Source organism: Amycolatopsis sp. GA6-003 (genome assembly GCF_046267895.1).
Taxonomy (GTDB): domain Bacteria; phylum Actinomycetota; class Actinomycetes; order Mycobacteriales; family Pseudonocardiaceae; genus Amycolatopsis.
Genome location: NZ_CP176499.1, coordinates 4,833,470 through 5,059,871, shown reverse-complemented (window position 1 = coordinate 5,059,871; position 226,402 = coordinate 4,833,470). Strand labels below are relative to the sequence as shown.

212 protein-coding genes, 4 tRNA genes and 2 pseudogenes (2 of these 218 cut by a window edge) are annotated in these 226,402 nt (G+C 69.0%); 135 read left to right on the top strand and 83 right to left on the bottom strand.

Features of this window, described 5'->3' with window-relative positions; genetic code table 11:
• Nucleotides 1-70 carry the 5' portion of a DUF6541 family protein gene (locus F9C12_RS22685; RefSeq protein ID WP_409461776.1) on the bottom strand. Its footprint begins 1,943 nt before the window's first position, so the window shows 70 of its 2,013 coding nt (coding positions 1-70); its start codon is at nt 68-70; the stop codon falls past the left edge of the window.
• Between the two features lie 89 nt (nt 71-159).
• On the opposite strand from F9C12_RS22685, the gene glf reads away from it, so the two are divergent.
• The 4 genes from glf (at nt 160) to F9C12_RS22665 (ending at nt 3,641) form a co-directional block, all read left to right on the top strand.
• Nucleotides 160-1,383: a UDP-galactopyranose mutase gene (glf, locus tag F9C12_RS22680; RefSeq protein ID WP_409183865.1), complete on the top strand. Its 1,224-nt coding sequence runs from the start codon at nt 160-162 to the stop codon at nt 1,381-1,383.
• Nucleotides 1,376-1,894, top strand: a complete 519-nt coding sequence (locus tag F9C12_RS22675) for a phosphatase PAP2 family protein (RefSeq protein WP_409183864.1) — start codon at nt 1,376-1,378, stop codon at nt 1,892-1,894. The genes glf and F9C12_RS22675 overlap by 8 nt, the downstream gene beginning before the upstream one ends.
• Nucleotides 1,891-2,934, top strand: coding sequence for a decaprenyl-phosphate phosphoribosyltransferase (locus F9C12_RS22670; protein WP_409183863.1), 1,044 nt, complete (start codon nt 1,891-1,893; stop codon nt 2,932-2,934). The genes F9C12_RS22675 and F9C12_RS22670 overlap by 4 nt, the downstream gene beginning before the upstream one ends.
• Before the next feature lie 116 nt (nt 2,935-3,050).
• Complete coding sequence (locus tag F9C12_RS22665; RefSeq protein ID WP_409461775.1) at nt 3,051-3,641, top strand: hypothetical protein; 591 nt, start codon at nt 3,051-3,053, stop codon at nt 3,639-3,641.
• A gap of 63 nt (nt 3,642-3,704) precedes the next feature.
• On the opposite strand, the gene F9C12_RS22660 is transcribed toward F9C12_RS22665, so the two are convergent.
• Nucleotides 3,705-4,424, bottom strand: coding sequence for an ESX secretion-associated protein EspG (locus tag F9C12_RS22660; protein WP_409461774.1), 720 nt, complete (start codon nt 4,422-4,424; stop codon nt 3,705-3,707).
• Nucleotides 4,425-4,628: 204 nt separating this feature from the next.
• Here F9C12_RS22660 and F9C12_RS22655 point away from each other — a divergent pair, with 204 nt between their 5' ends.
• Nucleotides 4,629-4,874 carry a helix-turn-helix domain-containing protein gene (locus F9C12_RS22655; protein WP_409183860.1) on the top strand — a complete coding sequence of 82 codons (246 nt, stop codon included), beginning with the start codon at nt 4,629-4,631 and terminating at the stop codon, nt 4,872-4,874.
• Here the strand turns inward: F9C12_RS22655 and F9C12_RS22650 are convergent.
• The 3 genes from F9C12_RS22650 to F9C12_RS22640 all read right to left on the bottom strand — a co-directional run bounded on the left by F9C12_RS22650 (nt 4,871) and on the right by F9C12_RS22640 (nt 7,480).
• Nucleotides 4,871-5,203 carry a hypothetical protein gene (locus F9C12_RS22650; protein WP_409461773.1) on the bottom strand — a complete coding sequence of 111 codons (333 nt, stop codon included), beginning with the start codon at nt 5,201-5,203 and terminating at the stop codon, nt 4,871-4,873. The genes F9C12_RS22655 and F9C12_RS22650 overlap by 4 nt on opposite strands.
• A 151-nt stretch (nt 5,204-5,354) precedes the next feature.
• A complete protein-coding gene (locus F9C12_RS22645) occupies nt 5,355-6,110 on the bottom strand; it encodes a decaprenylphospho-beta-D-erythro-pentofuranosid-2-ulose 2-reductase (RefSeq protein ID WP_409461772.1) in 756 nt (251 codons plus the stop codon).
• Nucleotides 6,107-7,480: an FAD-binding protein gene (locus F9C12_RS22640; protein WP_409461771.1), complete on the bottom strand. Its 1,374-nt coding sequence runs from the start codon at nt 7,478-7,480 to the stop codon at nt 6,107-6,109. The genes F9C12_RS22645 and F9C12_RS22640 overlap by 4 nt, the downstream gene beginning before the upstream one ends.
• 144 nt (nt 7,481-7,624) lie before the next feature.
• On the opposite strand from F9C12_RS22640, the gene F9C12_RS22635 reads away from it, so the two are divergent.
• The 3 genes from F9C12_RS22635 to F9C12_RS22625 all read left to right on the top strand — a co-directional run bounded on the left by F9C12_RS22635 (nt 7,625) and on the right by F9C12_RS22625 (nt 11,082).
• Entirely contained in the window at nt 7,625-8,092 is a 468-nt protein-coding gene (locus tag F9C12_RS22635) for a GtrA family protein (protein WP_409183856.1), read from the top strand.
• A gap of 5 nt (nt 8,093-8,097) precedes the next feature.
• Nucleotides 8,098-10,005 (top strand): glycosyltransferase, encoded by a 1,908-nt coding sequence (locus F9C12_RS22630; protein ID WP_409183855.1) that lies wholly within the window; start codon nt 8,098-8,100, stop codon nt 10,003-10,005.
• Between the two features lie 78 nt (nt 10,006-10,083).
• Entirely contained in the window at nt 10,084-11,082 is a 999-nt protein-coding gene (locus tag F9C12_RS22625) for an acyl-CoA dehydrogenase family protein (RefSeq protein ID WP_409183854.1), read from the top strand.
• Here F9C12_RS22625 and F9C12_RS22620 read toward each other — a convergent pair.
• Nucleotides 11,079-11,321 carry a hypothetical protein gene (locus F9C12_RS22620; protein ID WP_409183853.1) on the bottom strand — a complete coding sequence of 81 codons (243 nt, stop codon included), beginning with the start codon at nt 11,319-11,321 and terminating at the stop codon, nt 11,079-11,081. The two genes, F9C12_RS22625 and F9C12_RS22620, sit on opposite strands and share 4 nt — an antisense overlap.
• A gap of 156 nt (nt 11,322-11,477) precedes the next feature.
• Here F9C12_RS22620 and F9C12_RS22615 point away from each other — a divergent pair, with 156 nt between their 5' ends.
• The 3 genes from F9C12_RS22615 to F9C12_RS22605 are packed head-to-tail and all read left to right on the top strand — an operon-like array spanning nt 11,478 to nt 13,875.
• Nucleotides 11,478-12,245 (top strand): ESX secretion-associated protein EspG, encoded by a 768-nt coding sequence (locus F9C12_RS22615; RefSeq protein ID WP_409461770.1) that lies wholly within the window; start codon nt 11,478-11,480, stop codon nt 12,243-12,245.
• Between the two features lie 32 nt (nt 12,246-12,277).
• The gene (locus F9C12_RS22610; RefSeq protein WP_409183851.1) at nt 12,278-12,697 is read left to right on the top strand and encodes a hypothetical protein; all 420 of its coding nucleotides are present in this window, start codon (nt 12,278-12,280) and stop codon (nt 12,695-12,697) included.
• On the top strand, nt 12,694-13,875 hold the full coding sequence (locus tag F9C12_RS22605; protein WP_409461769.1) for a hypothetical protein: 1,182 nt from the start codon (nt 12,694-12,696) through the stop codon (nt 13,873-13,875). The genes F9C12_RS22610 and F9C12_RS22605 overlap by 4 nt, the downstream gene beginning before the upstream one ends.
• Before the next feature lie 57 nt (nt 13,876-13,932).
• Here F9C12_RS22605 and F9C12_RS22600 read toward each other — a convergent pair whose 3' ends face one another.
• From F9C12_RS22600 to F9C12_RS22585, 4 genes are all read right to left on the bottom strand, one after another.
• Nucleotides 13,933-15,027, bottom strand: coding sequence for a toll/interleukin-1 receptor domain-containing protein (locus tag F9C12_RS22600; RefSeq protein ID WP_409461768.1), 1,095 nt, complete (start codon nt 15,025-15,027; stop codon nt 13,933-13,935).
• A gap of 83 nt (nt 15,028-15,110) precedes the next feature.
• Nucleotides 15,111-16,019: a glycosyltransferase gene (locus F9C12_RS22595; protein ID WP_409461767.1), complete on the bottom strand. Its 909-nt coding sequence runs from the start codon at nt 16,017-16,019 to the stop codon at nt 15,111-15,113.
• On the bottom strand, nt 16,019-16,834 hold the full coding sequence (locus tag F9C12_RS22590) for an ABC transporter ATP-binding protein (RefSeq protein WP_409183847.1): 816 nt from the start codon (nt 16,832-16,834) through the stop codon (nt 16,019-16,021). Before F9C12_RS22590 ends, F9C12_RS22595 begins: the two co-directional genes overlap by 1 nt.
• Nucleotides 16,835-16,837: 3 nt before the next feature.
• Nucleotides 16,838-17,791, bottom strand: a complete 954-nt coding sequence (locus tag F9C12_RS22585; RefSeq protein WP_409183846.1) for an ABC transporter permease — start codon at nt 17,789-17,791, stop codon at nt 16,838-16,840.
• A 114-nt stretch (nt 17,792-17,905) separates the two neighbouring features.
• On the opposite strand from F9C12_RS22585, the gene F9C12_RS22580 reads away from it, so the two are divergent.
• Together F9C12_RS22580 and F9C12_RS22575 are read left to right on the top strand one after the other, a co-directional pair.
• Nucleotides 17,906-19,165, top strand: a complete 1,260-nt coding sequence (locus F9C12_RS22580; RefSeq protein ID WP_409461766.1) for a polysaccharide pyruvyl transferase family protein — start codon at nt 17,906-17,908, stop codon at nt 19,163-19,165.
• A gap of 87 nt (nt 19,166-19,252) precedes the next feature.
• Nucleotides 19,253-20,410 carry an epoxide hydrolase family protein gene (locus F9C12_RS22575; protein ID WP_409461765.1) on the top strand — a complete coding sequence of 386 codons (1,158 nt, stop codon included), beginning with the start codon at nt 19,253-19,255 and terminating at the stop codon, nt 20,408-20,410.
• Here the strand turns inward: F9C12_RS22575 and F9C12_RS22570 are convergent, their stop codons facing one another.
• On the bottom strand, nt 20,411-20,989 hold the full coding sequence (locus tag F9C12_RS22570) for a bacterial proteasome activator family protein (protein ID WP_409183843.1): 579 nt from the start codon (nt 20,987-20,989) through the stop codon (nt 20,411-20,413).
• Nucleotides 20,990-21,080: 91 nt separating this feature from the next.
• On the opposite strand from F9C12_RS22570, the gene F9C12_RS22565 reads away from it, so the two are divergent.
• Nucleotides 21,081-22,280: a cysteine desulfurase-like protein gene (locus tag F9C12_RS22565; protein ID WP_409183842.1), complete on the top strand. Its 1,200-nt coding sequence runs from the start codon at nt 21,081-21,083 to the stop codon at nt 22,278-22,280.
• A 9-nt stretch (nt 22,281-22,289) separates the two neighbouring features.
• Here the strand turns inward: F9C12_RS22565 and F9C12_RS22560 are convergent, their stop codons facing one another.
• A complete protein-coding gene (locus tag F9C12_RS22560; RefSeq protein ID WP_409461764.1) occupies nt 22,290-23,267 on the bottom strand; it encodes an NAD(P)H-quinone oxidoreductase in 978 nt (325 codons plus the stop codon).
• A gap of 20 nt (nt 23,268-23,287) precedes the next feature.
• Complete coding sequence (locus F9C12_RS22555; RefSeq protein ID WP_409461763.1) at nt 23,288-24,220, bottom strand: neutral zinc metallopeptidase; 933 nt, start codon at nt 24,218-24,220, stop codon at nt 23,288-23,290.
• A 515-nt stretch (nt 24,221-24,735) separates the two neighbouring features.
• On the opposite strand from F9C12_RS22555, the gene F9C12_RS22550 reads away from it, so the two are divergent.
• The 3 genes from F9C12_RS22550 (at nt 24,736) to F9C12_RS22540 (ending at nt 25,705) form a co-directional block, all read left to right on the top strand.
• Entirely contained in the window at nt 24,736-25,227 is a 492-nt protein-coding gene (locus F9C12_RS22550) for a MarR family winged helix-turn-helix transcriptional regulator (RefSeq protein ID WP_409183839.1), read from the top strand.
• A gap of 2 nt (nt 25,228-25,229) precedes the next feature.
• Nucleotides 25,230-25,314, top strand: a tRNA-Ser gene (locus F9C12_RS22545).
• A 193-nt stretch (nt 25,315-25,507) separates the two neighbouring features.
• Entirely contained in the window at nt 25,508-25,705 is a 198-nt protein-coding gene (locus F9C12_RS22540; protein WP_409183838.1) for a KTSC domain-containing protein, read from the top strand.
• Nucleotides 25,706-25,713: 8 nt separating this feature from the next.
• Here the strand turns inward: F9C12_RS22540 and F9C12_RS22535 are convergent, their stop codons facing one another.
• Nucleotides 25,714-25,995, bottom strand: coding sequence for a DUF2277 domain-containing protein (locus tag F9C12_RS22535; protein WP_409183837.1), 282 nt, complete (start codon nt 25,993-25,995; stop codon nt 25,714-25,716).
• Nucleotides 25,996-26,087: 92 nt separating this feature from the next.
• On the opposite strand from F9C12_RS22535, the gene F9C12_RS22530 reads away from it, so the two are divergent.
• Nucleotides 26,088-27,029, top strand: coding sequence for an Ldh family oxidoreductase (locus tag F9C12_RS22530; RefSeq protein ID WP_409183836.1), 942 nt, complete (start codon nt 26,088-26,090; stop codon nt 27,027-27,029).
• Nucleotides 27,030-27,355: 326 nt separating this feature from the next.
• Here the strand turns inward: F9C12_RS22530 and F9C12_RS22525 are convergent, their stop codons facing one another.
• Both F9C12_RS22525 and F9C12_RS22520 read right to left on the bottom strand, forming a co-directional pair.
• A complete protein-coding gene (locus F9C12_RS22525; protein WP_409183835.1) occupies nt 27,356-27,577 on the bottom strand; it encodes an RNA-binding S4 domain-containing protein in 222 nt (73 codons plus the stop codon).
• Between the two features lie 12 nt (nt 27,578-27,589).
• Nucleotides 27,590-28,342, bottom strand: coding sequence for a trypsin-like peptidase domain-containing protein (locus F9C12_RS22520; RefSeq protein WP_409183834.1), 753 nt, complete (start codon nt 28,340-28,342; stop codon nt 27,590-27,592).
• Nucleotides 28,343-28,408: 66 nt separating this feature from the next.
• On the opposite strand from F9C12_RS22520, the gene F9C12_RS22515 reads away from it, so the two are divergent.
• Nucleotides 28,409-29,245 carry an SDR family NAD(P)-dependent oxidoreductase gene (locus F9C12_RS22515; protein WP_409183833.1) on the top strand — a complete coding sequence of 279 codons (837 nt, stop codon included), beginning with the start codon at nt 28,409-28,411 and terminating at the stop codon, nt 29,243-29,245.
• A gap of 121 nt (nt 29,246-29,366) precedes the next feature.
• A complete protein-coding gene (locus tag F9C12_RS22510) occupies nt 29,367-30,020 on the top strand; it encodes a hypothetical protein (RefSeq protein WP_409461762.1) in 654 nt (217 codons plus the stop codon).
• A 312-nt stretch (nt 30,021-30,332) separates the two neighbouring features.
• Here the strand turns inward: F9C12_RS22510 and F9C12_RS22505 are convergent, their stop codons facing one another.
• Together F9C12_RS22505 and F9C12_RS22500 are read right to left on the bottom strand one after the other, a co-directional pair.
• The gene (locus F9C12_RS22505; protein ID WP_409461761.1) at nt 30,333-30,989 is read right to left on the bottom strand and encodes a response regulator; all 657 of its coding nucleotides are present in this window, start codon (nt 30,987-30,989) and stop codon (nt 30,333-30,335) included.
• The gene (locus F9C12_RS22500; protein ID WP_409461760.1) at nt 30,986-32,602 is read right to left on the bottom strand and encodes an ATP-binding protein; all 1,617 of its coding nucleotides are present in this window, start codon (nt 32,600-32,602) and stop codon (nt 30,986-30,988) included. Before F9C12_RS22500 ends, F9C12_RS22505 begins: the two co-directional genes overlap by 4 nt.
• Nucleotides 32,603-32,759: 157 nt before the next feature.
• Between F9C12_RS22500 and F9C12_RS22495 the strand changes: the two genes are divergently transcribed.
• The 4 genes from F9C12_RS22495 (at nt 32,760) to F9C12_RS22480 (ending at nt 36,401) form a co-directional block, all read left to right on the top strand.
• Nucleotides 32,760-33,563 (top strand): ABC transporter ATP-binding protein, encoded by an 804-nt coding sequence (locus tag F9C12_RS22495; protein ID WP_409461759.1) that lies wholly within the window; start codon nt 32,760-32,762, stop codon nt 33,561-33,563.
• The gene (locus tag F9C12_RS22490; RefSeq protein ID WP_409183828.1) at nt 33,553-34,431 is read left to right on the top strand and encodes an ABC transporter permease; all 879 of its coding nucleotides are present in this window, start codon (nt 33,553-33,555) and stop codon (nt 34,429-34,431) included. Before F9C12_RS22495 ends, F9C12_RS22490 begins: the two co-directional genes overlap by 11 nt.
• 1 nt (nt 34,432) lies before the next feature.
• Nucleotides 34,433-35,488: an ABC transporter substrate-binding protein gene (locus F9C12_RS22485; RefSeq protein WP_409461758.1), complete on the top strand. Its 1,056-nt coding sequence runs from the start codon at nt 34,433-34,435 to the stop codon at nt 35,486-35,488.
• Nucleotides 35,489-35,687: 199 nt separating this feature from the next.
• Nucleotides 35,688-36,401, top strand: a complete 714-nt coding sequence (locus tag F9C12_RS22480) for a G1 family glutamic endopeptidase (RefSeq protein WP_409461757.1) — start codon at nt 35,688-35,690, stop codon at nt 36,399-36,401.
• Nucleotides 36,402-36,509: 108 nt separating this feature from the next.
• Here the strand turns inward: F9C12_RS22480 and F9C12_RS22475 are convergent, their stop codons facing one another.
• Complete coding sequence (locus tag F9C12_RS22475; RefSeq protein ID WP_409461756.1) at nt 36,510-37,184, bottom strand: hypothetical protein; 675 nt, start codon at nt 37,182-37,184, stop codon at nt 36,510-36,512.
• Nucleotides 37,185-37,210: 26 nt separating this feature from the next.
• On the bottom strand, nt 37,211-39,988 hold the full coding sequence (locus tag F9C12_RS22470; protein ID WP_409461755.1) for an ATP-binding protein: 2,778 nt from the start codon (nt 39,986-39,988) through the stop codon (nt 37,211-37,213).
• Nucleotides 39,989-40,376: 388 nt separating this feature from the next.
• Between F9C12_RS22470 and F9C12_RS22465 the strand changes: the two genes are divergently transcribed.
• On the top strand, nt 40,377-41,474 hold the full coding sequence (locus F9C12_RS22465) for a S1 family peptidase (RefSeq protein ID WP_409183822.1): 1,098 nt from the start codon (nt 40,377-40,379) through the stop codon (nt 41,472-41,474).
• A gap of 137 nt (nt 41,475-41,611) precedes the next feature.
• Here the strand turns inward: F9C12_RS22465 and F9C12_RS22460 are convergent, their stop codons facing one another.
• Nucleotides 41,612-42,019, bottom strand: a complete 408-nt coding sequence (locus F9C12_RS22460; protein WP_409183821.1) for an SsgA family sporulation/cell division regulator — start codon at nt 42,017-42,019, stop codon at nt 41,612-41,614.
• A gap of 165 nt (nt 42,020-42,184) precedes the next feature.
• A complete protein-coding gene (locus tag F9C12_RS22455) occupies nt 42,185-42,655 on the bottom strand; it encodes an Lrp/AsnC family transcriptional regulator (protein ID WP_409461754.1) in 471 nt (156 codons plus the stop codon).
• A gap of 203 nt (nt 42,656-42,858) precedes the next feature.
• Here F9C12_RS22455 and F9C12_RS22450 point away from each other — a divergent pair, with 203 nt between their 5' ends.
• Nucleotides 42,859-43,857, top strand: coding sequence for a beta-ketoacyl-ACP synthase III (locus F9C12_RS22450; RefSeq protein ID WP_409183819.1), 999 nt, complete (start codon nt 42,859-42,861; stop codon nt 43,855-43,857).
• Between the two features lie 13 nt (nt 43,858-43,870).
• Here the strand turns inward: F9C12_RS22450 and F9C12_RS22445 are convergent, their stop codons facing one another.
• Nucleotides 43,871-45,343, bottom strand: a complete 1,473-nt coding sequence (locus tag F9C12_RS22445) for an adenylate/guanylate cyclase domain-containing protein (RefSeq protein WP_409467054.1) — start codon at nt 45,341-45,343, stop codon at nt 43,871-43,873.
• Between the two features lie 89 nt (nt 45,344-45,432).
• Between F9C12_RS22445 and F9C12_RS22440 the strand changes: the two genes are divergently transcribed.
• Both F9C12_RS22440 and F9C12_RS22435 read left to right on the top strand, forming a co-directional pair.
• Entirely contained in the window at nt 45,433-45,921 is a 489-nt protein-coding gene (locus F9C12_RS22440; protein WP_409183818.1) for an FBP domain-containing protein, read from the top strand.
• 5 nt (nt 45,922-45,926) lie between these two features.
• A complete protein-coding gene (locus tag F9C12_RS22435; RefSeq protein ID WP_409461753.1) occupies nt 45,927-46,361 on the top strand; it encodes an AAA family ATPase in 435 nt (144 codons plus the stop codon).
• 4 nt (nt 46,362-46,365) lie between these two features.
• Here F9C12_RS22435 and F9C12_RS22430 read toward each other — a convergent pair whose 3' ends face one another.
• Complete coding sequence (locus tag F9C12_RS22430) at nt 46,366-47,178, bottom strand: class I SAM-dependent methyltransferase (protein WP_409461752.1); 813 nt, start codon at nt 47,176-47,178, stop codon at nt 46,366-46,368.
• Nucleotides 47,179-47,260: 82 nt separating this feature from the next.
• Nucleotides 47,261-47,959 carry a FadR/GntR family transcriptional regulator gene (locus F9C12_RS22425; RefSeq protein ID WP_409186821.1) on the bottom strand — a complete coding sequence of 233 codons (699 nt, stop codon included), beginning with the start codon at nt 47,957-47,959 and terminating at the stop codon, nt 47,261-47,263.
• A gap of 138 nt (nt 47,960-48,097) precedes the next feature.
• Between F9C12_RS22425 and F9C12_RS22420 the strand changes: the two genes are divergently transcribed.
• Both F9C12_RS22420 and F9C12_RS22415 read left to right on the top strand, forming a co-directional pair.
• The gene (locus tag F9C12_RS22420) at nt 48,098-48,442 is read left to right on the top strand and encodes a VOC family protein (protein WP_409461751.1); all 345 of its coding nucleotides are present in this window, start codon (nt 48,098-48,100) and stop codon (nt 48,440-48,442) included.
• Between the two features lie 383 nt (nt 48,443-48,825).
• Nucleotides 48,826-49,587 (top strand): sulfite exporter TauE/SafE family protein, encoded by a 762-nt coding sequence (locus F9C12_RS22415; RefSeq protein ID WP_409183814.1) that lies wholly within the window; start codon nt 48,826-48,828, stop codon nt 49,585-49,587.
• On the opposite strand, the gene hisC is transcribed toward F9C12_RS22415, so the two are convergent.
• The gene (gene hisC, locus F9C12_RS22410) at nt 49,580-50,638 is read right to left on the bottom strand and encodes a histidinol-phosphate transaminase (RefSeq protein WP_409461750.1); all 1,059 of its coding nucleotides are present in this window, start codon (nt 50,636-50,638) and stop codon (nt 49,580-49,582) included. The two genes, F9C12_RS22415 and hisC, sit on opposite strands and share 8 nt — an antisense overlap.
• A gap of 104 nt (nt 50,639-50,742) precedes the next feature.
• On the opposite strand from hisC, the gene F9C12_RS22405 reads away from it, so the two are divergent.
• The 5 genes from F9C12_RS22405 (at nt 50,743) to F9C12_RS22385 (ending at nt 55,486) form a co-directional block, all read left to right on the top strand.
• Nucleotides 50,743-51,375: a dienelactone hydrolase family protein gene (locus F9C12_RS22405; RefSeq protein WP_409183812.1), complete on the top strand. Its 633-nt coding sequence runs from the start codon at nt 50,743-50,745 to the stop codon at nt 51,373-51,375.
• Between the two features lie 103 nt (nt 51,376-51,478).
• Nucleotides 51,479-53,458: an acetoacetate--CoA ligase gene (locus F9C12_RS22400; protein WP_409461749.1), complete on the top strand. Its 1,980-nt coding sequence runs from the start codon at nt 51,479-51,481 to the stop codon at nt 53,456-53,458.
• A gap of 46 nt (nt 53,459-53,504) precedes the next feature.
• On the top strand, nt 53,505-55,214 hold the full coding sequence (locus tag F9C12_RS22395; RefSeq protein ID WP_409467053.1) for a phosphatidylglycerol lysyltransferase domain-containing protein: 1,710 nt from the start codon (nt 53,505-53,507) through the stop codon (nt 55,212-55,214).
• Between the two features lie 66 nt (nt 55,215-55,280).
• Nucleotides 55,281-55,370 (top strand) — tRNA-Ser (locus tag F9C12_RS22390).
• 42 nt (nt 55,371-55,412) lie between these two features.
• A tRNA-Arg gene (locus tag F9C12_RS22385) sits at nt 55,413-55,486 on the top strand.
• Here the strand turns inward: F9C12_RS22385 and F9C12_RS22380 are convergent.
• Both F9C12_RS22380 and F9C12_RS22375 read right to left on the bottom strand, forming a co-directional pair.
• The gene (locus F9C12_RS22380) at nt 55,452-55,688 is read right to left on the bottom strand and encodes a hypothetical protein (protein ID WP_409461748.1); all 237 of its coding nucleotides are present in this window, start codon (nt 55,686-55,688) and stop codon (nt 55,452-55,454) included. The genes F9C12_RS22385 and F9C12_RS22380 overlap by 35 nt on opposite strands.
• Nucleotides 55,689-55,897: 209 nt before the next feature.
• Nucleotides 55,898-56,590 carry a hypothetical protein gene (locus tag F9C12_RS22375; RefSeq protein ID WP_409461747.1) on the bottom strand — a complete coding sequence of 231 codons (693 nt, stop codon included), beginning with the start codon at nt 56,588-56,590 and terminating at the stop codon, nt 55,898-55,900.
• Nucleotides 56,591-56,773: 183 nt separating this feature from the next.
• Here F9C12_RS22375 and F9C12_RS22370 point away from each other — a divergent pair, with 183 nt between their 5' ends.
• The 5 genes from F9C12_RS22370 to ppk2 are packed head-to-tail and all read left to right on the top strand — an operon-like array spanning nt 56,774 to nt 61,217.
• Nucleotides 56,774-57,379, top strand: coding sequence for an RNA polymerase sigma factor (locus tag F9C12_RS22370; RefSeq protein WP_409461746.1), 606 nt, complete (start codon nt 56,774-56,776; stop codon nt 57,377-57,379).
• Complete coding sequence (locus tag F9C12_RS22365; protein ID WP_409461745.1) at nt 57,379-58,131, top strand: hypothetical protein; 753 nt, start codon at nt 57,379-57,381, stop codon at nt 58,129-58,131. Before F9C12_RS22370 ends, F9C12_RS22365 begins: the two co-directional genes overlap by 1 nt.
• 35 nt (nt 58,132-58,166) lie before the next feature.
• Nucleotides 58,167-59,678 (top strand): hypothetical protein, encoded by a 1,512-nt coding sequence (locus F9C12_RS22360; protein ID WP_409461744.1) that lies wholly within the window; start codon nt 58,167-58,169, stop codon nt 59,676-59,678.
• A gap of 9 nt (nt 59,679-59,687) precedes the next feature.
• Entirely contained in the window at nt 59,688-60,287 is a 600-nt protein-coding gene (locus tag F9C12_RS22355) for a hypothetical protein (RefSeq protein ID WP_409461743.1), read from the top strand.
• Nucleotides 60,288-60,326: 39 nt separating this feature from the next.
• Nucleotides 60,327-61,217, top strand: a complete 891-nt coding sequence (ppk2, locus tag F9C12_RS22350; protein ID WP_409461742.1) for a polyphosphate kinase 2 — start codon at nt 60,327-60,329, stop codon at nt 61,215-61,217.
• Nucleotides 61,218-61,234: 17 nt separating this feature from the next.
• On the opposite strand, the gene F9C12_RS22345 is transcribed toward ppk2, so the two are convergent.
• The 3 genes from F9C12_RS22345 to F9C12_RS22335 all read right to left on the bottom strand — a co-directional run bounded on the left by F9C12_RS22345 (nt 61,235) and on the right by F9C12_RS22335 (nt 63,620).
• Complete coding sequence (locus F9C12_RS22345) at nt 61,235-61,600, bottom strand: glyoxalase (protein WP_409461741.1); 366 nt, start codon at nt 61,598-61,600, stop codon at nt 61,235-61,237.
• A 10-nt stretch (nt 61,601-61,610) separates the two neighbouring features.
• The gene (locus F9C12_RS22340; RefSeq protein WP_409461740.1) at nt 61,611-62,501 is read right to left on the bottom strand and encodes a hypothetical protein; all 891 of its coding nucleotides are present in this window, start codon (nt 62,499-62,501) and stop codon (nt 61,611-61,613) included.
• A gap of 81 nt (nt 62,502-62,582) precedes the next feature.
• Nucleotides 62,583-63,620 (bottom strand): tetratricopeptide repeat protein, encoded by a 1,038-nt coding sequence (locus tag F9C12_RS22335; RefSeq protein WP_409461739.1) that lies wholly within the window; start codon nt 63,618-63,620, stop codon nt 62,583-62,585.
• Nucleotides 63,621-63,862: 242 nt separating this feature from the next.
• Here F9C12_RS22335 and F9C12_RS22330 point away from each other — a divergent pair, with 242 nt between their 5' ends.
• The 3 genes from F9C12_RS22330 to F9C12_RS22320 are packed head-to-tail and all read left to right on the top strand — an operon-like array spanning nt 63,863 to nt 66,633.
• Entirely contained in the window at nt 63,863-64,525 is a 663-nt protein-coding gene (locus F9C12_RS22330) for an HNH endonuclease family protein (protein WP_409183799.1), read from the top strand.
• A gap of 51 nt (nt 64,526-64,576) precedes the next feature.
• Nucleotides 64,577-65,671 carry a recombinase family protein gene (locus F9C12_RS22325; protein WP_409461738.1) on the top strand — a complete coding sequence of 365 codons (1,095 nt, stop codon included), beginning with the start codon at nt 64,577-64,579 and terminating at the stop codon, nt 65,669-65,671.
• Nucleotides 65,668-66,633 carry an ABC transporter C-terminal domain-containing protein gene (locus F9C12_RS22320; RefSeq protein WP_409461737.1) on the top strand — a complete coding sequence of 322 codons (966 nt, stop codon included), beginning with the start codon at nt 65,668-65,670 and terminating at the stop codon, nt 66,631-66,633. Before F9C12_RS22325 ends, F9C12_RS22320 begins: the two co-directional genes overlap by 4 nt.
• A gap of 410 nt (nt 66,634-67,043) precedes the next feature.
• On the opposite strand, the gene F9C12_RS22315 is transcribed toward F9C12_RS22320, so the two are convergent.
• From F9C12_RS22315 to F9C12_RS22300, 4 genes are all read right to left on the bottom strand, one after another.
• A complete protein-coding gene (locus F9C12_RS22315) occupies nt 67,044-73,184 on the bottom strand; it encodes an NACHT domain-containing protein (RefSeq protein ID WP_409461736.1) in 6,141 nt (2,046 codons plus the stop codon).
• A 406-nt stretch (nt 73,185-73,590) separates the two neighbouring features.
• Nucleotides 73,591-73,917 carry a hypothetical protein gene (locus F9C12_RS22310; protein WP_409461735.1) on the bottom strand — a complete coding sequence of 109 codons (327 nt, stop codon included), beginning with the start codon at nt 73,915-73,917 and terminating at the stop codon, nt 73,591-73,593.
• Nucleotides 73,914-74,192 (bottom strand): hypothetical protein, encoded by a 279-nt coding sequence (locus F9C12_RS22305; RefSeq protein WP_409461734.1) that lies wholly within the window; start codon nt 74,190-74,192, stop codon nt 73,914-73,916. The genes F9C12_RS22310 and F9C12_RS22305 overlap by 4 nt, the downstream gene beginning before the upstream one ends.
• Nucleotides 74,189-74,614 carry a hypothetical protein gene (locus F9C12_RS22300; RefSeq protein ID WP_409461733.1) on the bottom strand — a complete coding sequence of 142 codons (426 nt, stop codon included), beginning with the start codon at nt 74,612-74,614 and terminating at the stop codon, nt 74,189-74,191. Before F9C12_RS22300 ends, F9C12_RS22305 begins: the two co-directional genes overlap by 4 nt.
• Nucleotides 74,615-75,821: 1,207 nt before the next feature.
• Between F9C12_RS22300 and F9C12_RS22295 the strand changes: the two genes are divergently transcribed.
• The 9 genes from F9C12_RS22295 (at nt 75,822) to F9C12_RS22255 (ending at nt 86,863) form a co-directional block, all read left to right on the top strand.
• Nucleotides 75,822-76,652: a hypothetical protein gene (locus F9C12_RS22295; protein WP_409461732.1), complete on the top strand. Its 831-nt coding sequence runs from the start codon at nt 75,822-75,824 to the stop codon at nt 76,650-76,652.
• A 201-nt stretch (nt 76,653-76,853) separates the two neighbouring features.
• Nucleotides 76,854-77,192: a pilin gene (locus F9C12_RS22290; RefSeq protein WP_409461731.1), complete on the top strand. Its 339-nt coding sequence runs from the start codon at nt 76,854-76,856 to the stop codon at nt 77,190-77,192.
• Between the two features lie 47 nt (nt 77,193-77,239).
• Nucleotides 77,240-79,285 (top strand): hypothetical protein, encoded by a 2,046-nt coding sequence (locus F9C12_RS22285; protein ID WP_409461730.1) that lies wholly within the window; start codon nt 77,240-77,242, stop codon nt 79,283-79,285.
• Between the two features lie 23 nt (nt 79,286-79,308).
• On the top strand, nt 79,309-80,280 hold the full coding sequence (locus F9C12_RS22280) for a PrgI family protein (RefSeq protein ID WP_409461729.1): 972 nt from the start codon (nt 79,309-79,311) through the stop codon (nt 80,278-80,280).
• Nucleotides 80,281-80,283: 3 nt separating this feature from the next.
• Nucleotides 80,284-82,155 (top strand): VirB4 family type IV secretion system protein, encoded by a 1,872-nt coding sequence (locus F9C12_RS22275; protein WP_409461728.1) that lies wholly within the window; start codon nt 80,284-80,286, stop codon nt 82,153-82,155.
• Entirely contained in the window at nt 82,152-83,390 is a 1,239-nt protein-coding gene (locus F9C12_RS22270; protein ID WP_409461727.1) for a hypothetical protein, read from the top strand. The genes F9C12_RS22275 and F9C12_RS22270 overlap by 4 nt, the downstream gene beginning before the upstream one ends.
• 182 nt (nt 83,391-83,572) lie before the next feature.
• Nucleotides 83,573-84,835: a type IV secretory system conjugative DNA transfer family protein gene (locus F9C12_RS22265; RefSeq protein ID WP_409461726.1), complete on the top strand. Its 1,263-nt coding sequence runs from the start codon at nt 83,573-83,575 to the stop codon at nt 84,833-84,835.
• Between the two features lie 145 nt (nt 84,836-84,980).
• Nucleotides 84,981-85,847, top strand: coding sequence for a replication-relaxation family protein (locus F9C12_RS22260; protein ID WP_409461725.1), 867 nt, complete (start codon nt 84,981-84,983; stop codon nt 85,845-85,847).
• A 35-nt stretch (nt 85,848-85,882) separates the two neighbouring features.
• Nucleotides 85,883-86,863: a M23 family metallopeptidase gene (locus F9C12_RS22255; RefSeq protein WP_409461724.1), complete on the top strand. Its 981-nt coding sequence runs from the start codon at nt 85,883-85,885 to the stop codon at nt 86,861-86,863.
• Nucleotides 86,864-86,970: 107 nt separating this feature from the next.
• On the opposite strand, the gene F9C12_RS22250 is transcribed toward F9C12_RS22255, so the two are convergent.
• Nucleotides 86,971-87,168 (bottom strand): hypothetical protein, encoded by a 198-nt coding sequence (locus F9C12_RS22250; protein ID WP_409461723.1) that lies wholly within the window; start codon nt 87,166-87,168, stop codon nt 86,971-86,973.
• A gap of 98 nt (nt 87,169-87,266) precedes the next feature.
• Here F9C12_RS22250 and F9C12_RS22245 point away from each other — a divergent pair, with 98 nt between their 5' ends.
• A complete protein-coding gene (locus tag F9C12_RS22245) occupies nt 87,267-88,766 on the top strand; it encodes a hypothetical protein (protein ID WP_409461722.1) in 1,500 nt (499 codons plus the stop codon).
• A 1,020-nt stretch (nt 88,767-89,786) separates the two neighbouring features.
• On the opposite strand, the gene F9C12_RS22240 is transcribed toward F9C12_RS22245, so the two are convergent.
• Entirely contained in the window at nt 89,787-90,563 is a 777-nt protein-coding gene (locus tag F9C12_RS22240; RefSeq protein ID WP_409461721.1) for a Scr1 family TA system antitoxin-like transcriptional regulator, read from the bottom strand.
• A 500-nt stretch (nt 90,564-91,063) separates the two neighbouring features.
• Here F9C12_RS22240 and F9C12_RS22235 point away from each other — a divergent pair, with 500 nt between their 5' ends.
• Both F9C12_RS22235 and F9C12_RS22230 read left to right on the top strand, forming a co-directional pair.
• Complete coding sequence (locus F9C12_RS22235; RefSeq protein ID WP_409461720.1) at nt 91,064-91,867, top strand: NucA/NucB deoxyribonuclease domain-containing protein; 804 nt, start codon at nt 91,064-91,066, stop codon at nt 91,865-91,867.
• A 17-nt stretch (nt 91,868-91,884) separates the two neighbouring features.
• Complete coding sequence (locus F9C12_RS22230) at nt 91,885-92,403, top strand: hypothetical protein (RefSeq protein WP_409461719.1); 519 nt, start codon at nt 91,885-91,887, stop codon at nt 92,401-92,403.
• A 482-nt stretch (nt 92,404-92,885) separates the two neighbouring features.
• Here the strand turns inward: F9C12_RS22230 and F9C12_RS22225 are convergent, their stop codons facing one another.
• Genes F9C12_RS22225 through F9C12_RS22215 form a run of 3 tightly spaced genes read right to left on the bottom strand, consistent with a single transcriptional unit; the run spans nt 92,886 to nt 95,444 of the window.
• Nucleotides 92,886-94,043: a hypothetical protein gene (locus F9C12_RS22225; protein ID WP_409461718.1), complete on the bottom strand. Its 1,158-nt coding sequence runs from the start codon at nt 94,041-94,043 to the stop codon at nt 92,886-92,888.
• Nucleotides 94,044-94,054: 11 nt separating this feature from the next.
• Nucleotides 94,055-94,918: an SMODS domain-containing nucleotidyltransferase gene (locus F9C12_RS22220; protein ID WP_409461717.1), complete on the bottom strand. Its 864-nt coding sequence runs from the start codon at nt 94,916-94,918 to the stop codon at nt 94,055-94,057.
• Complete coding sequence (locus tag F9C12_RS22215) at nt 94,911-95,444, bottom strand: SLATT domain-containing protein (protein ID WP_409461716.1); 534 nt, start codon at nt 95,442-95,444, stop codon at nt 94,911-94,913. The genes F9C12_RS22220 and F9C12_RS22215 overlap by 8 nt, the downstream gene beginning before the upstream one ends.
• A gap of 881 nt (nt 95,445-96,325) precedes the next feature.
• On the opposite strand from F9C12_RS22215, the gene cas3 reads away from it, so the two are divergent.
• The 5 genes and pseudogenes from cas3 (at nt 96,326) to F9C12_RS22190 (ending at nt 104,140) form a co-directional block, all read left to right on the top strand.
• The gene (cas3, locus tag F9C12_RS22210) at nt 96,326-98,677 is read left to right on the top strand and encodes a CRISPR-associated helicase Cas3' (RefSeq protein WP_409461715.1); all 2,352 of its coding nucleotides are present in this window, start codon (nt 96,326-96,328) and stop codon (nt 98,675-98,677) included.
• Nucleotides 98,677-100,857: a type I-U CRISPR-associated protein Csx17 gene (csx17, locus tag F9C12_RS22205; protein ID WP_409461714.1), complete on the top strand. Its 2,181-nt coding sequence runs from the start codon at nt 98,677-98,679 to the stop codon at nt 100,855-100,857. The genes cas3 and csx17 overlap by 1 nt, the downstream gene beginning before the upstream one ends.
• Nucleotides 100,854-101,819 (top strand): type I-U CRISPR-associated RAMP protein Csb1/Cas7u, encoded by a 966-nt coding sequence (gene cas7u, locus F9C12_RS22200; protein ID WP_409461713.1) that lies wholly within the window; start codon nt 100,854-100,856, stop codon nt 101,817-101,819. The genes csx17 and cas7u overlap by 4 nt, the downstream gene beginning before the upstream one ends.
• On the top strand, nt 101,816-103,204 hold the full coding sequence (gene csb2 / locus F9C12_RS22195; RefSeq protein ID WP_409461712.1) for a type I-U CRISPR-associated protein Csb2: 1,389 nt from the start codon (nt 101,816-101,818) through the stop codon (nt 103,202-103,204). Before cas7u ends, csb2 begins: the two co-directional genes overlap by 4 nt.
• 552 nt (nt 103,205-103,756) lie before the next feature.
• Nucleotides 103,757-104,140: pseudogene (locus F9C12_RS22190) on the top strand (CRISPR-associated endonuclease Cas1).
• Between the two features lie 97 nt (nt 104,141-104,237).
• On the opposite strand, the gene F9C12_RS22185 reads toward F9C12_RS22190, so the two are convergent.
• Nucleotides 104,238-104,363 (bottom strand): hypothetical protein, encoded by a 126-nt coding sequence (locus tag F9C12_RS22185; protein ID WP_409461711.1) that lies wholly within the window; start codon nt 104,361-104,363, stop codon nt 104,238-104,240.
• 41 nt (nt 104,364-104,404) lie between these two features.
• Between F9C12_RS22185 and F9C12_RS22180 the strand changes: the two genes are divergently transcribed.
• The 6 genes and pseudogenes from F9C12_RS22180 to F9C12_RS22155 all read left to right on the top strand — a co-directional run bounded on the left by F9C12_RS22180 (nt 104,405) and on the right by F9C12_RS22155 (nt 111,602).
• Complete coding sequence (locus F9C12_RS22180; protein ID WP_409461710.1) at nt 104,405-104,641, top strand: hypothetical protein; 237 nt, start codon at nt 104,405-104,407, stop codon at nt 104,639-104,641.
• 684 nt (nt 104,642-105,325) lie between these two features.
• The gene (locus F9C12_RS22175) at nt 105,326-105,508 is read left to right on the top strand and encodes a hypothetical protein (protein WP_409461709.1); all 183 of its coding nucleotides are present in this window, start codon (nt 105,326-105,328) and stop codon (nt 105,506-105,508) included.
• A gap of 118 nt (nt 105,509-105,626) precedes the next feature.
• A pseudogene (locus tag F9C12_RS22170) lies at nt 105,627-105,978 on the top strand (CRISPR-associated endonuclease Cas1).
• A 6-nt stretch (nt 105,979-105,984) separates the two neighbouring features.
• Nucleotides 105,985-106,428 (top strand): CRISPR-associated endonuclease Cas2, encoded by a 444-nt coding sequence (cas2, locus tag F9C12_RS22165; protein WP_409461708.1) that lies wholly within the window; start codon nt 105,985-105,987, stop codon nt 106,426-106,428.
• Between the two features lie 720 nt (nt 106,429-107,148).
• The gene (locus tag F9C12_RS22160; RefSeq protein ID WP_409461707.1) at nt 107,149-107,802 is read left to right on the top strand and encodes an alpha/beta fold hydrolase; all 654 of its coding nucleotides are present in this window, start codon (nt 107,149-107,151) and stop codon (nt 107,800-107,802) included.
• Nucleotides 107,803-107,888: 86 nt separating this feature from the next.
• Complete coding sequence (locus tag F9C12_RS22155; protein WP_409461706.1) at nt 107,889-111,602, top strand: S8 family peptidase; 3,714 nt, start codon at nt 107,889-107,891, stop codon at nt 111,600-111,602.
• Nucleotides 111,603-111,631: 29 nt separating this feature from the next.
• Here F9C12_RS22155 and F9C12_RS22150 read toward each other — a convergent pair whose 3' ends face one another.
• The 4 genes from F9C12_RS22150 to F9C12_RS22135 form a co-directional block, all read right to left on the bottom strand.
• Nucleotides 111,632-112,633 (bottom strand): helix-turn-helix domain-containing protein, encoded by a 1,002-nt coding sequence (locus F9C12_RS22150; protein WP_409183796.1) that lies wholly within the window; start codon nt 112,631-112,633, stop codon nt 111,632-111,634.
• Nucleotides 112,634-112,979: 346 nt separating this feature from the next.
• Entirely contained in the window at nt 112,980-113,399 is a 420-nt protein-coding gene (locus F9C12_RS22145; protein WP_409183794.1) for an ATP-binding protein, read from the bottom strand.
• 64 nt (nt 113,400-113,463) lie between these two features.
• Nucleotides 113,464-114,240: a SigB/SigF/SigG family RNA polymerase sigma factor gene (locus tag F9C12_RS22140; RefSeq protein ID WP_409183793.1), complete on the bottom strand. Its 777-nt coding sequence runs from the start codon at nt 114,238-114,240 to the stop codon at nt 113,464-113,466.
• Nucleotides 114,237-114,653, bottom strand: coding sequence for an anti-sigma factor (locus tag F9C12_RS22135; RefSeq protein ID WP_409183792.1), 417 nt, complete (start codon nt 114,651-114,653; stop codon nt 114,237-114,239). Before F9C12_RS22135 ends, F9C12_RS22140 begins: the two co-directional genes overlap by 4 nt.
• A gap of 150 nt (nt 114,654-114,803) precedes the next feature.
• On the opposite strand from F9C12_RS22135, the gene F9C12_RS22130 reads away from it, so the two are divergent.
• The 3 genes from F9C12_RS22130 (at nt 114,804) to F9C12_RS22120 (ending at nt 116,527) form a co-directional block, all read left to right on the top strand.
• Complete coding sequence (locus F9C12_RS22130; RefSeq protein ID WP_409183791.1) at nt 114,804-115,109, top strand: WhiB family transcriptional regulator; 306 nt, start codon at nt 114,804-114,806, stop codon at nt 115,107-115,109.
• Nucleotides 115,110-115,328: 219 nt separating this feature from the next.
• Nucleotides 115,329-115,682 (top strand): STAS domain-containing protein, encoded by a 354-nt coding sequence (locus tag F9C12_RS22125; RefSeq protein ID WP_344287754.1) that lies wholly within the window; start codon nt 115,329-115,331, stop codon nt 115,680-115,682.
• A 59-nt stretch (nt 115,683-115,741) separates the two neighbouring features.
• Nucleotides 115,742-116,527 (top strand): metal-dependent hydrolase, encoded by a 786-nt coding sequence (locus F9C12_RS22120; RefSeq protein WP_409467052.1) that lies wholly within the window; start codon nt 115,742-115,744, stop codon nt 116,525-116,527.
• A gap of 7 nt (nt 116,528-116,534) precedes the next feature.
• Here F9C12_RS22120 and F9C12_RS22115 read toward each other — a convergent pair whose 3' ends face one another.
• The gene (locus F9C12_RS22115; protein WP_409461705.1) at nt 116,535-117,875 is read right to left on the bottom strand and encodes a flavin monoamine oxidase family protein; all 1,341 of its coding nucleotides are present in this window, start codon (nt 117,873-117,875) and stop codon (nt 116,535-116,537) included.
• Nucleotides 117,876-117,999: 124 nt separating this feature from the next.
• Between F9C12_RS22115 and F9C12_RS22110 the strand changes: the two genes are divergently transcribed.
• On the top strand, nt 118,000-118,632 hold the full coding sequence (locus F9C12_RS22110) for a TetR/AcrR family transcriptional regulator (RefSeq protein WP_409461704.1): 633 nt from the start codon (nt 118,000-118,002) through the stop codon (nt 118,630-118,632).
• On the opposite strand, the gene F9C12_RS22105 is transcribed toward F9C12_RS22110, so the two are convergent.
• Complete coding sequence (locus tag F9C12_RS22105; protein WP_409461703.1) at nt 118,596-119,360, bottom strand: nuclear transport factor 2 family protein; 765 nt, start codon at nt 119,358-119,360, stop codon at nt 118,596-118,598. The genes F9C12_RS22110 and F9C12_RS22105 overlap by 37 nt on opposite strands.
• Nucleotides 119,361-119,544: 184 nt before the next feature.
• Between F9C12_RS22105 and F9C12_RS22100 the strand changes: the two genes are divergently transcribed.
• Nucleotides 119,545-120,090, top strand: coding sequence for a TetR/AcrR family transcriptional regulator (locus tag F9C12_RS22100; RefSeq protein ID WP_037807285.1), 546 nt, complete (start codon nt 119,545-119,547; stop codon nt 120,088-120,090).
• Here F9C12_RS22100 and F9C12_RS22095 read toward each other — a convergent pair.
• Nucleotides 120,087-120,665: a helix-turn-helix domain-containing protein gene (locus F9C12_RS22095; RefSeq protein WP_409461702.1), complete on the bottom strand. Its 579-nt coding sequence runs from the start codon at nt 120,663-120,665 to the stop codon at nt 120,087-120,089. The two genes, F9C12_RS22100 and F9C12_RS22095, sit on opposite strands and share 4 nt — an antisense overlap.
• A gap of 140 nt (nt 120,666-120,805) precedes the next feature.
• Here F9C12_RS22095 and F9C12_RS22090 point away from each other — a divergent pair, with 140 nt between their 5' ends.
• A complete protein-coding gene (locus F9C12_RS22090) occupies nt 120,806-121,978 on the top strand; it encodes an MFS transporter (protein ID WP_409461701.1) in 1,173 nt (390 codons plus the stop codon).
• Here the strand turns inward: F9C12_RS22090 and F9C12_RS22085 are convergent.
• Nucleotides 121,949-123,190, bottom strand: coding sequence for an MFS transporter (locus tag F9C12_RS22085; protein ID WP_409461700.1), 1,242 nt, complete (start codon nt 123,188-123,190; stop codon nt 121,949-121,951). The genes F9C12_RS22090 and F9C12_RS22085 overlap by 30 nt on opposite strands.
• A 119-nt stretch (nt 123,191-123,309) precedes the next feature.
• Here F9C12_RS22085 and F9C12_RS22080 point away from each other — a divergent pair, with 119 nt between their 5' ends.
• Complete coding sequence (locus tag F9C12_RS22080) at nt 123,310-123,651, top strand: hypothetical protein (protein WP_409183785.1); 342 nt, start codon at nt 123,310-123,312, stop codon at nt 123,649-123,651.
• Nucleotides 123,652-123,653: 2 nt separating this feature from the next.
• On the opposite strand, the gene F9C12_RS22075 is transcribed toward F9C12_RS22080, so the two are convergent.
• Nucleotides 123,654-125,246, bottom strand: a complete 1,593-nt coding sequence (locus tag F9C12_RS22075) for an ABC transporter permease (protein ID WP_409461699.1) — start codon at nt 125,244-125,246, stop codon at nt 123,654-123,656.
• Nucleotides 125,243-126,142, bottom strand: a complete 900-nt coding sequence (locus tag F9C12_RS22070) for an ATP-binding cassette domain-containing protein (RefSeq protein WP_409183783.1) — start codon at nt 126,140-126,142, stop codon at nt 125,243-125,245. Before F9C12_RS22070 ends, F9C12_RS22075 begins: the two co-directional genes overlap by 4 nt.
• 94 nt (nt 126,143-126,236) lie before the next feature.
• Between F9C12_RS22070 and F9C12_RS22065 the strand changes: the two genes are divergently transcribed.
• Nucleotides 126,237-126,722 (top strand): GbsR/MarR family transcriptional regulator, encoded by a 486-nt coding sequence (locus tag F9C12_RS22065; RefSeq protein ID WP_409183782.1) that lies wholly within the window; start codon nt 126,237-126,239, stop codon nt 126,720-126,722.
• Here the strand turns inward: F9C12_RS22065 and F9C12_RS22060 are convergent.
• A complete protein-coding gene (locus tag F9C12_RS22060) occupies nt 126,719-127,282 on the bottom strand; it encodes a TetR/AcrR family transcriptional regulator (protein WP_409461698.1) in 564 nt (187 codons plus the stop codon). The two genes, F9C12_RS22065 and F9C12_RS22060, sit on opposite strands and share 4 nt — an antisense overlap.
• 88 nt (nt 127,283-127,370) lie before the next feature.
• Here F9C12_RS22060 and F9C12_RS22055 point away from each other — a divergent pair, with 88 nt between their 5' ends.
• From F9C12_RS22055 to F9C12_RS22030, 6 genes are all read left to right on the top strand, one after another.
• Nucleotides 127,371-128,003 carry an NAD(P)-dependent oxidoreductase gene (locus F9C12_RS22055; protein WP_409183780.1) on the top strand — a complete coding sequence of 211 codons (633 nt, stop codon included), beginning with the start codon at nt 127,371-127,373 and terminating at the stop codon, nt 128,001-128,003.
• A 190-nt stretch (nt 128,004-128,193) separates the two neighbouring features.
• Nucleotides 128,194-128,943, top strand: coding sequence for an SGNH/GDSL hydrolase family protein (locus tag F9C12_RS22050; RefSeq protein ID WP_409461697.1), 750 nt, complete (start codon nt 128,194-128,196; stop codon nt 128,941-128,943).
• Nucleotides 128,944-129,042: 99 nt separating this feature from the next.
• The gene (locus tag F9C12_RS22045) at nt 129,043-129,183 is read left to right on the top strand and encodes a hypothetical protein (protein WP_158242475.1); all 141 of its coding nucleotides are present in this window, start codon (nt 129,043-129,045) and stop codon (nt 129,181-129,183) included.
• A gap of 1,719 nt (nt 129,184-130,902) precedes the next feature.
• On the top strand, nt 130,903-131,508 hold the full coding sequence (locus F9C12_RS22040; RefSeq protein ID WP_409183778.1) for an RNA polymerase sigma factor: 606 nt from the start codon (nt 130,903-130,905) through the stop codon (nt 131,506-131,508).
• Entirely contained in the window at nt 131,505-131,990 is a 486-nt protein-coding gene (locus F9C12_RS22035) for a carboxypeptidase regulatory-like domain-containing protein (protein ID WP_409183777.1), read from the top strand. The genes F9C12_RS22040 and F9C12_RS22035 overlap by 4 nt, the downstream gene beginning before the upstream one ends.
• A 53-nt stretch (nt 131,991-132,043) precedes the next feature.
• Nucleotides 132,044-134,632, top strand: coding sequence for a CHAT domain-containing protein (locus F9C12_RS22030; RefSeq protein WP_409183776.1), 2,589 nt, complete (start codon nt 132,044-132,046; stop codon nt 134,630-134,632).
• A gap of 406 nt (nt 134,633-135,038) precedes the next feature.
• On the opposite strand, the gene F9C12_RS22025 is transcribed toward F9C12_RS22030, so the two are convergent.
• Together F9C12_RS22025 and F9C12_RS22020 are read right to left on the bottom strand one after the other, a co-directional pair.
• Nucleotides 135,039-135,797 carry a polysaccharide deacetylase family protein gene (locus tag F9C12_RS22025; RefSeq protein ID WP_409461696.1) on the bottom strand — a complete coding sequence of 253 codons (759 nt, stop codon included), beginning with the start codon at nt 135,795-135,797 and terminating at the stop codon, nt 135,039-135,041.
• An 85-nt stretch (nt 135,798-135,882) separates the two neighbouring features.
• Nucleotides 135,883-136,329 (bottom strand): SRPBCC family protein, encoded by a 447-nt coding sequence (locus F9C12_RS22020; RefSeq protein ID WP_409461695.1) that lies wholly within the window; start codon nt 136,327-136,329, stop codon nt 135,883-135,885.
• A gap of 74 nt (nt 136,330-136,403) precedes the next feature.
• Between F9C12_RS22020 and F9C12_RS22015 the strand changes: the two genes are divergently transcribed.
• The gene (locus tag F9C12_RS22015; RefSeq protein ID WP_409183773.1) at nt 136,404-138,362 is read left to right on the top strand and encodes an FUSC family protein; all 1,959 of its coding nucleotides are present in this window, start codon (nt 136,404-136,406) and stop codon (nt 138,360-138,362) included.
• Between the two features lie 153 nt (nt 138,363-138,515).
• Here F9C12_RS22015 and F9C12_RS22010 read toward each other — a convergent pair whose 3' ends face one another.
• From F9C12_RS22010 to F9C12_RS21995, 4 genes are all read right to left on the bottom strand, one after another.
• Nucleotides 138,516-138,755, bottom strand: coding sequence for an antitoxin (locus F9C12_RS22010; protein ID WP_409461694.1), 240 nt, complete (start codon nt 138,753-138,755; stop codon nt 138,516-138,518).
• Between the two features lie 65 nt (nt 138,756-138,820).
• Complete coding sequence (locus F9C12_RS22005) at nt 138,821-139,789, bottom strand: prephenate dehydrogenase (protein WP_409183771.1); 969 nt, start codon at nt 139,787-139,789, stop codon at nt 138,821-138,823.
• Nucleotides 139,790-139,818: 29 nt separating this feature from the next.
• Nucleotides 139,819-141,825, bottom strand: a complete 2,007-nt coding sequence (locus tag F9C12_RS22000; RefSeq protein WP_409461693.1) for an FAD-dependent oxidoreductase — start codon at nt 141,823-141,825, stop codon at nt 139,819-139,821.
• Nucleotide 141,826: 1 nt separating this feature from the next.
• The gene (locus tag F9C12_RS21995) at nt 141,827-142,378 is read right to left on the bottom strand and encodes a PadR family transcriptional regulator (protein ID WP_409461692.1); all 552 of its coding nucleotides are present in this window, start codon (nt 142,376-142,378) and stop codon (nt 141,827-141,829) included.
• A 112-nt stretch (nt 142,379-142,490) separates the two neighbouring features.
• Here F9C12_RS21995 and F9C12_RS21990 point away from each other — a divergent pair, with 112 nt between their 5' ends.
• Nucleotides 142,491-143,420, top strand: coding sequence for a patatin family protein (locus F9C12_RS21990; RefSeq protein WP_409461691.1), 930 nt, complete (start codon nt 142,491-142,493; stop codon nt 143,418-143,420).
• 102 nt (nt 143,421-143,522) lie between these two features.
• Here F9C12_RS21990 and F9C12_RS21985 read toward each other — a convergent pair whose 3' ends face one another.
• Both F9C12_RS21985 and F9C12_RS21980 read right to left on the bottom strand, forming a co-directional pair.
• The gene (locus F9C12_RS21985) at nt 143,523-144,371 is read right to left on the bottom strand and encodes an SAM-dependent methyltransferase (protein WP_409461690.1); all 849 of its coding nucleotides are present in this window, start codon (nt 144,369-144,371) and stop codon (nt 143,523-143,525) included.
• Between the two features lie 49 nt (nt 144,372-144,420).
• Complete coding sequence (locus F9C12_RS21980; RefSeq protein WP_409461689.1) at nt 144,421-144,894, bottom strand: MarR family winged helix-turn-helix transcriptional regulator; 474 nt, start codon at nt 144,892-144,894, stop codon at nt 144,421-144,423.
• 160 nt (nt 144,895-145,054) lie between these two features.
• Here F9C12_RS21980 and F9C12_RS21975 point away from each other — a divergent pair, with 160 nt between their 5' ends.
• Nucleotides 145,055-146,017 carry an alpha/beta hydrolase gene (locus F9C12_RS21975; RefSeq protein WP_409461688.1) on the top strand — a complete coding sequence of 321 codons (963 nt, stop codon included), beginning with the start codon at nt 145,055-145,057 and terminating at the stop codon, nt 146,015-146,017.
• A 155-nt stretch (nt 146,018-146,172) separates the two neighbouring features.
• Nucleotides 146,173-147,390 (top strand): alpha/beta hydrolase, encoded by a 1,218-nt coding sequence (locus F9C12_RS21970; protein WP_409183764.1) that lies wholly within the window; start codon nt 146,173-146,175, stop codon nt 147,388-147,390.
• Nucleotides 147,391-147,393: 3 nt separating this feature from the next.
• On the opposite strand, the gene F9C12_RS21965 is transcribed toward F9C12_RS21970, so the two are convergent.
• Nucleotides 147,394-148,260 (bottom strand): hypothetical protein, encoded by an 867-nt coding sequence (locus tag F9C12_RS21965; protein WP_409461687.1) that lies wholly within the window; start codon nt 148,258-148,260, stop codon nt 147,394-147,396.
• A 119-nt stretch (nt 148,261-148,379) separates the two neighbouring features.
• Complete coding sequence (locus F9C12_RS21960; RefSeq protein ID WP_409461686.1) at nt 148,380-148,958, bottom strand: TetR/AcrR family transcriptional regulator; 579 nt, start codon at nt 148,956-148,958, stop codon at nt 148,380-148,382.
• Between the two features lie 90 nt (nt 148,959-149,048).
• On the opposite strand from F9C12_RS21960, the gene F9C12_RS21955 reads away from it, so the two are divergent.
• Together F9C12_RS21955 and F9C12_RS21950 are read left to right on the top strand one after the other, a co-directional pair.
• Nucleotides 149,049-149,495 (top strand): anthrone oxygenase family protein, encoded by a 447-nt coding sequence (locus F9C12_RS21955; protein WP_409461685.1) that lies wholly within the window; start codon nt 149,049-149,051, stop codon nt 149,493-149,495.
• A gap of 218 nt (nt 149,496-149,713) precedes the next feature.
• A complete protein-coding gene (locus F9C12_RS21950; protein WP_409183760.1) occupies nt 149,714-150,190 on the top strand; it encodes a DUF4383 domain-containing protein in 477 nt (158 codons plus the stop codon).
• A 69-nt stretch (nt 150,191-150,259) separates the two neighbouring features.
• Here the strand turns inward: F9C12_RS21950 and pcaB are convergent, their stop codons facing one another.
• The gene (gene pcaB, locus F9C12_RS21945; RefSeq protein ID WP_409461684.1) at nt 150,260-151,609 is read right to left on the bottom strand and encodes a 3-carboxy-cis,cis-muconate cycloisomerase; all 1,350 of its coding nucleotides are present in this window, start codon (nt 151,607-151,609) and stop codon (nt 150,260-150,262) included.
• 1,002 nt (nt 151,610-152,611) lie between these two features.
• Complete coding sequence (locus F9C12_RS21940) at nt 152,612-153,151, bottom strand: DinB family protein (RefSeq protein ID WP_409461683.1); 540 nt, start codon at nt 153,149-153,151, stop codon at nt 152,612-152,614.
• A 330-nt stretch (nt 153,152-153,481) separates the two neighbouring features.
• Between F9C12_RS21940 and F9C12_RS21935 the strand changes: the two genes are divergently transcribed.
• On the top strand, nt 153,482-154,579 hold the full coding sequence (locus F9C12_RS21935) for a tryptophan dimethylallyltransferase family protein (protein WP_409461682.1): 1,098 nt from the start codon (nt 153,482-153,484) through the stop codon (nt 154,577-154,579).
• A gap of 45 nt (nt 154,580-154,624) precedes the next feature.
• Nucleotides 154,625-155,998 carry a tryptophanase gene (locus tag F9C12_RS21930; RefSeq protein ID WP_409183756.1) on the top strand — a complete coding sequence of 458 codons (1,374 nt, stop codon included), beginning with the start codon at nt 154,625-154,627 and terminating at the stop codon, nt 155,996-155,998.
• Between the two features lie 61 nt (nt 155,999-156,059).
• On the opposite strand, the gene F9C12_RS21925 is transcribed toward F9C12_RS21930, so the two are convergent.
• From F9C12_RS21925 to F9C12_RS21905, 5 genes are all read right to left on the bottom strand, one after another.
• Complete coding sequence (locus F9C12_RS21925) at nt 156,060-156,647, bottom strand: GTP-binding protein (RefSeq protein WP_101436420.1); 588 nt, start codon at nt 156,645-156,647, stop codon at nt 156,060-156,062.
• On the bottom strand, nt 156,628-156,993 hold the full coding sequence (locus tag F9C12_RS21920; protein ID WP_037807351.1) for a DUF742 domain-containing protein: 366 nt from the start codon (nt 156,991-156,993) through the stop codon (nt 156,628-156,630). The genes F9C12_RS21925 and F9C12_RS21920 overlap by 20 nt, the downstream gene beginning before the upstream one ends.
• Nucleotides 156,990-157,415, bottom strand: a complete 426-nt coding sequence (locus F9C12_RS21915) for a roadblock/LC7 domain-containing protein (protein WP_009071597.1) — start codon at nt 157,413-157,415, stop codon at nt 156,990-156,992. Before F9C12_RS21915 ends, F9C12_RS21920 begins: the two co-directional genes overlap by 4 nt.
• Before the next feature lie 42 nt (nt 157,416-157,457).
• Nucleotides 157,458-159,827 (bottom strand): nitrate- and nitrite sensing domain-containing protein, encoded by a 2,370-nt coding sequence (locus tag F9C12_RS21910; RefSeq protein WP_409461681.1) that lies wholly within the window; start codon nt 159,825-159,827, stop codon nt 157,458-157,460.
• Between the two features lie 388 nt (nt 159,828-160,215).
• Nucleotides 160,216-162,600, bottom strand: coding sequence for a serine/threonine protein kinase (locus F9C12_RS21905; RefSeq protein WP_409461680.1), 2,385 nt, complete (start codon nt 162,598-162,600; stop codon nt 160,216-160,218).
• A 318-nt stretch (nt 162,601-162,918) separates the two neighbouring features.
• Between F9C12_RS21905 and F9C12_RS21900 the strand changes: the two genes are divergently transcribed.
• From F9C12_RS21900 to F9C12_RS21885, 4 genes are all read left to right on the top strand, one after another.
• The gene (locus tag F9C12_RS21900) at nt 162,919-163,284 is read left to right on the top strand and encodes a hypothetical protein (protein WP_037368907.1); all 366 of its coding nucleotides are present in this window, start codon (nt 162,919-162,921) and stop codon (nt 163,282-163,284) included.
• Between the two features lie 22 nt (nt 163,285-163,306).
• Entirely contained in the window at nt 163,307-163,669 is a 363-nt protein-coding gene (locus F9C12_RS21895) for a hypothetical protein (protein ID WP_409186818.1), read from the top strand.
• A gap of 156 nt (nt 163,670-163,825) precedes the next feature.
• Nucleotides 163,826-164,539: a S1 family peptidase gene (locus F9C12_RS21890; RefSeq protein WP_409183753.1), complete on the top strand. Its 714-nt coding sequence runs from the start codon at nt 163,826-163,828 to the stop codon at nt 164,537-164,539.
• 82 nt (nt 164,540-164,621) lie between these two features.
• Nucleotides 164,622-164,987, top strand: coding sequence for a DUF427 domain-containing protein (locus F9C12_RS21885; RefSeq protein ID WP_409461679.1), 366 nt, complete (start codon nt 164,622-164,624; stop codon nt 164,985-164,987).
• Between the two features lie 900 nt (nt 164,988-165,887).
• Here the strand turns inward: F9C12_RS21885 and F9C12_RS21880 are convergent.
• Complete coding sequence (locus tag F9C12_RS21880; protein WP_409183751.1) at nt 165,888-166,934, bottom strand: LysR family transcriptional regulator; 1,047 nt, start codon at nt 166,932-166,934, stop codon at nt 165,888-165,890.
• A gap of 183 nt (nt 166,935-167,117) precedes the next feature.
• On the opposite strand from F9C12_RS21880, the gene F9C12_RS21875 reads away from it, so the two are divergent.
• Nucleotides 167,118-167,651, top strand: coding sequence for a hypothetical protein (locus tag F9C12_RS21875; protein ID WP_409461678.1), 534 nt, complete (start codon nt 167,118-167,120; stop codon nt 167,649-167,651).
• Nucleotides 167,652-168,869: 1,218 nt separating this feature from the next.
• Here F9C12_RS21875 and F9C12_RS21870 read toward each other — a convergent pair.
• The 4 genes from F9C12_RS21870 to F9C12_RS21855 form a co-directional block, all read right to left on the bottom strand.
• On the bottom strand, nt 168,870-170,165 hold the full coding sequence (locus F9C12_RS21870) for a WXG100 family type VII secretion target (RefSeq protein WP_409461677.1): 1,296 nt from the start codon (nt 170,163-170,165) through the stop codon (nt 168,870-168,872).
• Nucleotide 170,166: 1 nt separating this feature from the next.
• On the bottom strand, nt 170,167-170,775 hold the full coding sequence (locus F9C12_RS21865; RefSeq protein WP_409461676.1) for a DUF3558 domain-containing protein: 609 nt from the start codon (nt 170,773-170,775) through the stop codon (nt 170,167-170,169).
• The gene (locus F9C12_RS21860) at nt 170,772-171,182 is read right to left on the bottom strand and encodes a hypothetical protein (RefSeq protein WP_409461675.1); all 411 of its coding nucleotides are present in this window, start codon (nt 171,180-171,182) and stop codon (nt 170,772-170,774) included. Before F9C12_RS21860 ends, F9C12_RS21865 begins: the two co-directional genes overlap by 4 nt.
• Nucleotides 171,183-171,421: 239 nt before the next feature.
• Nucleotides 171,422-172,018: a TetR/AcrR family transcriptional regulator gene (locus tag F9C12_RS21855; protein WP_409461674.1), complete on the bottom strand. Its 597-nt coding sequence runs from the start codon at nt 172,016-172,018 to the stop codon at nt 171,422-171,424.
• An 80-nt stretch (nt 172,019-172,098) separates the two neighbouring features.
• On the opposite strand from F9C12_RS21855, the gene F9C12_RS21850 reads away from it, so the two are divergent.
• The 3 genes from F9C12_RS21850 (at nt 172,099) to F9C12_RS21840 (ending at nt 174,674) form a co-directional block, all read left to right on the top strand.
• On the top strand, nt 172,099-172,839 hold the full coding sequence (locus F9C12_RS21850; RefSeq protein WP_409461673.1) for an alpha/beta fold hydrolase: 741 nt from the start codon (nt 172,099-172,101) through the stop codon (nt 172,837-172,839).
• Nucleotides 172,840-173,100: 261 nt separating this feature from the next.
• Entirely contained in the window at nt 173,101-173,472 is a 372-nt protein-coding gene (locus F9C12_RS21845; protein WP_409461672.1) for a YciI family protein, read from the top strand.
• Nucleotides 173,469-174,674, top strand: coding sequence for an RNA polymerase sigma factor (locus F9C12_RS21840; protein ID WP_409461671.1), 1,206 nt, complete (start codon nt 173,469-173,471; stop codon nt 174,672-174,674). Before F9C12_RS21845 ends, F9C12_RS21840 begins: the two co-directional genes overlap by 4 nt.
• Nucleotides 174,675-174,700: 26 nt before the next feature.
• On the opposite strand, the gene F9C12_RS21835 is transcribed toward F9C12_RS21840, so the two are convergent.
• Complete coding sequence (locus tag F9C12_RS21835) at nt 174,701-175,144, bottom strand: MarR family winged helix-turn-helix transcriptional regulator (RefSeq protein ID WP_409461670.1); 444 nt, start codon at nt 175,142-175,144, stop codon at nt 174,701-174,703.
• Between the two features lie 75 nt (nt 175,145-175,219).
• Between F9C12_RS21835 and F9C12_RS21830 the strand changes: the two genes are divergently transcribed.
• The 7 genes from F9C12_RS21830 to F9C12_RS21800 are packed head-to-tail and all read left to right on the top strand — an operon-like array spanning nt 175,220 to nt 182,257.
• Complete coding sequence (locus F9C12_RS21830) at nt 175,220-175,678, top strand: SgcJ/EcaC family oxidoreductase (protein ID WP_409461669.1); 459 nt, start codon at nt 175,220-175,222, stop codon at nt 175,676-175,678.
• Nucleotides 175,679-175,691: 13 nt separating this feature from the next.
• Complete coding sequence (locus F9C12_RS21825; RefSeq protein ID WP_409461668.1) at nt 175,692-176,318, top strand: NAD(P)-dependent oxidoreductase; 627 nt, start codon at nt 175,692-175,694, stop codon at nt 176,316-176,318.
• Nucleotides 176,319-176,361: 43 nt separating this feature from the next.
• Nucleotides 176,362-177,969 carry a fatty acyl-AMP ligase gene (locus tag F9C12_RS21820; protein ID WP_409467051.1) on the top strand — a complete coding sequence of 536 codons (1,608 nt, stop codon included), beginning with the start codon at nt 176,362-176,364 and terminating at the stop codon, nt 177,967-177,969.
• On the top strand, nt 177,962-178,219 hold the full coding sequence (locus F9C12_RS21815; protein WP_344287866.1) for an acyl carrier protein: 258 nt from the start codon (nt 177,962-177,964) through the stop codon (nt 178,217-178,219). The genes F9C12_RS21820 and F9C12_RS21815 overlap by 8 nt, the downstream gene beginning before the upstream one ends.
• Before the next feature lies 1 nt (nt 178,220).
• Nucleotides 178,221-178,553, top strand: a complete 333-nt coding sequence (locus F9C12_RS21810; protein WP_409183738.1) for a hypothetical protein — start codon at nt 178,221-178,223, stop codon at nt 178,551-178,553.
• On the top strand, nt 178,553-181,843 hold the full coding sequence (locus F9C12_RS21805; protein ID WP_409461667.1) for a hypothetical protein: 3,291 nt from the start codon (nt 178,553-178,555) through the stop codon (nt 181,841-181,843). The genes F9C12_RS21810 and F9C12_RS21805 overlap by 1 nt, the downstream gene beginning before the upstream one ends.
• Before the next feature lie 9 nt (nt 181,844-181,852).
• Entirely contained in the window at nt 181,853-182,257 is a 405-nt protein-coding gene (locus F9C12_RS21800; RefSeq protein WP_409183736.1) for a hypothetical protein, read from the top strand.
• A 42-nt stretch (nt 182,258-182,299) separates the two neighbouring features.
• Here F9C12_RS21800 and F9C12_RS21795 read toward each other — a convergent pair whose 3' ends face one another.
• On the bottom strand, nt 182,300-183,289 hold the full coding sequence (locus tag F9C12_RS21795) for an NADP-dependent oxidoreductase (protein ID WP_409461666.1): 990 nt from the start codon (nt 183,287-183,289) through the stop codon (nt 182,300-182,302).
• A 127-nt stretch (nt 183,290-183,416) separates the two neighbouring features.
• Here F9C12_RS21795 and F9C12_RS21790 point away from each other — a divergent pair, with 127 nt between their 5' ends.
• The 19 genes from F9C12_RS21790 (at nt 183,417) to F9C12_RS21700 (ending at nt 204,879) form a co-directional block, all read left to right on the top strand.
• The gene (locus tag F9C12_RS21790) at nt 183,417-184,310 is read left to right on the top strand and encodes a LysR family transcriptional regulator (protein WP_409461665.1); all 894 of its coding nucleotides are present in this window, start codon (nt 183,417-183,419) and stop codon (nt 184,308-184,310) included.
• A 213-nt stretch (nt 184,311-184,523) separates the two neighbouring features.
• Nucleotides 184,524-186,128 carry a carboxylesterase/lipase family protein gene (locus tag F9C12_RS21785; RefSeq protein WP_409461664.1) on the top strand — a complete coding sequence of 535 codons (1,605 nt, stop codon included), beginning with the start codon at nt 184,524-184,526 and terminating at the stop codon, nt 186,126-186,128.
• 322 nt (nt 186,129-186,450) lie between these two features.
• Nucleotides 186,451-187,608: a GGDEF domain-containing protein gene (locus F9C12_RS21780; protein WP_409461663.1), complete on the top strand. Its 1,158-nt coding sequence runs from the start codon at nt 186,451-186,453 to the stop codon at nt 187,606-187,608.
• A gap of 70 nt (nt 187,609-187,678) precedes the next feature.
• Complete coding sequence (locus F9C12_RS21775; protein WP_409461662.1) at nt 187,679-188,611, top strand: patatin-like phospholipase family protein; 933 nt, start codon at nt 187,679-187,681, stop codon at nt 188,609-188,611.
• Nucleotides 188,608-189,447, top strand: coding sequence for an SDR family NAD(P)-dependent oxidoreductase (locus F9C12_RS21770; RefSeq protein ID WP_409461661.1), 840 nt, complete (start codon nt 188,608-188,610; stop codon nt 189,445-189,447). Before F9C12_RS21775 ends, F9C12_RS21770 begins: the two co-directional genes overlap by 4 nt.
• A 190-nt stretch (nt 189,448-189,637) precedes the next feature.
• Nucleotides 189,638-190,048 (top strand): STAS domain-containing protein, encoded by a 411-nt coding sequence (locus tag F9C12_RS21765; RefSeq protein WP_409461660.1) that lies wholly within the window; start codon nt 189,638-189,640, stop codon nt 190,046-190,048.
• Between the two features lie 62 nt (nt 190,049-190,110).
• Nucleotides 190,111-191,064 (top strand): helix-turn-helix transcriptional regulator, encoded by a 954-nt coding sequence (locus tag F9C12_RS21760; RefSeq protein WP_409461659.1) that lies wholly within the window; start codon nt 190,111-190,113, stop codon nt 191,062-191,064.
• A 776-nt stretch (nt 191,065-191,840) separates the two neighbouring features.
• A complete protein-coding gene (locus F9C12_RS21755) occupies nt 191,841-192,644 on the top strand; it encodes a hypothetical protein (protein WP_409461658.1) in 804 nt (267 codons plus the stop codon).
• Nucleotides 192,645-192,811: 167 nt separating this feature from the next.
• Nucleotides 192,812-193,762, top strand: coding sequence for a hypothetical protein (locus F9C12_RS21750; protein ID WP_409467169.1), 951 nt, complete (start codon nt 192,812-192,814; stop codon nt 193,760-193,762).
• A gap of 294 nt (nt 193,763-194,056) precedes the next feature.
• Complete coding sequence (locus tag F9C12_RS21745; RefSeq protein WP_409183726.1) at nt 194,057-194,407, top strand: hypothetical protein; 351 nt, start codon at nt 194,057-194,059, stop codon at nt 194,405-194,407.
• 542 nt (nt 194,408-194,949) lie between these two features.
• A complete protein-coding gene (locus tag F9C12_RS21740) occupies nt 194,950-195,789 on the top strand; it encodes a hypothetical protein (RefSeq protein WP_409183725.1) in 840 nt (279 codons plus the stop codon).
• Nucleotides 195,786-196,754: a polysaccharide deacetylase family protein gene (locus F9C12_RS21735; protein ID WP_409461657.1), complete on the top strand. Its 969-nt coding sequence runs from the start codon at nt 195,786-195,788 to the stop codon at nt 196,752-196,754. The genes F9C12_RS21740 and F9C12_RS21735 overlap by 4 nt, the downstream gene beginning before the upstream one ends.
• The gene (locus tag F9C12_RS21730) at nt 196,751-197,986 is read left to right on the top strand and encodes an O-antigen ligase family protein (protein WP_409461656.1); all 1,236 of its coding nucleotides are present in this window, start codon (nt 196,751-196,753) and stop codon (nt 197,984-197,986) included. Before F9C12_RS21735 ends, F9C12_RS21730 begins: the two co-directional genes overlap by 4 nt.
• Complete coding sequence (locus F9C12_RS21725; protein WP_409461655.1) at nt 197,961-199,028, top strand: glycosyltransferase; 1,068 nt, start codon at nt 197,961-197,963, stop codon at nt 199,026-199,028. Before F9C12_RS21730 ends, F9C12_RS21725 begins: the two co-directional genes overlap by 26 nt.
• A complete protein-coding gene (locus tag F9C12_RS21720; protein ID WP_409461654.1) occupies nt 199,025-199,900 on the top strand; it encodes a hypothetical protein in 876 nt (291 codons plus the stop codon). The genes F9C12_RS21725 and F9C12_RS21720 overlap by 4 nt, the downstream gene beginning before the upstream one ends.
• Entirely contained in the window at nt 199,891-201,222 is a 1,332-nt protein-coding gene (locus tag F9C12_RS21715; protein WP_409461653.1) for a glycosyltransferase 87 family protein, read from the top strand. Before F9C12_RS21720 ends, F9C12_RS21715 begins: the two co-directional genes overlap by 10 nt.
• Nucleotides 201,219-202,655, top strand: a complete 1,437-nt coding sequence (locus tag F9C12_RS21710; protein ID WP_409461652.1) for an oligosaccharide flippase family protein — start codon at nt 201,219-201,221, stop codon at nt 202,653-202,655. Before F9C12_RS21715 ends, F9C12_RS21710 begins: the two co-directional genes overlap by 4 nt.
• Complete coding sequence (locus F9C12_RS21705; protein ID WP_409461651.1) at nt 202,652-203,761, top strand: glycosyltransferase; 1,110 nt, start codon at nt 202,652-202,654, stop codon at nt 203,759-203,761. The genes F9C12_RS21710 and F9C12_RS21705 overlap by 4 nt, the downstream gene beginning before the upstream one ends.
• Nucleotides 203,758-204,879 carry a glycosyltransferase family 4 protein gene (locus F9C12_RS21700; protein ID WP_409461650.1) on the top strand — a complete coding sequence of 374 codons (1,122 nt, stop codon included), beginning with the start codon at nt 203,758-203,760 and terminating at the stop codon, nt 204,877-204,879. The genes F9C12_RS21705 and F9C12_RS21700 overlap by 4 nt, the downstream gene beginning before the upstream one ends.
• Here F9C12_RS21700 and F9C12_RS21695 read toward each other — a convergent pair.
• Nucleotides 204,866-206,149 (bottom strand): putative glycoside hydrolase family 15 protein, encoded by a 1,284-nt coding sequence (locus tag F9C12_RS21695; RefSeq protein WP_409461649.1) that lies wholly within the window; start codon nt 206,147-206,149, stop codon nt 204,866-204,868. The genes F9C12_RS21700 and F9C12_RS21695 overlap by 14 nt on opposite strands.
• Nucleotides 206,131-207,558, bottom strand: a complete 1,428-nt coding sequence (locus tag F9C12_RS21690; RefSeq protein WP_409461648.1) for an exopolysaccharide biosynthesis polyprenyl glycosylphosphotransferase — start codon at nt 207,556-207,558, stop codon at nt 206,131-206,133. Before F9C12_RS21690 ends, F9C12_RS21695 begins: the two co-directional genes overlap by 19 nt.
• Nucleotides 207,559-207,985: 427 nt before the next feature.
• On the opposite strand from F9C12_RS21690, the gene F9C12_RS21685 reads away from it, so the two are divergent.
• Together F9C12_RS21685 and F9C12_RS21680 are read left to right on the top strand one after the other, a co-directional pair.
• On the top strand, nt 207,986-208,690 hold the full coding sequence (locus F9C12_RS21685) for a glycosyltransferase (RefSeq protein ID WP_409461647.1): 705 nt from the start codon (nt 207,986-207,988) through the stop codon (nt 208,688-208,690).
• Between the two features lie 7 nt (nt 208,691-208,697).
• On the top strand, nt 208,698-210,014 hold the full coding sequence (locus F9C12_RS21680) for an NAD(P)/FAD-dependent oxidoreductase (protein ID WP_409461646.1): 1,317 nt from the start codon (nt 208,698-208,700) through the stop codon (nt 210,012-210,014).
• Nucleotides 210,015-210,026: 12 nt separating this feature from the next.
• On the opposite strand, the gene wecB is transcribed toward F9C12_RS21680, so the two are convergent.
• Nucleotides 210,027-211,097 carry a non-hydrolyzing UDP-N-acetylglucosamine 2-epimerase gene (gene wecB, locus F9C12_RS21675; RefSeq protein ID WP_409461645.1) on the bottom strand — a complete coding sequence of 357 codons (1,071 nt, stop codon included), beginning with the start codon at nt 211,095-211,097 and terminating at the stop codon, nt 210,027-210,029.
• Between the two features lie 261 nt (nt 211,098-211,358).
• Between wecB and F9C12_RS21670 the strand changes: the two genes are divergently transcribed.
• The 3 genes from F9C12_RS21670 (at nt 211,359) to F9C12_RS21660 (ending at nt 215,013) form a co-directional block, all read left to right on the top strand.
• The gene (locus F9C12_RS21670; protein ID WP_409461644.1) at nt 211,359-212,297 is read left to right on the top strand and encodes a lysyl oxidase family protein; all 939 of its coding nucleotides are present in this window, start codon (nt 211,359-211,361) and stop codon (nt 212,295-212,297) included.
• A 341-nt stretch (nt 212,298-212,638) separates the two neighbouring features.
• Nucleotides 212,639-214,666, top strand: coding sequence for an RHS repeat-associated core domain-containing protein (locus tag F9C12_RS21665; RefSeq protein WP_409461643.1), 2,028 nt, complete (start codon nt 212,639-212,641; stop codon nt 214,664-214,666).
• Nucleotides 214,663-215,013: a hypothetical protein gene (locus F9C12_RS21660; protein WP_409461642.1), complete on the top strand. Its 351-nt coding sequence runs from the start codon at nt 214,663-214,665 to the stop codon at nt 215,011-215,013. The genes F9C12_RS21665 and F9C12_RS21660 overlap by 4 nt, the downstream gene beginning before the upstream one ends.
• Before the next feature lie 881 nt (nt 215,014-215,894).
• On the opposite strand, the gene F9C12_RS21655 is transcribed toward F9C12_RS21660, so the two are convergent.
• Nucleotides 215,895-215,970: transfer RNA gene (locus F9C12_RS21655), tRNA-Lys, on the bottom strand.
• A gap of 59 nt (nt 215,971-216,029) precedes the next feature.
• A complete protein-coding gene (locus F9C12_RS21650) occupies nt 216,030-217,109 on the bottom strand; it encodes an epoxide hydrolase family protein (protein ID WP_409461641.1) in 1,080 nt (359 codons plus the stop codon).
• A gap of 45 nt (nt 217,110-217,154) precedes the next feature.
• Here F9C12_RS21650 and F9C12_RS21645 point away from each other — a divergent pair, with 45 nt between their 5' ends.
• Nucleotides 217,155-218,108: a helix-turn-helix transcriptional regulator gene (locus F9C12_RS21645; RefSeq protein WP_409461640.1), complete on the top strand. Its 954-nt coding sequence runs from the start codon at nt 217,155-217,157 to the stop codon at nt 218,106-218,108.
• On the opposite strand, the gene F9C12_RS21640 is transcribed toward F9C12_RS21645, so the two are convergent.
• The gene (locus F9C12_RS21640) at nt 218,109-218,516 is read right to left on the bottom strand and encodes an acyl-CoA thioesterase (protein WP_237597856.1); all 408 of its coding nucleotides are present in this window, start codon (nt 218,514-218,516) and stop codon (nt 218,109-218,111) included. It abuts the gene before it with no gap.
• Nucleotides 218,510-219,790 carry a hydroxyacid-oxoacid transhydrogenase gene (locus F9C12_RS21635; protein ID WP_409183703.1) on the bottom strand — a complete coding sequence of 427 codons (1,281 nt, stop codon included), beginning with the start codon at nt 219,788-219,790 and terminating at the stop codon, nt 218,510-218,512. The genes F9C12_RS21640 and F9C12_RS21635 overlap by 7 nt, the downstream gene beginning before the upstream one ends.
• 124 nt (nt 219,791-219,914) lie before the next feature.
• On the opposite strand from F9C12_RS21635, the gene F9C12_RS21630 reads away from it, so the two are divergent.
• The 7 genes from F9C12_RS21630 to F9C12_RS21600 all read left to right on the top strand — a co-directional run.
• Nucleotides 219,915-221,558 (top strand): thiamine pyrophosphate-binding protein, encoded by a 1,644-nt coding sequence (locus F9C12_RS21630; RefSeq protein WP_409183702.1) that lies wholly within the window; start codon nt 219,915-219,917, stop codon nt 221,556-221,558.
• A 295-nt stretch (nt 221,559-221,853) separates the two neighbouring features.
• Nucleotides 221,854-222,120 (top strand): hypothetical protein, encoded by a 267-nt coding sequence (locus tag F9C12_RS21625; protein ID WP_409461639.1) that lies wholly within the window; start codon nt 221,854-221,856, stop codon nt 222,118-222,120.
• Between the two features lie 211 nt (nt 222,121-222,331).
• The gene (locus tag F9C12_RS21620; RefSeq protein ID WP_009071749.1) at nt 222,332-222,535 is read left to right on the top strand and encodes a cold-shock protein; all 204 of its coding nucleotides are present in this window, start codon (nt 222,332-222,334) and stop codon (nt 222,533-222,535) included.
• 192 nt (nt 222,536-222,727) lie between these two features.
• Nucleotides 222,728-222,949, top strand: a complete 222-nt coding sequence (locus tag F9C12_RS21615) for a heavy-metal-associated domain-containing protein (RefSeq protein ID WP_409461638.1) — start codon at nt 222,728-222,730, stop codon at nt 222,947-222,949.
• Between the two features lie 144 nt (nt 222,950-223,093).
• Complete coding sequence (locus F9C12_RS21610) at nt 223,094-224,149, top strand: ATP-NAD kinase family protein (protein ID WP_409183699.1); 1,056 nt, start codon at nt 223,094-223,096, stop codon at nt 224,147-224,149.
• 91 nt (nt 224,150-224,240) lie between these two features.
• Nucleotides 224,241-225,629 (top strand): hypothetical protein, encoded by a 1,389-nt coding sequence (locus F9C12_RS21605; protein WP_409183698.1) that lies wholly within the window; start codon nt 224,241-224,243, stop codon nt 225,627-225,629.
• A 29-nt stretch (nt 225,630-225,658) separates the two neighbouring features.
• Nucleotides 225,659-226,402 carry the 5' portion of a glutamate ABC transporter substrate-binding protein gene (locus tag F9C12_RS21600; RefSeq protein ID WP_409186816.1) on the top strand. 189 nt of this gene lie beyond the right edge of the window, so only the first 744 of its 933 coding nucleotides appear in the window; its start codon is at nt 225,659-225,661; its stop codon lies off the right edge, out of view.

The window sequence follows — 226,402 nt, the reverse complement described above, 5'->3', positions numbered from 1 at the left end:
GGACCACCAGCACGGCCAGGTAAGTGGCGACCGCGCCGAAATAAGTCCAGAAGGTGTCTGGTGCAGGCATGCTTCTCACTTGTGTAGTGCGGGTAAAACCCGGCGGGATGCCGAGGTCGGTTCGGGAGGCGGTCGCGCGACTGCGTACCCTGAGCGCCCGTGAGCGAGCACACGAACTCCGCCAAGATTACTGAAGACGACTTTCGCGGTTACGACCTCGTCGTCGTCGGGTCCGGTTTCTTCGGCCTGACCATCGCCGAACGGGCCGCGGCCGAGCTGGGCAAGAAGGTCCTGGTCCTCGAGCGCCGCCACCACCTCGGGGGCAACGCCTACTCCGAGATCGAGCCCGAAACGGGCATCGAGGTGCACCGCTACGGCGCGCACCTGTTCCACACGTCCAACAAGCGGGTGTGGGACTACGTCAACCGCTTCACCGAGTTCACCGGCTACCAGCACCGGGTCTTCGCGCGGGTGAAGGACCAGGTCTACTCGTTCCCGATGAACCTCGGCCTGATCAACCAGTTCTTCGGCAAGTCGCACACGCCGGACGAGGCGCGCGAACTGATCGCGAAGCAGGCCGCGGAGTTCCGGACCGAGGACGCGCAGAACCTCGAGGAGAAGGCGATCTCGCTGATCGGCCGCCCCCTCTACGAGGCGTTCATCCGCGGGTACACCGCGAAGCAGTGGGAGAACGACCCCAAGAACCTCGGCACGAACATCATCAACCGGCTGCCGGTCCGCTACACCTTCGACAACCGGTACTTCAACGACACCTACGAGGGTCTGCCGGTCAACGGCTACACCGCGTGGCTCGAGAAGATGGCCGAGCACGAGAACATCGAGATCCGGCTGAACGTCGACTACTTCGACGTGCGCGAGCACATCCCGGCGGGCACCCCGACGGTCTACACCGGGCCGCTCGACCGCTACTTCGACTACTCGGCGGGCCGGTTCACCTGGCGCACCGTCGACTTCGAGTCCGAGGTCGCGCAGACCGGCGACTTCCAGGGCACCTCGGTCGTGAACTACAACGACGAAGAGGTCCCCTACACCCGGATCATCGAGTTCCGCCACTTCCACCCGGAGCGGGACTACCCGAAGGACAAGACGGTCATCTTCCGCGAGTACTCGCGCTTCGCGAAGGAAGACGACGAGCCGTACTACCCGATCAACACCGCCGAGAACCGCGAGAAGCTGGAAAGCTACCGCGAGCTGGCGAAGGCCGAGGCGCGCGAGAAGAACGTGCTGTTCGGCGGGCGGCTCGGCACGTACAAGTACCTCGACATGCACATGGCGATCGGGTCGGCGCTCTCGATGTTCGACAACAAGATCGCACCGCATTTCACCGACGGTGCGCCCCTCGACGGGACGATCGATGCTTGAGAAAGACACCCCGCGCGGTGAAGTGGCCGTGCTCTCCAGCACGCAGAAGGTGCTGAAGAAGCCCGGCACGGTGCGGATCGCGCGGGGAATGTCGCTGTTCGGGGAGCACAGCGCGGGATGGTTCGCGCTGGGCTTGCTCGGAGCGGCGGTGGACCGCGACCGGCGCAAGGACTGGCTGGTCGCGGCGGCCGGAGTGGTGGGCGCGCACGCCGCGTCGATCGCCGTGAAGCGCGTCGTGCGGCGGCGCCGTCCGGACCATCCCAGCGTGGAGGTTCTGGTCGGCACGCCGAGCAAGCTGAGCTTCCCGTCGTCGCACGCGACGTCGACGACAGCGGCGGCGGTGCTCTACTCCGGATTGACCGGGCGTAACCTGGTCCCCGCCCTGGTACCGCCGATGCTCGCCTCGAGGCTGCTGCTCGGCGTTCACTATCCGACAGACGTTCTGGCCGGAGCTGCCCTGGGAGGCGCAGTCGGCGGTCTGATCCGACGGAAGCTGACCAAGAAGCGATGAGCGAAACGACCGACGAGCGAACCGAAAACGCGTCCGGTACGGCCGAATCCGCGGAAGCGAAGGAATCGGCTGCCGAGAAGACCGAGGTCGCCGAGGAAACCGAAAAGGCCGGGAAGACCGAACCCTCGGCCTCGGCCCCGGCGGCGGCCGCCAGCCCGAGTCCGGTGAGGCTCGTGCTCGGGGTGGTCAAGACCGCGCGGCCGAAGCAGTGGGTGAAGAACGTCCTCGTCTTCGCGGCGCCGTTCTTCGCGTTCTCGAAGGCGACGAACCGGACCGAGCTGGTCATCGACGCGCTGATCGCGTTCGTGGCCTTCTCGCTCACCGCCTCGTCGGTCTACCTGATCAACGACGCCGTCGACGTCGAGGCCGACCGGGCCCACCCGACGAAGCGCAACCGCCCGATCGCGGCGGGCATCGTCCCGGTCCCGGTGGCCTACGCCTCGGCGGTGGTGTTCTTCCTGGCCGGGCTCGCCGTGTCGTTCGCGGCGGACTGGCGGCTGGCGATCGTGCTGGCGGTCTACGAGGCCGTACAGCTCGGCTACTGCTTCGGCCTGAAGCACCAGCCGGTGGTGGACCTGGCGATCGTCGGCTCGGGCTTCCTGATGCGCTCGGTGGCCGGCGGCGTCGCCGGCGGCATCGCGATGTCGCAGTGGTTCCTGCTGGTCACGGCGTTCGGCTCGCTGTTCATGGTGGCGGGCAAGCGGTACGCGGAGATCATGTTGTTCGAGCGCACCGGCGCGAAAATCCGGTCCTCGCTGAAGAAGTACTCGGCGAGCTACCTGCGCTTCGTGTGGGCGACGTCCGCGGCGATCCTGATCATGTCCTACTGCCTGTGGGCGTTCGAGATCCGCCAGGCCGAGCACAACTCGGTGTGGGCGGTCGTGTCGATGGTCCCGTTCGTGATCGCGGTGCTCCGCTACGCGGTCGACGTGGACGGCGGCAACGCCGGCGCGCCCGACGAGATCGCGCTGAAGGACCGCGTGCTGCAGGTGCTCGGCGCGACCTGGGTCGTGACCCTGTTCCTGTCGTTCTACCTGTGAACGGCACGCGGATTTAAACAGCTGGGATTCAGCTTCTCCACAGCATCGACGGTCACCCTCGGGGGTGGGAGCCGGGACACTCCGCCTCCCGCCCCGCTCAGCCCGGAGGACCGACGATGAACGACGACAAGAACCCCTCGCCTGGCGAGCCCGCCGGGCCGGAGCCCGCTGGGCAGTCCGGGGCCGCTTCCGGCGAGGGTGCGGCCGGCCCGCCGGGAGCCGAGGAGGCCACGCGGCCGAGCCAGCCGGTGCCGCCTGCCGAGCAGACCAGTCAGCTGGGCCAGTCCGCTTCGGCCGCGGAGCAGGCGGGTCAGTCCGCTTCGGCCGCGGAACAGGCGGGTCAGCCCACTCCGGCCGCGGAACAGGCGGGTCAGCCCACTCCGGCTGCGGAGCAGGCGGGTCAGCAGCCGACGGGCCACTACGCTCACCCCGGCCCGTGGGGCATGCCCCTGAAACCGAAGCAGAGCGGCTTCCGCCGATTCGTCGCCCACCGGGCAACCCAACTGGTCGCGGTGGGTGTCCTGGGCTTGGTCGTGGGCGGAGGCATCGTCGGCGGCGTCATGGCCGCGACGCACCACCCCGGACGCCCCGGGATGAGCCAGCACCACGGCGGCCACCGCTTCGACGACGGCGGCCCCGGCCCGCGCCACCGCGTCCCGGACGGCGGCAACGAGCACAACGGCCCCGGTTTCGGCAACGGCGGCTGAGCGAGAAGCACGTTCGCCGGTCTCGAGCGCGACACCCAATCCGCAGTCCCCGGTCGCGGGGGGCTAAAGAGCGGCGAACGTGTCGTTCAGGATCTTCACGATCGCGCGCGGGGTGCCGGAGATGAGTTCGGTTCGGCCCTCGGTCGTCTGGTAGGTGAGGATCCGGCCTGATTTCACGTCGGCGGCGAGGACGGGGCCGCCGGTGAGATGGCGGCCCTCGGTGCGGCGTGCGACGTACAGCTGGTGAGTGGCGTCGGCGGGCTGGTTCAGGGTCGCGGTGAGGTATTCGTGGCTGTTGGTCTCGTCGAACGGGTCTGGGGCCGCGTCGGACGCGGGCGTTACCGAGACTGAGCGCACGGGCGCGCCGGGGATTTGCGGGAGAGTATCGAAAAGCGTCGTGGCCAGGCGGGTCGGTGCGGCCGGCCGGATTTCGACCAGGCCGTCCTGTGCGGAGACCAGAATCGCGGTTTGTTCCCGCTGCGCGACGATAGCGGTTCGCTGGATTCCGCCGCGCAATGCGGACCAGGCGAAATACTCGCGTTCGGCAAAGGCGAGGACTTGCAGCGTGGCACGCAAATGTGCGGACGGAGCGGCGTTTTCGGCAAGCCCGAGCTGGGCGAGCAGATTAATGGTGGCGTCGTGGAGTTCGCGGTGTGCACCGGATTTGACCCAGACTCGGCGGGCGCGCAGCAGCGGATGCTGTTCACCGAGGTCAAGCATGTCCCAGACGGCCGAAAGCGCTTCGACGGGCAGGGTTACGGTCTGCTCGACGTCCTCTCGCACCTGCGCCCCCCTCGGCCCTGGCTTTCGGCTGCCGTGAGCACGGTATCCGATTGATCACTCGCGTGGGGTTGGTGTCTGCAATTGAGAACAGGTAGCAGTGAGGAGAAAAGCAGACTCCGATAAGACGTAAACGCTATAGGCATCAATGCTCTGATTATTCCTGCTCTGGCCTTGGCGGCGGTAGACGTGTGTGATTAACCGACGATGGCCAAGCCTCCGCTCTCCGCCGCGACTCGCACCATTGGCGAGCGCGTGCGCGCGTTTCGCAACGACGCGGGGCTGAGTCAGGAACAGCTGGCCGAACTGGCCGGGGTGCACTGGACGTTCGTGAGCCAGGTCGAACGCGGCCTGCGCAACATCAATCTGCACAATCTGCTCAAATTCGCCGACGGTCTCGGCGTGAACCCGGCCCGGCTGGTGGACGGGCTGCGGCCGCCGTCCGGCGACTAGTCCACTGTGGACGGACGAAGGACCTGGCGCAGCGTGCCTTCCCGCAGCAAGAGAATCTGCGTGAGCACCTGCAGTCCGACGAAGAACGCGATCGACAGCCCGGCGTCGGGCGCGGGAACGTCGTCGACCGGCAGCCGGTAGGCCATCCCGATGCTCAGTCCACTGTGGACCAGACTGCCAACGCCCCACGCCACGGTGAGCCTGCGCCACACCCGGCGGAACGACGGCCGCTCCTCCCACGCCGCGTCCAGCCGGTCGTCGCCGGTCATCAGCGTGGTGGCCAAACCGACGGTCAGGAACATCAGGACGAGCAAGCCGATCCCGTCCACGCGACGCCGTGTGATGAGCGGGTACAGCACGCGCAGCGCGGGCGGCAGTCCGCTCAGCAACAGCGCGGCGGGCGGCTCAGGGCGACATCCACTGAACGGTGGAGTCGTGAGTGTTTATGCCGGTTGTAACCGGCATAAACACTCACGAGGATCAGACCGGCAGCTTGCGGAAGATCGGCCGCGGCACGTGCCGCAGGATCGACATCACCAGCCGGAACTCCGACGGCGACCACACGAGGTCCTTGCCCTTGCGCGCGGCCTCGACCGCGACGTCGGCGACCTGCTCGGCCGTCCGGGTCAGCGGGGCGTCCTTCATCCCGGCGGTCATCTTGGTCTTGACCTGGCCGGACCGGACGACGGTCACCTGCACGCCGTGCGGCGCGAGGGCCTCGCCGAGACCGAGGTAGAAGCCGTCGAAACCGGCCTTGCTCGACCCGTACACGAAGTTCGACCGGCGGACCCGCTCGCCCGCGACCGACGACAGCGCGATGACCTTGCCGTGGCCCTGCGTCTTGAGCTTCTCCGACAGCGCCACGCCGGCCGACACCGCGGCGGTGTAGTTGACCGTCGCCAGCTCGACCGCCTTGCCGTGGTTCTGCCACAGCTCCTCGGCCTCGCCGAGCAGGCCGAACGCGACCACCGTGACGTCGATGTCGCCACCGGCGAACGCCTCGTCCAGCACCTTCGGGTGGGACGCGAGGTCGTTGGCGTCGAAGGCCACAGTGGACACTTCGGCGCCGCGATCCTTCAGGCGCTGCGCGGCTTCCTCCAGCCGCGGCGAAGGACGAGCGGCCAGCACGACCCGCAGCGGCTTCTCCGCGAGGTACTTCTCCGCGATCGCCAGCGCGATGTCGGACGTGCCGCCGAGCAGCAGCAGGGACTGGGGGTTACCGACCGCGTCGATCACAGTGCGAGCCTCCGGCTCATGTCAGAGGCGAAAACGCCTTCGGGGTCAACGGAAGCGCGCACCTTGCGCCACTCCTCCAGCCGCGGGTACATCTTCGCGAACGTCTCGGGCGAGGTGCGCGAGTCCTTCGCGGTGTAGAGGCGGCCGTTCGCGTCCAGGACCATCTCGTCCATTTCCTCGCAGAACCGGCTGAGCCCGTTCTTGATCGGGAAATCGACGCTCAGCATCCAGCCCGGCGTCGGCCAGGACATCGGAGCCGGGTTCGAGTCGCCCATCCGCTTGAACACGTTCAGGAACGAGTAGTGCCCGGACCGCGAGATGGCCCGGCAGATGCCCTTGAGCTGGTCTTCCGCGCCGAACGGCACGGAGAACTGGTACTGCAGGAAACCCTTGCTGCCGTACGCGCGGTTCCACTCGCTCAGCATGTCGAGGGGGTGGTAGAACTGCGTCAGGTTCTGGATCTTGCCGCGCGCGCCCTTCTTGGGCACCGTCTTCTGCCACAGCTCGTTGATCAAGCCGAAGGTGAGCTTGTTGCCGAGCCCGTTGGGGAACACGTCCGGCAGCGTCAGCAGCTGCGGTGCGTCGAACTTCAATGGGTTGCTGCGCAGCTTCGGCGGCAGCTGGTCGAGCTTCGCGAGCGAACCGCGCGAGAACGTGGCGCGGCCGAGGCGGCTGTCGGACGAGATCAGGTCCGGCACCGACATCGAGTAGTCGTAGTTGAGGTCTGAACCATCGGTGAAGAGCCCGAGGGTCTCGTCGAGGTTCGAGGTGCGGTCGGCGTCCACGTAGAAGTACGCCGTTTCCGTTTTCTTCATCCGGATCGTCGCGCGGAGGATGATCCCGGTGAGCCCGATCCCGGCCACGGTCGCCCAGAACAGCTCCGAATCCGGGCCCTCCGGGGTGAGCGTGCGCACGTTCCCGTCGGCGGTGAGCAGGTCCATCGACACCACGTGGTTGCCGAAGCTGCCCGCCGAGTGGTGGTTCTTGCCGTGGATGTCGTTGGCGATCGCGCCGCCGATGGTCACCTGGCGGGTGCCCGGCAGGACCGGGACCCACAGGCCGTACGGCAGCGCCTCGCGCATCAGCTTGTCGAGGCTGACGCCCGCGTCGAGGTCGACGAGGCCGGAGTCCGGGTCGATCGAGTGGATGCGATCGAGCACGGTCATGTCGACGACCAGGCCGCCCGCGTTCTGCGCCGGGTCGCCGTAGGACCGGCCGAGCCCTCGGGCGATGACCCCGCGCGGGCCCGCGGAGGCGACGGCTCGGGCGATCGTGTCGACGTCGCGCGTGCTCAGCACGTCGGCGACGGTCCCGGCGGTGCGGCCCCAGCCGGTGAGCGTGCGGCGCTGTGTCTCGGGTGCTTGGGTCACACGACCAGGGTAGCCACGCCGAACACCGCCCGGAACGTGACCCTGAAGTGCTCGCTTCTACACTTTGCGCATCAAGGCACAAGCGTCCGAGCGTCGAAGTGGGTAATACGGACACTGACGCAATAGGCCGAGAAGGTAATCCAAGTGGTGGCTACAGAACCGCAGAGTGACCAAGCGCAGCCGGCTCCCGCGGGCCCCGGTCTGCTGGGCCAGCTGATCCGGTTCGGCGTGATCGGCGGCTTCTGCGCCCTGCTCGACCTGGGCACGTACTCGCTGCTGCGCGCGATCGGGATGGACGCCACCCCCTGGGTGGACCTCGCGCGCGCGATCAGTTTCATCGTGGGCACGACCACGGCGTTCTTCCTGAACCGGCGCTTCACGTTCGCCGACGGGCGGCGCGACGGGAACGCCCAGGTCGGCAGCTTCGTTCTGCTGTATGCCGTCACCTTCTTCGTCGCCGTCGGCGTGAACCAGCTCATGCTGCACGTGCTGCCGGAGTCGGGGTGGAAGGCCACGCTGGCCTGGGTGGTGTCCCAGGCAACGGCGACTGTGATCAATTTCGTGATGCTCAAGTGGGTCGTGTTCCGTGTACGGCCGGTAAAGGAGAACTGAGTTCGATGCCCGGTAAAGCAGCCCCGGTCGCGGAGGCGGCCCCCGCAGGCCAGACGCGGTTCGCCGAACACGCCCCCGAAGGCAGGCTCACGGCCCAGCGCGGGCTGTACGCCGGGCCGGCTCCGATCGTCAGCAAGGACATGTACGCCGAGGTCGAGCAGGGCAACGCCCAGCGCGAGCGCGGCAGCGTCACGCTCGAGCCGTCCGCGAAGGTCACCGGCAACACCTACTTCGGCCGCTTCCCGGCGAGTTACTGGCAGCGCTGGACCACCGCGACCGAGGTGAAGCTGGAAGCCGTCGTCACCGGCGACGGGCTGCTGTCGCTCGGCGCGTCCGACATGCTCGGCGACCCGCGCGTGGTCGACGCCCAGCAGGTGTCCGGCGCGAAGGGAGCCAAGGTCGAGCTGACCGGCAAGCTGGACAAGTTCCACGACGGCGGCGCGCTGTGGCTCGACCTCGAGACCGAGGGCGGCCAGACGCTGCGGGTCGAGCAGGTCCGCTGGACCGTCGACGCGCCGGAGTCGATCCGCCCGACCGCGGTCACCATCTGCACGATGAACCGCGCCGACGACTGCCTGAAGAACCTCCAGGCGCTCGCCGCGGACGTGTCCTCGCTCGACACGCTCGACGCCATCTACGTCGCCGACCAGGGCACCGACCTGGTCGAATCGCGCGAGGGCTTCGAGCAGGTCGCGAAGGACCTCGGCGAGAAGCTGCACTACATCAAGCAGCCGAACCTCGGCGGGGCGGGCGGCTTCACCCGCGGCCTGTACGAGGTCGCCGGGCACACCGAGACCGAGCACGCGAACGTGCTGTTCATGGACGACGACGTGCTGCTCGAGCCGGACCTCGTCGTGCGCATGACGGCGTTCTCCAACCGCGCGGCCAACCCGATCATCGTCGGCGGCCAGATGCTCAACCTGCTGCACCCGAACCAGCTGCACGTCGGAGCCGAGTACGCCCGGCTGAACACGCTGGAGCCGGGGCAGCCGGTGCAGCACTCGCTGTCGACGGCCGACCTGCTCGGCGTCGACGAGGACGGCAACCCGAACCGCCAGGAACGCCGCCTCGACGCCGGGTACAACGGCTGGTGGTCGTGCCTGATCCCGTACGAGGTCGTCAAGGCCATCGGCTACCCGCTGCCGTTCTTCTTCCAGTGGGACGACGCGGAGTACTCCTACCGGGCCCGCGAATACGGCTTCCCCACGGTGACCCTGCCGGGCGCGGGCGTGTGGCACGCGGACTTCCACTGGAAGGACTGGGACGAGTGGCACCGGTACTTCAACCTGCGCAACTCGATCATCACCGCCGCGCTGCACTCGCCGTTCAACCTGAACCTGCTCTCCCGCGTGCTGATGGCACAGCTGGTGCGTTACCTGCTCGGCATGCAGTACGGCCTGTCCGCGACGCTGATCAAGGCGGTCGAGGACTTCCTGGAGGGCCCGGAGATCCTGCGCGACGGCGGCGTCGAGGCGATGAAGGAGATCCGCCGGATCCGCGACGCATACCCGGAGACCAAGCGGCACAAGGCCACTGACGTGCCGGGCATCGCGTCCAACGACATCGGCATCATCAACAGCGCGCCGCGGCCGAGCATGCAGCGGCTCGTGCTGATCAAGCGGATCCTGGACAAGGTGCTCGGCCGCAGCCGGTTCGGGCTGGGCGCGGTGCCGGTCGACGAGGCGCACTGGTGGCACATCGCGCTGTTCGACACCGCCGTGGTCACCGACGCGTCGCAGGAAGGCGTGCGCGTCCGCAGCTACGACAAGGTCAAGATGTTCGACCTGGCCAAGCGCGGCGCGAAGGTGATCAACCGGCTGCGCAAGGAAGGCGCGAGCGTGCAGGAGCAGTACAAGCGCGCGATGCCGGAACTCACCTCGCGGGAGAACTGGAAGCGGCTGTACGAGCTGTGATTGCCTGAGCTGTCCGGGAAGGGCGTCTCGCGTTTCGGCGCGGGCGCCCTTTCTGTCTTTTTCGGTAGCTTTGAATTCATGGCCGACCTGGTTTCCCGCGCGCGTGCTCTTGCCGACGACCTGCTGTTTCCCGCGGCGGCCGAGGTGGACCGGCTGGGCGTGGTGCCGCGCTCGCATTTCGACGCGCTCGCCGAGGAGGGGTTCTACGGTCTCGCCGCACCGGATTCCGGGGTCGAACTGCCGCAGCTGGTCGGCGTGCTCGAAGCGCTGGCCGGCGGGTGCCTGAGCACCGCGTTCACCTGGCTGCAGCACCACGGGCTCGTCGCCGGGCTGGCCGCGACGGACCGGGAAGACCTGCGCGAGCGGTATCTGGCGGACCTGATCAGCGGACGGCTGCGCGCGGGCGTCGCGTACGCGGGCGTGATCCCGACCCCGCCGCGGGTGCGGGTCCAGCGGGTGGACGGCGGTTACCGGTTCGACGGGGAAGCGCCGTTCGTGAGCGGCTGGGACGCGATCGACCTGCTCCAGCTGTCCGGGCGCGACGGCGACACGGTGGTCAACGCCCTGGTCTCGCCGATCGTCGGGCACAGCCTGGTCGCCGAGCCGTTGACGCTCATGGCCGCGCAGGGCACCGCGACCGTGCGGCTGAAGCTCGACAACCACTTCATTCCCGACGAATCGGTTTTCGCCAAGGTCAGCCACGACAAATTCGTGGCGGGCAATACGTTCGCGGCGCGGCTCAACGGATGCGCGCCGCTCGGTCTCGCCGAGCGCTGCGCTCGCTTGATCGAGGCGGCCGGCGAAGCGGAAACGGCAGCGGCGTTGCGGTCCGAACAGGACGAAATCCGCCGTCGCCTCGACGCTGGACTCGCTGATCCGGCGACGCTTCCGGCTGCCCGCGCCGCGGGTGCCGACCTGGCGTACCGGTCGGCGGGCGCGCTCGTCGCGGCGACGGGCAGCCGCGCGGTGCTGGCCGGGGCGCACGCTGGTCGGCTGGTGCGCGAGGCGACGTTCCTGTTGGTCGCCGCGAGCAGACCGGAGATCCGCGCCGGACTGCTGGCACTCGCCCGTCGTTAAACGGACAGGCCGAATTTGCCCTTTCGACTCAGATCGTCCACATAAGCGGCGGCCACGTGGACGAAATTCACCGAAACAGTGTTGCCGTCCCGGGTTTCCAGCGAGTGGACGCCGCCGTGTTTCAGAAGGTCCGGAAGCTTCTCCTCGACGGCTTCGGAACTGTCGGCGGTGAGCGGGAAGATCAGCGGTTCGCCGCCGGTAGCGAGGTGCAGGACGAGTGCTGGTTTGGGAGCTGTCATGAAGCCATGGCAGCAGCGGGTGATCAACGGGGGCAAGAGCGGTTCGCCGACAGCGGATCCGCTCACAGCGGATTCGCTCAGCCCGGAGCCGATAGCCTCGACAGTGCGCAGTGGACTACGGTTTCGCCGGGGAGAGACCGGATTTAGGGGTGGGTCGTGCCGTACACGTTGACGCTGTCACCGGCAGCGGTGGATCTCCTGCTGGCCGAACTCGGGCTCGGCCGCGCGCCAGTGCCGTTCGTGGTGCCGCACATCGGCATTGCCGGCGAGGAACGCGCCGCGGTGCGCGACGCTGTTTTCCGCGATCTCGACAGCCGCGGCCTGCTGCGGCGCGGGACCATCGACGACGACGTCCAGATCGCGCTCGCCACGTTCGCCCAGCCCGGCCTCGCGATTTCCGCGGCGGCGAAGCTCGGCGACGAGCAGCTGTTCGCGCGCGTGGCGTCCAACGGCCAGTTCGCGGTGCTCGTCTGCCAGCGGGACGGGATGTTCGCCTTCGAGGAGGTCCGCCCGACCGGCATCGTCCCGGCGATCGTCGACCTGCTGCCGCTCACGCCGGCCGCACCGGGACAGTCGGTGACGGTCGCGCGGCCGTCGAAGCAGCCGGTGCGGGGCGACGCCTACGACCCGTTCGCCGGGGTCAGCGGGCCGCGCACGCACAATCCGCAGCTCCGGGCTGTCCAGCGGATCTTCGAGAAGCCTCGGCTGGCGGTCGGCCAGTTCACGCCGTACGTCCGCGACAGCGCTGGCCACGAGCGGGCCTTGCCGTCGCTCGCGTGGTTCGACACCGAACTCGGCCGCTACCTGCTGAGCACGCGCGATTCCAGCGACGGCAACCGCTGGCTCACCTACGCCCCGGCGGACAATGCCCGGCTGGCCCAACAACTGTTCACCCAGCTCGAAGGCTATTCGGCAAACGCCTGACCGGAGCGGCTCGCGTCGGTAAACTCCGGCGCATGAGCACTGATCCGCTGGCGGCAGGCGGGCTGAACGCCAAGGGCATCGCCGAAGCCGCGGCCGAAACGCACAAGCTGGCCGGCACCGCGAAAGCCGGCGGGTTCAGCATCGACGGCGACGCACTCGGTGACCTGCGCAAAGCGCTCACCGACATGGTCACCCGCCTCGAACGGCTCAAGCCGCAGACGCAGGCGCTGACGACCGCGCCGAAGCTCGGCAGCCATCCGTACGGGCAGACCGTGGCCGAACACGACCGCAAGAGCGGAGCCGACGCACCTGGGTCGGCTCTCGACGTGCTGGACCAGTTCGGCCGGATCCTGCGGGAGGCCGACGAGGCCCTGGCGCGCGCCGGCGGGGTCTACACCGAGAACGAGAACCAGGCCATCGATTCCCATCGCACCGTGAAGGGCACCGAATGAGCACGCCGCAGCCGGGGCTCGCGCCGTCGGACGCCGACTACCTCGGGCACCCGCACCAGCAGCTGAAGTCGTTTGTCGAGGCGAATCTCGACGTCGAGCAGGTTTCCTCGGTGGCGCACGCGTACACCGAGGTGCAGAAAGCGTTCGAGGAGTTTGCCACGCAGCTGGGCGAGGCCGTGAAGAAGGCTTCGCACGCGTGGAGCGGCGAGGCGGCGGTCGGTGCGCAGGCGTATTTCGTGAGCCTCGCCGAATGGGCCGAGGCGAATAGCCAGAACGCGAAACTGGCCGCGCAGATCGTCGAGGAACAGGCGTCCGCCGCGCAGGTCGCGAAGCATTCGATGCCGGAAGCGGTGCCGTTCGACTGGTCCGAGGAATTCGACAAATGGTCGCACGCGAGCCCGCTCGAAATGGGCGACGCGATCGACGCGACGTTGAAGAAGCAGCAGGAGAGCCGTTCCGCGCACGAGCAGGCCGCGGAGACGATGTCGAAGTACGACGCTTCGCTGTACTCGTCGGGCTCGAAGCAGCCGACTTTCGCGCATCCGCCGAAGTTCGGGGTCGCCGCTGGCGGCGGTGCCGCGGTGGCGATGCCGACGGGTCCGGAGCACCACGACGCCGCTCCGGCTAACCCTGCTCCCGCTCCCACCCCAGCTCCTGCGGTGGCGGACGCCGGCTCGGCCTCGGCGGGCGCTGCCGCCGGTGGCGGGGGTGCGGTGGCTGGCCACGTGAGCGCCCCGACCGTCAGCGGCCCGAGCCAGTTCACCGGTGCCGTGCACCCGCCGATGCCGGACGCTGCGACCACCGCGGCGGGTTATGCCCCGCCAGCCGCCCCAGCGACCCCGAGCGGCGGCAACGCCGGGGCAGGCGGAATGGGCATGGGCGCGATGCCGATGGGCGGCATGATGGGCGGCGGCGGAGGCTTCGGCAGCGACGAGGAACACGAAAACAAGGTCGGCCGAGGCGGCAGCGGTTCGTTCGGCCCCGGCGACGGAGCCATGTCCCCCGGTGCGGCGGACGTAGCCGCTGGCGGAATGGGGGGCGCTCCCGCCCGCCCCGGCATGGGCTTCGGAGCCCGCCCGTACGACGACGGCAACGACCAGCCCGCGTTCGTGATGGAGATCGACGAAAACGAGGAATACGGCGGGCACCGTTCCGCGCCGCCGGTGATCGGGGAGTAGCTGCTGAGTCCGTTGTGGACAGTGGGTTGTGCACTGTCCACAACGGACTCGTGCGGTTCAGTCCGCTATCGTGCCCCACCCGCGCATCATCCTGATCGCGCTGCTCACTGCCTTGACACCGTCTCGGAACCCGCGGATCGAGTTACGCAACGGTGCGCTCATGGCTTCCAGCGGCTTCATCTGAGTCAGAAACGTGCTCAGGACGGTTTCGGCTTCGGCCAACGGCGCGGTGACTTCCTCCACCGGCCCGATCGCCTGGCGTTCTTTTTCGAGCTGCTCCCGCAGGTCGTTCTCTTTGAGGAACGTGACGTAGGACCGCATGACCTGATCGGTTTCGAGAACCGTCGTCTCGAACTTCCGGGCCCGATTCTGGAAGTCGATCCCGAGCGGCTGCAGCTCGGCGGCGATTTCCAGCAGCAGCCGACGAGCCTCCGGCGGCGAGGCCTCGGTCACCGGCCGGGTAGACCTGGCCAAGATGGCCGAGAACCGCTCGATGGTGTCCTTCATGTCCGGCATGGCCTGGTCGAGTTCCTGCTGGAAAAGCTCGAGAGCCTCACTGACCTCCGCGGCCCCTGGCGGGTTGTCCTCGGCGTCCTGGCCGGAAGTGCGCTGGTCGGCGGGAGCAGCGGAAAGCGCCTGCTCGGCAGCGGTGACGGCGTCGACCAGTTGCCCGGCGAGGCTGACCATCGTCCGGCGCCAGACCGCGGAGTGAGGACCTTCGGTCCAGGTTTCCTTGAGATCTTTGTACTGCCGTTCCGCGATGATCTTGGCCGCGATGTCCGGGCTGTCGGTGTCGATGTACGAATGGCCGAACAGGACGACCGGAAGGATCAGCCCGGTGGCGTGAAGTCGCTCGGCCGCGCTGTAGAACGCCAGCAGCTCGTCCCGGCAGGAAGGACGTTCGAAGTACTGCCGGGTCACGATGGGCATGAAGATCGCGGCGCTTTCGATCCCCTGCCGGATTCCTTCGCGCCAGTCCTCGCCCCAGCCGATCGTTTCCCGGTCGACGAATATTTCGAGCGTTCGTCCCTGGTCGGTGAACGCCATGTGTTTGAGCGACTGCGTAAACGGCTCGATGAAATCGAGCACGACATCGTCCGCTTGCGCGTAGCTGAGAAAGATCCGGATGGGAGGTTCGTTCGGGTCGGTCACCGAGGGAACGTATTCCGGGCGTGCGCCGACGGACAGCAACACGCAGTTACTGTCCAGGTGTTGTCAAGTGGGCGTAACCCGGCTCAGTACCGGTAAAACTTCTCCGCCCGCCCCTGCCGAACCAGCTTCAGCCACTGCGCGAATGCCTTCGGATCCCGCTTCACGCCCACGAAATACAAGCCGAACCGCAGCACCTCGAGTGCCCCGATCTTCCGCATTCCCGGCTGCGACAGCAAATACCCGCGGTTGCGGTACGTGTAATATCGCTTGACCTCGTTCTCCGGGTCCTGCGCGTGGAATTTCCCGCCCAGCATCGGTTTGAACTCGTCCGAGCCGTCCGGGTGCAGGTAGGTCGTGCGCAGCGACGTGCCGAACGGCAGGCCGGACCGGACCAGGCGGCGGTGGAGTTCCACCTCGTCGCCGCGGAAGAACAGGCGCAGGTCCGGTACGCCGGTGACGTCCAAAGTGGACGCGCGGAACAGCGCGCCGTTCATCAAGGACGCGATGCCGGGCAGGAAATCCGTGCCCAGTTCGGCCGGCGAGCGTTTCCAGGTGAGGCCGCGGCGCAGCGGGAACGCGAGTTTCGCCGGGGCGTCGATGTTCGCCACCACCGGCGAGATCTCGGCGAGGCCGCGTTTTTCGGCTTCCTCCAGCAGGATCTCGAGCACGTGCTCGTCCGCGGGACGGCCGTCGTCGTCGGCGAGCCAGACCCAGTCCGCGCCGAGCGCCAGCGCGTGCAGCATGCCGAGCGCGAAACCGCCCGCGCCGCCGAGGTTTCGGTGCGACGGGAGGTACGTGTACGGCAGTGGGAAGGACTCCACGACGTCCCGCGCGGATTTGTCCGGGCCGTTGTCGACCACGACGAGGTGGTCGACCGGCCGGGTCTGGGCGGCGATGATCTTCAGCGAGTCCGCGAGCAGCTCGCGCCGGTGCCGCGTGACCACCACGCCGACGACGGCGCCCTCGGGCAGCTCTCGCGTCTCGCCGGTCATCATTCCCCGCCGTTCGTCGTGGTCGCGGGCTCGATGCCGAGGCGCTCGAGACCTTCCTGGCTCATGTTCTCGAACGGGTCGCGGCCCTTGTACTCGGTGAGCACGTCGCGCAGCGAACCCTGCTTCTTGACGTGTCCCTCGTCCATCCAGATCGCGGTGTCGCACAGCTCCATCAGGAACTCGTCGGAGTGGTTCGCGAACACCAGGATGCCGGAGCGTTTGACCAGGTCCTTGAGCCGGTCGCGGGCCTTGTTGAGGAACGCCGCGTCGACCGCGCCGATGCCCTCGTCGAGGATCAGGATCTCCGGGTCGATCGAGGTCACCACGCCGAGCGCGAGCCGCACCCGCATGCCGGTGGAGTACGTCCGCAGCGGCATCTGCAGGTAGTCGCCGAGTTCGGTGAACTCCGCGATGTCGTCGACGCGCTTTTCCATCTCCTTGGCGCTCATGCCGAGGAACAGGCCGCGGATCAGGATGTTCTCCACGCCGGAGATCTCCGGGTCCATGCCGATGCCGAGGTCGAACACCGGCGCGATCCGGCCGACGATCCGCGACGAGCCGCGGGTCGGCTCGTAGATCCCGGCGAGCAGCCGCAGCAGCGTGGACTTGCCCGCGCCGTTGTGCCCGACGAGACCGACCCGGTCGCCCTCGCGGAGGCTGATCGACACGTCGTGCAGCGCCTCGATGATCGGCACTTTCTGGTCGGAGCTGATCTTGCCGCCGACCTTGCCGAGCACGCGCTTTTTCATCGAACGCGTTTTCGCGTCGAAAATCGGGAAGTCCACGTACGCGTTGTGGACGTCAATGCTGACCATCTGTCACACCCAATACGAGACGCGAGACCGGTAATTGCGCATGGCGACGAGCGCGAGCCCCCACCCGACGATGGTGATGCCGCCGACCACGACCCAGCTGGTCCAGGTCACCGCCTGTCCGATGAGCGGCGACCGCACCACCTGCATGTAGTGGTAGAGCGGGTTCAGCTTGATGATCGGCAGCGCCCACGACGCGCCGTCCCGCGCGCCGCCGGACAGCAGCTGGTCGACCGGCCACACGATCGGGGTGCCGTAGAACATCAGCTGGATCAGCGAGTTGATCAGCTGCGGAATGTCGCGGAACCGGGTCGAGATGATGCCGAGCAGCAGCGCCGCCCAGCCCGCGGTGAGCGCGAGCAGCACGAAACCGGGAATGGCGAGGAAAATGTTCCAGCTCAACCCCGGGTGGCAGTACTTCTCGGGCAGGCACGCGCCGTCCGGCGACCCCAGCGAATACGGGGAATCGAGCGCCGAGAAGAAAATGATCAGCAGCACGACGTAGACGATCATGTTGTGCGCCAGCAGCAGCGTCTGCCGCCAGATCGTGCGCAGCACGTACACGCTGATCGGCGCGGGGACCTGTTTGATCAGGCCCTCGTTCGCGATGAACGTCTCCATGCCTTCGGTGAGGCAGCCCTGGATGAAGCCCCAGATGATGAAGCCGGTGGAGAGATAGGGCAGGAACACCTCGATCGGCGTCCGGAACAGCTGCGAGTACAGCAGGCCGAGACCGAGCGCGATGACACCCTGGCTGATGGTGATCCAGAACGGCCCGATGATGGACCTGCGGTAGCGCTGCTTGATGTCCTGCCAGCCGAGATGGGTCCAAAGCTCGCGGGCGGCGAAACCGGTCTTGATGTCGTCGATGGCACGCGCGAACGTCTTGCTGTCCGACGCCGGTGGAACCGGAGTCGAGACATCGGGTTCGGCTGCGTGAACCGTGCTGGTGGCATGCACGTGGACGAGGGTACCGATGGGACGAGGCGGGCTAGGCCCGACCCGTCGCGCGGCCGCCCCGATCGTTCTCACCCGTGCTGACCGGCGCAGTGTGCGCAACGTTACGATAAGCCAATGCCGGTCCCCGAAATCAGCACTTCGCACCCGGAGTCTGTTTCTTCCCGTGCGCAGTATCACCTGGTCGCACCTGTGGGCCACCCCAACTACGGCGACGAGCTCATCACCGCCGGCTGGCTGGGCTATCTCGCCGAGACCGCCCCGGACGCCGACGTGTGGGTCGACACGCACTCGCCGGGGCCGGCGAGCGTCCTGCTCGACGGCATTCATCCGCGGGCGAAGTTCACCGACACGTTGTGGCGGCTGTGCTGGGAGGCTCCGGACGAGGACCCGTGGCGCGCCGCCGCGTGGGTGCGCGACGCGGTGCACAACCCGGGCATGATGCCGCGGCTGCACCACAGCGTCGAACTGCTGGCGAAGGCCGACGTGGTGCACGTCGTCGGCGGCGGGTACATCAACAAGCTGTGGCCCAAGCAGATCGGCTTGCTGGCGGGCGCGGTCGCCGCGGTCGAGCGTTCCGGCGGCCGGGCGGCGATGACCGGACAGGGCTTGCTGCCCGCCTGTGAAGGCTCGGTGCCGCTGGTGAAAGCGCTCGCGGACCGGTTCGAGGTGGTCGAGGTCCGCGACAGCGCGTCAGCGGATCTGCTGGGCCGCCCGATCGGCCTCGACGACGCCTTCCTCACCATCGGGCCGGACCGGTACGACCATTCCGAAGACCTGCCCGAAGTGATGCTGTGCCTGCAATCCGACCTGGTGGAGGTCGGCATCGGCGCGGTGGCGGGCGCGGTGCTTTCCATGCTGCGCGCCTGGAAGATCGATCCGGCGAAGATCGGCATTGTCGAGGGAGTGCCCCGAGTCGACCGCGAAGTCTTCGCGTTGCTCGAGCGCGAATTGCCGGGTGCTCGGTTTTATCCGTTTTCGCACATTTGGACGCACGGTCTTCCCGCCGGACCGGAGCAAACCTGGATTTCCACCCGGTTCCACGTCCACATGCTCGCGGCCGCGGCCGGGGCCTCCGGCGTCGCGGTGAGCATCCACCCGGACTATTACGCCACGAAGCATCGTTCCCTGGCCGACCTCGGCTCGAACTGGACGCTGCTCGAAGACCTTTCGCAGGTTCCGGACCGCCCGAACGCGGGCGGTTACGCGGACCAGACGCTGGCGGACTTCAAGGAAAGCAAGCGAAAGATCGCCGAACAGGTTTACGCGCCCGTGATCCGCCCGGTCGAGGAGGAGCCGCAGCCGCAGCCGGAGCCGCCGGCGCCCGTGGAGCCGCCCGCCCAGCGGCGACGGTGGTCCCGGCGGATCCGGAACTGAACGGGACGGACGCCGTTACCGGGACGCGCCACTGAGCGATCCCGATTGAGGACTCGAACGGTCCGCAATCGCGCATAGCTTTCCGGCATGGCCCACGATGTCACCCCGTTCCGCGTTCACGTCCCGCAGTCCGACCTGGACGACCTCAACCGCCGGCTCGCCAGCACCCGCTGGCCGGACCCCTTCGACGACCCGGCGTGGGAGCTGGGCATTCCGGTCCCCGAAGTCCAAGACCTCGCCGACTACTGGCGGCTGGGCTTCGACTGGCGGGCGCAGGAAGAACGCCTCAACGGCTTCCCCCAGTTCACCACCACCGTCGACGGCGCCAACATTCACTTCCTGCACCTGAAATCCCCTGAACCCGACGCTGTCCCGCTGCTGCTCACGCACGGCTGGCCCGGCTCGATCGTCGAATTCCTCGACCTCATCGGCCCCCTCGCCGACCCCCGGGCCTATGGCGGCGACCCGGACGTCGCGTTTCACGTGGTCGTTCCGTCCGTTCCCGGGTTCGCCTTTTCCGGGCCGACGCCGGACCGCGGGTGGGGTCCGGCGCGTACGGCGCGGGCGTGGGCGGAGTTGATGACCCGGCTCGGCTACCCGGAATTCGGCACGCACGGCGGCGACTGGGGCGCGTTGATCTCGCGCGAACTCGGCGTCCAGTTCCCCGACCGGATCATCGGGGCGCACGTGACGATGCTGCCGTCCGCGGTCGCGCGCAGCGAGGCCGACCTCGCCGGGCTCAGCGGCGCGGAGCTGGCGAAGGGACAGCGGTCGCTGGCGAAGTCGCGAGCCTTCCAGCAGACCGGCCTCGGCTACGCGATGATCCAGTCCACCAAGCCGCACACGCTTGCCTACGGGCTCACCGACTCCCCGGCCGGCCAGCTGGCCTGGATCGCCGAGAAGTTCCGGGCCTTCTCGAACACCGATCACGACCTGATCGACCGGGACGATCTGCTCGCCAACGTCTCGCTCTACTGGTTCACCCGCACCGCCGCGTCGTCCGCGCGGATCTACGCCGACCAGGACGGCCAGTGGGGCGCGCCGCCGCCGTCGTCGACCGTGCCGACGGCGGTCGCGGTGTTCCCGGACGACATCGGGCTCCCGCTACGGCACCTGGCCGAGCGCACCGACCGGATCGTCCGGTGGACGGAATTCCCGCGCGGCGGGCACTTTCCGGCGCTCGAAGAACCCGATCTGCTGATCGGGGATCTCCGAGCGTTCTTCTCCGCGAAAAGCCAGAGGTAGCTAGAGGTACTGTCCGGTTCCGGTGATGCCGTGCCCGTGCCCCTCGCCGGGATGGCCGCCGGAGCCGGACGACCCCGCGGGCAGGCCGCGGCGCATCTGCTCCAACTGCACCCGCGCGGCCATCTGCTGCGCGAACAGCGCGGTCTGGATGCCGTGGAACAGCCCCTCCAGCCAGCCGACGAGCTGGGCCTGCGCGATCCGCAGCTCGGCGTCGGAGGGGGTCTCGTCCTCGGTGAACGGCCGCACCAGGCGTTCGAGTTCCTCGCGCAGTTCGGGCGCGAGGGCCTCTTCCAGCTCGCGCACCGACGTCTGGTGGATCTCCCGCACGCGGTTGCGGCTCGCGTCGTCCAGCGGCGCGGCGCGGACCTCCTCCAGCAGCTGCTTGATCATGGTCCCGATGCGCATCACCTTGGCCGGTTCCTCGACCAGGTCGCCGACGGACTCGTTCTCCTCGCCCTCGGATGCCGCCTGCGCGGTGCCGACCGGGACGCCGTCCGGCCCGACCACGACCACGCGCGGCGCCTCCGCGTCCCTGGCTGCGCCCGTTCCCCCGAAGTTCGGCTCGCTCATATGCTCCATCCCCGTCGGTCAGCGGTCCTGACCCGAGCCTAGCGGCCGTTCTGCCCAACCCCGCGGCAACCGCGAAACCGCACGTCCGTACGGTGTCCCCATGGCGTTCGACGTCGCTCGTATCCGTGGGCTCTTCCCCGCGCTTGGCGACGGCTGGATTCACTTCGACGGCGCCGCCGGAATGCTCGTGCCCGAACAGGTCGCTTCGGCCGTTTCGACAGCTATGCGGGCGCCGGTGTCCGGGCCGGGCGGAGCGTTTCCGGCCTCCCAGCGGGCGGAAAGCATCGTCACCGCGGCCCGCCGGGCCGTGGCTGATCTGGTCGGGGCGGACCCGGCTGCCGTCGTGCTCGGCCCGAGCGCGCCGGTCCTGTTGCGCCGTCTCGTCGACGCGCTCGCCGAACGCTGGACGATCGGCGACGAGATCGTCGTTTCGCGGCTCGACGAAGAGGCCAACATCGCGCCGTGGCGGCGCGCCGCGAAACGCGTCGGCGCGGTCGTGCGGTGGAGCGAGATCGACATCGAGACCTGCGAGCTGCCCGCGTGGCAGTACGAGAACCTCGTGTCCGCGCGGACGAAAGCGGTGTCGGTGACGCTGGCGTCCGGGTCCGTCGGGACCCGGCCGGACGTGCCGACGGTGATCGAATTCGCCAAGCGCGTCGGGGCGCTCGTCGTGGTCGACGCGACCTACGCGGCCCCGTTCGTACCGCTTGACCTGCAGGAACTCGGGGCCGACGTGATGGTCGTGTCCGCTCCCTCGTGGGGCGGCCCGTCGGTCGGCGCGCTCGTGTTCCGCGAGCCGGAGCTGCTGGAACGCATCGCGTCGGCGTCGCTCGACCCGGCCGCCACCGGTCCCGCGCGGCTCGAACTCGGCCCGCACGCGTACCCGCTGCTGGCCGGCCTCGTCGCGTCGATCGACTACCTCGCCGGGCTTGACGACGCCGCCACCGGATCCCGCCGCGAACGCCTCGTGACGTCGCTCGGCTCGGCCAAGTCGTACCACGCGGGCCTGCTCGCGCAGCTGTCCACGGAACTGCGTTCGCTGCGGCACGTGATGGTGATCGGCGACGCGATGCGCCGGATCCCCGCGCTCGCGTTCGCCGTGGCCGGGGCGAAAGCGTCGCAGGTCGCCGAATACCTGGCGTCGCAGGGCTTGTGCGCGTTCGCCGACGACGGCACCAGCGGCGTGTTCGCGTCGCTGGGCGTCGGCGAGGTCGGCGGGGCGGTGCGGATCGGGCTCGCGCACTACTCCAACGTGTTCGAGATCAACCAGCTGGTGCGGGTGCTCGAAGAACTGCGCTGAGGTCCTGCGTCAGGACTTCGCGGCGAGCAGGACCTTCCCGAAAATGCTGCCCTCCTCGAGCATCCGGTGCGCGGACGCGGCCTCGGCCATCGGCACCACGTCGCCGACGATCGGCCGCACCGAACCCTGTTCCACGAACGGCCACAACCGGTTCCGGACATCCGCGACGATCGCCGCTTTCTGGTCGAGCGGACGGGACCGCAGCCCGGCCGCGAACACGCTCGCGCGTTTGCCCAGCAGCTTGCCGATGTTCAGCTCGCCCTTGACCCCGCCCTGCATGCCGATGATGACCAGGCGGCCGTCCGCGGCGAGCGCGTCGACGTTGCGGTCCAGGTACTTCGCGCCCATGTTGTCGAGGATGACGTCGGCGCCGTTGGTCTCGGCGCGCAGCACCTCGACGAAATCCTGGTCCTTGTAGTTGATCGTGAGGTCCGCGCCGAGCTGGCGGCAGCGTTCGAGCCGCTCGGGCGAACCCGCGGTGACCGCGACGGTCGCGCCGAGCGCCTTGCCCACCTGGATCGCGTGCGTGCCGATGCCGCCCGCGCCGCCGTGCACCAGCAGGACCTCGCCCTCGGCGAGACCGGCGTGCATCACGACGTTCGCCCACACCGTGCAGGCCACCTCGGGCAGCCCGGCCGCGGCGACCGTTTCGACCTCGGCGGGCACCGGCAGCAGCTGTCCGGCCGGGACCGCGACGCGCTCGGCGTAACCGCCGCCGGCGAGCAGCGCGCACACCTCGTCGCCGACCTGCCAGCCCTCGACGCCCTCGCCGAGTTCGGCGATCGTGCCGGAGCATTCCAGACCGAGGATGTCGCTCGCCCCGGGCGGCGGCGGATAGTTGCCTTGGCGCTGCAGCAGGTCCGCGCGGTTGACCGCGCTGGCCGTGACGTCCACCAGCACCTCGCCCGGACCGGGCTCCGGATCGGGGACCTCGGTCCATTCGAGCACGTCAGGGGCGCCGGGTTCGCGGATCGTGATCGCGTGCATGCGCCCGACTGTAACCCGGGTCAGCCGAGGTCGTTGGTGCTGAAGGTGTTGCAGCTCGCGGGCTGTCCGGTGCGGTAGCCGGTGGTGAACCATTTCTCGCGCTGCGCCGAGGTGCCGTGCGAGAAGCTCGACTTGTCGACGTGGCCGTTGCCGAGGTTCTTCTGGATGTAGTCGTCGCCGATCCGGGACGCGGTGTCCAGCGCGCGCGAGATGTCGTCCTGGGTGACGTCCTGGACCAGCGGTTTGCCGGAGCTGGTCGGGGTTGTGCTGGCGTGGTTGGCCCAGACGCCCGCGTAGCAGTCGGCCTGCAGTTCCAGCCGGACCGAACCGGACGTCGGCCCGGTGCCGGTGCCGCGTTTGGACGTGCCGGTGAGGTTCTGCACGTGGTGGCCGTATTCGTGGGCCAGCACGTACGCCTCGGTGAACAGGCCGCCCTTCGCGCCGAAGCGGGTCTTCAGCTCGTTGAAGAACGTCAGGTCGATGTACACGTACGAATCGGCCGGGCAGTAGAACGGGCCGGTGTCCGAGGTCGCGCCGCCGCAGCCGGTGCGCACGCCGCCGGTGAAGAACCGGGTGGTCGCCTTGCGGTAGGTCTGGCCGGAGCGGGAGAACTCCTGCGTCCAGTAGTCCTGGATGGAGTTGACGACCGCGACGATCGCGCAGTCGTGGTCGCGGTTCGCGTCCGCTCCGGTCTTGCACTTCTTCGCGAGCGTGCCGGCGTCCAGCTGCTGCCCGGACTGGACGTCGCTGAGCCCGAGCCCGCCGGCCGCGGGCGAGGTCCCGGTGCTGGGGACGCCGCCGAACTGGGAAAACAGGAAGTAGATGACCAGGCCGACGAGGCCAAGTCCGCCGCCGCCGAGGGCTACGCGGCCGCCGATGCCGCCGCCTCCGCCGCTGCCGCGCATGTCCTGGATTTCGGATGCGTCCAGATCCGCGTTGTCGTCGAATCGCACGCGGAAAGGGTAGCCGCAAACCCGGGAACAAGGCTGGGTGCGGCCCCTGCGCTGGGGCCGCACCCAGGTACTACCGAGGTTTCGTTGTCAGCGGTTGGCCACCGGCGGGCTCGACGTCCGGCGCTGCCTTCGCGGTGCCGAGGCCGCGAAGAGAAGCAGCGGCATAACGACGCCGGGTGCGCGTGGCCGATGCCGGAGCGCACGGGGTGCTCGTGCTGTTCGCAATCGCGACCGAACCGGAACGGGGCCGTGCCGATCGCGGGGACACAGCGGGCGGTCAACCGCGGGAACTACCTGCCATGCCACCACCTGGCCTTTCCCGGGGGGAAACGCGGCCCGGCGTGCCCTTCGGCGCGCTCCGCGGATCCTCGTCGTCCCTCCGCTGCCTCCCGAGGATGCGCTTCTTCGCGCCGAGTCTCAACCTTTTCGTAACCCTCCATTGGGGGAAGTTCGGCCGGAAATTTCACGGCGGGCCGAAACGCCGGCGGCGAAACGGGCCTTCTACGCTTCCGGACATGAGCGATGACCAGGACGTGCGCTGGCTCGACCCGGCCGAACAGCACGCCTGGCGGGCCTACATCGTCGCGTCGCTGCGGCTGCGCCAGCGGCTGCACCGCGAACTGACCGAAACCCACGGCATCTCGCTCGCGGACTACGAGGTCCTGGTGTGCCTGAACCTCGCGCCGGACCGGTGCACGCGGATGACGGAACTGGCGGCGCAGCTGGGCTCGACGAAGAGCAGGCTGTCGCATCAGATCGGCAAACTGGAGGTCGCCGGGCTGGTCACGCGCCGTCCGGACCCGGAGGACAAACGCGGCGTGCTGACCGCGCTGACCGACGCGGGCCAGCGCGTACTGGACGAAGCCGCGCCGACGCACGTGCGCGGCGCCCGAGAGCACCTGATCGACCTGCTGACGCCGGACGAGCAGACCGCGGTGGCCACGGCGTTCACCCGGGTCCTCGAACACCTGGACGACGTCGAAGGACGGCGCGATACCCTGACCTAGAAGGAAGCGTGGCAGAGCGGCCGAATGCAGACGCCTTGAAAGCGTCCGTAGGGAAACCTACCGGGGGTTCAAATCCCTCCGCTTCCGCTTGACGCCTCGAGTGTCCGGCCCCGGATTCCGCGCCTGCCGCGGGAGACCGGGGCCGTTGTGCTTCGGCGCCGCGCGGTGACCGGTCGGTTCGATCGACTGGGTGAACGCTGAGGCGGCATTGGTCGCCCTTCCGCGGTGCCGGACCCGACGGCTGCGCGGGTACCCTGGCTGTGCTGTGCGCCGGGTTCCCGTGGAGTCTTCCGTCATTCGCGACGTCGGCTACGACGCCGCGAAGTCGGTGCTGGAAATCGGCTTCCGCGACGGCGGCGTGTACCGCTACCACCTCGTGCCCGAGCGGGTGCATCGCGAGCTGATGGCCGCCGACAGCATGGGGCGCTACCTCAACCAGGAGATCAAGCCGCGGTTCCCGGGACAGGCCGTGGAGTGATTGCGGGGTCAGGCTTTCTTGGCCTCGCGCTGCGCGATCCGCGCCTGGACCTCCGGGCGGCGCAGCGGCGGCACGGTCGCCGGCGGCTGGCGGCGCTGCGGGAGTTCTTCCAGCAGCCGAGCGGTGATCTGGGCGATTTCGGCGACCGCCGCCTCGAACGGTTCGCGCGTCGCGTCCGAAAGGGACTGCACCCCGGTCACCTTGCGCACGTACTGGCGCGCCGCGGCTTCGATCTCTTCGGTGGTGGCGGCGGGCTGCAGGCCGCGGAGCGTCGTGATGTTTCGGCACATGCGGTTCAGGGTACGTCTCTGCGGCTGACCGCATCACACTCTAGGGCCAACCTCGTTGACGGGGTCCGAGACCGCCCGGCAACCTTGATGAAGTGCCCCTCAGACCACGTTCTCCCCGGCTCAGCCGCCCCGTCCCGGAAGTTCCCGCCGACACCCCGATTCCCGAGCAGGCCTGGCTCCGCGTTCCCGTCGACGAACTGGTCACGCTCGTCTCCGTTGTCCTGATGGCACAAGGCTTTCCCGAAGAACGCGCGCGGCCCGCCGCGGAAGCGTTGTGCCACGGCGATCTCACCGGCGCGCCCGAAACCGGCGTCGGCGAATTGACGCGCGTGCATCTGCCCGCGATCGAGAACGGATTGGTCAGTCCGGCCGCGCAGCCACTGCTGATCGCGGACCGCGGGGCCGCGGCGCTTGTCGATTACCGCCGTGCGTCCGGGCTGTGGGCGGTGGGGGACGCGATGGATCGGGCCGTGCAGCGGGCTGGGCGGTTCGGGGTGGGGCTGCTGTCGGTGCGCGGGGTCGGGCCGTTTGGGCGGGTCGGGCATCATGCGGCGCGGGCCTTGCCGCACGGGATGATCGGGATGGTGATGGCGGCTGGAGGGTATGCCGATCAGCCGGTGCATCCGCTGGGGATGGCCGCTCCGGCTGGGGCTTATCCGGAGTTCGTGTTCGACGTCGATCTTGCTGATGCGGCTCGGGATCCTCGGTTCGCTGGGTTCGCGTTGATGGTGGACGTGCTGGCTGGGGTGTTGTCCGGGGTTGCCGATCATGAGCACGACACCGGGTTGCTGGTGTTGGCGATCGCGCCTACTACGTTGCGTAGTGCGGATGGTTTTTATCGGGCTGCCAGTGCGGTGTTCGGGAGCATGCTCGGGTGGGAGGGCGGGGCGCCCGTTCGGTATCCCGGGTGGCGGGAGGCTCAGTATTTGGAGCAGTGCCGGGCGTTGGGGGTGCCGTTGCCTGGGGCGGTGCGGAGGCAGTTGGATTCTTTGGCGTTGAAGGTTGGGTTGGCGCCTTTGACTACTGTGGGGTGAGGTGGGCTGCTCGTCGCCTGGCGGCGACATTGCGCCCGGAGTGGTTGCGTGGGGCACCCCGATTTTTCATTGTGCTGACGGTTCGGGGGTGCTTGTCAAGGCGGGAAAGATGCCTTGACAAGCACCCCCGAACCGCAGGGCGGCTTTGTATCGGGGGCGGGGGGAGGGGCTGGGTGCCTCGCTCTTTGGGTGCACCGGTGCCTGTTTTGGGGCTGGGTGCCTCGCTGTTTGGGTGCACCGGTGCCTGTTTTAGGGCTGTGAGGGGGGCTCTGGGGGAATCTGGGGCGGTGAAGGTGGCCCTCACGGGCCTGCTGGCGCAGGGGGGGTCAGTGTTCTAGGGCGACGCGGGCCTTCTCGTTGCCTACCGCTACTACGTCGCCGTTTGCTAGTTGGCGGCCTCTGCGGGTTTCTACCTCGCCGTTTACGGTGACCTCTTCTGCGTCGATCAGGTCTTTCGCGTGTGAGCCGTTGTCCGCGAGGTCGGCCAGTTTCAGGAATTGGCCCAGCCGGATCGGTTCGCCGGTGATCGGGACGTCGCGCGTGCTCATCGCCGCATCATGTCACGGCATCGTGGTTGCTCGGTTGTACAGCTCGGCTACCTGGTCGTCGAAGTAGCTCGAGTACGAGACGTCGTCGGTGTAGCCGCCGCCCTCGTAGCCGCCGATCACGCCTACTACTGTGCCCGTTTTCGTGTCCGGCGACGGGTCCGCTACCAGCGGGCTGCCGCTCGTGCCGGTCGCGAAGCCGGGGCAGTCGACTCTTATCTGGTGTTCGTCTTGCTGCTGGGTGTGCGTTTCGCAGGTGGCCACCTCGTCCACGCCGTCCGGGTAGCCGGCCACGGTCACCGGGCGCGCGAAGGGGCCGTTCGTGCCCAGTTGGTTGGCTCCGGTCACCGCTTCCAGCGGTTCGGGCGAGCCGTCTTGGCGGGCGGTCGCGAAGCCGACATCCAGGTTGGGATCGGACGAATCTATCCAACCTTGGGCGACCAGTTCGTTCCCGACCTGCCAGTATCCGTAGGGTGCCACGCCGTCGTGGAAACCCGGGGCGAACGTGACATTGGCCAGGTAGCCGCCGCCTTCGCCGTCGTGGATGCAGTGTGCTGCGGTGAGCAGTTCGTCGCCGCGCGGGCTGTGCACGACGCTCGCGGTGCAGTAATGCGAACCGTCGACGAACAGTGCGCCGATGGACGCGTGGATCGGCTTCGCCGGGGGCGACGTCGTGACCGTCGGTTCGTCCGCCGCGCGCTCAGCGCATGCCACGATGGTGCCGCTCGCACTCATTAGTGCGAACAGCCCGATCACCGTGCGCCGCATGCCACCTCCTGTACTGGTCCTCGTCACTAGTATCAGAGAACACGGTGAGACCAGGGTGGGGAGACGATGAAGGACTTCTCGAACAAAGTCGCAGTGATCACCGGAGCGGGCTCGGGCATCGGCCGGGCGCTGGCGCTCGAACTCGCGTTGCACGGCGCGCTCCTCGAACTGTCCGATGTCGACGCCGAAGGACTCGACGGCACCGTGCGCGAAGCCCGCGAACGTGGAGCCGAAGTGCGGGGCCATTCCCTCGACGTGGCGGACCGCGCCGCGGTTCTCGCTCACGCCGAGGACGTCGTTCAGGAGCACGGCCGGGTCAACCTCGTCGTCAACAACGCCGGGGTGGCGCTCGGCGCGACGGTCGAGGACATGACGTTCGAGGATTTCGACTGGCTGCTCGGCGTCAACCTCGGCGGGGTCGTCAACGGCACGAAGGCATTCCTGCCGCATCTCATCGCCTCCGGCGACGGCTACGTCGTCAATATCTCCAGCGTGTTCGGATTCGTCGGAGTGCCTACGCAGAGTGCCTACAACGCGGCGAAGTTCGCCGTTCGCGGATTCACCGAGTCGCTGCGCGAAGAAATGCTAGCGGCGCGGCATCCGGTCGGCGTCAGCTGCGTGCATCCGGGCGGGATCAAGACCAACATCGCCCGCAACGCCCGCGGCGGAGCAGGCGGCGACCAAGCCAAGGCAGCGGCCGGATTCGAGAAGATCGCCCTTACCACACCGAAGAAAGCGGCCGAGACGATCCTGCGCGGCGTGCGCAGGCGGTCCGCGCGGATCCTCATCGGACCGGACGCGTACGTGATCGACGCGATCCCCCGCGTCCTCGGTTCGGCCTACCAGCGTCCGCTCGCGGTTTTGGCGCGCCAGGGACTCAAACGCGTCGAGCGGAACGGATAACGCTTCGCGACTGTCCGCATTCTTGATCACTCGATAGAGTTGCATTTTCGCCGACGCGTGCGGAAATGCCGCAGAATGCTGCCAGTCCACTCGTGTGTCCGCACCCCGGAGGTAGCCCTCGATGCTGCGCCTTGCCGAGCGCCGATTGGCCGCGCCCGCTCACCGCGCCTCCGGGGAACTGGTCGATCGCACCGGCATCATCGCCGCGAGCCTGCCGCGCGAACCGCGTCCGCAGGACGAGGCCGCGCCGGAGACGAGCTGCGAATCGACCCAGCAGATCCCGGTCATCGCCGGATGCGCGCCGACCGAGGAACGCCCGCGCGCGGTGGCGTCCCGGCGGCGAGCCCGCGTGTGGGTGGGCGCCGGACTCGCGGTGCTCCTGGTCGGCCTCGGCTGGCTCGCCGGCGGTTTCTTCACCGGAACGCTTCCCGGCCAGCCCGCGGACGACGCCGTCGTGCAGGCCGAACAGCGCGTCCCGATCGCGGAACAGCAGCTCCCGGCCCCGTCGACGAGCACGCCCCCGGCGCCGCAGACCGCGCCGCCGGTCACGGTGTACGTCCCGGTGCCCTCGCACCAAACCCCGGCGAAGCGGCACAACCCGGCCCGCTCGACCGCCCCGCGCGCGACGGCCCCGGAACCCGCGGACCAGGCCGCCCCGCGCGCGGACCTCGACACGCCCGCCCCGAGCAAGACCCCGGCGCGAACGGGCATCAGCGAGTTCCTCGACTGGAAACCCTGGCTCGACGCGGCACAGCGGATGGCTGGCGGACGCTGACAAATCCTCCGGCGGGCGGTGGGCTGACCGCTGTTGACTCGCTGGGGGTTCGCGGCAAGCTGGCCGGGTTCGGTCGGCGGCGAGCGAGTTCTGGCTGTGGTGGGTGGAGTTCGCTGACGGCTGGCGGATTCGCGGGCAACTAGCCGAATTCGGTCGGTGGCGAGCGGTTTCGGAGTGGCTGGAGGCTGGGGCGAGGGGAGTTTCGCCGGATTCATCCGGCAGCGAGCGGACTTTGGCTGTGATCGGCGAACCGTGCGTCCTGACGTCGGCTGAGCAGGACTGGGTCGGCCAACGCATCGCCGCCCGTCGGGGTCAGCCGATCCAGGCGTACTCGTGTTCTGGGCGTCCTGTCGCGCCGTAGCGGAGGCGCATTTCCACTGCTCCCGACTCTGCCAGCGCGGTCAGATAGCGTTGCGCCGTGGCGCGGGCCATGCCGAGTTCGCGGGCTACTTCGGCGGCCGACAGCGGGGTCGGCGAACCTCGCAGTCGCTCCGAAACCAGGCGTGCCGTCGCGCTGGACTGGCCCTTTGGCGACGCCGCGCGGTCCTGGTCGTGCAGGGCGCGGAAGGCTCGGTCCACGTCGTCCTGGGACAGCGGGCGTTCGGTGCTGACCAGGCCGCGATAGCGGGCGTACGACGTGAGCCGTTCCGACAACTGGCGCGTCGTGAACGGTTTGATCAAGTAGTTCAGCGCGCCCGCGCGGATCGCGGCGGAGATCGACGCGGCGTCGGTGGCGGCGGACAGCACGATGGTGTCCGTTTTCAGGTCGGGCAACACCGAAAGGCCGGGCTCGTCCGGCAGGTAGACGTCCAGCAGCACCAGGTCCGGGGCCAGTTCACGCACCCGGGCGCGGGCTTCGGCGGCGGTGTGCGCGACCCCGGCGACGGTGAATCCCGGTACCTCCGACACGAATCCCGCGTGCACGCCGGCGACGCGGAAGTCGTCGTCCACGATCAGGGTGCGGATCATGCGTCGGTCTCCTCGGGTCGGTCCAGCAGGCCGGGAAGTTTGGCGACGAACAACGCGCCGGTCGTCGTGCCGCCGGGGTCGGCGAGCCAGACGTCGCCGTCTCGGGCTCGGGCGGCTTGGCGGGCCAAGGCCAGTCCGAGGCCGTGGCCGGGACTGAGCTTTGTGGACACTCCCTCGTCGAAAAGCTTGTCCCGTAAGGCAGAGTCGACGCCTGGCCCACTGTCTACAACGGACACGTGCAAAGTGGACCCATCGGCCAGCAGCCCGACCTCGACCCACGCGGGTCGGCGCGGGCCCATGCGCGCGGCGTGCAATGCGTTGTCGACCAGGTTGCCGATCACGGTGCCCGCGGCGATCGGGTCGGTCACCGAGGCGGGGACCCAGGCGTCGTCGGCCAGCCGCAGTTCCATGCCTTTTTCTTGTGCCTGCTCGGTTTTCGCGACGAGAAGGGCTTGCAGGTACGGATCGGTGATCCGGTCGTCGAGCGGTTCTGCCCTCGAGGCGGTGGTTTCGGTGAGGGTTTGCAGGTATTCCTCGGCTTCGGCGTGGTGGCCGAGCTGCAGCAGGCCGGACAGCGTGTGCAGGCGGTTCGCGAACTCGTGCCGTTGCGCGCGCAGGCCGTCCGACAGCGAGCGGATGCCGTCGAGTTCCCGGGTGAGGGTGTCGAGGTCGGTGCGGTCGCGGAAGGTCAGCACGGTGCCCAGCGCGCGTTCCTCCCGTTGCACGGCACGGGAATTGATCACCAGGACCCGGTTCCCGGCTACGGCCAGGAGGTTGTCCACGGGACGTCCTTCGGCGACGGCTTTGTGCACTCGCGGGGACAGGTCCAGGTCCTCCAGCGGGGTGCCGACCGGGAGCGGGGTGCCGAGGAGACGTTCCGCTTCGTCGTTGCGGACGGTCACCCGGTGCTCCGCGTCGACGGCCAGGACGCCCTCGCCGATGCCGTGCAGGACGGCTTCGTGTTCGTACAGCAGCTCGGTCAGTTCGTGGGGTTCGAGGCCGTGCGTGACCCGGCGGAGACGGCGGTTGAGCAGGGCGGACGCACCCGCGCCGAGTGCCAGTGCCCCGCCGCCGAAGATCATCGTCAGGATCAGCAGCCGGTTGAACTCGCTGGTCAGCTCGCTGATCTCGTAGCCGACGCTCACCTCGCCGACGACGCGCGAGCCCTGCCGGATCGGGGTTTTGCTGCGGACCGACGGACCCAACGTGCCGGACCGGAACTCGCTCACCACATCGTTGCCCGCGATCACCTGTTCCCAGGGCGTGCTCACTTCCTGACCGACCAGATCCGGCTTCGGGTGCGCGAGCCGGATGCCGTGATCGTCGGTGATGACGACGAACAGCGCGTTGTTCTCCTTGGTCACCGCCTGCACCCGCTGCTGAAGCGTGGCACTGGGGTTGCGCGCGGCGGCGTCGGCGACGACCACCGGCTCGGTCGCCACCGACTTCGCGACCGCCAGCGCGCGTTCCCCGTACTGCATCGACAGCGTCGAGCGCAGGAGCGAGCTGACCAGCACGACGCCGAGGCCCACGACGAGGACCACCACGCCGATCTGCAACAGCAGCACCTGACGGGTGAACCGCATCCGCGGAAAGAGCGCCCACTTCGGCATGCCAGGGAACATACCCCCAGCTCAGCGCTGTGCGCTAAACGAGCAAAACGTGGAGAACGCGCAGAGCGTACGCAGAACGTCGACAAGCTTCTCCGTCACGACACCCGCTCTTAACCTGCCTCGAGCGAGTCCCCACCGTGACGAAGGAGTCACCTCGATGGCCCCACTCATCGAACTGATCGGCGCCACCAAAAGGTTCCCGAGCGGATCAGGTTCTGTCCACACCGCTGTCCGCGAGCTGACCATGACCGTCGAACCGGGGGAGTTCGTCGCCGTGGTCGGGCCGACCGGGTGCGGCAAATCCACCACGTTGTCCCTGGTCTCCGGGTTGCAGCCGCCGTCGGCGGGCCGGGTCGTCGTGCACGGCTCCGACGTGAAGTCCATTCCGGACGGCGTCGGCTACATGTTCCAGACCGACGCGGTGATGCCGTGGCGTTCGGTGCTGGACAACGTCGCGTCCGGGCCGCGGTTCCGCGGTGCGTCCAAAGAGGACGCCCGGAAGAAGGCGGCCGACTGGATCGCCCGCGTCGGTCTCGCCGGTTTCGAGAAGTACTATCCGCACCAGCTTTCCGGCGGCATGCGCAAGCGCGTCGCGCTGGCGCAGACGCTGGTCACCGAGCCGAAAATCCTGCTGATGGACGAGCCGTTCTCCGCGCTCGACGTCCAGACCCGCGCGCTGATGCAGGACGAGCTGCTCCGGCTGTGGTCCGGCACCGGCGCCGCGGTCATTTTCGTGACGCACGACCTCGACGAGGCGATCGCGCTGGCGGACAAGGTCGTCGTGCTGACCACGAGCCCGGCGACGGTCAAGGACGTCTTCGAGATCCCGCTGGAACGACCGCGCAAGGTGGAAGAACTGCGGCTCACCGAGGAATTCCGCAAACTCTACTCCGACATCTGGGAATCGCTGCGCGGCGAGGTCGACAAGGCCCGCCAGAAGGGAGCGACCGGTGTCGCTTGAAATTCAGACCGCGCCGACGCCGGTCTTCGAAACCGAACAAGACATTCTTTCCCGCGCGAAGCGCTCCGCCGGACGGCACAAGCGCAACGTCTGGCTGCTGCGGCTGGCGATTCTCGTGGCCTGGCTGGGATTGTGGGAGCTGGCGGGCCGGTTCTGGATCGACCCGTTCTTCTATTCGATGCCGTCGAAGATCTGGCAACGGCTCACCGAATGGTTCACCACCGGAACCGACTTCGGGACCATTTGGTACCAGATCCTGGTCACCGTCGAGGAGGCCGTGATCGGCTTCGTGCTCGGCGCGGTCGCCGGCGTGATCTGCGGGGTCATCCTCGGCCGCAGCGCGTATCTCGCCGAGGTGCTGGCTCCGTTCATCAAGGCAGCCAACGCGATGCCGCGGATCGTGCTCGCCGCGTTGTTCGTGATCTGGTTCGGTCTCGGACTGTCCTCAAAGGTCGCGACGGTCTTCGTGCTCGTGTTCTTCGCGGTGTTCTTCAACGCGTTCACCGGCGCTCGCGAAGTGGATCGCAACCTGATCGACAACGCTCGCATTCTCGGTGCGACGCGGTGGCAGGTGCTGCAGTCGATCGTTTTGCCCAGCGCGACTTCGTGGATTCTTTCGTCGCTGCACGTGGCGTTCGGCTTCGCGCTGATCGGTGCGGTCGTCGGCGAGTACACCGGCGCCAAGGCGGGCATGGGCTTCCTGATCGCCAACGCGCAGGGCACCTTCGACACCGCCGGGGTCTACGCCGGGATGCTGGTCATCATGGTCGTGGCGCTGTTCGCGGAATGGCTGATCGGTTCGGCCGAGCGCAAGCTGCTGCGCTGGCGTCCGCAGATGTCGGCCGACGACGGACGGCGGGACATCTGACATGCGGCTCAAAAGGACACTCGCGGTCGCGGCGGCCGCGCTGGTGACCGTGGCCGGGGTGAGTGCCTGCCGGGATTCCCGGGAGATCGACCTCGGCAACGGCGGGCGGCCGCACATCAAGATCATGGTCGGCGGACTGTCCAAAGTGATCTACCTGCCGGGGCAGCTCGCGAAGCAGCTGGGCGAGTACCAGAAGCAAGGACTGGACGTCGAACTGTTCGACCAGCCGTCCGGGGCCAACGCGGAAACCTCGCTGCTGGCCGGGGAAGTGCAGGGGGTGATCGGGTTCTACGACCACACGATCGACCTGCAGGCCAAGGACCAGTGCATCACCAGCGTGGTGCAGTTCGCGAACGTTCCCGGGGAAGCGGAAATGGTCGCGACCCCGAAGGCCGGGCACATCAAGTCCGGCGCGGATTTCCGCGGCAAGAATCTCGGCGTCACGTCGCTGGGTTCGTCGACGGATTTCCTCACCAAGGCGCTCGCCAGCCGCGGCGGGGTCGGCAGCAAGGATTACACGCCGGTGAAGGTCGGGGCCGGGCAGACGTTTATCTCCGCCATGCAACAAGGTTCGATCGACGCGGGCATGACGACCGACCCGACGATCGCGCAGCTGACCAACACCGGACAGGCCAAGGTGCTCTACGACATGCGCACGCCGGAGGGCACGCGCGCGGCGCTGGGCGGACTGTATCCGGCGAGTTCGCTGTACATGAGCTGCGAAATCGTGAAACGTTATCCGGACGTCGTGCAGAAACTCGCCAATGCGTACGTGAATTCGCTGCAGTGGCTTTCCACGCACACCGCGGAAGAGGTGGCCGATCTGATGCCGCCGTCGTTCGCGGGCGGGGACAAGGCGTTGTACGTCAAGTCGCTCAAGGACAGTCTGCCGATGTTCACCAAGGACGGCCGGATGGACCCGTCCGGCGCGCAGAACGTGCTGAAGGTGCTGGGCGCGTCGTCCAGCAACGTGAAGCCCAAAAAGGACAAGATCGATTTGTCCAAGACGTACACCACCCAGTTCGTGGACGCCGCGCACGCCCGTACGGCGCGGTAGTCCACTTCGGAAGGAGTCCGTGCCGGCCCGCCGCCTCCCCTGGCGGGCGGGCACGGACTTCCGGGTACGCAGAGGAGAATCAGGACATTTGGTGAAGATTTCCCGGGATGTGAATACCCTTCGAAAGTAGCTACCAGCCCGGGCGGGCGAAATTCAACACTGGTACGCGCAGGCACTCCCGTGACCAGATTGGACGCCCATGAGTTCACGATCTTTCCGTCGTCCCCTCGGATTGCTGGCGGCCGGCGCGTTCGCGGCCGCGAACCTCGTCGCCGGCGCGGGAGCCGGGCCCGTCGCCTTCGGCAAGCACTTCCACGGGAACCACTACTCCGGCGGAAACTGGGGCGGCTACGTCAGTTTCGGCAGTTTCACCACCGCGACCGCGGGCTGGACCGAACCGGCGGCGACCTGCAATTCCAGCAACGACCTGTTCGCGCCGTGGGTGGGCATCGACGGCGACGGATCGTCCACTGTGGAGCAGACCGGCGTCGCGACCGATTGTTCCAGCGGCAGCCCGCAATACCAGGCGTGGTACGAAATGTACCCGGCCGCGCCGGTGTACTACTCGGCGAGCGAGGCGCCGGTGAAGGCGGGCGACCACATTACCGCGACCGTCACGCGCAGCAGCAACAGTTACAAACTCGACCTGCGGAACGACACCCAGGGCTGGACCAAAACGACCACGCAGTCGTTGAACGCCAAGCACTCTTCGGCGGAGGCGATCATCGAATCGCCGACCGATTCGTACCCGGCGATCAACGGCGGCGTGAAATTCGACGGGGTCAAGTTCGACGGCAAGAACCTCGCCGACACGAGCCCGCAGGGCCTCAACGCGGACGACGGCGGCAGCGCGACCTGGGTCCCCAGCGCGATCGGCTCGGACGGCCAGAGCTTCTCGATGAACCGGCAGTAGCGGCGAAGCCCTGAGGGAAGTCCCTCAGGGCTCCCCTCACGGACGTTCGAACCGGGAAGCTCCATGCCCGGAGATATACCGGGCGGGCGCGGGCCGGGCCAGCGGGTTTCACCCCTGGAGTCCGTTGACCGCCCAGGCGAACACCATCAGCGCGAGCAGCAGCGAGATTCCAGCCTGGACCATCATGGTCATCTTCGCCCAGATCCGCAGCGGCATGACGTCGGTCGGGCTGAACGCGGTGGCGTTGGTGAACGACGTGTAGAGGTAGTCCAGGTACCGCGGTTCCCATTCGGCCTTGGCCATCGACGGGTCGCTCATCTGCGGGAACTGCAGGTCGGGGAAGTCCGCGTGGCCGGCCGCGCGCCGGGCCGGGCCGCCGCGGTCGAATTCCCAGTACCAGAGCGAGAAGACGACGATGTTGGTCCAGTAGATGACCACGCCGCTGATCAGCACTTGCACCGCGTGCCCGCGTTGCGCACCCTGCGCGATCCCGATCACCAGCTGCACCGCGGAGACGCCGTTGAGCACGCTGACGACGGCGAGCGCGGTCAGCGCCACCATGCGCTCGACGATGTTGAACTCGGTGACCCGGCCCGGATTCAGCAGCAGCAGCGCGACGATCAACACGGCGGTCAGCGACGGCAGCAGCCACCACGGGTGGAGCACCATCTCGTCAGGCAACGCGAGCTGCAGGGCGAGGGTTCCGATGACGACAGCCGCCGCGGGCCATCGGGTCTCGCCTTTGGTCGCCCGCCGCCAGGCAGGCACTGGTTCGTCAGCCACGTGGATACGGTAGGACGCGCTGCTGGTTATTGCGCGCTTTCAGCTGACGGCAGCTTCCTCGCGACGTCCGTGCGGCTTCGCGCGCCTAGCTTGCGAAGCACCTTCGCCACGTGCTGCTCCACCGTGCGCGGGGAGAGGAACAGGCCGTCGGCAATCTGCCGGTTTGTCCGACCTTCCGCTAGCATCTCGGCGACTTCGCGCTCTCGCGGCGACAGTTCGCGACCGTAGCCGCGACGGCCGCGCTGTGACGGTGCCCAGGCACCGTGTTCGCGAAGCACGTGATGGCAGCGGCCAGCGTCGCGCGTGGCACCTAGCTGTACGTACGCAGCTGCGGCCTGGCGAAGCGCAGCGGTCGCGTCGTCTTGGCCGGCATCGAGCCGACAGCGCGCCGCGCGTTCACGCATACCGGCGGCCAGGTACGGCATCGGCAGTGCTGCGTACGCGTCGGCGGCGGTGTCGAAGAGCGTCGCAGCGGCTAGGTGTTTCGCGCGGGCGTTCGTCAGGACGGCGCGGCCAGCGTGCAGGGCTGCGCTGGCGAGAGGTGCGTCGCGGTCCTCGATGCCGCGCGCGAACTCTTCGACAAACGCGTCTGCGTCATGCCAACGGTCTGCACGCGTGTACGCCTCCGCGGCGGCTGGGACGAGCGACGCTGCCCAAACCCACACGCCTTTACGACGTGCGGCGTCGACAGCTACATCAGCGGCTTCGCAGGCTGCGGCGACGTCGTCGGTCGACAGATGCACGCCGATCAACACCGAAGCCGCACACAACACAACGGGGATAGGGCCTTCGCCCGGACGGTGCGCCGAGGCGTCGGCCAAGTGTCTTCGTGCCGCGGCGAACTCACCGCGCACCGCGGCCAGCCCGCCCAGCACCAGCGACGTCTCCATCACGATCGCGCCCAGCGCCGGGTGCCGGGTACGGACGTCTTCGGTCGCTTCGGCCAGGCCGTCCCAGTTGCCGCGGAACCACGCGAGCCGGACTTCGGTGCCCTCGATCAGGCCCTTCGGGTACAGCGCACCGGCTTCGGAAGCCCGGCGGAGCCCCTCGGCAACCAGCTTTTCGGTCCGGTCGAGGTGACCGGCCCACGACTGCGCGTCCGCGAGGTTGCACCACAGCCGGGCCAGCTGCACACGTTCGGCGACGCTCGGCGCGGTGTCGGGCATCGCCTGGAACTCCGCCCACGCCGAACCGTCGCCGATGTGCGAGGCGGTCGCGATCCGGTCGCCGGTGAGAGCCAGCCGCAGCTCGGGATCGGTCAGTCCGGAGTGGACTTCCCGGGCCCGGCGCATCCACTGCTCGTGCCAGGACAGCGGGGTGAGCCCGTCGAACGGCAGCGCGAGCAGGTTGATCCCGCGCGCGGCCAGCTCCGGCCGGTCCGACAGCTCGGCGACGGCGCGTTCCACCGCCGCGCGGCCCTGCTCCAGCCGTCCGGCGACGCGGACCAGCAGCATGCCCAGCGCGAGCCGGATCGTCCCGTGCACGGCCGGCGGCAGCGGCCGGTCCTCGAGCACCTTCTCCAGCGTCAGATGGACATCCGGCCGGAAGACGCGCAGCGCGACATCACTGAGCTTCTTCGCCAGCCGGCCGACCGCGTCCTCGTCGGCCTTCGCGACAATCGCTTGCAGCAAGTCGATCGCGCGCGCGGTATCGCCATGGGCAATCGCCTCGTCGGCCGCTTCTTCCGCGTAGTGCCGCCATTCTTCGACGCATCCGGCGGCGTGGGCGTGTGCGGCGAGCAGGGACAGCGGTTGGCCGGGCAGGTGCATTGCCTTGGTATGAAACAGCTTTCGCTCGGACGCGCTGAGGCCATCGTACACCGCCTTGCGCGCGAACGGATGCCGGAAGCCGTAGCGATTGTCGTCGACCTCGTCCAGCAGACCGTCCGGCACCACGAACTCGTCCTCGGCCAACCCGGCCAGTTTGTTGAGCACCGACGGTTCGGCGGGAAGGCCCAGCACCGCGGCGGCTTTGGCGAGCTGCACTGCGCTCTCCGGCAGCGAGGACAGTTGCCTGGACACCGATTCGCGCAGCGCGGGCGGAACTTCCAGCCGGTCCAGCGCCGACTCGGTCAGTTCGACCCCCCGCAACGCGCGGAGAGTTTCCTCGGCGACAAAGGGAATTCCGGCGGTGTACTCGTGCAGTTTCGCGGCGAACTCGGCGTTGATCCGGGCCAGTCCCAGCAGGTCGCGAGCCATCGCGGTGATCGCCGCGGCGTCCAGCGGCCCCAGCGTGACCTGTGCGCTGTGTACCTCAGGAGCCGTGCGGACGCTGGAGTTCCCGGTGCAGCAGGTGGCGACCACGCCCAGGTCCGGCGGCCAGTCGACGGCGAGAAAGCGCAGCAGGTCGCCGGTTCCCGGATCGGCGCGATGCAGATCGTCGATGAGCAGGACGGTCGGACCGCAGGCGATCAGCAGTTCCCGGAACGCGCGGAACACGCGATGCCGTTGCGCACCGGCGTCCGGAAGCGGGTCCGGCGCGGGCGGCAGCACGTCGGCCAGCTCCGGCAGAAGCGGGCGCAGCGCACCGGCGACCGGGCTCAACGGCCCGAGCCGGTCCCCGGCCGAGCGCAACGCTTCCAGTATCGGACCGTAGGGAAAGGGTTCGGCCAGCTGCGGGCACGCGCCGCGCAGCACGCGGAGCCGGGAAAACTCCGGCCGCGCGGCGAGTTCGGAAAGCAGCCGGGTTTTGCCCATTCCGGGCGCGCCCTCGACCAGCACCGCGGCGGGCCGGTGCCCGAGAACCTCAGCGACGGCGGCGAGTTCGCGGTCCCGTCCGGCGAATGCCGCCGGGCGCGGACGCACGGATACCAACGTCGGAACGGCCGGCCACATCACGACCTCCCCAGCGAGCATCTTGTCCGTTTCGCCCGGAGCTTAAGCAGTGCGCGGGGCGGGGTAAACCGACTCTCGGCGGGGTGGCGGGCACGCTGCTCACACGTCTGCCTCCGTACGGTGACCAAATGGCAGAAGAAATCCCGGCGCACGGTCACGAAGAGTGCGAAACCTCGTGGAGTTAGCCGGTTCAGCGGAACAACCCGCGGACGACCGTTCCGGCGGCCAACGCTCGGTAGTCGCGCAAGTCCCTACTTAAGGATTGCTCCGCTACCTATTCTCGGACCCCCTTATTGCAGTGGATTGGACCACCGCCGCACGCTTCGAGGCCGGGGGGAACCGAACGCGAGGGAGAAGCATGAAAGCCATCAGATTCCTCGGTGCCGCAACCGCCGCCGCGGCGGTGACGGCGATCTTCGCCGGAGTCCCGGCCGCGAGCGCCGCCCCGCTCAACCCCGACATGGTCCCGGCGATGCAGCGCGACCTCGGCCTCACCCACAGCCAGGCACTCGCCCGGCTCGCGAACGAAGAGGCCGCGAGCAAGGTCGGCGCGGCACTGGAGAAGTCTCTCGGCGAACGCTTCAGCGGCACGAGCTTCAACGCGGCGACCGGCAAGGCCGTCGTCTCGGTGACCGACGCGGCGCTCGTCGACCAGGTGCGCGCGGCCGGCGCCGAGGCCCAGGTCGTCCGGTTCAGCGCCCGGCAGCTCGACTCGACCGTGCAGGCGCTGAACGCGCACGAGAAGGCCGCGCCGAAGTCGGTCACCGGCTGGGGCATCGACACCGCGAGCAACCGGATCAGCCTGACTGTCCTCAAGGGACAGCGCGGCGCGGCCGAGCAGTTCGTCCGGCAGTCCGGTGTGGACAGTTCGGCGGTGACCGTGACGGAGACCTCGGCAGTGCCCAAGACGCACTACAACGTGCTCGGCGGGGACGCGTACTACATCGGCAGCTCGTCCCGCTGCTCCGTCGGATTCTCGGTGAGCGGCGGCTTCCTGACCGCGGGCCACTGCGCGGCGCTCACCGGCGGCGGCGCGCTGTCCGGCTACAACCGGGTCGCGATGGGCCAGTTCTCCACCTACCGGTTCCCGGGCGCGGACTACGCGGCCGCGCGGGTCAACAGCAACTGGACCCCGGTCGGCCAGATCAACAACGGAACTCGGGTCGCCGGTTCCACCGAGGCCGCGGTCGGCGCTTCGGTGTGCAAGTCCGGCTCCACCACCGGCTGGACCTGCGGCACGATCCGCGCCAAGAACCAGACCGTGCGCTACCAGGAAGGCACTGTGACCGGCATGGTGCTCACCAACGCCCGGTCCGACCACGGCGACTCCGGCGGTTCGTTCATCAGCGGCAACCAGGCACAGGGCATGGTTTCCGGCGGCGACACCGTCAACAGCTACTACTACCCGGTGAACGTCGCGCTGTCGGCGACGGGCACCACGCTCGTTCGCGGCTGAGCTCGGCCCCTGAGGGAGTGCCCGCGCTGGTGCGGGCACTCCCTCGCGGGGTGTCCACAAGCGACAAAGGCGGCTCGAGTGCCTCCAGCGCACTCGAACCGCCCCTGTCGCATTCGCCGCGGGATCGGCAGGTCTTCTCACACGTTGCTGATCTCCTCGATCAGCCCGTCGATGTCGAAGTGCTCGCTCTCGGCTCCGAGCGGCACCAGCTCGTAGGAAGATTCGAGGAACGCCTCGAGGTCGGCGCGCTCCAGCTCGAACGACGCGTAGCCGTCGGGCGATTCGATTTCCAGCGTCAGCAAGGCCTCGTCCTGCGACAGGTCCGGCCGGATCCGCACGTCGCCGATCCCGGACGGTTCGTCCAGCCCGGTCACGAGCAGGTCGCGGGCGAACGTCCACTCGATCCACCGGCCGCGTTCGGTCCGGAACGCCACGGTGACCGCGTATGGCTCCGACACGTGGAAGGAGAGACGGGACAGCACCGGCGTAGTGCTCTCGTTCAGCAGTACGAACTGGGTCTGGTGTACGGCGTCGGTGGTGTGCACGGCTGCTCCTGGAGTCCTCCGGTCGTTCGCGCCTCGCGAACTGGTCGGCAGGGAGATGATCGGCCCGGGAGCACATGACGGCGTTCTGCCGACGTTCACGCGATCGGTTGCATCGGGCCGGAGGTGCGTAACGCCGGACACAGAACCCTTGCGGTTTCGGCCGGGTCAGGAAAGCGGCAGCGTGAGGCCCACTTTGACCCGGTCCATCGCCACGCTCGTGGTGAAGTGCCGGACGTTGGGGTTGTCGAAGAACATCCGCCGCGCGAAAGTCTCGAACGCCGCCATGTCCGGGCAGGTGACCACGAGCACGAAGTCCGCGGTGCCGGTGACGTAGTAGCACTGCTGCACGCAGTCGTCGGCCAGCACCTGGGCGCGGAAGCCGTCGAGCACCGCCAGGCTCTCGCGCTCCATCTCCACCATGACGACGAACGTCATGTCCAGCCCGAGCGCGGCCGGGGACAGCACCGCGACCTCCTTCTCGATCACTCCGGCTTCGCGCAGCCGCTTGATCCGCCGCTGCACGGCCGCGGCGGACAGGCCGACTTTGGACCCGATGACCTCGGCGATCGTGCGGGCGTCGGTCTGCAGGCAGGAGAGGATGGCGAGGTCGAGCCGGTCGAGGTCGGGAGTGCGCACACTTCAGGCTAACCGGGCGGACCGACAAAAAGCCTCGGGTTTACCACGCCGCCTGGCCGCCGAACGCAATACCTCCTATTGAGCGAATGTGGAAGAGGTCTCTTAGTGACGTGGAACACAACTGACCGGTCTACCCAGGGGTAGGCCATACAAGGGAGGCAACCGGCGACGTCCGCCAACCAGCCGGTCTGGGAGGTCCCGCCATGAGTGCTGTCCGGTCGCGCCACCGCGCCGCCGTCGTCGCCGGAATCGGCGGCGCGCTGCCCGAGCACGTGGTGACGAACCACGAGATCGCGGCCCGCCTGGACACCAGCGACGAGTGGATCCGCACCCGCACCGGGATCCGGGAGCGCCGCCGCGTCGCGCCCGGCCAGTCCACTGTGGACCTCGCAGAGGAAGCCGGCCGGGCGGCGCTCGGCCCGGACGGGCGCGCGGACGCGGTCGTGCTCGCCACCTCCACCGCCGACCAGCTGTGCCCGGCCACCGCGCCGCAGGTGGCGGCCCGGCTCGGCCTGGGCACCGCGCTGGCGTTCGACGTCAACGCGGTGTGCAGCGGCTTCATCTACGCGCTCGCGACCGCCGCCGGGTTCATCGCCGGCGGGATGGCCGAGCGGGTGCTGGTGATCGGCGCGGACGTCTTCACCTCTCTGGTCGACCCGGACGACCGCACCACGGTGCCGATCTTCGGCGACGGCGGCGGCGCGGTGCTGCTGCGCGCCGGCGAGCCCGGCGAACGCGGCGCGCTCGGCCCGTTCGACCTGCACAGCGAGGGCGAACTGGCCAAGCTGCTGTGGGTCGAGGCGGGCGGCGCGGCGCAGCGGGTGCCGCAGAACCCGAAGGACCGGTTCATGGTCATGCAGGGCACGGCCGTGTTCCGGCAGGCGTGCGCGCGGATGGCGGAATCCTCGCGCGCGGTGCTGGAGCAGGCCGGCTGGATGGTCGGCGACGTCGACCGGTTCGTCGGGCACCAGGCGAACATCCGGATCCTGCAGGCGACCGCGAAACAGCTCGGCATGCCCGCGGACGCGGTGGTCTCGAACATCGACCGGGTCGGCAACACCAGCGCGGCGTCGATCCCGCTGGCGCTCGCGGACGCGGTCGCCGACGGGACGCTGACGCCCGGGCACCGGGTCCTGCTGACCGCGTTCGGGGCCGGGCTGACCTGGGGTTCCACGGTGCTGACCTGGCCTGAGCTGCCCTGATCGAGCGCGGGCCCTAGGTCGTCCAGGTCCGCGTCTCGCGGTGGCGGCCGCGGAGGTGGAGTTCGCCGTGCAGCCGCCAGTGCTCCCGTTCGCCGCCGAGTGCGGCCTTCACCGTCGTTTCGCTGGCGAGCACCCGCGAAGGGACGGCTTTCGCGTGTTCGGTGAGCCGCGCGGCCTCGTTCACCGCGTCGCCGATCACCGTGTACTCCAGCCGGCTCGACGCGCCGAGCTGCCCGGCGAACACCTGCCCGGTCGCGACACCGATCCCCAGGTCCAGCTCGCCTTCCGACAGCACCGCGTCGCGGATCGCGCGGGCCGCGGCGAGCGCCATCGTCGGGCCGTCGGACAGCCGGGTCGGCGCGCCGAAAACGCACAGCGCGGCGTCGCCCTGGAACTTGTTGACCAGCCCGCCCCGAGCGTCCACCGCGGACACCACGCTCGCGAAAAACCGGTTCAGCTTCTCGACCAGCTCCTGCGGCGGAGTGCGCGACGTGAGCGCTGTCGAGTCCACGACGTCCACGAACAGCGCGGTGACCTCGCGGACGTCGCCGGAGAGGGACGCACCGTATTCGAGCGCGTGCCGGGCGACGTCGGTGCCGACGTGGCGGCCGAAGAGATCGCGCATCCGGTCCTGTTCGCGCAGGCCGGCGGCGAGGTCGTTGACCGACGTCTGCAGCATCCCGATCTCGCTGGAATCGTCCACGTCGACGTGCACGTCCTTGCGTCCGCGCGCGATCGCGTCCAGCGCGATCCGCAGCCGGTGCAGCGGCGCGGCGACGGCGCGGGACAGGAGCGCGGTGCCGATCGCGCCCGTCGTCAGGCCGGTCACGGACAGCACGATCAGGCTCGCCGTCGGGTTCCCGTGGCGGCCGAGATCGGGCGGCGTGGTGACCAGCAGCACGCCGATCAGCGGCACGCCGCTCGCCAGCACCCAGGTGACGACCAGCCGGGTCAGCACGGTGACCGGCAGCGAACCGCGCGGCGGCAGGACGTCGAGCGCCATCGTCATCACCGGCCGCGCGACCCATTCCGCGGCCAGATAGGTGAGGCCGACCGTGGTCAGCCCGCCGAGGCCGATGGTGAGCGCGATGCCCGCCGCGTCGCCGATCGAGCCGAGCACGCCGGCCAGAATGCCCAGCGCGAGCGCGCCGATCAGCCAGAGGGTGCCGCTCACCACCGCCATGTCGAACGGCAGCCGCAACGCGCGTTTCGCCTCGTCCGCGGACGGCGGGCGGCCGATCGTGAACCACACCACGGTGCGGCGCTGCAGGTAAGCGGTCCAGAGCGTGCCGACGACGAGGGCGACCGCGACCACCCCGGCCGCGGTGACGCCGAGCACCCAGCCGCGATCGTCGACGTCCTCCGGCAATCCCTGCAGGAGCAGCAGCAACGCGACGACGCCAGCCCCGGCGACACTCGACCCGACGCCGAGCGCGGCGAAGCCCAGACTGGTGCGCAGAACCAGCCGGAACCTCCCCGCGATCATCGTGCGCACCAGCAGATCGTATGGGGTGGCGGGTCCGGGAGCGAAAAAAGCTGTCGCTGTCCGGGTTCGCCGATGGTTAGCGTGGTCGCATGCAACCGCTCGACCCCGCCGAAATCCGCGCCTCGTTCGTCAACTGTTCCCGCGGGGAAGCCAAGTCCGTCACGCTGCCGGCGGACATCCCGTGGGAAAAGCGCGACTTCCTCGGCTGGCGCGACGTGAAGGCGCCCGGCCGGGCATACCTCGTCGTGCCGCACGGCGACGAGCTGATCGGCCTGTCCCTGCGCGCCGCGCCGCCGCCGAAATCGCGGCTGCGCAGCAACATCTGCGCGTTCTGCACCACGACGCATCCGCTCGCCGACATCGCGCTGTTCACCGCCCGGCTCGCCGGAAAACCCGGCCGCGACGGCAACACGGTGGGCACGTATTTGTGCGCTGACCTGGCGTGCAGCGCGTACCTGCGTGGCGAGTTGAAGCCAGCGGTGCCGCAGCCGAAGGAGTCGCTTTCGGAGGAGGAACGGGTCGAGCGGATGAACGAGAAGATCGGCCGGTTCGTGGCACGGGTGCTGGAAACCCGGTAACCGCGGTGCGGGTGCTGGTGACCGGGATGTCCGGAGCGGGCAAGACCAGCCTGCTCGCCGAACTTTCCCGGCGCGGGTACCGCACGGTCGACACCGATTACGGCGGCTACACCCGCGACGGGCTCTGGCGCGAAGACCGGATCGCCGCGCTGTTGTCGACGCCGGGTCCGTTGTTCGTGTCCGGCACGGTCTCGAACCAGGTGCGGTTCTATCCGCGCTTCACCGACATCGTACTGCTCAGCGCGCCGCGCGAGGTGCTGATCGAGCGGCTGACGACGCGAACCGGCAATCCGTACGGCAAGCATCCGGACGAACTGGCCGAGACGTTGCGCTATCTGGACGAGGTGGAGCCGCTGCTGCGCTGGTCGGCGACGTTCGAGGTGGCGACCACGGTGCCGGTGGCAGAGGTCGCCGACGCGGTGCTGCGCCGGGTCGGTTAGGGATTCAGAAATCCCACTCGCCGATCCGGCCCATCTTGCGGATCGCCGGGAACAGCGCTGAGGCCCGCAACGCCAGCCGCGACGCGACCGGGATTTTCTCCAGTGTCTCGTCGCTCGCCCAGTCGGTCGCGTCCAAACAGGACACCAGGCGGAGGCCGTAGCGTTCGAGTTCGTGCGGATCGTCGATGCCCCAATGCAAAGTCGCGCCCGCACGGCGGACCACCGGGTTGATCGTCTGCGCCTTGATGCCGAGCGAGCTGAAGAAGTCGGCCACGATCCGGCCGGAGGGGAACTTGCCGACGAGCCTGCGGACCAGTTCGGTTCCGGACTCCGCGGTGAGGTACATGGTGAGCCCCTCGGCCACGATCAGCGCCTCGCGGTCGCCGGGAACCTGGTCGAGCCAGCCGAAATCGGTGACCGACGAGCCGATCGCCGAATATCCGGGCCGCTCGGGGTAAATCCGGCCGCGGACGTCGACGACCTCGGGATAGTCCACGTCGAACCAGGCGACCGACGGCGGCGGGTCGAGCCGGTACACGCGGGTGTCCATGCCGCAGCCGAGGTGCACGACGATCGCGTCCGGGTGCCCGGCCAGCCACTTGGCGGCCATCTCGTCGATCGCGCGCGCCCGGATCGCGACGGAGACCGCGGAGTTCTCGTTCACGCCGAGCCTGCGGAAGTCGTAGTCGATCTTCTTGACCGCCTCGTCGGCGGCGGTGTCGCCGAGGATCGGGTTTTTCCGGCGGGCGTCGAGCGCGCGGCCGTACAGCGTGCCGAGGTTGGTCGCTTTTTCCTCGGTGAAGTGCACTTTCTCCACGACGGGACCCCCTGGTTGTCAAAGTTTTCACAAACTTGTGAAGACTGTAGCGCTGATTGCCGGGGGAGGCATCCCTCGTTGTTCAGGAAGACGCGTAGTCGTGGGCGTAGGTTTTCGCGTCCAGCAGGTGTTTGAGCGTGATCTCGCGGGCCGCCGCCGCGTCCGAACGGCTGATGGCGTCGAGGATCGCGCGATGCTCGGCCACCGCCTTCCGGATCTGCCCCGGCAGCCGCAGCGCGGCCCGGCGTTCTTCGCCGACCAGGGCGAGGACCGAACGGAGCAGGTCGGCGACGTCGTCATTGCCCGCGTTGCTCGCGATCACCCGATGGAATTCGGCGTCGGTCGCGATCACACGCAGCATGTCCCCGGCCGCGGCGGCCTCTTCCATCTCCGCGACGTTGTCCGCGAGCCGTTGCACGACGCGGGGCGTGTGCTGCCGCGCGAGCCGCTCGGCGAGAGTCGGCTCGACGGTCGCGCGCAGGTCGAACAGCTTCTCGACCAGCTGCTCGTGCTCGGAAAACCAACTGCTCAGCGGGCTGTCAGTGGTGCCTTGCTCACGGACGTAGGTGCCCGACCCGGCGCGGATCTGGACGTACCCGATCGAATCCAGGACCCGCAACGCCTGCCGCAACGACCCGCGGCTGATGCCGAGCTGCTCGCACAGCGCGCGTTCCGCGGGCAGGCGCGAGCCCGGCGGAAGCTCGCCCGAGTCGATCATCGTGCGCAGATGGTCGACCGTGGCGCTCCAGACCTGCTCGGATTCGTGGGCCACGCCGCCCATCCTGGCAGCTGCCGCCCCGAGCCGCCGGAAATTGTCGGTGGCGGGTGTCACCATCTTCGGCAGTGGCAGTGGCAGTGGCAGTGGCAGTGGCAGTGGCAGCGGCAGCGGCAGCGGCTTCGGCAGGGAAAGGGAGGGAGCATGCCCGCGAAGTTCAAGGACCTGGCGTTGGACGCGCTCGATCATCAGGCACAGGCCGACTGGTGGTGCTCGGCACTCGGCTACGTCCGGCGCGGCCCGCCGGGGGAGAGCCCGCCGGACTGGCCGGTCGCGATCGTCGACCCGGCTGGCGAGGGTCCGCTGCTCTGGCTGAACCCGGTGCCGGAGCGGAAGACGGTGAAGAACCGGATGCACCTGGACGTGTGGGGCGACCCAGCGGAACTCGCCGCGGCCGGGGCCCGGATGGTGACCGAGCGAGGAGAGGACCGGGAGTGGCACGTGATGGCGGATCCGGAGGGGAATGAGTTTTGCGTCTTTGAGCGGTGAGGTGCCCGGCGGCGGTTGAGGCGTGGGTGAGGCGTGCGGATCGCTGACGCGGGTGTTGCGGGTAGTGGGAGGACGGAAGGAGTGGTTATTGGAAGGAACGTTGGCGGAGGGAGCAGCTGGCGAGGAGCGGTGACGGGGTAGCGGTTGCGGGAGAGCAGTGCGGCCGAAGTGCGGGTGCCGCTGCCGAACCGGAGCGCGCTGGCGGTCAGGTCAGTTCGCGGAGGATCCGTCGGGTGCGCACGACGGCCCGCCGGTGAGCTGAAACCGCGACCGTCGGCAGGCAGGCTTAGCCGTGCCCGGGTCGATGCCGTCAAGTGTTTGACCGGACACATCGCGTCGCCGAGAGTCGGGGGTCCTGCTTAGGGTCAGCGGGTGAGTGCTTTATGACCTGGTGGCATGCCGTCGTCATCTTCATCGCCGGGGTGTGGGCCGGGACGATCAACACCGTCGTCGGTTCCGGGACGCTCGTGACCTTCCCGGTGCTGGTCGCGCTGGGGTATCCGCCGGTGACCGCCACGACGTCGAACGCGGTCGGGCTCGCGCCGGGCACGATCAGCGGCGCGTATGGCTACCGGCACGAGCTTGCCGGGTACTGGCCGCAGGTGGTGCGGTTCGCGGTCGCCTCGTTCTTCGGGGCCATCGGCGGCACCATTCTTCTCCTGACGCTGCCCAAGGACGCCTTCGAGAAGATCGTGCCGGTGCTCGTCGGGCTCGCCGTCGTGCTCGTGATCGTTCAGCCCAAGGTGTCGAAGTGGGTGCAGAAACGCCGCGAGGCCAATGGGCGCGAGCACCGTGCCGGGCCGTTGCTGTTCGGGCTGCTCTTCGTCATCGGCATCTACGGCGGTTACTTCACCGCCGCGCAGGGCGTGATGCTGATGGCCGTCATGGGCATGCTGCTGTCCGAACCGCTGCAGCGGCTCAACGGCGTCAAAAACGTGCTGTCCGCGGTCGTGAACATCGTCGCCGGCGCGATTTACGCGTTCGTCGCGCCGGTGAGCTGGCCGGTGATCGGGCTGCTCGCGCTCGGGTCCACGATCGGCGGACAGCTCGGGGCCAAGATCGGCCGCAAGCTGCCGCCTGCCGTGTTGCGCGGCGTGATCGTCGTGATCGGGCTCGCCGCGGTCGTGCAGCTGGTGCTCAAATAGCCTGGAATTCCTTGGCCGCGGCCAGCATCAGGTCGTTCTCCTCCGGCGTCCCGATCGTCACGCGCGCGCCCTCGCCGGGGAACGGGCGCACGATCAGCTTCCGGTCCAGCATGTGCTCAGCGAAAGCCGCAGTGCGTTCGCCGAGCGGGAACCACACGAAGTTCGCCTGGGTCGGCGGGATCTCGTAGCCCATCTCCAGCAGCGCGTCCCGCACGCGGGTGCGCTCGGAGATGATTTCCTGGCACCGGGCGAGCAGTTCGTCCTCCGCGTCGAGCGACGCGATCGCGGCCACCTGGGCGATGCTGTTCACCGAGAACGCCACGTACACCTGCTGCAGCGCCTGCGCGATCGGCTCCGGAGCCACCGCGTACCCGACCCGCAGCCCGGCGAGCCCGTACGCCTTCGAGAACGTGCGCAGCACCGCGACGTTGCCGTGCGTCCGCGTGAAGTCGACGCCGTCCGGCACCTCGGGGTCGGTGACGAACTCCTTGTACGCCTCGTCCAGCACCACGAGCACGTGCGGCGGCACCGCTTCGAGGAACCGCTCGATCTCGTCGCGGTGCAGCACGGTGCCGGTCGGGTTGTTGGGGTTGCAGACGAACACCAGCTTGGTGCGGTCGGTGATCCGCGCCAGCATCGCGTCGAGGTCCAGCCCGTGCTCCGGCGTCAGTGGCACCTTCACGCCCGTCGCGAGCGCCACCTGGACCACGATCGGGTAGGCCTCGAACGACCGCCAGCCGAACAGCACCTCGTCGCCGGGACCGCACAGCGCCTGGATCATCTGCTGGCACAGCGAGACCGAGCCGCAGCCGATCGCGAGCTGCTGCGCGGGCACGTCCAGCCGCCGCGAAAGCCGCTCGCGCAAGGCCTGGGATCCGTTGTCCGGGTACCGGTTCACTCCGGTTACCGCAGCCGTGATCGCCGCCTGCACGCTCGGCAGCGGACCGCCGGGCACCTCATTGCTCGCGAGCTTGACGGCCCCTTCGATCGTTCGGCCAGGAACGTACTTCGGCAACGAATCGAGGTCAGGGCGGGGGGCGAGGGACGGCATCGTCGGAACTCCTCGGTTTTCACGGGACGACGGGGTCACCGTATCTCGCCCCGGCGGATCCGGAAAGGTTCCCAATGTTCACCCAGAGGTGATTGCATGAGGCGATGACGTCGACGACCACCGTGGACCACCAGCGTACCGACGGCAGCACCCTGCGCCTCACCTTCGCCGAACCCGACGGCGCGCTTCGCGGCGGCCTGGTGGTCCTGCACGAGGGCAATGGAGTCACCGACGGCGTTTTGCTGCTGGTCAAAAGCCTTGCCGGCGAAGGCTGGCTCACCGTCACCCCGCACATCGAATCCGGCGAGCAGCTCACTCAGCGCGACTTGCTCGACGCCACCGACCGCACGCTCGAATGGCTCACCGACCGCGGCGTCGACGCCGATCTGCGCGGTGTCGTCGGCTTCGATCTCGGAGGCACGGCGGCGCTGGTGGTCGCGTCGCACCGCAAGCTCGGCGCGGCGGTGAGCGTCGGCGGCCAAGGGGTCGCGGAGCTGCCGAAACTGCTGGAAATCGCCGGTCGCCTGACCAGCCCGTGGCTCGGCATGTACGGCGACTCCGGGGACGAGGCGGGCGAGGCCGCGGTGGAGCGCCTGCGCGAGGCGGCGGCCTCGGCGAAAGTCGCGACGAACGTCGTGCGCTATCCGGGCGCGAACCACCGCTTCGACGCCGACCCCAGCGCGGCCGAAGAGGCCTGGCACCGCACCCTCGACTGGTTCGACGCGCACCTCCGCTGATCTCGCGGAAGCGACGGCGGGTGCCGCCCTTGTGTCCTTTGTGGAGGGAGGCCGGGCCCGGATCGGCGAGGTCGGAACGGACTTCCGGGGTTAGCATCGGCGAGTGACCGAGAACGCCGCTGTTCCCGAGGTGCTTTGGCGACCCGACCCGAACCGGGTCGCTGACTCGAAGATCGAAGCCTTCCGCCGCTGGCTGCGCGAGCAACGCGGCGTCGACCTCGCCGATTACGCCGACCTGTGGCAGTACTCGGTCGAGCACGTTCCGGAGTTCTGGACCGCGGTCGCGGAGTTTTTCGGCGTGCGCTGGCACGAGAAGCCGCGGGAAGTCCTGTCCGGCGCGATGCCGGACGCGAAATGGTTCGACGGCGGCACGCTCAACTACGCCGAACATTCACTGCGTCCGGGCACCGGCGGCGCCCCGAAGGCCGACGACGAACTCGCGGTGATCTTCCACCGCGAGGACGGGCTCGCCGAGCAACTCACCTACGGCGACCTCCGCGCGCACGTCGCCGCCGCGCGCGCCGCGTTGCGTGCTTTCGGGGTCGGCAAAGGCGATCGCGTCGTCGCGCTCGCGCCGAACTGCCCGCAGACGCTCATCGCCTTCCTCGCCGCCGCCAGCCTCGGCGCGATCTGGTCGTCGTGTTCCCCGGACTTCGGGATCCGCGCGATCGCCGACCGGTTCGCCCAGATCGAGCCGAAGGTGCTCATCGCGGTGAACGGATACGCTTACCACGGCCGGAAATTCGACATCCGCGACAACGTCCAGCGGCTGCGGGAACAGATTCCGTCGCTGGAAACCACTGTTTTGGTGAAATACCTGGGAAACGAGACCCTCGACGGCGTCCTCGACTGGAACGCGGTGCTCGCCGAACACGCCGGCGGCGAGCTGGCGTACGAGCCGGTGGACTTCGCGCATCCGTTGTGGATCCTGTATTCCTCGGGCACGACCGGGCTCCCGAAGGGCATCGTGCAGGGCCACGGCGGCATCGTCGTCGAACACTTCAAAGCGCTGGGGCTGCAGAGCGACCTCGGACCGGGCGACCGGTTCTTCTGGTTCACCACCACCGGCTGGATGATGTGGAACTTCATCTCCTCCGCGCTCCTCGTCGGCGCCACGATCGTGCTGTACGACGGCAGTCCCGGCCATCCGGACCTGAACGCGCTGTGGCATCTGGCCGAGCAGCACCGCGTCACCTACTTCGGCACCTCCGCGCCGTTCATCCAAAGCTGCCTGAAAGCGGGCCTCGCCCCGGCCGAGCGCTACGACCTCAGCGCGCTGCGCGTGGTCGGCTCGACCGGTGCGCCGCTGTCTTCCGAGGGCTTCCGCTGGATCGCCGACGCGATCGGCCGGGACGTGCAGATCTGCGCGGTCTCCGGCGGCACCGACCTGTGCGCGGCGATCGTCACGTCCGCGCCGGACGTGCCGGTGTGGCTCGGCGAACTGTCCTGCCGCGCGCTCGGCGTGGCCGCGGCGGCGTTCGACGACCGCGGCGAGCCGGTGGTCGAGGAGGTCGGCGAACTGGTGATCACCGAGCCGATGCCGTCGATGCCGGTCTCGTTCTGGAACGACCCGGACGGTTCCCGGCTGCGCGAGGCGTACTTCGAGATGTTCCCGGGTATCTGGAGGCATGGCGACTGGGTCAAGATCACCCGCCGCGGCTCGGCGGTGGTCTACGGCCGCAGCGATTCGACGCTCAACCGCGGCGGCGTCCGGATGGGCACCGCCGAGTTCTACCGGGTCGCGGAAGGCTTCGCCGAGGTCGCCGACTCGCTGGTCATCGACACGTCGGCGGCGGGCAACGAGAACGGGCAGCTGCTGTGTTTTCTCGTACTCACGGCGGGCGCGAAGCTCGAGGAAGTCGAGCCTGACCTGCGGAAAGAGCTTCGCGTCGCGCTGTCGCCACGACACGTACCCGATCGGTTCATCGTCGTTTCCGAGATACCCCGTACGTTGAACGGTAAGAAGTGCGAAGTACCAGTGAAGCGGATCCTCTCCGGAGTCGCGCCGGAGAGGGCGGTGAGCAGGGACGCGCTGGCCAATCCGGCCGCGCTGGCCCCCTTCGTGGAGCTCGCCGCGGACTGAACGCGCAAGCGGGGGGAAGCATGGCAGGGCCGTGCGTGTTGCACGCGTGGTGACGGGGACACGCGCGCAGCACACTTGGCAGGCGGCCGGCGTCACGTCGGTCGTCGCGATCACGTGGGTGACCAGGCTGGCCGGGCTGCTGGCGATCGTGTCCACGGTCGTCCCGGTGGGCCGCGACGTGCGCGGGCACGTGGCGAAATGGCTGGAGCTGCCGAGCGAAGCGACCACCGCGGCGGCCGCTGTGGCGCTGGTCACCGGTGTGTTGCTGATCATGCTCGCCGCCGGGCTCCGCCGCCGCAAACGCCGTGCTTGGCAGCTGGCGGTCGGTTTCGCGGCGCTGCTGGCGTTGTCGCACCTCGGGCTGCGGCACGTGTTCGGCGCGGGCGTGGTGTCGATGGTGCTGCTCGCCGGGCTCATCGGCACCCGGCGGTACTTCATCGCCCGGCCGGACCCGACCGTCGGCCGCTGGCGGGCCCTGCGGGTGCTGCTGCAGCTGGTGCTGGCTGGGTTCGTGCTCAACTTCGCGCTGCTGTCGGTCGCCCCTGCCCGGATGCTCGACCCGCTGAGCTTCGCCGACCGGCTGTCCCAGTCCGCGCTCGCGCTCACCGGGGTCAGCGGGCCCGCGGTGTTCCACGAGATGTGGTTCGAGGACCTGTCCGCGTCGATCGGGCTGCTCTTCAGCATCACCGGGGTGCTGGTGTCGGCGTACTTCCTGCTGCGCTCGGCCGAACCCGCGCCGGAGCTGTCCGACGACGAACTCGCGCGGCTGCACGAGTTGCTGAAGCAGCACGGGGAACGGGACTCGCTGGGCTACTTCGCGCTGCGCCGCGACAAGTTCGCGGTGTTCTCCAAGACCGGCAAGGCGGCCGTCACGTTCCGGGTGATCGCCGGGGTCGCGCTGACGTCCGCCGACCCGCTCGGCGACCACGAGGCCTGGCCGGGCGCGATCGAGGAGTACCTGGACATCTGCCAGCGCAACGCCTGGGTGCCCACCGCGATGGGCGCGTCCGAACTGGGCGCGACGGTGTGGGCCAGGTTCGGTCTGGAGGTGCTGGAAATCGGCGACGAGGCGGTCGTCGACACCAAGACGTTCACGCTGGAAGGCCGCGTGATGCGCGGCGTGCGGCAGGCGGCGTCGCGGACGAAGCGGGCGGGTTACAAGGTCCTGGTGCGCCGGGCGGAGGACTTGCGGCCCGGCGAACTGCCCGAGCTGGTGCACCTGGCCGCCACCTGGCGCGGCACCGAAACCGAACGCGGTTTCTCGATGGCGCTGGGCCGCATGGGCGACCCCGGTTCGGTGCTCGTCACCGCCGAACAGGGAGGCCGCGTCCGAGGCGTGCTGCAGTTCGTGCCGTGGGGCGAGCGGGGACTGTCGCTGGACGTGATGCGGCGGGACCGCACCGCCGACAACGGCGTGAACGAGCTGATGATCTCGGAACTGCTGCTGTATTCGCGCGAACACGGCATCGACCACGTGTCGCTGAACTTCGCCGCCTTCCGCGCCCTGATGGAACAAGGCCAACGCATCGGCGCGGGCCCGGTCGCCCGGCTTTCGGCGAAGGTCCTCCACTTCTTCTCGCGCTGGATCCAGATCGAAAGCCTCTACCGGTTCAACGCCAAGTTCCAGCCCCGCTGGGTCCCGCGATACCTCGTGTACCCGGGCGTCGGGTCGCTCCCGCGCGTCGGCATCGCGACCTTCGAAGCCGAGGGACTAGGCGGCCGTTCCCCCTGGTTGCGGCGGTTGCTGCAGCGTTGAGGGGGGTGCCTTCCGAAGGGGCTGGAGGGGTGTGTAACCTATCTGAGCAGTGGTCGTTAGGACCCAGGAGGCTTCGCCTAGTCTGGTCTATGGCGCCGCACTGCTAATGCGGTTGGGGGTAACCCCCCCTCCCGGGTTCAAATCCCGGAGCCTCCGCTGGTGCCTGTTTCGGCAGGTGCTAGGTTAACAACTGAACACGCGCCCGTAGCTCAGCTGGATAGAGCATCTGACTACGGATCAGAAGGTCAGGGGTTCGAATCCCTTCGGGCGCACTGTCTGGTCGAGACAGTAAACAACGGGCCGGGTGCTTTTCGCACCCGGCCCGTTGTGCATTTGCCGCTTCTTGAGCGGATCCAGTACCGCGCGCAGCTGCGCTCGTGCGGTCGACGACAGCTCGTCCGTCTTCAGCGGCGCCTCGCCTCGGGCGCGATGAACGGCGACCTGGATCTCCACCGTCCCGTTGCCGTCCTCCACCCCGACGAGGTAGCTAGCGCCTCGGCCCGGTTCCGTCGTGCTGTCGGCTCGCCAGTAATTGCGCTTGCCGAGTCCGGGGATCGTGCCGGAGGTCCAACCCCGTGAGGGGGCGGTGTTCCAGACGCGGACGCCATTCCGGCCTCGTTGGAGATCGCGGGTATCGGTTCGGAGCCCATCTTGGTTGTCCCGCAACGGGAGCGGGGAGTGAGTCATCTGTTCCCTTTCAACCCGTCCAGAACCTTCCGCGCCTGTGCTTCGGCGATCGGCTGAACTTCGGTGCGGTGCATCTGCGCGACCTCCCGGGTGCGGCTGAAATTGAGCCGGACGCGGACCGAGACATTGCCGTCCAGTACACAGAGGACGTAGCGCGTGTTCGCGACCAGGTCGCCGTAGACCTCGGAGTGCCAGAAGCCCTCGGTGCCGACTCCGGTGATCGGTCCGGATGCCTTGCCCTCGCCGGTTTTCGCGAGGGCGCCGCGTTTCCAGTTCGAGTAGGAGGACGGCGTGAATTCGACGTCGAGGAGGATTTCGGCGGAGTTCAGGGTGTCGCTTCCGGCGTAACGCATTTCGCAGCTCAGGCTGCCGGCGCTGGTCTCGCTCGGGCGGACTTCCTCGTGGTGGGGCGGTCCCTTGGGCGTGGGCGACCACTTCCGCAGCGGAGAGGGATCGACGAGATCGCAGGCGTTGCCGACGTGCTCCATCGAATAGCCCGGCTCGGCGACTCGGTCTGGCGGAGGGTCGGACGGCCGCCCGGCCAGGACGCCGATCCCGATTCCCAGCACGACCGCCAGCGCGACGGCTCCGCCGATGACCCAGCCGGTCCGGCGGGGTTTCGCGGGCGGCGGGTATCCGTGGCCGGCCGCGGGGAAGGGGTTCGGCTCGTCGCGTCTGTAGTCGGTCATCCCCCGCCCTCCACCCGGCGAACCGGGCGCCGGTACCTGGTCCCGCCCGACTCTAGCTTTCCGCTTCCGCCGAGGCGAGACGCTGAGCACCTGGTCCCGGGCCGGATGCAACGCTGTCGAGGCGACCGGGGACAGGGGGTTGTGACGACAGTTTCGGATCAGGGGCGGGGGTGGGGGTGGGGGATGCCGGCCGAGCACGGTGCCGACGTCCCGGACGTCCCCGGCGGCGACCAGGAGCTGTGGGCGCGAGCCGCGGCGGGCGACGTCGCGGCGTTCGGGGAGTTGTTCGACCGGCATGCCGGCGCGGTGTGGAACTACGCCTACCGGTTGACGGGTTCCTGGGCCACTGCCGAGGACCTGGCCTCGCTGACCTTCCTGACCGCGTGGCGGCGGCTCGGCGAGGTGACGCTGGTGAACGACAGCGCTCGGCCGTGGCTGTACACGGTGACCGCCAATCTGGCCCGTCGGGAGCAGCGTCGGCTCGGGCGGTTCGCGGCGGTGCTGACCCGGTTGCCGCGCACCAACGTCGTGCGCGATCACGCGGAGGACGTGGCCGGGCAGATCGACGCGGACCGGCGGCTGGAGGTCGTGCTGGGCGCGGTCGCGAAGCTGCCTCGGGCCGAACGGCGGGCTGTCGAGCTTTGTCTGCTGGGCGGTTTGTCGACCGCGGAGGCGTCCGCGGTGCTCGGGATCGCGGAACCGAGCGTGCGGGCGCGGATTTCCCGGGCTCGCGGCCGGTTGCGCGAGCTGCTGCGAGACACCGGCGCACGTGTTGGAGAGGAGTTCTGATGTCCGACGAGCTCAACCTGCCTCCCGACCGGCCGATGCCTGATCTGCTGAAGGAAGCCATGTGGAACCGGCTCGTTCCGGAACTGCGCGGCCAGCGGCACCGGAAGCCGGGCCTGCCGCTGGCGGTCGCCGCGGGAGTCGGCGCGCTGGCCTTGGGCGCGACGCTGGTGTTCTCGCCGGTGCACGACACCAGTCCGGACGTGACCCGGTTTCCGGCCGGTGCCAAGCCGGACGCCGGGGACGCGCGACTGTTCAAGTCCTGCCTCGACAGCGCTCCTTCTTTCGGAGTCGAGTTGCCTGACCGGGAGAGTTGGCGCGCGACGTTCAAGGTCGATCAGGACGCGCGGCGCGGTTACCTCGTCCTCCGCAACGCCTCGCTCGCGGCTGTCTGCGTTCTCTATCGCAGCCAGGATTCCGGCGATTACGACCGCAATTACGGCCTGATGGTCACCGACGCCAGGAACTGGACCCACGGGCGAGAGAGCTACGCCTACCTCAGCGCCACCCGCCCGATCTGCGGTTTCACCAGCAGCGTCAATCCCGGCCAGTCGAGCGTCGTGTTCGGGGTCGCCAGCCCCGACGTGGCGAAAGTCGAGCTGCACGGGCCGGGCGGTTCGATGACTCCTGCTTCGCTGAACGACGGCACTTTCGTCGTGAAATTCGTGGCGGGCAGTTCTCCGCAAGACGATTACACCCGAACATTCCGGGTGACCATGCGCGACGGGCAAGTTCACGACTTTCCGGGGAGATAGCACCGGACCGATCTGCTGCTGGGGGAAAGGCAATAATGACACTGGGTTTGACGACGCCTCGAGCAGGCCGGGAACAGCTCGTTTCCGCCCGAAGACGGGTGGATTGGCTGTTGCTCGGAGCGGCGGCCGCGTCGGCATTGTTCTTTGTGCTGGCGCATGGACATCTGATCGACGATACCTATATCACCTTGAGCTACGCGCGCAATTTAGCGTTCCATGGAAATTGGGGATTGCTGGCCGACAGCACCTCGAATACGGCGACCTCGCCGTTGAACGTGCTTTCCCTGGCGGCGTTGACATTCGTGCTGCGGGACGCGGTACTCGCCGCGGGCGTGTTGTACGTGGTCTGCCAGGTGCTGCTGGTAGTGGCGCTGCGGAGGGTGGGCGCGGCCGCCGGGCTGCCTCGCTGGTTCCCGGTTCTCGCGATCGCCGCGTTGACGGTGAACCCGCTGCTGGTGTCGTCGATCGGCATGGAAGTCGAACTCGGCGCGGCCGGACTTGCCTGGCTGCTGGTGTTTTCGGTGGAACGGCGGCCGTTCGCGTTCGGGCTGGCGGTCGGTGCGCTGACCTTGGTCCGGGTCGATTTGGTGCTCTTCGCGGCAGTGATTTTCCTTGTGCGCCGGCGGTTCTGGGTCGACGGCCTGCGCAGCGTGCAAGGCGTGGCGCTGGTCGCGGTGCCGTGGTTCGCGTTCAGCTGGGTCGTCTTGGGAGCCGCGGTTCCGGACACTCTCGTCATCAAAACCCTGCAGGGCGCGCGACAGGCTTGGGGGAAGTGGGAATTCGGCAACGGCGTCGGACTTTATTGGCAAAACATGCCAGGGCAAACGGCGCTCGCGTTCTTGTGCGTCGGTTTGGCGGCATTGGCCGGATTGCGCTGGCTGGGCCTGGTGTTACGCGGCAACGCGGCCTGCCGCAAGCTGCTCCCGTTCGCGGCACTCGCGGTGGCCGGAGCAGTGCACAGCCTGGCGTACGTTCAGCTGAAAGTGCCGCCGTACCACTGGTATTACGGCCCCGGAATCGTCGCGGCGACGCTGTTCGTCTGCGCGGCAGCGGCCGGTTCCGCCCGCCGGGTCGAGCGCGCGGCCGGGACGGTTGTCGTGGTGGCTTTGGTCGGTGCCAGCGGGCTCGGCTACGCCGGGGACGGTTTGCCGCGCGCCTTCGCCCCGTTCACGTCGAACTACACCACGAGCGCGCAGTACGCCGAAATCGGCCGGGAAACAGGCAGGCTGGCGGCCGGAAGAACGGTGGCCAGCGCCGACGAGATCGGCGTGCTGGCCTACACCTGCGACTGCGCGATCATCGACGTCTTCTCCGACCGCGGCCGCATGCCCGAGGCGATCGACGAACTGGAGGAACGGGCGGGACATCTGCCACGTGGCTTGCTCCGGGTGAACTTCGCGTTCTTCGACGACACCGTGCGGCCGCGCAAACTTGACCTCGCGTTGCGCCGGGTGTGGGGACCGCCGCCGCCGGATTACCTTGCCCACTGGACGATTTCCGCGCCGCTCTCCGGGCGGGCGGAGTTGTACCTGGTCGAGGCGCGGTAAACTCCGGCCATGGCTGCCTTGCGCGGTGAACGGCTCGACGGGTCCGCGCTGGAAGCCGGCGCGGTGCGAGGCGAGGTTTTCGACCTCGAATGGCCGGAACCGCACCGGAAATGGATCGCGTCGGCCGAGGACACCTCGGCGGGCGGAAGTTATTGGCTGGGGCACCGGACGGACGCGGGCGACCGGGCAGTGCTCGTCGGGAGGACCGCGGACGATCTCGACGGCCCGCTCGGAAAGTTGATGAACATCGTCGAGCCGGTCGACACGATGCCGGATCGCGGCCGGGTCGGGGCGGCGGTGCGGCGGTACCTCGGGGAACAAGCCAAGCGGACGCAGGACTGGCCGCGAGTGCGGTGGACGGTGCGGGAGGCCGCGGTTGACGCGGCGGTCCTGCACTTCGCCGGGGCGTGGCTCGCGGTGAGCGAGCAAGCGCGGCTCGTCGCGATCGGGAGCGGGTTTTCCCCGGCGGGATTGCGGTTCACCGAAATCAGCGGCGAAGAGTACGGAGTGGACTTCACCGCACCGCTGACGGTCGCGCAGTTGCGTCGGTTGCCGGTGTGGCAGATGCCGCAGCCCGAGATAGCGCACGAGGACCTGCTGAGGTTCTGAGACACCTCCCGTTCACCTGCCCTGCTTAAGGTCGGCCGCATGTTGCGGGACGTGCGGGAGTACATCGATCGGCTCGAGATCGACGGGCATTCGGTCGGCGAGGATCACGATGACGATCCCGTGCTGATCGACGCGTTCGGCAAGGCGGTCGACACCTGGCGGGAGAACTATCCCTACGCCGAGCGGATGCCGCGCGAGGAGTACGACGAGACCAAGTATCTGCTGCAGGTCGAACTGCTCAAGCTGCAGAACTGGATCACCGAGACCGGCAGCCGGCACGTCATTCTGTTCGAGGGGCGGGACGCCGCGGGCAAGGGCGGGACCATCAAGCGGTTCATGGAACACCTCAACCCGCGCCACGCCCGGACGGTCGCGCTGGCCAAGCCCAGCGACCGGGAAGCGCATCAGTGGTATTTCCAGCGCTACGTCCAGCACCTGCCGACCGCCGGCGAAATGGTGTTGTTCGACCGGTCCTGGTACAACCGCGCCGGGGTCGAGCAGGTGATGGGGTTTTGCTCGCCGGAGCAGTACGAGCAGTTCATGCGCCAGGTGCCGCTGTTCGAGGAAATGCTGGTGGAGAGCGGGATCACGGTCACGAAGTTCTGGTTCTCGGTGACCCAGGCCGAACAGCGCACCCGGTTCATCATCCGGCAGGTCGACCCGGTGCGGCAGTGGAAACTGTCCCCCATGGACCTGCGGTCGCTCGGCAAATGGGACGACTACACCGCGGCCAAGGAGGCGATGTTCCTCCGCACGGACAACGATCTCGCGCCGTGGATCACGATCAAGAGCAACGACAAGAAACGCGCCCGGATCAACGCGATGCGCTATTTCCTGTCGCGCTTCGCTTACGAGGGCAAGGACGAAAAGATCGTCGGGCAACCGGATCCGCTGATCGTGAAGCGCGGGCGGGACGCGGTCGGCGACTGATCCTCCACAAAGGACGGTCAGCCCTCGAGGAACTCCAGCCGGTTGCCGACCGGATCGAAGGTGTGGAACCGCCGCCTACCCGGGATTTCCGCGGGATCGGCCCACGTCACCGACCGGCCGGAGGCTTCGATCGCGGCGGCGGCGGCGTCCACGTCGACCACGAACGCCGGGTGCGCCTTGCGTGCCGGACGGAAATCCGCCTCGACGCCGACGTGCAGTTCGCCGTCCGGGCCGCCGACGCCGGGCACCTGGAACCAGCAGCCGCCGCGGGCCGCCAGCAGGGGCGGTTTCGGCAGTTCGGGCCAGCCGAGCACCCCGGTGTAGAAGGCGCGTTCGTCGTCCTCGGCGCCCGCTGGGCAGGCGACCTGCACGTGATGAATCATGCCTCGAAACCTACGCCAGCTCGGCCGGTTCCGGCTCCGGGAAGGCGTAAAACCGCACGGCCAGATCACGCGCCTCCTCGGCCGGACCGGGTTTGCGGGCGGCGTAGCGGTGCACCAGTTCCAGGTACTCGGCTTCGAACTCCTTCAAGTCTTGGTAGCTCAGCCGCATCCCGGCGCGGCTCCCCGCGGTCCAGCCGTCGAAGGTGTCGCGGCGCTCGGCGGCCCAGGCCATCAAGCGCACCTCGTGGTCGTACTTCGCGTCCAGGTAGGCGGCCAGCTTCGGCCGGTCCTCCTCGGGGAAGTCCTCCGGCCTCGCCTCGTTGGTGCTCTGCGGGAGGGAGTGCCAGCGGCCGTCGCGGGTGCGGCGCGTGTATCCCGCGTGGGTCAGCGTCAGCAACGCGGCCGGGACGTCGATCGGGACCTGCGCGCGCAGTTCGGCCGAGGTGGCGGGCATCAGCCGCAGCAACCGCTGGTAGTTCGGGTTCGTGCGCACGGCGATGTCGCTCATGGTCAGCGGCCGCGGCCGCGCGTTCCCGGCGAGCAGCGCGCGGGCCCGCCACAGCAGGAACAGCGCGATCGGCACTTCCGCGACCAGCGCGGTGCCGAGGCTGGCCCACTGGTCGGGACCGCCCCAGTCGAGGACGACGTCGAACCAGGCGTCGCAGCACAGCAGCGCGGCGGTCGCGGCCAGCATCGGCACCGAGGCGCGGCTGCGGCGCATCCCGAGCAGCACCGACGCGGCGAAACACAGCAGCAGGACGATGTCGAACCCGACCCAGGCGACTCGCCACTGGCTCGTGTCGAAGTGCTCGGGCAGGGTCAGCCCGAGGTAGACGGTCCACGGCACCAGGAACACCGCGATCCCGGCGAGGAGGACGAGAAGCACGCGTCGGAACAACACTCGGCCGACGCTAGCCGCGCCGGCGCCGGGGAACATCCGGGATGATCCCGGAGATCGACCCCGAGACCCGGCCCAGAGTGTCTACTGTGGACGGTTGGTGGCGAGGGCCTGCCAGTGGTCGGCTTCGGCGGTCGCGCCGCGGGCGCGCAGCATCCGGGTCAGGCTCAGCATGCCCTGCACGTCGCCGGTTTCCGCGGCGATCCGGAAGCAGCGTTCGGCCTGGGCAAGGTCGCTGCGGGCTTCGGCGAGATGGCCCAGGTTGGTGAGCGCGGGAATGCTGCCGTGCTCGGCGGCCTTGCGGTACCAGGCCGCGGCCTCGCCGTCGTCGCGGCGATTGCGGGCGAGGACGCCGAGATTGGTCATCGCCGCCGCGTCGCCCGCCTCGGCTGCTTCGAGGTACCAGTTCTCCGCCTCTTCGAGGTCGCCCCGGCGATGCAGCAGCAGCCCCAGCCGCACCTTCGCCTCGACGTGCCCGCCCTTCGCGCCGCGCCGGAACCACCGCTCGGCGTCGCCTTCCCGGTTCGCCCGTTCCGCTTCCCGGCCCAGCAGGCAGGTCGCGGAGAGTTCGCCCGCGTCCACCGCGGCTCGCCACCAGTGCGCCATCTCGTCCGGCGCGCCGAGCTCGCGCAGTACCACGCCGAGGTCCAGCATCGCCGTCGCACTGCCCTCCTCCGCGGCGGCGCGGCACCAACCCTCGGCTTCGGCGTACCGGCCGTCTTCGACGAGGAGGTGGCCCAGCAGTCCGGCGGCTTCGGTCGCGCCGGCTTGGTACGCGGCGGCGTACCAATGCTCCGCGTCTCCGAGGCGACCTTGGTTTTCGCAGGTGCGGGCGTATCCGAGCATGCCGTGCGGTTCGCCGGCCTGTGCGGCTTCGTGGTACCAGCGGGCGGCTTCGTCGTCGGCGCCGCGTTCGGCCAGCAGGTGGGCCAGCGCGGTCATGGCGATCCGGTCCCCGCCGGAGGCGGCCCGGCGGTACCACTCCTCGGCTTCTGCCGACTCGCCGCGTTCGCGCAGGTCAGCGGCGACGCGCGTCATCGCGACGATGTTGCCGCCCTCCGCCGCCTTCCGGCGCAGGTAGTCATCGACGCGTGTGTTCCACTTCCGCAGCCGCCCGGGCATCTCGCACCCGCTCCTTTCCGGCTCCCCACTGAAGACAGTCGTTTCAAGCGGCGCGGACGTGACACCTTCGCGAGCGTTATCCACCCCCGCTGAACTGGGCTTTTTCGTTGGCAGCCCACAACTGGCCCAACGTGGTCCTTGCCACGGCCGCGGTGCTGCCGAGAGTGTCTGCGCGATTACCGGCCCGGTGACAGGCATACTCCGGCTCCCCGAACTCCCCGCCCGAGAGGATCACGCGCACCATGGCCCGGCCGTTCCCCACCAAGCGCACCGTGCTGCTCGCGGTCGTGCTGCTCATCGCTGTCGTCGGGTTTTGGTACGGCCAGCGCGAAGTCGGCGACTCCCAGTCCGAGGCGGCTCCGGCGTCCGCCGCGGACGCGACGAAGCAGCTGTCCGAGCTGAAGATCGGCGCGCGCGGCACCATGACCGGCTATTCCCGCGACAAGTTCAAGCACTGGGACAGCCAAGGCGACAACTGCGACACCCGCGAGGCCGTCCTCAAGCGCGCGGGCAAGGACGTCAAGACGGGCAGCGACTGCAAGCCGACGTCGGGCACCTGGCTGAGCGTGTACGACGGCCAGACCTGGACCAAGCCGACCCAGCTCGACATCGACCACATGGTCCCGCTCGGCCAGGCCTGGGTCAGCGGCGCGCGCGACTGGACGCAGGAGAAGCGCGAGCAGTTCGCGAACGACCTCACGCGCCCGCAGCTGTTCGCCGTGACGGCGAGCGTGAACCGGCAGAAGAGCGACAAGGCCCCGGACGAGTGGAAGCCGCCGCTGGTTTCGTTCTGGTGCACCTACGCGACCGACTGGGTCACGGTGAAGCACTACTACGGGCTGACGATCACCGATATGGAGAAGAACGCCCTGCAGGACATGCTGAAGCGCTGCCCAGCGTCGTGAGTGTTTATCCCGGTTCTAGCGGACTCTCATTTGACGACCTACCGTGGTGGTATGGGTCACGGTTACGAGGTTACTGCTGGTTGGGGCGGTCGGCAGCCGATCTTGGACTCGTACGCGCGGCTGTCCCGCAACCAAAAGGGGAAGCTGGAGAAGTGCGAGGTCCAGCACGCCGACAACCGCGAGACGATCGCGCGGTTGGGCGGCGTGCTGGGCGAGGAGATCTCCGACCCGAAGCTGTCCGCGTGGAATCCGAAGGTCCGCCGCAAGGGGTGGGAACGGATCATCAAGCGGATCGCGTCGCGGGCGTCAGATGGCGTGGTGTTGTGGAACACCGACCGGGGCTGGCGCCTGTCCTCGGATCTTGAGGACTTGTTCAAGCTGGTCGAGGGCTTCGACTCGGTCACGGTGGGGTCCTCGCACGGTCGTTATGACCTGTCGGATTACAACGACCGGTACCAGTTGCGGCAGGAGGTCGCGCACAACCAGCGCAACTCAGACGAAGCGTCGCAGCGGATCTCGCGGCGGTTCGACACGCTGCGCCGCAGGGGCGTCCCGCACTTGCAGGGCCGGTCGTTCGGGTTCCCCGGGCTGGACCGGACGGTGCCGAAGGAAGACGCGCTGGACGAGGACGGCAACGACACCCGCGAGCCGGTTCCGGCGGAGCTGGTGGAGCGGGAACGTGCCGCGTTGCGGTCCGGGACGCGCGCGCTCCTGGCGAAGGTGACGCAGGAAGCGGTGACCGAGGAATGGAACGCGGCCGGGCTGCGCACGGTTACCGGCGGGGTGTTCCGCCCGGTACAGGTCCGGGACGTGCTGCTGCGGCCGCGCAACGCGGGCCTGATCGAGCACGACGGGGAAATCGTCGGAAAGATGCCGGGGGAACCGATCGTAGACCCGCACGATTTCAAGCGGCTGCGAGCGTTGTTCGCTGGGCGCACCCGGGGGCGGCAGCCGGGCAATACGTATGTGGGGTCCGGGATCGCGACGTGCCCGAAGTGCGGCAAGAAGCTGTCCGCCCGGCCGCACGTCGGCGAATATCCGGACGGCGAGCGGCGGCGCCAGTACCACTGCCCGAAAGCCCGCGGGGGCTGCGGCAAGGTCGCGGCGGACATGCGCGCGGTGGACCGGGAATCCGCGCCCTGGTGATCGCGCGCTTGTCGGACAAGAACCACGCGGCGGCGATCAAGGCCGCGCGGGCGCTGGTCTCCGATCGGCTGGCCACGGTCGAGGCTGAGATCAGGGAGTGCGAGGAACGGCAGGAAGCGATCGCGGCAAAGTGGGGCGCGCGGCAGATGTCGGATAAGGCGTATGACAGGGCGAACGAGCCCCTGCTGAAGGATCTCGCGCGGTTGGAGGCGGAGCGGGAGGAGTTGACCGTCGGCAACCCGGAAGGCCCCACCGAGGCGATGAGCCAGGAGGAAGCCGCCGCGAAATGGGACACGGCCGATGTCGGCGAGCGACGCGCCATGCTCAGCGACGCGCTGGGCCGGGACACGCTCTGCGTCTATCCGTCCGCCCGCACGGGGTTCCGCACGTTCGATCCGAAACGCGTCCGCGTCGAGCCGTACAAGCCCAAGCGCGGCCGGGCCGATACCGCCCCGGTCCCGGCGGCTGACCGCGCTACCAGCGATGACAGGGGCAGCATGAGTACCAGCGACGAGAAAGGTCCTTCCATGGCGATAGTCAGTCCGGGCAGCGGACCGTTGCCGACCGCGCACGAAGACACTGCCGCCGCCAACCTGGACGCGTTCGTCGCGGACGTGCGCGCGCGGTGGGACTACACCCTGGTCGCGTCCCGCCGCCGCCCCGAGGCCGACCGCGACGACGGCCGGTACGTGTGGGATCTGGAATTCCGGCGCCCGAACGGGAAGCACCACACCTGTCAGGTGGCCATGTTCGGGGTCCCGCGCGACTACGCCGAAGGCGGCGACCCGCTCATGTTCCCGGAGCCGCGGTTGTACGTGGACGGCAGTTCGTGGGTGTGGGACTTCGCGGTGGGCAACGCGGCGGCGTATTTCGATCGCAACCTGGACGACGAGAACCACCCCGAGCACCTGGACCACGACACGTGGTCTCACAACCAGCCCCCGAGCGGCTCGGAAACGTAGCGACACGACCGCCCGCGCACCCGGCCCCGGCGCATGGACTTCCTGACAGGACAGGCCGGATCCACCGACTGTGGCTCACGAACCCAGCGCAGGTGGTGAGCCACGGTCAGTCGTGCCGTTGCAGATGTGGCCGATGGACTTCGAGCTGACTAGGTCGGCCGGCTGCGTCGGATTCCGCATTCGTTACCGCATGTCACTGATCGATCTGGCGAGGCGATTGGACAATATCAGCAACCATTGCAGCGATCACGCACGTACAGCGACTTCGAGCGTCCCAACTGGGACGCAGATCTGGTCGAATGCACACTGCTGTGGTGGAGCAGCCCATGATCGCCCAGTTCGGCAGGACGCCGCGAAAGCCGTAAAGCCCCGTTGTGACCGACGGTGCTGCCGTCAGAGTCGACGACAGATTACGACGGTTCGCGTAGCAAGACAGTAGCGCTCTGTTCGTTGCCCTCCCTTCCCTCGCGTCTGTTTGGGGGTTGAATGCGCGTGATTTCAAGCGTTCTTTTGAGAGAACGAAACATCGCGGACAGTTCGGTGTACCCACGGGGGCTGACGACAACTTGCCAGAGTTCAGCGCATGCCGCCGCTGCCGGCGGTTGGAAGCTTAGCTGGCCGCGTGCTTGCAGGACAGTTCTCGCTCGCCATTCCCCGTCTGGTCCTTTCCAGCCAAACATGGAACGTTCGTCTGGCGTCCAGCCAAGTTGCCGTCCAGCTTGGGGATGCAGCGCTAGCCAGTTCAAAATCGGCGCGTCGCTCCACTGTTCATCGCCATCCAGCACGAGAGTGCGACCGTCCCAATCCTGGGGTAATCCGTCCGGGTAGCGGTCCATGCACCTCCACTCGCGATGCCACGCATTTCCTTCGTGCTCTTCTGAGGGTCCACTCCCGTTCTGGGTGTAAAGCCGTCGCTCTTCTTCCGGCGTGCCCCATTCCAGACTGCACCATTGGCTCCGCTCGGCGAGTACGTACGGAGACGCAGTCGAGTACATGTCGATGTACGCGATGGCGGCATCGGCGGTTTCTTGGCACCAGGTGGCCACGGAGAAGGTGCGGGTGCCTTCGGGACGCCACGGGAGGGGTATCCATGCGTCGAGGGCGGATACCTCGATCTCCATGCTTTTCTCGGTGATGGCGCACAGTTGGTATGCCGGATATTTGCCATTGAGGAGTCCGGCGTCGAGCAGTTCCGCGAGAACATGTCCGAATGCGCGGCGGCCAACCATGTATGCCCAGGGACGGTAGGAGAGGCGCAGCCCGCGTTGTGCGAGTCGGCTGAAGTGTTCATGGTGGCCGCCGCGCGTCCATCGCTCGTCGTTCGATCGGGCGATCGTGGCGACACGATGCATGACCGCGACCGTGTCGAGGCTCGCCATGCGAGCGATCAACTTTGACGCTGTGTCGAATGGAGCGACGATTTGCTGGGGGTCGTTCAGGTCGAGATGGGGCACACCGTCGCTGTTCATTTCCGGCGGTACGCGTTCGGGCAAGGGCTGAAAAACAAGTTGGTAACTCCCAGGCAGCGGACGTGCTGGTGCGTGCGGGATGTCTTCCCCGTGTTGTCGCGCCAGGCGACGCGTGAGGTCCCGAATGATGGCATCCGGGCCTGTCCCCGCAGCACGGATGGCAGCAAACAACTGAGGAGACAGCGGACGCGGTTCGTCGATGCCGGGAGCGGTGATCATCGTCAGGAGGGCTGCTTCTGCATCCCAGCCGCCACGGCGGACAGCTTCGGTGAGGATGAGGTCCGTGATCGCGGGTTCGTGTTGCTCAATGCACTGGAGAACGTGTCGCGCGCCGAAATCGAGGGGACGGATCGGATGGCCGAGGTAGCCACAGAGCCAGCGTGTAAGCCCCTGCAGTGGCGATTCGTCCGTGGTGCGTGATGTCGCGATCGCGAGGTCGTCATCCCCATCGGGGATCAGGACATCGAGATGTCGATCGACCTCGGTCCATGCTGCAGCGACGATGTCCTTCCCCGCAACGAGTTCGATGATGCGACGCAGGCTTCGCGGCTCCAGTTGATCGGGCAGAGCGCCGGTTACGATCGAGTTCAGCAGATCGTGACGCGCTAGTGACACCAGCGCCGGGTGCCGGTCACGGAGAGCAGCGTCGAAAAGGGTGAGCCGGGTTCCTCGGTCGGTGTAGCGCAGCCACCCGTAGCCCGGCAGATGTGCAAGAGCGTTCGTGAGCACACCAACTGCGCGATCGGCTTCACCGGATCGGGCGGCGAGTGCGACGATGCCGCCAAGCGCGAGACCGTTGAGCTGGCGAAGCTCCGCGTGTTCCAGCAACGCGCGCGCGATTGAGGGAGGAACTGTTCCTGTCGCCGCTCGGGCGACAGCGTCGTTCCAATATTCGCGGCTACGCGGCGGTTGGTCTGCGGCACGCCGCAGCTGTGCCAGCAGTGCCCCGGGGTTTTCCGGCAGTGCGACAACTTCATGATCGTCGACATGCCGTACGTTGCTGGCAGCCTCTTCTGGTTCAGCGTCCTCGAGCTGGTTATCGGTCACCGACCAGACCCGAGCAGCGTCGGCGAGCATGATGCTTGGTTCGCTGTCGGGTCCAGTTCTACCGCGGATGGCGTCGGCTATCGCCTGAGTGGGCCAGCGCTTGACCGGGTACAGGACGCGCGCAGCGGCGGAGGCCGCGATGCTGGCCGGGATCCGATCGTCGCGGCAAGCGCCGAGCACGATTGCCTCGATGGCGTCGTCCTCCGAGAGCGCTTCGGCATCGCAGAGCTGGTCGGCAAGTCGGCAGGCCAGTGCGACGTCGTGCGGAAATGCGAGCTTGATGAGCCGTTCGGCAGCAGCGCCAGCGATGTGTTCACCAATCGAGGCCGCTGACTCCAGTCGTGAGGCGTAGCTGGAGATGGCTGCGGGCACGTCGTCAGCAGTGATCGAAGAACTGTCGATAGCCACCTCAAGCCAGTCGATCCAGTCAGCCAGTTGGTTATCCCCATCGCTGCTGACGAAGTGCGCCGACGCGCGCACCGCCCGCTGGATGGCCTGCCGTCCCATGGCGGGCTGCTCGGCCAGTGTCCAGGCTCGGGCTTGTGTGAGCCACATTAAGGTGCGGTCATGGGGATCGCTTTGGGTGGTGTCGATGTCGGCGTCGAGCCGCGAGAGCCAGTCGGTCGCCCAGATGCGAACGTCGCTCCCTGTTTCGAGCGCGGCAACCACCACGGCCTGCCGACGCGTAGCCGGCCAGAACCGCGCACGCTCAGGTGTTCTCCACGCGCGATCGAACTGCTCAAGGACACGAGGCAAGTCGTGGTCCTGCCCTCCCGCGGCGACTCGGACGAGCCGTTCGAAGCAACCGACAGCGGCTCTTGCGATGGCGTACCACCCAGCCCAGTCGCTGGTCTGCTCGCGTGGTACCTCGAGAACGCGAATGACCGTGTCAGCATAGGTGGCAATGATCGGTGGCGATCCTTGCCCCATGGCGGCCTTCAAACGGCCCGCTTCTAATTCGCCGAGAGCCTGCAATGCGCTGAGGAGCCGATTGTCGGCGACGTTGCGACGGCCTGTGACCAAGTCGGCAGCTGCCAAGACCGGGTCAGGACGAAGGGACCGTAGACGCAACAGACCGCCGATTGACCGGTACGGGTCGAGTCCTGCCTCGGACCCGACGGTGTCTGGCCACGCAGTGGTGGTTCCAGCGGGAACGAGTCCTTCGATCTGTGTCGTCGCGTCCGGGTCTTCGCGGATCAGGAGTTCGGCCGCCGCTACCCGCAGCTGCAACGGAATCGCGTGACGTTGCGCATGGGCTGAGGAGTCTTCGTCGTCTGATTCGGCAGTTGCGGAGGCGTCGATCGCCGCCAGTTCATGGAGCGAGTGGACAGCCGCTCGGCGTTCTCCGTCAGCGGCCGCGACTCGGGCTCGCACGAAACGGGCTCGGGCCCGCCACGCTGCCGAGGCTTCGTTGTCGATGACCTCGGTCAGTCTGTCCAGGACTTCGTTGTCTCGGACTTCCACCGCAAGGTCGAAGCAGCGCGCATGCACGAGATGGCGGCAGTCGATCGTGCTTATCGCCCGCTGATACTCGTCTTGCTCCTCACGATCGACGTCCCACAGTGACTTTCGAGCTGCGTCTGGCGGGAACGACTCGGTGGATGGACGCGGAAGTTGTCGGTCGAGCTGGGTGAGCACCGCGTCTAGACCAGACAAATACCACGTAGTCTCGGCCCAGTCGGCCGCCGCGTCAGCATCCACCTTAGAGGAGGCGGCGAGCGCGGCGAGGCCCCCACAGGCACGAACAATGCGCTCGGCGGCATCGATGCGTCCGGCTTCGGCGTACCGAGCGGCGTGGGCCAGAGCGGCGTCCGTTTTGAGACGCAGACGCCCTCCTGCGACGATGTGGTCATCTTCCAGCCCGGGTTCGACATGCGCGATCGCGTCTGCCAATGACTCGGGATCCAAGGCTAGCCCCCGCGCCAATAGTTCGTTGCGGAACAGCAAGATCCGCAAGAGCGCGGCGGAATCATCAGCTTCAACTGCGGCGCGCAGGGCAAGCAGCGCGTGGTCCGTCACTGTCGACAACGGTCGCAGGTCATCGGTCAGGGCTCCGCGAAGCCGTTGCGGCGTGGCTAGGACCAAGACCTGCTCGATGTCGCCAGCCAACAGGCGGTGAGCGAGTTCTTCATCCCTGTACAGTGGCCAGTCATCGTCGGCCGAGGCACAGAGGCCGGCAAGCCGGTCGTGGAGTGCACGATCACGGGATCGGTCTACACGTCCGGCGATCGTCGCGGTTTTCTCGGTGAGGAAGACACGGAAGCTGTTGTGGACAAAGTGCCATTCTGGGCCGGTACGGCGGAAGAAGGTCGCGGCACGTTCCGTGAACGCGGTCAGCGCCGAGGGCTGCGCCCAAGTCGCAAGCCAGTCCAGGTTGACGGGGACGCGCAAACGCGCGACGACGGCGAGTAACTCCAAGACGTCGGAGTCGTCCGCGACGGCGCGCAGGTAACCCTCGTAGCGCGCGCGGATATCCCCGCCGGTACTAGTCGCGGCGGTGAGGATGGTGTCGGCAAGGTCTCGGCGGGCGTCGGCGCTCTTATCTGCCAGAGCGGTGAGGTCTTGGATGAGATAGGTCAATGCCAGAGGGTGGCCTTCGCTAGCCGTAACCAACTTGTTGGCCTGGCCTGGGGTCAACCAGTCAGAGAGCCCGGCTGCGTCGCCGATCTGGGTGACTTCGTGGTCTGACAGCGGGGGCAGAGGCACGACGCGATTGTCGGTTTCGAGGGTCGCTTGAATGGGCGGCGGCAAGATCGTTGTGGTCTGTGTCCCGAGGACGACGAACACGCCATCCGGAAGTGCTGCGGGAGCTGGCAGTTCGTCGAGCAACGACCGGGTGGGGTTCTGCTCGCGAGCGATGTGATCGAGCCCGTCGATGATGATAAAGGTGGGTCGATGCTGTTCGATCCACTGTTTTCGGGCTTGGTCGAGTTGGTCCTGAAGGACAGCGTGCTGGGAGCTGAGGTTGTTGCCGACGCCAGGCCGGTACAACCCGGTTTCCTCTAAGGCCAGGCAGATGTCGTGCAGGAAGCTTTCGGCCTCACCCCTGCTGCTCAGTGGGTCAGGTGAGTCGGGGACGAATGCGTAGTAGCGCACGACGCGGCCGCGCAAGGCGAGGCTCGCCAAGAGCGTCGACTTGCCCGACCCCGCTGGGCCGACGAGAGCCGTGTAGCCGCCTGGCAGAACATTGAGCCTCTGCTGCAACTGAGTAAGTGCGGCGTCGTTGGCGACGTACGCTTTTGGAACTGGGAACCGGTGTGGGTGACGGTATCGCTGGCGGTTTTGCCATCCCAGCCGTTCAAGTAGCTGGTCACGGCTCAGTTCTGTGGGCCGGGCGGGGTCACGGACGATCTCCATGAGGGTATGCGCCAAGTGCTGGGCGTCGCGGCCTGCCGAGTCGTGGCCTGCTCGCAACAGTGGGTCGACCGGGTGGAGACCGAATTTGAGGTCGAGATCGCGCAGGAATGCGACGAACTCATCGTCGGCGAGGCCGCAACAGGTGCGTAAAGCAGTCCATACCGGTTCCCACTGCGTGACCTCGGGACGGGTCGCCAGCTCATCCCAGCGAGTTCCGTTGGCGGTGATCAGGTGACGAACTGGATCGAATGACCGGGCCAGGAACGTGGCAAGGCTGCGTGGCGCTGGCGCGCTCGACTGCCCGATGGATGTGGTGCTCTTCGCTGGGCTCGTGGACGGGGTGTTGTTAGTGCACAGGCAGACGACTAGCGGCCCGGCTGTCACGTTCCGTAGTTTCTGCCAAGCGTCCGCGAGATCGCGAAGCAGAGCGGGCTCGTCCTTCGTGCCGCTGGCCAGCTGGGCCCAGGTGTACGTACCCGGGTATTGGGACCACTTCACCTGCAGGGCGTAATGCGTACCGCCCGCGCCGAACTGAAGGTCGTCCGCAACGCCGGCTTCAGGATCGCCAAGTCGTATCCACTCAAGCGTAGGCAACTTCGTCAGCACCACTCGCGCAGCGAGTTCGTACTGGGCACCGAAGCCGACAACCGCCCTTACTTCGCCTTCGCTGGGTCTCACCGTGCCATCCCGCCTTGATTGTGGAGCGACCACGATACCGGCGTGCGCCGTCCGGTATCGGACGCTCCACCCGCCGGGGCGAGAATTGCAGGGCGTCCGATTGCGGAACCCGTGTGATCAGCCGCGCCGATACCACGGCAGGGCGTGAAGGAGAAGCTCCAGCGTCCGCCAAGCGGCTGACCGGGCGGATGGGCGACTGGCGCAGGCCGCTCGGAGAGCGATGACGATAATCAGGACAATCGCAGCTGCGCCGGGTTGCGGACAGGTCAGCGGGCGACGCGGACCAGCCGGGCGGGATATCGGTCGGCAGTGCGCGGGCGGGGAATCGTGAACGGCAGACCGCGATACAGACGAACGGTGGCTCACTGTCCCATGGACGATGAGCCACCGTTCGTCTGTGTCGCGATTAGCTGCTCTGCTGTTGTTGAGCCCGTTCCCGCTCCTGGCGGGCCTCGATCCGGTTGAGGATCACCGCGATGGCGCGGATCTGTTCCTCAGTCATCGGCGGCCAGTCCTCCACGATCGCGGCCCACCGGTTGACCGCTTCGGCGTCCAGTCGCGCTTGTTGCTCGGCGTAGGTCTCCCGCGCGGCCGATTCCGCGTCGATCGTGCCGGACTCCGACTCGTCGGCGGTGGTGATGTCATGGTCGAGGGGAGTGCCTTCGCCGCTTGCTCGCCTGGCGTGCCGCCGGTCGGCGGAGGGTGCGAAGCGTCGGGCAGGGCGGCCAGTCATCGCGCCTCGATCGCCGGAGAGGACTCGCGGCGCATCCGCGGAATCGGCTCCGGTGCGCGCTGAGCAATGGAACGGGCCGCGCGCGTCAAGGCGGCACCGGGGTCGTTCCGGAAGATCAGCAGGTCGGTGCGCTTGCTGGCATGCGCTGCCTCGGCGGGCACGGTGACCGAGGCCGGCGGGCAGGACCGGAGAAGCCGGTCGCACTCGACGGGGGCGAGTGCGACGATGGTGTGCCGGGCGTAGCGCATTCCGGCGTTGGTCGCCGCGGTGGTCACTGCACCGGCAGAGTCGGTGAGCCGCCCTCGTCCGGCTTCGTCGTGGAGGGCGACGGCGAGCACTCCGTCCGGTGCCAGCCACTGTGCCCAGGACCGGTAGGGCTGGCCGTCGGCGTCGATCCGGGGGCGGGCAGTTCGGCGGCGAGCAGAAGGTCCACCGAGCCGTCCTCGGGCGTGCTCGCGCCGCCGCCGGTCCGACGACGGCAGCCTTCGGCGGTGACGGTTTCGGGGTCGACGCAGAGGACTCGGCGGTCGCCCACGCTGTCGGCGACCGCGGTGATCCGGGCGGCGTCCGGGCCGGTCACGGCGATGGTGTCGCCGGGTGCGGCGAGGGCGGTCACGGCCCGGGGCACGAGGCTGCGGGTGAGGCCCTCGATCAACGGCGGCGGGCCGTGTTCGTCGGCGGGAGCGGGCGGGCACAACCAGATTCCCAGCGGCGCGGATGCGGTTTTTCTTGCCTGCGTTTCGGATTCTTCTTCGATTCCTGACGAAGGTTCCGGCGCTGCAGGAACAATGTCCATAGTGAGTGTCCTCGCAATTCGCCGCGACGGGTTCCGACACTGTTCTAAAGCGCGGTTCTGCGCCGGATTTTGCAGGCGAGTTCGAACTTTCGAGGGTCCTGTCACCCTGCGCCTCGAATGCGTGCAACGACCCGGTTTTCTTCGTCAAGGCCGAGCGTGCGGCCTGCGCGGCGACGCTGACCGAGACGCGTCCCTGGGACCGTGATAGCCCCTGCCCCAAGGCACCCGAGGGCGTCGGGGACGTAGGTCCTGGCGTCGCCCGCACTCGTCCCTGGTGCCGTGGGGGAAACGCTGCGCCTCGCCTCCGCATCGTGTGCGGTCATTGCGTACGGGCCCTGTGCTCCAGGGCTGCCTGGTGGCGTCTCGCGATGGCAGATGGTTCGGGCGTGCGTCGTGCCGGAGCACCGTATTGACACGGCGAACGACCGGTCTCCCGCGCCGCCGTCCGGCTGCGCGTCCGCGCACACGCGTCGGGCCGAGACGCTCCACGTTGTCGTGACGTCTGTCCGAGCAGAACTCGGCTCAGGAAACAGTTGGGTCCGACGCGCGTTCGGCTCCGTCGTGGGAGGGCCTCGCTGCTGAGACCGACAGTTGTCACGCGGAGCGCGCTGTCGCGTGCGCCCGGCGCTCCAGCCTCCCGTGCCGACGGGAACGCCCGGCTCCGCCGGCTCTGTCGTGGGCACCGTCGAGGCTCCCTCGCCCACATCGCTTGGCGAGCGGGAACGTCCGCGAATTCCGGCAGCGCGCGATCCGCGGCGGCACCGGATTGGATCCTTCCGCGTTCAGCTTGGAGCAGGCGGGCGGCAAGCGCGGCACCACTGGCTCGGCCGCCATCTTTCGCGGAGTTTCCGCTCGGCCGCGCGACCGCGCAATTCCCCTTGCGGATTCCTTGCAGCGCAGGTCACGGCATGTGCGAGGCCGTCGGCTGGTCGATGCCGGGCGGGTGGGGCGGTTCCTGACGGTTTCCTTGCGGCTCGGTTTTCACGGTCGGCGGGGAAGGTTTCGGCAAGCGGTCTTCGGCGGGATGGACGGCGTCAATCGACCTGTCCGATCCGCGCCGATGCCTGGCGCGGGTCGCTCGCATTCGGGGAGTCCTGCGATGCCACCTATGAATCCGCGCGCCGACCGCGGGGAACCGTTTCGCCGCCGCACCCGACCGCGCACCGGCAACGTGCCTGTCCACACCGGCTCGGTGCTGAACATCGCGGAGGAGGCGTTCCGGCTGTTGTGCACCGGCCCCGAGCCGCTCGCGCTGGACTGTGCGCGGATCGGGCTCGGGCTGCCGCGACGGCGCGTGCCGTTGCTCGAACTGCGTGACGTCCTGCTGGACCGGGCGACCTCCGGGGCCGCACGGGAAGCGGCGTGGCGGGAGCTGGTGACGGCCGCGCAGACCGGTGATCCCGCGTGGGTCGTCGGCGCCGTCGGGGTCGCGCTGCCCGGGTTGCGCAAAGCCGCCGGAGAGCTGGCCGCCGGGTACCTCGGCGACGTCGACGACATCGACGCCGAGCTGCTGACCGGATTCACCGCCCGGCTGAAGCAGATCGACCCGGACGCCGGCGCGCTGGCCGCGCGGCTGGTGTGGGCGGCCCAGCGCGCCGGCGCGAAACTGCGGGCGGCGGAGTGGGACTACGCGGCCCGCACCGCGCCCTTGTGGGAGTCGTGCGAGCCGCGCCCGCCTGTGCGCGGTCACGAGGATCTGGTGCTCGCCGAAGCGGTGCGCGAGGGCGTGCTGACCGCGGCCGAAGCGTCGCTGATCGCCTCGACACGGCTGGACGGAATGCGCGTTCACGAGGCCGCGGAAGCATTGGGCGAGTCGTATTTCCGGGTGTTTCGCGCTCGGGAAAAGGCCGAGTCCGCCCTCATTTCCTGGCTCGGCGCGTCGCGCCCGGAAAAGAAAGCGAAACCCGGCTGCAAAAATTCGGCCCGCCCCCCGCTTTAGAGCGGTGTGAGGGGAACCAGGTCGAGCACCGGACACACACGCATCCCCGCGATCGCCTGCCGCCGGCTGCGCCCGGTGCGGCATACCGCGGGGTCCGTGGCCGGACCCCTGGTTGCCCTCGCATCCACTTCGCCCACCCGCCGCGGGTGTCCTCGGGAGGGATCCGGGATGTCTCTGCGACCACCGCGCTGTCGGCGCGGCATGTCTGCACGGCGGCTGCGTGCCGTCACGGTCCTCGGCGTCGCCGGGATCCTGTTGCTCGCCGCGGCGGCGCCTGCGACGGCCGACACGATCGTCGTCGCCGCGCCGCCTGGGTCGCTGGCTCAGGTCATCGACAACGTGCGCAACATCCTGATCGGTCTGCTGGTCGGTCTGGCCACGCTGTTCCTGACCATCGGCGGGGCGCGCTACCTCGGCGCGGACGGGGATCCCGGCGAGGTCGAGCGGGCGAAGAAGACGCTGCGCGGCGCCGCCATCGGGTACGGCCTGGCGATGCTCGCGCCGGTCCTCGTCGAGGTCCTCAAGAGCGTGGTGGGCTGAGGATGACGAACTGCTCGCCGCGGCCTGCCCGCCCGTTCGCTCCCCGGGTGCCGCGCTTCGCCGCCCGGCTGCGCGTCGCCGTCCTGGCGGGGCTCGTCTGCTCGTTCGTGGCCGCGCTGCTGGGTGCCTCGGCGGGGCACGCGCAGGCGCAGCCGCCGCCGATGCCGTTGCCCACGGGGTCCGCTCCCGGGCCGGAGATCCGGTTCCCGACGCCGCCGAAGGCCGCGCCCGCACCCCCGCCGGTGTCGGTGCCGGGCTCGGCGCAGCTGCCGATGCCGTTGCCGACGAACCCGGGCCCGGGCTGGCCGAGCGAGTTGCCGCCGTTGCCGAAGCCGGGGCAGCCGCCGCAGCCCTGGAACCCGCCGGCTCCCGCGTCGTCGAGCCCGGCGCAGCCGCCGCCCATTCAGATCGACCCCAGCCATCCGGTGGTGCCCGCGCCACCCGCGCCGCTGGAGGGGCCGCAGCCGCAGACGGACACCGCGGATTGCGGCTGGCTCGACGTCGTGTGCAAGGCCGGGCAGGCGATCGACAAGTGGTTCACCGACTTGGTCACCTCGGCGATGGACCCGGTGCTCGATCTGGTCGGCCGGACGTCGATGACGACTCCGGATCTGGCGGGCAACCCGCAGATCAGTCAGTTGTGGGACATCACGCGCTGGGTCGCGAACTCGCTGTTTATCTTGTTCGTCGTCATCGGCGGGATCGTGGTCGCGTCGCACGAGACGCTGCAGACCCGGGTCACGCTCAAGGAGACGCTGCCGCGGATCGTCGTCGGATTCATCGCGGTCAACGCGTCGCTGTCGCTGATCGGGTTGGCGATCACCACGGTGAACGGGATCGCGACCGGGATCCTGGCCGGCGACGGGTCCGGCGGCATCACAACCGGGGTGAAGGACGAGATCCACCGCCAGTTGGAAAAGGGCGGGATCTTCATGATCCTGGTCGCGCTCGTCGTGCTGATCCTCGCCGTCGTCCTGCTCGCGCTGTACGTGGTGCGGCTGACGATCACCGTCATCGTCGTCGTGGCCGGGCCGCTCGCGCTCGTGTGCCACGCCTCGCCCTACACCGAGGGCATCGCCAAGCTCTGGTGGCGCGGCCTGTTCGGGGTGCTGGGGATCCAGGTGCTGCTGGCGGTCACGCTCGTCGTGTTCGTGAAGGTGTTCTTCGTCCAGGGCACCTCCGGCCCCGGCGCCAGTCAGCTGCTCGGTGTGTCGGGCGGGTTGATGAACCTCGTCATCTCCGTCGTGCTGCTGTTCATCCTGATCAAAATCCCGTCCTGGGTGATGCAGCACGTGGGCCTCGGCGGGCGGTCGGCGATCGGGTCGATCGTGAAGTACGCGGCCATCGCCAAGGGCCTGGGAATGCTCGGCATCGGCAAGGGCGCCGGTGCTCGCGGCAAAGGCAAGCGCCGCAGGACCAGCGGCGCGACTGCCCGGCCGCGCGGCAGCCGTCCAGCGGGCGGCCCGCGCTCCGCACACAGCGCATCCCGCAGTCGCGGAGCCGCGTTCGGGCCCGGAGCACAGCGGATGGCCCGCGGTGCTGCACGCGCGGCGCGGGAACAGGCCACTCGTGCATGGGCCGCGCCCGCGCGCATGGCCCGAGACGCGCGTGCCGCCGCCCGCGAGCGCAGGCAGCCGTGGAGCGACGGCGGGTTCACTCCCGCCTCCGGTGCCGTTGTGCCCGCGCGGATGTCGAGCACGCCGACCGCAGCGACCGTGGCGCCGCCGATCGAGTCCACCCGGTGGGGATCGCCCGACCTGCGGCGTCGTTCCGGTCCGCCTCCGACCGCGGCCGACGCCCAGACGTCGACCGCAGCAAAGACGGCTCGGCCGGCTACCGCGAGCCAGGCACGGGACCGGGCCACGCCGCGCGCGCCGTCCCGTTCCGCCGGCACGGCCGCGCGCCGTACGACGGCAACCACTCAGCCGCCGCAGGCACCGGGTGCCAGTCCGGTGCCACCGCGCACCGCGGGCCGCAGCAACCAGGCACGCCCGACCACCGGAGGCGCACCGAAGCGACAGCAACCGGCCGCGCCCCGTTCCGGGGCGGCGACGCCGAAGCAACGGAATCCCAAGAAAGGGGGTGGCCGCTGATGCGCGGTGACGAGGAGGTTCCGATGTCGGCGCGCGTGCCCGCCGACGTGGAGAAGCCCGACAAGATCCTGTTCGGGTTGACCGCCCGGCAGGCCGCGATTCTCGGCGTCACCGCGCTGCTGTTGTGGGGCGGCTACCAGCTCACCCACGCCTTCGTGTCTCCGGTGGTGTTCGCCGCGGTCGCGGTCCCCGTCGGCGGTGCCGCGTTCGCGCTGGTGACCATGCGCCGTGACGGCCTCACGCTCGATGCCTGGCTGCTCGCCGCGCTCAGACAGCACCGGAGCCCCCGGCACCTGGTGCCTGCCGACAGCGTGCGCGGCGACTCGGTGCCCGGCGCGCCCGCGTGGGTCGCGGCGGACGCCGGGCCGCTCCCGGCACCTCTGCGGCTCCCGGCGGAAGCGATCTCGGCCGAGGGCGCGATCGACCTCGGCCAGCACGGCACCGCGCACACTGCGGCGTGTTCCACGGTCAACTTCGGGCTGCGCAGCGCTGGCGAGCAGAACAGCCTCATAGCCGGGTTTTCCCGGTGGCTGCACTCGCTGTCGGGCCCTGTCCAGGTCGTGGTCCGCGCCCAGCGCCTCGACCTGGAGCCCTACCTCGACGCGCTCGCCGACGAGGCCGGCGGGCTCCCGCACCCCGCGCTCGAGCAGGCGTGCCGCGGGTACGTGGAGTTCCTGCGCGAGCTGGCGGCGAGCCGGGACCTGCTGCGCCGCCGCGTCACCGTCGTGTTCCGCCAACCTGTCGCCGGACCGCAGGGCCGGGATGCGAGCGCGGCACTGGCCGTGGCCCGTCGCGCGCACGAAGCGGCGCGTGCGCTGCGCGGCTGCGAGGTCGTCGTCGCCCCGCTCGACGGCGCGGCGGCCCACGCGGTGCTCAGCGCCGCCGCCGACCCCAACGGCGACCCGGCCGCGACCCGCGCCGGCACCGCGTCCGGCGTCGTCACCGCACAGCCCGCCGTGCACCGGCCGGGCACCGACGAGGATCTAGAGGTCTGAGCGGTGACCACGATCGAACTCCTCCGGCGCGGTGCCCGCCGTCTCGTCGGCAGCCGTTCCGCAACTGGCTCGCCCGGAAGCGGGGCCGGTGCTGTCGCCGGGCCGGACGCGGTCGAAGTCGGTCCGCGGTGGCTGCGTGTCGGCGACGGCTATGCCGCCACCCTCGCGGTCACCGGCTATCCGGCCGAGGTCGGTGCCGGGTGGCTGGAACCGCTGCTGTCCTATCCCGGTCGCCTGGACGTCGCGCTGCACATCGACCCGATCAGCCCCGCCGTCGCCGCGAAACGGCTCCGCCGACAGCAAGGCCGGCTGGAATCCGCGCGGAATTCGTCGGCGGAGAAGGGGAAGCTGGACGACCCGGAGACCGAGGCCGCCGCAGCGGACGCCGCCGACATGGCCTTCGCCCTGGCCCGCGGCGAGTCGAAACTCTTCCGCGTCGGGCTCTACCTCACCGTGCACGCGGGCACCGAGGAGGATCTCGACGCCGAGGTGTCCGAGGTCCGGTCGCTGGCCTCCAGCCTGCTGCTGGACGCCCAGCCCGCGTCGTGGCGGTCGGTGCAAGGCTGGACCTCCACCCTGCCGCTCGGGGTCGACCTGCTCGGGATGCGCCGCACCCTCGACACCCCGGCGCTGGCGGCGAGTTTTCCCTTCACCTCACCGGATCTGGCGACTACGGACCCTTCTCCGCACGCGCCGCTGACCGGCCGGCTGTACGGGGGCAACGCCAGCTCCAACGGCCTGGTGCTGTTCGACCGGTGGAGCCAGGACAACTACAACTCCGTCACGCTCGCGACCAGCGGCGCGGGCAAGTCGTACCTCACCAAACTCGAAGCATTGCGCTCGCTGTACCCGGACCCGCACCGGCCGGCACCGGAGGGCGAGGTCGCGGTGCAGGTGTTCGTCATCGACCCGGAGGACGAGTACCAGCGCCTCGCCGAGGCCGTCGGCGGCGCCTATCTGCATCTCGGCGCACCCGGCGTACGGCTGAACCCGTTCGACCTTCCACCAGGAGCGCACAAGATCCCGGACGCCCTGACGCGCCGGTCGCTGTTCATCCACACCCTGCTCGCGGTGATGTTCGGCGAGTCGCTGTCGCCGCAGGAGGCCGCCGTGCTCGACCGGGCCGTCACCGCCACCTACGCCGCGGTCGGCATCACCACCGACAGCCGGACCTGGTCCAGGCCCGCCCCGGTGCTGGCCGACCTCGAAGCCGCCCTCAACGCCGACAGCACAGACGGCGGGGATCCGGCCGGGGCGGACCTGGCCGCGCGCCTCGCGCCGTATGTGTCCGGATCGTTCTCCGGCTTGTTCGACGGGCCGACCACGACCCCGCCGGACGGGCATCTGGTTGCGATCTCGCTGCGGGACTTGCCCGACGAGTTGAAGTCGGTGGGCACCCTGATCGCGCTGGACGCCGTGTGGCGGCGCGTGCTCGACCCGCACCACCGTCGCCGGCGGCTGGTGATCGTGGACGAAGCCTGGCTGCTGATGCACCAGCCCGAAGCCGCGAGATCCCTCTACCGGCTCGCCAAAACCGCCCGCAAGTACTGGGCCGGGCTCGCGTTCGTGTCGCAGGACGCCGCGGACGTGCTCGCCAGCGATCTGGGCAAAGCGATCGTGTCCAACGCCGCGACACAAGTCCTCATGCGACAGGCGGCACAAGCCATCGACGCCATCGCCGACGCGTTCCGCCTCTCCGACGGGGAACGCGCCTACCTGCTCGCCGCCGGAATCGGCGAAGCGTTGCTGATCGCCGGCCTGTACCGGGTGGCCTTCCACGCCCTCGCCTCCGACGAAGAAGACGAACTCATCACGACAGACCCCGAGTTCCTGGCGGGAATCCCGGCCGACGACGAGGACGACCTCGAACCATGAACACAACGTCTATCACACTCGCCGTGCCCGAGCCGGCCGCGAGGATTCTCACCACGCTGGCCGCCGCCTGGGACGGCGTCTCGGCCTGGATCGCCCAGCACCGCGTGTGGGTGATCGCGGTCGCCGTTCTCGCGGCACTCGCCGTCACGGCGGTGGCGCGGTTGCGGCGATCGGCGCGGCGGCGCTGGCACGAGGGCGCCCGGCTGGTGGCCGTCTTGCCTCCGGCCGGGCTCGACCCGGCCGCAGCGCTCGCCGGGGCACGCCGGTTGTGGTGGGACCTGCCAGGTCTGGCACCGCCGCGCTGGAAACGTCTCGTCGCCGGGCTGCCGCACCTGACCGTCGAATACCACCTGAGCGCGGGCGAGGATCTCGCCCTCTGCATGTGGCTGCCCGCACCGCTACCGACCAGCCGGATCGACGCCGCCCTGCGCGCGGCCTGGCCCGGCACCCTCGTCCTCGACCGGACCGACCGCAACACCAGCCGAAACCCCGCAGCGACGGAGCCCGCGCCGCGGACACGGCTGGTGGTCACCGGCGGCACCGTGCGCCCCGAACGCCCGGAACACCTGCCGTTGCGGGTACCCGATCCCCGCGATGACGCCGCCGATCCGTTGCGGGCGTTGGAGGCCGTGGCCGGGCAACTGGCCGACGGCGAGTCGGCAGTCGTGCAGATCCTGGCGCGGCCCGCGGTCGGCCGGCGGCTGCGCCGCTACCGCCGCACCGTGGACCGGCTGCACTCCGGACGCCCAGGTCGCCGCTCAGCAGTAGCCGGGTCTGTGTCGGTGCTCGTCCGGGAGCTGCTGGAGATCGTCACCGGCAGCAAGTCCACCGCCGCCACCCACGATGCCGGGGACCGTCCGGTTCGGCGACTGGATCCGCAGCAGACCGAGGAACTGCGCGAGATCCGGGCGAAAAAGCTCCAGCCGCAGTGGGAAGTCGGACTGCGCTACTACGCCGCCACCACCGCCACCGGGCCGGACGCCGTTGCCCGGGTTCGCGGTCTGGCCGACTCGCTGTTCGGTGCCTTCGCTCTCCTGGCCGGACGCAACGCCCTTGCGCGCCACCGCCTGGCGAAGCCGCGCGCGGCGGTCGAAGCCCGGCGGATGCGGCGCGGCGCGCTGCTCTCGGCCGCGGAACTCGCGGCGCTGGCGCACCTGCCAGCCCGAACGGACGCGCTCTCCAGCGGGCAAGCCCGCAGCGTTCCCGCGCCGATCGACGCCACCCGACGCCTCTGACATTGCGCCGGGAAGAGAGGGATTCCGTTGCCCACGAACAAGAAACCATCAGCCGATCAGCACAAACCCGATTCCCCGATCCAGGCTGGCCCGGCCCGGCTCACGCTCCGCCCGCCGAACGATCCGCGCCGACAACGCCAAAACAGCTCGGAGTCACCGACGCCGGGCTGGCGCGCCGAGTCGTGCTGTCAGTCGCCGACGCCCGCACCCATCTCCACCTCGCCGGAGCCACCGGCAAAGGCAAGTCGACCCTGCTGCTGCACCTGGCTCTCGCCGACATCGAAGCGGGCCGCGGCGTCGCGGTCATCGAACCGCGCGGCGACCTCATCCGCGACCTGCTCGACCGGATGCCCCGCGACGCCGGCGAACGGCTCGTGCTCATCGACCCCGACGAAACCCAAGCCCCGCCAGCACTCAACGTGCTCGACCCGGCCGGACTCGGCGGCGAAATCGTCGCCGAACACCTGGTCTCCACCCTGCACCGCATCTACTCCGCCTCCTGGGGACCGCGCGTGGAAGACACCCTCCGCGCCGCCGCGTTCACCCTCGCCCAGCGCCCCGGCTCGACTCTGGCCGACATCCCGCTGCTGCTGACCAACCCCCGATACCGGCAGGAGGTCACCAGCCGGATCAAACGAGAGGACCCGGTCGGCATCGGCGGGTTCTGGACCTCCTACGACAGGCTCACCCCAGCGGCCGCAGCGGCGCAAGCCGGACCCGTTCTGTCCAAACTCAGGGCGGTCACCGGGCGCCGGTTCGTCGCGGACCTGTTCGGCACCGCCACCTCCAGCTTCGTCCCCGCCGACATCCTCGACGGCGGGATCCTGCTCGCACGGCTGCCGAAAGGCGAACTCGGCGAAGACCTCGCACGGCTGGTCGGATCGCTGCTGGTGGCCTCGCTCTGGCAGGCCGCGATCGGGCGCTCGCACCAGCTAGAGCACGATCGCGCCGACGCGACCGTCATGATCGACGAAGCGCAGAACTTCCTCCACCTGCCCACCCCGCTCGGCGACGCGCTCGCCGAGTCCCGCGGCTACCACCTCGGATGGGTCCTCGCGCACCAGCACCTCGGCCAGCTCACCCCCGAACTCGCCACGGCCCTGGACGCCAACGCCCGCAACAAGTCCTTCTTCGGCGTGAGCCCTGACGACGCCCGGCACCTCGCCGCGCACGTCGGCCCGCACCTCGACCAGAGCGATCTCGCCCGGCTCGCTCCGTATCAGGCTGCGGTGCGGCTGTCGATCGGCAACCGCGACACCGCCGGATTCACCATGCGGACCCTGCCGCCGCCACCGGTCATCGCCGGCCGCGCCGAGGAACTGCGCGCCGCCGCGCGCGCCCACGGCATCGACCGCGCGATCCGCGACCGCGACCGGAGCCGCCGCATGTTCGCCACCCGCGCACCCGCAACCGGCCTGGACCCCGAACACGACGAACTCACCTGACCTGCACCGGCCCGCCACGGGCCATCCGATTTCCTGTCCGCGTTTCGCGATCGGAGGCACGTTTCCCATGCCCGACAACCAGAACGACGCCAACCCCACGACGGCGAAGGCAGGGCGAGTCCGGCGTCACCGACCCCGAGGAACCATGGCCGATCCGGTCGAACTGGCCTCGCGGCTGACCGAACGCGACCGGGACCTGCTGCAACTGCTCGCCGAGCACCGCGTGCTCACCAGCGACCAAGTCGCCGCCCTGCTGCCGTACCCGAGCCTCAACCGCGCGCAACGGCGGCTGCTGAGCCTGTGGCGCTGGCACGTGCTCGACCGGTTCCGCCACCCGCGCGGCGACGGCGCCCTCACCGGATGGCGCTACACCCTCGGAGTCGCCGGACACGGCGTCCTCGCCGCCATGCGCGGCCAGACCCCGCCCCGGCCCAGCACCGTCCGCGAACAGGTGCTCCGGCTGGCGACCGACCCGCGGCTGGCGCACCTGCTCGGCATCAACGACGTCCTCGCCGCCCTGACCGCACACGCACGCCGCAGCGACGACGCCGAAGTCCGGCTGTGGCACGGCGAACGAACCGCCGCAGCCGACTGCGGCGGACTCGCACGCCCCGACGCGCTCATCGTCTACCGCGAACACGGTGCGCAGATCGTGGCCTGCTACGAACACGACACCGGCACCGAATCCCTCACCCGCGTCATCCAGAAACTCGACGGATACGCCGAACTCGCCCGCGCAGGCGGACCACTGCCAGCACGTAAAACCCAGCAACGCCACGGCTTCTGGGTGCTGTTCGGCCTGCCCTCGCTCAGCCGCGAAGCCAACCTCCGGGACCGCCTGAGCGCCGCCGACCCGACCGGCCCCGGCATAGCCGCCGGGGACGTCGGCTGGCACATCGCCACCACCCACGCCGACGCACTGCGCGACCCGGCCGGACCAGTGTGGCTGCCCCTCCACAGCCGCCAGCGGCAACTCCTCGCCGACCTCGCCCGCACCCGAGATCCCGCCTAGCGCCCCGGCACCCTCACTGACGGAGAGAGGATCTCGTGAAAGCGACCATGAAACTCGCCGTCACCGCCGGATGCGCGACCCTCGCGCCGGTCCTGTTCCTCTCCGCCAGCCTCGGCGCGGTCCTCGGCACCGACGGTGCCCGCGACGCAGGCGGTGCAAGCGGCTCGCTCGCCTGCACCGCCACCGGTACGCCGACCGGAAGCGTAGCCGGATACGACAGGGACCAGATCGCCAACGCCGCAACGATCGTCGCCGTCGGAAAACAGCGCGGCGTGCCCGAATACGGCTGGGTGATCGCCATCGCGACCGCGATCACCGAATCCCGGCTCCGCAACCTCGACTACGGAGACCGCGACTCGCTTGGCCTGTTCCAACAGCGCCCCTCGATGGGCTGGGGCACCCGCGCACAGATACTCGATGCTGCGTACGCCGCCACGCAGTTCTACCGGCGCCTGGTCGCGTTGCCGAACTGGCAGCAAACCGGGCTCGCCCCAGCCGCCCAAGCCGTGCAACGCTCCGGATTCCCCGAGCGATACGCCCAGCACGAACAAGAAGCCCGGCACATCGTCGGTGCACTCACCGGAGTGTCCTGCGTCCCGGCCCCGCCGTCACCGAGCAACACAAGCTGGGTTACCCCGGTCGCCGGGCGGTGCACCTCGGGTTTCGGCCCCCGAAGCGGCGAATTCCACCGAGGGCAGGACATCGCGGCCCCCATCGGCACACCGATCGTCGCCGCCAGCAACGGCCGGGTCATCGCCTCCGGCCCAGCCAGTGGCTACGGCCTCTGGGTCCGGATCGAACATGCCCAAGGTGTGATCACCACCTACGGGCACAACAACCGCAACTTCGTCGCCGTCGGCCAATCCGTCCACGCCGGACAACCGATCGCCGAAGTCGGCAACCGCGGGGAGTCCACCGGCCCGCACGTGCACTTCCAGGTCGAGCCCGGCGGGCAGCCCACCGACCCGGTCGCCTTCTACCAGCAACAGCACGCGCCCCGGCTGTGCGACCTGTAACGACGCCGCCCGGTCCGGGCCGGAGACTTGGACTATCCCGATGTCACACCAGCATCGAGAACGGCGTAGGAGGAGACGATCTTGCATGCATTCCGGCGAGCGCGGTGTTAGAGAACGCGCAAGGACTTCATAATGAACAGGGTCAGTGAGACCGTGCTACCGAAGCCGGCACCGCCGCTGATGATCGCCGTGGCGGTGGTTCCTCCGTTGGAGGTGGCAAGGATTCCGGCGATGAGGGCCGCGATGACGCCGAGGAGCACGGCGATGATGACGAGGAGCGCGCTGTTGGGTGCTGGTTTGTCCATGGCAGGTTGCTCCTTAGGCTGCTGGTTGCCGTGGCCGGCAGGCCGCGAAGCATGCATGCTAGACATTGTGGACATCGCTAGACGAGAGGGGGGTGGGTATGGCTCGAGCTAAGCCCGTTGACCCTGCGCTCGGGCCCCTGGCCGAATTCGCGCGTGATCTGCGGCAACTGCGGGCGGCCAACGAGGAGGGTGCCGCCAGCATCGATCAGATTAGCTCGACAGAGAAGATTCCCCGCTCGACGCTGTACACCGCGCTCAAAGGCGACCGGCTGCCGAGCCCGCAGGTGGTGTCGGCGTTGGTTCGGGCGTGGGGTGGCAACGAAGCCGAATGGATCGCTAGACGATCCGCGCTCGCAGACGCGATCGCGGGTAGCGGCAGCCGACGGCCGTCACAGTCGCTCCGGGACGGCAGCGTCTGGAGGACGGTGCCGGTTACCCGCATGGTGCTGGCGGTGGTCGGAAATATCACCTCGTTGGCGCGAATGCTGGATGTCGTGTCGCTGTTTAGCGTCGACTCCAGGATTCAGGTCGTGTTTACGATGGAGGAAGGATCAGACTTTGGAGGCCGCCTGTCGTCTGCTCTGGACTCCCTCGGGGCGATAACGATCCCGTGGCACCAGGCGGTAGCGCAGGGCTTCGACCTGGTCCTGACCACGAATGCAACCAGTCAGCTAGCGGAAATCGATGGCCCACTAATAGTGATGCCTCATCCATTGAGTTATCCGTACCCGCCCGAGCCCGACCGTACTCTCCAGAGTTCAGAACAGCGGTCGGTTTTCGGATTGTGGCGGGACTGGGTCGCCGAAGATGCTGCGCTGCTTCCCGTTCGCATCGGAGTGAGGGACGACGCTGCCCTAGAGCGTCTCGGTGCTATCGCTCCGCGTGCCATCGAATCAGCGGTCGTTGTAGGCGATCCCACCTTGGATCGCATGGTGGCGAGCATGTCATCCCGAGATCACTATCGGGGTGTTCTCGGTCTGGACGAGAGTTGCCGTTTGGTTGTCGTGACCTCGACATGGGGTCAACAGTCACTATTGGGGCGGCATCCTCGGCTGGTTGACACGTTGCTCGCGCAATTGCCGGCGAAGGAGTTTCGTGTCGCTCTCGTTGTTCATCCCAACGTCTGGGGCGCTCATGGTTGGTGGCAGCTCCGGCAGTGGCTGCGGGGAGCGTTCGACAGCGGGCTCGTGCTGGTCCCGCCGTTGGCGGGTGAGCAGGCAACCTTGGTCGCCGCCGACTGGGTAATCGGCGATCACGGTTCTATGACCGCCTATGGCGCGGCGCTGGGTCATCCGGTTTTGGCCATCGACGGCGTTTCGCCCGCCGGGGTATCGGCAAGCCGGTTTGACCTTGATGGGGACGTGCGCACACAGCTGGAGTTGGCGGCTCGCCCCGTCGAGCGGGAGTCATCGGCGTCGAGCGAAGCGCCTGCGGTTGAGGCCGAACCCTCCCGCGTGCTGGATAGGATTCTGTACCGCTTGCTTCGCTTGGAGGAGCCGGCCGAGCTACCGGAGATCGCGCCGGTTGACGATCCCGCACCGATCTACGGCCGCGCTAGCCGAATAGGCATCCGCGGTGGTGGCATGCGGCCTGACTAGCCGGGGCCTCCCCACCCGCGCACCTGGAACCCGGTGTGGTTGGGCGCTTCGCGCAGCCAGCGTTGTCGCAGAAGAACCGCCGCACCACCAACCCGGCCCGCTGTCTCCTGTCTGCCGATCGCGAAGTCTGAGAGGCAACGCTGGTAGCGGTTGTGCACTCGGCCTGCTCCCGCACCACAACCAGAACAGACCGCGTTGGCCTGGCGGACGCTGTGCAAGCCGTTCGCCCCTGCTACTTATGCTGTTTCGCCGGGCGTGTGCGCTGCGCAGCATGCGGGTGGGGACGATTCCACGCCCCGGTCATCGCGCACCACCAGTGGCTTCGCTGCCGTCGCAGTCCAGTGGAGATAGATCGGAGCGTCACACCGGGGACACCGCGTCCTGCTCGGCTCAGTCTCTACTCGGCATGTCGGGCACTTGATCTGAGATGGAAAGTCCTCGATGAGCTGTTCCGGGATTCGGCCCTTCGGGTAGTGACGTTCCACGTAGCGGGCGGCCGCCGCCAGCGCCGCCTCAGGGATCGGTTCCCCACGCTCGCGCTTGGTGCGCATCACCGCAAGGTCTGCTGCGTCCTCGTCGAGATCCGCGGCTTTGTTCATCGCAGCCACTCCTCGCCTGATCTTTTCGACGTCGTGGACTAGTTCGCGCTTCACGCACTTGCACCGTTCTTGGCCCCGTACGCTCGACCGCGGGTCGCTGCGACTGGAGGATCTTCCTGCCCTGTGCACCCGGACCGGACCACAGCACTCCGGCCCTGAACTGATCATGAGCGAAGGTCGTCACCGCATCGACGTCGATGATGATCGTCATCCGTGCGGTGTTCGTGCTGAAGCTGGTCAACCCCACGGCTTCCGGACTTCCGCCGGACGTTTTCCGGCCCGGCTCCCATGTTTCTGCCGAGAGAGAGGGGGTCTGGCCCCGCCGCGTGCTATCCGGACAAGCGTCGGAGACCAACGGCTTGAGCGTTTCCCTTTTCGAGGCCCCAAGCGGTGGGATGCATTCCGGCCTGCACCCACGAGGTCATGCCCGGTAGTTGCCGGCACTGGCGCTGTGCCTGGTAGACCTTGCCAAGTGAAGCTGCTTAATACGCCGGATGATGACTCGTGCAGAGTCCTCCGCAGTGCAAGCTATCTTGCTGAGCTGACTGTCGGCGTCGGCATAGGAACCGTCTTCGTCGAGCGTGAACGAGCCGCTGTATCCGTGGGATCGGTGGACGATCAAGTGGTCGACACTTTGGGTTCGGAAGACCGTGAACGCACCCGAATGTCCTAAGTGGGCATGGGCGTTCGCGGGCACGATGCGAACGGTGACGTCGCGGCAATCTCGTTGAAGCTTGATCAGGTGATGAAGTTGCCTCATGACGACGTCAACGTCCGGGTCGCCGACGGGGCAGACGAGTGCGTATTCGCCGACGTAGGCATTGATGCCGATCTTTCTCAGGTGACTGGTGTTCTCATTGAAACGCGCATGCAGATCGGAGGCCGTTGTTCGTTCCGGGAGGACGTATTTGGCCACGGCGCGGGCGTAACTCGGTGTTTGCAGGATGTCCGGCATGAGCGTCGGGTGCCAGTCCACGATCTCGGCCGCCGCTCGCGCGCACACGGCTGCGGTCCCGACGTGGTGCGGCTGGCCGCGGCGGCCGAGAAGGATCGAGTCCGTGTCGGCGAGCCGCGCCAGTTCGAGAATCCGTTCCTTGTGCTCGCCGACGATGCCGAGCGTGCCCACGATGCAGCCGACGTCGACCAGCGGCGGGGTGCGCTCTCCGTGTTCCCAGTTGTGCAGCAATGCTGGATTCACGCCGATTGTGCGGGCCAGTTCTCTGCCTTTCCACTTGTTGCCGCGGGCTGCCCGCAATTCGAGGCCGATTTCCCGAGGATCAATTCGAGAAATATGCTCGAAAGGATTAGCGCGTGCGAGAAAGTGTGCAATCGCGACGAAGACGACGATCTTCCGCTCGGCTCGGTCGAGTCACTACGGCCTGCTTATCAGCACTTCTCATGTTCTCGTCCCTGCAGTCTGGCACCGCGGGCGCGGCACCGGCTTCCGACGCTGTCGCGTCGAGACCTGGGTTAGTCGCCAACCGAACCCCTCAGGTTTCACAGCCATACACCCTCAGCACTCTCGACGACTGCCGGGTAATTAAAGAGAAAATCAGAAATCATATCGCTGGCACCAAGGGGACCATTGCCTGCATTTCTCAGCGGTCACCCGAAAACAGCTCAAGCTCTGGGCATGTTGCGAATTTCCCTGACTGGTGCGCCTACGAGCTGATCACGAGAAGGCACGATGCCTGCGGAATGAGCCCATGGCACATCGATTCGTTCGACGTGGAGACCGGGGCGATTACCGGCGGCATAGATGTCGCTCAGGTCGGATACGTCCACTCTGACCCGGACTTGATCGATTGGCAGTACGAGGCAACGCAAACGTTCGCCAACGTCTGGGGATCCTCGCTGGGGACCACGGTGACCGGGCGCGGCTGGTGCGAGGGCGACTGCAGGGTGACCCGCCAGAACTACCCCACGATGGCCGTCCTCGAGCGCGGAATCTGGGAGGACTACGTGGTCGGCGAGTCGACCACATACCAGCCCGGCGACGTCGGGAGCGGCATCCTGAACGCCGAAACCACATTCACCAACCCGGGCTGGGTGAACTCGGTCTCCAACAGCGGGCCAACCCCGGCGGCCCGCTGCGACAACATGCTTCCCGGCAGGGGTGCCGGCTGTGTCCTGTCGGCTGTGACGCCGGAGATGTTCTACCGCCTCGACGGCCCCTACCCTGAGCTGGCGAAGCACATCCAGAAGGCGCAGGCGAAAGGTCTGCCCGGTGCCCGTGGCGGCACGCCGCTCCAGCGCGCGACCGAAGATGTGGTCAAGGACCGCAACAGGGCCGTGGCGTGCCCCGACAGCCTTCCCCGGCCGGAGGGGAAGGACTGTGATGAGTATCCTTTCGCATCGACGTGGGAAGGCGCGGCGTTCGGGCCGTACGACGTCGAGATGATCAACTCGTGGCAAAACCAGCAGGGCGGCAGTGCCTTATCAGACTTCTATGACGAAGAGCGAGTGCTCAATCTCGACCCGTTTTGGGTAACCATCGTGTAGCGGAGCCAGGAGGGCGCGTGAACAAGCCGGTGAGGACAGCGACCGCGGGCCTGTACATGAGTTACGGGCACTTCGTCATCACGGACTGGAGCGGTCCGAGCCCGGCCCCGGGCCTTGCCGCGTCCAACGGTCTCGTGGGGGCGGATTTCAGCGGGGCGGTTGTCCTCACCGGCATCGCTAACGGCTGGGTCAATGTGGCAGTGCAGCTGCTCGACACCGCGCCTGGCTTGGTCGAGACCGACGACTGGGACGAAGTCGCCGAGGTGTCGGTGGATTCGGAAGACGGGGAACTCGTCGTGCATGGCAGGGGGGAAGACCCTCCTCCGGGCCTTCCCGAACTGGCTCACGCAGGACCGGGCTCCTACCGCCTACGTGTGCACGCCCGCGGCCGCGACATCGCCGCCCACCACAACGCCGAAGAGCCCGTCGAGACCTACCGGATCTCCGCGTGGCCGGCACCCGAAGCACCCGAAGCGGTCTACAAGCAGTCGGACAAGCATGGGCAGGAAATCCGGGCACAGTGGCCGCGACCGTGACGCCAAGCCGCGCGGCCTAAAGGCACGTTCTCCGCTGTACCGGCCCGGAAGAAGGCAACCCGGCGGGTCTGCGGTCTGGGTACGTCCCTGGTGTGGCGACGATGTCCTCGCCGGCCGTAAAATGGTGACGAACGATTGGTAGTCGGCGTCGGTGATGCGGGCGAAGTCGGTGCGGCCTGCTCCTAGCGGGGGCGAGGCCCGAAATCAGGTACCGACTCTCTCACCGGGTTGTATGCGACGCCTGCGCGAGATTACGAGATCAGACGCAATGCCTATGAGCAGCGGGGGCCATTCGCATCGTCATCCCGGACGTCGATGACCCGTCGCTTTAAGGACGACCTCCCACTGACCCCTTTGCTCGAGCAGCGACGCAGCTCAATCCGCCTTGCCGCAAGCTGCCGATGGGCCAGACTGGTCACGATAGCCACCCTCGTATGCACTTATTTACTGGCATCCCTATCTACCTCGGCAATGGCGGTGCGCTACCAGTCCATGTTGGCGTTGCGTTCTTCCATGTAGGAGGTGCGTTTGAGGAGGTTGTCGAAGGCGGCATCGTCGGCAGCGTCGGCGTAGGTGGCGACGGATGCTGGGTCGAAGGCGACAGTGAGGCCGGCGACTGCCCACCGGTGGCCGCGAGTCGGTGCGATCCAGGCGTCGAACTCATCGAAAATCGCGCATACATGCTCGAACTCGCCTTCATCGACGGGGACCAATTCGTAGTACGGCCCTCCGCGTCGGGTTGCGATGTCTGCGCGAAGCGCTCCGCCGGCGCACAGGACTATGAGTCCACCGTGCCTTTTGTCGAACCCGCCGTGGACGTGGGTGTTGCGGAACTCCTCGGCGATGCTGCGGAGCCGGTCATAGAACTTCTGGGCGTCGCTATTGCCGGCCAGGGGGATGACCCGTTTGAACTTGTCGCCCAATTTGCCCTTGAGGAAAGAGACAAGGTCTTCCTTGGATGCGTCGAAGCCGGAGAAGGGAAGCATGAGGACGAAGAGGTGTTCGAGGTAGCTGAAGTAGGCGTTGACCATCGCGACGGTGGTGTAAAAGCCCTCGGTTTGCGCGGCCAACAGCCAAAGACCGCCGCTGCTGGACGGCAGGCTGGTCAGTTGACCGTCGCCGTTGTGCGCGGCTTCGGTGAGTTCGCGAAAGTGCCTGTACATACCGCGTAGGCGGCCGTATTGGTTCACCACGCCGACCGCACCAGCTTTGACTTGGTCGGAGATGAAGTCCTGAAACACGTGCCGCTCAACCAGCTTCACGGCCGTAGCAAGAAGTTCTGCTAACTCAAGAAGCAGAGAATCTAGCGTCCGATCGGGCATTCCGTTGGTGTACGCCTCCAGTCGCAGGCCGTACTTGCGGAACGCCGCCACACACAATGTCCCGCCGTATCCGAAGTGGACTTCCCAGGCCGTCTTCTCCGACCGCCCTAGATTGCGAGAGCCAAGAATGTCTTCGAGCACCAGCAACAGAAGCTGCGGCTGGAACCGCTGATCCAACGACAGCCGGCGTCCAGACCTCCCGGAAGCACCAAGCGCAGGAGGCTCGGCGGTCAACGCTGCCAACTGCCGATGAACAATCGTTGAGACGTTTTCAGGCACGCGTGGCCAGCGAGCCCGTGCACCTTCCGAGTCCAGCACGGCTGCCTCCCTTAGCGTGCGGGGAACTGCCCGCCGAAGAGGAGGTCGAGGTAGTGGAACGCGTCCTCGAACTTGTCGTTTTGGTACGCGTCGAGGGCTTTACGCGCCCTGATGGCGGCGGTGGAGAGCTTGGAGAGCGCGTCGGTCTTGCGGTAGTCAGAGGAGCAGGGATGGAAACGCCCGGTGCGGCCCTTGGGGTCGTTCATCGCTGACAGGCCGTTGTCCTGTAGCGATTCCAGGAGTAGACAGACGTCCCACACGGCGATGAACCCGGACTGGGTCGCCATGTGCTGTGCGGCCCGCATCTCCAGATAGAACGACGAGACGGGCACGTTGCAGTAGTATTTCCACGCTTTGATCAATCGTGCCAGCTTCTTGGCAGCGCCTTGGACACCGTTCTTTTGGTTGCATTCGTTGACGTAGTCCAGGTGCACGGTCGGCGCCGATTCGATCCACCCGCTCGACGGCCCTGGGATGTCATACAGCGGCGACGGATCGGATGACTTGAGGAACCCCGGGATGACTTCCCACGTCTCCTCGCCTCCGGCGAACTCAACGACGACCGCAGGACGGCTGATCCGCACGGTCGTTGCAGGGAATGAGGTCGACAGTGCGCTCTTCACCCAGTTCAGGGCCGTGTCGGAGGTGCCAGGTTTGGTGTTGCCGATGCTGACGAGAACATCGACATCGCTGTAGTTTCGAACGCCGGTGCCGTGGTGGAACGAGCCGGTTTCACGCATCGCCAGCACCGATAGGGACTTCTTCAATGAGGTTTCCACTCGGGAACGGTGCGCGGCCGCGGCGGCCCGCTGCGACGCCAGCGGCGTGAGCCGTTCAAGAAACACATCGAAGCCCTGAGCAACGGTTCTAGCCATGTCGCGCTCCCGTCCCGGTCGAGTCCACCTCGTAGATTTGGCCCCCTGTGGTGATGTTCTTCTGCGCCCGGCTCCGCGCCCACCGATTCGGGGGCTCGGCGGTCTTGTTCTGCTCGTCCCGCCGGGCCGTGATCTCCGCGAGAGCGGCACGCATCTCATCAAGGTCGGTGACAGGCAAGTCCAGCAACCGCGCCTGGCGCGCGGCGGTTTGGATCTCCAGATAAGCATTCGCCGCTGACGATGCCTGATTCGTGCGATGGCTCGCGTTGACCGTCGTCAACACTGCGCCGAACGCGGCAGCGCCCAGCGCGAGCAGACCCGCCCAGAAACGTCCAGCTGTCGACGCCAGCGCGGTCGCACCCGACACTGCTGCCAGCACGCTTGCCGGCAACCCGAGCACCAGATTGATGCCACGCCACTGCTTCGCCTGCTCAAACTGATTCTGAGCGCTGTACATGGCGGACTCTTCCAGCCGACTGAACTCCTCGGCCATCGCCTGCCGCCGCCCAGACTCCGAGTCTTCCACCACCTGACGCTACCCCCAGCAGAATCGTGCCCAGGGGTCACACGTCACACCAAAGGGTGACCAGCGCCCCGCCTGTCGCGACACCAGGAACTGCCGCACACAGTGGTCGCCATTCGGCATCCTCTCGTTACGACAGACGTTGCACCGAAACCGAACGACACTCGACAGCGCACAGCTAGAGCCCAGACGGCAACCACGAATCTCACCTTTGCCCGGCCGCACACAAGCCGGTTCAGGACCCGTACCGACGACCGCTCGTGGCCTGGGAAAACCTGATGCCACGATCCGCAAACCGGCTAGCCGCGCCTCCGGCACTGAACGCTGGACTCCATTGCCGGGTCACGACGCGTAACGAGAAGATGGCCGACCCGCATTCGCGTCGGCTCGACATCGATCATAGGACAGTCCTGTTCGCGTCGGCTCTCAGCGCGCTTCGGCTGGGGCGGGGTACCCCCAGCCACGTTATCGTCTTCTGAACGCTTTGCGCTCTCTTGCACCATGAGCCGCCTGCGCCTGCGCCTGCGCCTGCGCTCCAGGATCTTCGCCGCATGGCCAGGGTGGAAGGTTCGTTTCTGGTTACGCGCACACGGTTGAGAGGACGCCGGTCGGCGGCGAGTTATCGCGCCGGAAATTGTCGGACCCCTGCCCTACAGTGCACCGGGTGACCACAGTGAGTTCCAGCGTCAATGCGATTGGTGACACCGTCGGGTGTCTCACGGTGACGGCTGCGGCTGCGGTCGGCGCTGGTGTGCTGGCGGGCAGGGGACAGAAGTCCCACGTTGCCCCGCCCGCCTGCGCTGTGAGAGCGGCGGGGGCAGTTCTCGACTGTCTGCACGGCGGTGTGCCGCCGACGATCGGCGAAGGCCGGGAAGGAATCGGCTGTGACGGTCAAGAGTTTTGAAGGCTTCGTCGCGGCGGCGACGGGTGGGATGAGTCCGTATCCGTACCAGGTGCGACTGGCGGAGCAAGGGCTTCCAGACGTGCTGCGAGTCCCGACTGGTACGGGGAAGACACTGGCGGCGGTGCTGCCATGGATGTACCGGCGTCAGGTGGATCCTGATACCGCTCCGCGGTGGCTGGTGTTCGTGCTGCCGCAGCGGGTGCTGGTCGAGCAGACTCTTGCGCGGGTTCGGGAGTGGGTTGAGCGGCTGGGGTTGCCGATCGGTGTGCACGCGCTGATGGGCGGGGAGGATTCCGAGGCTCTGGAGTGGACGTCCGATCCAGTGCGTGATCGGGTTTTCGTGGGCACGCAGGACATGGTGCTGTCGCGGCTGCTGATGCGGGGCTTCGGGGAGGCGCGGTCGCGATGGCCGCGCAGTTTCGGGTTGCTGCATGCCGGGGTGCAGTTCGTGTTCGACGAGGTGCAGTTGATGGGGCCCGGGTTGCCGACGTCGTTGCAGTTGCAGGGACTTCGGGACAGGTTCGGCACCGCGTTGCCGTGTCGGTCGATGTGGATGTCGGCGACGCTGGATCCCGAGCGTTTGCGGACGCCGGACTTCGCCCGGGATTTGTCGGTTGTCGAACTGGGAAGCGACGATCGTGACGAGGGTTTGCGGAAGAGGCTGGATGCGACGCGGGCGGTGGCCGAGCTTCGGCTGGGCGACCCGGACGGGCGGCGTTATCCGCGGGTGCTGGCCGAGCGGGTGCTGGCCGAACATCGAGCGGGGACCCGGACGCTGGTCGTGGTGAACACGGTTGACCGGGCCGCCGCGGTGTTCGCCGAACTGCGAGAGGCGGCACCGGTGGCGCGGTTGGTGCTGCTGCATTCGCGGTTCCGTCCCGGGGATCGGCGAGGACATGTCGAGGATGCGCTCGCGGATCCGGGCGAGCCGGGAGTGATCGTGGTCAGCACGCAGGTGTTGGAGGCGGGAGTCGACGTCACGTCCGAGACGCTGGTGACGGAGGCGGCACCGTGGTCTTCCCTGGTCCAGCGCGCGGGCCGATGCAATCGGTATGGGGAGAGCCAAGCGGCTCGGTTGTTGTGGCTGGTGCCACCGCAAGGCCGGGACATGTACCTGCCCTACGATTCCGACGATGTCGACGCCTCCGTGCGCCAGTTGCGCAGTCTGGAAGGACGCAGCCTGACAGGGGCAGAACTCGCGGCGCAGGACGTCGTCGAGCGCGACCAGCTGCATCCGGTGCTGCGTCGGCGCGACCTGATCAGTTTGTTCGACACCGCGCCGGACTTGTCCGGCAACGACATCGACGTCAGCCCGTTCATCCGCGACGCCGACGACCGGACGGTGTCGGTCGCCTGGCGCGATCTGTCGGATGACGGGTGGCCGACGATGTCGGCACCGCTGCGCGAGGAACTGTGTCCGGCGCCAGTGGGTGCGGTCAAGCGCTTGGCGTCGGCGGGCACAGCGGTGGTGCTCGACCAACGTGACGGTGTCTGGCGTATCGCCCGCGAGGACGATGTCCGCCCGACCGCGCTGCTGGTGTTGGCCGCCGCGCGCGGCGGCTACACAACCCGGACCGGATTCGATCCGAAGAGCACAAGCCCGGTCGACCCCGTCGAGCCCGTCGCGGAAAAGCAGAAGTCCGGGCCGGAAGGACTGGACCGCGACCCCGAGTCGGGCGGACAAGCCTGGGTCGGCCTGGCCGAGCATCTCTCCGACACCGAGCAGGCCGCCCGCACGCTGCTCGACGACTTGAACCCTGACCTCGGACAGGACGTGCGCGAGGCGATCGCGCTGGCCGCGCGCTACCACGACCTCGGCAAGGCCCACCCCACGTTCATCGCCTCGCTGGAAAAGGCCAACCCGGCCGCCCCGCCGCCGACGACCGGCATCGTGTGGGCGAAGTCGCCCAGCCGGACGCCGCTGCGTCACGATCCGCGGCATTTCCGGCACGAACTGGTCAGCGCGTTGCTGCTGCTCGACCCGGACACCGGGCTGCTGGACGGCGTGGCGGAGCGCGACCTCGTCGCATATCTCGCGTTGGCGCATCACGGAAAGGCGCGGCTGACCGTGCGTGCCTTCGAAGACGAGCCGCGAGACACCGTGATGGGTGTTCGGGAAGGTTCCGTGACAGCGGCGACCGACCTGCCGAGCGGGACGCGTCTGGAGGAGCGGGCCCTGTCGCTGGCCGCGATCCGGCTCGGCGTCGGCTCGCTGACCGACCGGGCCTTGAGGCTGCGGGACCGGGCGGATCTCGGGCCGTTCCGGCTCGCGTTCTGCGAAGCTCTCGTCCGTGCCGCGGACGGCCGGGCAAGCGCCAAGGGAGGCGCGTGATGCCGGATCTCGTCTTGCCGGGCTGCCAGACGACACCGCTGGCCGGATACCTGTCCGGCTTGGGGATCTTGCGGGCCGTGACGCGATGTGTCGACGACGAGGCGGCGGGCTATTGGCGACGTGGCACGTTCGTTTTGCGCAGTACGGTGCCGACCGTCGAGGCGCTCGTGGCGGTGCTGGACGAGCGGTTCGAGCCGGAGGCGATCGTGTCGCCGTGGAACGCCGGCTCGGGGTTCGCGGGCAACGGCAAGAACACCACCGCTGAAGCCGCGCTGGACTGGGTGCGTACGTCGCGCGAACCCCGTCTGGCCGCTCTGCGCGACGCTGTCGAAGCAGCGGACCGGGTGGTCGCACGAGGACGGCAACGGGGATGGGGCGGCAAGAACGACGCCCTGTGGGACCCCGCCCGCAAGCGTGACGTGCTGCAGTTGTGCCGCAACGAGTTCCCGGACGACGCGCTGGCCTGGCTGGACGCCGCGACGGCACTGACCGGCGATACGGACGTCGCGTTCAGCCGGTTGCTGGGCACCGGCGGGAACTTCGGCCGCCAGGACCTCTCGGTCACCTATCTGGCCCGGGTCCGGACGATCACAGGCGACCGGCGCAGCCGCGGCTGGCTGACTGCACTGCTCACCGGAGACGAATCAGCACCGTATCTGCGGGACGCGGTCGGGCAGTTCGACCCGGGCCGCGCCGGTGGCATCCAGTCGTCGCCGCTGGAGAAGGCGGACGACAAAGGGTTCGTCAACCCTTGGGCGTTCCTGATGACGGTGGAGGGAACGCTGTTGTTCGCCTCCGCGGTGGTCCGTCGCCACGGTGCCGACTACGCGGGCGCGGCGCTGCCGTTCCAGGTGCAGGGCTCGGCCAGCGGATTCGCGACGGCTGCGCCGGGGGAATCGGTGCTCGGCGAGTTCTTGGCCCCGGAATGGGCCGAGCCGACCCGTCTGCCGGAACTGGTGGCATTGCTCGGCGAGGGCAAAGCGCAGTGGCGGGCGAAACCGGCACGGTCGGCGCTCGACTTCGTCCGCGCCGCCGCGAATCTCGGCGTGGACCGGAGAATCACCGCTTTCCAGCGGCACGCGTTCGTCGACCGGCATGGCCAGAACCCGCTTGCCGTTCCCGCCGGAGCCATCGTCATCCCGAGGACACGGAGGCCGGTCGGACTGCTCGCCAGGCTTGATCCGTGGCTGGACGCGCTGCGCAGTTCGGCGAGCAACACGCTCGCCGCCCGGGTTCGCGGCGTCGAGCAGGCGCTGTTCGCCCACGCGAAGACCGGAAACGCGGCCGACCTGGTCGCCGTGTTCGCTGCCCTCGGGCGATGCCATGAGACGGCCGCCCGTGCGGGGCGAACCCGCCGGTTCGTGTCGCCGCTGGTCCTTCCCCACGGCCGGGCCATCGCCGACGAACTGCGACGCGCCCTGCCCGACGATCCGGACCTGCGGGTGGCGCTCGCGCTCGCGACCGCACGGGATCCCGGCACCGACTGCCCGACGCTCGGCGGACTGCGCCCCCTGCTGTTCCCGGTCACTGCCGGCCCGCGCCGACGGCCGGTGTGGTCAGGCCGTCCCAGCGCGGTCTCGCTCGGCGCGGGACTCGTCCCAGCGTTGGCGTTACTGGCGCGGCGTCGCTCGATGCCCCGCCCCGACGAACCCGACAACGCAGCTCCGTTCCCGGCGGTGCGCGGTGCCAGGATCTCGTTCGGTCAGGGCATGTTCGCCCGGCCCTCGGACGCGCAGGCGCTGCTCGCCGGTTACCTCGACGAGCCGAGGATCGCCGATCTGCTGGCCGGACTGGTCACCGTCGACTGGGCCGGAACCGACTTTCGCCTGCCTCCCTTCGAGCCCGGATTCCTCGTCGGTGCCATCAACTACCTGCTGCCTTTCGCATCGACCGCGCCCCTGGAACTGCCTGGCGACGACGGCACCACGACGCGGGTGCGGCTTCGTCCCGGCAACGCCTGGCCCGCCCGGCTCATCGCGGGACGCGTCGCCGACGTGCTCGACGACGCGGCCCGCCGCCTGACGATCACCGGCATTCCCCAGGTGCTACCGCCGCCCGACACCCGCATCAGCGGCGACCGACTGGCCGCCGTACTGCTGTTCCGCATCACCGAACGCGACCGGATCCGGGCACTGAACCGGATCGCCGTCCTGCCCACCCCAGAAAGGTCCGCACCGTGACAACCCGCATCGCCTACGAAGCCGATCTCGTCCCGATCCTGGGCAGCACCTTCCAGCCGACCGGATTCCCCGACCTCGGCGCGGCGACCTTCACCCGGTTCGAGGACGGCCAGGACGTCCCGGCGCTGCTGGTCGAATCAGTGCAGTCGATGGCCAACCGGCTCGAAGCCACAGCGTGGGACGAACCGGGCAACCAGCCGGTGCCCGCCATGAACGGCCTGCCCTGGATCCGGGTGGTCCGCAACGGCACCGACGAGTTCCTCACCTCCAGCCGGCTCGAGGCCCACCGGCTCGCCTCCCCGTTCGTCCACGCGTCCACTGTGGACGGCAAGCCCGTGTTCGACCTCATCCGCGACCGGCTCGGCCTGGCCAAAGACACCCCGCTCAACCGGTCCGCGATGGCCGCGGCGATCGCCGGACTGGACCCGTTCTGCCTCATCCACGGCGTGTTCTTCGCCCAGAAGGAATGGTGGGGCCAGCCCAGATTCCCCCGAGCCCTCTCCGGCGTCATCGAAGCCCACCACGTCGAGCGGGCCGACAGCGGCGGACGGAAATCCGACCGCGTCCGCCACCAGATCTCCGAAGACGCCGGCGGAACTGCGGAAGGCTACGGATCGGTCCCGTTCGCCCGGACCGAATGGACCGCCAAACGCATCCGCGCCTCCTTCGTCCTGGACACCGAACTGCTGCGCTCCTACGGCCTGCCCGCACCCGCCACCGACCTCCTCGAAACGGTGGCGTTGTGGGAGATCCGGTCCCTGCTGTCCGGCGGTCTGCGGCTGCGCACCGCCTGCGACCTCGACCTCGACGGCGACGTACGGGCCCGCCGCAATAGCCCGCCGCTGCCCGCACTCGACGAACTGACCGCGAAGATCACCGAACTGGTGCCCCGATGCGCCGACGTGCTCGGCACCGGCGAACCCCTGACCGTGCACTGGGCCGACAAAGGCAAGAAGAAATGACCGTCACCCTCACCCTGCGCTTCCCCTGGGGCCGCTACCACGCCACCCCTTGGGGACGCCACGTCAACGAAGGCGCGGTCGAACTGCCGCCGTCGCCCTGGCGGATCCTGCGCGCGCTGTACGCCGTCTGGTGCACCCGAGCCCCCGACCTCGACGAGCACGTCGTGCACGCGCTCCTGGACAAGCTCGCTGTGCCTCCGGCGGTGTTCGTGCCCGCCCACACCATCGCCCACACCCGGCACTACTACCCCGACAGCAAACACACCGCCGCCACCGCCAGCGTCGACAAGACCCTGGACGCCTTCGCCGTCCTCGACCCCGACGCCGAACTCGCCCTCCAATGGCGCGGCCTCGACCTCACCGGCCCGCAACGAGACGCCTTGGCAAAACTCGCCGCGTCCCTGCCATACCTGGGCCGAGCCGACAGCATCTGCGAAGCCACTCTCGCCGACCAATGGGAACCGGCTGGTCACGACGCCTGGCTGCCCGTCGAGACGGCCGAGACGATTCCCGACGACGCCGAGGTCACCGCCGTACTCGCCGCCACACGTCCCCTCGACCTGGAGGCGCTGGTCGCGCGGCCGGTCGACGTCCGCAAGGGCGGGCTGCTGTTCCCCCGCGGCACCCGTTTCGCCGGCTACCAGAAAGCGCCCGGGACGACCCGCCCGCGGCGACGGCTCCTGAAACCCGCCGTCACCGCCGTCCGGTTCGCTGTCGCACAGCGCGTACCGCCGCCCCGCGCCGACACGCTGATCTACACAGACCTCCTGCGCAAAGCCGCGCTGCGGAAACTCGGCGACCGCCGCACCAAACCCGCGGACAGCCTGCTCGGCGGCAAAACCGCCGCCGGCGCCAAAACGCGCGACGACCACCAGCACGCGCACTACCTGCCACTGGCACAAGGCCGTCACCTGACCGGACTGCTGGTCTGGATCCCCGCCGGTCTCAGCGGAGACGAACTCGACGCGCTGACCACCGTGACACAGCTCAGGACCGGCATGAACGAGAAATGGCGCCTCACTCTCCGCGCCGCCGACACCGGCGACATCCACGACATCGTCCCGGAACTAGCCCGGCCATCACGCCGCTGGACTTCGCTGACCCCGTTCACCCCACCGCGATACCCGAAGAACAAAGACTGGCCAGAATTCCTCCGCGCCGAGATCGAACGAGAACTCAGCTACCGAGGATTCGACGACCTGCGCGTCAACAACCTCACCGTGTGGGAAGACAGGACTCCGTTCAGACGCACCCGGCCATCCGCCCCAGACCGTCCCCGACCGTCCGCATTCGTCACCACAACGTTGAACCGAGAGATAACCGGACCGTTGGCACTGGGACACCTGAGCCACTTCGGGCTCGGTTTGTTCGAGCCCGAACTATGAGGAGCAGTCGCGATCGGGGACCTGCTACCGTTGTCCCTTGTCGAGTAGGCTGCGTGACTCGCGTCCCTCCGGCGCTTAGCGCCGGACTCTATTGCGGTGGCCTAGCGGGAAGTAGCACCTCTGCCCAGCCTGGCTGTTCCTCTGGCGCTTGGTGCCGGACTCTATTGCGGCAGACCCGGTGGGGTTGCGTACCGCGGCTGGTTACTCACGACGCATCCGGCGTTGAACGCCGGACTCGATTGGGGCGATAACCACTGCCTGGGTGTCACTCAGTCGAAGATTGGTGCCGCCGACGTTGAGCGTCGAAATCCATTGTGGCATCGCGTTCCTCCGTGCACGCCTCGACGAAGACGAGTGAGTGCTCCGGCACTGAGCGCCGGACTCCATTGCAGCCGCAGCCACGGCTTCATCCCGTCGGTCAGCTGACCGGTGCCTCCGACGCTCGGTGCCGGACTCCACTGCGGCAAGAAGGGCTACGGCAAGATCCGGAGTCGGCGGTGCCTCAAGATCCTCAACGCCGGAACCCTGCTCCGCCGCAATGCGTGAGGCGACATGAACGCCACATTAGCGTCACGCAAGCGGCTTGCGGGCCAAGCACGATTCACCGAGACTTTCCCGACTCTCCTGGGCATCGAAGGCACCGCGGCGAGGCTGTACTTCGCTGCCTTCCCAGTCATGATCACTTCCGTAGCCAACTAAATCGCCCATACGTTTTCGCAGCTCGGACGCAACCGGCGACCATCGACGAACCCGCTCAACGCCCTGCTGTCGTTCTGCTCCGCGATGCTGACGAAGGACCCGGTCGCGATCACGCTCGGTGTCGGCCTCGACCCCTACCTCGGGATCTACCACCGTTCGCGCCACGGCAGACCTGCACTCTCCCTCGGTCTCGCCGAACGAGTTCCGGCCACTGATCGCAGACTCGGTCTTGATTGATCTGCTGAGAAACGGCAAAAATCAACGACTCGGGCTTCCTCAGCCGCGCAGGTTCCGTCTCCCTGACCGCCGACGGTCTGTGCACCGTCCTCCGCGCCTACGAACGCCAGCTCGACACCGGCATCCGGTCTCCGGCTGCCGCATCTCGTACCGTCCCGTCGTGGACGTGCGGGCCCGGTTCCTTGCCCGTGTACTCGTCGGCGAGGTCCCGGATGTAAGCCAATGATCGCCAGGTGAGAGCCAATGGCTCGGCATCGATACGTGATGGCCTACGACATCGCGGACCCTGCGCGGCTCCGACGAGTCTGCGTGCTCATGGAAGACCGCGGCGAATGCCTCCAGCGCTCGGTCTTCCTCTGCGGCCTGTCCCTCGCCGAACGAGCGGAACTCAAATCACTCGTCACCGACGTCATCGGCCTCGGCCCGCTCCGATCCGCGCCGCCGATCCGTACCCTCGGGAAACCTTGCACGCTGCCCGACCCCAGCGCCAAGATCGTATGAACCGCGAGCGGTCCAGTACTCACTCAACGTCCAGGCACCACTCTCGCGCAGGCCAGACTATGAATCTTGCATCGGCCTGGACACGCCTCACGCCGCTTCAGGACGCGTATCAACGACTTGCTCGCAGCACCGGGTAGCCTCCCAGGTCGCGACCCGCAAAACCAGCGAGCCGTGCCTCCGGTGCCCAGCGCCGGACTCCATTGCGGCCACCAGAACGTCTGCGGCTGATAGGTGATGTGGTTGCACACGTGCCTCCGGTGCTCAGCGCCGGACTCCATTGCAGCCCGTGCATGCGGAGGGTGTGGGCCAGGAACGGGGAGTGCCTCCGGCGCTAAGCTCTGGACTCTATTGTGGCTAGAGCAGGGCCCAGCCGGTGCGGCGCGCGATGATCTAGTACTTCCGGCGTTCAGCGCTGGCCTCCATTGCGGCAGCATCGACTTGAGCGGCCGATAGACGTTGTCGACCGTGCCTCCGGCGTTCAGCGCCGGACTCCATTGCGGCATCCTCGCGACCCTGGCCGTGGCGGTGGGCGCGGCCTTATGCCTCCGGCGCTGAGCGCCGGACTCCATTGCGGTGGCTTTGTCTATTGGGAGATCACCAGCAACGCCGCGTGCCTCCGGTGCTCAGAGCCGGACTCTATTTCGGCTTGCTGAAGATCGAGGACCACGTAGGGATCCCGATCGCGTGCCTCCGGCGCGCAGCGTCGGACTCTATTGCGGCGACGTGAATCCGGCGACAGCCAGCCGGATCGTGCGCGTGTTTCCGGTGCTCAGCACCGGACTCCATTGCGGGAACAAGGGCCTGACGGGAATGCTCGACCCTGCGGTGCTGTGCGCCAACTCCATTGCGGGCCCGCCGACGCTGTGAATCTCGGGAACGTGGAGGCGTGCCTCCGGCGCTGAAGGCCGGACTCCATTCCGCAGCTCGTACGCAACGGCAGCCACCAACGGACCCGCTCAACGCTCTGCTGTCCTTCTGCTACGCGATGCTGATCAAGGACCTGGTCGCGATCACGCTCGGTGTCGGCCTGGACCCCTACCCCGGTATGTACCACCGTTCACCACAGCAGGCCAGCGCTGGCCCTGGATCTCGCCGAAGAGTTCCGGCCATTGATCAACAATTCGGGCTTACTGCGCCGTGCAGGTGCCGTCTCGCTGACCGCCGACGGTCGGCGCACCGTCCTCCGCGCCTACGAGCGCCGCCTCGACACCGAAGTCCGGCATCCTGTCTTCGGCTACCGCATCTCCTATCGCCGTGTCATGGATGTGCCGGCGCGGCTACTCGCCGGGGCTCTTGTCGGAGAGATCCCTGAGTACAAATCAATGGTTACCAGGTGAGAGCCCATGGCCCGGAATCGATACGTGATCGCCTACGACATCGCCGACCCCGTGCGGCTCAGACGAGGCTGCACATTCATGGAAGACCACGGTGAACGCCTCCAATACTCGGTCTTCCTCTGCGACCTGGCCCTCACCGAACGAGCCGAACTCGAATCACTCGTTACCAACGTCATCGAGCTGGCCCAGGACAGCATCATCCAAATCGACCTCGAGCGCTCCATGCCGCGACCCCGATCCGCACCGTCGGAAAACCACGTACGCTGCCCGACATCAACGCCAAAATCGTATGACCCCGCGAGCGGTCCAGTACGCAAACAACACCCAGGGACCGCTCGCGCCCTGGTCAGACCAGGAGTACCACTTTCCTGGACTCACCCAGAGCCGATTCACGGCGTATGTCGAAGACCGCTCGCAGGCTGGGGTAGCGTCCCAGGTCGCGACCCGTGAAACCGGCGAGCCGTGCCTTCGGCGCTCAACGCCGGACTCCATTGCGGCGGTTCGTGTGCAACAACATCGATCCCGAAACCGGCGAGTGCCTCCGGCACTCAGCGCCGGACTCCATTGCGGCAGCACCACGCCCCGCTCCTTGAGGTAGGGGTGGTAGTGCCTCCGGCGCGCAGCGCCGGACTCCATTGCGGCCGGACCGGCCGCCGCGGCGAGGCGGAGTGGAGGTTCGTGCCTCCGGCGCTCGTCGCCGGACTCCATTGCGGCAACGAGGGCCGCTACCACGTGCGCGTGTTCCAGCCGCGTGCCTCCGGCGCTCAGCGCCGGACTCCATTGCGGCGGGTTGACCGTGCCGCGCGCGGACCAACTGGTGACCAGTGCCTCCGGCGCTCGGCACCGGACTCCATTGCGGCCCGTTGCTGCAGTTCGTCTTGAGGTCGTTGCCGTACGGCAGGTGCCTCCGGCGCTCAGCGCCGGATCTTAATGTGGGGACCAGAGGTGTCCGAACGATTGGCCAACTACACTCCGTCCGTTCTCACGCGACCAGCTTCCCCACCGGACACGCGGGGCAGCGTCCCAACCGCGTCCGTCAGGCTCACTGAGCGACTGCAATCAGTCGGAGGCGGCCGTGTCGCAAAGTATTCGCAGGTCACAAGTAGGTAACCAATTGGGTATCGGCTCTAACCGGCATGAACACTCACGAGCCATGACAAGCTAGGCGGCATGGCGACCTTCGCACTCATCCACGGGGGCGGCGGCAGCGGCTGGGACTGGCACCTGGTCGCCGCGCGGCTCGAAGCATCCGGCCACGAAGTCGTGGCCCCGGACCTGCCCAGCGAGGACCCGCAGGCCACGCTGGCCGACTTCACCGACACCGTCGTCGCGGCGATCGGCGACGCGCAAGACGTCGTCGTGGTCGGTCATTCCTACGGCGGATTCACCGCGCCGCTCGTCGCGGAGCGGGTCGGCGCGCGGCTGCTCGTGTTCGTCGCCGGGATGGTGCCGGCGCCGGGCGAGGCTCCCGGGGAGTGGTGGAGCAACGTCGGCTTCTCCTCGAACGAGGGGCTGAGCGCCGTCGAAGAGTTCATGGCGGACGTTCCGGCGGAGCTGGCCGAGGAGAACGAGCGGCGCGGCCGGGGCCAGAACAGTGCCGAGTACAGCGTGCCGTGGCCGGGCGAGCGGCTGCCGGACGTGCCCACGAAGGTGTTGATCTTCCGCGACGACCGGTTCTTCTCCGCGGACCTGATGCGCCGGGTCGCGCGCGAGCGGCTCGGACTGGAAGCCGACGAGATGGCCGGTTCGCATCTCGCGTTGCTGAGCCGACCGGACGAACTGGCGGACCGCCTAATGGCCTATTACGCGACAGTGGCTGGCTAACCAGGCGCTGTCCCAGTTGCGACATGTCACAACCGCGACAGCGCGAGCTAGTGACGTGAACCCCGGCTCGCCCCGAATCTTGTGCGATGACGTGGAGATCACGAGCCATCACTCTCGGCTGCACGGGCGCACTGGTCGCGGCACTCGGCCACGCGGTGCCCGCGGCGGCCGAGCCCGCGAGCGGTTCCCCGGCGCCTGGTCCCGGTGAGCGGCACACGGTCACCTTGCTCACCGGTGACGTCGTGCGAGTCGAAAGCGTCCAGGGCGGCAGGCAGATCGCGACGGTCCAGCCGGGCAAGGGGCGGGAGAACATCCGCTTCAGCCAGTCCGAAGTGGACGGAAAACTGCTGGTCGTCCCTGCCGACGCGATGCCGCTCGTGACGAGCCGCCGCCTCGACAAAGCCCTGTTCAACGTCACCGACCTGATCGCGCAGGGCTACGCCGACGAGTCGAGCCCGACGGTGCCGATGATCGCGCACTACGCCAAGGGCGTCTCGATCGCGTCCGCGCCGGCGCTCGCCGCCACCACGCAGGGCGCTGAACTGCCCAGCGTGAACGGCCGCGCGGTGCGCGAGGACAAGAAGCGCGCCGGCGAGTTCTGGCAGTCCTTCACTGGTCCGCACGCGGCTTCCGGCGCGGTGGAACGGATTACCCTGGACCGCAAGGTGCACGCGTCGCTCGACCGCAGTGTCCCGCAGATCGGGGCGCCGGAGGCATGGGCGGCTGGGTTCGACGGATCCGGCGTCGCGGTGGCCGTGCTCGACACCGGCTACGACCCCAACCACCCGGATCTCGCGGGCAAGGTCGCCAAGTCGGCCAACTTCTCGACCAGCCCGGATGTCGTCGACCGGTTCGGCCACGGCACGCACGTCGCGGCGACCATCGCGGGCACCGGCGCGGCGGCGGGCGGCACGCGCAAGGGCGCTGCTCCCGGCGCGAAGCTGTACGTCGGCAAGGTGCTCGGCGACGACGGCACGGCCTCGTCTTCCGAAGTCCTGCAAGGGATGGAGTGGGCCGCGGCGTCCGGAGCCAAGGTGATCAACATGAGCCTCGGCGGCGGTGCGACCGACGGCACCGATGATCTCAGCGTCGGCCTCAACGAACTCACCGCCCGCACTGGCGCGCTGTTCGTGGTCGCCGCGGGCAACGACGGCCAGAACGGCGCGTCGACCGTCGGCACGCCCGGAACCGCGGACGCCGCGCTGACCGTCGGCGCGGTGGACCGCAAGGACGAGCTGGCCCCGTTCTCCAGCATGGGTCCGCGGCAGGGCGACCAGGCCGTCAAGCCGGACATCACCGCGCCTGGCGTGGGAATTGTCGCGGCACGCGCGGCGGGCACCTCGCTCGGCGAAGTGGTGGACCAGTACTACACCGCCGCGTCCGGCACGTCGATGGCGACGCCGCATGTCGCTGGTGCGGCAGCGATTCTGGCGCAGCGGTATCCACAATGGACCGCGCAGCAGCTCAAGGACGGGTTGGCCAGTACGTCGAAGCCTTCGGCGGAGCTTAACGCCTTCCAGCAGGGCGGCGGCCGAGTGGACGTCGCCGCCGCGGCAGTGCGTCCCGGCGTCTTCGCGACCGGCACGCTGAACCTCGGCCCGGTCACCAACGACAGCGGTCCGGTGCGCAAGGAAATCACATACACCAACACGACTTCCGCGCCGGTCACCCTCACCCCGAAGCTCGACTTGCGGCGCGGTGACGGGGCCACGCCGGGTGAAGCGGTGAAGCTCGACAAGTCCACTGTGGAGGTTCCGGCCAACGGGACCGCGACGGTGGCGATCAGCGTCGATTCGGCCGCTTTGGTGCCCGGCAACTACACCGGCAGCGTGCTCGTCGGCGCGGTGCACACGACGGTCGGCTTGGTGAAGGAACCGCCGAAGCACAAGGTGACCGTCACCGGGGTCGGGCGCGACGGCAAGGCGCATCCGATGGATATCCAGATCTTCGGCGACGACATGCGCTACGACATCGTCGGCGACGTCGTGAGCGACCATCCGTTCGTCACCGAACTGCCGGAGGGCACCTACTACGCCCGCGCGATGTTCCACACCGGATGGGCTCCGGACGAGGAACTCGCGATCGTGCTCAAGCCCGAGTTCTCCCTCACCGGCGACCTGAACCTGGTGATGGACGCGCGGAACTCAGTGCCGGTCGAGATCAAAACGCCGCGGCCGGCCACGCTGGAAAACATCATCAGCAGCTACGCGCACCGCGAATTCGGTTCGCGCAAGATCACGAACTACGTGATGGAATTTCCCGGCGTCCGGCACATCTACGTGACGCCGACGCAGAAGGTCAAGAACGGGACGTTCGAATTCGGCACCCGGTGGCAGCTCACCGCGCCGATGCTGACCGCGACCACGTTGCCGTGGGTCGGAATCAAGACCGAACTGTTCTACTACGCGGCGTCCCCGGCGATTTCCGGGTTCAAGTGGCTCAGCGTCGTCCCGGTCGCCGCCGACAAGCCGGAGCAATACGCCAGGGCACGCGGGAAAATCGCGTTGGTGACGCCCGCGAAGGACGGCACCGATCCGGATGCCGCGGCGAAACAGGCCGCTGCCGCGGGCGCCGCGATGGTGATGGTCGTCAGCCTGCCCGAAGAACACACGTACGGGCACTGGCAGCCACGCGGCGATCGCCTGCCGATTCCCGCCGTGCTGATCACGAACGACCAAGGCATGAAGCTGGCCGACCGCGCCAAATTCGGCTTCACGAGCCTGTTCCTGCAGGGCACGCCGGTGAGCCCGTACCTGTACGACATCATGCAGGTGACGCACGACCAGATTCCGCAGAAGATCGTCCACCAGGTCAGCGAACGCAACAGCGCGACGGTCACCGCGAATTACCACGCGACCGGCAAGGACGAGTGGCTTTCAGAACAGCGGTTCGGCTGGCGGCCGTGGGAAAAGACCGCGATCAACCAGTATCAGCGGTACGCGCACACCGGAACGGCCCGCGAGGAAATCGTTTCGACCGACGAGACGATCTGGCAGCACCGGGTGAACAACAAACTCAGCTGGGACACTTTCCAGCCGCTGGCGGTCGGCATGCTCGAACGGCCGCGCACGTTCAGCCCCGGACAGCGGGCGACGGAAAACTGGTACGCGCCAGTGGTCCGCCCGGCGATCCCGCGCGGAGCCGGACTGGAAACCTCGCGCACCGGCGACACGTTCGCCTTCCGCATTCCCGAATTCGCCGATCCGGAAACCTCGCACTACGCGTTCTCCGAGTCGGCCTGGGAAGAGGTGCCGGACCAGGTGAGCGCGAAGCTGTACCAGGACGGAAAACTCGTCAAGGAAGGCCCGGCGGCGTGGGGCAAGTTCCCCGCGTCGGCGGACCCGGCGAAGTACCGGCTCGACCTGTCGCTGACCAAGTCCACTCCGGACTGGGCGTACGGGACGCACACCGAAACGTCGTGGACCTTCGGGTCGAAGCGGCCCGCCGAAGGCAGAACGGAGCTGCTTCCGTTGCTGCAGGTGGATTACGGCGTGCAGACCGACCTCGCGCAGAAGGCCCGCGCCGGGCGTTCGCTGCCGGTCGAGTTCACCGTCCGCAACCAGGACGGCCTTGCCGCGCCGAAGAATCCGCGGCTGACCGTCGAAGTGTCCTATGACGACGGTCGCACGTGGACGAACGTCAAGCGGGTGGACGGCATCGGCGACGGCCGGTTCCGCGCCGTGGTCGACCATCCGCGGCTGGACCGCACCAACGGATTCGTCGCGCTGCGCGTGCACGGCTCCGACGCGGACGGGAACGCGGTGCGGCAGACCGTGCTCCGCGCCTACGGGCTCTCCTGAGAAAGAGGCAGCCGGATAACCCGTCGCGGTTATCCGGCTGCCGCGGGCTCGTCGAGCCAGCCCTGCCTGCTGACCTCCCACGCCAGCTGCATCCGGGTCTGCACGTTCATCCGGGACATCAGGTCGTGGATCCGCCGCTGCACGGTCCGCTGGCTCACCGCGAGCCGCGTCGCGATCGCCTTGTCGGTGACCCCCGCGACCAGCAACGACAACAGGTGCCGCTCGTCCCGGTCCGGCCCGGCGGTGCCGGGAGTGTCCTGCGGAGTCCCGTCCGCGCGCAGCGGCCAAGCGCGTTCCCAATAGCTTTCGAACAACGCGATCAGCGCGGCCAGCAGACTGCTCTCGCGGATCAACGCGGCGGTCGGTTCGCCGGAGCCGTCGAGATTCTGCACCAGCGGGCACAACGCGATGGTCCCGTCGGCGATCGCCAGCCGCACCGGAACCACGGTCGACGACCGCGCCTGTTCGCCGTGCCGGATCCCGTGCGCGACGTTCTCGATCATGCCGGGCTCTTCCAGCATCGCCCGCTCGTAGACGACCCGGTACCGCACGCCGCGGGCGAGCGCGTCGTACTCGTCGGCGTTCTCGCCGGACGCCATCGCGATGTGCCCGGCCCGGCAGAACCACAGCAACTCGTGCCGCGCGCCGACCTGGATGTTCGTCAGCTGCTGCCGGATCGCCGCGCTGCCGGTGATCACCTCGACCAGCTGCGTCGCGTCCCGCCGCCGCGCACCCCCGCGATACTCCTCGGCCATCCGGCTCACCGCCGCGCGCGCCCATTCCAGCGATTCCTGCCCGCGCATCAGCAACGGCCCGAACGCGACATCCGGCGGCGACGGCGCGTACCGCGGCTCGTCCCCGGCGACCAGGCTGACCAGCCCCTTGGCGTGCAGCGAACGCAGGATCGCCGACACCTGCGCCGCGCTCAGCCCCAGCTGCTCGGCCACCTGACGCGGTCCGGCGTCGAACATCCCGACGAGGAGCCGGTAGACCCGCTCCTCGTCCCCAGTCACCCCGATTGCGTCCAGCATTCGGCGAGCGTAAGGCACCGGCAACGGGAGCGAACGAGACAAAACCGGACAGCGCGCGGCGGGGACCAGTCCCGGGGAACCGGACTAGAACCGGACCTCACATCCCGATCAGGAGGCCCGACGATGTCCGGCGATCCCCACGACGAGACGTCGCCCGGCCCGGATGACCAGGCCTTCCCGAGAAGATCACCTGGAGCGTCCGGATCGGCTGCGGCACCGCACTCGACAACCCGAAGAGCGGAGCGGAAGGCTGTGCGGAGGCGGAACGGCCGCGCATGATCGTGGGCTGGCTCGGAGTCGGTGCGGGATTGCTCGGCGCGGTCGGCGTCGTGGTGCTTTGCCGCCGTCAGCTGAGGCCGAACGCCGCCCAAACGCACTTCCCGCCCTCGGCCGGGTCGTAACCCCAGCGCCGGGACAGCGCGCGCACCAGCTGGAGCCCCCGGCTGCGCGCCGCGGACGGGGCCACCGGTTCCTTCAGCTGCGGAATGGAGGCAGACGTGTCGAAGACCCGCACCATCAGCTCGCCGTGCTCGAGCCGGAGTTCGAGCCGGTCCGGGCGGTCGCCGTGCTCGAAGGCGTTGGTGACCAGTTCCGAGGTCGCCAGCAGCACGTCGTCGCGCACCTGGGCGGGAACGTCGAGCTGGGCGAGCGCGGCGCGGACCTGGGCCCGCGCGACGGCCGGCGCGGTGACGTCGTCCGGAAGCTCCAGGCGCACGGTGGCGGCGGCCGCCCCGGTGCTCCTGGTCGGCATCCTCGACGTCGTCATGGCTTCTGCACCTCCCGGCCGCTGTGCTCGCATATGGTGTTTACCCAACCGGGCCGAAAGCGAATCAGGTGCCCTCGGTGAGGTCGGTCTCGGCCAGTCCGGTACGGAGCTTTTTCAGCGTCGCCGCGAGCAGCCGCGACACCTGCATTTGCGACACCCCGACCCGGCGCGCGATGTCCGACTGGCTCATCCCGGACCCGAACCGCAACGCCACGATCTTGCGCTCCCGCTCGGGCAGACTGTCCAGCATCGGCCGCAGCGCCTCGCGCAGTTCGGCCTGGCCGAGGTTCGCGTCCGGCGCGCCGAAGCGCGTGTGCGCGGAGTTCTCCAGCAAGTTGTCCAGCGAGGCCCCGTAACGGCCCTGTCCCGCCCGCAAGCCCTCGTAGACGTCCTCGATCGGCACGCCGAGATGGCGGGCGATCTCACTCGGCTTCGGCGCGCGCGAAAGCCGCACGGTCAGTTCCTCGCGCGCGGCCGAGATCGTCGCGTTGAGTTCCTTGAGCCGCCTCGGCACCCGGACCGACCAGCTGTTGTCGCGGAAGTGGTGGCGCAGCTCGCCAGAGATCGTCGGCACCGCGAAGGCCAGGAAGTCAGTTCCTTGCGTCGGGTCGTACCGGTCCACCGCGTGGATCAGGCCGACCGTCGCGATCTGCACCAGGTCGTCCATCGCCTCGTCGCGGTTGCGGAACTTCCGGGCGAGGTTGCGCGCCAGCTCGAGGTGCTCGCGCACCAGGGTGTCCCGGATCTCCTCGCGACGAGGCGAATGCTCGGGCAGCTGCGTCAGCTCGTGGAACAGTGCTGCCACGTCGGTGGGCTTGTCGCCGCCGGCGGGGTTCGTCACGAGCTGGCCGCCTCACTCTCCCGGACCAGCTGCACCCGGGAGAGGTACCGGCCGTCGGCCGGGGTCACGGTGCGCCGCGCCGACGTCGCGAGCGCGGTCAGCAGCTGCCAGGACAGACCGGTCTCGTCGCCGTGGTCGGCACGGTCGGAGACCACCGACACGGTGACCTCGATCCGGCCGTCCAGCCAGGAGAACACGCAGGTCAGCTTGCCGTCGGCGGCCGAGGGCAGCAGCATCGAACAAGCCTCGTCCACGGCCATCCGCAGGTCCTCGACCGCGTCCAGGTCGAAGTCCTGGCGCATCGCGATGTCGGCCACGATGGTGCGCAGGGTGGGCACCACGTGCGGGATGGCCGCCGTCCGCACCTCGATGAGCTGTGCGTCCTCGCGCTCGAGCGGGGCGTTCTCCTCCACGTGCTGTTCCTCTCTCCGGCGTGCTTCGCCAGTCTTTCGTGCCCGGTCTGCCACATGCCCGGGGGGTGAGCAAACCAAACCCGCGTTTGACCGCCGCGACCGGCGGGCATGTAGCGGTCGAGTGCTGATCCCGGGAAAGGTGGGGACGACATGGCTGACGTGAGCCGACTGCCGAACGTGGTGGCCGAGGAGTGGGAGTGGCAGCTTCAAGGCTCGTGCCGCGGAGCGGACAGCAGCCTGTTCTTCCATACCGACAACGAGCGCGGCTCCGCGCGCGAGCGCCGCGAGTCCCGTGCCAAGGCGATTTGTCACACCTGCCCGGTGCTGGCCCAGTGCCGCAAGCACGCGATGACCGTCGAAGAGCCGTACGGCATCTGGGGCGGGCTCGGCGAGATCGAGCGCCGCGAGCTGTTCATGCGCGAACGGCGGGCCAAGCGCAAGGCCGTGTCCGCCTGAGCTGACCGCCCTCCCTGCCCGCGCGCCCACCTGCGGTGCGCGGGTGCTGTGCGTCGTCCGGCCGCCCGCGCGCCGAGGGGTAGCCGTGTGCCGACGCGGCGGCAGTCACCCGCTGGGTTAGGGTTGGGTCTCCAGATGCTTTGGGACCGTGACACGGTTGCCGCTTGAGACTACAGGCGCGTACCGGCGCAGGAGCAGCGCCTGACGAGGAGAAACTGCATGCCCGCAGCCGACCAGAACGCCACTCCGCCCGGATTCGGCATCACGCTGGACACCGCGGCCGCCGAGCCGAGGGTGGTGGTCACGGGTGAGCTCGATCTGCTCACCAGCCCGCAGCTGCAGGAAGCTCTTGCCGGGTTGATCGCGGACAAGAATTCCCGTCGCGTGGTGGCCGACCTCACCGGGGTGACCTTCTTCGACTCATCGGCGCTGAACGTCGTCCTGCACGCCCAGCGGCAGGCCGGCGAACAGAACGTCGAACTCGAGGTCGTGCCGAGCCCGGCGGTCAGCCGGGTGATCGAGCTCACCGGCGTGGCCGAACACCTGAGCGTGTCGGAGGAACCTCCGGCCTGATCTCCCGATACGGTCGCGCGGTCCGAATCTGGCCCGCGACCTGGGGGATAACCAAGATGATGGGGCGCACGCACGCCCTGACCGGCTGGTGTGCGGGGCTCGCCCTCGCGCCCGCGGTCGGCGTCGGCTCGGTGCATCAGGCGGTGGTCTTCGCGGCCACCACGGCCGGGTTCGCGCTGCTGCCGGACCTGGACCATCCCAGCGCCAGCGCGACCCGCCTGTTCGGCTGGCTGACCGGCGCGCTTTCGTGGCTGCTGCGCCGGGTGTCTGCAGCTGTATACGCCCTGACGAAGGGGCCGCGCGACGAAAAGGTGACCGGCACGCACCGGCACCTCTCGCACACCCTCTTGTTCGCTATCGCCCTCGGCGCGGCCACCTCCGCCGGCTGTACCGCGGGTGGAGCTTGGGCCGTGCTGGGTGTGCTGTTGTTCGGTCTGCTGCTCGCGGTCGCCGCGCTAGGCGACTGGCTGCTGCTGCCGTATGGCGGCGCGGTGGCCTGGTGGTACTTCACCGCGCCGGACGACCGGGTGGCCCAGCTGGCGGACATCTCCGGCTGGCTCGGCGTAGCGGTCGCGGCCGGGTGTTTCGTGCACTGCCTCGGGGATTCGCTGACCGAGTCCGGCTGCCCGTTCCTGTTCCCGCTGCCGATCGCGGGGGAGACCTGGTACGAACTCCGCCCGCCGAAGCCGCTGCGGCTGCACACCGGCAAGAAGGTCGAGACGCGGCTGGTCTTCCCGGTGTTCCTGCTGGTGGGAGTGCTGCTGATCCCGGGCGTGTGGGACTGGACGGTGGCCACGGTGGAGCACCTGTTCGCGCCCCCGGCTTCGCAGACCGCGACTCAGTAAGCCCAGCTCACCCCCGCAGGACCTCCTCCGCGACAGCCGACCCGGAGCGCACCGCGCCCTCCATGTAGCCGTTCCACTCCACCGCGTACTCCGCTCCGGCCCAGTGGATCCGGCCGACCGGGGAGCGCAGCACGTCGCCGTAGCTGGTCCACACTCCAGGGGCGAAATGCGCGCCGTAACAGCCGCGGGTGAATTCCTCGGCGCTCCAGTCTTTCTCCACGTACGCCGTCGGCTCGGCGGCCCGCGGACCGAAGTACCGGACGAAGGAGTCGAGCACGGCTCGGCGCCGCCGGTCGCCGGGAAGCCGCTGCCAGCGCCGGGCCTCCCCGCCTTCGACAAAGCCAAGAAGAATGCCGATTTCGCCGCCTGGCGGGGAAACGTCGAAGGTCACCTTGACCGGTCCGGTGTCGGAGGCGACCTGACCGTTCAGCCCCTGCTCGCGCCAGAACGGCGTCGGGTACGCGGCAAAAGTCTTGGCGACAGTGCCCGCGGGCAGTTTCTGGGTGAGCTGATCGCGCCAGGCGGGCAGCACCGGGTCGTATCGCAGGCGTCCGGCGAGCGTCGGAGGGAGGGCGACGACAACCCGGTCGGCGGGAAAGGTCTGGCCGGTGCGGGTGGTGACGGTGACGCCGGTCTCGTCGTGGGCGACCGACGCGACCGGGGTGGACAGCCGGACGTCGAGGCCGTCGGCAAGTCGTTGCGCCACCAGCACGGAGCCGCCGACGACTCGGTCCTGCTGCGCACCGCGGTCGACGGCGAGGAGGGTTTCCAGGTCCGCGTTGCTGACCGCGTAGAAGAGTGCGTGCAGCAGGGAAAGGTCGCTCGCGTCGGCGGCGAAGACGGCCTCGGCCGCGACTCGGAAGTACGCCCGGCCGCTCGGGGTGCGCAGATTTCGCCTGACCCAAGACTCGAAGGTCTGGCTGTCGAGCGTGCGAGCCTTCGGGTGCGTCCACGGCTGGGCGGGGTCGACGCGGCGAGCGAGCCTGCCGAAGCGGGCCATGCCTTGCGCGAGGTCGGCGAGCGCGACCGGGTTGAGCCGCGGGATCGAGCCCTTCGCACCGGCGACGAGGGCGCGCTTGCCGCCGAGCTGGACGAGCATCTTGCCTTCGTCGTTCCAGGTGCGGAACGTCGCCAGGCCGAGTTCCTCGACGAGCCCGAGCATCCGGGTGTGGCCCTCGCCGATCCAGGTGCCGCCGAGTTCGATCGGACAGCCCTCGATCTCGCCGCCTTCAGTGCGTCCGCCGACCCGGTCGCGGGCCTCGAGGACGACCGTCTCGGCTCCGGCCTTGCTGAGTTCGCGCGCGGCGGAAAGCCCCGCCAGTCCCGCGCCGACGACCACGATCCGCACGGCTTGCTCCTTCGCGTTCGGCAGATTCGGTCAAGTGACCGAGTTGGTGCAGCGTAAGGAGTGCCGTCCGGGTCTGGCAAGGGGTCGTGGCACTATTTCGGTCAACTGACCGAAGGGGGGCGGCATGCCGTACGTGGAGGCCGCGGTGCGCCGGTCGCAGTTCATCGCGGCCGCGCGCACCGCGCTGGCTGCTCACGGCGTCGCCAAGACGTCCCTGCGCGTCGTCGCCGCGCAGGCGGACGTTCCGCTGGCCACCATGCAGTATGTCTTCCCCTCCAAGGAGAAACTGCTGCGTGCGGTGATCGAGGACGTCGTCGACGAAATCGCCGGCGTTCTCCAGGACTCGGCCGTCACCGGCCAAGGCCTGGAGAACGCGATCCGCCAGGGGCTCGAGACGTTTTGGACCCGGCTCGTCCGAGGCGGGCGCGAGCTGCAGTTGCTGCAGTACGAACTCACCATGTACGCCCTGCGCACCCCGGGCAACGAAGACCTCGCCCGGTTGCAGTACCAGCGCTACGCCGACGTCGTTGCCCAGTGGTGCCGGCAAGCCGCGGAGCGAGCGGGCGAGACTGCCGCCGTTTCTTTCGAGCACCTCGCCCGCATGATCGTCGCCGGGGTGGACGGCTTGATCCTGCAGTACGTCTGCGACCCCGACGACGCGCGGGCTCGCGAGGGCCGCGAGGCATTGGCGAACATGACGATCGGGCTGGCGAGGGGCGGTCAGGCCGTTTCCGCGAACACCGGCGGCCCGGAGTAGTCCCGGGAGTGCACGATCCGCCCGTCGCGCACCGTCAGCACCATCGCGTACGTCGACACATACGGCTTGCCCTCGTACTCCCCGTGCAGGTCGTACTCCGCCACCAGCACCTCCGGGTCGCCGGTTTCGTGCACCACCACCCGGTCCGCCTTGGTGCTCCGCCGCCGCTCCCCGGCCTGGTGGAAGCGTTTGCGCAACTCTTCGCGGTCGCGCGTAACCTTCGGCACCCCGGTCGGCGCGAACGGGATTTCGACCACGACGTCGTCGGAGTACAGGTCGGCGAGGTCGTCCCAGCGGTTGCCGACGGCCGCGTCGAGGAAACGCTGGAAGACCTCCTTCGTCCCGTACAGCGTGGCCGCCGCGCCGTGGTTCGGGTAGTCGCGGTACCGGGTGACCTCGCCGTCCCGCACGGTCAGCAGTCCGGCCGACGACGGGAGCCGGTAGCTGTGCCCGGTGTGCGGATTGCGGCCCTCCGCGACGAGTTCGACGGCGAAGCCGTCCGCGGTTTCCGTAGTGGTGACCTCGACTTTCTCCAGGCCGATCCGGGCCGCGACGGCGCTGCCCGCGCCGAGAGTGGCCAGTACGGCGTCCCGCCCGACCGAGCGGTGGCCGGTGAACGGGATTTCGTAGACGGCGTCCTCGGCGAGAACGTCCGCGAGCGGTGCGGCGTCGATCGCGCTCAGCGCGTTAGCGACGATCTCGGCTACTTCGGACCTGGTGCGGGGCATCGGAAACCTCATTCGGGAAGACAGGCGGGTAATCGGAACGGGGCACCCGCTTACGACGATACGGAGTTCGCACTCCGGTTGTCAACGACGACCTGGAGATCTGAGACACGGTCAGAAGCGGCGGGTCTCGTTCCAAGGAAGAATCGGACGACCGCACCACTTTTGAGAGCAGAGGAGAGAGCCGGTGGAGAAGCCTGCGCTCCGCGCGGACGCGCGCCGGAACCGCGCCCGCGTGCTGGCTGCCGCCGAAGCAGCGTTCGCCGTCGACGGGCTTTCGGTGCCCCTGGACGACATCGCCCGGCTGGCTGGCGTTGGCGCGGGCACGGTCTACCGGCATTTCCCCAGCAAGGAAGCGCTGTTCCAGGCGGTTGTCGTGGAACGGCTGGAGCAGTACGGAGTCGAGGCGCAGGAGTTGATCGACTCCGACGCGCCGGGCGAAGCGTTCTACGACTACTTCACGCGCGTCATCGAGCAGGCGTCGCGTAACCGTGCGATCTGCGAAGCGCTCGGCGAGACAAGCGGTTCTGCGTACAAGGCCGAAGCAGCGGAGCGGTTTCGCGTGAACCTCACCGCGCTTCTGGAACGCGCGCAGGCCGCGGGCGCTGTACGCACCGACATCGACGGCGAAGACCTGCGCGCGCTCATCGTCGGCGCGCTCGCGGTGGAGCGGTTTACGCCGGACAGTCGGCACCTCGTGCGCGTACTGCTCGACGGCCTGCGCAAGGTCTAGCGGCGGCCGGTACGCAGGTGGATGCGTTCGCCGGATTTGCTGAAGAGGCTGAGGATTTCGACGTCGCCTTTACCCGCGGAGCCGAACCAGTGCGGGATGTGGCAGTCGAACTCGGCCGCTTCGCCGTGTCCCATGATGAAGTCGTGCTCGCTCAGGCGTACGCGTAGCCGCCCGCGAAGCACGTAGAGCCATTCGTACCCGTCGTGGCTGCGAAGGTGGGGCTCCTCGTCGTGCGCCGGGATGATCTGTTTGTAGGCGCGGGGTTCTCCTTGTTGCCGGGACAACGCGATCAGCACGCGCCCGTCCTTCTTCGCGGGCTGCTGGGGCACGCGCGGGTCGACGATCCGGGGCGCGGCGACGATCTCGTCGAACGGGATGCCCAGCGCGGCGGTGATCGGCAACAGCAGCTCGAGGCTCGGCTTGCGCTGCCCGGATTCCAGCCGGGACAGCGTGCTGGTCGAGATGCCGGTCGCCCGCGCGAGTTCGGCGAGGCTGACGCCCTGCTTGTCCCGCGCCCGCCGCAACCGGGGCGCGATCTGCTCGAGCACGCTGTCGACGGTGGGGTGGTCGCTCATGCGGCGCAGTCAACCAACGCGTCCCGGAAACGGCAACGTTTCTTGCCGCTTCCGGTCGGGGCTTCCGATCCTGGTGGGGAAGGTGCTGACCCGGGCGACGCGGATTGAGGGCGCTCGCCGACCACGGAGGTTGACCGTTCATGACCAGCGAGACCGTCGAAAAGCCCCGCCGCTCCACGCGTCTGCCCATCGGCGTGTACCTGCTCGCTTTCAGCCTGTTCGCGATGGGCAGCGCGGAATTCCTTCTCGCCGGCGTGCTGCCCGCAGTGGCCGACGACCTTCAGGTTTCGCTGTCCACCGCCGGGTTTCTCATCACCGCGTTCGCGCTCGGTGTCGTCGTCGGCGGGCCGCCGTTCGCCGTGTTCAGCCTGCGCTGGCCCCGCCGCACCGCGTTGCTGGTCACGCAGGGAGTGTTCGCGGTCAGCGTCGCCGCCGGGCTGCTGGGCACCTACCCGGTCTTGCTGGTGAGCCGGGTCGTCGCGGGGGTCGCCTACGCCGGGTTCTTCGCCGTCGCGTCCGTGACCGCGATCAGCCTGGTCACCCCGGATCGCAACGCCCGCGCCTCCGGAGTCGTGGTCAGCGGCCTGAGCGTGGCCATGGTCGCGGGAGGACCGGCGGGCACCTTGCTCAGTCATTTCACCCAGTGGCGCGGCGGATTCTGGGCGGTGGTCGCGCTGACGCTCGCCGGGGTCGTCGCCTGCTCGCTCGGGATCCCCGCGACGACCCGGGCGATGGCCCGGCCGAGCGGGGCGCGGGAGTTCGCCACGATCCGCACCCCGCGGCTCTGGGGCATTTACGGCATCACGATCCTGACCACGGCGGCGTACATGATCACGTTCAACTACCTTTCCGCGATTCTCGCCGAGATCACCGGCGTCCCCACGGTATGGATTCCCGCGGTCCTCGCGCTGTTCGGAATCGGCGCTTTCGTCGGCCTGTCCATCGGCGGCCGCATTTCCGACCGGCGGCCCCACACCGCTCTCCTCACCGGGGCCGGCGCGATCGTGGTCCTTTCGGCCGTCCTGGTCCTGGCGATCCACAGTTCGTGGGCGGTGCTTCCGACGGTCTTCCTGCTCGGAATCGCCGCTTTCGTGCTGAATCCCGCGATCTACGGCCGGGTCTTCGCCATCGCCGCCGACGCCCCGACGCTCGCCGGGGCCACCACGGTTTCGGCTTTCCAGCTGGGAATCAGCGCTACTCCCGTGCTGGCGGCAGCCGTGCTCACCCAAGCCCTCACCTGGGTCAGCCTCGTCGGAGCTGTCCTAGCCGCGCTCGCGATTCCGCTAATTGTTCGGGACCGCACCCTCGGCTAGCGGCAGATCACGCATCTTGCGAAGCGGCGAAGCAACGAGAATCGCCGACGCCGCAAGGATTCCGATGCCGCACACGTACAGCGTGACCCGGGTTGTGGTGAGTTCGGCGATGAAGCCGCCGAGCAGACTGCCGAGCGGAGCGACGCCGAAAACGACCGTCTGCGACACCGAAGAGACCCGGCCCAGCAGTTCGTGCGGGGTGATGGCCTGCTGGAAGCTGACGGTGAACACGCCGAGCACGATGATCCCGAAGCTCGACGCGATCCCGCCCGCGACGTACCAGGCAAGGCCCCACCCCGGCGTCGCGAAAGCGTTGGGCAGGAACGAAACGCTGTACACGGCACCGCCGATGAACAGCGCCCGCGCCGCGCCGAAGCGGGCGCCGAGCCGCCGGGCGACCGCGCTGGCCAGCAAGGCCCCGGTCAGCGAAACCGTGTTGACCAGGCCGATCATGAACGGTTCGAGGTGCAGGTCGCGGACCGAGAACACCACCGCGACCGCCATGAACATCGACTGGAACAGGCTGGAAACGGCGCTGTGGAGGGTGATCGCCCGCAGGATCGGATGGCGCAGCACGGTCCGCAGGCCTTCGCCGATTTCGCGGCGGAGATTCCGCTCGGCGGGTTCGGGCCGCACATCCGGCGTGCGAATGCGGTGCAGCCAGGCGGCGGACCACAGGTAGGTCAGCGCGTCGACGGCCATCGCGCCCGCACCGCCGATGAACTGCACGATCAGCCCGCCGAGACCCGGTCCGGCGATCGCGGCGACGGACAGGTTCGTCTGCAGCCGGGCGTTCGCGGCGGGCAGTTCGCCGCGTTCGACGAGGTTCGGCAGGTAGGTCTGGTGCGCGACGTTGAAGAAGACCGTGAACACGCCGGCCAGCAACACCACGGCGTACAGGTGGCTCAGCGACAGCGACCCGAACAGCGCGGCGAGCGGCACCGAGCCGATCAGCGCCGCGCGGGCGAGGTCGGCGGTGATCAGCACCGGCCGGTTGCGCATCCGGTCGCACCACGCGCCGACCTGCAGCCCGAGCAGCAGGTACGGGAGCGTGCTGAGCGTCCGCAGCAGCGAAACCTCGGCCACGGAGGCGGCGAGCGCCGTGGTGGCCAGCAGCGGGATCACCAGGAAGTCGATGCGGTTGCCGACCTGGCTGAGGCCGTCGGCGAGCCAGAGCCGCCGGAAATCCGGCGAGCGAAGAATCCCCCTCATAGGGGTAGTGTTATATAAGTTGAGTCAATATATATCAAGTTGCACACTGCGTAACGACGCCTATGATCAACGCGACGAAACCCTCGTAGCCGAGTGACCGCGCGGCGAGGAGGTGCCGGATGACGGACACCGCTCCCACCTGGGGTTATGTCGTCGTGACCGGTCTCGCCGGGCTTGCCGGCGGGCTGCTCGTCGCCGCGCTGCTGGTCGCCGGTCGCACTCCGCGTCCAGCCGGAGAGTCGGTGCCGTCCACCCCGCCGCCCGTGCAGCAGGTGACGGTCACGGTGACCGGCCTCCCTCTGCCGCCGATCACCGTGACCCAGCGCCCGCCCGCGCCCCCGGCCCCGCCGCCGCGGACCACCACGGCCACGGTGTCGGTCACCCCGACCGGGTCGAGCCCGCCGGCGCCCCCGCCGACCACGCTGCGCCCGACCAGCGGGTTCGTCCGCGACGAACGCTGACGTCAGCCGACGTCGCGCCGCCGCCAGCCGGCCATCCCCGCGGCCAGCACGACCGCCGAAACGGCCAGCAGCACCACCAGCGGCACCGCGGTGAACACCTCGCCGGGCACTTTCGGCGGATGCTGGAACGGCGAGACGTCCAGCAGCGCCTGCGGCGCGTTGACGACCGGCCCGAACATGCTGATCAGCAACGCCAGCGCCGCCACGCCCCAAGCGGCGGTCGCCAGCTTCGGCAGCAGTCCGAAGATCAGCGCGGCCACCGCGACGATCACCCACGCCGCGGGCACCTGCACCGCCACGGCCGCGACCATGTTCCCGACCGAACGGCCGACGTCGCCGCCGCGCAGCCCGTTCGACAGACCGAGCAGCACGCCCCCGACGAGCACGAGCAACGCGCTGCCGAGGAACGCGAACACCAGGTGGCTCGCGGCCCAGCGCAACCGTCCCACCCGGGTGGCCAGCAGCGGTTCGAGCCGGAGCGAGGTCTCCTCGGTGCGCATCCGCAGCGTCGCCTGCACCCCGTAGAGGGAAGCGAGCATCGCGAACAGGCTCACCATGGTCGCGAGGAACGCGTCGACCAGTCCGTGCGAACCGCCGAGCCGTTCGAAGATCTGCCTGCTCTGCTCGGTGCCGCCGACCAGTCCGGAAATGCCCTGCGCGATCGTCCCGAACAACGCGCCGCCGACCGCGAGCCCGATCAGCCATCCGAGCAGCGGACCTCGTTGCAGCCGCCACGCCAGCGAGAACGGCGACCGCAGCGACGGAGCCGCTTCGCTCGGGCCGAGCCGCGGCGGAAGCAGGCCGACACCGACGTCACGGCGCGGCAGCAACGCGTAGGCCACGGCAACCAGCACGAGCGTGGTCGCGATGGGCAGATTCAGTACCCACCAACGTTCTTCGGCGAACGGCCGGATCTGCTGTGCCCAGCCGAGCGGCGACAGCCACGACAACCAGTGCGCGTCGGTGGTCGAATCACCCGCGCCACGCAACAGAAACGCGACGCCAAGCACGGCCGTACCGATGCCGTTCGCGGTGCGCGAGTACTCGCCGAGCTGCACGGCCACCGCGGCGACGCCGGTGAAGACCAGGCCAGTGAGCGCGGTGCTCGCGCCGAGCGCGACAGAACCCGCCGCGGGAACCTTGGCCGCCAGCGTGACCGCTTGCAGCAGACCGATCAGCACGCTCGCCCCGCCGGTCACCGCGAGCGCGGCGGTGAGCGGTGCGTACCGACCGACCACAGTGGACGCCAGCAGTTCCGCGCGACCGGTGTCCTCCTCCGCGCGGGTGTGCCGGGTGAGCGTGAAGACCGCCATCAGGCCGGTCAGCAGCGCCAGGAACCCGCCCATCCGCCAGGCGATGAAGCCGCCCGCCGTGCCGAGGTTGAACGCCGGGCCGTAGAGCAGCGCGAACGACGGGTTCGCGGCGGCCGACGCGATGAGCCCGGCCCGGCTTTCGGCGGTCGGATAGAACTGGTCGTAGCTGCTGATCGTGCCCACCGGGACGAGGCTGAGCAGGACGATCCAGATCGGCAGGATGACCCGGTCGCGGCGCAGCGCCAGGCGGATCAGCGGCCCGGTGCCGGTGAGCGCGGTCATTTCCCGGCCTCGAGTTCGTCCGCGTAGTGGCGCAGGAAAAGCTCCTCGAGCGTCGGCGGACGGCTCTCCAGGCTGCGCACGCCGATCTGGGTCAGCTGGCGCAGCGCGTCCTCGAGCGAACGGGTTTCCACGTCGAAGCGGACGCGGTTGCCGTCCGTCTTGAGGTCGTGCACGTCGGCGAGCCTGGCGAGGCCGTTCGGCGGTCCGGCCAGCTCCGCGGTGATCGACGTGCGGGTGAGGTGGCGCAGTTCGGCGAGCGTGCCGGACTCGACGGTGCGGCCGTTCCGGATGATGCTCACCTTGTCGCACAAGGCTTCCACCTCGGCGAGGATGTGACTGGACAGCAGCACGGTACGGCCCTGCGCGCGTTCTTCCTGGATGACCTCCTGGAAAGTGGCCTCCATCAACGGATCGAGGCCCGAGGTCGGCTCGTCGAGCAGCAGCAGGTCCACAGTGGACGCGAGCGCGGCGACGATGGCGACCTTCTGCCGGTTGCCCTTCGAGTACGTGCGGCCCTTCTTGCGCGGGTCGAGGTCGAAGCGCTCGACGAGTTCCGCGCGGCGCTTCTGGTCGAGGCCGCCGCGCAGCCTGCCGAGGAGGTCGATGACCTCGCCGCCGGAAAGGTTGGGCCAGAGGTTGACGTCGCCGGGCACGTAGGCGAGCCGGTGGTGCAGGCTCGCCGCGTCGCGCCACGGATCGCCGCCGAGCAGCCGGACCTCGCCGGCGTCGGCGCGCAGCAGTCCGAGCAGGACCCGGATCGTGGTGGATTTCCCGGCGCCGTTCGGGCCGAGGAATCCGTGTACTTCCCCCGCGGGAACCTGAAGATCAAGGCCGTCGAGGGCCTTCACCCGGCCGAATGCCTTGCGCAGGCCGGAGATCGCGATGGCGTTTCCCATGATTCGGAAGCTACACTCTTTTCATGAAGTTGTGAAGTTAAGAAAACGTCAGGACCGAGTGATCCCCTGGACGCTCGTGGGAGAGGATGGACGGATGACGACGCCTGAGACGAAGAGAGACGAGGACGCCGTCCGCCGATACGTCGAAAGCCTGGGCCTCGTGATGGCTCAGATCGGCATGCAGCGCATGTCAGCGCGGGTCTTCGCGGCGCTGATGACGACCGACTCGGGACGGCTGACGGCCGCCGAACTGGCGGAGCAGCTGTCGGTGAGCCCGGCCGCGATCTCCGGCGCGGTGCGGTACCTGGACCAGGTCGGCCTCGTGCGCAAGGTGCGCGAACCCGGCGAGCGCCGCGACCACTACCAGCTCTACGACGACCTCTGGTACGCCACCTTCCTCAAACGCGACCGTTTCCTGATCATGTGGCGCGACGCGGCCACCGACGGCATCGAGGCGCTCGGTGCGGACACCCCCGCCGGGAAACGGCTGGCGGAGATGCGGGACTTCCTGGCGTTCATGCTGGTCGAGGTCAACAACCTGTACGACCGCTGGCACGAGCTGCGGAAAAACCGGGACTAGCCGAGGTTTTCCAGCGTCGCGGCGAGCCGGAGGGCGAGGTCGGGCCGCGGCGGGCGTTCCTCGAAGGACGCGAGGAACGCCTCCTGGAAACACGCGCCGAGCAGCAGCCGGGCCGCGGCGTCGACGTCGAGATCGCCGCGCAGCCTGCCCAGTTCGACCTCGGCGGCGAGGTAGCCGGCGACGTGCTGGATCGGCAGGTCGGGGCCGTTTTCGAGAGTGTCTCGATGGGTGCGGAGCAGGTCTCGCGAGGAGAAGATCGAGACGGAGATCGGGAAGCTCGCGCAGTAAAAGGCCAGTGCCGTGGTGGTCAGCTCGGCGAGATTGTCGCCGAGTGCTGCCTTCTCGGGCAGCTCGGTGAGCCTCGCCGCCGTGGCGACGAGGTCGGGCAGTTCTTCTTTCAGCACTGCCAGGAAGAGCGCGGTCTTGTCGCGGAAGTGCTTGTACAGCAAGGCTTCCGAGTAGCCTGCGGCCTGCGCGATCGCCTTGGTCGTGGCGTGCGCGTATCCCTGCTCCCGCATGACCGTCGCGGCTGCGGCGACGATCTCTTCGCGGCTTCCCATGCGTGCTCCCTGAGGGCCTTCTCAGTGTGGTGAGTGTTCACTTACCCTAGCTGGTAAGTGAACACTCACCCCTGCATGGAGGCCTCTCATGAAGATCACCGTCCTGGGCGCGAGCGGCCGGATCGGCGGCCTGGCGGTGCGGGAAGCGCTGGCGCGCGGATGGCACGTAACCGCCGTGGTTCGCGACCCCGCGCGGTTGACCGTCCCCGCGCACCCCCGATTGGATGTCGCGGTTCACTCGTTGACCGATCCCGGCTTGGCCGATGCGGTAACCGGCCGTGACGCGGTCGTCCTGGCCCTCGGCCCCACGGATCTCAAGCCGACGACGGTCAACTCCGACGGCACTCGCTCGGTGGTTGCCGCGCTGCGCGGTTCCCGGACGCGATTCGTGGTGGTGAGCGCGTCCGGCCTGCCCGCCGAGGGAGACAGCCTGTTCGCGCGACTGTTGTTGAAGCCGGTGCTGGGTGCGGTGCTCCGGAACGGATACGCCGACCTGCGGCGGATGGAGTCGATCCTGCACGAGGCTCCCGAGGTGCGGTGGACGATCGTGCGGCCGACGCGGCTGACCGACAAGCCCGCGCGGGACCGGGTGCTCAGCGAGGTCGGGCGGGATGTGCGGGGGAGCTTCCAGATCCCGCGGGCGAACGTGGCGCGGTACCTGCTGGACGCGGTGGAGGACGAGGCGCTGGTGGGCAAGACGGTGTCTATCGCTCAGGGGTGAGGCTGTCTGCGGTTGCGGACACCTCGCGGCTGGATTCCCCTGTCGATACTGAGGTCGAGGGGTGAATCTGTCGGCCGTCGGAGACAGGTTTCCCCAACTTGTCCCCAGGGTTGTCCACAACTCGCATCGCCTGTGGACAACTCTCTCCGCGAGGCCGGATTTGTCGGAGCCCCTCGTTACTGTCGCAGGCATGGCAGTTCTTCGGCTGTTCCTCCTTTTCCTGATCGCACCCGTACTGGTCGCGCAGGCGGTTCGGGTGCGTCGGGCGACTCCGCGGCTTCCCGGCGCCACGGGGCCGACCGAGGGCACTCTCGGCGCCGGGCGACCGCTGCGGCTCACCGTCCTCGGCGAATCGACGGTGGACGGCGTCGGCGCGCTCACCCACGCCGACGCGCTCACCGGGCAGCTCGCGATGGGGCTCGCCCGCGCGTACCCGGACCGGGCGGTGCGGTGGCATGCGCTGGGCCGCACCGGCGCGTCGGCGCGGGTGGTCCTGGAGGAGCTGGTTCCGCGCGTGCGGGAGGCGGACGTCGTGGTGGTCGTCCTGGGCGTGAACGACACGCTGGAGCTGCATTCGGCCGCGCGGTACCGGCGGGATCTGCTGGCGATCATCGTCGAGGTGCGGCGGCGGGTCGGCGACGTCCCGGTCGTTCTCGCCGGCGTGCCGCCGCTGGCGAGCTTCCCGTCCCTGCCCCGGCCGCTCCGCGACGTGCTCGGCGCGCGGTCCGTCGCGCTCGACCGGGCGGCGCGCACGCTGACCCGGCTGCCCGGGGTCACGCACCTCCCGTTGGCGCCGGGCCTGCTCCGTCCGGGAATGTTCGCCGCCGACCGCTTTCATCCCGGCCCGGAGGGTTACCGCGCCTGGGCCGCCGCGCTCTCGAAGGGGTTACCGATCGTCACTGACGGTTGGCATTCGGGGGAGGTGACGCCTCCGTCCTGACCGGCAGGTTCACAAAAACCTCAAAAACTTTGGCGCTCCGTGTATCTAGGCGCACCCTGGATGCGTCTTATGGGGCGAACCAAGGAAATGGAGGGCCACATGCCTGCGGATCAGAAGGACGAGCGGCAGCCGGGAACCACCGTTCCGCCCGTCAAGACGAGCCCCGCGCCTGGGGCGAACCGGGGAGTGCAGCCGGACGGCAATCACGAGCCGCTCGACGACACCGGTACTGCCAAGTAGCCAGACGGGCGGCGGCCGGGAGCCGAGGGGGCTGCCGGACGTCGTCAGCCGGAGAGAGTTCGGGGAGGAACTCTCTCCGGCGGGGCCCGAAAGGGGAGCGGGCTCCCCTGGGGGCGGGGAGCACCGGTCGGCGAGGCTGAACAGCTCACGCCGACCGGTGCGCACCCGCACGAACGCACCGCGCCGACGCCCTGCTCGGCACAAGGGGGCGAGCAGGCCGCCGGCTGGTGCGAAGCGAGAGACGAAGGTGCCGACAGGACTGGCCATCCCGCCATCCCCGCCGGCCCGCCTCCGCTCGGCCCGGGTCTGGGGGACCTGGTCCCGGCCGGACGGGTTCGGAGGGGACCCGCCCGGCCGCCGAGCGGCTGGACGGCGGGAACGGCCAGACCTCGCGGGTCAGCTCGCGGGCTGGCGCGGCTGGACAGGTTCGGGGAGGGCCTGTTCGGTTGGCGGGTTTCGCGGGCCGGTTCGGCGGGACTGGCGGGCTGGCGTGGTTGGACAGGTTCGGGGAGGGACTTGTTCGGCTGCCGGGTTCGCGAGCTGGTCGGCACGCGGGTCCGCTTGCGGACCGGTGCGGCTGAGCGGATCTCGGGGAGGGATTCGCGGAGCCGTGGGTTGCGCGGGCTGGTCCCGCGGGACTGGCGGGTCGGCTTCGGAGCTGGCGCGGTTGGACCGATCCGGGGGGATCTGTCCGGCTGGCTGGCTTCGCGGGCCGGTTCGGCGGGACTGGCGGGCTGGCGCGGTTGGACAGGGTTCGGGGAGGGGCCTGTTCGGCTGGCGGGTTCGCAAGCTGGTCCGGCACGCGGGTCCGCTTGCGGACCGGTGCGGCTGAGCGGATCTCGGGGAGGGATTCGCGGAGCCGTGGGTTGCGCGGGCTGGTCCCGTGGGACTGGCGGGTCGGCTTCGGAGCTGGCGCGGTTGGACCGATCCGGGGGAGGGATCGGTCCGGCTGGCGGGCTTCGCGAGCCAGACCGGCGGGACTGTCGGGTCAGCTGGCCAGCCGACCCGGCTGAGTGGACTTCGGGGAGGAGTCCGCGAAGTCGGCAGGTGCGCGCTAGCCGGGCTGAAAGGGTCGGCTTCCGGTCCGGTTCGGCGAGGCGGGTTCGGGGAGGAATCCGCCTGGCCAGACCGGGCCGGTGAGCTGCCCTGACGTGGTCGGCCGGGTGGTGCGCAAAGGCAGGCGAAGCCGGTCAGCCGGGAAGGGGCGGTGAACCCGGCTCGCAGCTTCCGGCCAGGCAAGGGCGGGGCGGATTCGGGGGAGGGATCCGTCCGGCCGAGCCGGGTCGGCGGGGTGCGATGGGTCGTTGGGGGACTCATCGCGTCCGACGGAGCTGCCGGGACACGGCCGTGCTGGAGGGGGAGCCCAGCCGGTCGTGTCCCGGCAACCCCACCCGAAAGGGGCACGAACTGCCCAAACACCGGAAAACCACCGCAGCCAAGCCGCCCAACCGGCTCCCAGGAAAAAACTCACCCGAAAAAAGTCAGAGATTGATGTATCCCAGAGCCAGTTGTTCGCTCCTCAACCAAGAGCCCACCCACCGGGCACACACCGTGCCCCTGGACACCATCCGCATCACCGGCACCACTGAAAGAGCGCGCACAATTCACGATCGATCCGTTACCCGACCGGAGAGGCGACCCGCGACGGGCCCGGCCGTGCCGACACGACCGGAGGCTTGCTCGCCCAGGGCGGCCCACCTCCGGAGTGAGGCAGCTACGGTGACCGACGTGCACACCACCGAGGTAGACCCGCCCTGGGAAGGCCTGACCGGCGCCGACTTGCACGCTGCTTGCATGGAAGCGGCGCGGGGCGGGGACCGGCGCGCCATGGCGAAACTCGTCGACGAGCTGACGCCGCTCGTGTGGCACGTCGCGCGCGCCAACGGGCTCGACCGGCAAGTGGCCGAGGACGTGGTGCAGACCGTGTGGCTCGCTCTGTTCAGCCAGCTGGAGAAGCTGCGCGACCCCCGCGCGCTCGCCGCCTGGCTGATCACCACGACTCGCCGGGAGGCGACCCGGCCCTACGGCAGGCGGGCACAGCCCGTGCCGCTGTCGGACGAGGTCGCCGCGACGCTCGAAAGCGATCATCCCGCGCCTGAGGAGGAAGCCGTCCGCGCCGACCGGGACCGCCGGGTCTGGCGCGCCTTCCTCCGGCTGCCCGCACGCTGCCAGGAGCTGCTGCGGCTGACCGTTCTCGCCGGCCGCGCCGAGTACCGGGCGGTGGCCGAGGCTATGCAGATGCCGCGCGGCAGCGTCGGGCCCACCAGGGGCCGCTGCCTCGACTCGATGCGCGATCTGCTCGCAGGAGAAGGGGGTGCCCGGTGAGCGACAACATCGGCAGGCCGGGACACGGCCACGCGGTTCCGGACGACGAGGCCATCCTGGCCGACATCGGCCGGTTTCTCGACGAGATAGACCCGCCGCCGGACGATCTGGTGCAGCGGGTCCAGTTCGCGCTCGAACTCGAGAACCTCGACGTCGAGGTCGCGCGCTGGGAACGGCTCGACGAACTGGCCGGCGTGCGCAGCACGGCGACCGGCACCATCACGTTCACCGTCAGCGACCTCACCGTGATGATCAACCTGACCAAAATCGGGAAGGTGCACCGGATCGACGGCTGGCTCGCGCCTGCGGGCGAGTACGACGTGGAGGTCCGGGTCGCCGATCACGGCACGTTCGCGACGGCGACCGACGAGGGCGGCCGGTTCGTGCTCGAAGGCGTCCCCTGCGGAACCACGCAGATCCTCGTGCACCTCGGCGCCGGCCCGCACCGCCGCACCGTCGTCACGCCGACCGTCGTGCTCTGAGAAACCCGGACGGGCGTTATGGAGAGTGGCGGAGGTGTGCTCCCATAGAGTCCGTGTCCGCGCCCGTCCATGATCGAACGATCGCGGCGGCGTCCGATCTGTACGCGCGCGGCCGGGCCGCCGCGTCCGACCAGCGGCCCGGCGTCGCGGTGCGGTTGTTCCGCAGCGCGCTCACGCGGCTGGCGCGCGTTGCCGAACCGCTGCCCGAGCACCGGGAACTGCAGGTCCGCGTCCTGGTGAGCCTCGGCGCGGCCGAGGCCGAGGTCTCCTCCACCGACGCCGGTCTCGTGCACCTGGAGACCGCGCGGCAGCTGCGCGACCAGCTCCCGGAGAGCAAGGTCGCGCGCGAACTGGGGTTGCTGGTCACCGGCCAACGAGCGGTGGTGCTGATGCGCGGCGGCCGGTTCAGCGAATCGCTCGCGGTCTACGACGCCGTCCTGCCCGGGATCGAGGCCGAATTCGACGACGGCCGCCGCACCCTGGTGATCATGCTGATGAACCGCGCCCTCGTGCAGATGGCGCTGAACCAGCCGAACGCCGCGCAAGCCGACCTGCAGCGCGCGCTCGAGTTCGCCCGCGAAAACGGGCACACCCGGCTCGAGGGCAAAATCCGGCAAAACCTCGGCGACCACGCGCAGCTCGTCGGCGACGTCCCGCAGGCGCTGTCCAGTTACGAACAGGCCGCGCGGATCCTGGTCACCGAATCGCCCGGTTCGATCCCGCTGATCCGGCTCGACCAGGCCCGCGCGCTGCTCACCGCGGGCCTCGCCGACGAGGCGGCCAGGCATCTCGACGAAGCGCTGCCGGAGTTGCGCGCCAACGGATCCGGCCAGCACATCGCCGAAGCCGAGGTCGCGCGGGCCGCGGCCGCGTTGCTGGAGGGCGATTTCGCGTTGGCGCGAAAGTCCGCCTCGGACGCACGCCGCCGGTTTCTTCGCCGGGGCAACCGGACGTGGGCCGAGATCGCCGGTCTGGCGCGGTATCGGGCGGAAGCGCAGCAGGTGCTGTCGGACCGGGAGGCACGCTCGACCTCGCGATTGCCCGCCGAACTCGTCTCGATCGCCGAACGGCTGGCCGCGCTCGGACTGCGCGACGAGGCGGCGGTCGCGCGGCTCTTCGCGGTGCGCTTGCTGATCCGCCGCAGGGAAATCGCCGAAGCGTCGCTCGTGCTGAAACACGTGCCCGCCCCGCGCGCGACGTCGCCGGTCGACCACCGGATGCTGTTCCGGTTGTGCCGCGCGGAGCTGGCCGTCGCGGAGAACCGGCCGCGCGCGGCGCTCGCGCAGGCCCGCGCCGGACTGCGCGAACTCGGCACGATCCGCGACCGGATGGGCGGGCTCGATCTGCTGTGCGGCACGGCCGTGCACGGCGAGGAACTGGGCAGGCTGGCGATGCGGCTCGTGCTGCGGCGCGCCCGGCGGAACGCGGCGGGCGCCCGGCGGATGTTCGCCTGGCTCGAACGCACCCGGGCGCAGGTGTACCGGTACGAACCGCTGCCGGTGATCGAGGATCCGGTGCTGGCCAAGCACATCAACGAAATGCGGCACGTCCAGCGCACCATCCAGCGCGCCCGGCTGGCGGGCGAGCCGGTGAAGGCGCTGGAGCAGCGGTACGCCGAACTGCAGCGCGAGGCGAGCAGGCTCGGCTGGTACACGAGCCAGTGGGGCCGGCCGCGGCCGGTCGCGACGCCGGACGAGGTCGTCGCCGCGCTCGGCGACCGGGTGCTGGTGAGTTTGGTGCCCTACAACAACCAGCTGTACTCGGTGGTCGTCGACCGCGGGACGTTCCGGCTGCTCAAACTGGGTCCGCTGGACGACATCGTGGAGACCGCGACCCAGCTGCACGCCGACCTCGACGCGCTCGCGCCGGACCACCTGTCGCCGCTGATGGCCGAGACGGTGTCCGCGTCCGCGCGCCGCCGGGCGGAGAAGCTCGACGCGCTGATTTCCGCGTCGCTGGTCAAAACTCTCGACGATCGCGAGCTGGTGATCGTCCCGATCGGACAGCTGTACGCGATGCCGTGGGGCGCGTTGCCGTCGCTGCGCGGGCATCCGGTGTCGATCGCGCCGTCGGCGACCGCGTGGATCACCGCGAAACGCCCGGCCGAGGACGGTCCAGTGCTGCTGGCGGGCGGTCCCGGCGTGCCGGGCGCGGTCGGCGAGGTGAGCAAACTGCGCTCGGTGTACCCGGACGCGCACCTGGTCGAGGGCGACGACGCGACGAGTTCCACGGTGCTGACCGCCTTGGACGGAACCCGCTTGGCGCACCTGGTCGCCCACGGCGCGCACGAGCCGGCGAACGCGCTGTTCTCCCGCGTCGAACTCGTCGACGGCCCGCTGTTCGCCCACGAGACGACCCGGCTCGCCAACCCGCCGGAACGGGTGGTGCTGGCCGCGTGCGAGCTGGCGATGAGCCACATCCGGCCGGGCGAGGAAGCGCTGGGCTTCGCCGGAACCCTGCTGGCGAGCGGTTCGCGAACGGTCATCGGCGCGGTAGCCCGCGTCGGCGACCGAGCGGCGGCGGACACGATGGCCGACCTGCACCGGCGGCTCGCGGAGGGGACTTCCCCCGCGCTCGCCCTGGCCGAGGCTGTGGCGGTGGACCCGATGCGGCGGCCGTTCGTGTGTCTTGGGGCTGGCTGAGCACATCCGGCGGCTGCAGTCGGGCTTGTGCGCACGCACGGCGGATGGCGAAGCAGTTGCGGCGGCCGTTCGTGTGCCTTGGGGGCTGGCTGAGCGCACCGGCGGCTGCAGTCGGGCTTGTGCGCGCATCCAAGGCGGATGGCGGATGGCGAAGCAGCAAGTTCGCGGTGCGCGGCGATGTCGGGGAGCGGCTGGCCTGGCCTCGCCGATCGCGCGAGGGGAGGTGCGGTGGGGCTCGTGAGTGTTGGTGTCGATGAGAACTGGGTTTGCCGCGCACGAATGGGGCGGGCTTCGTGGGTGATTGGGCTCGGCCTCGCCGTTCGCGCGGGGTGGTTGTGCGGTGAGGCTCGTGAGCGGTCCCGCCGCTGAGAACCGGCACAGCCGCGCACGAGGATCGCCGCGGAGGTCAGCCCAGGAAGTCGGCCAGCGGGACCGGCGTCAAGCCGTCCTTTTTGGCCTGTGCCAGGAAGGCTTCGTAGTCTTCCTTGAAGGTCTTGCGGAAGTGCATCAGCACGATGTCGCCCGGCCGGAGTTTGTCGCCGGACTGGAACTGGACGACTCCGTCGTTGACCGAGGCGGTCCACAGGACCGTCGCGCGCATGCCGCACATCGCGGCGGCCTTCAGGGTGTTCTGGTCGTAGATGCCGAACGGCGGGCGGAACAGCGTCGGGCGCACGCCGAGGGACTTCTGGAAGTCGTCGGCGTCGTCGCAGATTTCCTTTTTCTGGAAGTCCAGCGGTTTGCCCTTGAGGTTCGGGTGGTTGACCGTGTGGTCGCCGAGCACCGCGCCGGTCGAGTCCAAAATGGCCTTGAAGTACGCCTCGTGGCCCTTCACGTACCGGTTGTTCAGGAACAGCACCGGATGCCCGCCGGACTGCTGGATCAGGCTTTGCGCCGCCGGGTCTTTCACCGCGCCGTCGTCCATGGTGATGAAGACGTACGGTTTGTCCGTCTGAATGCGGCGGACCACGGCGGCCTTGCCGTCCTGGATGGCCGGTGCCTTCTGCTGCACGGTGCCGAACGGGTACGGACCGGGCGGCGGGCCCGGGGTCTGGGCGCCCGGCGCGGGGTTCGCCTGTTCCGGGGATTGCCCCGAGTCCGGGCTCGAGCATGCCGAAAGGATCAGCACACCGGCCAATGCCGCTGCCAGCCACCGCTTCGCCATGCCGCTTCCTTTCCCTCGGGGTCACCCGAGGGGATGACGTCTGTGCTCCAGCGTTCGTTGATCGTTGTGGTGCAACGCACCCCGGTCAGGCAGCACGATCGCCCGCTTTCGCCAGTTGGGTGGCCAGAAATACGATCACGCCGCGCAACGCTGCCCGGGCTGCCGGCCCCGTTCCGGGGATGCGTTCGGTAAACGACCCCGACCACCTGAGATCCGTGCCGCCGCTGGCGTTGGGAGTGAAGGCCACTTCCGCACGATAGTCGCGGACCGGGCTGAAACCGTCGAACGTGTAGACGTGCCGCCGATCCGGTACGTATTCGAGAGTCCGTTCGCGGGCCAGAACCGGCCACAAGCCGACTTCCCGGACAGCGCCGACCCGGCCGTCGTCGCCGAGCGCCGCCCAGCGGGATTGCCACACGAGCGGGCGCGCCCAGGTCGACCACAGCGTCCCGTCGCTTTCCAGCCGGAACAGCACGGACGGCGGCGCGGCGCTCACCCGGTTCACCTCGTACGAGTACCTGCGACCCGGCATGGAAGCTCCCTGAACACGTTGTTGACCGAGCGACAAATCAATCCCGGACGGCCCCGGTAGGTCAAGATGGACCGGTGAGCCGCCCCGACTTCGCCGCGCCGCACTGGCTGACGCAGCTTTTGCGTTCCAAACCGGTTCCCATTCCGTGGAACATGGTCGCTCGCGCGGTGGTCGCGCTGGCGACTCCGCTGGCGGTCGCGTACGCGGCGGGCGACATCGCGGTGGGCGCGCTGATCTCCACCGGCGCGCTGCCGACCGTGCTGTCCGAGGCGGCCGGGGCCTACCGCTACCGCGCCCGGCGGCTGGGCGGGGCGACGTTCGCGGCCGGGATGGGGTACCTCGTCGGGCTGCTGACCGGCGGCATGCCCGCCTGGTCGATTCCGGCGATCGTGGTCGTCGCGGCGATTTCCGCGCTCATCAGCGCAGCGGGCAGCAACGCTTCGGTGGCCGGGCTGCAGATGTTCGTCTTCTGCGTGCTCGGCACTGCGCAGCACGCGACCGGCGTACGCACCGAAGTGCTCTTCGGTTACTTCTGCGCGGGCGCTGGCTGGGGACTGCTGGTGGCGCTCGGCACCTGGACGCTCCGCGCGACGAGCCCGGAACGCACCGCCGTCGCGCAGGTCTACATCGAACTCGCGGCGATGCTCTCCGCTGAGGACGAACCGACGTCGCGGGTCGCGCGCCATCAGCTGACCACCGCGATGAGCACCGCGTACGACCGATTGCTGGTCGCGCGCTCGTGGCTGTCCGGCCGGGACGCGGCGTATCGCCGACTGCTGAACCGGCTGTCCGCGACGACGCCCGCGGTCGAGGCGTCAGTGGCGATGGTCAACGCCGGACAGCGTGCGCCGGACGAGGTCATCGACTACCTGACCCGCGTCGCTGCCTCAGTGCTGGCGAACCAGCCGCTGCCGCCCGCGCCCGAACTGCGGGACGAGAATGCCGACGCACTGGTCAGCGCGCTTTACGCCGGGCTGGCGCGAATCGGGAAGCTCGACGACCGCAAGCGCCGCAAGAAGGTCTCGCTGCTGCGTCGCTTGCGGCAGTGGGCGAGCGGCCTCTCCGGACCGCTGACCTGGCTGGCGACGCTGCGGCTCACGGTGTGTGTCGCGGTGGCCGAAGTGGTGGCGCTGCTGGTGCCGTTCGAGCGGTCGTACTGGATCACGCTCACCGTCGGTGTGGTGCTGAAACCGGACTTCGGCTCGGTCTTCGGCCGCGCGGTGCTGCGCGGGATGGGCACTGTCGCGGGCGTCGGGATCGGTGCGGTGGTGCTCGCGTTCGGCGCGCGCGGCTGGGTGCTCGTGGCGCTGATCGCGGTGTTCGCCGGCGGGGCCGCGGTGGGGAAGGTGCGCAACTACGGGATGCTCGGCACGTTCGTGACGCCGCTGATCATCCTGCAAATGGACCTCGCCAATACCGGCAGCTGGACCGTGGTGTTGGCGCGGCTGGTCGACACCGTGATCGGCTGCGTGATCGTGCTCGTCTTCGGCTATCTGCTGTGGCCGGGTTCGCGGCGGCCGACCGTCGGCGGACGGCTGGCGGACAGCTTCGACACGGTCGCCGAGTACGTCCGCGCCGCGATGGTGCTGAACTCGACCGCCGAATCGCGGCTCGCCCGGTCGCGGGCCCGGCGCGCGGCGTACCGCGCGCTCGCGGACCTGCGGACGGCGTTTCAGCAGGTGATCGTGGAGCCGTCGCCAGCGGGACGGCAGGCGGTGGCGTGGTGGCCGGTGATCGCGGGGCTGGAGCGGGTGACCGACGCGGTGACCGAGGTCGGCGTGACCATCGGCGAGGGCGCGCCTGCTCCGTCGCCCGCGGACATCGAGCTGCTCACGGACGCGCTGGCGGAGCTGGCTTCCGCGGTCCGCGAGCAGCGGGACCCGGATTCGGTGCCGATGCCGGACAACCCGCGCCTCGCCGGGGTGGTGGACCAGCTCGGCTCGACGTTCGACGCGGTGCGCGGCCCGGACCTGGTGGAACGGTCGCCGCTGCGGCTGGTGCGCCGGTTCCTGCCGTACCACCGGCGCACCTGAGCCGCGCCCCGCGCCGAGAGCGGCGGTGCGCGGCGGATTCGCTGGAGCGGAAGTCCGTGAGGGGAACCCCGAGGGAATCAGATTCGCTCAGGGCGGCCCTCACGGACCTCGGCGGGTGCGGATGCGACCCGGGCCCAACCTGGAGGCGGAGGGTTACTGCTGTCCGCCGGACTGGCCGCCCTCGGGCTTCTCGCCGCCTTCATCGCGGTTGCCGGTGACCTTGCCGAGCAGGTCCTTTGCCTTGTCGACGCCGCCGTCGATCTGCGAATCGTGGCCGCTGACCTTGGACTTCGCGAATTCGGCCGCCTTCTCGAGACCCTGCTCGAGCTTGCCGCTGTTCTCGCGCAGCGCCTCGGCCGCCTTGTTCTTGAGCTCGTCGAAGTTGATGCCCATCGAATGCCTCCCCGGGGTTGGGATTGAGAGGCTTCAATCGTCACACACCAGGCGTTCCAGGCAAGTCAAGACACTTCACCGAGCGCGACGGAACCGTCCAGTCCGGTGATCCGGCCGCCGCGTTCGCCGAGTGCGACGAGCCCTTCGCGGGCGTCGGGGGCGGTGAGGTCGATGCGGACGCCGGACAGCGCCGCGTCGCGGGCCGCTTCCAGGGCGAGTGCACCTTCGTGACCTGCGTTGATGGTCGCGGCGAGGCCGCCGGTGGACGCGAGCGAACCGCGGGCCGCGCCGAGCCGGCCGAGTGCGTCGTCGACGATCGGGAGCAGGGCGTCGCGGTTGCCTTCGGTCATCGCGCGCACCAGGTCCGGCGACGAGCCGGCGACGCGGGTGCCGTCGCGGAACGACCCGGCGGCCAGCGACATCGCGAGCGGGCCGCCCTGTGCGCCGACCGAGGCGAGGATCGCGGCGAACAGATGCGGCAGGTGCGAGATCCGGGCGACCGTCTCGTCGTGCGAATCGGCGGGCAGCGGCACGGCGTGCGCGCCGACGTCCAGGACGAGCCGGGTGACCTCGGCCCACGCCGTGAGGTCGGTTTCCTCCTCGACGCCGACGACCCAGGCCGCGTCGCGGAAGAGCATGGTGTCGCCGGCGAGCCAGCCCGAGCGCGACGTGCCCGCCATTGGGTGGCCGCCGACGTAGCGTGTGTACGGCGTGCGGCGGCGGACTGCGTCGAGCATCGGGCCCTTCACGCTGACCACGTCGGTGAGGATGCAGTGCGACGCGTGTTGCGCGACTTGGCGCAGCAGGTTCTCGATCGCGGGCAGCGGCACCGCGAGAACCACGATCGCGTCCGCGGCCGCGGCTCGCTGCAGTGCGGCTTCGGCGTCGGTGGTGACGTCGTAGCCGCCGCGGCTCGCCGCGTCAGCGTCCACTTCGGACACTGTGGTTCCCCAGACCGTCCTGCCGCTCGCCGCGGCCGCTCGCAGCAGGGAACCGCCGATGAGCCCGAGCCCGATTACGCATACGTCTCGCACGGGGCCATCCTGCCAGTGCGCGCAAGCGGCTACAGGACGGCGGCCAGCCGGGTGCCCTGGTCGATCGCCCGTTTGGCGTCCAGTTCCCGTGCTTCGTCCGCCCCGCCGACGAGATGCACCGGCACGTCGCCGAGCGCGCCGGCGAGTTCCCGGACGGATTCCTGGCCAGCGCAGACCACCACGGTGTCGACCTCCAGCAGCCGCGGTTTCCCGTCGATCGTGAGGTGCAGACCGGCGTCGTCGATCCGTTCGTAGGAGACGCTGCTGATCTTTTCCACGCCCTTCGCGCGCAGGGCCGCGCGGTGCACCCAGCCGGACGTCTTGCCGAGCCCGGCCCCGATCGGCGACTTCTTGCGCTGCAGCAGGTAGACCTGCCGCGGCGACGGTTCCGGCTTCGGCTTCGTCAGTCCGCCGGGCGCGAGCGCGGGGTCGGTGACGCCCCATTCGACCATCCAGGCGGCGCGATCCAACGCGGGCGACGAGCTGTGCGTGAGGAATTCGCTGACGTCCACGCCGATCCCGCCAGCGCCGATCACCGCCACGCGCTCGCCGACCGGTTTGCCGTGCCGTACGACGTCGACGTACGAGAGCACCTTCGGATGGTCGATCCCGGGCAGCGCCGGGACCCGCGGCGTGACGCCGGTGGCCAGCACGACCTCGTCGAAACCGGTCAGGTCCGCGGCGGTCGCCCGGGTGCCGAGGTGCACCTTCACGCCGGTGACCTCCAGCCGGCGGGTGTAGTACCGGATGGTCTCGGCGAATTCCTCCTTGCCCGGAATCCGCCGCGCGATCCCGAACTGGCCGCCGATTTCGTCGTCGGCCTCGAACAGTTCGACGTCGTGGCCGCGTTCGCCGAGGGCGGTCGCGGTGGCGAGCCCGGCCGGTCCGGCCCCGACGACGGCGATCCGCTTGGCCCGCCGGGCGGGCAGCAGGTTCAGCGTCGTTTCGTGCCCGGCCCGCGGATTCACCAGGCAGGACACCGGTTTCCGGCTGAACGCGTGGTCGAGGCAGGCCTGGTTGCACGCGATGCAGGTGTTGATCTCGTCCGTGCGGCCGGTTTCGGCCTTGCGGATCCAGTCCGGGTCGGCGAGCAGCGGCCGCGCCATCGAGACCAGGTCCGCGTCGCCGTCGGCGAGGGCTTGTTCCGCGACGTGCGGCAGGTTGATCCGGTTGGAGGTCACCACCGGCACCGAAACGTGCGGCTTCAGCTTGCCGGTGACCCAGGTGAACGCGCCGCGCGGCACCGACGTGACGATCGTCGGCACCCGGGCCTCGTGCCAGCCGATGCCGGTGTTGATGATCGTCGCCCCGGCGGCTTCGACTTCGCGGGCCAACGCGACGACGTCGTCCCAGCTCTGTCCGCCTTCGACGAGGTCGAGCATGGACAGCCGGTAGATGATGATGAAGTCCGGCCCGACTTTTTCCCTGGTGCGCCGGACGATCTCGACGGCGAACCGGCGGCGCTTCTCCGCGGTGCCGCCCCACGCGTCGGTGCGCCGGTTGGTGCGCTCGGCGAGGAACTGGTTGATCAGGTAGCCCTCGGAACCCATGATCTCGACGCCGTCGTACCCGGCGTCGCGGGCCAGCGCGGCGCAATCGGCGAACGCGCGAATGGTGCGGTGCACGCCGTACGCGGTGAGCGCGCGCGGGCGGAACGGGTTGATCGGCGCTTTGCGGCTCGACGCGGAAACGCTCAGCGGGTGGTAGGCGTAGCGGCCGGCGTGCAGGATCTGCAGCGCGATCTTGCCGCCCTCGGCGTGCACCGCTCCGGTGAGCAACTGGTGCTGCTTCGCCTCGGCGGGCGTCGACAGCTTCGAGGCCAACGGCAACAGCCAGCCGGTGCGGTTCGGCGCGAACCCGCCGGTGACGATCAGGCCGACGCCGCCGCGTGCGCGTTCGGCGTAGTACTCGGCCAGCCGCGGGAAACGGGACGCGCGGTCCTCCAGGCCGGTGTGCATCGAGCCCATCAGGACGCGGTTGCGCAGCGTCGTGAAGCCGAGGTCGAGCGGGGACAGCAGGTTCGGGTACTCGGTCATGTCAGTCCTTCTCGTCGGCCTCGTCGGCCCGCAATGCGGTCAGGATTTCTTCCAGCCACTCGACCTGGCCCTCTTCGACCCGGATTCCGCCGCGCAGCACGAGGTACTGGTGCAGCGGACGGCCGCGGAGCCGGTCCGGGGCGGGGAAGTCGCGCTTCTCGATCTGCCGGTAAAGGTCGAGCCGTTCGGCGTGCGCGTCGCGGTGCCGGGCGATCTCGGCCGCGACCGCTTCCGGGTCGCCGAACGACGCCCCGCGCACCTTCACCGCCAGCTCCTGCGGCCCGGCCTGCGGCGCCGGTTCGGCGAGCCAGCGGCGCAGCTCGGCCCGGCCCGGTTCGGCGACGGTGTAGACCTTCTTGTCCGGCCGCCCGTCCTGGGCCACCACGTCGACGGCGACCTGGCCGGCCTCCTCCATCCGCTTCAGCACGCGGTAAATCTGCTGGTGAGAGGCGCTCCAGAACAGCCCGATGGACTTCTCGAACCGGCGTGCCAGCTCGTAGCCCGAGCCGGAGCGTTCCGAGAGCGAGACGAGGATCGCGTGCTCCAGTGCCATGCCGGACAGTGTCATATGCAACTAGGTGCAGTGCAACTGGGTGCAACCCACGTCACCCGCGGAGGGGGCAAAACGGGTCGATCGGCGCGCCGGAAAGGATCAAGATGGAGAGGTGCACCCGGTTCTGGAACTGCTCGCCGCGCGGATCGCCGAAGAAAGCGTGCCGGGGCGGCGGACGGACGGGCGCCGGCTCGCGCTCGCGGTCGAGGGCGGCAGCAGCCGCGGCACGTATTCGAGCGGGATGGTGCTCGCGCTCGACGAACTCAGGGCCACGCAGGCGTTCGACGACGTCTACGGCGCCTCCGCCGGCGCGCTCAACGCGGCGTGGCTGTTGTGCGGGCGCTCGCGCACCGGCGTGCGGACCTGGTGGAATCCGGCGGTCATGCGGCGGATCATCAACCCGCTGCACACCCTGCGCGGCCGGGCGGTGATCGATCTCGAGTACCTCGTGCACCAGGTCTACTCGGTGCTCGAACCGATGGATTTCCCGGCCATCCTGGCGAATCCGGTCGGCTTCCACCCGCTCGCCACCGACGCCGACACCGGCGAGTCGACCGATCTGCGCCCGTTCATCGAGGACGTCGACGGGATCAAAACGGCGCTCGCCGCGTCGTCGTGCATGCCGGTGCTGGCCGGGCCGCCGATCGCGATGGGCGGGCGGAGGTTCGTGGACGCGGGGATCGCGGAGCCGTTGCCGTTCCGTACCGCGCTCAGCCAGGGCGCGACGGACGTGCTCGTGCTGCGGACCCGGCGCGAGGACGAACCTCCGGTGCCGCCGCCGCGCGTGCAGGACGTGGTCGTGCCGCGGTTTCTCCGCCGCCACGCGCCGGGCACCATCGACGCCTGGCGGACGCAGTACCGCCGGGATCTGGAGGACGAACGCCAATTGCGGGAAGATCCGCGGCTGGCGAGCGTTCGGCCGCCAGCCGGTGCTCCGGATGTCGTGGTGCTGGAACGGGATCCGGCCGTGCTGCGGCGTGCGGTGGAGCTGGGCCGGGAGGCGGTTTACGCGGCGTTGGACGGGCTGCGTAGGGCGTCGTGAGCGCGGCCTCGCACCGTGAGCCGTTGGGCGGCAAGGGAAATCGCGAGATACGGCAGGATTGCCGCACCGCCGAGGCTGCGCACCGGGGTGGGAAAAGCCGCCTCAGGCCTCGGGTTTGCGGGCGACGCCGCCGATCACGCGCGACTCCGAGGGCACCTTCGCGAACACCGTGTCGGCGTCCGGATGCCACGCCGGCGCGTACACCAGGCCCGGTTCGAGCAGTGGCCAGCCGCCGAAGAAGCGCTCGAACTCCGCCTTCGTGCGCAGGATGCCCGGGTTGGTGGTGGACTCGTAGTACTTGATGATGTCGACCAGCGCCTGGCGTTCGTTCTCGTCGACCGGGTTTTCGTTGGTCATCTGGGAAAGGATGAGCAGCGAGCCCGGTGCGAGCTGCTTGCGGTAGAACTCGAGGATGCCGTCCGGGTCCTGTTCGTCCTTGATGAAGTGCAGCACCGCGTTGACGATCAGCGCCACCGGCTTCCGGACGTCGATCACGTCCGAATCGGCGACCCGGTCCCACAATTCGGCGGGCTGCAGGAGGTCGGCGGCCATCGCCTGGTGCCGCTCCTCGTCCGCGGTGTCGGCGAGCAGCACCTGCGAATGCGCGAGCGCCACCGGCTCGTTGTCCAGGTACAGCACGGAAGTGTCGTGCTCCGGGCGTTCGTCGTCGGCCACCTCGTGCACGTTGCCCGCGGTGGGAAGGCCGGAGCCGATGTCGACGAACTGCCGGATGCCCTCGCGCACGCTCTGGCGCACCGCGCGGCCGAGGAACTGCCTGCTGGTGCGGCAGTACTCGCCCATCAGCGGCAGCCGTTCGCGCACCTTCTCGGCGAAAACGCGGTCGATCGCGTAGTTGGTGGTGCCGCCGATGAAGTAGTCGTAGACACGGGCCGCCGACGGCCGGTCCAGGCTGGCTTCCACCGCGCGCAGTGCTTCGTCCTGTGTGCTCATCGCCGTCCTCCCGCTCGCCCTGGCGCTCATGCTAACCATGGCGCCGCGGTCAGCTCGGCCGGTAGGACTCGCGGTAGGCGTTGACCGAAGCCGTCAGCTGATCCATCGCGGCCCGCATCCGGGCCAGTTCGGCGTTGTCCAGGTTCATCGCGGCCCCGATGTGCGGCGGGATCCGCTCCGCCTTGGCGCGCAACGCGGTTCCCTCGTCGGTCAGCCGGATGCGGACCGAACGCTCGTCGTCGGATTGGCGTTCGCGCTTGATCAGCCCGGCCTTCTCCAGCCGCTTCAGCAGCGGCGACAGGGTGCCGGAGTCGAGGTTCAGCGCGGCGCCGAGTTCCTTGACCTGCTGCTCGTCCTGCTGCCACAGCGCGAGCATCACCAGGTACTGCGGATACGTCAGGTCGAGCGGTTCGAGCAGGGCGCGGTAGAGCGCGGTGACTGCCCGGGAAGCCGAGTACAAGCCGAAGCACAGCTGGTCGTCGAGCAGCAGCGAGCCGGTTTCTCCGGTGTCTGGGCTGGTCATCGGTGGCCTCCCGGATGGTTCTTTCGCCAGCTCTCCATCTTCTCTCGGCTGGACGGGAAGGGCAACTCAAGTGCTCTATATCTCATTGAGAGCACTTTGATTGTGCACAACTAAGTTGCGAGCTATGTTCATCAGGTCCGATCCGCTACCGGAGGAAGCCATGACCGCGAACCCGCAGAACCTCGTCCTCGAACCGGCCGCCCAGGCGTTCGCCGAGGCCACCGACCAGCCTCCGTACCTTTTCCAGCTCCCGCCCGCCGAGGGCCGCAAGGCGGTCGACGGCGTCCAGGACGGCGCCGTCGAACTCGCTCCCGCCGACATCGAGACGCTGACCGTCCCGGGTGGACCGAACGGCGACGTCGAGGTCCGGATCGTGAAGCCGGAGGGCGTTGCCGGACCACTGCCGGTGCTCGTCTATATCCACGGCGCCGGCTGGGTCTTCGGCGATTTCCACACCCACGAGCGGCTCGTCCGCGAACTCGCCGCCGGAACCGGCGCGGCAGTGGTTTTCCCGGAATACAGCCGTTCGCCGGAGGCTCGTTACCCCGTCGCGATCGAAGAGAACTACGCCGCCGTGAAGTGGGTTGTCCTGCACGGTGCGGAGAAGGGGCTCGACACCACGCGAATCGCGATCGCGGGCGACTCCGTCGGCGGAAACATGACTGCGGCGCTGACGCTGCTGGCGAAGGAGCGCGGGGACGTGAAGTTCCTGCAGCAGGTGCTGTTCTACCCGGTCACCGACGCTTCCTTCGACACCGAGTCGTACACGAAGTTCGCCGAGGGCTACTTCCTCAGCCGCGAAGGCATGAAGTGGTTCTGGGACCAGTACACGACTGATGAGGCACAGCGCGCCGAGATCACCGCTTCGCCGCTTCGCGCCACTGTGGAGCAGCTCGCCGGACTGCCGCCGGCGCTCGTGATCACCGGCGAGGCGGACGTGCTTCGCGACGAAGGCGAGGCGTACGCCGCGAAGCTGCGTCAGGCGGGCGTGCCGGTGACGGCGGTTCGGTACCAGGGCGTGATCCACGACTTCGTGATGGTGAACGCGCTCCGGGAAACGCATGCGGCCGAAGCGGCGATTACCCAAGCGATCACGGTGTTGCGGGGCGCATTCGGCAACTGATCAGGAACGAACGGGCAATCCTGAGATTCCGCTGAGTTCGCCGGGGCCATTCCGGCGTGATCGACGTCACGTGATCACAACGAGGATGGCCCCTCGAACGTATCTAGAGCAGCGGGTCCCGCCTTCCGGGCGCGCGATCGGTCCTGGAGGTTCCCGTGCACCTGAGCGAAATCAGGCTGGATTCACCCGTCACGCTCACGGTGGTCGGCGTGCTCGCGTTCCTCGCCGTCGTCTCGGTTCCGTGGTTCTGGGACAAATGGCGCAAGCGCAAGCAGATTGGCCGCAGTGCCACCGTGCTGGTCGCGCTGTGTCTCGTGATCGTCACGCTTGGCTTGACCGGCAACATGATCGGCGGATTCTTCCCCACGCTCGGCTCGCTGCTCGGGACCGGCGCGTTCGCCGCCGAGGGGATCGACGTGGAGGGCGGCGACAACGGCGTCGACCTCGGCCGGGCGCGCGACCTCGGGGTGGCGCACGCGCGGGTCGGCAAGGGGACCATCGCGCACGTGACGGTGACCGGACGGCGCACCGGCCTCACCCGCGACGTGACGGTTTACCTTCCGCCGCAATACTTCCAGCATCCGTACAAGGCGATGCGGTTCCCGGCGATCGTCTGGATCCCGAACTACCCGTCCGGCCCGGAGGTCACCACCGCCCCGGTCGGGTACCACCTTCCCGAACAGCTCGACTCGGCGATCTCGAAGCACCTGCTGCCACCGGTGATCGTGCTGATCCCGGACCCGACCGGAACGCCGAAGATCGGCCACGACACCGAATGCGTCGACGAGGTCAACGGAAGCCCCAACGACACCTACCTCTCCGCGGACGTCCGCGAATGGGGAATCCAGCGCCTCGGCCTCAATCCGGACCGGCGCGCGTGGACGATCGCGGGCTGGTCGTCCGGCGGCTACTGCGCGCTGAATCTCGTGACGCGGCATCCGCAGTGGTATGCGCAGGCGGCGAGCGTGAGCGGCTACGAAAAGGCACAGGTGGACGGCGAAACCGAGAACCTTTTCCGCGGCCGCAAGGACATCGAGGACGCGAACAACGTCAAGCTCAACGTCCGGCTGCACCCGGCCCCGCTGGAACTCCTCGCGATCTCCGGGGAGAAGGAACAGAACGAAAGCCGTGCGGTCGACCAGATGCGGGCCGCCGCGCAGCCGCCGGTGCAGTTCACGACGTGGCGGATTCCGGACGCGGGGCACAACATGAACACGTTCAAGGCGCAGCTGCCGGACGTCCTGACGTGGATCGGGCAGCGGATCCCGGGTCCGTCGGCTCCCGGGCCGCGGGCCGACGTGACCGGCGGGGTGAAGCCGTGGCCGCTGCCGAGCACGGGCGCGCGGGGCGGGCTGACCGCGGCGGAGCAGTGACGCTCAGCGGATCCCGGGCAGGTGCTTGACCACCTCGGTGACCTGGGCTTTGGCGGTGTCGTAGCTGACCGAGCGGGGATTCTCGGTGAGGACGGTGACGAGGTACCGGTTGTCCTTGACCAGGCCCGACGTGTGCAGGATGCGTCCGGGGTTGCAGCAGGACCAACCCTGCTTGACCGCCCAGGGAACGTCGCCGAGCGCGTCCGGGATGCCGAAGTACTGACGGAATCCGTCGGCGCCGTTTTCGGTGGCGTCGCCCAGTGCCTGGAGAATCGTCGCGCGGTGCTGGGCCGGTGCCTGGTCCATCAGGTAGCGGTAGACGCTCGTGATGTCTGCGGCGGTGATTTCCGTGTCGCCCCACCGTCCCGGGTTGTCCGGCGGGGTGGTTTCGGCGAGGCCCAGTTCGGTCACCGCGTCCCGGACGATTTTCGTTCCGCCGCCCGCGACCCACAACCGGCTGGCGGTGTCGTCGTCGCTGCGGGACAGCATTTCCCGCACAGTGGCCGGATTCGTGCCGCGATCCAGGGCGTCGAAGGCGATGAGGAGCTTCACGAGCGACGCCGAGGTGTAGTGCCGGTGCGCGTCGACGGAAACCGGAGTCGTCCCTTTGGTGCGGTCGTAAACGACCACGCTGACGTGTCCTTGCGGGACGAGCGCGGGAAGTTCGGTGCTGAGTTCGGTGCCCCGCTGGGGTGCCGAACTGCCCGGGCTGGGGGCATTCGAGTCGGCGGCCGGGGAGAGGCCGCCCGCCCCGGACGTCGGCGCGGCCGCGGTGACCACCTGCCGGTACGGCTCGGCCTCGGTGGCCAGGAACGCGAGAACCGCACCGAGAACGAGGCCGAGCAAAAGGAACGTGTTCGCCCTGCGCATGCCCCGACTTCCCCGATCGCCTGATCAGGGTTCGCCGGATGGGGCGGGTTTGTGGGATGGCTCTCGGTACCGGCCAGTACGCGTGACGCTCGGGAGTGCTGCGGGCAAGCAGCGGCGGATCAGACCACGACGAGGCGTGCCACGAGCAGTTCGATCCGCTGCTCGGCGAGCTCGCGCGGCAGCCGTCCCGCCCGGGTCAGGGTCGCGATCCCGTGCAGGGACGCCCAGAACAACTCGGTGAACAGGCCCGGTTCGACCCCGTCCCCGGCGACCTCGCCGAGTGTTTCCAGCAGGGCGGCGAAGGCGTCCTTCAGCGGTTCGGGCGTGTCGTCCTGGGCGAACGCGAGGCCGCCGTCGAGCTGGAAAATGGCGTCGTAGACCGCTGGATGGCTCTCGGCGAAGTCGAGATACGCGCGGGCGAGTGCGGTGACCCGGGCGCGCGCTCCGTCGACGTCGCGGGTCGCGGCGCGCACCGCCGCCGCCAATTCGGCGGCTCCGTCGAGAGCGACCGCGCCGATGATCTCGCGCTTGCCGCGGAAATGGCTGTAGAGAACGGGTTGGCTGTACTCGATGCGCTCAGCCAGCCGGCGCGTGGTGACCGCGTCCCAGCCCTGTTGTTCGGCGAGTTCGCGGGCGGTCGCCACGATGAGGCGCTCGCGCTCCGCCTGTTCGCGCTGCTTGCGGGCGTGTACCGACATGAGCCAAGCCTAGCACTGCTAGACAACCGAGCGGCAGCAATGTTAGCGTCGCTCCATCAGCTAGCACTGCTAGATTTTGGGAAGGTCATCATGCTCAGCGCACTCGCGGTCTGCACCATCGTGGTGGTCGGCGTGATGGTGGGGGTCGAGTTCTCGGTCGCCTTCGTCATCAACCCGATCCTCAACGGGCTCCCCGACGACAGCAATCAGCAGGGCCGCGCGCACGGCGGCCGGATGCTCGGCGCGCTCATGCCGTTCTGGTACTTCGGCTCGCTCGCGTTGAGCGCGCTCTGGGCGATCCTCGCGTGGGACCGGCCCGGCTCCGGCCTGGTGGTGCTCGGCGCCGGGCTGCTGGTGGCGAGCGTGGTGATGTCGATTTTGCTGCTCGTCCCGATCAACAACCGCGGCAAGACGTGGACGCCGGAGAACCGGCCCGCGGATTGGAAGGAGCAGATGAACCGCTGGGACCGCTACCACTACGCGCGGGTCGCGGTGATCGTCGCTGCTTTCGCTTTGCTGGTCGCCGCGCTGGTCTGAGCCCGGGCGCGCGGTGCCTCACTCGGCCCTCCTCCGGCTCAGCAGCCTCAGCAGCCCCAGCCGGCGTTCGCCGGACGGCCGGATTCGGGTTTCGGCCCGGTTTGACCGGGGGTATTCCGTCAGGGTTGACCCACCGTCATGTCGGTACGGGAAGGACTGGAGTCATGGTTCGTGCGCATCGAGCCCGCGTTCGGGTGGAAGGGGTGCAGCCTGCTCAGGTGCTCGCCGTTCTGCTCGGGGTCTTGTTTCTCGCTTACGGCATCATCGGGCTCGTGAAGTCCGGGTTCGGGGATTTCACCGGACACGGTGTCACTTTGTGGCGGTTTTCCGCCAATCCGCTGAACAACGTCGTCCACGTGGTGACCGGCGTGATCGGCCTGCTGCTGGCGCTGGGTTCCGGCCGCGCGCGGACGTTCGGCTGGCTGCTCTTCATCGGGTACGGCGCGCTGTTCGTCTGGGGCCTGATGCTCGCCGGGACGATCTCGGTCAATCCGGTGTCCGGCCTCGGCAACCCGCTCAACCTCGCCGACGCGGACAACTGGCTGCACCTCGGCATCGCGGTTCTCGGCCTGCTGACCGCGGTTCTGCCGGCCCGGCACGGGGTTCTGCTTCCGGAGGACGAGGAACCCGTCGAGGTCGATCCGGCGGTTCCGCCGCGTCGTCCCGAAACCGGCGGGCACGGCTTGGCCCACTAACTGGTCCACAATGGAGTAATCGCGCAGCGGGATCGCTTGCCGGAGCCCCGGCAGCGGTCCCGCTCGTGTTTATTCCGCGGTGTCTTCCAATGCCCGGTCCACCAATCGTGCGGCCGCGCCGACGTACTGCGCCGGGTCGAGGAGTTCGGCCAGCGTCGCGGCGTCGACCGGGAGTTCCGGGGTGTCCGCCAAGATTTCCGCCAGCGGACGGTTTTCCTCGATCGCGCGCCGAGAAGCGGTGCTGAGCAATTCTTTCGCGCGGGCCTTGCCCACCATCGGCGCCAACGCCGCCGACAGCCGTTCCGAGACAATCAACCCGTTGGTCAGCGTGAGATTCTCCCGCATGCGATTCGCGTGAACGTCCAGTCCCTTTGCCAAATCCACCGCCGTGTGCGTGGCACCGCCGGTCAGCCGCAGACATTCGCGCAACAGCTGCCACTCGGCCTGCCAGACCCCAGCCGAGCGTTCGTCTTCCGCCAACCCGGACTGCGTAACCCCCGCCGCCAGCACCGGCACCTGCAACGCCGCCGAGCGAATCAACGCGGACCGCACCGGATTTTGCTTGTGCGGCATCGCCGAAGACCCGCCGCCGCTCGCTTCGGTTGCTTCGCCGATCTCCGTGCGAGCCAGGACCTGAACGTCGACCGCGATTTTGCCCAACGCGGTCGTCACCCCAGCCAACGCGGAAACCAGTTCGGCGACCGGCGCGCGATCCGCGTGCCACGGCAGAATCGGCGTGGTCAAACCGGTTTCCTCGGCGAAGGCGGCGACTAACCGTTCCGCGTAGTCGTCGGTGCCGTCGCCGTACTGGACGTACGCGGCCAACGTCCCGGCCGCACCGCCGAGCGACACCGGCAGCCGCAGCCGAGCGATCCGGCGGGCCGACTCCAGTACGCCTTGCCGCCAGACTGCTGCCTTCAGGCCGAAAGTCGTCGGAACCGCATGCGCGGTGAGGGTCCGCCCAGGCATGACCGTGCCGCGATGGGCACGCGCCAACGCGGCAAGGGCGTGCGCGATCGCCGTGAGGTCCGCGCTGACGAGCCGCAGCACGTCCCGCGCGACGAGCATCATCGCCGTGTCGACAATGTCCTGACTGGTCGAGCCGCGGTGCACGTAATCAGCGACGTCCGGCACCTTGGCGGACAGCGCGCGCACCAAGCTGACCACCGGATTCCCGGTCGCACGTGCGTCCCGGGCCAGCTCGACGACGTCGAGTTCGCCCTCACCCAGCGACCGCGCCGCAGCGGTGATGCGCCCGGCCGCCTCGGCGGGGACGGTGCCGAGCCGCGCCTGCGCCCGCGCGAGTGCACCCCCCGCTTCCAGCATCGCGGCGACGAACGCCCGGTCCCCGGTTACCGCTTCGGCCGGGGTCCCGGCACGCACCGGGGAGAGCAAGCCGGAGTCAGGATCGGCGATCATGCCGTCCAGCATCGCACGCGGGGTGCTCGGCGAGGGGGTCGCTGAGCGCTCGGTGCGTGAGCGGGGTGGTCTGGCTGGGGCACGGGCTACGCTGACCAGCTGCGACGGGCAGGATGGTGCCTCGCACCGCTGCCGGGGTGTGCTTGGCTGCCGACGCACGCGTGGTTGCCGGGTGCGCTTGGCTGCCGACGCATGCATGGTTGGCGAGGTGCGCTTGGCTGCCGACGCATGCATGGTTGGCGAGGTGCGCTTGTCTGCCGACGCACGCTTGGCTGCCGACGCACGCATGGCTGCCGACGCACGCATGGCTGGCGAGGCGCGCATGGTTGGCGGGGTGCGCTTGGCTGCCGACGCATGCATGGTTGGCGAGGTGCGCTTGTCTGCCGACGCACGCTTGGCTGCCGACGCACGCATGGCTGCCGACGCACGCATGGCTGGCGAGGCGCGCATGGTTGGCGGGGTGCGCTTGGCTGCCGACGCATGCATGGTTGGCGAGGTGCGCTTGTCTGCCGACGCGCGCATGGTTGCCGAGGCGCGCTTGGCTGCCGGGGTGCGTGGCTGCCGGGTGCGCGTGGCCGGTGAGAGGTGCGTATGGCCGGTGCGGCGTGCGCTCGGCTGGACCCGACTGGACCCGGCTCATGGAAGCAATCGTCGCGCGCCGATCGCTTCAGCTGAACCGTGGCCGAACGCCGAACGCCGAGCACCGAACGTCGAACACCGAGCACCGAGGACCGAGGACCGGGCACCGGGCACCGAGCGCCGGGCACCGAGCACCGAACACCGAGCGAGTAGCCGCGCGTCGAGCATCCTCATCCCAGCCCAGGATTCACCGGCACCACGTCGCCTGACCCCGGATTCTCCACCGCATCACCTCGCCTTCACTTCCGCCGCTTTCCGTCAGAGCTTCCCGCCAGCAGCTGCCCGTCCGCAGCCAAGCCCGCCACCCAAGCCCCGCCACCGAGCCCCACCACTCAAGCCCGGCCACCGAGGCCGCCGCCCGTCTCACCGTCCGGTAGCCCCGTCCGTCACCTCCCTCAGCAGGTCTGCGTGTCCGTTGTGCCGGGCGTACTCCGTGGTCATCGACAGCAGCATCCACCGCAGCGAGAACGGCTCTCCCGTGGTCTTTCCGACCCCCTGTGCGTCCAGCGACGAAGCCGCCGCCACGATCTCCCGGCTTCGGGCGCACTCCGTGCGCCACAAAGCCAGTGCCTCGCCGAAATCTCCGTCCAGGCGGTCGAAGTCCTGGTCCGGGTCGTCGTCCGAATAGTGCAGCAGCGGGACGTCCTCGCCGGCGAACTGGATGCGGAACCACCATCGTTCGACGCCCGCCAGGTGCCGGACCAGGCCGTGCAGCGACATTGTGGACGGCGGGATCGCCCGCGCCGACGCGGCTTCCTGGCTCAAGTCCGCGCACTTCAGCGCGAGGGTTTCCCGGTGCCACTCGAGGTAGGCGAGGAGCGTCTCGCGTTCGTCGGCGACGCGGGGGATCGGCGGGCGGTCGCTCTCGGCGACTTTGGACAGATGCTTCGGGATCTGGGTCATGAGACGAGCGTCTCACCCACCACCGACAATTTTCGGCGCCGAGCCGTCGCATCGGGTGCACGGGACACCGGCCGCGCGCAGCAGTGGGCTAGACCACATGGCGGGCCGGGTAGCCGCAGAATCCGTTTCTGTCGATGCGGAATTCAGGTGAATTCCGGTGTTGATCAGCACACTCAGGCACGGTTCCCGGACGGTGTTGTCGCTCCGTCAGAGGTATCGTGATCGGCATTCCGGGGATTAATCTTCTCGGCGGCCCGGGAGCGCCCGCTCCGCCGAACAGCGGATGCTTCCCGGGGCCGGACGCACGAATGAAACGGTGAATACAGCGCCATGGTCGGAGCGAGTGTGCCGATGGTCGAGTTGTCGATGTACAGCCACGCCGGTGGGCAACTCGACCGGCTGTGCCGGGCAGTGGGATTCGATCCGGAAGAACGCCGGCACCTGGAACTTCTCCGGTTGTTGCTCGGCGAGTCCGGGGAATTGACCGTCGACGCTCCGGCGCAGTTCCCGTGCAATGTGGCGGACGACACCACGCCGGTGGAATTCTCGGTCGCATTCGACGCCAATGGCGATTGTGTGGTACGGGTTCTCGGCGAGACCGTCGGGGCCCCGGACCCGCGCTCGTTCCTCGCTCAGGTGGCCGAAGAGTACGGCCTGGTCACCGACCGGCTCGACGCGGTGGCCGACCTCTTCCTCCCGCACGAAGAACGCCGCGGGCCGTTCACGCTGTGGTACTCGCTGATCTTCCGCAACGGCTCCGCACCGAAGATCAAGGTGTACCTGAACCCCCAGATCAGCGGTCCGACCATGGCGGATTCGCTGGTCAGCGAGGGGTTCCGGCGGCTGAACCTCGGCGAGGCGTTCGACCCGGTGGTCGAGCACGCGCTGCGCCGCGGCGAGCGCGACAACTTCACCTTCTTCGCGCTCGACCTCGACGACGACCCGCTGTCCCGGGTCAAGGTGTACGTCTCGCACGACGCCGCCGAGGCCGAGGACGCGGTGCGCGCGGCCGAGCTGGTGCCGGGAGCCGACCCGATGCTGATCCGCGAGTTCCTCGCCGTGCTGGGCGGCGGAAAAGGCCCCTTCGAAGGCCGTCCGCTGATTTCCAGTTATTCGTTCGTCGAAGGGATGGGCGGCACTCCCGGAAACTACAGCATTTATCTCCCGATCCGCAGTTATGTGCCGGACGACGAAGTGGCCCGGGCTCGCGTGCACGCCATTCTCGCGCAGTACGACTTCGACCCGACAAAACTGGACAAAGCGCTGGCAGCGGTTTCGAACCGGCCGCTGCGCGACGGTGTCGGACTGATCGCGCACGTGTCGTTGCGCTTGGGCGAATTCGGTTCCGGAATCACGGTGTATCTGTCCTCCGAGGCTTATGCGGTAGCGCCGCCGAGAAAGCGGCCGGTGCTCGGCCGAATGACCTGACGCGGTAGTTTTCGGCTGTCACCCACAACTGGAGGAAACACCCTGATGCGGACCTTCCCGCCGTACCGTTCCCAAGTCGTCGCCGAAATCCCGGTCACCACTCGTGCCGAGCGGGAACAAGCACTCGCCGCGGCGGGCTACAACGCCTTCAACCTGCCCGCGAACAAGGTCAGCATCGACTTGCTCACCGACTCCGGCACCGGCGCGGTCTCCACCGCACAGGAGGCCGCCGCGGCCGCCGCGGACCGCTCCTACGCCGGGTCGGATTCGTTCTACCGCTTCCGGGACGCACTGGCCGACCTCACCGGATACCCGCACCTCCTGCCGGTGCACCAGGGCCGCGCGGCCGAGCGCGTGCTGTTCTCCAGCGTGCTCGAAAGCGGCCGGATCTCGGTCAGCAACACGCATTTCGACACCACCCGCGCGAACGTCGAACTGCTCGGCGCCCAGGCGATCGACCTGCCCTGCGCGGAGTTCGGCGACCTCGACAGCCTCGAACCGTTCAAGGGCAACATCGACCTCGACGCGCTCGAACGCCTGCTGTCCGGACCGGACGGTGCTCGCGTCGGCCAGGTGCTGCTCACCATCACCAACAACGGCGGCGGCGGACAGCCGGTCTCGATGGCCAACCTGGCCGCGGCGGCGAAGCTCGCGCGGGCGCACGGCGTGCCGGTTTTCCTTGACGCCGCGAGGTTCGCGGAAAACGCGTGGCTGGTCATCCAGCGTGAGCCGGGCTACGCGGACAAGACGCCGCGCGAGGTCGCGCGAGAGGCGTTCAGCCTGGTCGACGGCTGTGTCGCGAGCCTGAAGAAGGACGGCATCTCGCCGATGGGCGCGTTCATCGGCCTGACCGACCCGGAACTCGCCCAGGCCTGCGAAACCAACCTGATCGCCACCGAGGGCTTCCGCACCTACGGCGGCCTCGCCGCGCACGACCTCGACCGCGTCGCGAAAGGACTGCAGGAAGTTGTCGATCCGCACTACCTCGCCGCGCGCGCGGGCGAGGCGGCCCGGCTCGCGAAGCAGGCCAACGACGCCGGGGTGGACATCGTGCAGCCGCCGGGCATCCACGCGCTCTACCTCAACGCGGGCCGCCTGCTGCCGCATCTGTCGGCATCCCGGTTCCCCGGCCATTCGCTGGCCTGCGAGCTGTACCTGGAGGGCGGAATCCGTTGCGTGGAACTGGGTTCGCTCTACCTCGGCACCCTCGACGACCAGAACGAGCTGATCACCCCGGCCCCGTTCGAGCTGGTCCGGATGGCGCTGCCGCGGCGCGTGTACACCCAGGGCCACTACGACTACGTGGCCGAAATCCTGCGCGACATCGCGAAAAACCCGGAGCGGGTGCCCGGCTACCGGATCGTGGAAGCGCCGAAGATCCTGCGGCACTTCAATCTCCGGATGGCCCCGGTCCACTGAGGAAAGCGAACGAGGGGGCTCCCCGCGCCGGGAACCCCCTCGCTGGTCCGAAATCCCGGGCTCAGGCGGGCTGCGGGACCACCGTCATCGCGTGCTTCACCAGCCGGATCAGCGCGATCTTGCTCGAATCCCGCTGCCGCGCGTCGCACATCACGATCGGCACGCCGTCGGGCACCACGAGCGCCTCGCGGATCTCGTCGGGGGTGTAGCGGGGCGCGTTGTCGAAGCAGTTCACCGCGACGACGAACGGGATCTTCCGCCGCTCGAAGAAGTCGACGGCCGCGAAGCTGGTCTCCAGCCGGCGCGTGTCGACCAGCACGACGGTGCCGATCGCGCCGCGCGCCAGGTCGTCCCACATGAACCAGAACCGCTCCTGGCCCGGGGTGCCGAACAGGTACAGCACGTGCCGCGGCGAGATGGTGATCCGGCCGAAGTCGAGCGCGACCGTGGTGGTCTTCTTGTGCTCCACGCCGGAAAGGTCGTCGACGCCGGTGCTCGCCTCGGTGAGCACCTCCTCGGTGGACAGCGGCGGGATTTCGCTGACCGAGGCGACCATCGTGGTCTTCCCGGCGCCGAACCCGCCGGCGACGATGATCTTGACCGGGGTCGGCACCGACGCCGCGGCGTCTTCAGAGCTTGATGAGGCCATCGAGAACCGCCTGGAGAGTTTCGTGGTCCGGCACCTGGGCCGGCTGACGGGACGGGGCGCGGGTGATGACGAGGCCGCGGTCGATCAGGTCCCCGCACAGCACGCGCACGACGCCGAGCGGCAGCTTGACGTAGACCGCGATCTCGGCCACCGACAAGGGTCTGCGGCACAGCTGCGTGATCGCCAGGTGCTCCGGGCCGAGCCCGACCGGGTCCGATCCCTGCTGCAGCGTCATCACCTGGGTGGAGAGGTCGAGCTGGTGTTCGGACGGCGTCCGCCCGCTGGTGATGGTGTAGGGCCGGACCAGCGGCCCGGCGGCCTCGTCGTACCAGCCGTCGTCGCTCATGTCGCCTCCCGCAGCAGGTTCGCGGCCTCGCGCGGGGCCGACGCCAGGTAGTCGCCGACGCGCTTGACCAGTCGGTTCATCTCGTACGCGATCATTTCGACGTCGATGTCCGCGCCGGCGAGCACGGCGAGGCACGCGCCCTGCCCGGCCGCCGAGACGAACAGGTACCCGCGTTCCATCTCGATCATGTTCTGCAGCACCGGCCCGCGGTTGAACTGCCTGCTCACCCCTTTGGCGAGGCTCTGCAGGCTCGAGGCGATGGCCGAGAGCTGGTCCGAGTCGTCCTTGCTCATCCCGGACGACTTGCCGAGCAGCAGGCCGTCGGCGGACAGCACGATGGCGTTCTGCGCGCCGACGACACGGTTGACGACGTCGTCGAGCAGCCAGTTGAGATCAGGGGTGGAGTTCCCGTACTCGTTCATGCGGACAGACCCTGACTTTCGGTGTGGTGAGGTGTTCGGTCGTTATGAGTCATTTTGCCCGCCTCGCGCCCGGCGGGTGCCCTTGTGGAACGCCATCAGCGTCCGTGCGGTCGTCTCGCCCGCGTTGGTCACGTCGATGTCCTCGGCGGTCGGATCGTCCTGCAGCTGAGCGACCAGGTTCTGCTGCGGCTGGCGGCGCGGGAGCCGCGGCCGGTCGTCGCCCTGGAGCCCGCTGAGGTCGGGCTCCTCGGCGACCGGTACGCGCGGCGCGGCCGGGACGTCCGGGATCTGGCCCGCGGACGGCGGATACGGCTCCGGGGTGCGCGGGTTCGGCGTCGGAAGCGGACGGGCGGGGTACGGCCGCGGCGCCGGCTGCACTGCCTCCGGGGCCGGTCGCTGCGCGGCGCTTTCCTGCGCGGGCGCGCCGACCTGGGCGAGCGCCGGGGCCTCGTCCGCGGTTTCGGGCGCGTTCGCGTCGGCCAGGTGGTTCGACGGGATCAGCACGGTCGCCCGGGTGCCGCCGTAACGCGACGGGTCGAAGGTGACCGTGATGCCCAGCCGGGAAGCCAGCCGCGCGACCACGAACAGGCCGAGGCTGGAGTCCGCGCGCAGGGCCATCGCGTCGAATTCGGGCGCGTCGGCCATCATCGCGTTGGCCCACTCGCGCACGCCCTCCTTCATGCCCAGCCCCTGGTCGGACACGTCGACCACGACGCCGCGCGCGACCATCCGGCTGGTCACCTCGACCTGCGAACCGGGCGGGGAGAACGACGTCGCGTTGTCGACCAGCTCGGCGACGAGGTGAATGGTGTCCGCGACCGCGGTGCCGACGATCGCGACGTCCGGCACCTGCTCGACCTGCACCCGCGAGTACTGCTCGGTTTCCGAGACGGCCGCGCGCAGCACCTCCATCAGCGAAACCGGTTTGCGCCAGCGCCGGCCCGGCTGCTTGCCGCCGAGGATGATCAGGTTCTCGGTGGTCCGCCGGGCGCGCGCGGCGAGGTGGTCGAGCTGGAACAGCGACGCCAGCTGGGTCGAGTTCTCTTCGCGGCTTTCCATTTCGTCCAGGATCTGCAGCTGCCGGTGCACCAGCACCTGGTTGCGGTGGGCGATGCCGAGGAACACGTTGTGCACGCCGCTGCGCGCCTTCGCCTCGCTCGCCGCCGCGTTGACCGCGGTCAGCTGCGCGGTGTTGAACGCTTCGGCCACCTGGCCGATCTCGTCCCGGCCGTGGTCCAGCTTCGGCAGCTCGGCCTCGATGTCCACCGGATCGCCGCTCTTGAGCCTGCGGACGATGTTCGGCAGCCGGTTGCGCGCCAGGTCGAGCGAGTCGTTGCGCAGCCGCTCGAGGCGCGTCATCAGGGTCCGGTCGACGAGCGAACGGGACACCCGCACCGCGACGATGATCGCGGCCAGCGAGGCGAGCAGGGCCACGATGCTGCCGATGATGGCGTTGCGCAGCTGCGCGTTACCGGAGTCGATCGCGGCGGCGGAAACCTGGTCGGCCTGTTCGATGGTGAGCTGGTTCAGACCTTGCGCGACCTGCGCGGTCAGCGCGTGCCAGTCGCCCGCCGAAACCGGGACGCTGTTCTGGTCGCCGCTGGTCCACGGACCGTGCTTGATCAGCGAGTCCTCGGCCGCGTTGAGCCGTTTCCACGCGTCGCTCGTCGAGAGCTGCTGATAGTGCTGGCGCACCGCCGGTTCGAGGAACGGCGAGATCTGCGCCAGCTGCGTGCGGTAGTAGCCGACCAGCTGGGAGAACTGGACGAAGTCGTCGGGGGCGAAGGCGCCGCCGGAGAACGCGGCCGACACCAGCGACGTCTCGCGCGACATCAGGTCGCCCGCCCGGAACAGCGAGGTCGCCGAGATCGCGCCCTGCACCGCGGTCGCGTCGGGGACGATGCGCGCCTGGGTGTCGAACAGCGTCGCCGCGGAGTCGAGGACGCCGTTGTAGTAGGCGTTGACCTGTGCGCGGTTGATGCTGCGGAAGTTGACCTGCGAACGCAGCACCGGCAGCTGGTCGAGCTGCGCCTTGAGCGCGGTGACCTTGCCGGCGATCTCGTCCGGCGCGCTGGAAATGGTGGCCGCGAAGGCGTCCTGCAGCCCCTTCAGCTTGCCGTCGCTGTCCTGCTCCTGCTGCTGCAGCTGCTGCGGGCCGGAGCTGGGGCTGTCGAGGTACTGCAGGGCGAGCTGGCGTTCCTGCTGCAGCGACGACAGCGCGGTGAGCGCGGGGATCGAAACGTCCCGCACCGAGCCCGCGACGAGCCGCACGTACAAGCCGTTGATGAAGAAGGCCGTCGCCAGCACCGCCCACAGCACGAGCAGGGTGATGCTCGGGATCAGGACCGTCCGGGTCAGCCTCTTCCGGATCGACTTGTCGTACGCCTTGCCGGGATCGTCCTTGTTCTCCACGATGATTCACGAACTCCTGGGTCACCCTCGGCGAGAGTGCGGACACGGCCGGGGAAGCGGACACGCCAGTGGGTGCGAGTGGTCCTCGTCACGGAAATCTCGGATACACCCTTCGTAGGCCCACCGAACGGAACAGCCCCGGTTTCTATCACGAACGAGGGCCTCGTGGTTCCGCTGAACGAGCAGCCGAACGCCGTCTTGACGGCGGCTACCGACCGTAGCGGCGAGTTACCCCGGCGTTTTTCGAGGCCCCGGGCCTGGTTGCGGTTTTCGGACCAGCGGGCTGGGCTGAATGAGTGATTCAAAAAGTGTCCGGACACTCAGCCGAGGTTCCGCGTGGTGGAACTGTCGGCGAATTGACATGTCGACAACTACCGTCCACAGTGGACTAGTGCGGGATCCGCGGTGTGGGGCCGAGGAACGGGAGCAATTCGGTGCCGTCCTGAAGCGCGGCGAGAGTGCGCAGGACTCCGGCGCCGCCGGTGGCGACGTCGGCGGACAGTCGTAGCAGGCGGGTGCCGGGGAAGGCAAGGCCGCCGCGGAACGGGACCGCGTACCAGGAAAGCCGCGTCAGGTGCCGTTCGATCGCGTCCTGGGTGCGCCGGTCCGGGGCGCTGCTGAAGGCCAGTCCGGCGGCGAGCCCGCAGCGGCCGTTCAACAAGCCCGGATGGAGTGCGAACTCCCCGCGGCACGCGACGCGAAGCGCGGGCAGGCTGCGCGCGGCCTTCGCGTCGAAGCGGTAGCGCGCCAGTTGTTCGGTGACGATCAGGATCCCGGCGCTGCCGATTCCCGCCCCACGCCGCGAACCCCGGTTGCCGTCGCGGACCGGCAGCGAGCCGTCCAGCGCCGGGACGCATTCCTCCAGATCGCGTTCGAGCGCCTGGTCGGCGAACGACAGCCAGGCCGGTTCGCCGGTGCGTTCGTAGAGGCGCAGGAACAGCAGCGCCGGGCCGGACCAGCCGTACAGCAGCCCGGCCTGCGCGGAAGAGCCCGGCGGTTCCGCGGTGTCGAGCGCCTCGGCGAGCCGGATGCCGATGTTCAGCGCCTGCCTGCCGAATTCGTTGTCGCCGCGGGTCGCGGCGAAGTGCAGCCGGGTCAGGCCGATGCCGGCCAGCCCGCTCGCGAGGTCGTGGCCGACGGTCTGGTCGACCAGCGCGCGCGAGGCGGCGAGGAGGGCGGCCGCGGCCTTGCGGTAGCCGAATTCCTCCAGCACGTAAGCGATTCCGTGGCTGCCGTCGTAGAAACCCGCGCGGCTGGGCTGGTGTCCTTCGACCGCGTCGAGGAGCCACTGCTCGTGCTCGGGGAAGCGGCCGGCTCCCGCGACGTGCAGCGAGTGCAGCACGCCCGCCGCGCCGGTGCCGAAGGTCGCGCCGCCGACGCGGAACTGCTCGATGTCGCCGGGGAACAGGCGATCCGCGCGCTCCGGGGTCGCGCACGCCAGCAGGGCTTCGGCGATCTGCTTGCGCACCAGGCTCCAATCGGGACGGGGTTCGTCGAGTTCGGTGTGCGGGGGTTCGGTGCGCGGCGCGATGCGGTCGGCGTATCCGGCGGGCAGCGAGAACCGGCGTTCGGTGAGCTCGGCGGCCCAGCGGAGGCGGTCCGGCACCAGGTGGTAGAGCGGGGCCAGCGGAAGGAAGAGACGCAGCCGGAGGGCGGTTTCGTCGCGGTCGAATCCGGTCAGCGACACCGTGCCGGAGCTGTCGACCAGGATGCTGTGCGGGTTTTCGAGGACGACACCGCGTTCGGCGGCTTCGGCGACAATGCGGTCGACCTGCGCCAGCACGGACAGCGCCTGTTTGCGGTAGGCGGCGAGGTCGGTTTCGGGGCAGTCGCGGCGGGTGAGCGGGTAATGCCGGGTGAGCCAGACGTCCAGCGGCAGGCCGGGGCGGTATTCCCGGACCAGGTAGTGGCGCTGTCCGGCAAGGTATGCGTGGGTTTTCGGGATGCCGGGGATTCCGGCGAGCCGCTTGAAGAGGTCGTGCTTGCGTTCCAGCCGCGCGACCGCGTCGACGCCGTCCGCGTCCAGTCCGGTGTAGGGCCAGGCTTCCTCCACGAGCACCCGCTCGCCGCCGCGTTCGGCCAGGTAGACGGCCGTGCCGTGGGCTCGGCGGAGCACCTCGACGACCGGGTGCGGCGGCGCTGGAGCCTCGGTGTACTCGGCGACGCAGTCGGGAATCCGGACCCAGCTGGGCACGGAGAAGTCCGGGCCTTGGGGCGCCGGTTCGAGCGCGCTGCTCGGCCTGCGCAGAGCGGGCACGCGGGCGCCGCCGTGCTCGGTCCACAGGTGCTCGAATCCGGCGTAATGCACGTGAACCGGGCATTCTCCGCAGCGGAGCGCGCCGTCGATATCCGGGCCGGGCTCGCCGGCGAGGAGTTCGGAAAGATCGTCGAGGATCCGTTCCAGCGCGTTATTGTCGGGAGGATAAATAGTGGCCAGCGCACCGGTTCCGCCGGTCGTCGGATATTCGGCATTGCGATCGAGGAAAATCGAGCGGGAACGCAGGTGCCGGTGATGCAGGCGACGGTCCCGGCAGTACTCGCGGACGCGGTCCAGTACCCGGTCGACGTTGCCCGGCGCGGCGGAAATCTCCACGGCCCAGCCCTGTTCGGGCAATCCGGCGCCGACGGGGCGGAGGTAGCGCCAGTGCTCGCACTGCTCTACCGTCCATTGTGGACTGTACGGGGCGGCTGCCAGGTCATCGGCGGATGCTTCCCGTCGGCGGTCGAAGAACCACGGATCGGCGAGGCAGAATGCCTCGTGCCGGACGTTCATAAAAGTGGATCCTTCCACGTGTGCGCTTCTCCGGTGCTCCGGCGACGGAAACCATTCCCGCACAGCTTCGCCGTCGCGCCAATCCGCCATTTCAGCGTTCGGCGGACCCAGGCGGGGCGAGGATAATTGCGGCGGTGGCGAACCGAGGGTGATTCCTTGTCGCCCGGTCGGGCGGGATTTCCGTGGCATTCGGGAATTGACGGAATGCCAGCGACCCGTTCCGGTGAAAGTGGCGCCGGCCACGCCGTCGGCCCCTCGCCCGTCCGGGCCCGCGGGCGAGGCGGGTACGTTGAGGCCGGCGGGCAAAAGGAGGAACGGGTGATCGTCGGGTTCGCGATAGCGGTCGCTGGATGCGCGGCGCTCGTCGCGCTGTGGAGTTTCGTCCAAGCCGCGCGCAAGAAGCTCCCGGACACCCCGCTGCTCGTCGCGCTCGCGGTGATCGAGGTGCTGCTGGTCGTCCAGCTGGTGATCGGGATCGTGCTGCTCGCCGGCGGGCACCATCCGGGCAGCCTCGCGACCTACCTGGCTTACCTGATCGGCTGCCTCGTCGTGCTGCCGGTCGGCGCGGCGTGGGCGCTGGCCGAGCAGAGCCGGTCGAGCACGGTCGTGCTCGGCATCGCCTGCCTGGCCATTCCGGTGATGGTGCTGCGACTGAACGAGGTGTGGAGTGGAGCAAGCGCGTAAGACGGCTACCGGCCCCGGCCGGATCCTGGTCGCGGTGTACGCCATCTTCGCGCTCGCCGCGACGTCGCGGGCGGGCGTCCAGATCGGCACGAAGTTCCACGAGGCGCCGCTGGCGTACGTGCTGTCGGCCTTCGCCGCGGTCGTCTACATCCTGGCCACGATCGCGCTCGCCCGCGGCGGCCGGACGTGGTGGCGGATCGCGCTCGCCGCGTGCACGGTCGAACTGCTGGGCGTGCTGACGGTCGGCACCCTGAGCATCTTCGACCGGCAGGCGTTCCCGGACGCCACGGTGTGGTCGGTGTACGGGCAGGGGTACCTGTTCATCCCGCTGGTGCTTCCGGTGATCGGCCTGTACTGGCTGCGCCGGACCCGCGTAACCGGTTGAGGAACAGTACGCGGAACTGTCCGTAGCGGCGGTCGCGGCAGAAGAACAGGTGGTCCCCGGCTACTTTCGCCGGTTCTGGTTGCTGGGCGCGGCCTCGATGATCGAGGCCCCGTCCCCACCGGAACCGCGGCGACGAAGCCGCAGAAACGAGAGACCATGCGTTTGCGCACCTGTTTGCTCGTGCTCGCTACCGCGCTTGGCCTAGCCGGATTCGCCGGTCAAGCCGCTGCGTCCAGCGGGCCGTCCTCGACCCCGGCGATCATCGGCGGCGGTTACGCCTCGAACGCACCGTGGGCCGCGCGGCTCTTCGTGAACGGGCAGCAGAACTGCACCGCCACGATCATCGCGCCGCAGTACATCCTCACCGCGAAGCACTGCGTCGCCTCCAGCGGGACCTACACCTTCCGCATCGGCAGCCTCGACCAGAGCAGCGGCGGCACGATGGCCACCGGCGCCGCGATCACGCGCTACCCCGGTGCCGCTGACCTGGCGATCGTTCGGTTGTCCACCTCGGTGAACGCGACGTACTCGCCGCTCGGCACGTCGACCGACGTCCGCGCCGGGCAGACCGTGCAGGTGTACGGCTGGGGCGCGACGAGCCGCTGCGGTTCGGAGATCAACTGCCAGTCGCGGTACCTGAAGGTGGCCAACGTGCGGGTCACGACGCCGTCGTGCAGCGACTACGAAGGCGGCGTCGCGGTGTGCGCGACCCGGATCGACGGCATCACCGCGGGCGGCGACTCGGGCGGCCCGATGTTCGCGTCCGGACGGCAGGTCGGCGTCGCCTCGACCAGTGACCGGCAGAGCAGCACCGCCTACACCAACATCACGCGGTACCGGAGCTGGATTTCGCAGGTCGCGGGCGTCTGAGCTGGTTGCCGTCTGAATTTGTCGGTGGTCCGGCCTAGGGTTGGCAGTGCGCACCGCTTCCGTTGCGCGGAGGAGGAGAACCATGCCCGACAAGCTGATCCCGGGGCCGGACCACCCGATCACCGTTGAGCCCAACCCCGCGCGGGTGGTGGTCAAGGCAGGCGAGAGGACCGTCGCCGACACCACCCGCGCGCAGGTGCTGCGAGAGGCGAACTACCCGCCGGTGCAGTACATCCCGCTGGAGGACGTCGACCTGGCGATGCTGGCGCCCACCGAGCACCGCACCCACTGCCCGTACAAGGGCGACGCTTCGTACTACAGCCTCACCGCGGTGCCGGACGGCGAGAACGCGGTGTGGGTGTACGAGGACCCGTACGACGCGGTGGCTCCGATCAAGGGGCACGTCGCGTTCTATCCGGACCGGGTGGAGATCGAGGAGGTCGGCTGAGGGGTTCTTGGCGGGCTTTCGGGCGGTTGCTGGGCGCGGTTTTGGTCTGCCGGGTGGATCGGCAGGGTTAGGGCTGCGGGGTGGAGCCGCGGGGTTGGAGCTGCGGATTGGCTGGGCTGACGGCAGGGTTTGGGTGAGTGCCGTTCGCTTTTGCCGCTCTGGTTCCGGTCTTCTCCGTCGCGGTGGCTTGCGGTTGGTGTCGCTGCCGTCGCCGTGGCTTCCGGTCGTTGTCGCCGCCGCCGTCGTCGCCCTCGGTCGCCGGGCGGGACTCGGGAGCGGTTCTTCGGTTGGACCATGGCTGATCCGGGTTCGGTGCCGATCTAGTTCGCCGCTGCTTCGGGTTGCCGTTGCTCGGGGTCGGATGGTAGTCCGCTCTGTTGCCGTTACGGATTCGGTGGTGACCTAGTTCGCTGCCGCTGCGGGTTGCTGCTGCGCCCGGGTTGGGTGGTGCTCTGCTCTGCTGCTGTTGCAGGTCCGGTGCCGACCCCGGTTCGCTGCCGCTGCGGGTTGTTGCCGCGGCGGGGTTGGGTGGCGCTTAGCCCTGCCGCTGTTGCAGGTTCGGTGGTGACCCGGTTCGCTGCCGCTGCAAGTTGCTGCTGCGCCGGAGTTGGGTGGCGCTCCGCTCTGCTGCTGTTGTAGGTCGGGTGCTGACCCGGTTCGCTGCCGCTGCGGGTTGCTGCTGCGCCGGGTTCGATGGTGCTCAGCTCTGCTGCCGTTCCGGGGTCGGTGCTGTTCCGGCTTCGGTGGTGCTGCGGTTCGCGCTGTTCCGGCTTTGCGGCGGTTCCGGGTTGCCACTGCTCCGGGTTCGGTAGTGCTCCGGTTCGCCGCGGTTCCAGATTTGTCGCTGCGTCGGGTGCAGAGGTGATCGCGGTGTGGTGCTGGGCAGTGCTGCGGTGCGGTTCAGCGGTCGTCCTCGAGCCAGGACGCCTCCCCGGCCTGTTGCAGCGCGTTCCACAGCAGGTTGAGGGGATGGCTGTCCGGGTACGAGGACCGTTCGCCGCGCCGGGCGAACACGCCGACGAGCAGTTCGAGTTTCGGCTCGATGTCGTCGACGAGCCCGATGGTGCGCAATCCGGAGGCGGCGTGCAGACGGTTTTCGCCCGCGGCCTCGCCGAGTCCTTGGGTGACGAGCATGCAGCCGCGGATCAAACCCGAACGGAGCAGTTCGAATCCGTATTGCGCGGAGTCGATCTCGGCTACGATGTCGAGCCGGTTGCGGTAGTCCGAGCCGAACCAGCCGCGCATAAAGTCGTTGATCACACCGCCGCTGGGCACGACGAGCGGAAGCGTCGGCAATTGGCTGGTGGCAACGGTCTCGCCGGGTTTCGGAGTGTCCATATTGGTCACGATGCCGAGCCCGCTGCGCCGCCATTCGAGCACGTCGACGGAGTCGAGCGCGCTGGTCGTGACGACGCTGCCGCAGACCAGGTCCACGTCCTTGGCCAGCAGCCGGTCGATCAGGTCTTTGGTGCGCACGTGCACCACGTTCAGCTCGATGTCGCGGGCGCGGAACTGCTCGGCCACGAGATCGCCGGCGTGGGCCAGGCTGCCGAGGGTGTAGCGAGTCGCGCCGACGGTGAGCGTTCCGCCAAGTTCGCGACGGCATTCGTGAATAGTGTCCAGCCATTCGGTGAGAGTACGGCGAGCTTGTTGTGCGACGGCGCGTCCGGTGTCGGTAAAAAGAACGTCGCGACCGCGCCCTTGGCGGTGCAACAATGGTTCTCCGCACAATTCGGAAAAATTGCGGTTGAGAGTGTCGAGTTGTTTTTGCACACTGGACTGGTCGCGGCCGAGCGTGCGGGCGGCGGCGAGGGCGGTTCCGGTTTCCGCGACCGTGATCAGCGTGCGCAACTGGTCGAACGTCGTGTCGAGCAGTGCAGGCGAGGAGCGCAGGAGCCTGCTGAGCACGTTGAACGACGGCGACCGGAACGGGCTGGGTGCGGACATCTGGCAGGACTCGCCTTCTGCGTTCGCTTCTCGGACGACGGAGAGCCTAACCCGGCCTTCCTGATCTCGCGGCCAGTTAAAAAAATCTGCAGATAATATCGGCGAACCAGTGGACGGCGCAAGCAGTCGGCGGGAAACTCCGTGACGCTTGATTCGATTGCTGATCCAAGGAGTTCGACAGAAGTGAGTTCGTACAGTTCCCCCGGCGAGCGGCGCTCCCGCACCCTGACCATCGGCGGGGGGCTGGGATTGGTCGGCGCGCTCAGCGGACTGCTGTGGGGCGTGATGGTGCTGGTGCGAGGCGAGGGCTTGATCCGCCCAGCCGTGCAGGAATACCTGCAGGCCGAAGGCAGGGACCTGGCCAAGAGCGGCCTGCTGACGGTCGACGATCTGACCGGAATCGCCATGCCGTCGTTCAACGGCCGCGCGGCGATCTGGCTGGTCATCAGCCTGGTGACCCTGGTGTCGGCGGCGATGGTGCTCGCCGCGCACAACTGGGCCAGGGTGGTGCTGACGGTATTCGCGGTCTTCGGCATCGGCCTGGGCCTGCGTGATCTCATCGACCTGAACCCGGCGCTGTTGAACGCCTTCGACGCTCTCGCAGTGCTGACCTTGCTCGCGGTACTGGTGGTGCAGTGGCTGCCCGGAGCCAACCGAGCGGTACGGGCACGGAAGAACGCGGTTTTCGCCCGGAAAGCCGCAGCGCTCGCGGTCTGATGTTCTCTTTCAGGGGACGCGGTGTTTTGCGGGCGGCACGTCTGAGGGGTCGTGCCGCTCGGAAGCCCGCATGCCGAGCCGCGCCGGAGGACGACTGTGTTGGGGCAGTCCCGGAGGGCGGCGCGGCAGTGTGGTGAGGGGAGGTTGTCTGCGAGGCGTTGCGGGAGGGGCGGCGTCTCGGAGGTGGTCAGTTCGACGGGCGGCTGCCTTGGCCGACGTTCTTCCGGGGACGTCCGCGTGTGCTTGGCCCGGGCCTGCTGGATGGGCGGATGACGGCTGATGTCCTTGAGGGATGGCTGCCTTGAGCGGGGTGTCCGTGTGTGGGTGGGGTTGGCCGGGGTTCTTGCTGGGACGTGCGTGGGTGGATCGGCCCGTTCGAGGGGCGCAGGTTGGTGATGGGCGAAGCCGTTGAGGGGCGGCTGCCTTGAGCGGGGGGGGGGGGGGGTCTGTGTGTGGGTCGGGGTGGCCGAGGTTCTATGCCGGGCCGTGCGTGCGTGAATCGATCCGTTCGAGGGGCGCTTGCCGTGAGCGATGGTGCTTGAGGGGCGAGCGTGGGGTGTTAGCCGACGTTCCTTCAGGGACGCCCGCGCGTGCGGAACCGGCCGTTCGAGGAGCGGGGGGATGGCCGGTGGCGTTGAGGGTGGCTGCCTTGGGCGGTAGTGCTTGAGGCGGGGCGAGGGTGGGGTTGGCCAACGTTCCTCCGGGGACGCTCGCGCGTGCGGGAGCCGGTCGTTCGAGGAGCGGGGATGGCCGGTGGCTGCCTTGGGCGATGGTGCTTGAGGTGGGGTGCTGGCCAACGCTGCGTCAGGGGCGTGCTTGGGCCCGGTTCGGTTGAGGGGAGCGGGTCTCGGTGATGGCCAACGTCCATGCGGCGACGGTCGATCGAGCGATGGCGTCTTGCTCCAGATCCGTTTGAGGGGACGGATGCTGACAAGCGCTAACGCTACTGAGCGGTCAGTCGCGTGATTCGACCGGGCTTGTCGGGGGAATGTCGTCGAAGGGGCGGCGTTCGAGGGGGCAGGCCGTGGAGGCAGCGCTTGAGGGGAGCGTTGCCGGAGGGGTGTTTCCACGCGAGGGGGAGTTCCGCCTCGCCGCTTGGTCGGCGGCGAGGCGGGACCGGGACACCGGGTCACCCGGGGCCCGCGGCAGCCGACCAGTCACCATGCGCATCGCACGCCGGTGAGCGCCGGGAGAGTCGGTCCGGCCTCAGATTCGGAGTTACGCTCCGAGCGTCGGCGGCGTCGGACGCATGCCGGTTTCCGGGTCGACGGCAAGGCCATCATCGGCGAAGAGATCTACATCTAAAACGTACTTCCGTTCATGCTCCTCGTCTTCTTCATTCTTGCCACGTTGCCCTCCGGGCGCTGCGGCTCCGGGCAGGCCTTTCCCGCCGGGGGCACCACGTTCCGCGGTGGTTCGGGAAGCCGGGCCTTCGCTGGTGCCTGCTCCGGAGCGAGGGCCTGCCTCGCCGCCGAGTCGGCCGGAACTGCCGCCGGGTTTGCCGGAGCCGGAGCCGGAGCCGGAGCCGGAGCGTCCGGAACCGCCTTCGGTGCCTGAGCGTCCGCTGCCTGGTTGTCCGGTGCTGATGCGTCCGGGACCGCCGCCGAGGCGTTCTGAGATGCTGCCTGGGCGTCCGTCGAGGGGGCTCGTGATCGGTGTGATGCCGAATTCGTTCAGCGGGCCGGGCGCGGAGGGGGTCCTCGTTCCACCGTGCCACGGAGGGGCCACGTTTGGTCCCGGGGCGGGTGGAGTGTAGCCGGAGGTGCTCGTGTGGTCGCTTCCGTTGCCAGGCAGGGTGTTCGGGGTTGAGGACGGGGTGCCAGGTGGGGTGTTCGGGGTCGATGCGGGGGTGTTCTGGTGGACAGCGCCCGGAGTGAAGGTCGAGCCGGTCCCGTCCGGTGAATGGTGCTGGTCGCTGGGAGCGGCCGGTCCGGGGTCGGAGGAGGGATGCTGCTGAATGGTCACGTCGCCGCCGTCGTAAGCGCCGATTTTGCCGTAATCGACCTTCAGCTGTTGCGTGTTACCCTGGCTGTCTGAGGTAAACTTTTCGTACGTATCAAGGTTTTTCTGCTGCGCGCTGTCGTGCTCGATGAGCTGGGACATGACGTCCGCGTTCATCAGGCCGATCGCCGGCGTCGGGCTGCCCGTGGGCGCGGGCGGGATCGGCGTGAGCTGATTCCGCAGGTTCTCGTGCAGGGCGATGCCGGTGGCGTGGGTGTTTTCGTTGGCCGCGAAGGCTTGGTGCGCGTCGATCGCCGAAGCGCGCACCGTGCGCAGCCGTTCGGTGACGAGGTCTGCGCCTTGGCCGGTCCAGGAAGACTCGAGTTTCGTCAGCGTTCCGGAGAGGTCCTGGCTGATCGCTTCCAGTTCGCTGGCCACCTCGCGTGCGTAAGTCGCGCCCGTGTGCCAGCTGCTGGGGTCCGAGGCCTGCACCTCCTTGACGATGTCCTCGATCGGCACCGTCAGTTCCTGATGCTGGTCCAGGTACTGCTTGATCGGCTCCCAGAACTTCATGTCACCGGCCGGCTTTCTGCTTCAGCGTGGTGAGGACGTTGTCCGCGACGGAGACCGCGAGCGGGCACGGATCGATTTTGTTGATCTTGGTCTCGCCGGGCGCGGCCTCGACCATGAAGGAGAGCTGGTCGGTGACTCCGACGTTGACATCGCAGGAGTTCGTGATGGGCCCGGGCTGGGTGCTGTAGGCGACGGCGGGGAAACCCTGGATGGGCGGGAGCACGTCGAAGCGTTTCATCTGCGGCCGGACGTTGGCGTAGACGTTGCTGAGGCCGTCGTTGTCCTTGCCGAAGAAGGACAATCCGATCCTGGCGTGGGTGTCCGGGCTGATCCAGTCACAGCTGGGGACCGCGGAATTGTCCGGTTTCCCGGGCACCGCCGAGCCGAGCTGGAACGTGAGCTGCTCCGGGGTGAGCGCTTGGCAGGGACCGTCGGAGAACACCGTGTCGGGGAGCGGGTTTTCGACCTTCGGCGCGCCGCCGTAGGGCAGCGGCTGGTTCGACGGCGCGGTGGCCGGCGCCGAAGTGGTCGCGGTGCCGTTGGTGGGCGTTGAACAGCCCGCGGCCAGTACGGCGAGGGCGAGCACTCCGACGATCGTGCGCGGGTTCATCCGAAGTTTCCTCGAGAGCCGGTGCCGGGATGGGTTTTCTCGACGGCTGCCGCCTGGTCCTGGTCGCTCTGGCCGATCGCGGCCAGCGCTTTCCGGATCCGGTCGATCAGCTCGGTGACATAAGTCAGCTGCAAGTCGATGTGCCCGCCGCCATAGGAGAAAGCGCCTAATTTTCCGCTGCCGTCGCCGACCATGGCGACGTGCATCGCCAGCGTCGAAGGGTCTTTCGACGGCGGCTTCATGCTGCACAGGGTGGAAACCTTGCGTTTCATTACTCCCAACCTGTCCTGATAGCCGCGCAACTCCTCGAGAAGCTGCTTGGCCACGTCGATGTCCAGCGAAAACCCGTTCTTCGCGGGCTCGGGACCGGCAGGGTGCAAGATCGAGAACTCGACGTCCTCCCACACGCGAAGCCCTCCCCATGCTCGGTGTCAGCAAATGCAGACAGCTAACAAAGTAGCTGATCACTCACTGCCTGTGTGACGTTCTCCGAAATGCGGAAGTCGGCTAGACATTAATGCTCTAGTCGCAATTTCTATGCCAATCGGAAAATGTGCAGTTCAGGCCGAAAATGCCGGACCGCGGCCCGGTGGAGGTCGGGCAGCAGGGGGACGGAGCTGGCGGTCAACGGCACCGCGTCACAGCTCTAGGAAAGCGCCCGTTTCCACACTTCGGCAGCACAACGGCACAGTTCGGCCGGCTCCACCGCGGCTGGATCGAGTAGGCACTGCAGGGCGATGCCGCGGAGTTGTCCGACGATGGCCACGGCGATCTGCTCCGGGTCGACGTCGGCGCGGATGGTGCCCTCGGTGATGCCCGCGCGGATCTCCTCGCGCAGGTCGTCTCGGAAGGACTGGTCGCGTTCGCGGAAGATCGGGGCCAGTTCCGGGGTGGTCATCGATTCCGCCCACAGCACCAGGAACGCCCGGCTTCGCACGTCCGGTTCGCTGAGCTGGGCGAGGTAGCCGTCGATCAGCCGCAGCAGCCGGTCCAGGCCGGGTGGCAGGTCGGCCAGGCCGGGGACGAAATCGGTCTGCGTGGTGCGGGCGAGTTGTTCCAGCAGTGCCTTTTTCCCGCCGAAGTGGTGGGTGACCAGGCCGCGGCTGTACCCGGCCCGCTCGCCGACGCGCGCCAGGGTCACGGCGCGCACGCCTTCCTCGACGACCAGCTCGGCGGCGGCTTCGAGCAGCGCGGCCGACGCCTGGTCGCGGCGTTCCTGTTGCGTGCGGCGGGGCCTGGTCACGGGCAGAAACCCTACAACATACTTGCCAGCCGACAAGCAAGTATGCGTAGAGTTGGGTGCGACGAGAGGGAGGAAGCCCGATGACCGCAGTGTTCGTCCACGGCAATCCGGAAATCGCTGCCGTGTGGGAGCGGCTGCTCGCCGAGCTGGGCGACCGGCCGGTCGGCTGCCTGTCGCCGCCCGGATTCGGCGCGCCGCTGCCGGAGGGGTTCGGTGCGACGGCGCTCGAGTACCGCGACTGGCTGATCGCCGAGCTGGAGAAGTTCCCCGAACCGGTCGACCTGGTCGGCCACGACTGGGGCGGCGCGCACGTGCTCAACGCCGTCATGGCCCGCCCGGAACTGGTGCGCAGCTGGGTCAGCGACACCGCGGGCGCGTTCCACCCGGATTACGTCTGGCACGACCTCGCGCAGGGATGGCAGAAACCGGGCGTCGGCGAGGAATCCGTCGCGGCGATGTTCGGCGCGCCGGTGGAAAAACGGGCTGAACGCCTGGTGCTCGGCGGAATGCACGAGTCGGTGGCCGCCAAGGTCGCCGAGGGGATGAACGACGACATGGCCCGCGCGGTGCTCCCGCTCTACCGGTCCGCGGCGCAGCCGGCGATCGCGGAGTTCGGCCGGGATCTCGAACGCGCCGCGGAGCGGCCGGGGCTCGTCGTGCTGGCGACCGAGGACCATTTCGTCGGAACGGACGAGCAGCGCCGCCGCTCGGCGGAGCGGGCCGGCGCGAAGGTCGCGGTGCTGGAGGGCCTCGGGCACTGGTGGATGACGCAGGATCCGGTCCAGGGTGCGCGGATCCTCACGGAATTCTGGTCCGAATAGGACAGTTCAGGCCCGCGCGGCGAGACGGAACACCCGGCTGATCCGCCGGTGCGGATCTCGTCGCGCGGCCTCCGTCAGCGCGTCGATCATCGGCACGCGTACATCGGCACACGTACATCAGCACCGCGTCGAACTTCGGTCTCCATGCCGTTCATGGTGCGCCGGATCGAATGTGACGCGCGTCACATAACCCCCATGTCCAGAACCCGCCCGCTCCTCCGACCACTCCCCGAAAGACCCGAAACCGCGAGGAGCAAGACGATGAAGTTCCTGATCAGCCTGCACATCAACCAGTCCGTCCTCGACGCGCTCACCGACGAGGAGAAGGAAGCCCTCGGCAACGGCGTCAGCGCGTTCATGGAGTCGACGAAGAAGTCCGGCGAGCTGGTCGCCGCCCAGGCGCTCGCCGATCCGTCGCAGGCCGCGGTGGTGTCGGTGCGCAATGGGCAGCCGGTGGTGACCGACGGGCCGTTCCTCGAGGCCAAGGAGTTCCTCGGCGGCTACTACCTGCTCGACGTCGAGAGCAAGGAGCGTGCGATCGAGCTGGCCGCGCAGGTCCCGGACGCCGCGATCGAGGGGCTCGGCGTCGAGGTGCGCCAGGTGATGTTCTCGGAAGGGCAACTGGACGCGTGACCGCCCGCTCCGTCGAGGACCTGCTGCGCGAACTCGTGCCGCAGGTTCTCGGCGTGCTGGTGCGCCGGTACGGCCAGTTCGAGGGCTGCGAGGACGCGGTGCAGGAAGCCGTCCTCGCGGCTTCTCAGCAATGGCCGATCGAAGGCGTGCCGGACAATCCGCGCGGCTGGCTGTCGACGGTCGCGTCCCGGCGTTATGTCGACCAGGTGCGCAGCGACCAGGCGCGCCGCGAGCGGGAGCTGGCGAACGCCACCGAGTCCGCGCCCGACGTGCCGGACACCGACGACACGCTGCTCCTGCTCTTCCTGTGCTGCCATCCGGCCTTGACTCCGGCGTCACAGACCGCGTTGACCCTGCGTGCGGTCGGCGGTCTGACCACGGCGGAGATCGCGCGCGCGTTTTTGGTGCCGGAGGGCACGATGGCTGCCCGCATCAGCCGGGCCAAGCAGCGGATCAAGGCGGCGGGCAGTTCGTTCCCGGGTTCGGCCGGACCGGAGCGGCTGAGTGTCGTGCTGCAGGTGCTGTACCTGATTTTCAACGAGGGCTACACCGCGTCGTCCGGCAGCGATTTGCATCGCGCCGACCTGGCGTACGAGGCGATTCGCCTGGCCAGAATGGTGCACGCGCGGCTGCCGGACGACAGCGAGGTGACCGGCTTGCTCGCGTTGATGCTGCTGACGCACGCTCGCCGAACGGCCCGCACGACACCGTCCGGTGACCTGGTTCCGCTGGCGGATCAGGACCGTTCGACGTGGGACCGCGCGATGCTCGACGAGGGCACTGAGCTGGCGAAAGCCTCGCTGGGCGGTCCGGAGCTGGGTCCGTATCAGCTGCAGGCCGCGATCGCCGCGACGCACGCCGACGCGGCGACCGCGGACGAGACCAACTGGCGGCAGGTGCACGCGCTTTACCTGATCCTGGAACGGATCGCGCCCAATCCGATGGTCACGCTGAACCGCGCGATCGCGCTCGCCGAGACCGACGGGCCGCGCGCCGGGCTCGCGCTGTTGTCCACATTGGACAGCGAGGAGCGGATGGCGCGGCATCACCGGTTGCTGTCGGTGCGGGCGCATTTGCTGGAGAAAGCCGGGGATTTGGCTGGCGCGTACGACAACTACCGGCTCGCCGTCAAGGCGACGGCGAGTATCGCGGAGCGGCGTTTCCTGACGGCCCGGGCCAGCCGGGTGAGGCCGCGTCCGTAACGGCTTCCTTGGCGCCCCGCGGAAAGTCAGAGTTCGGTGAGCTGATCTGTCGCGTGCTGATAGGCGTCGGCGGCCCGGGCGAAGTAGTCGAACAGGACCGCCACCTCCTCCGGCCGGTAACCGCGCAGGATCTCGCCGATGCTGGCGCGAGCCGGGGCGAGCGCCTTGTCCAAGCCTTCGGGCTGGTGAAGCGGCTGGACGACGACCTTGCGCCGGTCGCCGGGGTCCGGAGCGCGGCGGACGTAGCCGCCCTCTTCGAGGCGGTCGACCAGGCGGGTGGTCGGACCGGTGGTCAGACCGGCCATGCGGCCCAGCTCGCTCGGGGTCATCGCGCCGTGCAGCTCCAGGATGTTCAGCGCGTACAGGTCGGTCGCTCCCAGCCCCACGGCCCGCGCGCTGGCCTGGGCATGCAGCAGCACCGCGCTCAAGTAGCGCCGGTAGACCGCCGACGGATCCTCGGCTGTTGACATCCCGCCTCCCTTCCCATAATCTCTTCCTCAACGAAGAGAAATCTCCAGAGCAGTTACTTCTCTGGAGAAGATACCATGGGAGACATCATGAACGCACTGGACACCGACGTCGCTGCCATCGCCGCCGTGCTGGATCGGCTGGTCGCCGCCTGGGATAGCGGGGACGGCGCCGCGTACGCCGCGGAGTTCACGTCCGACGCCACCTACATCACCTATGTCGGCACCCTCTACCAGGGCGCGGACGAGATCGGCCGCGCGCACCAAGCGCTCTTCGACAGCTTCCTCAAGGGCACGCGGCTGTTTCACGAGGTGCAGAGCATTCGCCACGTCGGATCCGATTCGGCGCTCGTCGTCACCCGGGGCGCGACCGGCAAGGGCACGAAGCCCGCTCAGCTGGACAAGGTCCAGACCTACAGCCTGGTCCGCACCGGGGCCGGGTGGAAGGTCGCTGCCTTCCAGAACACGAAGCGCAAGCCGTTGCTGGAGGCGGTGTCTTTCAAGTTCCAGCCGGCGAGCAAGCCGGCCGTCGGCTGATCTGGGGAGTGTCATGTCTTCGCTCGCTGTCGTCGCCGCGACCGGGCGCACCGGCCGGCTCGTGGTCGAACGCGCGTTGGCCGCCGGGCACGAGGTGACCGCCATCGCCCGCGAGCCGGGGAACCTCGGCCTCGAGCATCCGCGGCTCACCAGCCGCGCCGCCGACGCACTCGATCCGGAGTCGCTGCGCGGGGCACTGGCCGGGCACGAGGCGGTGGTTTCCGCGCTCGGCTCGACCGGCCGTGGTCCCACCACCGTCTACTCCGCCGGGACCGCCAGCATCGTCTCGGCGTTGCCGCCCGGCGCGCGGCTGGTGGCGATCTCCTCCGCCGGTCTCGCGACGCCGCCGGACGCCGGGCCGGGCGCGCGGGCGGTCAGCCGGATTCTGCGCTGGGTGCTGCGGCATCCGTACGCGGACATGGCGCGGATGGAGAAGTTGCTGGCTCACTCCGGGCTCGCGTGGACCGCGGTGCGGCCGAGCGGATTGACCGACCGGCCGGGGACGGGCCGTCCCCGTGTTTCCGTCGGCTCCGCCGAACGGCTCGGCCCGCGCACGGCTCGGGCCGATTTGGCCGCCTACGTGGTGGATCACCTCGCCGATCCGCGGATTTTCGGCCGGGTGGTCGCGATCTCGTCGTAGCGGGTAGCTTCGCGGGGTGTCCCGTACGGTGCCTGCCGAGGTCATGCGCGTCTCGATCGTGGACCGGCTCTTCGCCCGCGCCGGCGACGAACGGCCGTTGTTCACCCAGCAAGACCACCAGCGCGGCGTCGAGCACACCCTCACGTGGGCGGAGTTCGCCGCCAAAGTCCGGACCGTGGCCGGACAATTGCGCCGGATCGCCGAGCCAGGCGAGCGTGTCGCGATCCTCGCCGGACAGGAACTTGCTTACCCGCTGGCGTTTTTCGGCGCCCTCGCCGCCGGGATGGTCGCCGTTCCGCTGATGCTGCCGGGCAACCGCGCGCAGGCCGACCGGCTCGATGGGGTCCTCGCCGACTCCGGCGCGCGGGTGTGGGCGACGTCGTCCGCTGTCGCGGCGAAGGTGCGCGAGTTCGGCGATCCCGGAGACCTCGTGGTGGTCGACGAGTTGTCCGGACCAGGCATCGATCCGGTTCACGTGGATCCGGAAAGCCCGGCTTATCTGCAGTACACGTCGGGGTCGACGCGCGAACCGGCGGGCGCGGTGATCCCGCACCGGGCGATCGTCGCGTCCTGCTGGCAGGCCAGCCAGGCCTACGCCTCCGACGAGCAGACCACCTGCGCGGGCTGGATTCCGTTCTTCCACGACATGGGCCTGATCCAGCTGCTGTGCCTGCCGGTTTACGTCGGCGGCCGGTCGGTGTTCATGTCGCCGGCGGAGTTCGTGCACCGGCCGCGGCGGTGGCTGCGCCAGCTCTCGGACTATCCGGCCGTCTTCACCGCGGCCCCGAATTTCGCCTACGACCTCGCCGCCGACGTCGGCGGCGAGGAGGGCCTCGACCTCTCGGACGTCCGGGTCGCGCTCAACGGAGCCGAGCCCGTCCGGCCGCGCACGGTCGAGCGGTTCCACGAGGTGTTCGGCCGGTACGGGTTTCGCGCGGAGGCGCATCGGCCGTCGTACGGGCTGGCCGAGGCCACCGTGTACGTCGCGAGCGCCGGAGAAGAAGGGCCGCGCGGCGCGGTGCTCGACCGGGAAGCCCTTGCCCAGGGCCGTGCCGTCGAAACGCCGGACGGACAGCCGGTCATGTCGGTGGGGCGGCCGGTCGGGCAGCTCGTCCGGATCGTCCACGACGGACGCGAGCAGCCCGAGGGCGAGGTCGGCGAGATCTGGGTGCACGGGCCGAACGTCGCGTCCGGCTACTGGGGACGCGGCGACGCGGAAGCGTTCGGCGGAGTCCTCGACGGGCTCGAAGGCTGGCTGCGCACCGGCGACCTCGGGGTTTTCCACCGCGGCGACCTTTACGTCACCGGCAGGCTCAAGGACCTGATCGTCGTCGACGGCCGCAATTTCCACCCGCAGGACCTCGAGGCGGCGGCAGGCGAGGCGCATCCGGCGATCCGCCGCGACCGGGTCGCCGCGTTCGGCGTCGCCGACGAACGGGGCGAGGGCGCGATGGTGGTCGCGGAATGGGCCCGCGGCGCGGAAGCCGAGGTCAAGGACGTGACCCGGGCGGTCCTGCGAGCGGTGTCGAGGGAGCACGACCTCACGCTCCGCGCGGTACACCTGGTCCCTTCTGGCGGACTTCCGCGCACTTCCAGCGGAAAGGTCGCCCGGTCGGCCGCCAAGGCGCGTTACGGTGGCGTGCGTGGGTGATCACTGCGCCGAGGTCACGAAGGTCGTCAGCGACACCTTCCGGCTCGACCCGGCCCTCGTCGTGCCCGACGCTCCGCTGGAGGAGCTCGGCATCGACTCGAAGGGCCGGATCCGGCTTCTCGCGGCGCTGGAGATCTACTACGACGTGTCGATCGATCTGGACGAGCTCGATCGGTTCACCGACGTGGAATCCGTGGCGGACGTGCTCGCGGAGGCCCTGGCAACAAGCCGAGCTGAGGAGAAGCACTGAAATGAGCGGTGGGGGCGGGTACACCGCGACAACCCAGGCGTTGTCGAACGCGGCGAAGAACATCGGTGACCTGGCGGAGAAACTGCTTGACGACAATCCCGACCTGGAGAACTCCGAGCTGACCAAGGAGAAATTCGGCCGGGTGCACCAGGCGCACGCCGACAAGTACCTCGAGGGAACCAAACAGCTCTGGGGCGCGCTCTCCGGCTACAGCAAGGCCCTCGAAGCGTTCGGCACGAACATCGGCACCGCCGGATCGGCCTACGGCACGAACGAGGACAACCAGGCCGGCACCATCACCAAGACCGGCAACGGCGTCGACGGGATTCTCTGATGGCGGACGAAAACCAGCCGAAGACGTGGCCGGATGTCAAGAAACTGCTCGACGACTCGGCGGTGCCGCCAGCGTTGAAGGACGGGCTGCTCCGGGCGTGGGTCAACGAGCATCCGAACCCGGGCGGCGAAGAGGGCGACGAAGTCGCCAAGTACATCAAGTCCTACGGGCGGACGTTCATCCTGATTCCGAACGACCCGTTCGCGGCGCCCGGCGGGGCCCCGAAGCTCGAGGAGATCTACGAGGAGGCCCGGCGGAAGGGCCAGCAGAACAGCTACAACCAGGACGCGAAGCGCAAAGAGGTCGACAAGGGCAAGGACGAGCTCGGCAAGAAGCAGCCGCCCGCTCCCGGCGAGGGCAAGGACGCCGGGGCCACCGGCACGAAGACGTCCGACGAAATCTTCGACACCGCGGCCCCCGCGCTGCGGGTGTTCGAGACCTTCGGCGGGCTGCTCGAAAAGATCCCGGACGACTGCAGGGGGTCCACTCGCAAGCTCGACCTCGACAAGGACATCCGCGGCCCGTTCGACGAGCAGCGCGGGATCAGCTTCGAGGGCTTCGTCAACGACGCCATGCATTTCAAGCACGGCTCGGAAACCGTGAAGTCGACGCTGACCGAGACCGGAACCGAACTGGGCACCCTGTTCGGGACCTGGACCGGAGCCGGCGCCGACGCGGCCGCGGACCGGTACAACGAGAGCATCCAGAAGAAGGCCGCGAAGCTGGGGGACGACCTCAGCCACGCCAGCGAAGCGGTGCTGCACACCACGAAAACGCTGTTCGACCTGTGCAAGGGGAAGGCCGACCAGGTCATCGCGCTGTACCGCGACCAGGTCGGCAAGGCGGACTACACGATGGCGCAGAAGGTCATCGCGGTCGCCAACGGCGAGCACGGCAGCATCGAGGACCTGGCCCAGATCGCCGGCTGGATGGACTACAACTTCGGCACCAACCTGGTCGACACCCTCAACGACCAGGGCTGCTGCAACGACGACGAGATCCAGAGCCACGGCAAGGACCTCGCCAAGCAGTGGATCATGAACCAGTTCAACCCCGACATGTGGGACACCATCTACCAGGGGTTCGAGAAGGCCTGCAAGGACGCGAAGGACCTCGTCGACAAGGCCTACGACGCCCTCGACAAGGAGATGGGCAAGCTCAAGAACAAGTTCGAGGGCGCCGAGGACGGCGGGGCTGGTGGTTCCGGCGGTCCTGGCGGCGGTGGGCAGGGGCCTGGCGGTGGCGGTCCCGGCGGAGGCGGGCAGGGGCCCGGCGGTCCGGGGTCTGGCGGTCAGGGCGGCTACGGAGGCGGGCAGGGCGGCTACGGCGGCGGTCCGGGTGGCGGCTACGGCGGTGGTTCCGGTGGCGGCTACGGCGGTGGTTCCGGTGGCGGCTTCGGCGGTGGATCCGGCGGTGGAACTGGCGGCGGGTCCGGTTCGGACATTCCGCAGGGTGACCATTCCGGCGGGACCGGGGGCGGTTTCGGCGGCGGCACGGGAGGCGGCACCGGCGGCGGATCCGGTTCGGGAGGCGGGTCTGGCAGCGGCTCCGGCGGGGGCGGCGCGAAGGTTCCCGAACTCGATGTACCGTCCGATACGCCGGGCGGCGGTCCTCTCGGCGGGGGCCCAGGTGGCGGGACCGGCGGTGGCGGTCCGGTGGACGGTCCGCCGATCAAGACCGACTCCGGCGGCGGGTCCGATTCCGGAGGGCCCGGCTCGGGCGGTTCCGGCGGCGGGCAGGACCACGGCCAGTCCGAGGAAGAAGCCCGGCAGCGGGCCGAGCAAGAGGCGAAGCAGAAGGCTCAGGCCGAGGCGAAGCAAAAGGCCGAGGCCGCGATGGAGTCGCTGAAGAAGGACGCGCTGGGCAGCCACGGCGGCGCTCCCCTCGGCGGGCCGGGCGGTGGCGAGCCCGGTTCGACTGGCGGGGACGGCAAGGGTCCCGACGGCAAAGGCCCGGACGGGAAGGGCCCCGACGACAAGGTTCCCGGCGACGACAAGGCTCCTGGCGATAAGGGCGGCGGCGGTTCCCCCGGCGGCGGTCCGGCGGACGGCCCGCCGATCAAGACCGACCCCGCCGACGGCGGTCCCGGCGGCGAGGACGGAAAGCCCGGCGACGACAAGGACCACGACGGCAAACCGGACGACGACAAGCCGGATGCCGACAAGAACCACGACGGCAAGCCCGACGAAGACGGCCGCGATGTCCTGAAGGTCAAGCAGGGCGACAAAACCTTCGAGATGTCCGAGCCAGACGCGGACGGCAAGATGGACATCAAGATCGGCGAGGGTTCCGGGCCGGTCAAGGACTTCAAGATCGACTGGTCCGACGACAAGTCCGCGTCCGACGGCGGCCAGCCCGACGTCCACCACCCCGGTCCGGACGGCAAGATCCACCTCCGCGACGGCGACACGAAGATCACCGCCGAGCGGCCGGACGGGCCGAACGGGCCGACCGTCGTCACGGTCGACGACGGCAAGGGCAACCCGACGACGTACACGCTCGGCGAGGAGGACAAGCGTCCGGTCGACCACGGTCCGGAGACACCCGGCGACAGCACCGGCCGCCACCACGCGGGCGACGGTCCCGGCCAGCATCCCGGCGACCACAAGGGACCCGAGGCCAACGGGCACGGCGGCGCCTCGCCCAGCAGCAGCCACCCGGTGCCTCCGATGGGCGGGCCGGGTCCGGAAATCTCGCACATCGGCGACCCGTCCGGCGGGCACCCGGTGTACCCGGCGGGAGACGGTCCCGCCCAGGGGGCCTCGCACATCGGCGACCCGTCCGGCGGGCACGCGGTGCATCCGGCGGGAGACGGTCCCGCCCAGGGGACCTCTTACGGCGGCGGCCACCCCGCGGGAGAACCGGTCCAGCCGCTGCACCACGGGGTTCCGAGCGGAGCGCCGGGGCATCCGGTCGAGGGCGGGCCGGGTCCGGAGGTCTCGCACACCGGCGGTCCGGGCGTCCCCGCTGGCGCACCGAGCGCTCCGCTGCACGGCGGGCCGGTGGTCGGGGTCGACCACACTCCGGTGTCCGGCACCCACTCCGGCGGCGGGTTCCCGGCCCCGGCGGGAGACCACTCCGGCCAGCCGGGTCAGTCCGGCGGCGCCGGGATGCCCGGCATGGGTCCGATGGGCGGCGGGCACGGCGGCGGTGGCGGCGGTGGCGAGACCGAGCGGCGCGCGGCGTACCGCGTGGAGGGCGCGGTCTTCGACAACCTCGCCGAACCCGCCAGCCGGATCACTGGTTCACTCGACGATGACGACGACGCGCCGATCATCCGGACCAGGTAGGAGGGACGCATGAGCGAAACCGCCGCGATGAAGGCCGAACTGGACGCGCTGGTCCGGGAGCAGGCCGACCGGAGGGCGCTGCGCGAGCAGAAGGCCGAGGAGATCAAGGCGCGGTCCCAGGAGTACATGACCAAACAGGTGCAGGCGGCCGAACGGTACGTCCAGCACCGGCGGGAGCTGGGGAAGCGCAAGACCAAGTCCGGGTGGAGCACGGACCGGCCGAGCACCGATCCGCCCTCGGCGTTCGATTCCGACGAGTTCGGCAACGAGCCCGGTTCGGCGTCCCCGTTCGCGGTGACCCCGAATCAGCCCGCCCTGCGGAGCGAGCCGCCGCGGCGTCCGGCGCGTCGCCCGCGTCCGGTGGAAGACGATGAGGACGACGACGCCTTCCTCAACAACCGTTGGCGCGATTGAGGTTCTGCCTCGGGAGGGGGCTCGCCTGCCCCCTCCCGGAGGTCAGATCCGGACCAGCATTTTCCCGACGTTCTCCCCGCGCAGCATCCCGATGAACGCGTCCACGATGCTGGAAAACCCTTCTGCCATGGTCTCGTCGACCAGCACCTTGCCGCTGCGGACGTGCGGGATCAGGAATTCCTCGAACTCCTCGCGCGCGTCGAGGTGATTGCGCACCAGAAACCCTTCGATCCGAAGGCTTTTCCCGACCACGTCGTACAGATTGTGCGGCGCGCTCGGCGGCGTGCGCAGGCTGTTGTACTGCGAGACTGAACCGCACCAGGCGACGCGGCCGTAGTCGCGGAGGGCGTCGATCGCGGCGGCCAGGTGGTCGCCGCCGACGTTGTCGAAGTACACGTCGATGCCGTCCGGAGCCGCTTTCGCGAGCAGGTCGGTGACCGGGCCGTCGTGGTAGTTGAAGGCGGCGTCGAAACCGAGGTCGCGGGTCAGGTGCTCGACCTTCGCCGCGGATCCGGCGCTGCCGACGATGCGTCCCGCGCCGAGCAACCGCGCGAGCTGCCCGGCCGCGCTGCCGACCGCACCGGCAGCGGCGGAGATGAACACGTCATCGCCGGGGCGGACCTGTGCGACCCGGGTCAGTCCGACGTACGCGGTGAGCCCGGTCCCGCCGAGAACGCCGAGGTAAGCGCTCAGCGGAACGCCGTCCGCCGGGACGATCGTCCGGACGTCGGCGCTGGTGAGGACCGCGCGGGTCGCCCAGCCGTGCCGGTGGAACACCGTCGTGCCGACCGGCAGCGCCGGCTCCTTCGACTCGACCACCTCGCCGATCGAACGGCCCTCCAGCCCCGCGCCGAGTTCCCAGCCGCCCCACTCCATGAACTCGCGCATGTACGGATCGACGGACAGGTAACGGTTTTCGACCAGCACCTGTCCGGCAGCGAGGTCCGGCAGCGGCTGGGTGACGAACTCGAAGTCGGCGGCACTCGGCGCGCCCTCGGGGCGGCGGACCTGGCGGACGGCGGTCAGGGACACGGGATCTCCTTAAGGAAGGGCTCTGACCAGCAAACTTAGGCAGCTCGGCGGCGTCTCGGCAGAGGTCCGGATTGATGGACCGGGCCAATCCATGAATCCTGCTCATGGCTGCGGCTAGGCTGGTCGCATGGATGCTGTCGACCTCACGCCGGGCGAGCTGCGCCTGCTGCTCGCGGTGGAGCGCACCGGCAGCTTCACCGCCGCGGCCGCCGAGCTGAGCCTCACTCAGTCCGCGGTCTCGCACGCCGTGCGGACCTGCGAACGCAAGGTCGGCGCCATCCTCTTCGACCGCGGCCGAACGGGCGCCCGCCCGACCGCCGCCGGGGCCCGCGCACTCGTGCACGCCCGGCTGATCCTGCGCCAACTCGACGTTCTCCGCGCCGAAGCCCGCGGCGCGGCAGCGGGAACCCTCACCGGACCCCTGCGGATCGCCGCTTTCCGCAGCGCCGCCGCACACCTCCTGCCCGCAGCCCTGGAACGCTTGACCGCCAAGCATTCCGGCCTGCACCCGCAGGTCCTGATCGTCCCCGAAATAGGCCGCGGCACCGCGGGCGAGGTCGCCGACGGCCGCGCGGACGTCGCCATCGCCACCCTCAGCGAAGAAGAAGCCCCGCCGGCCGGGTTGGTCGCCGGAGAACTGTTCCGCGAGCCGTACTTCCTGGTCAACCCGGCCAGCCGCGCCGAATCGCGCGGCCTGCCGTTGCTCGACTGGCCGGAAAACTGCTCCTCCTACACGCGGTCCTGGTGGGCCCGGCAAGACTGGCTGCCCTCGGCGAAAATGGAGGTCGCCGACGACGGAGTGGTCCTTTCCATGGTGGCGCAAGGAATCGGCATGGCGATCCTGCCGAAACTCACCCTCGCCGCCATCCCGCCGGGAGTCGCGGTCACGCCGATCGCCGACCCGCCCACCCGGAGAATCGGGTACGTGGCCACCTACGCCGGCGCGCAATCCCTTGCGGTGCGCGAATTGGTCCGGGAATTGCGCGCGGTCGCCGAAGCGGAGTTCCCCGGCGCGGCTTGATCCTCGACAAAGACCATCGTCCCCGGGAATTTGACCCCTCCCGCGCGCCCGAACGGAGGTTGTGCCTCCCCTCGCGGCGGTCAGACTTGAGGCACGCGGGCAATGGCCCGCAGCCGGGCATTGGTCGAGCCCATGCCGGTTAACCGCCTGTTCGGTGCGTGCTGCTCGTCGTTCGTTCGGCCTCCCCGGCCAGGCGGGAGCGAAGGAGGACGGATGAGATTCGCCGGAAAGGCACCCGCGGTCTTGGCGGCTGTCGTGGGGGTGGTGCTGTCGCTGGCCGGATCGGCGGCGGTGGCCACCAAAGCGGGCGCGCCAGCTTGTTCGCCCGGCACCACCGTGACCACCGACGACGGACCGGTGTGCGGTATCGCGGGTGCGGAGATCAAGTCGTGGCAAGGGATTCGGTATGCCGCACCGCCAGTGGGAGAGTTGCGTTGGGCGGCACCGCAGCGGCCCCCGCACTGGACTGAGCCGTTCGCCGCTACCGAGGAGGGCACCGAGTGTCCGCAGCCGCCCGGTACCGGTCCCGGGTCGGCCAACGAGGATTGCCTCAATCTGACCGTGCGCGTCCCGGCCAACGCGGGTCCCGGCCCGCTTCCGGTGATGGTGCAGATCCACGGCGGCGGATTCCTGCTGTGGAAGCCGACGGACGCGAGTCGTCTCGTGACCGCGGGGCGCGTCATCAGCGTGGAGTTCAATTACCGGCTCGGGATTTTCGGTTTCCTGGCGCACGAATCGTTCGGTGCGCACGCGGGCAACTACGGCCTTCAGGATCAGCAGGCCGCGCTCCGCTGGGTGCAGCGCAACATCGCGAAGTTCGGGGGCGACCCGCACAATGTCACGATCTACGGCGATTCCGCGGGCGGTTCGAGCGTCTGCGCCCACACCGCTTCGCCGGCCTCGGCCGGGCTGTTCAAGCGCGGGATCAGCCAAAGCGGGGAGTACAACTCGCTGCTCGGCGTCGACATCATCTGGCAAACACAGGACTGCAAAGCACAATTGCCCACTGAGAAACAAGCGCGGGAAAAGGGTGCCCGGTTCGCCGCGGCGCTGGGCTGTTCCACCGCCGCCTGCCTGCGTGCGCTGCCCGCGGAGACGGTGCTCAAACAGGCCGACCACGGAAGAAATCCCGACAACGGAACGGTCGCGCCGATCGTCGACGGCAAGACTCTGCCGATGTCACCCGCCGAGGCTTTCGCCACCGGGCAGGTCAATCACGTAGCGCTGATGCACGGCGTCGACCGCGACGAAACTCAACTCCCATACGCCGCTACTGAAGCCGATTACGAGAAATTCATCAAGGAACAGTACGGAAAGCACGCCGATGAGGTCCGCGAGACGTATCCGCTCAAGCGGTATCCCGCGCCAGCTCCGTATCTCGCCTACCGGACAGCCGTCGCCGACTCCAACTCGGTGTGTCCCGCGCTGCTCAACGACGAGCGGCTCTCGCGGCACCTCCCGGTCTTCGCCTACCAGGTCGACGACACCGATATCCCGCCGCAGTTCTTCGTCGACCCCGCCAAACCGAACGGTGCCTACCACGTCGCCGAATGGCTGCTGATGTTCCCGAACGGCGTCCAGCTCACCCCCAACCAGCAGGTGCTCGCCGACCAGATTCTGACGCAGTGGGCCGGTTTCGCCCGCACCGGAAACCCCACTGTGGACGGTGCGCCGCAGTGGGATCCTTACACCAAGGACAATCCCGTGGTCCTGGCGCTCAACGCCGCGGGAGACAGCCAGCTCACCACGGAGATCCCGCGGCAGCATCACTGCGCGGAACTCTGGAACCCGTTGACTCCCTTCGCACACCACCGATAGGGCTCCGATAACCAGCTGTGTGGAAAGCAAAAGCTGCCTGCACAGTCGCGATTCCGGCGTCTCGCAACGTTTTCCGAACTCGGCTGACAGCGTGGACCCCGCCGACTACCGTGGAAGGTCCGTCGGGGGGACACGCTGGCCAGTCAGGGTGGAGGGGACGGCATGGGGCAGCGCATTGGGCACGGCTGAAACCGATCTCGCGGACAGATCGGCGCGTTCTTTCCGTGGAGCGGTCTCGCTGTCGCGGTGGAATCTGTGGAACCAGCGGCCCAGTTTGATCGCCTACTGTCTCCTGATCGAAGCCGTCGCGGCAGTAGCGACCGTGACCGCTGCCCGCGCCGAACACTTCTCCGGCCGGGACCTGCTCGTCTTCGGCCTGCTGAGCGGATGCGGTCTGCTGCAGGCCGAACTGGGCCGCGAGGTCGAACGGCTCCGGCTCAGATCCGGCACCCCGCACATCAACTTGACCTCGGTGTGGAGCTTCGCCGGCGTGCTCTTGCTTCCGTCGGCCCTGGTCACCGGACTCGTCGCGATCCTCTACCTCTATCTGGCCACCCGCAGCCCCTACCGCGTCCGCCGCGTCTCGGCCTTTCGCGTCGTGTTCAACGCCGCCCTGGTCGTCGTCACCTGCCAGGCCGCCGCAGCCGTCCTCTCCTGGACCTCGACTCCGAGCCTCAAGTCCGTTCTGCACGCGGGCTGGTCTGGTTTCGGCGACCTCTTCCTCGCGACCGCCGCCTACTTCGTCGTCGCCGCCCTGATCACCGTCCCCGGGCTCAACGCGCCGGACCGGTCGCTGCGCACCCTCTTCGGCGGCTGGGGAGACAACCTGCTCGAAGCCGCGACCCTCTGCCTCGGCATTCTGACCGCGCTCGCCGTGACGACCATGGCTGAGCTGGCCCTGTGCGTCCTGCCGCCGCTGCTCGTCATCCACCGCGCGGTTCTCGTGAAGCAGCTGGAAATCGCCGCGACCACCGACGAGAAGACCGGCCTGCTCAACACCACCGGCTGGCACGCCCTCGCCGCCCGCGAACTCGGCCGGGCGCAGCGAACCGACTCCAGTTTCGGCGTGCTGATGGTAGATCTCGACCGCTTCAAACGGATCAACGACGAATACGGCCACCTCAGCGGCGACGCCGTCTTGCGCGCCGTCGCCGCCGCGATCACCGGCGCGGTGCGCGAGTACGACTCGGTCGGCCGGTTCGGCGGCGAGGAATTCGTGGTTCTGCTGCCCGGCCTGCGCCAACCCGGCATCCGGGTCGTCGCCGAACGGGTCCGCGAAGCCATCGCGCGGCTCGTCGTCGAGGTGCCCGCCGCGAACGGCCCGAAGACGATCGACGGGCTGTCCGCGTCGATCGGCCTCGCGACCTATCCGGAGTCCGGAACTGCGCTCGAACGCCTGGTCCACGCGGCCGACCAGGCGCTCTACCGGGCGAAGAACACCGGCCGCAACAAGGTCGTCAGCAGCGCCGACCTCGGCTGAGCGGTATTGCCCCGGCCCTCGAAATGACATACGGTTCCGCCACTGACACGCGATTCCGCAGAGGTGGTCGATGACCCGACGCGCACTGGTCCTCGGTTGTGGCGGCACGCTCGGCTTCGCCTGGACCGCCGCCGCCCTCGCCGCGGTCGAGGACCAGCTGGGATGGGACGCGCGCGACGCGGACATCCTGGTCGGCACCTCGGCGGGTGCGGAGATGGCGGCGTTTCTCGGCTCCGGAATCGGGGTCGGCGAGATCATGGCCGCGCTCGGCGGAGAACCCGCCGACGAACGCCTCAAGCGGCATCTCGCACAGCATCCGGGCAAACTGCCACCGTGGCCGGCACCGGTTTGGCCTGGTCTCGGCCTCACCGCCGCGGCGCTGCGCGGCCGGGCCGACCTGCTGGCCGGACTGGCCGGTGTGCTGCCCAAGGGCCGCGGCGACGCTGGGTGGCTGCGTGCCCTCGGGACCGCGCTGGCCACTGCCGACGGCTGGGTCGAGCACCCGCGGACCTGGCTCGTCGCGGCCGATCTCCGCACCGGTGAGCGGGTCGCGTTCGGGAATGCGCAGCGGACCGAGCTCGGCACCGCGATCGCCGCGTCCTGGGCCATTCCGGGATGGTTCCCGCCGGTCGCCGTCGACGGCCGCGAGTACGTCGACGGCGGCACCGTCTCGCCGACCTCCGCGGATCTCGTTCTGGAGACCGGCGTCGAGGAGGTCGTGCTCCTCCCGCCGATGTCCACCTCCGGCGGCGCGCCCGGCCGCGGTTTCGCCCGCGTCGAACGGCTCGCCCGGCACGCGATGACCCGGCGCGTCGACGCCGAGGTCACGCAACTCCGCGCCGCCGGTATCCGCGTGCTCCGCATCGAGCCGGGTCCGGCCGAACTGGACGTCATGGGCCCGAATTTCATGGACCTCCGCCGCCGCGCCGACGTGCTTCGCGCCTGCCGCGCCCTGACCCCGCCGCGCGTGCGCGCCGCCATCGAGCAAGGAGCGACCCCGTGACCTACCCCAAGATCGACCTCGCCGGCGCGTCCGTCGCGATCACCGGCGGAGGCGCCGGAATCGGCCGGGCGGTCGCGAAGTTGTTCGCCGGCAAGGGAGCCCGCGTCGCGATCGGCGACCTGAACCAGGCGGCCGCCGAGGAAACCGCCGAACAGGCCGGCGGCACCGCCCACCACCTCGACGTCGCCGACCGCGATTCGTTCGCGTCCTTCCTCGCCGCGGCCGAGAAGGCTCACGGACCGCTGCGGGTGCTGGTGAACAACGCCGGGCTCATGCCGAACGGCGGATTCCTCGAACTCGCCGACGCCACCGACCGGCTGCAGATCGACGTCAACCTCGGCGGTGTCCTCAATGGACTGAAGCTGGCGCTGCCCGGCATGGTCGAACGCGGTTCCGGCCACGTCGTGAACGTCGCCTCGCTGACGGGCAAATTCCCGGTCAAGGGGCTGGCCGTCTACAACGCGACCAAATTCGCCGTCGTGGGGCTGACCGCCGCGACCCGCCTGGAGTTCGCGGACGCGGGCGTCAGCATCAGCGCCGTGCTGCCCTCGGCGGTGGACACCGCGCTCGCCTCCGGCCTGGACATGCGGCCGATCCCGAAGGTGCGGCCGGAAGACGTCGCCAGGGCGGTCGTCGATTCGGTGCGCCACCGCCGCGGCGAAATCGCCGTCCCCGGCTACGTCGGCCTGCTCGCCGCGGCTGCCGGAGTCACTCCCGAGCCGGTCCTCAACCGCATCCGGCGGCTGGTTCGCGACGATCGCGCACTGCACGCCGACCGCCCGGAACGAGCGGAGTACCGGGCGGGTCTCGAAGCGCAGCAAGGAACCCGCCGGTAGCCGGTTCGTTTTCCGGATAGCCCGGGAGTTCGGTTACGCGGCTAGACCGTTTCCGCCACACGCTGCACGGTGGAGTAAAGCCCACCTTCCGGCGCGGAGAGGCCGGAACCGAGCAGTGAGATTCAGCGGTGTCTTCGGGAGCAGATTCCCCTTGCGGCGTTGGCCACAGACGACAGGGAGAACTCCGCTGATGTCCGAGACAACCGACCGGGCGCTGCGCCCTGGCGACCTGGCGATCCGATGCGGGGCCGTCGGCTCCCTGGTACTGGTGAGACTGCGCGGCGCGCTGGACCTGGCCACCGCGGGCGACCTGGCCGAAGTGCTGGCCACGCAGCTGCGGACCGGCCGTGACATCGTGCTCGACTGCACCGGCCTGGACTTCATGGCCGTCGTCGGGATGTCGCTGATGATCGACACCCACCGCGCCGCTCACGTCCGCAAGCAGAAGCTGATCGTGGTCACCGGCGGCAACCGGGCCGTGCTGCGCCCGCTGCGCGTCGCCCGGGTCGATGTCATGCTCCGTCTCGCCGGCACCATCGACGACGCGTGCGCCCAGCTGGGGTACGCCGGGGGTGGTTTGGCGCTCGGCGCAAGCGGGTAACCGGGGGGTCCTTGTACGGTGCCGGCCGTTGGGAGCCGGCGTGGACGAAGGGCCGCCGACGTATGTCCGCTCCTGGACGCGTGGTGTTCGACAGCGACGACCTGGAGCGCACCGAAGCTTTCCTCAGCAGCTCCTACGCCCCGATGCGAATCGGCAGCGGCAGCCGCGACGCAGGCGCCCACATCACCCGCGTGGCCTCGGACACCGTGAGCGCCGACAAGCTCGACCTGCACTTCGACATGAGCTACGACGTCGACCCGCTAGGCCGGATCTGCCTCTGCGACATCGAAGCCGGCACCATCGAGGACCACCAGGTCGACGGATGGGCCGAACCCGCCGATTTCGCCCCCGGCGACCTGTTCTCCTTCGCCCCGCCCGACCGCCCGTACTCCGGCCGGATCTGCCGGGCGCGCTACACCATCACCATGCTCGACCCGGACCTGCTGACCCGCGTCGCCGGGACTCAGCAGCCAGTACGATTGCTGGACCACAAACCGATTTCCCCCGCGGGCGCCCAGCACCTCCGGGCCGCAACCACCTACCTGCGGGACCAGGTCCTGGCCGCCCCGGACATCGCCGAGCACCCGCTGCTGGCCAGCACCGCGAGCCAGCACCTCGCGGCCGCCGTGCTCGCGGCTTTCCCCACCACCGCACTGGACGAACGCGCCGGCACCGACCTCGACGCCCACCCGCAGGCCTTGCGCCGCGCCATCGCGTATCTCGAAGCCAACCCGGACCGCGACCTCACGGCGACCGAACTGGCCCAAGCAGCGGGAGTCTCGGCACGTGCGGTGCAGCTGGCGTTTCGACGGCACCTCGACACGACGCCGATGGCTTACCTGCGACGCGTGCGTCTCGACCATGCGCGGGCTGAACTGCGCGCGGCCGCGCCCGGTTCAACGACGGTGACTCAGGTCGCGGCGCGATGGGGGTATACGCGGCCCAGTGCGTTTACGGCGCATTACCGGGCTGCTTATGGGGAGCTGCCTTCGCAGGCTCTGCAAGGGGATGCGTGACCGCGAGGGATGGTCGGTCCGGCAGCTGGCCGGGCGAATCCGGGGACAACAAGCTCTGGTAAATGCCGGAGTGTCCGCCGGGATCAGTTGACGCAGAGGGCGGGCACATTTGCGGTTATTCCGGGTGCCTCGGCCGTGTTGCCACGACGGAGAAGGCGCTGCGGGACGTCGTGAAGTGCCGTTGGCAGCCCTGTGCCGGGTTCGCGGATTAGTTCAGGCTGGACGCGAGGGGGCTGCTTTGTCGCGCCCGTCGCCACGGCGCGTGCCGCATGTCCCGCGCGCGGCCTCATCCTCCCGAGACTATCGCTATCCGCCCTGCGAGGGGAAGGGCCTGACGTCGGGTCCGGGACTCGCCGCCGGGCGGTGGGTTCGCATTGTTTCACTCAGGTGTGTTCCGAGAATCCGCTATTTCTTCCTTGCTGGTAACTAGGTCGGGTGAATTGCTGACAGGTGGCGCTATTTGTGCATGGCAGCGGCAGTGCGCGTGGCACCGTGGTGTCGGGGAATATTCCTTCGACCGGTTTTGCCTGGTCAGCGCGGAAAACGCGGGTATTGCCAGGGTCGAATCGGTCCGCGCAATAGCGATAAAGCGCAAGGAGTGTGCGCGGCGGTAAGCGCCGGGTGTGGTTATATGTTGCCGCATCAGCAGGGTTCCGGTGCGGGTATTGCACCGGCCGAGCGGGAACGTTCGTCGGCTGGACAAAGGATCGGCGAGATCCGGGGCGGTGAAGAGAGTGCGGAAGCAAGCACGGCACACCACGGGTGTCAGTCGCTTCTTGCTGCGCGCGCTCGTCGTCGTCGGTGGCGCGGTCGCGGCCACGGCGGTGGCATGGGCGGTCGCCGGCGGCACGGCCGGTGCGGACACCCTGCTGCCGCCTGGCCTGATCGGGCCGGGTACTGCCGGTGCGCCGGCGGCGACGGTGCTGTCCGCGGTCGACCCGGGCCCGGTTGCGGGCGAGCTCGGTCGGCTCGACGAGGTGGTCCACGACGTCGCCCGGCCGGTGCGCCGCTTGCTCACCGCCGCGGCGCGGGTTCAGCGTTCCCAGGCCGCACACGATGTTCCCGGCCAGGCTCTTTCCGTCACCAGCGGCGTGCTGAAGGCGACCGCCAAGGGATTGCTGGGCGACGAAACCGAGTCGATGCCCCGGCGTGCCGCGCAAACCATGTCGGCTCCGGTCGACCCGGTGTCCACTGTGGACCGTCCTGCGGTGCGCGGCGACGGTGCCGCGGCCGCGGCACCGGACATTGTCGAGGGCGCCACCACGGTCGGCACGGCCATTCCTGAGCGTTCCGCGCCCGAGGCCAGCCCGGCGGACCGGGGTGACGTTCGGTCACCCGCGGAAGTCGAGCGCGAAACCGGCGCGCGGCACGGACAGCTGCCGCTGCCCCTGCCTCTGCCGCCGTCTCCGAGCGCCGGTTCGACCGCCACGGTGACGGCTGCGCACGGCGGTAATGACGGTTGCGGCGCGACTCTGTCGGGCAACCCGGCGCGCCACCAGTCTCGAGCCGAAATCCGCCGCCCCGCGGCCCATCGCTCGGTGGCGAATACTGCCTGCCAGCCTGGCGTAACGCCAGACTGAAGCGCGCTTTCCGCACCGGGACGGCGATTCGGCGGATCAGCCCGCGCCTTCCTGGCTTGCTGGCCGGATGCCCCTTGATTCCCTTTTCGCGCCGCGTGGACTCTTGCCGCGCGTTGTGCAAGTGCCTTTTTTCTGAAGATTCCACTGATTTCTAAGGAGTATTTCTCATGCGTAATTGGACGAAGCTCGGTCTGCGGGCGGCCCTCGTCGCCGGCGGCCTGCTGATGCTCGGGACCGGGATCGCGTCGGCGGACGAAAACGTCAACCCCGACCTCCCCGCCTCGCCGCTGGATCTGCACGCCGACCCGGCCGCGGTCGCCAGCCTGGCCGAGCGGCTTCAGCAGCTGGCTCCCGCGCACCTCGACAAGGCCGCCTCGGTGCCTTCCGCGGTGCGCGAGGTGGTGCCGAAGGTCCAGGCCATGTCCAACGGGGTGCTGACCCCGCAGTCCGCCTCGTCGGTGTTCACCGTGCCGGCACAGCTGCTGCGGTCCTCGCCGGCGGCCAGCGCGAGTTTCGACGAGCCGGAAATCAACGCCCCGGTCGGGAACGAACTGAAGGTCACCGATCTGCCCACCCTTCCGCTGCTCACCGAACTGCAGAACTCGGTGCCGCGGCCGGCGGGCGCCACGATCACCCCCGTCAACGGTGATCTCCCGGCCCTGCCGCTGCCCCTGCACGGAGGGGTGAGCACCACGCCCGACGCTCCCGGCGAGGGGCACCTGGCGAATGTGCCCAACGTACCCGTCGCTCCGGCTGCTCCGGTCGCGCCGGTGCGGCCAGTGACCCCCCAGACGCCGCAGCTGCCCCGGACCCCGGCGATGTCCCCGATGCCGGGCATCCCCTCGGCCGCGGTTCCCGGCCGCGGGGGCCGGGCGGACGTTCCGAACCAGGGTTCGCCGCTGGCCGGTATTCCGTTGCTGGGACAACTGCCGCTCATTGACTCGGTGCTGCCCACGCGGCTGCTGAACCGGCCGGACAGCGTGAAGCTGCCGCTGGTGCCGCAGCTGCAGCGAATGCCGCTCGACGGGGGCACTTCCCCCTTTTCCGGCGACGAGGTGACCCCGCAGTCGGCAGTGCAGAAACTCGCGGCCCGGCTGAGTGGGCTCGTCCGCAAATGACCGCCCGTTGACGCCCGGGAAGGGGTCGGAGAACAGTTGCTTCCGACCCCTTCCCGAGCGGTGCGATTACCCCGGAATTCGAACCGCCCTGACCCACAGGGCTTTTTGGCATGGGCTTCTTCCCGTGCGGCCGGGGAATCCCGATTTCCAAATTTCAGTTAACACGATAGTGGAACCAAGTGGAAATTGCTGCCGGGCAACGATAAATTACTTATTGCGCGCAGCGTTCCGGAACGCTCTGGTGAGAAAGCATCACCATTCCTTGCCAATCTCTCAGTCTCCAGGAGTAGCCTCATGTTGAAGAAAATCGGTTTCCTGACCACCGCGATGGCCGCCGGCGCCCTGCTCTTCGGCGGGATCGCCTCGGCCGGCACCCCGGACGAGCACCACCACCACCACGGCCGGGACGGCCAGGTCGGCTTGGTGAACCTGAGCAACACCGACGTGCTGCACAACGTCAACGGCACCCTCGGCGTCTGCGGCAACGACGTCAACGTTCTCGGCGTGCAGGTCCCGATCCGCGACTCGCTGGACGGCATCGGCGTGCCGGTCCTTTCGCCGGGCGAGAACTCCGCGCAGGGCATCTCTCCGTACAACTGCGCGTCGGGCAGCACGGTCGACGGCGGCAGCATCCAGCACGGCTGAGCCCGCGCGCCCGGCCGGGCCGTGGTGGGCGGACCGGCCGGAGCCTGGGATTCAGCGGTGCAGGTGCTTCGGCGGCTCGGAACCGGGCCAAGGCTCGGCTGCCCGAGCCGTCCGAGCCTGCCGGACAGTCACGACCGCGTCGACGCGGGTGGGGTTGGTGTGCCAGTGTTGGGGTGCGCCAACCCCGCCCGGCGCGACCGGGCACGCGGCCGGAGCCCCCGTCCGTGCCGTGCGTTCGCTTGTGCCGATGGCCGCGTCGAACGCAAAGACAATCCACTGTGGACAAAGCTTGCGCGGTGCGGCAATCGCCAAGGAGCGGGTCGGGGGACTGGCTTCCGCGCGGTTGCCGTTTTCCGTGCTTGAGCGAAGCAGCATCCTGATCTGGTGTGCACAGTCTCGCGAAGGCAGTCCGGTTCTCAACGCACGACCAGACCCCTTCGCTCGAGCGTGACACCCGTTTCCTGTTCCCGGAATGTGCTTCTCGGCATCGCGGCGACCGGTCACCTCCGGTCAGGCGGTATGCGGATAAGGAGTCATGCGTAGTGGGTTATCAGATACTGGTGGCCGCTGCCGTGCTGTACGCGGTGGGAATCGTCGCGCAAAGCGTCGCGGCCCGCCGCGCCGGCGGTTCGTCCGGAGCCGGTGTCGGACTGCTCGCCCGGTTGGCGACCGATCCGCTCTACCTCGCAGGCTTCGCCGGTCAGGCCGGCGGCTTCGCGCTCGCTTTCTTCGCCCGCGCCTCGCTGCCGCTCTACCTGGTGCAGACCGCTTCGTCCTCGGCGATCGGCCTGGCCACCGTCTTCGGGGTGCTGGTTCTCGGATGGCGGATCCGGACCGCGGAAGTGCTGACGCTGGTGCTGCTCGCCGCGGGATTGGTTCTGCTGGCCGGGGTTTCGGCGCCCTCGACAGCCGGAGACCTCGGTCTGGGCGGGATCATCGTCGTGGCCGGGACTGTCGTGGGCATCGGGTTGGCGATGATCCCGGCGGGCCGGACCGCGACGTTCACGGCGCCGGCGGTCCTGTCCGGATTGTCGTTCGCTGTCGTGGCGGTGGCGAGCCGCACGCTGGCCCATCGGGATCTGTTGTCGTTGCCCACGAATCCGCTCACCTGGCTGGTGCTCGCGGGGGCGGTCCTCGGCCAGGCGTCGATGGCCGTCGCGCTTCAACGCGGCCCGGCCGCGGCGGTGGTGGCCACGGCGGACGCGACCACGATCGTGCTGTCCGCCGTCACCGGCATCGCCGTGCTGGGCGATCGGGTGGTCGACGGCGGCGGTCCCTGGGTCGCTCTCGGTCTCGTCGTCGTGGTGGCCGGGGTGCTGCTGCTGGGTTCGCAAAGCCGGGCCGCCGCGCGGACCGGGCGCGTCGCCGGGGAAACCGCATGACCGGCCGGCCGCTGGCGACCGTTTCGGTGGATCTGGACAACCTGTGGGCGTACCTCAAGACCCACGGCGATCCCGGTTGGCGGGACCGCCCCAGTTTCCTTCCGGCGGCCGTGCCCCGGCTGCTCGACGTCCTCGGCGAGCAGCACCTGAAGGCGACGGTGTTCGTGGTGGGCGCCGACGCCGTCCGCGAAGACGGGGCCAAGGCGGTCAACGAGTTCGCCGCGGCCGGACACGAGATCGCCAACCATTCCTTCGGCCACGAGCCCTGGCTGCACCGGTACTCCCGCGACCGGCTCGCCGACGAGCTGAGCCGGGCCGAGGACGCGATCGTGTCGGCGGGCGTGCCGAAACCCTCCGGCTTCCGCGGGCCCGGTTACAGCGTCACCCGAGACCTCGTCGAGCTGCTGCTCGAACGCGGCTATTCCTACGACGCCAGCACGCTGCCGACCTGGATCGGCCCGCTGGCCCGCGCTTACCACAACCGCGGCGTGCCCGCGGCGGCCCGGGACGACGGCCGCGGCGAGCTGTTCGGCGGGTTCTCGCGGGTGCTCGCGCCGGTGCACCCGTATCGCTGGCGAACGGCCGAAGGCAACGCGCTGGTCGAGCTTCCGGTGACGACCATGCCCTTGCTGCGCACCCCGATCCACGGTGCCTATCTCGTCCAGCTCCACGAGGTCTCCCCGCGGCTGGCTCGCGGGTATTTCCGCACCGCGCTGCGGCTCTGTCTCGCCCGTGGGGTCACCCCGTCCCTGCTGCTGCATCCGACGGATGTTCTCGAGGGCAAAGAGGCGCCCGGGATGGAGTTCTTTCCCGGAATGGCGGGGGGAAGCCGGAAGACCGCCCTGGTGCGCTGGGCGCTGCGTACGATGCGCGAACAGTTCGAGGTCGTCGGCACCGGGGAGTACGTCCGCCGAAGCGTGGTGCGGCGCGAGCGCTCGACCGCCCGGCTGGACCGGGGAAGATGAACGCGTTCACCGTCGTCCTGCCTGCCGAGCGCGACCCGCTCGCAGCAGCGCTTCGGGTGGTCGCGTACGCGACCATGGCTCTGGCGCCGGTCGAGGGTTACCTGGCGGCCGTGCATCCGCAGGTGGGCAAGGTCGCTCCCGCGTTGCTGATCGCCGGGTGGCTGGTGCTCCGGATCCGGCACCGGACGCTTCCCCGGCTGACGCCGCTGCAGGTGGTGCTCGCCCTGCTCGGTGCGGTCGTGGCGACCACCGCGGCGGTCCACTCGGCGGAGGTGTTCACCGTCGAGTACGCCGTGCGCTGGTTTCCGTTCCTCCTGGTCACCGCGGTGCTGGCGGATATCGGCGGGCGCGAGGTTCCCATTCGCGGGCTGCTGCTCGCGATGGCCGCGGGGGCGACGGTGGCGGGTGCCGGTGCGTTGTACAGCCTGATCGTGGAGGGGAATACGCGAGCCAGCGGCCCGCAGCCCGACCCGAACGATCTGGCCTATTTCCTCGTGGCCGCGGTTCCTCTGCTCTTTCTGACCCCGCGCGTTTCGCGTTCGCGCTTTTTCGCGAGCACGCTCGCCGGGACCGTTCTGGTGGGCGGTGCGGTCGCGACTTTCTCCCGGGGCGGCGCCCTTGCCTTGGCTGCCGCGCTGGCCTGGTTGCTGGTGCGCCGCGTGCTTCCGTGGCGAGTGCTCGCCGCGGCCGCAGGTTCGGTCGTCGTGCTGGGCCTGGGCGCGCTGCTGTTCGCCGGACCGCAGCTGGAGCGGGCCGTGCAGGAGAAGACGTTCATCGCCGCGACCAATGTGGACACTCGGGAGCTGCGCTGGCAGGCCGCGGCCCGGATGGTGGCGGCGCATCCGGTGCTGGGCGTCGGCCCGGGTTCCTTCCGCACGCAGTACGCCGCCGCCTCGCACAACGCCGAGATCGACGAGCAGACCCCGGTGGCGCACAACATGTATCTCGAGGTGGCGGCCGAACTCGGCCTGCCCGGGTTCGCGTTGTTCGCCGGGGTGATCGGCGTCGCCGTGCTCGGCAGCGAGCGGGCGGTCCGGTGCGCCGAGCGCCCGAGCCCCGCGCGGACGGAGGCGATCGTGCTCCAGGCCGCCCTGCTCGCCGTGCTGGTGGCTTCCGCGTTTCTGTCCGAGCAGTACTACCTGCCGTTGTGGTCGCTCGCCGCGCTCGGCGTCGCGGCCGGAATCCGAACCGGAAAGGCTGGTGCCGATGCGTGTCCTGCACGTGATCAGTGAGATGGGAGCCGGCGGGGCCGAGACACTCGTCGCGGGCATGGCGGTCCGCGGCCAGGAGTACGGCTGGGTGTCGGCGGTCGCCAGCGGCGGCGGCTTCCGGGCCGACGGCCTGGCCGTGGCCGGCGTGGAGACGTTCCCGGTTCCGCTCGCGCGCCGCAGCAAGCTCGGTGTGCTGCGGGCCGCCGCCGCGGTGCGTACGGCGTCGGCCCGGTTCCGGCCGGACCTCGTGCTGGCCCACAACGTCGGGGCGAGCCTGGTTTCCCGCTTGGCACTGCTGCCCAAGCGAGCGCCGTTGCTGACCGTGTTCCACGGCGTCGCCGACAAGGATTTCCCTGCGGCCGCCCGGATTCTGCGGTACACCTCCGACCGGGTCGTCGCCGTTTCCCCGGCCACGGCTGCCCGGCTCGCCGAAGCAGGCGTGGACACCCCGGTGGAAATCCGCAACGCGGTCTTCGCGCAGCCTCCGGTCTTCGGGCGGGCGGAGACGCGGGCGGCGCTGGGGGTGGCCGACGACGTACCGGTCGCGCTCTGCCTCGCCCGGCTGGAACCGCAGAAACGCCATGACGTGCTGCTCGATTCCTGGGCGCGACTCGACGGCGACGCGGTTCTGTGGCTGGCCGGCGAAGGGAGTCTGCGCGCCGAACTCGAGCGCCGCGCCGAGGCGTTCGACGGCCGGGTCCGGTTTCTCGGCACTCGCCAAGACGTGGCCGATCTGCTCGCGGCCGCCGACCTCACGGTGCTGACCAGCGACTGGGAAGGCCTGCCGCTCGCCGTCCTCGAATCGATGGCCGCCGCCCGGCCGGTCGTCGCGACCGACGTCGGCGGCGTCCGCGGCGTGCTTTCCGGCGGAGGCGGGCGGGTGGTCCCGCCCGACGACCCGGTTGCTGTCGCCGAGGCGCTCAACGAGCTGTTGTTCGATCCCGCCGCCCGGGCGCTCGCCGCCGCCGAGGCACTGCGCACCATCGAGCGCGAGTACGACCCGCACCCGTTCATGAAAGCCTATGACGAACTGCTGCGCACCTCTCTCGGAGGCACGCGGTGACGAAGTTTTCCCGCTCGACGGCGGTCGCGGTCGCGGGCGCGCTCATCGTGGGGTTGGCAGTCTTGCTTGTCGGCCTGCTGCGCGGCGGCACCTATCAGGGCCGGGTATGCCTGCTGGCCGAACCAGTGGACCAGACCAGCGGGCAGTACGGCGAAGTCGTTTCCCTGGCGATGCCCGCGGTGGTCGAACTCGCGCGAAGTCCTTCGGTGTTGCGGTCGGTCGCGCCGGGTTCCGGGTACTCCCCGGACGAGCTCGGTCCCCGGATCTCGGTCGAGCTGGTGCCGGCGTCCGGACTGGCGCGGGTGTCGGTCCGGGCGCCCTTGGCGGAGCAAGCGAGCACCATCGCGGAGGCGCTGGGCAAAGCGATGGTCGACGCCAATCTGCTCGCGCCCGTGGCCCGCTTGCGCATGCTGGATCCGCGGCCCGAGGTGCTCGCGGTGGACGCGGACGTGCCGCTGGTGACCGGGCTGGCCTTGGTCGCCGCCGTCGCGACAGGGGTCGCGATCGTCGTCGCCGGTCGGCTGAGAGCGGCGCAGCCGCGCGGCGGCCCGGCTTCCGTGCGCCGCGCGCTCGCCGCGGCCGGTGTCCATCGCCCGGTCGCGGTGCTGCGCGGCAGCGATCCGGCCACGCCTGATCAGCTGGCCATGCTCGGTCGCGCGGCCGGACTGCCGCTGCGCGTGGTTCCGGTCGCGCCGGAACTCGCCGAAACGGCGGCCAAGCTCGCGGCCGCGCTCCCGGAGGACCAGACGGACGAAGGCAGCGCCGCGGTGGTGGCGGTCGCGGACAGCCAGCGGCACACGGAACTCACGGCGACGCTCGGCGTCCTGCCGGCCGGCGCGGTCCTCGTAGCGGTGGTGGTGGCGTGCAACTGAGGCGCAGCACCGAACTCGCGGCCGGCGCGGCGGAGGGGAAGCCGCGGTTCGGCCTTCCCGGTCGCGACCGCGCCGCCGCCCTGAGCGTGGCGCACCGAGCCATCCTGATCGTCGCCGTCGCGGTCGGCTCGGTCAGTGCCTGGCACGCGCTCGCGCCGTCGTGGCGGGTTCCGCTGCCGACCTCGGCGAACCGGGCCGAGGAACGGCTCCAGGATTTCCGCGACGCGCTCTACTTCCCCATCCGCGAGTTCCTCGCCGGCGGCAATCCCTACGACCCCGCCACGATGTTCGCGCACTGGCCAGTACGCCAGGACTTCAACCTCTACCAGCCATACCACCTTCTGCTGCACGCGCCGTTCGCGCTGGCCGGGTACCGGACCGGCGCGGTGGCCTTCACCGTGCTCAACTTGCTGCTGCTGTGCGCGCTCGCGGCCGTGGCCGCGCACGCCGTCCGGCGGTTCGTTCCCGTTCCGTTCGCGACCACGGCGATCGTCGTCGCCGCCTTGCTGGTGACCAGCCAGGTCGGCAAAGCACAGCTCTATGTCGGCCAGATCAATCCGCTCGTCGCGCTCGGTGCGGCAGGCGCGCTCGTGGCACGGAAAGACTCCCCGGGCTGGGCGAGCGCCGCCCTCGCGTTCGCGTGGTTGAAACCGCAGTACGGCTTCCCGCTGGCGGTTCTGCTGTTCGCGCGAGGTTCTCGGCGGGTGGCTGTGGCCGGCACCGCGGCGGCAGCGCTGGCGAGCCTGCCGGTGGTGCTCTTGCTGGTCGTCCGCGGCGGGGGCATCGGCCCGTTTCTCGATGTCGTCCTGCGAAATCTCACCCATGCACAGGCGACCGACTACGGCGCGGTGGATTCCCTTACCTCGCAACGGATCGACGTGGCCGCTGTGGTGTTCCGTCTCACCGGCTGGGCGCCGTCCGGCGGAGAACTGGTCGTGCTGGCCGGGGTGCTGGTGCTCAGCGCGGTGCTCGTGCGCCGGCTCGACCGCGTCGGTGCGGTCCCCGTGGCCGACCTGCTCACCTGCCTCGCGGTCGTGGTGTGTGTGGTGCATCAGCCCGGCGACGTGCTGATCGCCGTGCCCGCGATGGTGGCCGTGGCCGCGCGGCGACGGCCGCATCGGGATGCTGCTCTGCTCGGGGTCCTGGCGCTGGCGGTGCCGTTCGCGCATCTGCATTTCGTGGATTCGGCAGTGGCGGCCGCGCTCGGCGCCCGGGCCGCGGTCACCCTCGACGGCGTCGCCGTGGTCGCGGCCTGGTGCCTGGTGGCCTTCGCCGCTGTCCGCCTGACGCGCGCGCGGGTTCCAGCCGGAGGCACCGGATGAGCAGTGGGCTCGGAACCCGGGCGGTGCGGGGTTCGCTGTGGCTCGGCGCGGCGAACCTGGTCAGCAAGAGCAGCCAGATGCTGGTCACCCTGGTGCTGGCCGCAGTGCTGGCCGAAGCGCAGCTCGGTGCGGTCGCCTTGGCGGTGTCGCTGGTCAACCTCGGTCAGGTGGTGCAGTCGATCGGCGTCTACGACGTGATCAGCCGGACCGGGCGGGATCCCCGGCGGATGGCCGGGACCATGCTGACGATGAGCGCGGCGGCCGGGGTGCTGCTGGCCGCCGCGCTCGTGGCCGTCGCGGGCCCGATCACCGCGTTGCTCGGGACCCCGGGGGCCGCCGGGCTGGTCCGGCTGGCCGCGGTCGGGCTGCCGTTCTCGGCCGTCGGCGGGGTCCAAATGGGACTGATGCACCGCGAGCTGGACTTCCGCCGGCGGCTGCTGCCCGACGGCGGCAGCGCGGTGCTGGGCGCGGTGGTCACGATCGCCCTCGCCCTCAGCGGCGTCGGTCCGGCCGCGCTGGTGATCGGCCTGGTGTGCACGGCGGTGGCGCAACCGCTGCTGGGCGCGCTGGCCGGCGGTGCCGTACGGCCGCGCTGGGACGCCGCGGCGGCCGCGGAAGCCGTGCGCTGGATCGCGGTCGTGGGACCCGCAGCCGTCGTCGGGGCGTTGCTCGTCAACCTGGACTACTTGGCGGTCGGGCACGTGCTCGGCCCGGCCGCCGTGGGGGTCTACTCACTCGCTTACCGGCTGGCTTGGGTGCCCTACATCATGGTGGCGGTCGTGCTGGGGGCGGTGGCCTTTCCGCTGCTGGCCAGGTTGTGGCGGGAAGGCGCTCCGCTGGCCGAAACCGTCACGCGGTTCACCCGCGCGGTGCTCGTGGTCACCGGCGGCCTGTATCTCGCGCTGGCCGTCCTCTCCGACCGGATCGTGCTGCTGGGCGCGCGCTGGAGCGATTCGGCCGGCCCGCTTCTGCTGCTGGCTGGCTACGGAATGGGCTTGTGCCTGCTGCAGATCTGGTACCAAGCGGTGAAAGCCACGGGAAATGCCCGGCGGTACCTGGCACTGGAAAGCACCCACCTGGCACTGCTCACGGTGGGCCTGGCGCTGTTTGTCCACAAGGGAATCGACGCCGTCGCGGCGGTCCAGTTCGGCGCGGTCTGGCTGGTCGTCCCGCTTACCTGGGCCGCAATGCGGAAACACGGGGTCGCGCCGCCCTCGGGCGAACTGGCGGGAATGGCGCTCCGGGTGCTGGCCGCGGCTGCGGTCAGCGCGGTGCCCATGCTGGCGCTGGACCACGCCGGGGTCTTCGGAGCTGGAGACTCGCTGACCGGCGCTCTCGCCGAAGCCGTGCTGCTGGTCGCTGGCTACACCGGGGCGACGCTGCTCCTCCAGCGCGGTGAACTGGCCGCATTGCGCCGAGGCGGGTACCGGTGAAGGTGGTACACGTTTCCCAGCCGGTATCCGCCGGGGTCGCCGTGGTCGTGCTGGAACTCGCTGTGGCGCAACGGGATCGCGGCTGGTCGGTGACGGTGGTATGTCCCTCTTCGGGCTGGCTCGCCGAGCGCGCTCGCGACCTCGGGATCGAAGTCTGCGCCTGGACCGCGACCCGTTCTCCCGGGCCGGGCGTGCTCGCCGAAACGCTGCGGCTGCACCGGCTCCTGGCCGGCCTGGCACCCGACGTGGTGCACCTGCACAGCTCGAAAGCCGGGCTGGCGGGCCGGCTCGCCCTGCGCGGCAGCCGTCCGACGGTGTTCCAGCCGCATCTGTGGTCTTTCGAGACCGCCCGGGGACCGCTTCGGCGGATGTCCGCGGCGTGGGAGCGGCTCTCCTCCCGCTGGACCGATCTCGTCGTGTGCGTCAGCGACGACGAACTCGCGGCCGGACAGCGCGTGGGCATCACCGCCAACGCCGAAGTCGTCTGCAACGGAGTCGACACGGTCTGGTTCGCCCCCGGCGATCGCGTCGCCGCCCGGCGCGAGCTCAACCTGCCCCAGCACACCCCGATCGCCGTCTGTCTCGGCAGGCTCGCCGAGCTGAAAGGGCAGGACCAGCTGCTGTCGGCCTGGCCGGAGGTGCTCCGGCGGGTGCCGGACGCGAAGCTCGTCCTCGTCGGCGACGGACCGATGGGTCCGGTCTGGCGGGAACAGCATCCGGTCGCCGCCCACGAATCAGTGCGGTGGATGGGCCACACCGACGACCCGGCGGCGTTCTACACGGCCGGCGACGTGGTCGTTCTTCCCTCTCGCGCCGAAGGCATGGCCCTGGTGCCGCTGGAAGCGATGGCGTGCGCCCGGCCGGTGGTCGCCTTCGACGTCGGCGGAATGCGCCAGAGCATCGCCGACGCGGGAGCCGTGCTGCCGCCCGGCGACCTCGCCCTGCTGGCCGATGCCGTGGCCACCCGGCTCGCCGATCCGGAACTGGCCCGGCGGGAAGGCCGGCGCGCACGGCGGCGTGCGGAGCTTTCCTTCGACCGCCACCGGATGACCGACCAGATCACCGCGCTCGTCGACAAACTCACCCCCGCGGAGCGAACCCGATGACCCGCATCGCCTATCTGCTGACCCAGGACCGGGGCGGCCCGGTCGACCTCACCGTCCGGCTCGCCGCGGCCTTGCTCGCCCAGAACGCCGACGTGCGGGTTTTCGGCCCGGTTCCGGCCCGCGGAGCCGAGTCGCTCGGAGCGCACCACGAGCCGATTACCGTGGCGGACAAGGAAAATCTCGCCGCCGCGGCGCGGGCCCGTAGGGCGGTCCGGGAGTGGGAGCCCGACATCGTGCACGCGCAGGACCGGCGCGCGGGACTCGTGCTCGCCGGTCTGCGCCGGGCTCGCCGGCGGCCGATTCTCCTGCAGACCTACCACGGCGTCCCCGACGACGTGACCGAACCGTGGTTCCGTGGCGCGCGGGGTGCGGCTGGACCCTCCGCGTACACCCGTGCGGTGCTCGCCTGCGACGCGGCTGTCGCCCGAATGCTCGATCGCACGATCGTGCCCGCCGAGGCGATGGGACAGTTCCTGCGCCGCCGGTTGCGGGTGCCTGCCGGACGCCTGGCCCGGATCGGCAACTGCGTCGAACCAGCCGAGCCGAGCCCGCCGGCCGGGCCGGTGCGGCAGCTGATTTTCGTGGGCCTGCTGGTGCCTCGCAAGGGAATCCTCGACCTGCTCGCCGCACTCGCCGTGCCCGGAGTGCTGCCCGCGGGAGCGCGGCTGACCGTCGTGGGCGACGGCCCGCAGCGCGCGGAGGCCGAACGAGCCGCGCAGGCACCTCCGTTGCGCGGCCGGGTCGCCTTTCTGGGCTTTCGCCCGGACGTCCCCACGTTGCTGGCGAACGCGGACGCGCTGGTGCTTCCGTCCACTATGGAGCAACAGCCGCTGGTGGTGGCGGAGGCGATGGCTGCCGGGAAGCCCGTGGTGGCCACCGACACCGGCGGTGTCGCCGACCTGCTCGGGCCGGACGGTTGCCGCTATCTCGTCCCGCCGGGCAACGTATCCGCTCTCGCGGAACGACTCCGCGCGCTGTTCGCCGATCCGGCACCGGGCCGGATCGGCGCTGCGCTCGCGGCTCGAGCCCAGGAACGGCACACCCCGGACGCGTGCGCGCGCCGCCACCTGGAGCTGTACGCGGGGCTGGCCGCCCGATCGGGCGTTATTTCGGTTTGACCAACACCAATCCGTCGGCGGCCGCGAGCCGCACCGGAGCGGGTGGAGCCGATGAGGTCGGCGAAGCGGACGGCGTCGATTGCCGCTGCTCGCCCGCGGCGACGAGCCCGGGGGGAGGAGTGACGGTCTGGGTGGCCGAGGTCGGGTTCACCGCGACCCAGCCGTTGGTGAACGTCCGGGTCCAGACTCCGTTGGCCAATCGCCCGGCGGCGTCCACGGCTTCGCCGAGACCGCTGTTTTGCAGAGGGGACCACTCGGGGTTGCGGTAGTCGTCGGTCGTGGCCGGCGTCCAGCACGTCCGGGGACCCGCGAGCAAGGCCGCGCTGGCGTATCCCGCGCGGTCCTGTTGCTCGGATCGCGTCCGGGTGACCAGGAGCAGCCGCGACTCGCCGAGCGCGGCCTGTGCTCGCATCTCCTGGAACTCGTTGCCCCGGAAGGTGAGCAGGCCGCCGCTCCCGGCGTCCTCGCGGAAGCCGAAGTTCTCTTCCATCGCACCGCCGAACCGGGAGTGCGCGGTCCACCGGCCCGGGGTCAGGTGGGTCTCCGACACGTTCGGGACGAACTCCTTGCCCGCTTTCTGGAAGGCGTCTCCCACCAGGGAGAGGAAAGCGTCGAGGCCGTCGCGCAGCTTCCGGTCGGTTTCGCTCGCGCTCGAAGTTCCGGCGAGGACCGCGGCGGAGTAGTGGCTCAGCGAGTTGAAGTCGTTGTCCGCCAGCACTCCGTCCCATCCCTGCTGCTGCACCTCGGAGACGACCGCGGAACTCCAGGCCTGCTGATAAGCCGGGTCCCAGACGGTCATCTGCCAGTGCCGGGGATAGCCCTGCCATTCGATCCGGTTGCCGTGATTGTCGGTCGCGAACCATTCGGGATGCTGTTGTTGTGCTGCGACATAACCGATGCCGGTCGGCAGGAACTGCGCGTCCTTCCCGTCGACCACCGCTCCGGGGTAGTTGCGGGTGCTGGAAAGATCCTTGTACACCAAGACCTTGATCTGGGGGTTGAGTTCGTGCAGCTTGCGCATCGCCGCGCCCTGGTCCGCGTTGAGCACCACCACTTCGTAGCGCTGCGCGGCCAGCTTCAGCGCGTTTTGCGAGGGCGGCTGGCCGATGCCGTACCACCACGCGCAGGGCGCCAGCGGCTCCGGCGGGGGCGCCGAGGTCACCTGCGCCGCGCTTTCGGCGCATCCGGCCAGACCTCCCGCGGCCAGCACGAGCACGGCCGCCAAGATCGCCCTCCGGCGATGCGCACGGGTCAGCATTGCCTTCGGCACAACAGTTCTCCTACGGTGAGGACGACGATCTTGAGGTCCAGCCAGAGGGACCAGTTGGCGATGTAGTAGTTGTCGTAGCGGGCTCGTTCCGCGATCGACGTGTCCCCGCGCAGGCCGTGGACCTGCGCGAGACCGGTCAACCCGGTCGGTACCCGGTGCCGCGCCCAGTATAGGTCGTAAATCGTGGAAAACTCGTCCACGAACACCGGCCGCTCCGGGCGCGGCCCGATCAGCGCCATATCGCCGCGCACGACGTTCCACAGCTGCGGCAGTTCGTCCAGCGAGGTCCGGCGCAGCAGCCTGCCGACCGGACCGACCCGCCGATCGCCGGCCACCGACCAGCGCGTCGCCGAATCGTCGACGTCGGCCGTCCGTACGCTGCGGAGCTTGTAGAGCACGAAGGTCCGGCCGTCGACCCCGACCCTGGTTTGCCGGAAAACGACCGGGAATCCGCTCTCCAGCGCGACGGCGAGCCCGCACAGGGCGATGACCGGAGCCAGGACGACGAGCGCGAGGGCGGCCACCGCGGTTTCGAGCACCCGCTTGATCCGCCAGCTGAACCGACGGGTCGGGGCGCCCGCCAGCCACACCAGCGGATAGCCGCGGAGCCGGTCCGTGCCGGTGCCGTCCGGCACGAGCGGGAACAGCCGGGGCAGCACCAGGATGACGCATCCGAGCCGCTGCGCGGTGATGGCCGCTTCGACGACGGCGTTGTCGCTGGCGGGGGAGTGCGCGAGCACGACGGTGCCGACGCCCAGCCGGGTGATGGCCTCGGCGAGATCGTCGCCGATCCGTTCGACCGGAATCTCCCCGTGGCCGGTTTCCGGGTCCGAGGAGGCGAATCCGACCGGCAGCAGGCCGAACTCCGGATGCCGGAGCATGGTGCTGATGAGGTCGCTGCTGCAATGGGGCGCGCCCACCACGATGGCCCGGTCGCAGCGCCGCAACCGGCGGCGGCCCCACCGCCCGAATGCGAACACCCAGGGCCGCGCGCATTCACTGACGACGGCGAATACCAGCACCAGCGACGGCGCCGCGGCCATCTCCGGTCCGCGGTGGCCCGCCACCAGCGTGATCCCGGTGAGAAGTGCGAACGCCGCCCCCGAGGCGGCCGCTGACCGCGGAAAATCCTGCAGCCAGGACAGCCACAGGCGACGGCGGTGCACCCGCGCCGCGGTCCGTGCTCCCCACAGCGTCAGGCCGGCCGCCACTACATCCAGGACACCGGCATCGGTGAGCATGATCGCCAGCAAAAGCGCGCCGAGATCAACCGCGACCAGCAACACCGCGACGGCGTTGACGCGGGACAGCAACGGACGGCTCCCGGCCGCGCCGGAAGTCCGGCCTTCCGGTCTGCCGCGGCGCTGGAACGGGATGCGCGCCAGCACCGGCGTCTTCAGTTCCGTCACCAGCGTCGCCCTTCTTCGCGTTCGCGAAATTGTTTCATCGCCATCGCGTTTCCCTCTCTGCTAAACCCGTCAGTCAGGGGTGCATTCGGTTCCGTCGAGTGGTTCTTGCGGGGAAAACCCGCTAAACCACTCGATTGAGGGGTCCGGAAAACCCCATTCCGGTGAGGGCCTGAAACAGCGTGTACATCGATCGGTGGCTCCTTTCCCGGCGCATTTCGCGGGCCCCTCAAGAAAGCAACCAAGATAGCCGAATATGAGCTGGCGGCCGAACGAAGGCGGACGGCCGGTATCGCGCCGAGAACCGGATAGGGGTTTTGTGAGAGCGGAAGACACGAGCCTGGTCACGAGGACGAAGACGGAACAGGCCACGGGACGGACAGCGGGGCGGGCACACGTCGTTCTGCCCGCCTTCAACGAAGAAGCATCCTTGCCGCCGCTGCTGCGCCGCCTTTCCGACGTGGCGCTCACCGAGCAGCTCACTGTCTGGGTCGTCGACGACGGTTCGGCGGACAACACGGCAGCCGCGGCCGAGGCCGGTTTCGGCGAGTTGGACGTGCGGATCGTGCGGCACCTGGTCAATCTCGGGCTGGGCCGCGCGGTGCTGTCCGGACTCCGCGCTGCGCTGGAGGTGGCGGGCCCGGACGACATCGTCGTCGTGATGGACGCCGACGACACGCACGATCCGGGACTGATCCGCCTGCTGTGGAACGAAATCGCCGCCGGCTCGGACGTCGCTATCTGCTCCCGGTTCGTGCCCGGCGGCGACGACCGGACCGCCCCGCTCGGCCGGCGCCTGCTTTCCCGCGGCGCGGCTCAGCTTTTCCACCGGGCTCTCGCCGTCGAGGGGGTCCGGGATTTCACCAGCGGATACCGTGCCTACCGGGCCAGCCTGCTCGCGCGGGCGTCGGCGCACTGGGGGGAGCGGCTCATCGAAGAGCAGGGTTTCGCCTGCATGGTCGAGCTCTTGCTCAAGCTGCGCCATTGCCGGCCGGTGATCACCGAAGTTCCGCTGGCCCTGCGGTACGACCGGAAACAGGGACCGAGCAAACTGAAGCTCCGACGGACGATCGCGCAATACCTGAAGCTGCTGGCCCGCGACCGGCTCAGCCCGGCGCCGTACCGAAAGTTGTGACCCGCCGGTGACGACCACCCCCGCTCTGTCCCACGTCGCGGTGATCGGCGGCGGAATCTGCGGCCTCACCGCCGCCCACCGCCTCGCCCGCCGGGGCGTCCGCGTGACCCTGATCGAGGGGAGCGCCCAGCTCGGCGGCCTCGGCACCTTCTTCCGGCACGGGAACCGCTGGGTCGAACGCTTCTACCACTGCGTCATGCCCTCCGACGCCGCGCTGCTCCAGCTGCTGGACGAGCTGGGACTGAAGGACTCGGTGCGGTGGCGGAAAACGACGATGGGGATGCTCGTCGACGGGGAACGGCACCGGTTCAACTCGGCCCTCGACCTCCTGCGGTTCACCCCGCTCCGGTTTTTCGACCGGTTGCGCTTCGGCGTCGTCTCGCTTCTGCTGCGGCGGCTCGGGCGCGGGCGGGACCTCGACACGCTTCGGACCGAAGACTGGCTTCGCGGTCTCTACGGCCGACGCGTGTGGGAGGACCTTTTCGCCCCGATGTTCGGCTCGAAGTTCGGTCCGGCCTTCGGCGACGTTCCCGCGCTGTACCTGTGGCAGCGTCTAGGCCGGGAACGCAACGTCGCCACGCGCGGTTACCCCGACGGCGGCTACAAGACGATCATCGACGCGTTGCGCGAGTCGATCGAGAGCGCGGGCGGGACAATTCGCTTGTCCAGCCCCGTTCACCGGCTGTCGCACACCGCGGAAGGCTGCTCGCTGACTTTCGCCGACGGCGAATCGCTCAACGTCGACCGGGTCGTCTCGACCGTACCGCTGCCGCTGCTGCGCCGCCTCGCCGACAACGACCTCGCGACCCGGCTGCCCGGGACCACGCTGGCATACCAGGGGGTCGTCACCGCGGCGTTGTTCCTTCGCCGCCCGCTCACCGGCCACTACTGGACCCCGGTGCTGCGCTCCGGCACCGATTTCGACGGCGTGGTCGAGATGTCCGCGCTCGCGGGCAGCTACGAGAGCGCACACCTCGTTTATCTCATGCACTACACCGACCGCGAGTCGAATCTCTACCGCGAGCCCGACGATGCCATCGCGGCACGGTGGACGGCTCAGCTTCTCCGGGTGCACCCCGGTTTGCGGGCGGCCGACATCGAGGACGTGCGGGTGTTCAAGGCACCCTTCGTCGAACCGGTGTACCCGCGGGGATATCTCGCCCAGCGGCCGCCCGTCGTGGTCGACGGCACGAACGTGCTGCTGGCGACCACCGCGCACGTCTACCCGGACGTGACGAGCTGGAATTCCAGCGTCGCGCTCGCGAACGAAGTGACGGACCTGATCGCTGGCCTCGAACGGCAGAAGGTCGGGGAACCGGCCTGAGGAAGGGCGGGCTCACCCCGCTTGGATCAGCTTCTCGATCGCCTCGGCGGTCCGCCGGCTGGCCGCGCCGTCCCCGTACGGCGAGGGCAGATCGCGAAGGCGCTCACGATGGCCGGCGACATCGTCGAGCCACGCCGCGGCTTCCGTGCTGATCCGCGGCCCCGGGACGACCAGCGCGCCGAAGGTGCCGAAAATCTCCGGCCGCTCGGTACTCCGGCGGACCACCACCACCGGTCGCTTGAGCACACTCGCTTCTTCCTGGATGCCACCGGAATCCGAAATGATCAGCGCGGCGGCGGCGGCCAGCGCGAGGAACGTCGGATACGGCTCGGGTTCGAGCACGCGAAGCGGCCGCAGGAGCGGGGTCAGGCCGAACCGTTCGAGGCTTTGTTTGGTGCGCGGGTGCAGCGGCAGCACGACCGGCAGCGGCAGCCGGGCGAGTTCCCGCAGGACCGTGGTGAGCCGGTGCGGATCGTCGACGTTCTCCGGCCGGTGAATGGTGGCGAGCACGTACTTGTCCTCGGCAAGTCCCCGGGCAGCCAGGATCGCGGCCCGGTCCGCCGCGCACGGCAGTGCGGCCCGAAGTGCTTCCACCACCGTGTTTCCGGTGACGGCGATCCGTTGCGGGGCAACGTTTTCCTTCAGCAGGTTCTGCCGGTTGAGGCCGGTCGGCGCACAGCAGAGGTCGGCGAGGTGGTCGATCAGGACGCGGTTGTGCTCCTCGGGCATCGTCCGGTCGTGGCTGCGCAGCCCGGCCTCGACGTGAACCAGCGGCAGGCCCTGCGCGTTCGCCGCCAGAGCGCCGGCAAGGGCGGAGGTGGTGTCACCTTGCACCAGCACCACCCGATCAGGGTGTGCGGCAAGTGCTTCGTCCACCGCGCTGATCGCCCGACCGAGTTGAATTCCGCGCCGCGCACTGCCGATTTCCAGTTCGTGAAACCGGTGTGAAGCCGGAAAACCCGCGTCCAAAAGCGTGCAGAGCGACGGATCGTAGTGCTGTCCGGTGTAGACGACCGCACAGTTCTCGCCGTACCACCGCACCAACGGCACCAGCTTGATGAGTTCCGGCCGGGTCCCGCACACCAGCACGACTCCGAACCCGGTTCGCTCCGGCGAGGAGACGGCCAGGCGCGTACTTTCTCCTCTGGCAGAGCGTGTTTGCGCGTCGGTCGACATACGGCGAGTTCCCCTTTCCCCGGCGAGTCGCCCGCACGCTACCGCGAAAGCTCGCGGGGGAGCGGCCAATCAGCCCATCGAGTACATCTTCCGCGTGGCTGCCCAACGGGTCCGCTGGGTCCATTTAGGATTCCAGTTGGATAGCGGCCGACAGAAACGAGTACCGCTTTGTTCACGAAATCTGCGATCCTGGCGGCGGTGTTGCTGCTCACCGCGGCCACCACGGCTGCCCCGCGCGTGGACGCGGCGCAGGGCGTGCTCCTTCCGGACCTCCGCCAAGCACCTCCAGGGTGCCCAGGCGGATACGCGGGCGATCCCGTGCAGTGCGGTGACTGGGACGTGTGCCCGGTCGTCGATCCCAGCGCTCCCAACGGCCGTTGTGTCGGCGAGACCGCCGCCAAGGCAGTGCGGCTCCGGTTCACCAGCTCGGAAGAGAACATCGGTGACGGGCCACTGCTGCTGTACGGCAACCGAAGCAGCACCGAAAACAGCAGAATGTCCGTCCGCCAAGCACTCCGCGCGGCTGACGGCTCGATCCCGCCTGACTACGCCTCGGCTCAGCAGGCCACCCGCGGGTACACCTACTACGAACCGGCGATGGCACACCAGCACTGGCACCTGATGAACTTCGAACACTTCGCCCTGATCTCGAAAACCGGTGCGACGATCGTCACCGACCGCAAGAACGGCTTCTGCCTCGGCGATCGCTATTCCTTGCCGGACGTCAGCGATCTCGAGCACGTACCCGGCGACACCGGATCGGACGCCGAACTAGCCGAACGGTTGCGGGCCAACAACTGCCGGCACCAAGAACCAAACGCGCTCGACGTGGTCGAAGGCATCTCCGTCGGCTCCGGAGACGACTACACCTACCAAGTCGACTTCCAGTGGCTCGACATCACGCACGTGCCCTCGGGAACCTACGACCTGGTGAACACCGTGAACGACGATCGGACTTTGGCCGAGAAGAACTACGACAACAACTCGTCGTCGGTAAGCCTGTCCATCGAATGGCCGCGGGGAATGTCGGCGGAAGGCCAATCGATCCGGCAGGCGCCGGTGGTCCGGTTTCTTCGCAGCTGTCCGGGTCGGGCCCGCTGCTCCTGACCAGTTCTGTGCCCGGGTCAAGGTTGGGCGCTCCGCCGGGCAGTCCGTGGAAGCGGCCGCGACGACGTTCAAGCCTTGAAGGAAAGGCACCCGCCAGCGGATTCCACGTGGCGACCCGGTGGGCCCGCTGCGGTGGCTGGTGTGCGGTCGATCTTGCGACCAGTAGCGGCGGGTGTTGGCTTGGCGTTCGGTCGAGGGCTGTCCAGCAGATCGGACAGCTCTTGTGGGTCGCGTCGTAGTTCCGGTCGGCAAAATCACCGCTATCGCCGACACTTCCCAAGACGCCCAGTTCGACACCCGGTGCTTCCGCTGTGACTACCTGCAGCGCCTGAACGAGGCATTTGCCCCCGATTCCGGCAGTTGCGCTAATACCCCCAGCGCCACGGGACTGGGCGGAGCGGCGCACTACTGGACCTACGACACCACTGGCAACCGGCTTACCCAGACCCCACGCGATCCAGGCACTGGACACCACTGGCCCCAACGGCAGCAGCCACTCCGCCTACACCTACGACCCCTCCGGCCGCACCCTCACCCAAGGACCCGCGGGCGCAGGACAGAACTTCACCTACGACGCCGACGGCAACCTCCTGCTGACCAAGGACCCGACCGGCACCACCCTGAAACTCAACGACCTGGAACTGTTCCGCGGCACCGGCACGTCCACCACGGTCGGCACCCGGTTCTACACGTTCAACGGCGCACCCATCGCCGAACGCGACGCCAACGCCGGCCTGACGTGGTCGATGACCGACACCCAGAACACCGCCTACGCCACCGTCAAAGCCGACACCCTCGCCGTCACCCAACGCTGGCAAGACCCCTACGGCGTCCCCCGCGGCCCGGCCCCCTCCCTCTGGCCGGACAAACACGGCTACCTGGGCGGATACCGCAACACCACCGGCCTGACCCACCTCGGCGCCCGCGAGTACGACCCCGCGCTCGGCCGCTTCACCACCGTCGACCCGGTGCTCAAGACCGACGACCCGCAGCAGATGAACGGCTACTCCTACGCCAACGACAACCCGATCGGACTGACCGACCCGTCCGGCCTGTGCCCCGGCGTCCCCGACGGCGCATGCCGCCGACCCGACGGCTCGATCGGCGGCGGCGACGCCTGCCGAAACGGCGGCTGGAGCTGCGACAACAACGAAAAGAACACCACCTGCGGTTGCCGGGCGGCCCAGCAGCACCCTGCCAACCACGGCGCTCCCGCCTCTTCCGGCGGGCACGGCCAGGCAGCGCCGAAGAAGCACGCGGCATCCGGCGGCGGTGTGTCCGGCGGGTCCGACGACGGTGACGACGAGGAAGATTTTTGGGGATGGCTCGGGGGCCACCTCATGAAGGCCGGCGAGGCCGTGTACGAGTTCTCCGGAGCGAAGGATCTCGTGGACGGCTGTTTCCGCGATCCCGCAGTCGTCGGGTGCATCAAGGGCGTGCTCGAGGTCGGGGTGTGGTTCGTCCCCGGCGGTGCCGCGGCCAGAGGCACCGAACTCGCCGTCTCCGGCGGTGCTCACCTCATCGAAGGCGAGGTCGGCGCGGAAGGACGTGCCGTTGCCGAAGATCTCGGGGCAAGTTGCAAGCGCAACAGCTTCGCCGGCGACACGCCGGTACTCATGGCCGACGGGACGATGAAACCGATCGAGCAGGTCAAGGTCGGCGACAAGGTCCGCAACGCCGAGCCCGACAACCCCAGCACGGAGTTCCACACCGTCACGGCCCTGCACATCACCGACACCGACCGAGATTTCGTCGACGTCACCATCGCCACTCCCAACGGCCCCAAGAAGATCACCAGCACCGCCCACCACCGCTGGTGGGACGTCACCACCCACAGTTGGACCGACGCCGCCGATCTCCGGCCCGGTGACCTTCTCGACACACCCGGCGACGGCCACGCCGCTGTCCAAACCCTAAGCCGTTACACCACTAGCATCCGTACCTACAACCTCACTGTCGACACCACCCACACGTACTATGTGGCGGCGGGCGCGACCCCCGTACTCGTTCACAACTGCAATGAAAGGGATCCTGTCCATGGTGGTCTTGAGGACGCCGCCTATGACCGAATAGATAATGCGTACGGCCCAGACATAGCCGATGGTGTCGATTACCAGGTAAAGAGGATGCATGACGGCTCCGCCGCTTCTGCGGATCATGATCTTCCTGGCATCGGGCATGACCCCGATGCGTTGGCCGCTTACTTTGCGTCGTGGCGAGGCAAGATGACGCATAAGGATACTAAGACCGGATCGAGCGTGGCATACGACTCCAGGCTAGGCGTACTAATTGTGACGACTGGCCGTAATATTCACGGCTACAGGTACGCTCAGGGTGCTTTTGAAAGTGGGAGGTATGTGACCCCATGAGGACAAAAGTCGCTGCCACGGCGACTCACGGCGGATTTCTTCTGCGGTTGACGGAGGTGCAAAAAGAGTTGATCTGCGAGGCGCTCAGATTCCACGCAGATCGCCCTGGCGGGGACCGCCTCTCGGTTGTGCGCATCGGTGCCGATCGCGCGAGCACTGTTCGGATAATGAAAAAAGTAGCCGACTCGAATTCGAAGCTCCAGATAGATGAAATTCATGTGCTGTTTGCGGCATTGGTCTCCGCTCCGGTCTTGATTCCTTCCGAGGAAGCGTTCTATGAAAGAATCGGGTTCTTTAGAGAGCAGGCATTTGAATTGGCTGGCGGGTTGGCAAGTGCCTTTGGGTGACGCTTGACCGGACCGAAGATTCTTCCGGCCGCGCTTGACGAGGCGACACGTGTCCAGTTGGTGTGCATACACGCCGTATTTCTCAGCCATTGCCTCGACTTCGACGTTCTCCGGGACCGCGTCGTGAGCGCTCGACGAGTACGCTTCGATAAGAGTCGGCTTGCTCTCGCATTAGGTCGAGAGGGGACGTTGCCCGCGTAGACGAGCAACGGGTTCACATGCGGGACGAAGGTTGCGCTCGACACGATGTTCTCGAGGTCCTCCCGCGGGTGCGCCAGGCACTGCGGTTGTCTTCGGCGTAGCCGCCACGGAAGTCGGGTGCGTGTCGGCCGCGCTGCGGAGCGAGAGGGCTGCGTCCCAGGCGCGCTGAGGCGCAATCGCTCGCCTTTCTGTGGCTGGCCTATCGCAGAGCAGGCGAGAGTCGCTCGGCATCCAGGTCCGGATACTCAGCATCCAGCGGCCGGAAGCAGGGCCGCATTGGGTATAAGGGAGATCTGCGGCCTGTCATAGTTCGTGTAACCGGACGGCAGGTTCGGCAGCCGAGACAGGAGTGTGCAGCGAGGTGCCCGGATGTCGTTCGCGATGCCGGGTTACCGCTATGGAGCAGCTGCACATATTGCGCCGACGCACTAGCAGCCGTACCTCTTGCGGGCGGTCTGTGCGTTGACGTCGTAGTCGCCGACGCACAGGTCGACCGCGTTGTACTCCTTCTCCATCGCGTCAGCGGTCTGTTGCAAGTTGAATCCTTGTTCGCGGAACTTGCAGTAGCCGGTGAACCCTGCGGAGATGCTGACGCTCGCGGCGAGGGCGACGCCGGACCACTGGAACGCCGGATTGCCCAGTCCAGCGCTGGTGAGACTGGTGCCGCTGACCTGGGATTTTGGTGGGCCGCCTGGGGCTCGAACCCAGAACCTACGGATTAAAAGTCCGCAGCTCTACCAATTGAGCTAACGGCCCGCGCGCTCAGTCTAGCGGGCTGTGCCCGGCCCCTTGCCGGGGCCCGGCACCTCCTTCGGCTACCGGAGCTTCGCCACGAACCGGGCGAGGTCTGCTGCGTACGCCTCTGGCTGGTCCATCGCGATGAAGTGGTGCCCCGCCGGGTTGTCGACCGGCCAGTGGACGATCTTCGACTCTCGCTCAGCCAGCCGGCGGATCCCCGGTACTCCGCTGTACACCCCGGTCGGCGCGGTCTTCTGTCCCCGCGGCCAGGCGAACCCGGTGCTCGAGTAGAACGACCACGACGACGTCGCGAACGTCTCCGTGAACCAGTAAACGCTCAGGTTCGTCAGGAACGCGTCCAGCATCTCGTCCAGTCCTCGCCCGCCGGCGTTGAACTCGTGGAACTTCTGCGCCATCCACGCCAGTGCGGCCGCGGGCGAGTCGTTCCAGCCGTACGCGAACGTTTGCGGGGCGGTCCGCAGCAGGGCGTGGTGGTCGACGCCGTTCATCCAGTCCTGGGACATCATCTCGGTGAATGCCAGGCGCTCCGCCGAGTCCAGATCGGGCAGGTCGGCGTCAGTGGGAATTCCCAGGCCAGCGGTGAGGTAGACGCCGAGCACCGGACCGACCTGGGCGACCTCCGGGGCCACGTATGCGCCGTAGTCGCCGCCTTGGACGACGTAGTCGCGGTATCCCAGGCGGTCCATCAATGCGGCCCACGCGCGGCCTACCCGGGCGGCATCCCAGCCGGGGCCGGGGGCGGAGGAGAAGCCGAAGCCGGGCAGGGACGGGACGACGACGTGGAAGTCCGACAGGTGCTCGAGCAAGGCCGCGAACTCGACGAACGAGTTCGGCCAGCCGTGCGTCAGCAGGACCGGCGTGGCGTCCGGTGCGGCCGACGGGACGTGCAGGAAGTGCAGGTCGACGCCGTCGATTTCGGTGCGGAACTGGGGGAATTCGTTCAACCGGGCCTCGTGCGCGCGCCAGTCGTAGCCGGTGGCCCAGTAGGACGCGACCTCGCGCAGCCAGTCGACGGGGACGCCGCGGTCCCAGCCATCGCCGGGCAGCTGGGCCGGCCAGCGGGTTTGGGTGAGCCGGGCGCGCAGGTCGGCGAGGGCGGCGTCGGAGATGTCGATGCGGAACGGGCGAATGGTCATGGCCAGGACGCTAGAGGCCATGTAGGTCAGCTATGGTCCTAGATCATGAGTGCGGCGCGGTTGTTGCAGTTGCTGTCGTTGCTGCAGACCCCGCGGCAGTGGCCGGGCAGCGAGCTGGCGCAGCGGCTGGGCGTCGAGGGACGCACGGTTCGCCGGGACATCGAGCGGCTGCGGGAGCTGGGGTATCCGGTCGAGGCGACGATGGGCTCGGAAGGCGGATATCGCCTGGTCGCGGGCAGTGCGATGCCGCCGTTGCTGCTTGACGACGAGGAGGCGGTGGCGATCGCGGTCGGGTTGCGGATGGCGTCCGGACACGCGGTGACCGGGATCGACGAGGCGTCGGTGCGTGCGCTGACGAAGCTGGAGCGGGTCTTGCCGTCCCGGCTGCGGCGCCGGGTGAGCGTGGTGAGCGGCGCGACCGTGCCGCTGCCGCTGAACGACGGGCCGCGGGTGGATCCGGAAGCGCTCACGGCCTTGGCCACCGTGATCGCCAACCGCGAGCGGCTGCGGTTCGGCTATCTCGCCAACGACGGCAAGGCGACGAAACGGCTGGTCGAACCGCATCATCTGGTGTCGTCCGGCCGGCGCTGGTACCTGCTGGCCTTCGACCTCGATCGGGACGACTGGCGGGTCTTCCGCGTCGATCGGATCGAAAACCCGCAGGCCATCGGGATCCGGTTCACCGCCCGAGACCTGCCTGCCCAGGATCCGGCGGAGTACGTGACCAGGAAATTGCACACCTCCCGCCCGACGCATCGTGCGGTCGTCACCGTGCACGCGCCGGCCGACGAGGTGGCGCGGAGGTGGGGCGCGGCCAGCGAAGTGACCGCGGTGGACGCGCGCACCTGCCGGGTCGTCAGCCCGGCCGACACGCTCGAGTGGCTGGCATTCCGGCTGACCAGCCTCGGCCGCGAGTTCGAGGTGCACGAACCCCCGGAGCTGGCGGAGCACCTGCGCGAACTCGGCGGCCGGGCGCTGCGGGCGGCCGGGACCGCGTGATCACACCGCCAGTTCCGCCAGCGATTCCCGCAGCTTCCCGGTCACTTCCACCGGCCGCCGCGATTCGCGGTCCACGAACACGTGCACGAAATGCCCCTCCGCCACCAAGGTTTCCGACGCGGTGTACATCCCGATCTCGTACCGCACGCTCGACCGGCCGAGATGCGCCACCCGCAACCCGATCCGCAGCGTGTCCGGGAAAGAAACCGAGGCGTGGTAAGCACAACGCGATTCCACGCACAGCCCGATCACCGGTCCGGACTCGATGTCGAGACCGCCGCGTTCGATCAGCCAGGTGTTGATGACGGTGTCCATCAGCGAGTAATGCACGACGTTGTTCACATGGCCGTAGACGTCGTTGTCCTTCCAGCGCAACGGAACCGTCTGCCAATGCGGGTAGCTCACCACAGCTCCACCGAATCCCGCAGAATCCCCGCCAGGTCCTCTTCGGACGGAGTGCGCGGCGCGGTGGCCAGCAATCGTTGCTGCTTCAGGGTTCCCGCCACCAGAGAGTCCACATCGGACTCCGTGTAGCCGACCGCGCCGATCCCGGCGGGCAGGCCGATCTCGTTCATCAGCGAGGTCAGCACGGCGGGCAGATGGTCGGCGAAGTCGCCGGACCATTCGAAGTCCGGGGCCAGCAGCCGGGCGACGCGCTGGTGCCGTTCCGGGTTCGCGGCGTAGGTGAACCGGAACGCGGCGGGCGCGGTGAGCGAGACGGCCATGCCGTGCGGCACCATCGCTTCGTCGCCGGGGTAACCGTCGGGGTGGAAATCCCGGACCTGCCCGGCGATGGGGTACGCGTTGGCGTGCGGGATGTGCACGCCGGCGTTGCCGAAGCCGAGCCCGGCGAACGTCGCGGCCAGCGCCATCGCCTCGCGCGCGGCCAGGTTCTCGCCGTCGCGGACCGCGGCGGGCAGCGCCCACGACAGCAGCTGCAGCGACTTCTCCGCGAACATGTCCGCCAGCGGGTTCGCCCCGCAGTACGGCACCCGCTCCTCCGGCCGTTTCCGGTCGAACTCGGTGTAGGGCTTGGCGGTGTAGCTCTCCGCGGCGTGGCACAGGATGTCCATCCCGCTCGCCGCGGTGACCCCGGCCGGCTGGCTGACCGTGAGCCGCGGGTCCACGACCGCCAGCGCCGGGCGCAGCCGCAGGTGGCTGATCCCGCTCTTCACCCGCAGCGACAGCACGTCCAGCACGCACACCGTGGTGCTTTCCGACCCGGTTCCGGTCGTCGTCGGCACCGCGACCAGCGGCTTCAGCGGGTTCGCCGGCGCGCGGCCGCCGCCGACCGGCGCGTTGACGTAATCCATCAGCTCGCCGTCGTTGCTGGTCAGCAGGTTGGCGGCCTTCGCGGTGTCGATGCTGGAGCCGCCGCCGACCGCCACGAACGCGTCGTACGGGCCGGTGCCGCGGGCGAAATCGACGGCCTTCTGCATGCTGACGTCGGTGGGCTCGACGTGCACGCCGTCGAAAGTCTCGGCCGCGATCCCGTAGCCGCGGATGCCCTCGGCGATCCGCTCCGGCCAGCCGGTCGCCGCGACGACCGGGTCGGTCACCACCAGCACGCGGCGCGCGCCGAACTGGCTCAGATCGTATCCGATCTCGTCGCTCGACCCGCTTCCGTATTTGAGCGCCGGAGCCCCATAAGTGAAAACAGTCTCATGTTCGGCGGGTGTCACGACGGCGTCCTCCCAACTGGTGGGCGGCCCGATCCGGCAATCGGCACAATCCGGCGGCGAGTTGCTCAAGATCACTTGACGCCGGTTCACGGTGCCGCCCTAAGCTCTCCTCATTAGATACCAAGTGGGAACCACCGTCGCGCAAACGGCCGTACGCGTCTTGAACGAGGCCCGGGTCCGCCGGGTGTACGCGGTCGTCGGTGAGTCGTTCCTGGAATTGCTCGACGCGCTTCGCCGCGAGCGCGACGTCACGCTCGTTTCGGCCCGCCACGATTCGGGTGCGGCCTTCATGGCCGAGGCCGAGGGCAAGCTCACCGAACGCCCCGCCGTGCTGCTCGCCAGCCGCGGTCCGAGTGCTGCCGCGCTGGTCATGGGCGTGCAGACGGCGTACCAGGACGAGACGCCGATGGTGGTGCTGCTCGAAACCCCCGCGCTCGACCCGGTGCTCACCGGCGAGGTCCCGGCATCCGATTCGACCGGGATGTTCGAATCGATCGCCAAATGGTGCGTCCGCGCGGACGATCCCGACGACGTGCCGCATCTGCTCGCCGAAGGCCTCGCCCGGTGTCGCGAGGGACGGCCGGGCCCGGTCGTGATCGGGGTGCCGAGCGACGCGTGGGGCGTCCCGTACGACTCGGCCAAACCGGTGGCGAAGGTTCGCCCGCCGGCCACCGGAACGCTGGGCCGTTCGGCGGAAGCGGTGGCCGGGCTGGTGGACGAAGCGCGCTACCCGGTGGTCATCGTCGGCGGGCGCGCGCGGTCGGCGCGCGACGAGCTGATCGCAGTGGCGGACGAACTGGCGCTCCCGGTGTACAACGCTTTCCGCCGCCAGGACGCGTTCCCGGAGAACCACGCGCGCTACGCCGGACACCTCGGCCTCGGCATCCCGGCGCGTCAGCTTGACGCGCTCGAACGAGCCGACCTCGTGCTCGCGCTCGGCACACAGCTCGACGAAGTCACGACGCAGGGCTTCCGCTACCCGACTCCACAGCAGACGCTTGTCCTTGTCGGCACTGGCATCGATGAACAGCGCCGTCGCGGCCTCACGTTCCGCGTGGACACTGAGGTCGAGCCGTTCCTGAAGGAGCTGCGCGCGATCGCTTCGCCGCGTACGCGCAGAGCGTCGGCCGCGAACGCTGCCGTGCACACCTTCATGACACCGCCGAACACAAGCAACAACACGCGCGTACATCCGGTCGATGTCGTGCGCGCGCTGCGAAAGCTCGCGCCCGAGGACACCATCGTCACGAGCGACGCTGGCAACTTCGCGCAGTTCATGCACCGCTACTGGTGCTTCACCGCTCCGCGCAGCCAGCTCGGTCCGAGCAACGCCGCGATGGGGTACGCGGTGCCTGCGGCGGTAGCGGCCAAGCTCGCCGAACCGCGGCGCGCTGTGGTCGCGATGGTCGGCGACGCGGGCACTCTGATGACAGGGCAAGAGATCGAGACCGCTGTGCGTTACCGCGCGCCGGTGATGGTGGTGGTGTTCCAGAACGGCTTGCACGGTCCACTCGCGATGCATCAGGCGCGTACGCACGGCCGGCTGTCCGGAGTAACAATCCCGCTGACGGACTTCGCGTCGTGGGCGCGCGGGCTCGGCGCGGCGGGGTACACGGTGGACGATCGCGAGCGGCTCGAACCGATCATCGCGAGCGCGCTCGTCCGGCAGCGGCCGTGTGTGATCGATGTCCGGACCGACCCGGATGTGGTGACCCCCGACGTGCGGCTGAGCACGCTTCTCGGAGCCCCGCGTCCTTCCGGGACCTGAAATCTTCCTGAGAACACAAGGAAACGCCAGGAATGTTCGGTAGCTGGCGGGGGTTGGCTCAGGTAACCTGAGGGCGTTCCCGGGGTTCGGCATCCGGACCCGGTTCGCCCGGCGAGGTTCGCCGGCGTTCGGTTGGGGAAATTCCCGGGTGGACACGTTTCCCGGCTCGGTTCGCGGCCGTTCGGCGCGTTTCAGGGGTGGGGACAACCGGTTTCGGCCGGATTTTGTCGGTGCCGGATGGCACCATCGCGGTCATCCCCCGCTCGGGGCGGGGAAGGAACGAGGGGAGTTCGTCATGGCCGACGAAAAGGACGGGAAATCCCGTACCGCGGGGACCGCTGCTCGCGGCCGCGCCCGGTCCGGTGCGCTGGTGTCGGTAGTGCGCGAGGAGCCGGAACAGGGCCCATCCGTCGAGGTGCCCGCGCAGACCCGGTCCGGAGTGGTCCCGGTGCTGTTCAGCGCCAGCGCGGAGGCCCACGACGTAGCCGTGGTCGCGTCCGACCAGGGCGCTGACTGGCGTTCGCCGTTCGGCGCGCCGCTCCGCCACGCCAGCGGGGAGTGACCCGGTCTCGCGAACTGGGGTGAGTCGGCTTGTCCGCGCCCGCTCCGCTGTGCTTTACTTTAGTTGGTCTCGATTTTTGTGTTCGTGGTTTAGCACGCTCGCAGAACTCAGCGGGCGTGGGCTTCCTCTCCGGAGAACGCATCTCGCCCGTGTCTGGGCCCAGGACGTCGGTCGGCTTCCTGTTTTGGTGTTATGTATGGAGATTGTTTAGATGACTGAGGGCACCGTGAAGTGGTTCAACTCCGAGAAGGGGTTCGGCTTCATCACTCCCGACAACGGCGGCGGCGACGTCTTCGTGCACTACAGCGAGATCCAGGGCAACGGTTTCCGTACCCTTGAGGAGAACGCTCGCGTGCAGTTCGAGATCGGCCAGGGCCAGAAGGGCCCGCAGGCCACGTCGGTCAGCCTGATCTGACCTGCGTCTCATCGCTAAGTCGCCACCACTCCCGGTCGCGGGGGTGGTGGCTTCTTTCGTCTCTGTCGCCGGAGCGCCGCCGAAGCCGTCTCACGATGCGGATTGTGTTGCGCGGCAAGGCTTTCTGTGCCTGACCGGCCATTGTGGATCACCCGATCGTGGCGCGCCCGGGTGGTCGTACGCTCCGCGGGCATGAGCGAAAACACTTATCTCGTCACCGGGATGTCCTGCGGCCACTGCGCACAGTCGGTCACCGAAGAACTGACCGAGGTGCCCGGGGTCGAGAACGTCTCGGTCGACGTCGAAACCGGACACGTGACGGTCCGCAGCGCCGAAACCCTCGACGAGACCGCTGTCCGCGCCGCGGTCGAAGAAGCCGGCTACACCTACGAAGGGCTTGCTTCCCTCGTTTGAACGATAGGTAGCCGCGCCGGAACCCAGGGTAGGCTCTGGCCGGCGTGGAGGCACGGCCGATGCAACGTCCGTGCAACCCTTTCCTCCGCGCGGCCGGACGCGTGTGCTGGTCCCCTGGCGGCAGCGGACTTGGGGGGATGCTCGATGGGGGAAGTCGTTGCGGGAATCGTGGCGAACCCGGCGTCCGGACAGGACATCCGAAGACTCGTCACGCAGGCGTCGGCCGTGCCCGTCGAGGAGAAGGCCAACCTGGTGCGCCGGCTGCTGTCGGCGTTCGCGGTGACCGGCGTCGACCGCGCGCTGCTGTCCTCCGACCTCGGCGGCATCTCCGCCGCGGTGCTGCGCGACCTCGGCCGCGATCCGTTGCCCGAGGTCGACTTCTGCGACGAGGACACCCTCACCGGCACCGCGCAGGACACCATCAACGCGGTGCGCCAGATGGTCGACGCGGGAGCCGGCGTGATCGTGTGCCTCGGCGGCGACGGCACGGCCCGGGTCGCCGCCAAGGCCTGCGGTGACGTGCCGCTGCTCGCGCTGCCGACTGGTACCAACAACGCGTTCCCGCAGGCCGGGGAGGCCACCGTGGCCGGGCTCGCCGCCGGCATGGTCGCGAGCGGCCAGGTCGACGCCGACCTCGTGACCCAGCGGGTCAGCATGCTTGAAGTCGTCACCAAGAACCGCCGCGAGATCGCGCTGGTGGACGTCGCGGTGTCGATGAACAAACACGTCGGCGCGAAGGCGCTCTGGGATCCGACCGCGCTCACCGAGCTGTATTGCACCTTCGCTGAGCCGGACGGCATTGGCTTGTCGAGCATCGCCGGACAGCTGTGTCCCAGCTCTCGCTCCAGCGCGGACGGTGTGGCGCTTCAGCTCGGTCCGGTCGACAGTTCCGCGTACGTGGTGCACGCCGCGATCGCGCCCGGTGTCGTGCGTCCAGTCGGCGTACGCGGTTGGGGAGTGCTGCGCCCCGGCGTACGCGTGGACCTTGCCGCAGGTGGCGGCGTTATCGCGGTCGACGGAGAACGCGAACTGGAGCTGAAGAACGGCGAAGGTGCGTACGTGGAACTGCGCGCCGACGGCCCGTGGTGCGTCGACGTACGCGCGGCAATGGCCGAAGCGGCAACCCAGGGGTTGCTACGCAGTGCTGCTACGAGCAGAACCGGCGAGAAAGGCCGAAGCCACGGTCGGTGCGCTGGCTGAGATCACGTGCAGGTGACACCTTCCGGGTGTCGTGTGCTGCGGCTTGCCCGACCGGCTACCTTCTGCGAGTGGCACACGGGGAGGATCGGGGATGAGCAGCACTGCGACGCGGCCGGAAACGACTGCCGAGCCCCCACCGGAGGAATTTCGGGGCCGCAGCGGAATCGCCGGCCTGCTGGACCTGCCCGGCCAGGCGGTGCGCGCGGTCGTCAGATCCACGACGACCACGCCCGGCAAGCTTTCGCTGATCGCGGTCGCGCTGGTGCTGCTTTCGCTGGTGGCCGGACTCGTCGGCGTGTTGTCCGTCAAAGACAAGGACAACACGATCAACGGCCTGATCGAGCACCGGGAACCTCTCGCCTCGGCCGCGCAACAGGTGTTCCGCTCGCTGTCGGACGCGGACGCGACCGCGGCCAGCGCCTTCCTTTCCGTCGGCACCGAACCGCCCGCGCTGCGGAAGCGGTACGAGCAGGACATCGCCGAAGCGGGATCCGCGCTCGCCCGCGCGGCGTCCGACACCGCCGAGGTCGGCGACGCCGCCCACCAGGTGGACATCCTGAACCAGAAGGTCCCGGTCTACACCGGGATCGTCGAGACCGCGCGCGCGAACAACCGGCAGGGTTTCCCGTCCGGTGCTTCGTATCTGCGCGAGGCTTCGCAGCTGATGCGCACGACGATCCTGCCCGCCGCGGACGCGCTCTACCACGCGCACACCCAGAAGCTTTCCGACGAGCAGGACAGCAGCAGCGACGTGCCGTGGGCGGCGGTCGCGCTGGTCGTCGCGCTCCTCGCGGCGCTGGTGGCCGCGCAGATCTACTTGACCCGGCGGACGAACCGGGTGCTGAACATCGGGCTGCTCGTGGCCACCGGCTGCATCGTGCTGTCGCTGCTGTGGGGCGCGGTCGCGCTCGTCGTGCAGGGCAGTCTCGTCGCGACCGGGCGCACCGACGGCACGTCGCAGGTCGACATCCTGGTGCGGGCCCGCATCTACGCGCTGCAGGCCCGTGCGGACGAAACCCTGACGCTGGTCGCGCGCGGCGACGGCGGCGCGTACGAGCAGCAGTTCATCAAGCTCGCCGAAAAGCTCGTCGGCGCCGACGGCAAGGGCGGTCTGCTCGGCGAGGCGCGCGGCCTCGCGTCCGGCACCACGGGGGAACAGAAGATCGAAGCGGCGGAACAGGCCGCGCGCGAATGGTCCCTTGCCCACCTTCAGGTCCGCCGCCTCGACGACGGCGGCCAGTACCAGGAGGCGGTCGACTTCGCGACGAGCGTCAGCCCGAACAGCGCCGCCGCCGCGTTCGCCCGGCTCGACACGAACCTGCAGGCCGCGATCGACGTCTGCCGCCAGGAATTCCTCGACAGCACCAGATCCGGCGACAACGCGCTCACCGCACTCGCGGCGGGGGTCGGCGTGCTGGCGGTGCTCGCGGCGGGCGGCGTCACAGTCGGCGTGCGAGAGAGACTGAGGGAGTACCGGTGATCCGGTCGCGGCACTTCATCCGGACTGCCGTGCTCGCGGTGGTCGCGATTCTCGCCGCCGCCTGCGGGACGGCGGCCCAGCCGATGGAGGCCGCGCCAGTCACCGACGCGGCCTGGCCCACCCCGGCGGGCGTCGGCGGCCCGGACGCCGCGGCCGGAGGCGATTCCGACACCAGCTGCAATCCGCTGGCCAGCCTCGCGCCGAATGGCCTGGACACCTCCGGACCGAGCCTGCAGAAGATCAAGCAACGCGGGAAGCTCATCGCCGGCGTCGACCAGACGACCTACCTGTTCGGCTTCCGGAATCCGAAGACCGGCCAGCTCGAGGGCTTCGACATCGACCTGGTCAACGAGATCGCCAAGCAGATCTTCGGGTCCGACGGGCACGTGCAGTACCGGGCGATCACGTCGTCGCAGCGGGAAACCGTGCTGAAGGAACACCAGGTCGACGTGGTGGTCCGGACCTACAGCATCACCTGCGCCCGCCGCAAGCAGGTGCAGTTCTCGTCGGTGTACTACGTGGCCGGGCAGAAGATCCTGGTGCCGAAGTCGTCGAACGCGCAGTCGCTGACCGACCTGGCCGGGAAACGCGTGTGCGCGGCGGCGAAGTCGACCTCGCTCGCGAAGATCGCCACCGACCCGGCCAAACCGGTCGCGGTGTCGGTGCCGAACTGGTCGGATTGCCTGGTGATGCTGCAGCAGGGCCAGGTCGACGCGGTGTCCACGGACGACACGATCCTGGCCGGCATGGCCGCGCAGGACCCGACGGTGAAG

What these genes read in the sequence shown, in the direction of transcription:
- F9C12_RS22485 (WP_409461758.1), top strand. Translation starts at nt 34,433, where the DNA reads ATGCGGCTCAAAAGGACACTCGCGGTCGCGGCGGCCGCGCTGGTGACC.
- F9C12_RS22110 (WP_409461704.1), top strand. Translation starts at nt 118,000, where the DNA reads ATGCCGTACGTGGAGGCCGCGGTGCGCCGGTCGCAGTTCATCGCGGCC.
- F9C12_RS22405 (WP_409183812.1), top strand. Translation starts at nt 50,743, where the DNA reads ATGACGTCGACGACCACCGTGGACCACCAGCGTACCGACGGCAGCACC.
- F9C12_RS22580 (WP_409461766.1), top strand. Translation starts at nt 17,906, where the DNA reads ATGCCGGTCCCCGAAATCAGCACTTCGCACCCGGAGTCTGTTTCTTCC.
- F9C12_RS22675 (WP_409183864.1), top strand. Translation starts at nt 1,376, where the DNA reads ATGCTTGAGAAAGACACCCCGCGCGGTGAAGTGGCCGTGCTCTCCAGC.
- F9C12_RS22370 (WP_409461746.1), top strand. Translation starts at nt 56,774, where the DNA reads ATGCCGGCCGAGCACGGTGCCGACGTCCCGGACGTCCCCGGCGGCGAC.
- F9C12_RS21785 (WP_409461664.1), top strand. Translation starts at nt 184,524, where the DNA reads ATGAGATTCGCCGGAAAGGCACCCGCGGTCTTGGCGGCTGTCGTGGGG.
- F9C12_RS21820 (WP_409467051.1), top strand. Translation starts at nt 176,362, where the DNA reads ATGCGCGTCTCGATCGTGGACCGGCTCTTCGCCCGCGCCGGCGACGAA.
- F9C12_RS22105 (WP_409461703.1), bottom strand. Translation starts at nt 119,360, where the DNA reads ATGCCCCGCACCAGGTCCGAAGTAGCCGAGATCGTCGCTAACGCGCTG.
- F9C12_RS21710 (WP_409461652.1), top strand. Translation starts at nt 201,219, where the DNA reads ATGAGCAGTGGGCTCGGAACCCGGGCGGTGCGGGGTTCGCTGTGGCTC.
- F9C12_RS21985 (WP_409461690.1), bottom strand. Translation starts at nt 144,371, where the DNA reads ATGAGCACACAGGACGAAGCACTGCGCGCGGTGGAAGCCAGCCTGGAC.
- F9C12_RS22625 (WP_409183854.1), top strand. Translation starts at nt 10,084, where the DNA reads ATGGCCGACCTGGTTTCCCGCGCGCGTGCTCTTGCCGACGACCTGCTG.
- F9C12_RS22595 (WP_409461767.1), bottom strand. Translation starts at nt 16,019, where the DNA reads ATGACCGGCGAGACGCGAGAGCTGCCCGAGGGCGCCGTCGTCGGCGTG.
- F9C12_RS21960 (WP_409461686.1), bottom strand. Translation starts at nt 148,958, where the DNA reads ATGTCGGTACACGCCCGCAAGCAGCGCGAACAGGCGGAGCGCGAGCGC.
- F9C12_RS22335 (WP_409461739.1), bottom strand. Translation starts at nt 63,620, where the DNA reads ATGCCCGGGCGGCTGCGGAAGTGGAACACACGCGTCGATGACTACCTG.
- F9C12_RS22325 (WP_409461738.1), top strand. Translation starts at nt 64,577, where the DNA reads ATGGGTCACGGTTACGAGGTTACTGCTGGTTGGGGCGGTCGGCAGCCG.
- F9C12_RS21915 (WP_009071597.1), bottom strand. Translation starts at nt 157,415, where the DNA reads ATGAACGAGTACGGGAACTCCACCCCTGATCTCAACTGGCTGCTCGAC.
- F9C12_RS22465 (WP_409183822.1), top strand. Translation starts at nt 40,377, where the DNA reads ATGAAAGCCATCAGATTCCTCGGTGCCGCAACCGCCGCCGCGGCGGTG.
- F9C12_RS21775 (WP_409461662.1), top strand. Translation starts at nt 187,679, where the DNA reads ATGACCCGACGCGCACTGGTCCTCGGTTGTGGCGGCACGCTCGGCTTC.
- F9C12_RS21805 (WP_409461667.1), top strand. Translation starts at nt 178,553, where the DNA reads ATGGCGGACGAAAACCAGCCGAAGACGTGGCCGGATGTCAAGAAACTG.
- F9C12_RS22605 (WP_409461769.1), top strand. Translation starts at nt 12,694, where the DNA reads ATGAGCACGCCGCAGCCGGGGCTCGCGCCGTCGGACGCCGACTACCTC.
- F9C12_RS22450 (WP_409183819.1), top strand. Translation starts at nt 42,859, where the DNA reads ATGAGTGCTGTCCGGTCGCGCCACCGCGCCGCCGTCGTCGCCGGAATC.
- F9C12_RS21850 (WP_409461673.1), top strand. Translation starts at nt 172,099, where the DNA reads ATGACCGCAGTGTTCGTCCACGGCAATCCGGAAATCGCTGCCGTGTGG.
- F9C12_RS22425 (WP_409186821.1), bottom strand. Translation starts at nt 47,959, where the DNA reads ATGGGCGGCGTGGCCCACGAATCCGAGCAGGTCTGGAGCGCCACGGTC.
- F9C12_RS22010 (WP_409461694.1), bottom strand. Translation starts at nt 138,755, where the DNA reads ATGGGCATCAACTTCGACGAGCTCAAGAACAAGGCGGCCGAGGCGCTG.
- csb2 (WP_409461712.1), top strand. Translation starts at nt 101,816, where the DNA reads ATGACCGTCACCCTCACCCTGCGCTTCCCCTGGGGCCGCTACCACGCC.
- F9C12_RS21830 (WP_409461669.1), top strand. Translation starts at nt 175,220, where the DNA reads ATGGGAGACATCATGAACGCACTGGACACCGACGTCGCTGCCATCGCC.
- F9C12_RS21800 (WP_409183736.1), top strand. Translation starts at nt 181,853, where the DNA reads ATGAGCGAAACCGCCGCGATGAAGGCCGAACTGGACGCGCTGGTCCGG.
- F9C12_RS21610 (WP_409183699.1), top strand. Translation starts at nt 223,094, where the DNA reads ATGGGGGAAGTCGTTGCGGGAATCGTGGCGAACCCGGCGTCCGGACAG.
- F9C12_RS22060 (WP_409461698.1), bottom strand. Translation starts at nt 127,282, where the DNA reads ATGGGAAGCCGCGAAGAGATCGTCGCCGCAGCCGCGACGGTCATGCGG.
- F9C12_RS22515 (WP_409183833.1), top strand. Translation starts at nt 28,409, where the DNA reads ATGAAGGACTTCTCGAACAAAGTCGCAGTGATCACCGGAGCGGGCTCG.
- F9C12_RS21605 (WP_409183698.1), top strand. Translation starts at nt 224,241, where the DNA reads ATGAGCAGCACTGCGACGCGGCCGGAAACGACTGCCGAGCCCCCACCG.
- F9C12_RS21790 (WP_409461665.1), top strand. Translation starts at nt 183,417, where the DNA reads ATGGATGCTGTCGACCTCACGCCGGGCGAGCTGCGCCTGCTGCTCGCG.
- pcaB (WP_409461684.1), bottom strand. Translation starts at nt 151,609, where the DNA reads ATGATCGCCGATCCTGACTCCGGCTTGCTCTCCCCGGTGCGTGCCGGG.
- F9C12_RS22080 (WP_409183785.1), top strand. Translation starts at nt 123,310, where the DNA reads ATGACGGACACCGCTCCCACCTGGGGTTATGTCGTCGTGACCGGTCTC.
- F9C12_RS21975 (WP_409461688.1), top strand. Translation starts at nt 145,055, where the DNA reads ATGACCGCGAACCCGCAGAACCTCGTCCTCGAACCGGCCGCCCAGGCG.
- F9C12_RS22160 (WP_409461707.1), top strand. Translation starts at nt 107,149, where the DNA reads ATGGCGACCTTCGCACTCATCCACGGGGGCGGCGGCAGCGGCTGGGAC.
- F9C12_RS22550 (WP_409183839.1), top strand. Translation starts at nt 24,736, where the DNA reads ATGAGCGATGACCAGGACGTGCGCTGGCTCGACCCGGCCGAACAGCAC.
- F9C12_RS22520 (WP_409183834.1), bottom strand. Translation starts at nt 28,342, where the DNA reads ATGCGGCGCACGGTGATCGGGCTGTTCGCACTAATGAGTGCGAGCGGC.
- F9C12_RS22055 (WP_409183780.1), top strand. Translation starts at nt 127,371, where the DNA reads ATGAAGATCACCGTCCTGGGCGCGAGCGGCCGGATCGGCGGCCTGGCG.
- csx17 (WP_409461714.1), top strand. Translation starts at nt 98,677, where the DNA reads ATGCCGGATCTCGTCTTGCCGGGCTGCCAGACGACACCGCTGGCCGGA.
- F9C12_RS22310 (WP_409461735.1), bottom strand. Translation starts at nt 73,917, where the DNA reads ATGACTGGCCGCCCTGCCCGACGCTTCGCACCCTCCGCCGACCGGCGG.
- F9C12_RS21870 (WP_409461677.1), bottom strand. Translation starts at nt 170,165, where the DNA reads ATGAAGTTCTGGGAGCCGATCAAGCAGTACCTGGACCAGCATCAGGAA.
- F9C12_RS21925 (WP_101436420.1), bottom strand. Translation starts at nt 156,647, where the DNA reads ATGGCCTCATCAAGCTCTGAAGACGCCGCGGCGTCGGTGCCGACCCCG.
- F9C12_RS22245 (WP_409461722.1), top strand. Translation starts at nt 87,267, where the DNA reads ATGGCTCGAGCTAAGCCCGTTGACCCTGCGCTCGGGCCCCTGGCCGAA.
- F9C12_RS22375 (WP_409461747.1), bottom strand. Translation starts at nt 56,590, where the DNA reads ATGACCGACTACAGACGCGACGAGCCGAACCCCTTCCCCGCGGCCGGC.
- F9C12_RS22295 (WP_409461732.1), top strand. Translation starts at nt 75,822, where the DNA reads ATGAATCCGCGCGCCGACCGCGGGGAACCGTTTCGCCGCCGCACCCGA.
- F9C12_RS22495 (WP_409461759.1), top strand. Translation starts at nt 32,760, where the DNA reads ATGGCCCCACTCATCGAACTGATCGGCGCCACCAAAAGGTTCCCGAGC.
- F9C12_RS21620 (WP_009071749.1), top strand. Translation starts at nt 222,332, where the DNA reads ATGACTGAGGGCACCGTGAAGTGGTTCAACTCCGAGAAGGGGTTCGGC.
- F9C12_RS22360 (WP_409461744.1), top strand. Translation starts at nt 58,167, where the DNA reads ATGACACTGGGTTTGACGACGCCTCGAGCAGGCCGGGAACAGCTCGTT.
- F9C12_RS21940 (WP_409461683.1), bottom strand. Translation starts at nt 153,151, where the DNA reads ATGACCCAGATCCCGAAGCATCTGTCCAAAGTCGCCGAGAGCGACCGC.
- F9C12_RS22250 (WP_409461723.1), bottom strand. Translation starts at nt 87,168, where the DNA reads ATGGACAAACCAGCACCCAACAGCGCGCTCCTCGTCATCATCGCCGTG.
- F9C12_RS21880 (WP_409183751.1), bottom strand. Translation starts at nt 166,934, where the DNA reads ATGTCCGCACCCAGCCCGTTCCGGTCGCCGTCGTTCAACGTGCTCAGC.
- F9C12_RS22020 (WP_409461695.1), bottom strand. Translation starts at nt 136,329, where the DNA reads ATGCCGGGTCGCAGGTACTCGTACGAGGTGAACCGGGTGAGCGCCGCG.
- F9C12_RS21835 (WP_409461670.1), bottom strand. Translation starts at nt 175,144, where the DNA reads ATGTCAACAGCCGAGGATCCGTCGGCGGTCTACCGGCGCTACTTGAGC.
- F9C12_RS22570 (WP_409183843.1), bottom strand. Translation starts at nt 20,989, where the DNA reads ATGGAGCATATGAGCGAGCCGAACTTCGGGGGAACGGGCGCAGCCAGG.
- F9C12_RS22355 (WP_409461743.1), top strand. Translation starts at nt 59,688, where the DNA reads ATGGCTGCCTTGCGCGGTGAACGGCTCGACGGGTCCGCGCTGGAAGCC.
- F9C12_RS21865 (WP_409461676.1), bottom strand. Translation starts at nt 170,775, where the DNA reads ATGAACCCGCGCACGATCGTCGGAGTGCTCGCCCTCGCCGTACTGGCC.
- hisC (WP_409461750.1), bottom strand. Translation starts at nt 50,638, where the DNA reads ATGCCGTCCCTCGCCCCCCGCCCTGACCTCGATTCGTTGCCGAAGTAC.
- F9C12_RS22090 (WP_409461701.1), top strand. Translation starts at nt 120,806, where the DNA reads ATGACCAGCGAGACCGTCGAAAAGCCCCGCCGCTCCACGCGTCTGCCC.
- F9C12_RS22085 (WP_409461700.1), bottom strand. Translation starts at nt 123,190, where the DNA reads ATGAGGGGGATTCTTCGCTCGCCGGATTTCCGGCGGCTCTGGCTCGCC.
- F9C12_RS22270 (WP_409461727.1), top strand. Translation starts at nt 82,152, where the DNA reads ATGAACACAACGTCTATCACACTCGCCGTGCCCGAGCCGGCCGCGAGG.
- F9C12_RS21890 (WP_409183753.1), top strand. Translation starts at nt 163,826, where the DNA reads ATGCGTTTGCGCACCTGTTTGCTCGTGCTCGCTACCGCGCTTGGCCTA.
- F9C12_RS22415 (WP_409183814.1), top strand. Translation starts at nt 48,826, where the DNA reads ATGACCTGGTGGCATGCCGTCGTCATCTTCATCGCCGGGGTGTGGGCC.
- F9C12_RS21760 (WP_409461659.1), top strand. Translation starts at nt 190,111, where the DNA reads ATGTCCGCTCCTGGACGCGTGGTGTTCGACAGCGACGACCTGGAGCGC.
- F9C12_RS22480 (WP_409461757.1), top strand. Translation starts at nt 35,688, where the DNA reads ATGAGTTCACGATCTTTCCGTCGTCCCCTCGGATTGCTGGCGGCCGGC.
- F9C12_RS22610 (WP_409183851.1), top strand. Translation starts at nt 12,278, where the DNA reads ATGAGCACTGATCCGCTGGCGGCAGGCGGGCTGAACGCCAAGGGCATC.
- F9C12_RS21905 (WP_409461680.1), bottom strand. Translation starts at nt 162,600, where the DNA reads ATGAACGTCCGGCACGAGGCATTCTGCCTCGCCGATCCGTGGTTCTTC.
- F9C12_RS22260 (WP_409461725.1), top strand. Translation starts at nt 84,981, where the DNA reads ATGGCCGATCCGGTCGAACTGGCCTCGCGGCTGACCGAACGCGACCGG.
- F9C12_RS21885 (WP_409461679.1), top strand. Translation starts at nt 164,622, where the DNA reads ATGCCCGACAAGCTGATCCCGGGGCCGGACCACCCGATCACCGTTGAG.
- F9C12_RS22075 (WP_409461699.1), bottom strand. Translation starts at nt 125,246, where the DNA reads ATGACCGCGCTCACCGGCACCGGGCCGCTGATCCGCCTGGCGCTGCGC.
- F9C12_RS21955 (WP_409461685.1), top strand. Translation starts at nt 149,049, where the DNA reads ATGCTCAGCGCACTCGCGGTCTGCACCATCGTGGTGGTCGGCGTGATG.
- F9C12_RS22145 (WP_409183794.1), bottom strand. Translation starts at nt 113,399, where the DNA reads ATGACGACGTCGAGGATGCCGACCAGGAGCACCGGGGCGGCCGCCGCC.
- F9C12_RS22445 (WP_409467054.1), bottom strand. Translation starts at nt 45,343, where the DNA reads ATGATCGCGGGGAGGTTCCGGCTGGTTCTGCGCACCAGTCTGGGCTTC.
- F9C12_RS21650 (WP_409461641.1), bottom strand. Translation starts at nt 217,109, where the DNA reads ATGACCATTCGCCCGTTCCGCATCGACATCTCCGACGCCGCCCTCGCC.
- F9C12_RS22220 (WP_409461717.1), bottom strand. Translation starts at nt 94,918, where the DNA reads ATGGCTAGAACCGTTGCTCAGGGCTTCGATGTGTTTCTTGAACGGCTC.
- F9C12_RS22120 (WP_409467052.1), top strand. Translation starts at nt 115,742, where the DNA reads ATGGGGCGCACGCACGCCCTGACCGGCTGGTGTGCGGGGCTCGCCCTC.
- F9C12_RS21725 (WP_409461655.1), top strand. Translation starts at nt 197,961, where the DNA reads ATGCGTGTCCTGCACGTGATCAGTGAGATGGGAGCCGGCGGGGCCGAG.
- F9C12_RS22330 (WP_409183799.1), top strand. Translation starts at nt 63,863, where the DNA reads ATGGCCCGGCCGTTCCCCACCAAGCGCACCGTGCTGCTCGCGGTCGTG.
- F9C12_RS22070 (WP_409183783.1), bottom strand. Translation starts at nt 126,142, where the DNA reads ATGGGAAACGCCATCGCGATCTCCGGCCTGCGCAAGGCATTCGGCCGG.
- F9C12_RS22525 (WP_409183835.1), bottom strand. Translation starts at nt 27,577, where the DNA reads ATGAGCACGCGCGACGTCCCGATCACCGGCGAACCGATCCGGCTGGGC.
- F9C12_RS22620 (WP_409183853.1), bottom strand. Translation starts at nt 11,321, where the DNA reads ATGACAGCTCCCAAACCAGCACTCGTCCTGCACCTCGCTACCGGCGGC.
- F9C12_RS22180 (WP_409461710.1), top strand. Translation starts at nt 104,405, where the DNA reads ATGGCCTACGACATCGCGGACCCTGCGCGGCTCCGACGAGTCTGCGTG.
- F9C12_RS22510 (WP_409461762.1), top strand. Translation starts at nt 29,367, where the DNA reads ATGCTGCGCCTTGCCGAGCGCCGATTGGCCGCGCCCGCTCACCGCGCC.
- F9C12_RS22655 (WP_409183860.1), top strand. Translation starts at nt 4,629, where the DNA reads ATGGCCAAGCCTCCGCTCTCCGCCGCGACTCGCACCATTGGCGAGCGC.
- F9C12_RS21930 (WP_409183756.1), top strand. Translation starts at nt 154,625, where the DNA reads ATGCGGACCTTCCCGCCGTACCGTTCCCAAGTCGTCGCCGAAATCCCG.
- F9C12_RS22505 (WP_409461761.1), bottom strand. Translation starts at nt 30,989, where the DNA reads ATGATCCGCACCCTGATCGTGGACGACGACTTCCGCGTCGCCGGCGTG.
- F9C12_RS22345 (WP_409461741.1), bottom strand. Translation starts at nt 61,600, where the DNA reads ATGATTCATCACGTGCAGGTCGCCTGCCCAGCGGGCGCCGAGGACGAC.
- F9C12_RS22670 (WP_409183863.1), top strand. Translation starts at nt 1,891, where the DNA reads ATGAGCGAAACGACCGACGAGCGAACCGAAAACGCGTCCGGTACGGCC.
- F9C12_RS22365 (WP_409461745.1), top strand. Translation starts at nt 57,379, where the DNA reads ATGTCCGACGAGCTCAACCTGCCTCCCGACCGGCCGATGCCTGATCTG.
- F9C12_RS22235 (WP_409461720.1), top strand. Translation starts at nt 91,064, where the DNA reads ATGAGCCCATGGCACATCGATTCGTTCGACGTGGAGACCGGGGCGATT.
- F9C12_RS21845 (WP_409461672.1), top strand. Translation starts at nt 173,101, where the DNA reads ATGAAGTTCCTGATCAGCCTGCACATCAACCAGTCCGTCCTCGACGCG.
- F9C12_RS22130 (WP_409183791.1), top strand. Translation starts at nt 114,804, where the DNA reads ATGGCTGACGTGAGCCGACTGCCGAACGTGGTGGCCGAGGAGTGGGAG.
- F9C12_RS21660 (WP_409461642.1), top strand. Translation starts at nt 214,663, where the DNA reads ATGAGGACAAAAGTCGCTGCCACGGCGACTCACGGCGGATTTCTTCTG.
- F9C12_RS22290 (WP_409461731.1), top strand. Translation starts at nt 76,854, where the DNA reads ATGTCTGCACGGCGGCTGCGTGCCGTCACGGTCCTCGGCGTCGCCGGG.
- F9C12_RS22000 (WP_409461693.1), bottom strand. Translation starts at nt 141,825, where the DNA reads ATGACCGAGTACCCGAACCTGCTGTCCCCGCTCGACCTCGGCTTCACG.
- F9C12_RS21645 (WP_409461640.1), top strand. Translation starts at nt 217,155, where the DNA reads ATGAGTGCGGCGCGGTTGTTGCAGTTGCTGTCGTTGCTGCAGACCCCG.
- F9C12_RS22155 (WP_409461706.1), top strand. Translation starts at nt 107,889, where the DNA reads ATGACGTGGAGATCACGAGCCATCACTCTCGGCTGCACGGGCGCACTG.
- F9C12_RS21825 (WP_409461668.1), top strand. Translation starts at nt 175,692, where the DNA reads ATGTCTTCGCTCGCTGTCGTCGCCGCGACCGGGCGCACCGGCCGGCTC.
- F9C12_RS21730 (WP_409461656.1), top strand. Translation starts at nt 196,751, where the DNA reads ATGAACGCGTTCACCGTCGTCCTGCCTGCCGAGCGCGACCCGCTCGCA.
- F9C12_RS21745 (WP_409183726.1), top strand. Translation starts at nt 194,057, where the DNA reads ATGTTGAAGAAAATCGGTTTCCTGACCACCGCGATGGCCGCCGGCGCC.
- F9C12_RS21735 (WP_409461657.1), top strand. Translation starts at nt 195,786, where the DNA reads ATGACCGGCCGGCCGCTGGCGACCGTTTCGGTGGATCTGGACAACCTG.
- F9C12_RS22575 (WP_409461765.1), top strand. Translation starts at nt 19,253, where the DNA reads ATGGCCCACGATGTCACCCCGTTCCGCGTTCACGTCCCGCAGTCCGAC.
- cas2 (WP_409461708.1), top strand. Translation starts at nt 105,985, where the DNA reads ATGGCCCGGAATCGATACGTGATCGCCTACGACATCGCCGACCCCGTG.
- F9C12_RS21920 (WP_037807351.1), bottom strand. Translation starts at nt 156,993, where the DNA reads ATGAGCGACGACGGCTGGTACGACGAGGCCGCCGGGCCGCTGGTCCGG.
- F9C12_RS22560 (WP_409461764.1), bottom strand. Translation starts at nt 23,267, where the DNA reads ATGCACGCGATCACGATCCGCGAACCCGGCGCCCCTGACGTGCTCGAA.
- F9C12_RS21750 (WP_409467169.1), top strand. Translation starts at nt 192,812, where the DNA reads ATGCGTAATTGGACGAAGCTCGGTCTGCGGGCGGCCCTCGTCGCCGGC.
- F9C12_RS22150 (WP_409183796.1), bottom strand. Translation starts at nt 112,633, where the DNA reads ATGCTGGACGCAATCGGGGTGACTGGGGACGAGGAGCGGGTCTACCGG.
- F9C12_RS22665 (WP_409461775.1), top strand. Translation starts at nt 3,051, where the DNA reads ATGAACGACGACAAGAACCCCTCGCCTGGCGAGCCCGCCGGGCCGGAG.
- F9C12_RS22420 (WP_409461751.1), top strand. Translation starts at nt 48,098, where the DNA reads ATGCCCGCGAAGTTCAAGGACCTGGCGTTGGACGCGCTCGATCATCAG.
- ppk2 (WP_409461742.1), top strand. Translation starts at nt 60,327, where the DNA reads ATGTTGCGGGACGTGCGGGAGTACATCGATCGGCTCGAGATCGACGGG.
- F9C12_RS22125 (WP_344287754.1), top strand. Translation starts at nt 115,329, where the DNA reads ATGCCCGCAGCCGACCAGAACGCCACTCCGCCCGGATTCGGCATCACG.
- F9C12_RS21935 (WP_409461682.1), top strand. Translation starts at nt 153,482, where the DNA reads ATGGTCGGAGCGAGTGTGCCGATGGTCGAGTTGTCGATGTACAGCCAC.
- F9C12_RS21765 (WP_409461660.1), top strand. Translation starts at nt 189,638, where the DNA reads ATGTCCGAGACAACCGACCGGGCGCTGCGCCCTGGCGACCTGGCGATC.
- F9C12_RS22630 (WP_409183855.1), top strand. Translation starts at nt 8,098, where the DNA reads ATGCCCGGTAAAGCAGCCCCGGTCGCGGAGGCGGCCCCCGCAGGCCAG.
- F9C12_RS21700 (WP_409461650.1), top strand. Translation starts at nt 203,758, where the DNA reads ATGACCCGCATCGCCTATCTGCTGACCCAGGACCGGGGCGGCCCGGTC.
- F9C12_RS22280 (WP_409461729.1), top strand. Translation starts at nt 79,309, where the DNA reads ATGTCGGCGCGCGTGCCCGCCGACGTGGAGAAGCCCGACAAGATCCTG.
- F9C12_RS21625 (WP_409461639.1), top strand. Translation starts at nt 221,854, where the DNA reads ATGGCCGACGAAAAGGACGGGAAATCCCGTACCGCGGGGACCGCTGCT.
- F9C12_RS22440 (WP_409183818.1), top strand. Translation starts at nt 45,433, where the DNA reads ATGCAACCGCTCGACCCCGCCGAAATCCGCGCCTCGTTCGTCAACTGT.
- F9C12_RS21965 (WP_409461687.1), bottom strand. Translation starts at nt 148,260, where the DNA reads ATGCGCAGGGCGAACACGTTCCTTTTGCTCGGCCTCGTTCTCGGTGCG.
- F9C12_RS21810 (WP_409183738.1), top strand. Translation starts at nt 178,221, where the DNA reads ATGAGCGGTGGGGGCGGGTACACCGCGACAACCCAGGCGTTGTCGAAC.
- F9C12_RS22095 (WP_409461702.1), bottom strand. Translation starts at nt 120,665, where the DNA reads ATGAGCGACCACCCCACCGTCGACAGCGTGCTCGAGCAGATCGCGCCC.
- F9C12_RS22050 (WP_409461697.1), top strand. Translation starts at nt 128,194, where the DNA reads ATGGCAGTTCTTCGGCTGTTCCTCCTTTTCCTGATCGCACCCGTACTG.
- F9C12_RS22535 (WP_409183837.1), bottom strand. Translation starts at nt 25,995, where the DNA reads ATGTGCCGAAACATCACGACGCTCCGCGGCCTGCAGCCCGCCGCCACC.
- F9C12_RS22065 (WP_409183782.1), top strand. Translation starts at nt 126,237, where the DNA reads ATGACGACGCCTGAGACGAAGAGAGACGAGGACGCCGTCCGCCGATAC.
- F9C12_RS22045 (WP_158242475.1), top strand. Translation starts at nt 129,043, where the DNA reads ATGCCTGCGGATCAGAAGGACGAGCGGCAGCCGGGAACCACCGTTCCG.
- F9C12_RS21980 (WP_409461689.1), bottom strand. Translation starts at nt 144,894, where the DNA reads ATGACCAGCCCAGACACCGGAGAAACCGGCTCGCTGCTGCTCGACGAC.
- F9C12_RS21995 (WP_409461692.1), bottom strand. Translation starts at nt 142,378, where the DNA reads ATGGCACTGGAGCACGCGATCCTCGTCTCGCTCTCGGAACGCTCCGGC.
- F9C12_RS22500 (WP_409461760.1), bottom strand. Translation starts at nt 32,602, where the DNA reads ATGCCGAAGTGGGCGCTCTTTCCGCGGATGCGGTTCACCCGTCAGGTG.
- F9C12_RS22590 (WP_409183847.1), bottom strand. Translation starts at nt 16,834, where the DNA reads ATGGTCAGCATTGACGTCCACAACGCGTACGTGGACTTCCCGATTTTC.
- F9C12_RS22565 (WP_409183842.1), top strand. Translation starts at nt 21,081, where the DNA reads ATGGCGTTCGACGTCGCTCGTATCCGTGGGCTCTTCCCCGCGCTTGGC.
- F9C12_RS22025 (WP_409461696.1), bottom strand. Translation starts at nt 135,797, where the DNA reads ATGGCGAAGCGGTGGCTGGCAGCGGCATTGGCCGGTGTGCTGATCCTT.
- F9C12_RS21615 (WP_409461638.1), top strand. Translation starts at nt 222,728, where the DNA reads ATGAGCGAAAACACTTATCTCGTCACCGGGATGTCCTGCGGCCACTGC.